At 61.6% G+C, this 227,678-nt stretch carries 211 protein-coding genes, 2 tRNA genes, 4 pseudogenes and 2 riboswitches (2 of these 219 cut by a window edge); of the genes and pseudogenes, 146 read left to right on the top strand and 71 right to left on the bottom strand.

Features of this window, described 5'->3' with window-relative positions:
* From ABIE40_RS18885 to ABIE40_RS18875, 3 genes and pseudogenes are all read left to right on the top strand, one after another.
* Positions 1-68, top strand: a tRNA-Ser gene (locus tag ABIE40_RS18885) (it extends 22 nt beyond the left edge of the window).
* 177 nt (positions 69-245) lie between these two features.
* Positions 246-1,229 carry a UDP-glucose 4-epimerase GalE gene (gene galE / locus ABIE40_RS18880; RefSeq protein ID WP_199627990.1) on the top strand — a complete coding sequence of 328 codons (984 nt, stop codon included), beginning with the start codon at positions 246-248 and terminating at the stop codon, positions 1,227-1,229.
* Positions 1,207-2,758, top strand: a pseudogene (locus ABIE40_RS18875) (alkaline phosphatase family protein). The gene galE and the pseudogene ABIE40_RS18875 overlap by 23 nt, the downstream one beginning before the upstream one ends.
* 5 nt (positions 2,759-2,763) lie before the next feature.
* On the opposite strand, the gene ABIE40_RS18870 reads toward ABIE40_RS18875, so the two are convergent.
* Positions 2,764-3,273 (bottom strand): DUF1993 domain-containing protein, encoded by a 510-nt coding sequence (locus tag ABIE40_RS18870; protein ID WP_199627989.1) that lies wholly within the window; start codon positions 3,271-3,273, stop codon positions 2,764-2,766.
* A gap of 323 nt (positions 3,274-3,596) precedes the next feature.
* Between ABIE40_RS18870 and ABIE40_RS18865 the strand changes: the two genes are divergently transcribed.
* The 15 genes and pseudogenes from ABIE40_RS18865 to ABIE40_RS18795 all read left to right on the top strand — a co-directional run bounded on the left by ABIE40_RS18865 (position 3,597) and on the right by ABIE40_RS18795 (position 25,549).
* The gene (locus tag ABIE40_RS18865) at positions 3,597-4,526 is read left to right on the top strand and encodes a sugar ABC transporter substrate-binding protein (RefSeq protein WP_112718179.1); all 930 of its coding nucleotides are present in this window, start codon (positions 3,597-3,599) and stop codon (positions 4,524-4,526) included.
* 67 nt (positions 4,527-4,593) lie between these two features.
* A complete protein-coding gene (locus ABIE40_RS18860) occupies positions 4,594-6,135 on the top strand; it encodes a sugar ABC transporter ATP-binding protein (RefSeq protein WP_112718481.1) in 1,542 nt (513 codons plus the stop codon).
* Between the two features lie 36 nt (positions 6,136-6,171).
* Positions 6,172-7,197 carry an ABC transporter permease gene (locus tag ABIE40_RS18855; protein ID WP_199627988.1) on the top strand — a complete coding sequence of 342 codons (1,026 nt, stop codon included), beginning with the start codon at positions 6,172-6,174 and terminating at the stop codon, positions 7,195-7,197.
* 156 nt (positions 7,198-7,353) lie between these two features.
* Entirely contained in the window at positions 7,354-8,412 is a 1,059-nt protein-coding gene (locus ABIE40_RS18850; RefSeq protein WP_199627987.1) for a dipeptidase, read from the top strand.
* Positions 8,413-8,460: 48 nt separating this feature from the next.
* Positions 8,461-10,105 (top strand): annotated as a pseudogene (locus tag ABIE40_RS18845) (ABC transporter substrate-binding protein).
* Positions 10,106-10,123: 18 nt separating this feature from the next.
* Positions 10,124-11,191, top strand: coding sequence for an ABC transporter permease (locus tag ABIE40_RS18840; protein ID WP_199627985.1), 1,068 nt, complete (start codon positions 10,124-10,126; stop codon positions 11,189-11,191).
* Complete coding sequence (locus ABIE40_RS18835) at positions 11,188-12,123, top strand: ABC transporter permease (RefSeq protein ID WP_112718189.1); 936 nt, start codon at positions 11,188-11,190, stop codon at positions 12,121-12,123. The genes ABIE40_RS18840 and ABIE40_RS18835 overlap by 4 nt, the downstream gene beginning before the upstream one ends.
* The gene (locus tag ABIE40_RS18830) at positions 12,120-12,953 is read left to right on the top strand and encodes an ABC transporter ATP-binding protein (RefSeq protein ID WP_199627978.1); all 834 of its coding nucleotides are present in this window, start codon (positions 12,120-12,122) and stop codon (positions 12,951-12,953) included. The genes ABIE40_RS18835 and ABIE40_RS18830 overlap by 4 nt, the downstream gene beginning before the upstream one ends.
* Positions 12,950-13,699, top strand: coding sequence for an ABC transporter ATP-binding protein (locus tag ABIE40_RS18825; protein WP_199627976.1), 750 nt, complete (start codon positions 12,950-12,952; stop codon positions 13,697-13,699). Before ABIE40_RS18830 ends, ABIE40_RS18825 begins: the two co-directional genes overlap by 4 nt.
* A 160-nt stretch (positions 13,700-13,859) precedes the next feature.
* The gene (locus ABIE40_RS18820) at positions 13,860-14,051 is read left to right on the top strand and encodes a hypothetical protein (RefSeq protein ID WP_199627974.1); all 192 of its coding nucleotides are present in this window, start codon (positions 13,860-13,862) and stop codon (positions 14,049-14,051) included.
* 138 nt (positions 14,052-14,189) lie between these two features.
* Positions 14,190-14,354, top strand: a complete 165-nt coding sequence (locus ABIE40_RS18815; RefSeq protein WP_199627972.1) for a hypothetical protein — start codon at positions 14,190-14,192, stop codon at positions 14,352-14,354.
* A 198-nt stretch (positions 14,355-14,552) separates the two neighbouring features.
* Positions 14,553-15,062, top strand: a complete 510-nt coding sequence (locus ABIE40_RS18810) for a Dps family protein (RefSeq protein WP_199627970.1) — start codon at positions 14,553-14,555, stop codon at positions 15,060-15,062.
* A gap of 163 nt (positions 15,063-15,225) precedes the next feature.
* A complete protein-coding gene (locus ABIE40_RS18805; RefSeq protein ID WP_112718199.1) occupies positions 15,226-15,387 on the top strand; it encodes a DUF1328 domain-containing protein in 162 nt (53 codons plus the stop codon).
* A gap of 331 nt (positions 15,388-15,718) precedes the next feature.
* Positions 15,719-24,241 carry a glycoside hydrolase family 94 protein gene (locus tag ABIE40_RS18800; protein WP_199627968.1) on the top strand — a complete coding sequence of 2,841 codons (8,523 nt, stop codon included), beginning with the start codon at positions 15,719-15,721 and terminating at the stop codon, positions 24,239-24,241.
* A 99-nt stretch (positions 24,242-24,340) separates the two neighbouring features.
* Positions 24,341-25,549 carry an OpgC family protein gene (locus ABIE40_RS18795; protein ID WP_199627966.1) on the top strand — a complete coding sequence of 403 codons (1,209 nt, stop codon included), beginning with the start codon at positions 24,341-24,343 and terminating at the stop codon, positions 25,547-25,549.
* A 50-nt stretch (positions 25,550-25,599) separates the two neighbouring features.
* Here the strand turns inward: ABIE40_RS18795 and ABIE40_RS18790 are convergent, their stop codons facing one another.
* Positions 25,600-25,953, bottom strand: coding sequence for a VOC family protein (locus tag ABIE40_RS18790; RefSeq protein WP_199627965.1), 354 nt, complete (start codon positions 25,951-25,953; stop codon positions 25,600-25,602).
* Positions 25,954-26,251: 298 nt separating this feature from the next.
* Positions 26,252-28,015, bottom strand: a complete 1,764-nt coding sequence (locus tag ABIE40_RS18785; protein ID WP_130283081.1) for a glucan ABC transporter ATP-binding protein/ permease — start codon at positions 28,013-28,015, stop codon at positions 26,252-26,254.
* Between the two features lie 316 nt (positions 28,016-28,331).
* Between ABIE40_RS18785 and ABIE40_RS18780 the strand changes: the two genes are divergently transcribed.
* Both ABIE40_RS18780 and pyc read left to right on the top strand, forming a co-directional pair.
* Complete coding sequence (locus ABIE40_RS18780; protein WP_112718209.1) at positions 28,332-29,072, top strand: LuxR family transcriptional regulator; 741 nt, start codon at positions 28,332-28,334, stop codon at positions 29,070-29,072.
* Positions 29,073-29,189: 117 nt separating this feature from the next.
* Positions 29,190-32,655: pseudogene (gene pyc / locus ABIE40_RS18775) on the top strand (pyruvate carboxylase).
* A gap of 54 nt (positions 32,656-32,709) precedes the next feature.
* On the opposite strand, the gene ABIE40_RS18770 reads toward pyc, so the two are convergent.
* The 3 genes from ABIE40_RS18770 to ABIE40_RS18760 all read right to left on the bottom strand — a co-directional run bounded on the left by ABIE40_RS18770 (position 32,710) and on the right by ABIE40_RS18760 (position 35,130).
* Entirely contained in the window at positions 32,710-33,471 is a 762-nt protein-coding gene (locus ABIE40_RS18770) for an amino acid ABC transporter ATP-binding protein (protein WP_199627962.1), read from the bottom strand.
* Positions 33,468-34,148, bottom strand: a complete 681-nt coding sequence (locus ABIE40_RS18765; RefSeq protein ID WP_199627960.1) for an amino acid ABC transporter permease — start codon at positions 34,146-34,148, stop codon at positions 33,468-33,470. The genes ABIE40_RS18770 and ABIE40_RS18765 overlap by 4 nt, the downstream gene beginning before the upstream one ends.
* Before the next feature lie 211 nt (positions 34,149-34,359).
* Entirely contained in the window at positions 34,360-35,130 is a 771-nt protein-coding gene (locus ABIE40_RS18760) for an amino acid ABC transporter substrate-binding protein (RefSeq protein WP_112718217.1), read from the bottom strand.
* Between the two features lie 247 nt (positions 35,131-35,377).
* Here ABIE40_RS18760 and ABIE40_RS18755 point away from each other — a divergent pair, with 247 nt between their 5' ends.
* The 3 genes from ABIE40_RS18755 to ispG all read left to right on the top strand — a co-directional run bounded on the left by ABIE40_RS18755 (position 35,378) and on the right by ispG (position 38,743).
* Entirely contained in the window at positions 35,378-36,151 is a 774-nt protein-coding gene (locus ABIE40_RS18755; protein WP_502944809.1) for a DeoR/GlpR family DNA-binding transcription regulator, read from the top strand.
* A 50-nt stretch (positions 36,152-36,201) separates the two neighbouring features.
* Positions 36,202-37,395, top strand: coding sequence for an MFS transporter (locus ABIE40_RS18750; protein WP_199627958.1), 1,194 nt, complete (start codon positions 36,202-36,204; stop codon positions 37,393-37,395).
* 97 nt (positions 37,396-37,492) lie between these two features.
* Positions 37,493-38,743 (top strand): flavodoxin-dependent (E)-4-hydroxy-3-methylbut-2-enyl-diphosphate synthase, encoded by a 1,251-nt coding sequence (gene ispG / locus ABIE40_RS18745; RefSeq protein ID WP_130283090.1) that lies wholly within the window; start codon positions 37,493-37,495, stop codon positions 38,741-38,743.
* A 3-nt stretch (positions 38,744-38,746) separates the two neighbouring features.
* Here ispG and ABIE40_RS18740 read toward each other — a convergent pair whose 3' ends face one another.
* Together ABIE40_RS18740 and ABIE40_RS18735 are read right to left on the bottom strand one after the other, a co-directional pair.
* Complete coding sequence (locus tag ABIE40_RS18740) at positions 38,747-39,385, bottom strand: LysE family translocator (RefSeq protein ID WP_112718223.1); 639 nt, start codon at positions 39,383-39,385, stop codon at positions 38,747-38,749.
* Positions 39,386-39,437: 52 nt separating this feature from the next.
* Positions 39,438-40,022 carry a TetR/AcrR family transcriptional regulator gene (locus tag ABIE40_RS18735; protein WP_354541053.1) on the bottom strand — a complete coding sequence of 195 codons (585 nt, stop codon included), beginning with the start codon at positions 40,020-40,022 and terminating at the stop codon, positions 39,438-39,440.
* Between the two features lie 101 nt (positions 40,023-40,123).
* Between ABIE40_RS18735 and ABIE40_RS18730 the strand changes: the two genes are divergently transcribed.
* Positions 40,124-40,612, top strand: a complete 489-nt coding sequence (locus tag ABIE40_RS18730; RefSeq protein WP_199627956.1) for a cupin domain-containing protein — start codon at positions 40,124-40,126, stop codon at positions 40,610-40,612.
* A gap of 10 nt (positions 40,613-40,622) precedes the next feature.
* Complete coding sequence (locus ABIE40_RS18725; protein WP_112718229.1) at positions 40,623-41,045, top strand: DoxX family protein; 423 nt, start codon at positions 40,623-40,625, stop codon at positions 41,043-41,045.
* A gap of 31 nt (positions 41,046-41,076) precedes the next feature.
* On the opposite strand, the gene ABIE40_RS18720 is transcribed toward ABIE40_RS18725, so the two are convergent.
* Positions 41,077-41,991 (bottom strand): polyprenyl synthetase family protein, encoded by a 915-nt coding sequence (locus ABIE40_RS18720; RefSeq protein WP_199627955.1) that lies wholly within the window; start codon positions 41,989-41,991, stop codon positions 41,077-41,079.
* Positions 41,992-42,124: 133 nt separating this feature from the next.
* On the opposite strand from ABIE40_RS18720, the gene mtgA reads away from it, so the two are divergent.
* The 4 genes from mtgA (at position 42,125) to ABIE40_RS18700 (ending at position 44,489) form a co-directional block, all read left to right on the top strand.
* A complete protein-coding gene (gene mtgA / locus ABIE40_RS18715; protein ID WP_199627954.1) occupies positions 42,125-42,871 on the top strand; it encodes a monofunctional biosynthetic peptidoglycan transglycosylase in 747 nt (248 codons plus the stop codon).
* A 75-nt stretch (positions 42,872-42,946) separates the two neighbouring features.
* Entirely contained in the window at positions 42,947-43,594 is a 648-nt protein-coding gene (locus ABIE40_RS18710) for a glutathione S-transferase family protein (RefSeq protein ID WP_199627952.1), read from the top strand.
* A gap of 155 nt (positions 43,595-43,749) precedes the next feature.
* The gene (gene rpmF / locus ABIE40_RS18705; RefSeq protein WP_003543812.1) at positions 43,750-43,935 is read left to right on the top strand and encodes a 50S ribosomal protein L32; all 186 of its coding nucleotides are present in this window, start codon (positions 43,750-43,752) and stop codon (positions 43,933-43,935) included.
* A gap of 146 nt (positions 43,936-44,081) precedes the next feature.
* Positions 44,082-44,489: a hypothetical protein gene (locus ABIE40_RS18700; RefSeq protein ID WP_112718233.1), complete on the top strand. Its 408-nt coding sequence runs from the start codon at positions 44,082-44,084 to the stop codon at positions 44,487-44,489.
* Between the two features lie 10 nt (positions 44,490-44,499).
* On the opposite strand, the gene phaR is transcribed toward ABIE40_RS18700, so the two are convergent.
* Complete coding sequence (gene phaR / locus ABIE40_RS18695; protein WP_112718235.1) at positions 44,500-45,072, bottom strand: polyhydroxyalkanoate synthesis repressor PhaR; 573 nt, start codon at positions 45,070-45,072, stop codon at positions 44,500-44,502.
* Between the two features lie 240 nt (positions 45,073-45,312).
* On the opposite strand from phaR, the gene ABIE40_RS18690 reads away from it, so the two are divergent.
* Together ABIE40_RS18690 and ABIE40_RS18685 are read left to right on the top strand one after the other, a co-directional pair.
* The gene (locus ABIE40_RS18690) at positions 45,313-46,494 is read left to right on the top strand and encodes an acetyl-CoA C-acetyltransferase (protein WP_130283106.1); all 1,182 of its coding nucleotides are present in this window, start codon (positions 45,313-45,315) and stop codon (positions 46,492-46,494) included.
* Positions 46,495-46,556: 62 nt separating this feature from the next.
* Positions 46,557-47,282, top strand: a complete 726-nt coding sequence (locus tag ABIE40_RS18685) for a beta-ketoacyl-ACP reductase (RefSeq protein ID WP_112718239.1) — start codon at positions 46,557-46,559, stop codon at positions 47,280-47,282.
* A gap of 203 nt (positions 47,283-47,485) precedes the next feature.
* On the opposite strand, the gene ABIE40_RS18680 is transcribed toward ABIE40_RS18685, so the two are convergent.
* From ABIE40_RS18680 to ABIE40_RS18670, 3 genes are all read right to left on the bottom strand, one after another.
* Positions 47,486-47,629, bottom strand: a complete 144-nt coding sequence (locus ABIE40_RS18680; protein ID WP_199627951.1) for a hypothetical protein — start codon at positions 47,627-47,629, stop codon at positions 47,486-47,488.
* 167 nt (positions 47,630-47,796) lie between these two features.
* Entirely contained in the window at positions 47,797-48,084 is a 288-nt protein-coding gene (locus ABIE40_RS18675; protein ID WP_130283108.1) for a YMGG-like glycine zipper-containing protein, read from the bottom strand.
* Positions 48,085-48,112: 28 nt separating this feature from the next.
* Positions 48,113-48,268, bottom strand: a complete 156-nt coding sequence (locus ABIE40_RS18670) for a DUF3309 family protein (RefSeq protein WP_112718243.1) — start codon at positions 48,266-48,268, stop codon at positions 48,113-48,115.
* A 732-nt stretch (positions 48,269-49,000) separates the two neighbouring features.
* Here ABIE40_RS18670 and ABIE40_RS18665 point away from each other — a divergent pair.
* The 5 genes from ABIE40_RS18665 to ABIE40_RS18645 all read left to right on the top strand — a co-directional run bounded on the left by ABIE40_RS18665 (position 49,001) and on the right by ABIE40_RS18645 (position 55,232).
* Complete coding sequence (locus ABIE40_RS18665) at positions 49,001-52,084, top strand: helicase-related protein (RefSeq protein WP_199627950.1); 3,084 nt, start codon at positions 49,001-49,003, stop codon at positions 52,082-52,084.
* A gap of 3 nt (positions 52,085-52,087) precedes the next feature.
* Positions 52,088-52,492 carry an RNA-binding S4 domain-containing protein gene (locus ABIE40_RS18660; RefSeq protein ID WP_112718249.1) on the top strand — a complete coding sequence of 135 codons (405 nt, stop codon included), beginning with the start codon at positions 52,088-52,090 and terminating at the stop codon, positions 52,490-52,492.
* A 193-nt stretch (positions 52,493-52,685) separates the two neighbouring features.
* On the top strand, positions 52,686-53,024 hold the full coding sequence (fdxA, locus tag ABIE40_RS18655) for a ferredoxin FdxA (RefSeq protein WP_112718251.1): 339 nt from the start codon (positions 52,686-52,688) through the stop codon (positions 53,022-53,024).
* 397 nt (positions 53,025-53,421) lie between these two features.
* Positions 53,422-53,994, top strand: a complete 573-nt coding sequence (locus ABIE40_RS18650) for a CarD family transcriptional regulator (RefSeq protein ID WP_199627949.1) — start codon at positions 53,422-53,424, stop codon at positions 53,992-53,994.
* 374 nt (positions 53,995-54,368) lie between these two features.
* Positions 54,369-55,232 (top strand): RNA polymerase factor sigma-32, encoded by an 864-nt coding sequence (locus ABIE40_RS18645; protein ID WP_112718255.1) that lies wholly within the window; start codon positions 54,369-54,371, stop codon positions 55,230-55,232.
* 50 nt (positions 55,233-55,282) lie between these two features.
* Here the strand turns inward: ABIE40_RS18645 and ABIE40_RS18640 are convergent, their stop codons facing one another.
* From ABIE40_RS18640 to ABIE40_RS18620, 5 genes are all read right to left on the bottom strand, one after another.
* On the bottom strand, positions 55,283-56,827 hold the full coding sequence (locus ABIE40_RS18640) for a M48 family metalloprotease (protein ID WP_112718257.1): 1,545 nt from the start codon (positions 56,825-56,827) through the stop codon (positions 55,283-55,285).
* A 252-nt stretch (positions 56,828-57,079) separates the two neighbouring features.
* Positions 57,080-57,790 (bottom strand): thiamine ABC transporter ATP-binding protein, encoded by a 711-nt coding sequence (locus tag ABIE40_RS18635; protein ID WP_199627946.1) that lies wholly within the window; start codon positions 57,788-57,790, stop codon positions 57,080-57,082.
* Positions 57,777-59,414 (bottom strand): thiamine/thiamine pyrophosphate ABC transporter permease ThiP, encoded by a 1,638-nt coding sequence (gene thiP / locus ABIE40_RS18630; RefSeq protein ID WP_199628067.1) that lies wholly within the window; start codon positions 59,412-59,414, stop codon positions 57,777-57,779. Before thiP ends, ABIE40_RS18635 begins: the two co-directional genes overlap by 14 nt.
* Complete coding sequence (gene thiB / locus ABIE40_RS18625) at positions 59,414-60,436, bottom strand: thiamine ABC transporter substrate binding subunit (RefSeq protein ID WP_199627945.1); 1,023 nt, start codon at positions 60,434-60,436, stop codon at positions 59,414-59,416. The genes thiP and thiB overlap by 1 nt, the downstream gene beginning before the upstream one ends.
* Positions 60,437-60,488: 52 nt before the next feature.
* Positions 60,489-60,601: riboswitch (TPP riboswitch) on the bottom strand.
* Positions 60,602-60,657: 56 nt separating this feature from the next.
* A complete protein-coding gene (locus ABIE40_RS18620) occupies positions 60,658-62,193 on the bottom strand; it encodes an MDR family MFS transporter (protein ID WP_199627943.1) in 1,536 nt (511 codons plus the stop codon).
* 115 nt (positions 62,194-62,308) lie between these two features.
* Here ABIE40_RS18620 and ABIE40_RS18615 point away from each other — a divergent pair, with 115 nt between their 5' ends.
* The 4 genes from ABIE40_RS18615 (at position 62,309) to ABIE40_RS18600 (ending at position 66,086) form a co-directional block, all read left to right on the top strand.
* Positions 62,309-62,836, top strand: a complete 528-nt coding sequence (locus tag ABIE40_RS18615) for a MarR family winged helix-turn-helix transcriptional regulator (protein WP_199627942.1) — start codon at positions 62,309-62,311, stop codon at positions 62,834-62,836.
* Between the two features lie 42 nt (positions 62,837-62,878).
* Positions 62,879-63,535, top strand: coding sequence for a thiamine diphosphokinase (locus ABIE40_RS18610; protein WP_354541052.1), 657 nt, complete (start codon positions 62,879-62,881; stop codon positions 63,533-63,535).
* Positions 63,536-63,538: 3 nt separating this feature from the next.
* Entirely contained in the window at positions 63,539-65,362 is a 1,824-nt protein-coding gene (locus ABIE40_RS18605; RefSeq protein WP_199627940.1) for an ABC-F family ATP-binding cassette domain-containing protein, read from the top strand.
* Positions 65,363-65,462: 100 nt separating this feature from the next.
* The gene (locus ABIE40_RS18600) at positions 65,463-66,086 is read left to right on the top strand and encodes a hypothetical protein (RefSeq protein ID WP_199627939.1); all 624 of its coding nucleotides are present in this window, start codon (positions 65,463-65,465) and stop codon (positions 66,084-66,086) included.
* 6 nt (positions 66,087-66,092) lie between these two features.
* On the opposite strand, the gene ABIE40_RS18595 is transcribed toward ABIE40_RS18600, so the two are convergent.
* Positions 66,093-67,928, bottom strand: a complete 1,836-nt coding sequence (locus tag ABIE40_RS18595) for an ABC transporter ATP-binding protein/permease (protein WP_199627938.1) — start codon at positions 67,926-67,928, stop codon at positions 66,093-66,095.
* A gap of 149 nt (positions 67,929-68,077) precedes the next feature.
* Positions 68,078-68,155, top strand: a riboswitch (SAM riboswitch).
* Positions 68,156-68,216: 61 nt separating this feature from the next.
* On the opposite strand from ABIE40_RS18595, the gene metA reads away from it, so the two are divergent.
* The 6 genes from metA to ABIE40_RS18565 all read left to right on the top strand — a co-directional run bounded on the left by metA (position 68,217) and on the right by ABIE40_RS18565 (position 74,098).
* Entirely contained in the window at positions 68,217-69,140 is a 924-nt protein-coding gene (gene metA, locus ABIE40_RS18590; protein WP_112718273.1) for a homoserine O-acetyltransferase MetA, read from the top strand.
* 138 nt (positions 69,141-69,278) lie between these two features.
* Entirely contained in the window at positions 69,279-70,301 is a 1,023-nt protein-coding gene (locus tag ABIE40_RS18585; protein ID WP_199627937.1) for an aldose epimerase family protein, read from the top strand.
* Positions 70,302-70,414: 113 nt separating this feature from the next.
* Positions 70,415-71,188, top strand: coding sequence for a GntR family transcriptional regulator (locus tag ABIE40_RS18580; RefSeq protein ID WP_112718277.1), 774 nt, complete (start codon positions 70,415-70,417; stop codon positions 71,186-71,188).
* Positions 71,185-72,216, top strand: a complete 1,032-nt coding sequence (locus tag ABIE40_RS18575) for an SIS domain-containing protein (protein ID WP_112718279.1) — start codon at positions 71,185-71,187, stop codon at positions 72,214-72,216. Before ABIE40_RS18580 ends, ABIE40_RS18575 begins: the two co-directional genes overlap by 4 nt.
* Positions 72,216-73,367, top strand: coding sequence for an N-acetylglucosamine-6-phosphate deacetylase (nagA, locus tag ABIE40_RS18570; protein WP_199627936.1), 1,152 nt, complete (start codon positions 72,216-72,218; stop codon positions 73,365-73,367). Before ABIE40_RS18575 ends, nagA begins: the two co-directional genes overlap by 1 nt.
* A gap of 2 nt (positions 73,368-73,369) precedes the next feature.
* The gene (locus ABIE40_RS18565; RefSeq protein ID WP_112718283.1) at positions 73,370-74,098 is read left to right on the top strand and encodes an SIS domain-containing protein; all 729 of its coding nucleotides are present in this window, start codon (positions 73,370-73,372) and stop codon (positions 74,096-74,098) included.
* Positions 74,099-74,152: 54 nt separating this feature from the next.
* On the opposite strand, the gene efp is transcribed toward ABIE40_RS18565, so the two are convergent.
* Positions 74,153-74,722 (bottom strand): elongation factor P, encoded by a 570-nt coding sequence (gene efp, locus ABIE40_RS18560; RefSeq protein WP_112718285.1) that lies wholly within the window; start codon positions 74,720-74,722, stop codon positions 74,153-74,155.
* Between the two features lie 150 nt (positions 74,723-74,872).
* On the opposite strand from efp, the gene epmA reads away from it, so the two are divergent.
* From epmA to ABIE40_RS18515, 9 genes are all read left to right on the top strand, one after another.
* Positions 74,873-75,937: an EF-P lysine aminoacylase EpmA gene (epmA, locus tag ABIE40_RS18555; RefSeq protein ID WP_199627935.1), complete on the top strand. Its 1,065-nt coding sequence runs from the start codon at positions 74,873-74,875 to the stop codon at positions 75,935-75,937.
* Positions 75,934-76,986, top strand: a complete 1,053-nt coding sequence (locus tag ABIE40_RS18550) for a lysine-2,3-aminomutase-like protein (RefSeq protein WP_199627934.1) — start codon at positions 75,934-75,936, stop codon at positions 76,984-76,986. The genes epmA and ABIE40_RS18550 overlap by 4 nt, the downstream gene beginning before the upstream one ends.
* A gap of 256 nt (positions 76,987-77,242) precedes the next feature.
* The gene (locus ABIE40_RS18545) at positions 77,243-77,494 is read left to right on the top strand and encodes an acyl carrier protein (RefSeq protein ID WP_112718291.1); all 252 of its coding nucleotides are present in this window, start codon (positions 77,243-77,245) and stop codon (positions 77,492-77,494) included.
* Positions 77,494-78,675 (top strand): acyl-CoA dehydrogenase family protein, encoded by a 1,182-nt coding sequence (locus ABIE40_RS18540; RefSeq protein WP_199627933.1) that lies wholly within the window; start codon positions 77,494-77,496, stop codon positions 78,673-78,675. The genes ABIE40_RS18545 and ABIE40_RS18540 overlap by 1 nt, the downstream gene beginning before the upstream one ends.
* 5 nt (positions 78,676-78,680) lie before the next feature.
* A complete protein-coding gene (locus ABIE40_RS18535; protein ID WP_199627932.1) occupies positions 78,681-79,589 on the top strand; it encodes an amino acid--[acyl-carrier-protein] ligase in 909 nt (302 codons plus the stop codon).
* Positions 79,590-79,597: 8 nt separating this feature from the next.
* The gene (locus ABIE40_RS18530) at positions 79,598-80,560 is read left to right on the top strand and encodes a DUF1839 family protein (RefSeq protein ID WP_199627931.1); all 963 of its coding nucleotides are present in this window, start codon (positions 79,598-79,600) and stop codon (positions 80,558-80,560) included.
* Between the two features lie 16 nt (positions 80,561-80,576).
* Positions 80,577-83,054 (top strand): glycoside hydrolase family 2 protein, encoded by a 2,478-nt coding sequence (locus tag ABIE40_RS18525; protein ID WP_199627930.1) that lies wholly within the window; start codon positions 80,577-80,579, stop codon positions 83,052-83,054.
* A gap of 13 nt (positions 83,055-83,067) precedes the next feature.
* Positions 83,068-84,243 (top strand): glycosyltransferase family 4 protein, encoded by a 1,176-nt coding sequence (locus tag ABIE40_RS18520; RefSeq protein WP_199628066.1) that lies wholly within the window; start codon positions 83,068-83,070, stop codon positions 84,241-84,243.
* Positions 84,244-84,312: 69 nt separating this feature from the next.
* Entirely contained in the window at positions 84,313-87,618 is a 3,306-nt protein-coding gene (locus tag ABIE40_RS18515) for an oligosaccharide flippase family protein (protein ID WP_199627929.1), read from the top strand.
* Here ABIE40_RS18515 and ABIE40_RS18510 read toward each other — a convergent pair.
* The 3 genes from ABIE40_RS18510 to ABIE40_RS18500 form a co-directional block, all read right to left on the bottom strand.
* Entirely contained in the window at positions 87,615-88,772 is a 1,158-nt protein-coding gene (locus tag ABIE40_RS18510) for a glycosyltransferase family 4 protein (RefSeq protein ID WP_199627928.1), read from the bottom strand. The two genes, ABIE40_RS18515 and ABIE40_RS18510, sit on opposite strands and share 4 nt — an antisense overlap.
* Before the next feature lie 139 nt (positions 88,773-88,911).
* Positions 88,912-89,148, bottom strand: a complete 237-nt coding sequence (locus ABIE40_RS18505; RefSeq protein ID WP_016556708.1) for an Lrp/AsnC ligand binding domain-containing protein — start codon at positions 89,146-89,148, stop codon at positions 88,912-88,914.
* A gap of 67 nt (positions 89,149-89,215) precedes the next feature.
* Entirely contained in the window at positions 89,216-90,106 is an 891-nt protein-coding gene (locus ABIE40_RS18500) for a LysR family transcriptional regulator (RefSeq protein ID WP_199627927.1), read from the bottom strand.
* Positions 90,107-90,294: 188 nt separating this feature from the next.
* Between ABIE40_RS18500 and ABIE40_RS18495 the strand changes: the two genes are divergently transcribed.
* The 6 genes from ABIE40_RS18495 to ABIE40_RS18470 all read left to right on the top strand — a co-directional run bounded on the left by ABIE40_RS18495 (position 90,295) and on the right by ABIE40_RS18470 (position 98,131).
* Positions 90,295-91,578, top strand: a complete 1,284-nt coding sequence (locus ABIE40_RS18495; RefSeq protein WP_199627926.1) for an NAD(P)/FAD-dependent oxidoreductase — start codon at positions 90,295-90,297, stop codon at positions 91,576-91,578.
* Positions 91,579-91,599: 21 nt separating this feature from the next.
* The gene (amaB, locus tag ABIE40_RS18490) at positions 91,600-93,138 is read left to right on the top strand and encodes an L-piperidine-6-carboxylate dehydrogenase (protein WP_199627925.1); all 1,539 of its coding nucleotides are present in this window, start codon (positions 91,600-91,602) and stop codon (positions 93,136-93,138) included.
* A 79-nt stretch (positions 93,139-93,217) separates the two neighbouring features.
* Positions 93,218-94,207, top strand: coding sequence for an Ldh family oxidoreductase (locus tag ABIE40_RS18485; protein WP_199627924.1), 990 nt, complete (start codon positions 93,218-93,220; stop codon positions 94,205-94,207).
* Positions 94,208-94,346: 139 nt separating this feature from the next.
* Positions 94,347-95,360, top strand: coding sequence for an iron ABC transporter substrate-binding protein (locus tag ABIE40_RS18480; protein WP_112718497.1), 1,014 nt, complete (start codon positions 94,347-94,349; stop codon positions 95,358-95,360).
* 63 nt (positions 95,361-95,423) lie between these two features.
* On the top strand, positions 95,424-97,094 hold the full coding sequence (locus tag ABIE40_RS18475; protein WP_199627923.1) for an ABC transporter permease: 1,671 nt from the start codon (positions 95,424-95,426) through the stop codon (positions 97,092-97,094).
* Positions 97,091-98,131, top strand: coding sequence for an ABC transporter ATP-binding protein (locus tag ABIE40_RS18470; protein ID WP_199627922.1), 1,041 nt, complete (start codon positions 97,091-97,093; stop codon positions 98,129-98,131). Before ABIE40_RS18475 ends, ABIE40_RS18470 begins: the two co-directional genes overlap by 4 nt.
* Here ABIE40_RS18470 and ABIE40_RS18465 read toward each other — a convergent pair.
* Both ABIE40_RS18465 and ABIE40_RS18460 read right to left on the bottom strand, forming a co-directional pair.
* Positions 98,128-99,459 (bottom strand): glucoamylase family protein, encoded by a 1,332-nt coding sequence (locus ABIE40_RS18465; RefSeq protein ID WP_199627921.1) that lies wholly within the window; start codon positions 99,457-99,459, stop codon positions 98,128-98,130. The genes ABIE40_RS18470 and ABIE40_RS18465 overlap by 4 nt on opposite strands.
* A gap of 168 nt (positions 99,460-99,627) precedes the next feature.
* Positions 99,628-99,702 (bottom strand) — tRNA-Gly (locus ABIE40_RS18460).
* Between the two features lie 254 nt (positions 99,703-99,956).
* Here ABIE40_RS18460 and ABIE40_RS18455 point away from each other — a divergent pair.
* The 4 genes from ABIE40_RS18455 (at position 99,957) to ABIE40_RS18440 (ending at position 102,476) form a co-directional block, all read left to right on the top strand.
* Positions 99,957-100,466: a prolyl-tRNA synthetase associated domain-containing protein gene (locus ABIE40_RS18455; RefSeq protein WP_199627920.1), complete on the top strand. Its 510-nt coding sequence runs from the start codon at positions 99,957-99,959 to the stop codon at positions 100,464-100,466.
* A gap of 58 nt (positions 100,467-100,524) precedes the next feature.
* Complete coding sequence (gene trxA, locus ABIE40_RS18450; RefSeq protein WP_199627919.1) at positions 100,525-101,505, top strand: thioredoxin; 981 nt, start codon at positions 100,525-100,527, stop codon at positions 101,503-101,505.
* A gap of 100 nt (positions 101,506-101,605) precedes the next feature.
* The gene (locus tag ABIE40_RS18445) at positions 101,606-102,277 is read left to right on the top strand and encodes an LON peptidase substrate-binding domain-containing protein (RefSeq protein ID WP_199627918.1); all 672 of its coding nucleotides are present in this window, start codon (positions 101,606-101,608) and stop codon (positions 102,275-102,277) included.
* A gap of 10 nt (positions 102,278-102,287) precedes the next feature.
* Entirely contained in the window at positions 102,288-102,476 is a 189-nt protein-coding gene (locus ABIE40_RS18440) for a Trm112 family protein (protein WP_112718321.1), read from the top strand.
* On the opposite strand, the gene ABIE40_RS18435 is transcribed toward ABIE40_RS18440, so the two are convergent.
* A complete protein-coding gene (locus ABIE40_RS18435) occupies positions 102,473-103,687 on the bottom strand; it encodes a ubiquinone biosynthesis hydroxylase (protein ID WP_199627917.1) in 1,215 nt (404 codons plus the stop codon). The genes ABIE40_RS18440 and ABIE40_RS18435 overlap by 4 nt on opposite strands.
* Before the next feature lie 83 nt (positions 103,688-103,770).
* Here ABIE40_RS18435 and tesB point away from each other — a divergent pair, with 83 nt between their 5' ends.
* From tesB to xth, 6 genes are all read left to right on the top strand, one after another.
* On the top strand, positions 103,771-104,655 hold the full coding sequence (tesB, locus tag ABIE40_RS18430; protein WP_199627916.1) for an acyl-CoA thioesterase II: 885 nt from the start codon (positions 103,771-103,773) through the stop codon (positions 104,653-104,655).
* A gap of 210 nt (positions 104,656-104,865) precedes the next feature.
* A complete protein-coding gene (locus tag ABIE40_RS18425) occupies positions 104,866-105,216 on the top strand; it encodes a P-II family nitrogen regulator (protein ID WP_162698828.1) in 351 nt (116 codons plus the stop codon).
* Positions 105,217-105,244: 28 nt separating this feature from the next.
* Positions 105,245-106,612, top strand: coding sequence for an ammonium transporter (locus ABIE40_RS18420; RefSeq protein ID WP_112718327.1), 1,368 nt, complete (start codon positions 105,245-105,247; stop codon positions 106,610-106,612).
* A gap of 244 nt (positions 106,613-106,856) precedes the next feature.
* Complete coding sequence (locus tag ABIE40_RS18415; RefSeq protein ID WP_199627915.1) at positions 106,857-109,529, top strand: FtsK/SpoIIIE family DNA translocase; 2,673 nt, start codon at positions 106,857-106,859, stop codon at positions 109,527-109,529.
* A 137-nt stretch (positions 109,530-109,666) separates the two neighbouring features.
* On the top strand, positions 109,667-110,335 hold the full coding sequence (locus ABIE40_RS18410; protein ID WP_199627914.1) for an outer membrane lipoprotein carrier protein LolA: 669 nt from the start codon (positions 109,667-109,669) through the stop codon (positions 110,333-110,335).
* Between the two features lie 120 nt (positions 110,336-110,455).
* Positions 110,456-111,259: an exodeoxyribonuclease III gene (xth, locus tag ABIE40_RS18405; RefSeq protein ID WP_199628065.1), complete on the top strand. Its 804-nt coding sequence runs from the start codon at positions 110,456-110,458 to the stop codon at positions 111,257-111,259.
* Here xth and ABIE40_RS18400 read toward each other — a convergent pair whose 3' ends face one another.
* Both ABIE40_RS18400 and ABIE40_RS18395 read right to left on the bottom strand, forming a co-directional pair.
* Complete coding sequence (locus ABIE40_RS18400) at positions 111,260-111,715, bottom strand: cyclic nucleotide-binding domain-containing protein (protein WP_112718333.1); 456 nt, start codon at positions 111,713-111,715, stop codon at positions 111,260-111,262. It abuts the gene before it with no gap.
* A 13-nt stretch (positions 111,716-111,728) separates the two neighbouring features.
* On the bottom strand, positions 111,729-112,412 hold the full coding sequence (locus tag ABIE40_RS18395) for a response regulator transcription factor (RefSeq protein ID WP_112718335.1): 684 nt from the start codon (positions 112,410-112,412) through the stop codon (positions 111,729-111,731).
* A 141-nt stretch (positions 112,413-112,553) separates the two neighbouring features.
* On the opposite strand from ABIE40_RS18395, the gene ABIE40_RS18390 reads away from it, so the two are divergent.
* Both ABIE40_RS18390 and ABIE40_RS18385 read left to right on the top strand, forming a co-directional pair.
* Positions 112,554-113,102, top strand: a complete 549-nt coding sequence (locus tag ABIE40_RS18390) for a L,D-transpeptidase family protein (RefSeq protein WP_130283181.1) — start codon at positions 112,554-112,556, stop codon at positions 113,100-113,102.
* Between the two features lie 95 nt (positions 113,103-113,197).
* Entirely contained in the window at positions 113,198-114,028 is an 831-nt protein-coding gene (locus ABIE40_RS18385; RefSeq protein WP_199627913.1) for an aldo/keto reductase, read from the top strand.
* Between the two features lie 55 nt (positions 114,029-114,083).
* Here ABIE40_RS18385 and leuC read toward each other — a convergent pair whose 3' ends face one another.
* From leuC to rplS, 4 genes are all read right to left on the bottom strand, one after another.
* The gene (gene leuC / locus ABIE40_RS18380; protein WP_112718341.1) at positions 114,084-115,493 is read right to left on the bottom strand and encodes a 3-isopropylmalate dehydratase large subunit; all 1,410 of its coding nucleotides are present in this window, start codon (positions 115,491-115,493) and stop codon (positions 114,084-114,086) included.
* Positions 115,494-115,734: 241 nt separating this feature from the next.
* A complete protein-coding gene (locus ABIE40_RS18375; protein ID WP_199627912.1) occupies positions 115,735-116,553 on the bottom strand; it encodes an amino acid ABC transporter permease in 819 nt (272 codons plus the stop codon).
* Between the two features lie 16 nt (positions 116,554-116,569).
* Complete coding sequence (locus tag ABIE40_RS18370) at positions 116,570-117,367, bottom strand: transporter substrate-binding domain-containing protein (protein ID WP_112718351.1); 798 nt, start codon at positions 117,365-117,367, stop codon at positions 116,570-116,572.
* Between the two features lie 149 nt (positions 117,368-117,516).
* On the bottom strand, positions 117,517-118,053 hold the full coding sequence (gene rplS / locus ABIE40_RS18365; RefSeq protein WP_112718353.1) for a 50S ribosomal protein L19: 537 nt from the start codon (positions 118,051-118,053) through the stop codon (positions 117,517-117,519).
* 335 nt (positions 118,054-118,388) lie between these two features.
* On the opposite strand from rplS, the gene ABIE40_RS18360 reads away from it, so the two are divergent.
* Complete coding sequence (locus ABIE40_RS18360; protein ID WP_112718355.1) at positions 118,389-119,843, top strand: NCS1 family nucleobase:cation symporter-1; 1,455 nt, start codon at positions 118,389-118,391, stop codon at positions 119,841-119,843.
* Positions 119,844-119,871: 28 nt separating this feature from the next.
* Here the strand turns inward: ABIE40_RS18360 and trmD are convergent, their stop codons facing one another.
* From trmD to ffh, 5 genes are all read right to left on the bottom strand, one after another.
* The gene (gene trmD, locus ABIE40_RS18355) at positions 119,872-120,552 is read right to left on the bottom strand and encodes a tRNA (guanosine(37)-N1)-methyltransferase TrmD (RefSeq protein WP_130283189.1); all 681 of its coding nucleotides are present in this window, start codon (positions 120,550-120,552) and stop codon (positions 119,872-119,874) included.
* Positions 120,553-120,555: 3 nt separating this feature from the next.
* Positions 120,556-121,125, bottom strand: coding sequence for a ribosome maturation factor RimM (gene rimM, locus ABIE40_RS18350; RefSeq protein WP_112718359.1), 570 nt, complete (start codon positions 121,123-121,125; stop codon positions 120,556-120,558).
* A 129-nt stretch (positions 121,126-121,254) separates the two neighbouring features.
* Entirely contained in the window at positions 121,255-121,623 is a 369-nt protein-coding gene (gene rpsP / locus ABIE40_RS18345; protein ID WP_112718361.1) for a 30S ribosomal protein S16, read from the bottom strand.
* 48 nt (positions 121,624-121,671) lie between these two features.
* Entirely contained in the window at positions 121,672-121,980 is a 309-nt protein-coding gene (locus tag ABIE40_RS18340) for a chorismate mutase (RefSeq protein WP_112718363.1), read from the bottom strand.
* Positions 121,981-121,996: 16 nt separating this feature from the next.
* Positions 121,997-123,577: a signal recognition particle protein gene (gene ffh, locus ABIE40_RS18335; RefSeq protein WP_199627911.1), complete on the bottom strand. Its 1,581-nt coding sequence runs from the start codon at positions 123,575-123,577 to the stop codon at positions 121,997-121,999.
* A 293-nt stretch (positions 123,578-123,870) separates the two neighbouring features.
* On the opposite strand from ffh, the gene ABIE40_RS18330 reads away from it, so the two are divergent.
* The 6 genes from ABIE40_RS18330 to ABIE40_RS18305 all read left to right on the top strand — a co-directional run bounded on the left by ABIE40_RS18330 (position 123,871) and on the right by ABIE40_RS18305 (position 130,063).
* Positions 123,871-124,878, top strand: a complete 1,008-nt coding sequence (locus ABIE40_RS18330; protein WP_502944794.1) for an MBL fold metallo-hydrolase — start codon at positions 123,871-123,873, stop codon at positions 124,876-124,878.
* A gap of 73 nt (positions 124,879-124,951) precedes the next feature.
* On the top strand, positions 124,952-125,857 hold the full coding sequence (dapF, locus tag ABIE40_RS18325) for a diaminopimelate epimerase (RefSeq protein ID WP_199627909.1): 906 nt from the start codon (positions 124,952-124,954) through the stop codon (positions 125,855-125,857).
* Positions 125,854-127,128, top strand: a complete 1,275-nt coding sequence (mtaB, locus tag ABIE40_RS18320; protein WP_199627908.1) for a tRNA (N(6)-L-threonylcarbamoyladenosine(37)-C(2))-methylthiotransferase MtaB — start codon at positions 125,854-125,856, stop codon at positions 127,126-127,128. The genes dapF and mtaB overlap by 4 nt, the downstream gene beginning before the upstream one ends.
* 16 nt (positions 127,129-127,144) lie before the next feature.
* Complete coding sequence (gene ftsY / locus ABIE40_RS18315) at positions 127,145-128,755, top strand: signal recognition particle-docking protein FtsY (protein WP_199627907.1); 1,611 nt, start codon at positions 127,145-127,147, stop codon at positions 128,753-128,755.
* Positions 128,756-128,834: 79 nt separating this feature from the next.
* On the top strand, positions 128,835-129,479 hold the full coding sequence (locus ABIE40_RS18310) for a septation protein A (RefSeq protein ID WP_130283199.1): 645 nt from the start codon (positions 128,835-128,837) through the stop codon (positions 129,477-129,479).
* The gene (locus tag ABIE40_RS18305; protein WP_199627906.1) at positions 129,476-130,063 is read left to right on the top strand and encodes a DUF2585 domain-containing protein; all 588 of its coding nucleotides are present in this window, start codon (positions 129,476-129,478) and stop codon (positions 130,061-130,063) included. Before ABIE40_RS18310 ends, ABIE40_RS18305 begins: the two co-directional genes overlap by 4 nt.
* Positions 130,064-130,239: 176 nt before the next feature.
* Here the strand turns inward: ABIE40_RS18305 and ABIE40_RS18300 are convergent, their stop codons facing one another.
* The 5 genes from ABIE40_RS18300 to ccmA all read right to left on the bottom strand — a co-directional run bounded on the left by ABIE40_RS18300 (position 130,240) and on the right by ccmA (position 133,330).
* Positions 130,240-130,845, bottom strand: coding sequence for a DsbE family thiol:disulfide interchange protein (locus ABIE40_RS18300; protein WP_199627905.1), 606 nt, complete (start codon positions 130,843-130,845; stop codon positions 130,240-130,242).
* Positions 130,842-131,009, bottom strand: coding sequence for a heme exporter protein CcmD (ccmD, locus tag ABIE40_RS18295; RefSeq protein WP_112718381.1), 168 nt, complete (start codon positions 131,007-131,009; stop codon positions 130,842-130,844). Before ccmD ends, ABIE40_RS18300 begins: the two co-directional genes overlap by 4 nt.
* 3 nt (positions 131,010-131,012) lie before the next feature.
* A complete protein-coding gene (locus tag ABIE40_RS18290) occupies positions 131,013-131,774 on the bottom strand; it encodes a heme ABC transporter permease (protein WP_199627904.1) in 762 nt (253 codons plus the stop codon).
* Positions 131,775-131,832: 58 nt separating this feature from the next.
* Positions 131,833-132,492, bottom strand: a complete 660-nt coding sequence (gene ccmB / locus ABIE40_RS18285) for a heme exporter protein CcmB (RefSeq protein ID WP_199627903.1) — start codon at positions 132,490-132,492, stop codon at positions 131,833-131,835.
* 190 nt (positions 132,493-132,682) lie between these two features.
* Positions 132,683-133,330, bottom strand: coding sequence for a heme ABC exporter ATP-binding protein CcmA (gene ccmA / locus ABIE40_RS18280; RefSeq protein WP_199627902.1), 648 nt, complete (start codon positions 133,328-133,330; stop codon positions 132,683-132,685).
* 261 nt (positions 133,331-133,591) lie between these two features.
* Here ccmA and acnA point away from each other — a divergent pair, with 261 nt between their 5' ends.
* From acnA to ABIE40_RS18265, 3 genes are all read left to right on the top strand, one after another.
* The gene (acnA, locus tag ABIE40_RS18275) at positions 133,592-136,282 is read left to right on the top strand and encodes an aconitate hydratase AcnA (protein WP_112718389.1); all 2,691 of its coding nucleotides are present in this window, start codon (positions 133,592-133,594) and stop codon (positions 136,280-136,282) included.
* A gap of 217 nt (positions 136,283-136,499) precedes the next feature.
* Positions 136,500-137,240, top strand: a complete 741-nt coding sequence (locus ABIE40_RS18270; RefSeq protein WP_112718391.1) for a DUF1223 domain-containing protein — start codon at positions 136,500-136,502, stop codon at positions 137,238-137,240.
* Positions 137,241-137,518: 278 nt separating this feature from the next.
* Positions 137,519-137,920 (top strand): DUF2794 domain-containing protein, encoded by a 402-nt coding sequence (locus ABIE40_RS18265; RefSeq protein ID WP_112718393.1) that lies wholly within the window; start codon positions 137,519-137,521, stop codon positions 137,918-137,920.
* A 4-nt stretch (positions 137,921-137,924) separates the two neighbouring features.
* Here ABIE40_RS18265 and ABIE40_RS18260 read toward each other — a convergent pair whose 3' ends face one another.
* Positions 137,925-138,482 carry a GNAT family N-acetyltransferase gene (locus ABIE40_RS18260; RefSeq protein WP_199627901.1) on the bottom strand — a complete coding sequence of 186 codons (558 nt, stop codon included), beginning with the start codon at positions 138,480-138,482 and terminating at the stop codon, positions 137,925-137,927.
* 267 nt (positions 138,483-138,749) lie between these two features.
* Here ABIE40_RS18260 and ABIE40_RS18255 point away from each other — a divergent pair, with 267 nt between their 5' ends.
* A complete protein-coding gene (locus ABIE40_RS18255) occupies positions 138,750-138,986 on the top strand; it encodes a hypothetical protein (protein WP_207225207.1) in 237 nt (78 codons plus the stop codon).
* Between the two features lie 167 nt (positions 138,987-139,153).
* On the opposite strand, the gene ABIE40_RS18250 is transcribed toward ABIE40_RS18255, so the two are convergent.
* From ABIE40_RS18250 to ABIE40_RS18240, 3 genes are all read right to left on the bottom strand, one after another.
* Positions 139,154-139,882: a Bax inhibitor-1/YccA family protein gene (locus ABIE40_RS18250; protein WP_112718395.1), complete on the bottom strand. Its 729-nt coding sequence runs from the start codon at positions 139,880-139,882 to the stop codon at positions 139,154-139,156.
* A 181-nt stretch (positions 139,883-140,063) separates the two neighbouring features.
* A complete protein-coding gene (locus tag ABIE40_RS18245; protein ID WP_199627899.1) occupies positions 140,064-142,607 on the bottom strand; it encodes an ABC transporter permease in 2,544 nt (847 codons plus the stop codon).
* A complete protein-coding gene (locus tag ABIE40_RS18240; RefSeq protein WP_199627898.1) occupies positions 142,604-143,311 on the bottom strand; it encodes an ABC transporter ATP-binding protein in 708 nt (235 codons plus the stop codon). The genes ABIE40_RS18245 and ABIE40_RS18240 overlap by 4 nt, the downstream gene beginning before the upstream one ends.
* 53 nt (positions 143,312-143,364) lie before the next feature.
* Here ABIE40_RS18240 and ABIE40_RS18235 point away from each other — a divergent pair, with 53 nt between their 5' ends.
* Positions 143,365-144,009: an arylesterase gene (locus ABIE40_RS18235; RefSeq protein WP_199627897.1), complete on the top strand. Its 645-nt coding sequence runs from the start codon at positions 143,365-143,367 to the stop codon at positions 144,007-144,009.
* A 68-nt stretch (positions 144,010-144,077) separates the two neighbouring features.
* A complete protein-coding gene (thpR, locus tag ABIE40_RS18230; RefSeq protein ID WP_130283220.1) occupies positions 144,078-144,659 on the top strand; it encodes an RNA 2',3'-cyclic phosphodiesterase in 582 nt (193 codons plus the stop codon).
* Here thpR and ABIE40_RS18225 read toward each other — a convergent pair.
* Complete coding sequence (locus ABIE40_RS18225) at positions 144,578-145,078, bottom strand: low molecular weight protein-tyrosine-phosphatase (protein ID WP_199627896.1); 501 nt, start codon at positions 145,076-145,078, stop codon at positions 144,578-144,580. The genes thpR and ABIE40_RS18225 overlap by 82 nt on opposite strands.
* A 38-nt stretch (positions 145,079-145,116) precedes the next feature.
* Between ABIE40_RS18225 and ABIE40_RS18220 the strand changes: the two genes are divergently transcribed.
* Positions 145,117-145,425 carry a 4a-hydroxytetrahydrobiopterin dehydratase gene (locus ABIE40_RS18220; RefSeq protein ID WP_130283224.1) on the top strand — a complete coding sequence of 103 codons (309 nt, stop codon included), beginning with the start codon at positions 145,117-145,119 and terminating at the stop codon, positions 145,423-145,425.
* 50 nt (positions 145,426-145,475) lie between these two features.
* A complete protein-coding gene (locus ABIE40_RS18215) occupies positions 145,476-145,865 on the top strand; it encodes a YkvA family protein (protein ID WP_130283226.1) in 390 nt (129 codons plus the stop codon).
* 11 nt (positions 145,866-145,876) lie between these two features.
* Here the strand turns inward: ABIE40_RS18215 and ABIE40_RS18210 are convergent, their stop codons facing one another.
* A complete protein-coding gene (locus ABIE40_RS18210; protein WP_112718411.1) occupies positions 145,877-146,437 on the bottom strand; it encodes a sigma-70 family RNA polymerase sigma factor in 561 nt (186 codons plus the stop codon).
* A 336-nt stretch (positions 146,438-146,773) separates the two neighbouring features.
* On the opposite strand from ABIE40_RS18210, the gene ABIE40_RS18205 reads away from it, so the two are divergent.
* The 7 genes from ABIE40_RS18205 to ABIE40_RS18175 all read left to right on the top strand — a co-directional run bounded on the left by ABIE40_RS18205 (position 146,774) and on the right by ABIE40_RS18175 (position 153,292).
* A complete protein-coding gene (locus ABIE40_RS18205; RefSeq protein WP_112385816.1) occupies positions 146,774-147,292 on the top strand; it encodes an invasion associated locus B family protein in 519 nt (172 codons plus the stop codon).
* Between the two features lie 228 nt (positions 147,293-147,520).
* Positions 147,521-148,750 (top strand): dual-specificity RNA methyltransferase RlmN, encoded by a 1,230-nt coding sequence (rlmN, locus tag ABIE40_RS18200; protein WP_199627895.1) that lies wholly within the window; start codon positions 147,521-147,523, stop codon positions 148,748-148,750.
* 91 nt (positions 148,751-148,841) lie between these two features.
* Positions 148,842-149,795, top strand: coding sequence for an ABC transporter substrate-binding protein (locus ABIE40_RS18195; protein ID WP_199627894.1), 954 nt, complete (start codon positions 148,842-148,844; stop codon positions 149,793-149,795).
* 109 nt (positions 149,796-149,904) lie between these two features.
* Positions 149,905-150,786 (top strand): ABC transporter permease, encoded by an 882-nt coding sequence (locus ABIE40_RS18190; RefSeq protein ID WP_199627893.1) that lies wholly within the window; start codon positions 149,905-149,907, stop codon positions 150,784-150,786.
* Entirely contained in the window at positions 150,783-151,577 is a 795-nt protein-coding gene (locus ABIE40_RS18185) for an ABC transporter ATP-binding protein (RefSeq protein WP_199627892.1), read from the top strand. Before ABIE40_RS18190 ends, ABIE40_RS18185 begins: the two co-directional genes overlap by 4 nt.
* 114 nt (positions 151,578-151,691) lie before the next feature.
* Positions 151,692-152,045 carry a YciI family protein gene (locus ABIE40_RS18180; RefSeq protein WP_199627891.1) on the top strand — a complete coding sequence of 118 codons (354 nt, stop codon included), beginning with the start codon at positions 151,692-151,694 and terminating at the stop codon, positions 152,043-152,045.
* Positions 152,045-153,292 (top strand): RNA polymerase sigma factor, encoded by a 1,248-nt coding sequence (locus ABIE40_RS18175; protein ID WP_199627890.1) that lies wholly within the window; start codon positions 152,045-152,047, stop codon positions 153,290-153,292. The genes ABIE40_RS18180 and ABIE40_RS18175 overlap by 1 nt, the downstream gene beginning before the upstream one ends.
* Here the strand turns inward: ABIE40_RS18175 and ABIE40_RS18170 are convergent.
* Both ABIE40_RS18170 and ABIE40_RS18165 read right to left on the bottom strand, forming a co-directional pair.
* The gene (locus ABIE40_RS18170) at positions 153,289-153,930 is read right to left on the bottom strand and encodes a LysE family translocator (RefSeq protein WP_199627889.1); all 642 of its coding nucleotides are present in this window, start codon (positions 153,928-153,930) and stop codon (positions 153,289-153,291) included. The two genes, ABIE40_RS18175 and ABIE40_RS18170, sit on opposite strands and share 4 nt — an antisense overlap.
* 96 nt (positions 153,931-154,026) lie before the next feature.
* Entirely contained in the window at positions 154,027-154,878 is an 852-nt protein-coding gene (locus tag ABIE40_RS18165; RefSeq protein WP_199627888.1) for an SDR family NAD(P)-dependent oxidoreductase, read from the bottom strand.
* A gap of 84 nt (positions 154,879-154,962) precedes the next feature.
* Here ABIE40_RS18165 and ABIE40_RS18160 point away from each other — a divergent pair, with 84 nt between their 5' ends.
* The 4 genes from ABIE40_RS18160 (at position 154,963) to ABIE40_RS18145 (ending at position 157,593) form a co-directional block, all read left to right on the top strand.
* Positions 154,963-155,205: a type II toxin-antitoxin system ParD family antitoxin gene (locus ABIE40_RS18160; protein WP_199627887.1), complete on the top strand. Its 243-nt coding sequence runs from the start codon at positions 154,963-154,965 to the stop codon at positions 155,203-155,205.
* Positions 155,202-155,495: a type II toxin-antitoxin system RelE/ParE family toxin gene (locus ABIE40_RS18155; protein ID WP_199627886.1), complete on the top strand. Its 294-nt coding sequence runs from the start codon at positions 155,202-155,204 to the stop codon at positions 155,493-155,495. The genes ABIE40_RS18160 and ABIE40_RS18155 overlap by 4 nt, the downstream gene beginning before the upstream one ends.
* Before the next feature lie 114 nt (positions 155,496-155,609).
* Positions 155,610-156,833, top strand: a complete 1,224-nt coding sequence (locus tag ABIE40_RS18150) for an argininosuccinate synthase (protein ID WP_199627885.1) — start codon at positions 155,610-155,612, stop codon at positions 156,831-156,833.
* A gap of 118 nt (positions 156,834-156,951) precedes the next feature.
* Positions 156,952-157,593, top strand: coding sequence for a LysE family translocator (locus tag ABIE40_RS18145; RefSeq protein ID WP_130283247.1), 642 nt, complete (start codon positions 156,952-156,954; stop codon positions 157,591-157,593).
* A gap of 4 nt (positions 157,594-157,597) precedes the next feature.
* On the opposite strand, the gene ABIE40_RS18140 is transcribed toward ABIE40_RS18145, so the two are convergent.
* Positions 157,598-158,032 carry a hypothetical protein gene (locus tag ABIE40_RS18140; RefSeq protein ID WP_199627884.1) on the bottom strand — a complete coding sequence of 145 codons (435 nt, stop codon included), beginning with the start codon at positions 158,030-158,032 and terminating at the stop codon, positions 157,598-157,600.
* 210 nt (positions 158,033-158,242) lie between these two features.
* On the opposite strand from ABIE40_RS18140, the gene ABIE40_RS18135 reads away from it, so the two are divergent.
* The 4 genes from ABIE40_RS18135 (at position 158,243) to ABIE40_RS18120 (ending at position 164,667) form a co-directional block, all read left to right on the top strand.
* On the top strand, positions 158,243-160,330 hold the full coding sequence (locus ABIE40_RS18135) for a M3 family metallopeptidase (RefSeq protein ID WP_199627883.1): 2,088 nt from the start codon (positions 158,243-158,245) through the stop codon (positions 160,328-160,330).
* Between the two features lie 113 nt (positions 160,331-160,443).
* The gene (locus tag ABIE40_RS18130) at positions 160,444-162,021 is read left to right on the top strand and encodes an alkaline phosphatase D family protein (protein ID WP_199627882.1); all 1,578 of its coding nucleotides are present in this window, start codon (positions 160,444-160,446) and stop codon (positions 162,019-162,021) included.
* A 122-nt stretch (positions 162,022-162,143) separates the two neighbouring features.
* Positions 162,144-163,967 (top strand): translational GTPase TypA, encoded by a 1,824-nt coding sequence (gene typA / locus ABIE40_RS18125; RefSeq protein ID WP_112718439.1) that lies wholly within the window; start codon positions 162,144-162,146, stop codon positions 163,965-163,967.
* Between the two features lie 193 nt (positions 163,968-164,160).
* Positions 164,161-164,667: a GNAT family N-acetyltransferase gene (locus tag ABIE40_RS18120; RefSeq protein WP_112718441.1), complete on the top strand. Its 507-nt coding sequence runs from the start codon at positions 164,161-164,163 to the stop codon at positions 164,665-164,667.
* A 12-nt stretch (positions 164,668-164,679) separates the two neighbouring features.
* Here ABIE40_RS18120 and ABIE40_RS18115 read toward each other — a convergent pair whose 3' ends face one another.
* Positions 164,680-165,120 carry an MEKHLA domain-containing protein gene (locus ABIE40_RS18115; protein ID WP_199627881.1) on the bottom strand — a complete coding sequence of 147 codons (441 nt, stop codon included), beginning with the start codon at positions 165,118-165,120 and terminating at the stop codon, positions 164,680-164,682.
* A gap of 220 nt (positions 165,121-165,340) precedes the next feature.
* Between ABIE40_RS18115 and ppa the strand changes: the two genes are divergently transcribed.
* A complete protein-coding gene (gene ppa, locus ABIE40_RS18110; RefSeq protein WP_112718445.1) occupies positions 165,341-165,874 on the top strand; it encodes an inorganic diphosphatase in 534 nt (177 codons plus the stop codon).
* A 2-nt stretch (positions 165,875-165,876) separates the two neighbouring features.
* On the opposite strand, the gene ABIE40_RS18105 is transcribed toward ppa, so the two are convergent.
* Together ABIE40_RS18105 and ABIE40_RS18100 are read right to left on the bottom strand one after the other, a co-directional pair.
* Entirely contained in the window at positions 165,877-166,179 is a 303-nt protein-coding gene (locus tag ABIE40_RS18105) for a DUF167 domain-containing protein (protein ID WP_130283257.1), read from the bottom strand.
* Positions 166,176-166,466: a YggT family protein gene (locus ABIE40_RS18100; protein WP_112718505.1), complete on the bottom strand. Its 291-nt coding sequence runs from the start codon at positions 166,464-166,466 to the stop codon at positions 166,176-166,178. The genes ABIE40_RS18105 and ABIE40_RS18100 overlap by 4 nt, the downstream gene beginning before the upstream one ends.
* 140 nt (positions 166,467-166,606) lie before the next feature.
* Between ABIE40_RS18100 and ABIE40_RS18095 the strand changes: the two genes are divergently transcribed.
* Positions 166,607-167,857, top strand: a complete 1,251-nt coding sequence (locus tag ABIE40_RS18095) for an MFS transporter (RefSeq protein WP_199627880.1) — start codon at positions 166,607-166,609, stop codon at positions 167,855-167,857.
* On the opposite strand, the gene ABIE40_RS18090 is transcribed toward ABIE40_RS18095, so the two are convergent.
* The 6 genes from ABIE40_RS18090 to hemC form a co-directional block, all read right to left on the bottom strand.
* Complete coding sequence (locus ABIE40_RS18090) at positions 167,832-168,593, bottom strand: glutamine amidotransferase (protein ID WP_112718451.1); 762 nt, start codon at positions 168,591-168,593, stop codon at positions 167,832-167,834. The genes ABIE40_RS18095 and ABIE40_RS18090 overlap by 26 nt on opposite strands.
* On the bottom strand, positions 168,583-169,068 hold the full coding sequence (locus ABIE40_RS18085; RefSeq protein ID WP_199627879.1) for a tellurite resistance TerB family protein: 486 nt from the start codon (positions 169,066-169,068) through the stop codon (positions 168,583-168,585). Before ABIE40_RS18085 ends, ABIE40_RS18090 begins: the two co-directional genes overlap by 11 nt.
* 17 nt (positions 169,069-169,085) lie before the next feature.
* Positions 169,086-170,699 (bottom strand): heme biosynthesis protein HemY, encoded by a 1,614-nt coding sequence (locus ABIE40_RS18080; protein WP_112718455.1) that lies wholly within the window; start codon positions 170,697-170,699, stop codon positions 169,086-169,088.
* A gap of 3 nt (positions 170,700-170,702) precedes the next feature.
* Positions 170,703-171,980, bottom strand: a complete 1,278-nt coding sequence (locus ABIE40_RS18075) for a COG4223 family protein (RefSeq protein ID WP_199627878.1) — start codon at positions 171,978-171,980, stop codon at positions 170,703-170,705.
* Between the two features lie 90 nt (positions 171,981-172,070).
* A complete protein-coding gene (locus ABIE40_RS18070; protein WP_199627877.1) occupies positions 172,071-172,769 on the bottom strand; it encodes a uroporphyrinogen-III synthase in 699 nt (232 codons plus the stop codon).
* A 6-nt stretch (positions 172,770-172,775) separates the two neighbouring features.
* A complete protein-coding gene (gene hemC, locus ABIE40_RS18065; RefSeq protein WP_199627876.1) occupies positions 172,776-173,705 on the bottom strand; it encodes a hydroxymethylbilane synthase in 930 nt (309 codons plus the stop codon).
* Between the two features lie 72 nt (positions 173,706-173,777).
* Here hemC and tsaD point away from each other — a divergent pair, with 72 nt between their 5' ends.
* Genes tsaD through ABIE40_RS18040 form a run of 5 tightly spaced genes read left to right on the top strand, consistent with a single transcriptional unit; the run spans position 173,778 to position 177,245 of the window.
* Positions 173,778-174,875, top strand: coding sequence for a tRNA (adenosine(37)-N6)-threonylcarbamoyltransferase complex transferase subunit TsaD (gene tsaD / locus ABIE40_RS18060; RefSeq protein WP_199627875.1), 1,098 nt, complete (start codon positions 173,778-173,780; stop codon positions 174,873-174,875).
* Positions 174,872-175,855, top strand: coding sequence for an NAD(P)H-dependent glycerol-3-phosphate dehydrogenase (locus tag ABIE40_RS18055; protein ID WP_199627874.1), 984 nt, complete (start codon positions 174,872-174,874; stop codon positions 175,853-175,855). Before tsaD ends, ABIE40_RS18055 begins: the two co-directional genes overlap by 4 nt.
* Positions 175,856-175,864: 9 nt before the next feature.
* Complete coding sequence (locus ABIE40_RS18050) at positions 175,865-176,158, top strand: YciI-like protein (RefSeq protein ID WP_130283271.1); 294 nt, start codon at positions 175,865-175,867, stop codon at positions 176,156-176,158.
* A gap of 1 nt (position 176,159) precedes the next feature.
* Positions 176,160-176,591: an EVE domain-containing protein gene (locus ABIE40_RS18045; RefSeq protein ID WP_112718469.1), complete on the top strand. Its 432-nt coding sequence runs from the start codon at positions 176,160-176,162 to the stop codon at positions 176,589-176,591.
* A gap of 6 nt (positions 176,592-176,597) precedes the next feature.
* Positions 176,598-177,245 carry a class I SAM-dependent methyltransferase gene (locus ABIE40_RS18040; protein WP_199627873.1) on the top strand — a complete coding sequence of 216 codons (648 nt, stop codon included), beginning with the start codon at positions 176,598-176,600 and terminating at the stop codon, positions 177,243-177,245.
* On the opposite strand, the gene ABIE40_RS18035 is transcribed toward ABIE40_RS18040, so the two are convergent.
* Positions 177,235-177,678, bottom strand: a complete 444-nt coding sequence (locus ABIE40_RS18035; RefSeq protein WP_199627872.1) for a hypothetical protein — start codon at positions 177,676-177,678, stop codon at positions 177,235-177,237. The two genes, ABIE40_RS18040 and ABIE40_RS18035, sit on opposite strands and share 11 nt — an antisense overlap.
* A 317-nt stretch (positions 177,679-177,995) precedes the next feature.
* On the opposite strand from ABIE40_RS18035, the gene sdhC reads away from it, so the two are divergent.
* The 15 genes and pseudogenes from sdhC (at position 177,996) to lpdA (ending at position 194,609) form a co-directional block, all read left to right on the top strand.
* Entirely contained in the window at positions 177,996-178,388 is a 393-nt protein-coding gene (sdhC, locus tag ABIE40_RS18030; RefSeq protein WP_112717914.1) for a succinate dehydrogenase, cytochrome b556 subunit, read from the top strand.
* An 11-nt stretch (positions 178,389-178,399) separates the two neighbouring features.
* Complete coding sequence (gene sdhD, locus ABIE40_RS18025) at positions 178,400-178,780, top strand: succinate dehydrogenase, hydrophobic membrane anchor protein (protein ID WP_199627871.1); 381 nt, start codon at positions 178,400-178,402, stop codon at positions 178,778-178,780.
* Positions 178,781-178,787: 7 nt separating this feature from the next.
* Positions 178,788-180,629 carry a succinate dehydrogenase flavoprotein subunit gene (gene sdhA, locus ABIE40_RS18020; protein ID WP_130283281.1) on the top strand — a complete coding sequence of 614 codons (1,842 nt, stop codon included), beginning with the start codon at positions 178,788-178,790 and terminating at the stop codon, positions 180,627-180,629.
* A gap of 12 nt (positions 180,630-180,641) precedes the next feature.
* Positions 180,642-181,421 carry a succinate dehydrogenase iron-sulfur subunit gene (locus ABIE40_RS18015; RefSeq protein ID WP_112517747.1) on the top strand — a complete coding sequence of 260 codons (780 nt, stop codon included), beginning with the start codon at positions 180,642-180,644 and terminating at the stop codon, positions 181,419-181,421.
* A gap of 268 nt (positions 181,422-181,689) precedes the next feature.
* Positions 181,690-182,199 carry a protease inhibitor Inh/omp19 family protein gene (locus tag ABIE40_RS18010; protein ID WP_199627870.1) on the top strand — a complete coding sequence of 170 codons (510 nt, stop codon included), beginning with the start codon at positions 181,690-181,692 and terminating at the stop codon, positions 182,197-182,199.
* A 48-nt stretch (positions 182,200-182,247) separates the two neighbouring features.
* Positions 182,248-183,411 (top strand): cell division protein ZapE, encoded by a 1,164-nt coding sequence (zapE, locus tag ABIE40_RS18005; RefSeq protein ID WP_199627869.1) that lies wholly within the window; start codon positions 182,248-182,250, stop codon positions 183,409-183,411.
* Positions 183,412-183,587: 176 nt separating this feature from the next.
* A complete protein-coding gene (gene mdh, locus ABIE40_RS18000) occupies positions 183,588-184,550 on the top strand; it encodes a malate dehydrogenase (protein ID WP_112385778.1) in 963 nt (320 codons plus the stop codon).
* Positions 184,551-184,590: 40 nt separating this feature from the next.
* Positions 184,591-185,784 carry an ADP-forming succinate--CoA ligase subunit beta gene (gene sucC / locus ABIE40_RS17995; RefSeq protein ID WP_199627868.1) on the top strand — a complete coding sequence of 398 codons (1,194 nt, stop codon included), beginning with the start codon at positions 184,591-184,593 and terminating at the stop codon, positions 185,782-185,784.
* Between the two features lie 15 nt (positions 185,785-185,799).
* Entirely contained in the window at positions 185,800-186,702 is a 903-nt protein-coding gene (gene sucD, locus ABIE40_RS17990) for a succinate--CoA ligase subunit alpha (protein ID WP_199627867.1), read from the top strand.
* A gap of 166 nt (positions 186,703-186,868) precedes the next feature.
* A pseudogene (locus tag ABIE40_RS17985) lies at positions 186,869-189,854 on the top strand (2-oxoglutarate dehydrogenase E1 component).
* Between the two features lie 51 nt (positions 189,855-189,905).
* A complete protein-coding gene (gene odhB / locus ABIE40_RS17980) occupies positions 189,906-191,141 on the top strand; it encodes a 2-oxoglutarate dehydrogenase complex dihydrolipoyllysine-residue succinyltransferase (protein ID WP_199627865.1) in 1,236 nt (411 codons plus the stop codon).
* 14 nt (positions 191,142-191,155) lie between these two features.
* Positions 191,156-191,902, top strand: a complete 747-nt coding sequence (locus tag ABIE40_RS17975) for a DUF4241 domain-containing protein (RefSeq protein ID WP_112717932.1) — start codon at positions 191,156-191,158, stop codon at positions 191,900-191,902.
* Positions 191,899-192,408, top strand: a complete 510-nt coding sequence (locus ABIE40_RS17970; RefSeq protein ID WP_199627864.1) for a hypothetical protein — start codon at positions 191,899-191,901, stop codon at positions 192,406-192,408. Before ABIE40_RS17975 ends, ABIE40_RS17970 begins: the two co-directional genes overlap by 4 nt.
* On the top strand, positions 192,405-193,157 hold the full coding sequence (locus tag ABIE40_RS17965) for an SDR family oxidoreductase (RefSeq protein ID WP_199627863.1): 753 nt from the start codon (positions 192,405-192,407) through the stop codon (positions 193,155-193,157). Before ABIE40_RS17970 ends, ABIE40_RS17965 begins: the two co-directional genes overlap by 4 nt.
* 45 nt (positions 193,158-193,202) lie before the next feature.
* Positions 193,203-194,609, top strand: coding sequence for a dihydrolipoyl dehydrogenase (gene lpdA, locus ABIE40_RS17960; RefSeq protein ID WP_130283303.1), 1,407 nt, complete (start codon positions 193,203-193,205; stop codon positions 194,607-194,609).
* 328 nt (positions 194,610-194,937) lie between these two features.
* Here lpdA and ABIE40_RS17955 read toward each other — a convergent pair whose 3' ends face one another.
* Positions 194,938-196,011, bottom strand: coding sequence for a TraB/GumN family protein (locus tag ABIE40_RS17955; RefSeq protein WP_199627862.1), 1,074 nt, complete (start codon positions 196,009-196,011; stop codon positions 194,938-194,940).
* Positions 196,012-196,098: 87 nt separating this feature from the next.
* The gene (locus ABIE40_RS17950) at positions 196,099-197,034 is read right to left on the bottom strand and encodes a tyrosine recombinase XerC (protein WP_199627861.1); all 936 of its coding nucleotides are present in this window, start codon (positions 197,032-197,034) and stop codon (positions 196,099-196,101) included.
* 144 nt (positions 197,035-197,178) lie between these two features.
* Here ABIE40_RS17950 and ABIE40_RS17945 point away from each other — a divergent pair, with 144 nt between their 5' ends.
* From ABIE40_RS17945 to ABIE40_RS17900, 10 genes are all read left to right on the top strand, one after another.
* Complete coding sequence (locus tag ABIE40_RS17945) at positions 197,179-198,123, top strand: GNAT family N-acetyltransferase (RefSeq protein WP_199627860.1); 945 nt, start codon at positions 197,179-197,181, stop codon at positions 198,121-198,123.
* 25 nt (positions 198,124-198,148) lie between these two features.
* Positions 198,149-199,297: an AAA family ATPase gene (locus tag ABIE40_RS17940; protein ID WP_199627859.1), complete on the top strand. Its 1,149-nt coding sequence runs from the start codon at positions 198,149-198,151 to the stop codon at positions 199,295-199,297.
* 48 nt (positions 199,298-199,345) lie between these two features.
* A complete protein-coding gene (locus tag ABIE40_RS17935; RefSeq protein WP_199627858.1) occupies positions 199,346-201,562 on the top strand; it encodes a primosomal protein N' in 2,217 nt (738 codons plus the stop codon).
* An 82-nt stretch (positions 201,563-201,644) separates the two neighbouring features.
* A complete protein-coding gene (locus ABIE40_RS17930) occupies positions 201,645-202,034 on the top strand; it encodes an AGROH133_08824 family phage infection protein (RefSeq protein ID WP_112717952.1) in 390 nt (129 codons plus the stop codon).
* Positions 202,035-202,288: 254 nt separating this feature from the next.
* On the top strand, positions 202,289-202,855 hold the full coding sequence (locus ABIE40_RS17925; RefSeq protein WP_112717954.1) for a F0F1 ATP synthase subunit delta: 567 nt from the start codon (positions 202,289-202,291) through the stop codon (positions 202,853-202,855).
* Positions 202,855-204,384, top strand: a complete 1,530-nt coding sequence (atpA, locus tag ABIE40_RS17920) for a F0F1 ATP synthase subunit alpha (RefSeq protein ID WP_112717956.1) — start codon at positions 202,855-202,857, stop codon at positions 204,382-204,384. The genes ABIE40_RS17925 and atpA overlap by 1 nt, the downstream gene beginning before the upstream one ends.
* Positions 204,385-204,410: 26 nt before the next feature.
* On the top strand, positions 204,411-205,295 hold the full coding sequence (locus ABIE40_RS17915) for a F0F1 ATP synthase subunit gamma (RefSeq protein ID WP_112717958.1): 885 nt from the start codon (positions 204,411-204,413) through the stop codon (positions 205,293-205,295).
* Between the two features lie 23 nt (positions 205,296-205,318).
* Positions 205,319-206,791 carry a F0F1 ATP synthase subunit beta gene (gene atpD / locus ABIE40_RS17910; RefSeq protein ID WP_112717960.1) on the top strand — a complete coding sequence of 491 codons (1,473 nt, stop codon included), beginning with the start codon at positions 205,319-205,321 and terminating at the stop codon, positions 206,789-206,791.
* Positions 206,791-207,024: a hypothetical protein gene (locus ABIE40_RS17905; protein WP_112717962.1), complete on the top strand. Its 234-nt coding sequence runs from the start codon at positions 206,791-206,793 to the stop codon at positions 207,022-207,024. Before atpD ends, ABIE40_RS17905 begins: the two co-directional genes overlap by 1 nt.
* Positions 207,024-207,431 carry a F0F1 ATP synthase subunit epsilon gene (locus ABIE40_RS17900; protein WP_112717964.1) on the top strand — a complete coding sequence of 136 codons (408 nt, stop codon included), beginning with the start codon at positions 207,024-207,026 and terminating at the stop codon, positions 207,429-207,431. Before ABIE40_RS17905 ends, ABIE40_RS17900 begins: the two co-directional genes overlap by 1 nt.
* Positions 207,432-207,576: 145 nt before the next feature.
* Here ABIE40_RS17900 and ABIE40_RS17895 read toward each other — a convergent pair whose 3' ends face one another.
* On the bottom strand, positions 207,577-208,140 hold the full coding sequence (locus tag ABIE40_RS17895) for an NADPH-dependent FMN reductase (RefSeq protein WP_199627857.1): 564 nt from the start codon (positions 208,138-208,140) through the stop codon (positions 207,577-207,579).
* A 72-nt stretch (positions 208,141-208,212) separates the two neighbouring features.
* On the opposite strand from ABIE40_RS17895, the gene soxR reads away from it, so the two are divergent.
* Positions 208,213-208,674 carry a redox-sensitive transcriptional activator SoxR gene (gene soxR / locus ABIE40_RS17890; RefSeq protein WP_199627856.1) on the top strand — a complete coding sequence of 154 codons (462 nt, stop codon included), beginning with the start codon at positions 208,213-208,215 and terminating at the stop codon, positions 208,672-208,674.
* Here soxR and glpD read toward each other — a convergent pair.
* Together glpD and ABIE40_RS17880 are read right to left on the bottom strand one after the other, a co-directional pair.
* Positions 208,671-210,245 carry a glycerol-3-phosphate dehydrogenase gene (gene glpD, locus ABIE40_RS17885; protein ID WP_199627855.1) on the bottom strand — a complete coding sequence of 525 codons (1,575 nt, stop codon included), beginning with the start codon at positions 210,243-210,245 and terminating at the stop codon, positions 208,671-208,673. The genes soxR and glpD overlap by 4 nt on opposite strands.
* Before the next feature lie 58 nt (positions 210,246-210,303).
* The gene (locus ABIE40_RS17880) at positions 210,304-211,086 is read right to left on the bottom strand and encodes a DeoR/GlpR family DNA-binding transcription regulator (protein ID WP_112720146.1); all 783 of its coding nucleotides are present in this window, start codon (positions 211,084-211,086) and stop codon (positions 210,304-210,306) included.
* Between the two features lie 94 nt (positions 211,087-211,180).
* Here ABIE40_RS17880 and ABIE40_RS17875 point away from each other — a divergent pair, with 94 nt between their 5' ends.
* The 10 genes from ABIE40_RS17875 to ABIE40_RS17830 all read left to right on the top strand — a co-directional run bounded on the left by ABIE40_RS17875 (position 211,181) and on the right by ABIE40_RS17830 (position 221,471).
* Positions 211,181-211,951 carry an SDR family NAD(P)-dependent oxidoreductase gene (locus tag ABIE40_RS17875; protein WP_130284332.1) on the top strand — a complete coding sequence of 257 codons (771 nt, stop codon included), beginning with the start codon at positions 211,181-211,183 and terminating at the stop codon, positions 211,949-211,951.
* A gap of 102 nt (positions 211,952-212,053) precedes the next feature.
* The gene (locus ABIE40_RS17870; RefSeq protein WP_112720148.1) at positions 212,054-212,395 is read left to right on the top strand and encodes an ArsR/SmtB family transcription factor; all 342 of its coding nucleotides are present in this window, start codon (positions 212,054-212,056) and stop codon (positions 212,393-212,395) included.
* Between the two features lie 68 nt (positions 212,396-212,463).
* Positions 212,464-213,357, top strand: coding sequence for a LysR family transcriptional regulator (locus ABIE40_RS17865; RefSeq protein WP_130284330.1), 894 nt, complete (start codon positions 212,464-212,466; stop codon positions 213,355-213,357).
* A 141-nt stretch (positions 213,358-213,498) separates the two neighbouring features.
* The gene (locus ABIE40_RS17860) at positions 213,499-213,978 is read left to right on the top strand and encodes a formate dehydrogenase subunit gamma (protein ID WP_199627854.1); all 480 of its coding nucleotides are present in this window, start codon (positions 213,499-213,501) and stop codon (positions 213,976-213,978) included.
* Positions 213,975-215,531, top strand: coding sequence for a formate dehydrogenase beta subunit (locus ABIE40_RS17855; RefSeq protein WP_199627853.1), 1,557 nt, complete (start codon positions 213,975-213,977; stop codon positions 215,529-215,531). Before ABIE40_RS17860 ends, ABIE40_RS17855 begins: the two co-directional genes overlap by 4 nt.
* Positions 215,532-215,783, top strand: coding sequence for a hypothetical protein (locus tag ABIE40_RS17850; protein ID WP_199627852.1), 252 nt, complete (start codon positions 215,532-215,534; stop codon positions 215,781-215,783).
* Positions 215,780-218,659, top strand: a complete 2,880-nt coding sequence (fdhF, locus tag ABIE40_RS17845) for a formate dehydrogenase subunit alpha (RefSeq protein WP_199627851.1) — start codon at positions 215,780-215,782, stop codon at positions 218,657-218,659. The genes ABIE40_RS17850 and fdhF overlap by 4 nt, the downstream gene beginning before the upstream one ends.
* On the top strand, positions 218,659-219,486 hold the full coding sequence (fdhD, locus tag ABIE40_RS17840; protein WP_199627850.1) for a formate dehydrogenase accessory sulfurtransferase FdhD: 828 nt from the start codon (positions 218,659-218,661) through the stop codon (positions 219,484-219,486). Before fdhF ends, fdhD begins: the two co-directional genes overlap by 1 nt.
* On the top strand, positions 219,476-219,721 hold the full coding sequence (locus ABIE40_RS17835) for a formate dehydrogenase subunit delta (protein ID WP_112720154.1): 246 nt from the start codon (positions 219,476-219,478) through the stop codon (positions 219,719-219,721). Before fdhD ends, ABIE40_RS17835 begins: the two co-directional genes overlap by 11 nt.
* Before the next feature lie 91 nt (positions 219,722-219,812).
* On the top strand, positions 219,813-221,471 hold the full coding sequence (locus tag ABIE40_RS17830; protein ID WP_199627849.1) for an OFA family MFS transporter: 1,659 nt from the start codon (positions 219,813-219,815) through the stop codon (positions 221,469-221,471).
* Between the two features lie 155 nt (positions 221,472-221,626).
* Here ABIE40_RS17830 and ABIE40_RS17825 read toward each other — a convergent pair whose 3' ends face one another.
* The 5 genes from ABIE40_RS17825 to rocD all read right to left on the bottom strand — a co-directional run.
* On the bottom strand, positions 221,627-222,343 hold the full coding sequence (locus tag ABIE40_RS17825) for a hypothetical protein (RefSeq protein WP_199627848.1): 717 nt from the start codon (positions 222,341-222,343) through the stop codon (positions 221,627-221,629).
* A gap of 517 nt (positions 222,344-222,860) precedes the next feature.
* Positions 222,861-224,618, bottom strand: a complete 1,758-nt coding sequence (locus tag ABIE40_RS17820; protein ID WP_199627847.1) for a methyl-accepting chemotaxis protein — start codon at positions 224,616-224,618, stop codon at positions 222,861-222,863.
* Positions 224,619-224,930: 312 nt separating this feature from the next.
* A complete protein-coding gene (locus ABIE40_RS17815; protein WP_112720158.1) occupies positions 224,931-225,407 on the bottom strand; it encodes a chemotaxis protein CheW in 477 nt (158 codons plus the stop codon).
* On the bottom strand, positions 225,407-227,191 hold the full coding sequence (locus ABIE40_RS17810; RefSeq protein ID WP_199627846.1) for a methyl-accepting chemotaxis protein: 1,785 nt from the start codon (positions 227,189-227,191) through the stop codon (positions 225,407-225,409). Before ABIE40_RS17810 ends, ABIE40_RS17815 begins: the two co-directional genes overlap by 1 nt.
* Positions 227,192-227,489: 298 nt before the next feature.
* A protein-coding gene (rocD, locus tag ABIE40_RS17805) for an ornithine--oxo-acid transaminase (protein WP_199627845.1) crosses the window boundary here: on the bottom strand, positions 227,490-227,678 show its end. Its footprint extends 1,011 nt past the window's final position; 189 of the gene's 1,200 nt are visible here — the last part of the coding sequence; its start codon lies beyond the right edge, outside the window; it ends in the stop codon at positions 227,490-227,492.

The raw sequence follows: 227,678 nt of genomic DNA, 5'->3' as shown, positions 1-227,678 counted from the left end.
ATGTACCGCACTCGAAATGCGGCGTGCCTGCAAGGGTACCGTGGGTTCAAATCCCACCCTCTCCGCCATTCATCTTCCAAGCATAGTTCCTGCCGGGTTCGACATTTCGGCACAGCGCCGTCACCCGAGCTAAGCCTTCCTATACCTCTTTTGCTGCTCTGCAGCATCTCTCGGTCAGTCCCCCTTTTTCTTGCCGTTTATCTCCTTTAGGTTCCTGTCATCCGATACGGCAACAAAGGTGGTGCATGGCAGGTGAAACTGTTCTCGTGGTCGGCGGAGCCGGCTATATCGGCTCGCATACGTGCCTCGATCTGGCGAACAAGGGGTATAAGCCCGTCGTTTTCGACAATTTCTCGAATGGTCATCGGGAATTCGTCAAATGGGGGCCGGCCGAGGAAGGGGATATCCGGGACCGGGCGCGGCTCGACGAGGTGCTGGCGAAGCACAAGCCTTCGGCGATCCTGCATTTCGCGGCGCTGATCGAGGTCGGCGAATCGGTCAAGGATCCCGTTGCCTTCTATGAGAACAATGTGGTTGGGACACTGACGTTGCTGTCGGCGGCGCAGGCGGCCGGGATCAATGCCTTCGTGTTTTCCTCGACCTGCGCGACCTACGGCCTGCCGCAGAGCGTGCCGCTCGATGAAAAGCACCGGCAGGTGCCCATCAATCCTTACGGACGGACGAAATATATCGTCGAGCAGGCGCTGGCCGATTACGACCAGTATAAGAGCCTGCGGTCGGTGATTCTGCGCTATTTCAATGCGGCCGGGGCCGATTTCGAGGGCCGGATCGGCGAGTGGCATGATCCGGAAACGCATGCGATCCCGCTGGCGATCGATGCGGCGCTCGGCCGCCGCCAGGGCTTCAAGGTGTTCGGCAGCGACTATGAGACGCGCGACGGCACCTGCGTGCGCGACTACATTCATGTGCTGGATCTCGCCGACGCGCATGTTCGCGCGGTCGAATATCTGCTGCGCGGCGGTGATTCGGTGGCGCTCAATCTCGGCACCGGTACTGGCACGACCGTGAAGGAGCTGCTCGGGGCGATCGAGGATGTGTCGAACCGGCCGTTCCCGGTCGACTATATCGGCCGCCGCGAGGGTGATTCGCATACGCTGGTTGCCAATAACGACAAGGCGCGCGATGTGCTCGGCTGGGTGCCGCAATATGATCTGTCGCAGATCATAAGCTCGGCTTGGAACTGGCATTCGCGTACCAACCAGCACTGAGGCAGCCTTGAGCAGACGTCCGAACGTTCTCCTGATCACCGCGGATCAATGGCGCGGTGATTGCCTTTCCGCAGTTGGCCATCCCACTGTGCGGACGCCTGGTGTCGATGCGCTCGTCGGCGAGGGCGTGCTGTTTCGCAACCATTATGCCGGGGCGGCGCCCTGCTCCCCGGCGCGGGCGACACTTTATACCGGCCTCTATCAGATGAACCACCGGGTCTGCCGGAACGGGTCGCCGCTCGACCGTCGTTTCGACAATCTGGCGCTGATGGCGCGGCGGGCGGGCTATGACCCGACGCTGTTCGGCTATACCGATACGGCGCCGGATCCGCGGGCGCTTCAGAGCGGCGATCCGCATCTGACCAGTTATGAAGGGCTGCTGCCGGGTTTCACCGCACGGCAGTTGTTGCCGGAGCATGAAAGGCAGTGGCTGTCTTGGCTCCGGTCGCGCGGGCATGCCGGGGCGGTGAACCGCGATATGCATATTCCGGCCGGGGCACAGGCGGGTGAAATATCGGCCGGCAGCCCGGCCTATTCAAAAGACGAGACGCAGACGGCTTTTCTGGCGGGTGAATTCATTCGCTGGCTCGGCGAGCAGGAGGATGCCTGGTTTGCGCATGTCTCTTTTCTCCGCCCGCATCCGCCGTTTTCGGTGCCGGAGCCCTATGGCGCGATGTTCAGGCCCGGTGACGGGCCGGCCTTCGCGCGTGCCTCTTCCGCTGAAGCGGAGATGGAGGCGCATCCCTATCTTGCCTATGCGATGCCGAGGAGCGGCAAGGGCAGCTTCATCCATGGCGCCAAGGGCCCGGTCAACGATTGGGATGCCGATGATTTCGCAGCAATCCGGGCGATCTACTATGGGATGATTGCCGAGGTGGATGCGCAGCTCGGACGGATCTGGCAGGCGCTGAAGGATGCCGGGATCTGGGATGACACGATCGTCATCTTCACCTCCGACCATGCCGAGATGATGGGCGACCACTGGATGCTTGGGAAGGGCGGTTTCTTCGACGGCAGCTACCACATTCCGCTCGTCATCCGCGATCCGCGCGCCGGGCAAAAAGGCGCGACCGTCAGCCAGTTCACCAGCGCTGCCGATATCTTCCCGACGCTTTGCGAAACGCTTGGCATGAGCGCTCAGAACGGGCTCGATGGCGGTTCGCTGCGGGCGCTTGTCGATGGCACGGATGCCGGTCAGTGGCGGGATGCGGCCTTCTGGGAGTTTGACTTCCGGGAGATCGCCAGCGGTGATGCCGAGGCGCATTTCGGGCTAAGGCCCAATCAGTGCAATCTCGCGGTCATCCGCGACGAACAGTTCAAATATGTGCATTTCTCGGCGCTGCCGCCACTGCTCTTCGATCTAAAGGCTGATCCGACGGAGCTGCGGAACCTTGCCGCCCGATCCCGCGCATGCGGGAACGCGGCTTGCCTATGCGGAAAAGCTGCTGTCGCTCAGGGCGCGGCACCTCGATCAGACGCTTGCCTATACCGAACTGACGGAAAAAGGGCCGGTGTCTTACCGGCCCTGAAGCGTTCAGCCGAAATTGCCGAGATAGTCCATCTTGCCGACCGGGGCGCCCTGGTTGCGCAGGATGGCGTGTGCCATGCCGATGTGGAAATAGAAGTTCGGCAGCACAAACGTGGCGAGATATTCGTCGCCGCTCAGCGTTACCGTCTTGCCGCCGATCTGGCGGGTGACTTCTGCCTTTGCAGCGCCATCGAGCATGTCAGGCGTAACCGTCGCCAGATAGGCTTCGGCCTTGGCGAGGCGTTCGCGCAGATCGGCGACCGTCGTTTCGTTATCTTCGAATTTCGGCGCGTCGGTCGAGGTCAGGCGGGTGATGCCGAACTTCGCGGTATCGGTAGCGCGCTGAAACTGGCCGGCGAGCGAAAGCATGTCGGGCGCCAGTCTTGCGTTCACCAAGATGCTGGAATCGATCCCTTTTTCCTTCGCGTAAGCCTCCGCCTTGTCGAGATAGGCGGCAAGCGTTTTCAATCCGCGCTGAAAGACCGGAACGGTCAGCCGGTACATGGAAACAGACATTGAAATCTCCTTTGGGCAATGAGTTCAGCAGGCCGCTGAAGGCGCTTATCTAGGCGCGCCGCATGACGATTGCATCGTCGCACGCTGCGGCTGCCAGACTTTTTTTGGCGAGGGTCCTTTCGCCATTGCTTTAAAAAGAGTTGACGTCCCGCCCGGAAAATGGAATGAATATTCCGTCAAGCAAATTTTACGGTTTGTTTGTTCCGTTTTGACGGAGCCGCCTCACGGGAGTGGCGGTACATTGGAATTACGGCTTTTGGGCTGGGCCCGAAGTTCCGGCGTGAGGAGGGTGCTGCCGGACACCGCTTTGTGGAGGAAATAAAATGAAAAAGTTTATCCTGGGCACCGCTATGGCGCTTGTCATGTCGACGGCCGCTCATGCTGCAAATGTCGGCGTGTCGATGGCAAAGTTCGACGACAACTTCCTGACCGTTCTTCGCAACGGTATGGTCGACTACTCGAAGACGCTGAGCGGCGTGACGCTGCAGGTTGAAGACGCACAGAACGACGTCGCCAAGCAGCAGAGCCAGATCCAGAACTTCATCGCTTCCAAGGTCGATGCGATCATCGTCAACCCTGTCGATACCGATGCGACGGCTGCCATGTCGAAGCTTGCTGCCGATGCTGGTATCCCGCTTGTTTACGTCAACCGCCAGCCGGTGAACATCGATACGCTGCCTGACAACCAGGCCTTTGTTGCTTCCAACGAACAGGAATCCGGCACGCTGGAAACCAAGGAAGTCTGCCGTCTCCTCGGTGGCAAGGGCAAGGCTGTGGTCATCATGGGCGAGCTTTCGAACCAGGCTGCCCGCATGCGCACCCAGGACGTTCATGACGTCGTGAAGACCGATGAATGCAAGGGCATTGAAATCGTCGAAGAGCAGACGGCAAACTGGGATCGTACCCAGGGCTCCGACCTCGTCAGCAACTGGCTGTCCAGCGGTCTCGAGTTCAACGCCGTCATCTCCAACAACGACGAAATGGCGATCGGCGCGATCCAGGCTCTCAAGGCCGCCGGCAAGGACATGAAGGACTACGTGATCGGTGGCGTTGATGCCACGCAGGACGCATTGGCTGCAATGCAGGCAGGCGATCTCGACGTGACCGTCTTCCAGGACGCCGCCGGTCAGGGCAAGGGCTCGCTCGACGCGGCTCTGAAGCTCGCCAAGGGCGAAAAGATCGACAAGAAGGTCTACATCCCCTTCCAGCTCGTAACTCCTGAAAACGTCAAGGACTTCGTCACCAAGAACTAAGGTGACTGTCGCGGATGCGGGCGGCTTGCCCGCATCCAACTCCTCTGCCGTATCCGGAGAAATGAAGATGGCTGTGAGCCCGTCCACCATGGCTGCCGTGCGCGCCAGCGGGGCCGTTCCGAATGCGGAATACCTGCTGAGCGCCGAAGGTGTGCGCAAGGAATTTCCAGGCGTCGTGGCGCTTGATGATGTCCAGTTCCGTCTGAAGCGCGGCTCCGTCCATGCGCTGATGGGCGAGAACGGCGCCGGCAAATCCACCCTTATGAAGATCCTCGCCGGCATCTACACGCCCGATAAGGGCGAGGTGCGGCTGAAGGGTATCGAGATCCAGCTCAAGTCGCCGCTCGACGCGCTGGAAAACGGTATCGCCATGATCCATCAGGAACTGAACCTGATGCCGTTCATGACAGTTGCCGAAAATATCTGGATCCGCCGCGAGCCGAAGAACCGGCTCGGTTTCGTCGATCATCGCGAAATGTACCGGCTGACCGAAGATCTTTTCAAGCGGCTGAATATCGACCTCGATCCCGAGATCGAAGTTCGCCACCTCTCGGTCGCCAGCCGGCAGATGGTCGAGATCGCCAAGGCGGTTTCCTACAATTCAGATGTCCTGATCATGGACGAGCCGACATCGGCGCTGACCGAGCGTGAGGTTGCACATCTCTTCCAGATCATTCGCGATCTGCGCGCCCAGGGCATCGGTATCGTCTACATCACCCACAAGATGAACGAGCTCTTCGAGATCGCCGACGAATTCTCGGTGTTCCGCGACGGCAAGTATATTGGCACGCATGCATCGACCGATGTGACGCGCGACGACATCATCCGCATGATGGTTGGTCGCGAGATTACCCAGATGTTCCCGAAGGAAGAAGTCCCGATCGGCGACGTCGTGCTTTCGGTCAAGAATCTCACATTGAAGCGCGTCTTCCACGATGTCTCCTTCGACGTGCGCGCGGGCGAAATTCTCGGTGTTGCCGGTCTCGTCGGCTCGGGCCGTTCAAACGTCGCCGAAACGCTCTTCGGTGTTACGCCGGCGAGCTCCGGCACGATCGAGCTGTTCGGCAAGAAAGTGGATATCAGTTCCCCGGCCGTGGCGATCCAGAACGGCATGGCCTTCCTGACGGAAGACCGCAAGGATACGGGCTGTCTGCTCATTCTCGACGTGCTCGAGAACATGCAGATCGCCGTGCTGCACGACCAGTTCGTCAAGGGCGGTTTTGTCCAGGAACGCGCGATCGAGGCGACCTGTGAGGAGATGGCGCGTAAGCTGCGCGTCAAGACGCCCAATCTCAATGAGCGGGTCGAAAACCTTTCGGGCGGTAATCAGCAGAAGGTGCTGATCGGCCGCTGGCTGCTGACCAACCCGAAGATCCTCATTCTGGACGAACCGACGCGCGGTATCGACGTCGGCGCCAAGGCGGAAATCCACCGGCTGGTCACGGAAATGGCGCGCACCGGCGTGGCGGTGATCATGATATCATCGGAAATGCCCGAGGTGCTCGGCATGAGCGATCGCGTCATGGTCATGCATGAAGGCCGTGTGACCGGATTCCTCAATCGCGACGAAGCAACACAGGTGAAGGTGATGGAGCTTGCCGCGCAGTGATCGCGCCGCCGCTTCAACCATCAAGGGAGGTTTGACATGAACACAGAGGCAGCCGAGGGCCGGGCCCCGCTCGTGACACGGGCGCGCCGCCGCCGGATACCGCCGGAACTCAGCATCTTCCTGGTGCTGATCGGCATCGCGCTCGTCTATGAAATCCTCGGCTGGATCTTCATCGGACAGAGCTTCCTGATGAACCCGCAGCGCTTGACGATCATGATCCTGCAGGTGTCGGTCATCGGCATCATCTCGGTGGGCGTGACGCAGGTCATCATCACCGGCGGTATTGATCTCTCGTCGGGGTCGGTGGTCGGCATGACGGCGATGATCGCGGCGAGTTTTGCCCAGGCCTCCACCTGGCCGCGCGCGCTCTATCCTGGTCTGACCGACATGCCGTTCTTCGTGCCGATTGGCATCGGCCTGCTGATCGGCCTTCTGGCCGGCTATATCAACGGCCAGCTGATCGCCAAGACGAAGATCCCGCCCTTCATCGCCACGCTCGGCATGATGGTCTCGGCACGCGGTATTTCGAAGTGGTACACCAAGGGGCAGCCGGTTTCCGGCCTGACCGACCAGTTCAATTTCATCGGCACGGGTATCTGGCCTGTCATCGTCTTCCTCGTCGTCGCGCTGATCTTCCACATCGCCCTGCGCTACACCCGCTACGGCAAGTTCACCTATGCGATCGGCGCCAACATGCAGGCGGCCCGCGTCTCGGGGATCAATATCGAGGCGCACCTCATCAAGGTTTACGCGATCGCCGGTCTGCTCGCTGGTCTCGCAGGTGTCGTCACCGCAGCCCGTGCCCAGACGGCGCAGGCCGGCATGGGCGTGATGTACGAGCTCGATGCGATCGCGGCGGCCGTCATCGGCGGCACGTCGTTGACGGGTGGCGTCGGACGGATCACCGGTACGGTGATCGGCACGATCATCCTCGGTGTGATGACCTCGGGCTTCACCTTTCTCAGGGTGGACGCCTATTACCAGGAGATCGTCAAGGGCGTCATCATCGTCGCTGCCGTCGTCGTCGACGTCTACAGGCAGAAGAAACGCGCCAAGCACTAAAACATGAAAAAATGACGGGGCCTCAGGGCCCCGTTTTCATGTTTGCGGCTTCTTTCGGGAGTGCCGCAAATTTCTAAAAAAGGGGCTGGTCTATTTTTCCAGCCTTTCTATTGTTGTCGCTTGATATTTGCCCGGAAGGGTAGAGCAGGAAGACAGATGCAGCTCGTATTCGATGGCCACAACGACGTTCTTCTCAGGCTTTGGACGCATGAAAGGGATGGCAACGATCCGGTTGCCGAATTTCTGAACGGAACGACGCAAGGCCATATCGACGCGCCGCGTGCCCGCAAGGGCGGCCTCGCCGGCGGTCTCTGCGCCATCTACATTCCCTCGGGCGATCTCGTCTTCGCCGACCCTGACGAGAACGGTCATTACGAGACGCCGCTTGCAGCACCGCTCGACCGTCTTCCCTCGCTTGGCATTGCCACCGAGATGGCGGCGATCGCGCTTCGCCTGGATACGGCCGGCGCATGGCGGCTTTGCCGCAGCGTCAAGGATATCCGCAAGGCGATGGCAGAGGGCATCTTTGCCGCCGTCATGCATATGGAAGGCTGCGAGGCGATCGGTGCCGATCTGGCGGCGCTTGAGGTTTTCCATGCTGCGGGTCTTCGCTCGCTCGGTCCCGTCTGGAGCCGCCACAATGTCTTCGGGCATGGCGTTCCCTTCGCATTTCCGAAAAACCCGGATACCGCGCCTGGTCTGACGGATGCCGGTTTCGAGCTGGTGCGCGAGTGCAATCGCCTCGGAATCATGATCGACCTGTCGCACATTACCGAGAAGGGCTTCTGGGATGTCGCCAAGACCAGCGATCAGCCGCTGGTCGCCACCCATTCCAACGCGCACGCACTGACGCCGGTAGCGCGAAACCTCACCGACAAGCAGCTCGACGCCATCAAAGAGTGCAACGGGCTGGTCGGCCTGAACTATGCGACGGCGATGCTGCGCGCCGACGGGCGCTCGGATGGCGAAACGCCGCTTTCCGACATGATCCGCCATGTCAACCACCTCGTCGATCGCGTCGGCATCGATTGTGTCGCGCTCGGATCCGACTTCGACGGGGCGACGATTCCCGACGAAATCGGCGATGCTACAGGCAACCAGAAGCTGATTGCCGCTCTCCGGGACAGTGGATATGGTGACAGCGATCTCAAAAAACTTGCCAGCGAGAACTGGCTGAGAATCCTGGCTTCGGCGTGGAGGGAGAAGGGCGTCTAAGGCCTGAAAACTGCTTTGTAATCAATCAAAAACAGGGGAACAGAACCAATGATGATTACCAAAATCAACCGCAGCTTCCGCGCACTTTCCGCCGGTGCCGCACTCTCGCTTCTCATGATGGCCGCACCCGCAGCCTTCGCTGAAACGCCGAAGGATACGCTGGTCGAAGGCTTCGCCATCGACGACATCATCACCATGGATCCGGGCGAAGCGTTCGAGCTCTCGACGGCCGAAGTCACCAGCAACACCTACAGCCTGCTGGTTCGCCTCGACATGTCCGACACTTCGAAGGTGAAGGGCGATCTCGCGGAAAGCTGGACCGTTTCCGACGACGGCCTGACCTATACGTTCAAGCTGAAGCCGGGCCTGAAGTTCGCTTCCGGCAATCCCGTCACCGCTGAAGACGTTGCCTGGTCGTTCGAACGTGCCGTCAAGCTCGACAAGAGCCCCGCCTTCATTCTCACCCAGTTCGGCCTGACCGGCGACAACGTCACCGAAAAGGCAAAGGCCGCCGATCCGAACACCTTCGTCTTTACCGTCGACAAGCCCTACGCGCCAAGCTTCGTCCTGAACTGCCTGACGGCGACCGTCGCTTCGGTCGTCGACAAGAAGCTGGTTATGGATCATGTGAAGCCTGTGACCGTCGACGCGGACCACAAGTATGACAACGACTTCGGCAACGAATGGCTGAAGACCGGCTACGCCGGCTCGGGCGCCCTTCAAGCTGCGCGAATGGCGCGCCAACGAAGTCGTCGTCATGGAGCGCAATGACAATTATTACGGCGACAAGCCGAAGCTGAACCGCGTCATCTACCGCTACATGAAGGAAAGCTCGGCGCAGCGTCTGGCGCTTGAGGCCGGCGATATCGATATCGCCCGCAACCTCGAGCCGGGCGATCTCGATGCCGTGTCGAAGAATGCCGATCTGGCAACGACCGACGCACCGAAGAGCACGATCTATTACGTCAGTCTCAACCTGAAGAACGAGAACCTGAAGAAGCCCGAAGTTCAGCAGGCCTTCAAATATCTCGTTGATTACGACGCGATTGGCGCGACGCTGATCAAGGGCATCGGCGAAGTCCACCAGACCTTCCTGCCGAAGGGCCAGCTCGGCGCTCTCGACGAGAACCCCTTCAAGCTCGACGTCGCCAAGGCGAAGGAACTGCTTGCCAAGGCAGGTCTCAAGGACGGCTTCTCGGTCACCATGGATGTGCGTAACACGCAGCCGGTTACTGGTATTGCCGAATCCATGCAGCAGACGCTGGCGCAGGCCGGCGTGAAGCTGGAGATCATCCCGGGCGACGGCAAGCAGACGCTGACCAAATATCGCGCCCGCACGCACGACATGTATATCGGCCAGTGGGGCTCGGACTATTTCGACCCGAACTCCAACGCCGATACCTTCACGGCGAACCCGGATAATTCCGACGCCGGCACCAACAAGACGCTCGCCTGGCGCAACACGTTCGAGGCGCCCGAGCTCGACAAGGAAGCCAAGGCCGCTCTGCTTGAGCGTGACGGCGCCAAGCGCGCTGCCATGTATCAGGACATCCAGAAGAAGTACCTGGAAAACAGCCCCTTCGTCTTCATCTTCCAGCAGATCGAAGTGGCCGGCTATCGCAAGAGCCTGAAGGACTTCAAGCTCGGCCCGAGCTTCGACACCAACTATGTCGGTCCGATTGCCAAGGAATAGTCCGGTAGGATTGGTTCGTTGAGCATTACCGAAACCAAGACGGAGGCGCGGCCCGCGAAGGGCCGTGCCATTCCGCTTGCCAAGGCGATAGGGCGTTTCCTGATTGCCGCGGTCACCACCTATCTCGGCCTGCTGGCCGTCACCTTCTTCATCGGCCGCGTGGTGCCGATCGATCCGGTTCTCGCCATTCTCGGCGACCGGGCGCCAACCCATGTCGTCGAGCGCGTGCGCCGCGAAATGGGCTTCGACCTGCCGCTTTACGAGCAGTTCTACATCTATCTCAAGGGCATCCTGTCGGGCGATTTCGGCAATTCGGTCCTGACCACGAACCCCGTGATGACCGATATCCGCCGCGCCTTCCCGGCGACGATCGAGCTTGCCACTTGCGGCACGATCATCGGCGCCGTCATCGGTATTCCGCTCGGCGTTCTCGCCGCCGTCCGCCGCGGCAGCCTTGCCGACCAGGTGGTGCGTGTCATCGGCCTCGTCGGCTATTCGGTGCCGATCTTCTGGCTGGCGCTGATTTCGCTGGTTATCTTCTATGCGAAGCTGCGATGGGTGGCCTTCCCGGGCCGTATCGATATCGTCTTCGAATATACGTTCACGCCGATCACTGGCTTCTATCTGCTCGATAGCGCCTGGCAGGGGCAGTGGGACGTCTTCTACGATGTCTTCCGCCACATCATCCTGCCGGCATCGCTGCTCGGATATTTCTCGCTTGCCTATATCAGCCGCATGACGCGCAGCTTCATGCTGAACGAGCTCAGCCAGGAGTATATCGTCGCGGCGCGCGCCAAGGGCCTGTCGGAAACGCGGGTGATCTGGGGCCATGCGCTGCGCAATGCCGCAGTGCCGCTGGTGACCGTGATCGCGCTTTCCTATGCCGGTCTGCTGGAGGGCTCGGTACTGACGGAGACGGTGTTCTCCTGGCCCGGCATCGGCCTCTACATTACCAATTCGCTGCAGAGCGCCGATATGAACGCCGTGCTTGGCGGCACGATCGTCATCGGCACCGTTTTCATCGGCATCAACCTTCTGTCCGACCTTCTCTACCGGACACTCGACCCAAGGACGCGAAGCCGATGACGGTTCCGGTCAACCAGACACGTCCAATGAGCCGCCGCGAATGGCTGCTTTCCGATCGTCCGCAATCGCGCATGCAGGCGCGTCTCGGGCGTGCCTATGTCACCTGGCGCCAGTTTACGGCAAACAGGCTTGCCGTCGTCGGCCTGGCGATCATCATCGCCCTGCTGTTCGTGGCCGCCTTTGCCGATCTGCTCGCAACGCATTCGCCTGTCATTGGCGATCTCAAGAATGCGCGGCTGCTGCCGCCCGGCAGTGAGGGCTATCTGCTCGGTACCGATGATCAGGGACGCGATATCTATTCGCGTCTGATCTATGGCTCGCGGCTCACACTCTTCGTCGTCGTTCTCGTCGCCATCATCTCCGCGCCGATCGGGCTGATCGTCGGCACCGTCTCCGGCTATGCCGGCGGCTGGGTCGATGCGACGCTGATGCGCATCACCGATATTTTTCTGGCCTTCCCGAAGCTGGTTCTGGCGCTCGCTTTCGTCGCAGCACTCGGGCCTGGTATTCAGAACGCCGTCATCGCGATCGCCATCACCTCCTGGCCGCCCTATGCTCGTATCGCCCGCGCGGAAACGCTGACGGTGCGGCGGTCGGACTATATCTCGGCGGTGAAGCTGATGGGCGCCTCGCCTATCCGCATCATCATCCGCCATGTCATGCCGCTCTGCATTTCGTCGCTGATCGTGCGCGTGACGCTTGATATGGCCGGCATCATCCTGACGGCTGCCGGTCTCGGCTTTCTCGGCCTCGGTGCCCAGCCGCCGCTGCCGGAATGGGGTGCGATGATCGCCTCGGGCCGCCGTTTCATTCTCGACCAGTGGTGGGTTGCCGCCATGCCGGGTATCGCCATCCTGATCGTCAGCCTCGGCTTCAATCTGCTCGGCGATGGCCTGCGCGATGCGCTCGATCCGAAGGAGAGCGGCCAATGACCGACCTTCTCGATGTCAAGAATCTGCGGGTCAGTTATCCGACCCGCACCGGCGTGATCGAGGCCGTGCGCGGCGTTTCGTTCACGCTCGGCAAGGAGCGTCTCGGCATCGTCGGCGAATCCGGTTCCGGCAAGTCGCAGACGGGCCGGGCGATCATGGGTCTGACACCGAAACACGCCATCGTCAGCGCCGACACGCTCAACTTCAACGGCATCGATCTGCTGACCGCTTCTGCCAAGCAGCGCCGCCTGCTGCGCGGCAAGCGTATTGCCATGGTTTTACAGGATCCGAAATATTCGCTCGATCCGGTCATGTCGATCGGCCGGCAAATCTGCGAGACGCTGCAGACCCATGAAAAGGTCGGGCGCTCGGAAGCCAAGGAGCGGGCGCTCGCCATGCTGGAGGCTGTGCAGATCCGCGATCCCAAGCGCGTCTTCGATCTTTATCCGCACGAAGTCTCGGGCGGCATGGGCCAGCGCGCGATGATCGCCATGATGCTAATCGCCGGACCCGAGCTGTTGATCGCCGATGAGCCGACCTCGGCGCTCGACGTCACCGTTCAGCTCGATGTGCTGAAGATCATGGACAAGCTCGTCTCGGAGCGTGGCATGGGACTGATCTTCGTGTCGCATGACCTGCGCCTGGTCTCGTCCTTCTGCGACCGGGTCATCGTCATGTATGCGGGCAAGATCGTCGAGGAATTGAGGGCGTCGGAACTGAAGAACGCGCAGCATCCCTATACGCAGGGCCTGTTGAGCTGCATGCCGCAGATCGGCGAGGACCGCCATCCGCTACCGGTTCTCGACCGCAAGCCGGAGTGGGCCGCATGAGTGCTGCACTTTCCGTCGAAAAGCTCGGCGTCGTCTATGACGATTTCCATGCGCTGAAGGATGTCAGCATCGAGGTGGCCACCGGCGAATCCTTCGGGCTGGTTGGCGAATCCGGATCGGGCAAGTCGACCCTGTTGCGCGCCGTTGCCGGGCTCGCGCCCGTCAGTTCCGGCACCATCCGCATTCACGGCGAGGCGCTGCAGGGCGCAAAACGCAGCAAGGCTTTCTATCGCAGCGTCCAGATGGTGTTTCAGGACCCCTATGGCTCGCTTCACCCGCGCCAGACGATCGACCGCCTGCTGCTCGAGCCACTCGCCATCCACGGCATCGGCGACAGCGAGAGGCGTATCGAGCGGGCGCTCGACGAGGTGGGCCTCGGAAACGGTTTCCGCTTCCGCTATCCGCATCAGCTTTCCGGCGGCCAGCGACAGCGCGTGGCGATCGCCCGGGCGCTTATCGTCGAACCTTCGGTGCTGCTGCTAGACGAGCCGACCTCGGCGCTCGATGCTTCGGTGCAGGCCGAAGTGCTCAATCTGCTGGAGCAGATCCGCCGCGACCGCAAGCTGACATTCGTGATGGTGAGCCACGATCTCGGCGTTGTCACTCATATGTGCGAGCGCCTCGCCGTGATGCGCGGCGGTGCCGTTGTCGAGCGTTTGAGCTCGGTTGAACTCGCCCGGGCCGATGTCCAGGAAGAGTACACCCGCAACCTGATGGTCGCGAGCAAGGGTTTCGTCAAAGCCTGAAGCGCAGCCTTTTCAAGTATTTGAAAAGACTGCCTCGATACACCTATTAAGGTTAACGTAGCGTTAAAAGACGACCATTCGACTAGACTATTGACAGGCCCGTCCCATCTGTCATGATCCCGTTAACGATTGTTAGTTTTCGTGATCATGGAGGTAAGGGATGTTCTTTCTCGGTGGCATGACCATTGGATATCTCGAGCCGCCGGCCGCAAAAGCCGAGCGCGCCGAACCACCAGTCGTTAGCATTCCCGCCGAAAAGGACCGCCGCCTCATCGATATCTCCGCTGCTGCACAGCGCGAGGAAAATGCGATCGAACGGTCGTTGATCTGGGCCTGGCGCACTCTCTGCTGAGCTTTCTTCCGGCACCGGTGAGATTTTCTACCCGGCTGCCTCTGGAAGGAATTTTATCTCTACCTACCTGATAGAGAATATAAGAATAAAGATGCGAGGCATGACGCCTGCATCAAAGAGAACAGACGGAGGCAACACATGGCAGACCTGGGTATATCGCATACTCACGCGAACCATTATGGTTCCGTGCCGGCAAAGAAGCCGCTCTCCATGCGCGGCAAACTGCAGCTGGGCATCAACGCAGCATTGCTTACGGCAGCTTTCGCATTCGTTGCTGCACTCGTATTCGGCCTGATCGGCTGATCTGGTGCACCGGCGCTGGCCGGTGCCTTTCCTTCGGAACAATGTGTCATTCGCGGCATTCTCCAATCACGCATGCAGCGCAAGGAGAATGGGCGTGAAGGGCGTGTTGCTCTGGCTCATCGGCAATTCCGATCCCAGTCATCATCCTTCGCTACCTGTTCCACGCTGTCTAGCGTTCCCAGTCAGGAGTAGAGGACGATGGCAAATACAGCCGTACTAAAGCCGAAATCACGCGACGTCTCGGTCAAGACCGGACTGTCCGACAAATATTGCGCTGACATGGCCAAGAGCCTGTCGGCGATCCTGGCCAGCACCTATCATCTGGTCATCAAGAGCCACATCTATCACTGGAATGTCGTCGGCCCGCTGTTCAAGCCGCTGCACGAGTTGACCGAGGAGCACTACAGCACGCTCTTCGAGGCGACTGATATCGTGGCGGAACGCATTCGCGCGCTCGGTCATCTGGCGCCCGCTCATATCAGCGACGCCGCCAAGTTTGCTCCGTCGAACCGCGATTTCAGTCAGCTGACGGCCGAAGACATGGTGCTCGATCTGATTGCCGATCACGAAGCGGCCTGCCGCGCCATGCGCGAAGCGGGCACCTCTGCCGACGAGAACGGCGACCTGGTGACGACGGATATGCTGACCGATCGCCTCACCTTCCACGAGAAGGCTCTCTGGATGCTCAAGGCGATCATCGCAAAGTAGGCGCGGGCGCGCGTTGCGCCTTACCGCCGCTGCAAGGGCGCATGGATAAAAGCCATGCGCCTTCTATTTTGCAACACATTGATCCCAAAAGATTTTCGACAGCGGCAGGGAACCTTGGTGCTTGCTGGCCGTTTTATTTGCAAGCAAACCAAAGGAGATGGGCATGCTTTATTACGCTCTCGTATTTCTCGTCGTCGCCCTGATCGCCGGCCTGCTTGGTTTCGGCGGTATTGCAGGCGCTTCGGCCTCCATTGCGCAGGTCTTGTTCTTCCTGTTCCTGGTGCTTTTCGTCGTCTCGCTGGTCATGCGTCTGGTCAGGCGCTGACGGCCGGGATCTCCCCTCCCGATCGTGAAAATCCGGTGCCTTCGCGGCGCCGGATTTTTCATGCGATGCGTGCCATTTCTTAGCTCTTGACTTGAATTATCGGGTTGGTGTCCAACTTTCCCGAGATGGCTTTGCGGGAGGGGCAGAGAAGGACGGCCAGATCGTGCGAAGCCATGCCTTGAGATAGGGCTTAAACCGTTTCGCATCGAAAAATCGGCCGCAATAACTTCTTTCGACAACACTGCATTGCCGTTCATGCGGCAGTCATATTTGCCGGTGCAAAAGGCTAGCCAAAATTACCATAACTTTGTTTGGATCCAGAACCGAACCCATGTCAATTTCCAATCCGTCTCCGAGCCCGTCGCGCGATTCCGAAGTGAAGCAGATCGATCATAACGACTCGATCCGTTCGACCTACCTCTCCATCGAAGACATCAAGGCGATGGGCGAAATGGTCGCCCGCAGCGGGGCGGATTCACTTCCGGCTTTCGCGCCTTTCGACTTCTTCGCGCGGCACAAGGAAAACGAGAAGGAGATCCTGCGGGTCTACCGGACGACGGCCGCGGATGTGGAATCGGGCGAGACGATCACGCCCGCTGCGGAATGGCTGCTGGATAACCACTACATCGTCGAAGAGGCGATCCAGGAAGTCCGCCGCGACTTTCCGCGCCGCTTCTATCGCGAACTGCCGACCGTCAATGTCGGCGGCACGCAGGTGCCGCGCACGCTCGTGCTCGCCTGGCTCTATGTCGCCCATACGCACAGCACGGTCTCGCAGGAAAGCCTGACGGCGCTGGTCGATGGCTTCCAGCAGGTCGAGACACTGAAGATCGGCGAGCTCTGGGCCGTGCCGTCGCTGGTGCGCTACGTGCTGGTCGAAAACCTCCGCCGCATCTCGAGCCGCGTGGAGCGCAGCCGCCGCATGCGCCGCCGCGCCAACGAGGCTGCCGACGAGCTTGTGCGTCTCGCCGATCCGGCCAAGGCTGCCGAATATCTGAAGTCGCTGGAGACGCTCGCCGAGGACAATACGTTCTCGACGCAGTTCCTCTATCGCATGCGCGACGGCTCGCAATCCTCAAGCCTGGCGATTGCCTGGCTGGACGACCGCCTTGCCTCGCTTGGCCGCGATACCGAAGAAGCGACGATGGCGGAGCACAGTCGCCTGTCCTCCGGCAACGTGACGATGGGCAACATCATCCGCAGCCTGCGCGAGATCGACGATACCGAATGGTCCGTCTGGGTCGAGCAGGTCAGTCATGTCGACAAGCTGCTCTGGGACAAGTCGGATTACGGCATTCTCGATTCCGGCTCGCGCAACAAGTATCGCAAGCAGATCGAAAAGCTCGCCAAGCGCTCGCCGCTGACCGAAATGGAAGTGGCGCAGCTGGCTCTCGACATGACGGAGGAGGCCAAGGCCTCCGACGAGCCGCAGCCGCATGAGCCGAATGTCGGCGGGTTCCTGGCTGGCATGCATCGGCCGAAGTTCGAGGCGCGGGCCAATTACCGGCCGACGCTCGTGCAGCATTTCGTCCGCACCGTCCGCAAGTTCAACTGGCTGTCGATCGCCGTGCCCGTGGCGCTGCTGACGATCCTGGCGATGGTCATCGTCGGCAAATTCATGGCGAATGCCGGCATGAGCCCGGCGGAGATCATCGTTCTCCTGATCATGTTCTCGCTGCCGGCCTCGGAAGGCGCGACGGGTCTTTTCAATACCGTGCTATCCTTCTTCGTGACGCCGTCGCGTCTCGTCGGCTACGAGTTCAAGGAAGGCATTCCGGAAGACGCGCGCACGCTCGTCGTCGTGCCCTGCCTGATTTCCAACCGCGACAGCGTCGATGAGCTCGTCCGCAACCTCGAGGTCCACTATCTCGCGAACCCGCGCGGTGAAATCTATTATTCGCTGCTCAGCGACTGGCCGGACAGTCAGGTCGAGGAAACCGCCAACGATCTCGAAGTGCTGGATTATGCCCGCCGCGAGATTGCGAACCTCTCGGCCCGCTATGCCTTCGATGGCAAGACCCGCTTCTACCTGCTGCACCGCCGCCGCCTCTACAATCCGGCCGAAGGCGCATGGATGGGCTGGGAGCGCAAGCGCGGCAAGCTGCATGAGCTGAACATGCTGCTGCGCGGCGACAGCGACACGACCTATCTGCCGGGCGCCAACATCGTTCCTGAAAACGTCCAGTATGTCATGACGCTCGATGCCGACACGCGCCTGATGCGCGATGCCGTCACTAAGCTCGTCGGTAAGCTCTACCATCCGATCAACCGTCCGGTTCTGAACCCGAAGACCGGTCGCGTCGAAAGCGGTTACGGCGTTCTGCAGCCGCGCGTCACGCCGTCGCTGACGACGGGCAAGGATGCCTCGGTCTTCCAGCGCGTCTTCTCGATCAACCGCGGTCTCGACCCCTATGTCTTCACGGTTTCCGACGTCTATCAGGACCTCGCAGGCGAAGGCACTTTCACGGGTAAGGGTCTCTATCACGTCGATGCCTTCGAGGCGTCGCTGAAGGGCCGTATCGACGAGAACTCGGTTCTCAGCCACGACCTTCTCGAAGGTTCCATGGCGCGCTGTGCGCTCGTCACCGATCTGGAACTCGTCGAAGACTTCCCGATCCGCTACGAAGTCGAAACCTCGCGCCAGCATCGCTGGGCGCGCGGCGACTGGCAGCTGCTGCCTTACATGTTCAATCCGAAATACGGCGTCACCGCGCTCGGCCGCTGGAAGATGTTCGACAACCTGCGCCGCTCGCTGACGCCGATCGCCTGGTTCTTCGCGTCGGTTCTCGGCTGGTATTTCATGGGGCCACTCGGTGCCCTCGTCTGGCAGATCCTGCTGATCTTCTGCCTGTTCGTCGCGCCGACACTGTCGCTGATCAACGGCATCATTCCGCGCACCAGCGATATCGTCGCGCGCGCTCATCTCTACACCGTCTGGTCGGATATCCGGGCTGCCAACGCGCAAGTGGCGCTGCGTATCGTCTTTATCGCCGATACCGCCTGCATGATGGCCGATGCCATCGGCCGTTCGCTCTACCGTCTGTTTGTCAGCCACAAGCTGATGCTGCAGTGGCGCACCGCCGCCAGTGTTCAGGCTGGCAAGCAGGGCACGATCAGCTCCTACTACAAGGCGATGTGGCATGCTCCGGTTCTGGCCGTGCTCGCCCTTGCTTTCGCCGCACTGTCAGGCGACAGCGCCTTCCTCGTCGGCATTCCGTTCGCCGTTCTCTGGATCCTCTCGCCGCTCGTTGCCTATTATGTGAGCCAGTCGGCGGAGACCGAAGACCGGCTCGAAGTGGCCGAGAAGGACTCGATCGAGCTCCGCAAGATCGCCCGCCGCACCTGGCGCTATTTCGACACGTTCACGACGGCCGAGCAGAACCATCTGCCGCCTGACAACGTGCAGGAAACGCCGCATGTGATCGTCGCGACCCGTACGTCGCCGACCAATATCGGCGTCTATCTTCTCTCGGTCGTCTCAGGCCGCCAGTTCGGCTGGTTCTCCTTCGAGGAGACGATCGACCGGCTGGAGAAGACGATTGCCACCATCGACAAGATGGAGAAGTACCGTGGTCACCTCTACAATTGGTATCACACTGATACGCTGCAGACGCTTGGCCCACGCTACGTCTCGGCCGTCGACAGCGGTAACCTTGCAGGTCACCTGATTGCCGTCTCGTCCGCCTGCCGCAACTGGGCGGAAGCGCCGTCGGCACATATGCAAGGCAATCTCGATGGCGTCGGCGATACCGCCGGCATCCTCGGCGAAGTGCTGGCCGACCTGCCTGACGACCGCAAGACCGTGCGTCCGCTGCGCCGCCGCCTGGAAGAGCGCATCATCGGCTTCCAGAACGCCCTTGCTGCTGTCAAGCGCGAGCATGAGTTCGCCTCGATCCGCGTCATCAACCTTGCGGTTCTCGCGCGCGATATCCAGAAGCTCGCCGCCAACCTCGACCACGAAGTCAAATCGTCGCTCAGCGGCGAGCTGACCCGCTGGGCCGAGCAGCTGGTGAAGGTCTGCGAAGCTCATATTTCCGACAGCACCTACGATCTTTCGAATATCGATCCGCTGCGTCCGCGCCTGATCGCTCTCCGCGACAAGGCCCGCGACCTTGCTTTCTCGATGGACTTCTCGTTCCTGTTCCGCCCGGAGCGCCGTCTTCTGTCGATCGGTTACCGCGTCGAAAGCGGCGAGCTCGACCAGGCCTGCTACGACCTTCTGGCATCGGAATGCCGCCTGACCTCGCTCTTCGGTATCGCCAAGGGCGACCTGCCGACGGAGCACTGGTACCGCCTGGGACGTCAGGTCGTTCCGGTCGGTTCGCGTGGCGCGCTGGTCTCCTGGTCCGGCTCGATGTTCGAATACCTGATGCCGCCGCTCGTCATGCAGGAGCGCGGTGGTGGTATTCTCAACCAGACCAACAATCTCGTCATCGTCGAGCAGATGAATTACGGCCGCAAGCTGGGCGTTCCGTGGGGTATCTCGGAAGCGGCCTTCAATGCCCGCGACCATAACATGAACTATCAGTACACCAACTTCGGTGTGCCGACGCTCGGCCTGAAGCGTGGTCTCGGCCACAACGCCGTCATCGCGCCCTATGCATCGATCCTGGCCAGCCAATACGATCCGAAGGCAGCCCTCGAAAATCTCGAGCGCCTGCGTGGTCTCGGCGCGCTCGGCAAGTACGGCTTCCATGACGCTGTTGACTTCACGCCGACCCGCGTTCCGGAAGGCAAGAAGTGCGCGGTGGTCTATAACTACTATGCTCACCATCATGGCATGTCGATTGCGGCAGTCGCCAACGTTGCCTTCAACGGCCACTTGCGCGAGCTCTTCCACTCCGATCCGGTGATCGAAGCCGCCGAACTGCTGCTGCAGGAAAAGGCGCCGCGCGACATCCCGGTGATGAGCGGCAAGCACGAGTCGGATACGCCTGCCAGCATCCAGGACGACCTGCTGCGTCCGGAACTGCGCAAGATCGCCGATCCGCTGTCGCGTGACCGCGAGCTCGTGTTCCTGTCGAACGGCCACTATTCGATGATGCTGACGGCGACCGGCGCCGGCTATGCCCGCTGGAACGGCCAGTCCGTGACCCGCTGGAAGCCCGATCCGACCGAAGACCGCTGGGGCAGCTTCATCTTCCTGCGCGACACCGCCACCAACGAATGGTGGTCGGCGACCGCGGAGCCGAAGAGCGTCGAAGGCGAAAAGGTCAACGTGCTCTTCGCCGATGAAAAGGCGGAGTTCACCAAGATCGTCGGCGATCTGACGAGCGAAGTCGAATGCATCGTCGCCACCGAGCACGATGCCGAAGGCCGCCGCCTGACGCTGCTCAACATGGGCACCGAAGACCGGTTCATCGAGGTCACCTCCTATATGGAGCCGGTGATCACCACCGATGATACGGACAATGCTCACCCGGCCTTTGCCCGCATGTTCGTCAAGACCGACTTTGGCAAGCGCGGCGACGTCATCCGCGCTGAGCGTAACAAGCGCGATCCGAATGAAGCGAACATGAGCATCGCGCATCTGATCGTCGACAGCGCCGGTCCGCAGCGCCAGACCGAATTCGAAACCGATCGCCGCAAGTTCCTCGGCCGTGGCCGCAGCCTTGCCGATGCGGCTGCGTTCGATCCGGGTGCGACCCTGTCGGGCAGCGAAGGCTTCACGCTCGATCCGATCCTGTCGCTGCGCCGCACGGTTCGCGTGCCGGCCGGCAAGAAGGTCATCGTGATCTTCTGGACCATCGCCGCGCCGAGCCGCGACGACGTGGACAAGGCCGTCGAGCGCTACCGTCACGCCGATGCCTTCCAGCACGAGCTGGTGCAGGCATGGACGCGCACGCAGGTGCAGATGCGCCATGTCGGCGTCACCTCGCAGCAGGCTGCCGCTTTCCAGCATCTTGGCCGTCATCTCGTCTATCCGGATATGGATATGCGCTCCGACGCCTCGGTTCAGGCCGGCATGGCCTCGCAGTCGTCGCTCTGGCCGCTGGCGATTTCGGGCGACTTCCCGATCTTCATGCTGCGCATCAACGACGACATGGATCTCGACATCGTTCGCGAAGCGTTGCTGGCGCAGGAATATCTGCGCTCGCGTGGCGTCACCGCCGATCTCGTGATCATGAACGAGCGCGCCTCCTCCTATGCCCAGGACATGCAGCACGCTGTCGACCAGATGTGCGAAAACGTCCGTCGCATGGGCCAGGCCGATGGTCTGCGCCAGCATATCTTTGCCGTGCGCAAGGACCTGATGGAGGAAACGACCTATCACGCGCTGATGGCCGCTGCCCGCGTCACCTTCCATGCGAAGAACGGCAAGGTGCTTGATCAGATCAACCGCGCCATCGCGCTCCGCTCGCCTTCCAAGGAAGAGCAGGAAGAGATGCAGAAGGCTGCCGAGCGCAGCAAGATGACGGCAACGAAGCGTATCGCGCCGGTCATCAAGCCGCGCCCCGTGCCTGCCGAAATCGAAGAGCAGGGCGATCTCGACTTCTGGAACGGCTTTGGCGGCTTTGCCCGCGACGGCCGCGAGTATGTCGTTCGCCTCGCCGGCGGCACGGCAACGCCGCAGCCGTGGATCAACGTGATCTCGAACGACAAGTTCGGCTTCCACGTTTCGGCCGAAGGCGCAGGCTTCACCTGGTCGGTCAACTCGCGCGACTATCAGCTGACCAGCTGGTCGAACGATGCCGTCGTCAATCGTTCGGGCGAAGCGATCTATGTCGCCGATCTCGACAACAATGACATCCTGACGCCTTATGCGGGCCTGTCGCAGCGTGCCGATGCGCGTTTCGAAACCCGCCACGGTCTCGGCTACTCGGTCTTCTCCAGCGAGCAGAACGATATCGCCATGGAGGTCACCCAGACCGTCCATCGCGAAAAGCCGGTCAAGATGCAGCGCGTTCGCCTGCGCAACAACGGCGCCGGCGCCCGCAAGCTCAGGCTCTACGGCTATGTCGAGTGGGTGCTCGGCAACAATCCACAGCGCACCGTTCCCTTCATCCTGTCTTCGGCGGATGAGGAAACCGGAACGCTGTTTGCCGGCAACCAGTACAGCATCGACTTCTCGAACCGGGTGGCCTTCTTCGCCGCCAGCGAAAAGCCCTCGAGCTTCGGCACCAGCCGTCGCGAGTTCATCGGCAAGGCCGGTACGATCCAGGCACCGCAGGCGCTGAAGCCCTCCGTTCCGCTCTCCGGCTCGACCGAGCTCGATGGCGATCCGGCCGCCGTGCTGGCAATCGACATCACGCTGGCGGCGGGCGAAGCGCGCGACGTCACCTTCTTCATGGGCGATACTGCGTCCAGGGATGAGGCGGCAGCGCTTGCGAAAGAAATCCGTTCGGCAAGCATCGAGGATGCCGTTCAGGCAAACCGCGACTTCTGGCAGGGCTTTACCGGCAAGGTGCAGATTACGACTCCCGACCAGGGCATGAACAATCTCATCAACGCCTGGCTGCCTTATCAGAGCCTCGGCTGCCGTATCATGGCGCGTTCGGCCTTCTATCAGGCAAGTGGTGCCTTCGGCTTCCGCGACCAGCTGCAGGATACCCTGGCTTTCGTGCTGCAGGAGCCTTCGCTGGCCCGCAACCAGATCGTCAACGCCGCCTCGCGGCAGTTCCGTGAAGGTGATGTGCAGCATTGGTGGCTGCCGGGAACGGGTGCGGGCGTCCGCACGCTGATCTCGGATGACGTCGTCTGGCTTGCCTACGGTATCCACCACTATTGCAGCGTCACGGGCGACAAGACCGTGCTCGACGAGCAACTGCCATTCCTCGAGGGTCCGGCGCTGCTCGAAGGACAGCATGACTCGTTCTACAAGCCCGAGATTTCCGAGGACAAGGCGAGCATCTACGAGCATGCCGCTCTCGCCCTCGATCTGGCGATCAAGCGGACCGGCTCGAACGGCATGCCGCTGATCCTCGGTGGCGACTGGAACGACGGCATGAACCGCGTCGGCATCCATGGACAGGGCACGAGCGTCTGGCTCGGCTGGTTCCTCGCCGGTGCGCTTCGCTCCTTCACGCCTTACGCCGAAGAACGCGGCGACAAGGCGCGCGTCGAGCGCTGGACCAAGCATCTCGGCGAACTGAAGACGGCTCTCGAAAGCGCCGGCTGGGATGGCGGCTACTATCGTCGGGGCACCTTCGACGACGGCAGCCTGCTTGGCTCGAAGGAAAGCCTGGAATGCCAGATCGATTCGATCGCGCAGTCCTGGAGCGTGCTCTCGGGCGAAGGCAATCCGGATCATGCCAAGACGGCGATGGATGCGGTTCTGAACCGTCTCGTCGACCGCGACACGCGCATCATTCGGCTGTTCACTCCGCCTTTCGCGACCTCGGCCAAGGATCCGGGCTATATCAAGGCCTATCCTCCGGGCGTTCGCGAGAACGGCGGCCAGTACACGCATGCTGCGACCTGGGTTGTCATGGCGCTGGCGGAGATGAACCGCGGCGACGATGCGCTGGCCTGCTTCGATCTGCTCAACCCGATCACGCATTCGCGCGACAAGAGTTCTGCCGAGCACTATCGCGTCGAGCCCTACACGATCGCGGCTGACGTCTATGGCGAAGGCGCTCTCAAGGGACGCGGCGGCTGGACCTGGTATACGGGATCGGCCGGCTGGCTCTATCGCGCCGCCGTCGAAGGCATCCTCGGAATCCGGCTGAAGGACGGGCGCCTGTTCGTTCGTCCGGCGCTCCCGAGCAGCTGGGATGGCTTCTCTGCAGAGGTCGAACATTCCGGTGTGAAATACCGCATTTCGGTCTCAAAATCGTCCCAACCCGGCGGCTACAGTCTGGCTATCAACGGCAACGACATCGCCAATCCCTCTGAGGGATATCCGGTCGGATAGCAGCATTCTTCAAGCTCACACTCCGGCGATTCGTTGCGGCCAAAAGGGAAACCTTTTGGCCGCAACTGCGTTTGCAAATCGGAACCAGGAGAGACATTCATGGCGACTACGCCGGAAAAGACGATCGGCGCTGAGCGCGTGTCACCGTCCGCGGCCCGGCCGCAACGCGATACAAGACTGGATGTATTGCGCGGGCTGGCCCTGATCACGATCTTCATCAATCACGTCCCCGGGCAGATTTTCGAGTATGTGACGACGAAGAATTTCGGCTTCTCAGACGCTGCCGAAGCCTTCGTGCTGATCTCGGGTATCGCCGTCGGCCTCGCCTACGGATCGGGCTTCAAGTTCGGCCGCAGGCTGGAGATGGCGAAGAAGGCCGTGAAGCGCGCCTTCACGCTCTATCTTGCCCATATGATCACCACCTTCATCACGCTGGCGCTTTTCATCTGCGGCGCCTGGCTGTTCCATAGGCCGGGGCTGCTGGTCGAGATCAATATCCTGGCGGTACTGACCAACCTCAAGGAAGGTATTCCGGCGCTGCTGCTGCTCGGCCATCAGATCGGCTACAACAACATCCTGCCGATGTATGGCGCGCTGATGCTGATGGTGCCGATCATCCTGCTGTTGAACTCCTGGCACCCCCTGCTGGCGCTCACCGTCTCGGGCACCGTATGGTTCGTCTCGGGCATCTACCAGATTGCGCCGCATAACATGATTATCGCCGACTATTGGTTCCTGAACCCGCTGTCATGGCAGTTCATCTTCACGATCGGCATTGTCGGCATGATGCATGTGAAGCGTGGCGGCAGGCTGCCGCGCCATCCAGTCCTGTTCATGCTGGCATCGGGCTATGTGGCGCTGTCCTTTGCCTGGGTCGTCGGTCATCTCTGGGATCTCGGTAATGCGCTGGCGGCGCTTGGTCTGCCTGCGGTCCTCACCGGCTTCGACAAGACCTTCCTGTCGCTGCCGCGTCTGCTGCATGTACTGGCGCTGACCTATCTGGTCATCAACATCCCGGCCCTGTCGCATCTGCTGCGCCGTCCGGCTGATCATCCGCTGACGATCCTTGGCCGCCACTCGCTGAACATCTTCGTTGCCGGCACGATCCTGGCGATGGCTGGTCAGGTGCTGCTCTATGTCACCAATCGCGACCAGTTTATCGGCCCGATGTTTGTGATCGCCGGTCTTTCGGCCCAGTTCGCCTATGCCTACCATCTGGAGCGCAAGCGCCTGGATGCTAAGGTCAAGCCGGTGATAGCGCGCACGGCGGTGCCGGTCGCTATACGGGTCGGCGATCGCCGGAAATAAGCTGCAGGGATCGATGTGATCCCAATGGCCGGCGGGGTTCTCTCCGCCGGCTATTTCTTATGCGCGAGAATGTTGATGAGGCGGCCGAAGGGGTCGCGGACATAGAAGCGGCGGACACCCCACGGTTCGTCGGCGGGGCCATAGACGATCTCGAAGTCTGCGTTCCTGATGTCTTCAAGCACGGCATCGACATCATCCACCTCGATGGAGAGATCGGGCACATCCGTACCGGACCCGCCCTCGCTAGCGAAGCTGACCTGCACCTGCATGGCGCTGCCGTTGCCGTAGGTGACGATCCAGCCGTGATCCATCAGCAGATCGAGCCCCAGGATGTCGCCGTAGAAGCGCTGCGCCAGCGACAGGTCACCGGCGGCGATGTTGGTGATGATGCGGCGAACGGCCAAAGCTGCTTCCTCCGCGCCAAATGCGCGGAGCCGATGCTAGCGGCTTTCACCATGCGATTAAAGCATTGGGAGTGCTTGGAATCACCTGCGTGATGCCTGTGATCACCGGCCGGTTATGTGAGGCATCGAGCTAGCTCTTGCGAACTGCTCAGAGTGCTAGATCGCGCGATCAATCCGGCGACAGCGAAGCAGTGGTGTTGGAAGCGAGCCTTAGGCCAAGAAGCACACAAACCAGAGCGCAAAAGAAAAGGCCGGAAGGTGATCCTTCCGGCCTTTGCATTTCGGTGCGGCTGTCGCCTTAAGCAGCTTCGGTGGCGTGTGCCTTGCGGACTTCGTCGTCCGTCAGGATGCCGCTGGCGCGGAGCAGGGCGGCGAAGCGGCCGTTGCTCTGGCTGAGCTCGTCGAAGCTGCCCTGCTCGACGATCCGGCCGTTGTCGAGGAACAGCACCTTGTCGGCCTCGCGGACCGTCGACAGACGGTGGGCGATGATGAAGGTGGTGCGGTTCTGGCGCAGGTTGTCGATGGCGGCCTTGACGCGGTTTTCGGTTTCGACGTCGAGCGCGCTGGTCGCCTCGTCGAGCACGAGGATCGGCGCGTCCTTCAGGATGGCGCGGGCGATCGCGATACGCTGACGCTCGCCACCGGAGAGACGGTTACCGCGCTCGCCGACATGGGTGTCATACTGGTCTTCGCGCGTTTCGATGAAGTCCGCGGCCGCAGCGGCTTCCGCTGCCTGGCGCATTTCTTCCTCGCTTGCGCCTTCGCGGCCGAGGCGGATGTTGTCGCTGATCGAACGGTTCAGCAGACCGGCATCCTGGAACACGGTTGCGATGAAGCGGCGCAGTGACTTGCGGGTCACCTTGGTGATGTCATGGCCATCGACGAGGATCTGGCCGCTGTCGGGGTCGTAGACGCGCTGCAGCAGGTTGACGAGCGTCGTCTTGCCGGCGCCGGTCGGGCCGACGATCGCGATCGTCTGGCCGGCCTTGGCCTTGAAGTTGACGTTGTGCAGACCCTGCGACGAGTTGCCGAAGCCGAAGGAGACGTCGCGGAATTCGACTTCGCCCTTGACGTCCTTGATGTCGGCATTGCCGGCAGGCTCTTCACGGTCACGAACGGAGTCTTCGAGGACATAGAAGTCTTCGAGCTTCGAGCGGGCTTCAAAGATCTGCGTGGCGAACTGGCGCATCTGGTCGAGACGCGAGATCAGCAGGTTGGCAAAGCCGATGAAGGCAATGACGTCACCGATCTTGATTTCGCCAGCCTGCACCAGCAGCGTGCCGATGACGAGGATGACCATCATGGCGATCGTGGAAGCCATGCGGTTCAGCGCGCCGGCAATAGCCCACCAGTCGAGAACCGGATACTGGGCCTGCAGAAGGCGATCAGTAAAGCCCTTCAGAGCCTTGGTTTCAGCTTCGATACGGTTGTAGCTGTGCAGCACCGAAACGTTGCTGATCGAGTCGCTGACATGCGAAAAGACGGTGTGGTAGTGGTTTTCGACCGAAGCCTGACCATCCTTCGTGCGGCTCATGACCACCCGGCCGATCGCCCAGTAGGCGGCGCCGAGCACCAGCAGCACGATCGACAGGCGATAGTCCATCGAGATGGCGGTCGGGATCAGCAGGCCGATAGCGACAGCAGTCGCAAGGTGGTTGCGCATGAACTCGAGCCAGAGGCCGAACAGCGTCTCACAGGCGCGCAGCAGCGTATGCAGCGCGTTGGACGTGCCACGCTGATGATGCCAGGAGAGCGGCATGGAAATGATGCGGCCGAAGGCTTCGGTCAGAAGCGTGGCGCGCCGGCCATGCGCCAGCCTGTCAGCCTCGCGGGCGACAAGCACAAAGGCGATGGTGTTGAAGACGGCGAAACCGGCCCACATGAACAGGATCGGCTTCACTTCGCCCTTGCCGGAGATGGCATCGATAATGCGGCCGAAGAGGATCGGTTCCGCGATGGTAATGGCTGCCAGAACAATGTTGGCAACGACCACCAGGGATACGCGGAGCTTGTAGGCGCCAAGGTAGCGCAAAGCTCTTGCATAGACCTTGAATAGCGACACAGCAGTACCTCTTTTGTGCATCTGCAAAACGGGATGCTGCGACGCTACTAAAATCTACCTGAACCGGCGATTAACACCGCGTTCACGCACCACTTTTTTCGACATTGTGACAGCAGGGTGCGACGAGATGACATCGGTTGAAAACTGTTCAATGGACAACAGTCGTGACAATTTTCGCTTGCATTTGGAAGGTCATACGTCACACCATAAAGCATACGGGTTAAAATGATTAAACCGAAGACCGTTGAGATGCCGGCTGCGTTTTTTGCCGGTCGACGGCCCTCAACCGCACGCCCTTTTCGGGCAGGGGGCATTTGTGAATATTCATTCGTTGATTCAATTGCTTGTCGTTATCGAGGAATGCAAGAAGATCGAACGTGTGGTCGAGGAGCTTGAGAATGTTCTGCATTCCTATGGCTTTGAATATTTCGTTCTTCTGCGTCACCCGAAGCGCAGCGTCGATCCCTGGGGCGCCGTGCTCGCCGGCGACTGGCCGGAGAAATGGACGCAGGTTTATGCAACCAAGAAATATTTCCTGATCGATCCGACCGTTCGCTATCTCGGACAGACGAGCCGCCCATTCCGCTGGCAGGAAGCGCTCGCCGCCTATCGCCGAGACCCGCATCAGCGCCGGATGGAGCAGATGATGAACGACGCTGCCCAGCATGGGCTGAGCGATGGCTATGTGCTTCCGGTCCATGGTCGAAGCGGTCTGCTCGGCAGCCTCAGCATCGGCGGCGTGCCCGTCGATCTGTCTCCGGTGGAGCTTTCGCTGTTTTGCACCGTGACGCACAAGGCCTTCTGGCGGCTCTTGGAATTGCGGGGCGAGGCGGAGGCTTTGGACAGCCCGACGCTGATGGAAACGCCGCTGACACGGCGCGAACTGGAGATCCTGCATTATCTCGCCGACGGCATGACCTCGATCGAGATCAGCAAGTTGCTGAGCATCTCCAACCACACCGTCGACTGGTACATGAACGGAATTCAGGACAAACTGAAGGCCAAAAACCGCCAGCAGGCCGTCGCTTTGGCCTTTAGATACGGCTTAATTACCTGATGGCGGAGAAATTCTATTTCGTGGCGGCAAGGGAAATTGAACTTTCTGTAACAGCACGTTAAGAATTCTCTTCGCGGGTGCAGCATTGCCCGCGTCCCGTGCTTTGAGGAGAGTGCATTGCCCATATCCAAGATTCTTGTCGCCAACCGCTCCGAAATTGCCATCCGCGTGTTCCGCGCGGCCAACGAGCTCGGGATAAAAACGGTCGCGATATGGGCAGAGGAAGACAAACTCGCGCTGCACCGCTTCAAGGCGGACGAAAGCTATCAGGTCGGCCGCGGGCCGCATCTCGAGCGTGATCTCGGGCCGATCGAGAGCTATCTGTCGATCGATGAAGTGATCCGTGTTGCCAAGCTATCCGGCGCTGACGCCATTCATCCGGGCTACGGCCTGCTGTCGGAAAGCCCTGAATTCGTCGATGCCTGCAACAAGGCCGGCATCACCTTTATCGGTCCGCGGGCCGATACGATGCGCCAGCTCGGCAACAAGGTTGCAGCGCGCAATCTGGCGATCTCCGTCGGCGTTCCCGTTGTTCCGGCAACCGAGCCGCTGCCTGACGACATGAAGGAAGTTGCCCGCATGGCCGAAGAGATCGGCTATCCGGTGATGCTGAAGGCATCCTGGGGCGGCGGTGGCCGCGGTATGCGCGCGATCCGCGATCCCAAGGATCTTGCCCGCGAAGTGACCGAAGCCAAGCGCGAGGCGATGGCCGCCTTCGGCAAGGACGAGGTCTATCTCGAAAAGCTCGTCGAGCGCGCCCGCCATGTCGAAAGCCAGATCCTTGGCGATACGCATGGCAATGTCGTGCATCTCTTCGAGCGCGACTGCTCCATCCAGCGCCGCAACCAGAAGGTCGTCGAGCGCGCGCCGGCACCTTATCTCAGCGAAGCGCAGCGCCAGGAGCTCGCCGCCTACTCGCTGAAGATCGCCGAGGCGACGAACTATGTCGGCGCCGGGACCGTCGAGTATCTGATGGATGCCGATACCGGAAAATTCTACTTCATCGAAGTCAATCCGCGCATCCAGGTCGAGCACACCGTCACCGAAGTCGTCACACGGCATCGATATCGTCAAGGCGCAGATCCATATTCTCGACGGCTTCGCCATCGGCACACCGGAATCGGGCGTCCCCAAGCAGGCGGATATCCGCCTCAACGGTCATGCGCTGCAGTGCCGCATCACCACCGAGGATCCGGAGCATAACTTCATTCCGGATTACGGCCGTATCACCGCCTACCGCTCGGCATCGGGCTTCGGCATTCGCCTCGATGGCGGCACGTCCTATTCGGGCGCGATCATCACCCGCTATTACGATCCGCTGCTCGTCAAGGTGACGGCCTGGGCGCCGAACCCGTCGGAAGCGATCTCGCGTATGGACCGCGCGCTGCGCGAATTCCGTATCCGCGGCGTCGCCACCAACCTGACCTTCCTGGAAGCGATCATCACGCATCCGAAGTTCCGCGATAACAGCTACACGACGCGATTCATCGACTCGACGCCGGAGCTCTTCCAGCAGGTGAAGCGTCAGGACCGCGCCACCAAGCTTCTGACCTATCTCGCCGATGTCACTGTCAACGGCCATCCGGAAGCCAAAGACCGGCCGAAGCCGTCTGCCGATATCGCAGAGCCGGTCGTTCCCTATATCGAAGGCGGCAAGGTGCCGGATGGCACCAAGCAGCTGCTCGACAAGCTGGGCCCTAAGAAGTTCGGCGAATGGATGCGCAACGAGAAGCGCGTGCTGATGACCGACACGACGATGCGTGACGGGCACCAGTCGCTGCTGGCAACGCGCATGCGCACCTATGACATTGCCCGGATCGCCAGCACCTATGCCCAGGCGCTGCCGAACCTCTTGTCGCTGGAATGCTGGGGTGGCGCGACCTTCGACGTCTCTATGCGCTTCCTGACGGAAGATCCGTGGGAGCGCCTGTCGCAGGTGCGCGAGGCCGCACCGAACCTGCTTCTGCAGATGCTGCTGCGCGGCGCCAACGGTGTCGGCTACAAGAACTACCCCGACAATGTCGTCAAATACTTCGTCCGCCAGGCTGCTGCCGGCGGCATTGACCTCTTCCGCGTTTTCGACTGCCTGAACTGGGTCGAGAACATGCGCGTCTCGATGGATGCGGTTGCCGAAGAGAACAAGCTTTGCGAAGCGGCGATCTGCTATACCGGTGACATCCTGAACTCCGCGCGCCCGAAATACGATCTGAAATATTACACGGATCTCGCCGTCCAGCTGGAAAAGGCCGGCGCGCATATCATCGCGCTGAAGGACATGGCGGGTCTCCTGAAGCCGGCCGCTGCCAAGGTGTTGTTCAAGGCGCTGCGCGAGGCGACCAGCCTGCCGATCCACTTCCACACCCATGATACGTCGGGTATCGCGGCCGCGACCGTTCTTGCGGCTGTCGATGCCGGTGTCGATGCTGTCGATGCGGCGATGGATGCGCTGTCGGGCAATACCTCGCAGCCCTGCCTCGGCTCGATCGTCGAAGCGCTGCGCGGCTCCGAGCGCGATCCGGGCCTCGATCCGGAATGGATCCGCCGCATCTCCTTCTATTGGGAAGCAGTGCGCCACCAGTACGCGGCCTTCGAGAGCGATCTCAAGGGTCCGGCGTCCGAAGTCTACCTGCACGAAATGCCGGGCGGCCAGTTCACGAACCTCAAGGAACAAGCCCGCTCGCTTGGCCTCGAGACGCGCTGGCATAAGGTGGCGCAGGCCTATGCCGATGCCAACCAGATGTTCGGCGATATCGTCAAGGTGACGCCGTCCTCCAAGGTGGTCGGCGACATGGCGCTGATGATGGTGAGCCAGGATCTGACGGTCGCCGATGTTATCAATCCGGAGAAGGAAGTCTCCTTCCCGGAATCTGTTGTCTCGATGCTGAAGGGCGACCTCGGTCAGCCGCCGTCGGGCTGGCCGGAAGCGCTGCAGAAGAAGGCGCTGAAGGGCGATGCACCCTATACGGTCCGTCCGGGCTCGCTGCTTGAAGACGCCGATCTCGATGCCGAGCGCAAGGCGATCGAAACCAAGCTGGAGCGCGAGGTCACCGACTTCGAATTTGCTTCCTACCTGATGTATCCGAAGGTCTTCACCGACTTCGCCTTTGCATCGGATACCTATGGCCCGGTCTCGGTTCTGCCGACGCCTGCCTATTTCTACGGTCTCGGTGACGGCGAAGAGCTGTTTGCCGATATCGAGAAGGGTAAGACGCTGGTCATCGTCAATCAGGCGATGAGCGGTACCGACAGCCAGGGCATGGTCACCGTGTTCTTCGAACTCAATGGCCAGCCGCGCCGCATCAAGGTGCCGGATCGCGCCCATGGCGCATCGGGTGCCGCTGCCCGCCGCAAGGCGGAGCCGGGCAACGCCGCCCATGTCGGCGCGCCGATGCCGGGCGTCATCTCCCGCGTCTTCGTCTCGCCCGGCCAGGCGATCAATGCCGGCGACGTGCTTGTTTCGATCGAGGCCATGAAGATGGAAACGGCGATCCACGCCGAGAAGGACGGCACGATCGCCGAAGTGCTCGTCAAGGCCGGCGATCAGATCGATGCCAAGGACCTGCTGGTCACCTACGCGGGCTAAAGATTTGAGGGGCGGGCCTCAGGCCCGCCCTTTTCATTTGAAGAGTGCGGCCGCCTAGATATCGTAGGTGTGGGCGGCGTTGATCGTCGAGATGAAGCGCTTGGTGCGCTCGCGTTCCGGTGCGGTGAAGATCGATCTGGCGCTGCCGGTCTCGACCACGCTTCCGGCTTCGAGGAAGACGACGTTGTTGGCGATCTTCGAGGCAAGGCGCAGGTCATGCGTTGCCATCACCATCGTAGTGCCTTCGCTGGCGAGCTTGCCGAGAACGTCGACGACTTCAGCAGAGAGCTCAGGGTCCAGCGCCGAGGTCGGCTCGTCGCAGAGCAGGACGCGAGGCGAAGGGGCGAGGGCGCGGGCGATTGCGACACGCTGCTGCTGTCCACCCGAAAGGGTCGAGGGCCAGGCGTCCGTCTTGTGCGCCATGCCGACCTTCGTCATCAGCTCCATTGCCCGCGCGCGGGCTTTCTCCTTTGGCCATTTCAGCACGGTGACGAGGCCTTCCATGACGTTTTCGATCGCGGTCTGATGTGGGAAGAGTTGGAAGTTCTGGAAGACCATGCCGGTCTGGCGGCGGATGCGCTGGATGGCCTGCCAGCCGGTCTTCTTGCCCGGCGCGAAGTCGAGCTTCTCGTCGCCGATGCGGATTGCGCCCGCTGTCGGGATTTCCAGCAGGTTGATGCAGCGCAGCAGCGTGCTCTTGCCGCCACCGGAAGGGCCGACGAGCGCGGTGACGCTGCCTTCGGGAATGCTGATGCTGATGTCCTTGAGGATGACGGCGTCGCCGAAGCGCTTTTCGATGTTGGAAAGCTCGATCACGAATTTGCCTCCAGCGTGCCGCCATAGCGGGCGAAGCGGCGTTCGAGCCTGACCTGCAGGGCAGAAAGCACCGAGCTCAGGACGAGATAGATGAGAGCCGCCTCGATATAGAGGATCAGCGGTTCATAGGTCGTGGCGACGATGCGCTGCGCGGCCTGGAAAAGCTCGGGCACGGTAATCGCGGCCGCAAGCGAGGTGTCCTTGACCAGCGAGATGAAGGTGTTCGACAGCGGCGGCACGGCGACGCGGGCGGCCTGCGGCAGGATGGTGCGGGTCATTGCCTGGCGCCAGTTCATGCCGATCGAGTAGGCGGCTTCCCACTGGCCCTTCGGCACCGAGGAGATGACGGCACGAATGATTTCGGAGCTGTAGGCGCCGATATTCAGGGTGAAGCCGATCAGCGCTGCCGGGAAGGCATCGAGCAGAATGCCGATGCTCGGGAGGCCATAGAAAATGACGAAGAGCTGCACGAGCAACGGCGTGCCGCGGATGATCCAGACGTAGAAACGGGCGATCGCCCTGAATGGCGCCGGGCCAAACAGCCGGGCAACGGCGGTCAGCAATCCGAGGGCAAGCCCGAAGACAAAGGAAAGAAGCGTCAGCGGAATGGTGAACTTGATGCCGCCCCACAGGAGCGTCGGCAGCGATTCCACCATCAATTGGAGCCAGTGCGGCACGGGTATTCCCTCTCACGGGTTATGCGTTGACGTGGAATACCCCTCCCCAACCCCTCCCCACAAGGGGGAGGAGTTCGGAGGAAGCGCCGTTCAGGCATAAATCGACCCTATCCGCCTTGGCCTTGGTGCTCGTTTCGAGAAACGGCCAATAAAAAGCCCCTCCTGCTTGTGGGTGAGGGGCTGGGGAAGGGTCTGCTTCTGGCAGCCAGACTTACTTGGAAACGTCCTGACCGAAATACTTGTCGGCGATCTTCTTGTAGGTGCCGTCGGCCTTGATGTCGACGAGGGCCTTGTTGATCGCTTCAAGCAGTTCCGGCTCGCCCTTGCGGATGATGATGCCGGAGTAGTCGGCATTTTCCTGCTGGGCTACGATCTTCACCGGAGCGTCGGGCTTGTGCTTCTTGAAGTCGAGGAAGGAGAGGCTGTCGTTGACGGTCGCGTCGGCGCGCTTGGTCAGAACGAGCTGGATCGATTGGTCGAAGCCGTCGGTGCCGACGAGTTCTGCACCGGCCTGTTCGGCGAGCTTGCCGAAGTTGCTGGTCAGCGACTGTGCGGACTTCTTGCCCTTGAGGTCGGCGAAGGACTTGATGCTGTCGTCGTCCGAACGGGCGATCAGTACGGCCTTGGAAGCGATGTAGGGCTCTGAGAAGTCGTACTTCTGCTTGCGGGCGTCGGTGATGCCGACCTGGTTGATGACGGTGTCGTAGCGGTTGGCATCGAGACCGGCGATCAGGCCATCCCACTTGCCTTCGACGAACTCGGCCTTGACGCCGAGCTTGGCGGCGACGGCTTCGCCGATTTCGACGTCGAAGCCGACGAGCTTGTTGCTGTCGTCATGGTAGGTGAAGGGCGCGTAGGTGCCTTCCGTGCCGATCTTCAGGACGCCAGCCGACTTGATGGCGGCGAGGTTTTCGCCAGCGTGAGCGGCGAAAGCGGCTGCGGAGATCAGGGCTGCGGCGGCAATGGTCTTCAGGATTTTCATTTTCTGTTCCGTAAAGGGAGGAAATTCAATGCTGCATAGATCGCAGAAAATAGGGCGTGGCGAAGCGTAGAAAACTGCAAAGAAAATCGGCAACTGCGAATATTTTTCTCATTTGCCGCGTTTTTGGCGCGGCTTGTTTCAGAGCGTCAATAAACGTGTGCCGCACCCGCTATTGCACGCCTGCGATTATATGTTTATGCACGTTTCTATCTGTTTGTGCCGATTCTTGTCTGGAGCAAGGATGAACGTGAACGAAATGTTGCTGCGCGAGCGGCAGGGAATGATTTCGGTGAAGCTGGAGACGCATGGGCGTGTGCTGGCGGCGGAACTTGCGAGCGAATTCGGCGTCTCCGAAGATACGATCCGCCGGGATTTGCGCGAGATGGCCGCGGCCGGGCTTTGCGAGCGCGTCTATGGCGGCGCTTTGCCGGTTTCGCCGGCGGGCGGCAGCCTCAAGCAGCGAATGAGCGTCGCCTTCGAGCGCAAGCAATCGCTAGCGCAGGCCGCGGTTTCGCAGATCAAGGCGGGATCGACCGTGTTCTTCGATGCCGGCAGCACCAACCTGGCGATCGCCAATGCGCTTTCGCAGGACATGGCGCTGACGGCGGCGACCAATGCCCCCGCGATTGCCGCGGCTCTGCTCGACAAGGCCGGTGTCAACGTCATTCTGATCGGCGGCCAGATCGACCGCCAGGTCGGCGGGGCGCTTGGCGCCAAGGCCCTGCGCGACATGGAGCAGTTGTCACCCGATCTCTGCGTGCTCGGCGCCTGCGGCGTCGATCTGGAAGCCGGTGTCACGACCTTCGGGTTCGAGGATGCCGAATTCAAGCGGTTTGCGGCTTCGAAGAGCCGCCGGGTTCTGGTGGCCGCGACATCGGAGAAATTCGGCACCGCTGCGCCTCACAGCGTTCTGCCGGTCGCCCACTGCGAATGCCTTGTCGTCGAGCATGATGCCGACGAAGCCCTGCTTGCGGCCTATCGCGAGCGGGGGTGCCGCACCGTGCAGGCGGCGGCGAACTGAATATGGAACGGCCTGCTGGCATGCAGGCGGTAATGGGATGAGACTGGATAATGGATAATCAAGTACATGCGGCTGCTCAGGCGCAGCGCGGCTTCTTCCCGAAGAGCCGGATCGCGGTTTCGCTGCTGTTTCTCATGAACGGCTTCCTGGTCGGCTGCTGGGCGCCGAAGATTCCGGAATTTGCGGAGCGGCTTGCGATCACCAAGTTCGAGCTCGGACTGATGATCCTGGTCTTCGGCCTGGGATCGCTGACGATGATGCCGGTCGCCGGGGCGAAGATCGCCAAGCATGGTTCGCGCGTCGTGACGCTGGCGATGGCCGTCTGCCTGCTGCCGATCCTGCTCGCCCTGACCGTGGCGCCGAATGTCATCACCGGCGGTATCGCGCTCTTTCTGTTCGGCGGCTTTGTCGGCGCCATGGATGTCGCGATGAATGCCAACGCGGTTGCCGTCGAGAAGTCGATGCGCCGGGCGATCATGTCGTCCTGCCACGCTTTCTGGAGCCTCGGTGGCCTGATCGGCTCGGGTCTTGGCGGTCTCTTGATCTCCAAGATCGGCGTGCTCGGCCATGCGGGTCTTGCGACCGTGCTTGCCATCGCTTTCCTCTCGGTAGCCTGGCCGATGGTGCTTTCCGATCCGCCGCATCCGGATGAGAAGAAGGAAAAGACCCGGCTGCCGATGGTGCCGCTGCCCTGGCTGCTCGGCCTGATGGCGCTGTTCTCGATGGTTCCGGAAGGTGCGGTTCTCGATTGGGGTGCGCTCTATCTGCGCCAGGAAATGGGCGCTTCCGTTGCGCTCTCCGGCTTCGGCTTTGCCGCCTTCTCGCTGACCATGGCTGCCATGCGTTTTGCCGGTGATATGGTGCGCGACCGCTTCGGCGGTGTGAAGACGCTGCGGGTCTGCACGCTGTTTGCGATCACGGGCATGCTGATTGCCGGTTTTGCGCCGAGCGCCGAGCTCGCTATTGTCGGCTTCGCCTTTTGCGGCATCGGCATTTCCAACATGGTGCCGATCGCCTTCTCGGCGGCCGGCAACGTGCCGGGGCTGAAGCCGGGGATCGGCATCTCCGTCGTCACCACGATGGGCTATTCCGGCATGCTGGTGGCGCCCTCGGCTATCGGCTTCGTTGCCGAGCATGTCGGCTTCTCGACGGTGTTCCTGGCGCTGCCGGTGCTGCTCGTCGTTGTGCTGATCTTTTCGAAGCTGGCACGTTATGCCGACGGTGCTTCGGGCGGCGGCCACTGAGGCCGCCAAGCAAAAGTGAAGCGCGGGGCGGTTGACAAGGCAGCGGGCATGATCCACCTGAAAGGCACGATTTCCAAAGGGTTCAAGAGCTTTATCCATGTCTTCAGCTACGGATTTTGATCCGAAACCGCGCCGCGCCTCTGTTGCCGTCGATGTCGGCGGCGTCATTGTCGGGGGCGGCGCGCCCGTCGTCGTCCAGTCGATGACCAATACCGATACGGCCGATATCGATGCGACAGTCGCCCAGGTTGCCGCGCTCTTCAAGGCTGGTTCGGAAATGGTGCGCATCACCGTCGATCGCGACGAAAGCGCTGCCGCCGTTCCGAAGATCCGCGAGCGCCTGCTGCGTCTCGGCATGGACGTGCCGCTGATCGGCGACTTCCACTATATCGGTCACAAGCTGCTTGCCGATCACCCAGCCTGTGCCGAGGCGCTGGCGAAATACCGCATCAATCCGGGCAATGTCGGCTTCAAGGACAAGAAGGACAAGCAGTTCGCCGAGATCATCGAGATGGCGATCCGCTACGACAAGCCGGTCCGCATCGGCGTCAACTGGGGTTCGCTCGATCAGGATCTGTTGACGGCGCTGATGGACCAGAATGCCGAGGCGGGTTCGCCGCTTTCTGCCCGTCAGGTCACCCGCGAGGCGATCGTTCAATCAGCGCTGATCTCCGCCAATCTTGCCGAAGAAATCGGCCTGCCGCGCAATCGCATCATCCTGTCCGCCAAGGTCAGCCAGGTTCAGGATCTGATCGCCGTCTATTCCATGTTGTCGGAGCGTTCCGATCATGCGCTGCATCTCGGCCTCACCGAGGCCGGCATGGGCTCGAAGGGCATCGTCGCCTCGTCGGCGGCCATGGGCTATGTGCTGCAGCACGGTATCGGCGATACGATCCGTGTGTCGCTGACACCGGAACCGAATGGCGACCGGACGCGCGAAGTGCAGGTGGCACAGGAGCTCCTGCAGGTCATGGGCTTCCGGCAGTTCATTCCCGTCGTTGCCGCCTGCCCCGGCTGCGGCCGAACGACGTCGACGGTGTTCCAGGAACTGGCGCAGAATATCCAGAACGATATCCGCAAGAACATGCCGGTCTGGCGTGAGAAATATCCGGGAGTCGAGGCGCTGAACGTCGCCGTCATGGGCTGTATCGTCAATGGTCCGGGCGAGAGCAAGCATGCCGATATCGGCATCTCGCTTCCAGGCACCGGTGAAACGCCGGCAGCCCCCGTCTTTATCGACGGTCAGAAGGCGCTGACGCTGCGCGGTCCGAATATCGCTGCTGATTTCGAGGCGCTGGTGACGGACTATATCGAGAAGCGTTTCGGCCAAAAGACGGCCGCCGAATAGCCGCTAGATGCGGCTGGTCAGCAGCTTCAGACCCGCGAAGCAATAGAAGGCGGACATTGCGCCTTCTATCCAGCGGCGAAGGCTGTTGTAGATCCGGAGCGCGTGCGGCGTCGAAAACAGCACCGCATATCCCATGAAGATCGCAAAGCCCGTCGTCAGGCAGATGGCGACGATGAGCACGGCCACCGAGCCCGGTGCGCCCTGCGGCATGCCGAGCGCGATGATGGCGAGCCAGGCAAAGATCGCCTTCGGATTGGTGACGTGGATGCCGTAACCCTTCAGCAGCAGGGCGCGCGTCGAAAGCGGCTGGACATCCTTCGCCTGCGCAAGCTCGTTGCCTGCACGCATCGCCTTGAACGCCTTGTAGGCAAGATAGAGCAGATAGAGCCCGCCGAAGACCTTCAGGATCTCCAAAGCGATCGCGTAAGTATGCAGCAACGTTGCAAGGCCAAGCGCTGCAGCGCAGGCCCAGGTAAACGACCCCCCAAAAATCCCCACACCGATCGTCATCCCCGCCTTACGGCCCTGCGTCATCGACGTTGCGACAATCGCCAGGATGGCGGGGCCGGGGCTGATGACCGCAATCACGTAAGCGATATAGGCGGGCATGATGGACGGGAGATAGGATAGCGTATCGTGCATGGGGGCTGCTCTTGGCGGGAAAGCCTGAACCTGTCAGAGTTTTCGTCTGCTGTCACGCCGTCTCGAGGTTGTTTTCGGCGAGAGCGGTCTTGAGAATGGCCTTGGCCGTCCAGCGCAGGATCCGCTCGGCTTCCTTGGGCTCCAGCTCGCAGATATCGCGCATCACGACGAGCGATTCGACGCCAGTTACCAGCGACAGCGCGTGGATGAGCTTGTCGAGCTGTTTCGAGGGAACGCGGCCCTGAAGCGGCGATAGTGCTTCCTTCAGCCAGGGAATACGGCGGCCGCCGCGGCGGACCTGGGTTTGGCCGGTTACGGCATTGCCGAGCAGGGCCCTGAAGACGCTCTCGTTGTTCAGAATCATATGGAAGATGTCGGACACCAGTTTGTCCAGCCGCACCTCGGCGTCCTTGAGACCGGCGCTTGCCGCGGCCGTTTCGATGCTGATGACATCGGCGACGCCATCGAGCACGGCCTCTCGGATGATTTCGTCTGGCGTCGAGAAGTAGCGATAGGCCGTGGCGCGCGAAATCCCTGCCAGATCAGCGACATCGGCGACGGACGGATGTCCGCCTTTCTCCACGATCTGCCGCGCCGCACGCAGCAATTCGCTGCGCGTCCGACGCTTCTGGTTCACGCGCTCGAATCTTTTCTCTTGACTGTCCATTTTTACCTCATTATGAGACGATAATCTCATTAAGAGTAGAGTGTATCACAAACCCTTGGGGGCACAAGGCAATGAATTCTATTCCAGCAAAACCAGAACATTCGGCGACTTCGCCGATGACCGTCCACTTCATCGGCAACATCCTGACCTTTCGCGCACGGTATGCCGATACGAAAGGCAGCTTCACCGTGATCGAAGTTCTGACCGCGCCGAATGCCGGCCCACCGCCGCACACGCAGACGGATCAGGAAGCGTTTCTCATCCTTGAGGGCCGCTACGAGATCATTGTCGGCGATGAGACGAAGATCTGCGGACCGGGCGATTTCGTCCATGTCGCGCCGGGCACCATGCATGCCTTCCGCAACATCGCTGACGTTCCGTCGAAGCTGCTGCTGATCAACTTCCCCGGCGACCTCCATGAAGAGTTCTTCGTCGCGATCGGTGAGCCGCTGCCGCCGGGCACGACGGCGTTTCCGGAAATGCTGCCGCCCGACATTCCGAAGATCGTCGAGACGGCTGCGCGTTTCGGCATAGACATCCCGCTCGCACCGGCAGCCTGAGGAGTAGGCGATGTTCATCGACAAACTTTTGTCGTCACCGGCTTTCGGCGTCGTCGCCCGCGTGCTCGTGACATTCGTCTTCTGGTCGAGTGGCCTTGCGAAGCTCTTCGACTTTGCCGGAGCCGTTGCCGAGATGGAGAAATATGGCGTTCTGCCGGCGGCGCCGATGGCCGCGCTAGTCATCATCGTTCAGCTCGGCGGCTCGGCGCTGGTGATTTCCGGCTGGAATGTCTGGCTGGGAGCAGGGGCGCTTGGCGTGTTCACGGCGCTGACGATCCCGATCGCCCATGCATTCTGGGGGATGACCGGTGAGGCGGCCTTCTTCGAGATGCTGTTTGCGATCGAGCATATCAGCGTCGTCGGCGGCCTGATGCTCGTCGCCATCCTGCGGCGTCCAATGGTGGCTGCGGCAGGGCGGTTGGCAAACGCCTAAACGGAGCGCCGGACCTTTCCGGCGCTCTCCGTCAGCTCTTGCGGTTTGCAACGAAGCGCGCGGTGGCGGACAGCGTTGCTGCGGTGTTGCCGTAGGGCTCGAGCAGCGCCGTCGCGTCTTCGACGTGGCGGCGCAGTTCCGTTTCGGCCCATTCGATGCCGTTGAGGGCGACCAGCGTGCCCTTGCCGCGGCCGGCGTCCTTGCCTGTCGCCTTGCCCATGGTCTCGGCATCGGAGGTGATGTCGAGCAGGTCGTCGGCAAGCTGGAACGCCAGGCCGATCTTCTCGCCGAAAGCCCGCAGACGCTTGCGATCTTCCTCGCTTGCGCCGGCAACGATGGCGCCTGCCTCGCAGGCGAAGCGAATGAGCGCGCCGGTTTTCATAGCCTGCAATGTAATGATGCCGGAGGCATCGGGTGCTGCCTTTTCGGCCGCGAGATCGAGCGCCTGGCCGCCAGCCATGCCGCCCAGACCCGCGCCGCGGGCAAGCGCCAGGATCAGCGCGGTCTTTCGCACGTCCGGCAGGGCGGTTTCGGGTGATGCGATGATATCGAAGGCGTAGGTCAACAGGCTGTCGCCGGCAAGGATCGCCGTTGCCTCGTCGAAGGCGATATGGACGGTGGGCTTGCCGCGGCGCAGATCATCGTCGTCCATGGCAGGCAGGTCGTCATGGACGAGCGAATAGCAGTGCACGCATTCGAGTGCGGCGCCGACGCGCAGCGCCGCCTGGCGGTCGCCGCCGAGAAGCAATGCGCTCTCGACGACCAGAAAAGGCCGCAGGCGCTTGCCGCCGTTGAGCACGGCGTAATGCATGGCCGAGCGCAGGCTTTCGGGCCTGGCGATCTCGTCGGCCAGAACCGGCTTCGCAAGCAGCGCCTCGAGCAACGCTTCGATCTCTCGGGCGTTGATTTTCAACCGTTCGTCAAATGCAGCGGGGCTCTGGCTCATGGCCGCTGTTTGGCATGAGCAAAGCCCGAGGCGCAACGGAATTGTAGATGACACGTCCAAGATTCCTTTGTGCTCTGGCCTTGGCCCTGCGCAAACGGTAAGGAGAACCAAGGGAACAGGTCTGGGCCAAACGTTGGACATCGCGCCGGAGAGAGAGGAAAGCATCGCCATGCCGGCTCATCGGCGGATGTATGCGTGGCTGCGCGGCCGCTCCTTGCTGGCGCGCATCGTGCTTGGTATCCTGGCGCTCTGCGTGCTGCCCTATGCGCTGATCTTCCTCTATCTCATTCCGTTCATCCACCCGGTCTCGACGCTGATGCTGCGCGATCTCGTGCTGTTGCGCGGCTATGATCGCCAATGGGTGTCGCTGGACGATATCTCGCCTGCGCTCGTGCAGTCGGTGATGATGTCCGAAGACGGGCAATATTGCTTCCACGGCGGTGTCGACTGGGGCGAGATGCGCATGCTGATCGAGGATACGCTCGACGGCGCCTCGACACGCGGCGGCAGCACTATCCCGATGCAGACGGCGAAGAACCTGTTTCTCTGGAACAGCCGTTCCTTCGTGCGCAAGGGGCTGGAGCTTCCTCTTGCTGTCGCCTCGGATTTCGTCTGGACCAAGCGGCGGCTGATGGAGATCTATCTCAACATCGCCGAATGGGGCCCGGGCATCTACGGCATCGAGGCGGCGGCGCGCTATCACTTCAAGGTTCCGGCTTCCAAGCTGTCGCGGCGCCAGGCGGCGTTGCTTGCCGTTTCACTGCCGAACCCGATCGACCGCAATGCCGGCAAACCGGGCCGCGGCTTGCGGCGGCTGGCAGCGGTGATCGAGCGCCGTGCGCAGGGCGCCGGCGACTACATCAAATGCATTTATGATTGAGCCCTGAACAATTCATTGGTGAGCCAAGCCCGCGGCCGGTAGAGAGAAGGCCTGACACAGCGGATGGATCGGACCATGGACAAGCTCACCCTCTATATCGGCAACAAGAACTATTCGTCCTGGTCGCTGCGGCCATGGATCGCCATGGAGGCGACCGGCATTCCCTTCGAGGAAGTCGTCGTGCCCTTCGATTTCGAGGCCGGCAATCCGCGCTTCAAGGAATTCTCGCCGACCGGCCGCGTGCCGGTGCTGCATCATGGCAATGTTCGCGTCTGGGAGTCGCTGTCGATCATCGAATATGTCGCGGAGCTTTATCCTGAGGCGGGCCTGTGGCCGAAGGACCGGGCGAGACGGGCCGTTGCCCGCTCGGTATCGATGGAGATGCTCTCCGGCTTCCGCGCGATCCGCAATGCCTGCCCGATGAATATCCGCCGTCCGAAGGGCAAGATCGCGCTTGCCGATGGCGTCATGGCCGACGTCGTGGGCATCGAGACGATCTTCCGCGAATTGCGGGAGCAATCCGGCGGTCCCTTCCTGTTCGGCGGCTTCTCGGCTGCCGATGCGATGTTTGCGCCCGTCATCAATCGCTTCGATGTTTATGACCTCGTGACATCCAGCGAGACGCTGAGCTATATGGCCGCGGTGAAGGCGCATCCGGCCTGGGTGAAGTGGGAGGAGGCTGCTCGCGCCGAGCCCTGGATCGTCCCTCACGACGAGGTTTGAGACCGGAATCAAAGGATTCTCAAAAAATGCGTTTGGGGACTGGTCAAGGCCATCCAAGGCATGTATAAGCGCGCAAAATTTCCGAAATCGCGACATGTCCGTTTCGGCCGCCAGTCTGGCCGGGAATGTGTTGCCTGTGAAGTGGAGTACGAGAAATGGCTGTACCGAAGAGAAAAACGAGCCCGTCCAAGCGCGGTATGCGCCGTTCTGCAGACGCACTGAAGGCTCCGACCTACGTTGAAGACAAGAACTCCGGCGAACTGCGCCGTCCGCACCATATCGATCTGAAGACCGGTATGTATCGCGGCCGTCAGGTTCTGACGCCGAAGGAAAGCGCATAAGCTTTCCTGCTTCTGGTTTTCCCAGATCGAAGAGACCGGCCGCGTGCCGGTCTTTTTGCGTTTGCGCATGATTATATTCGTAAATGTCTTGAAGTGGCACGGTCATCTACGGCAGTATTCTACCGATCGAGGGAGAATAGACCGACATGCTCGCTGCAATGCCGCTGATGATCATTCCATTTATTCTTTACAATATGGCAATGCTCGGACTGATGGGAAGCGGCGGCATACCCGCGCTTCAGCATGACATTATTGTTCTCTCGATGATTTCAGGGGCGATCTGGAGCATGGCGCTCGGCGATCTCTTCATCGTCGTGGCGCTCGTCATTCTCTTCGTCGAGATATTGAAGGCGACCCGCAATGGCTCGGGCAGCCTGGTCAATCACATGCTGTCGATGCTGGTGTTCATTGCCTTCCTGGTCGAGTTTCTTCTCGTCCAGGATGCAGCTACGCAGGTCTTCTTCATTCTGATGACGGTGGCGCTGATCGATGTGATCGGCGGCTTCGCCGTGTCTATCCGGACGGCGGGCCGCGATGTTTCGATCGGTCTCTAGGGCCTAGAGCTCAAAGATTGTCGAGCTTGTTCTGAAGCGCGCGCAGCTGTTCCTTCAGCTCATCGATATCCTTGGCTTCGGCCTTCTTCGTCTCCTTGGCGGGAGGCGTCATGAAGGGCGAGAACATCTGCATCGCCTGCTGGAACATCTCGGTGTTGCGGCGAACCTGATCCTCGACCATCTGCATCGGAAGCTGCAGGTTCTTGCCGAGCGGCGTTTCGCCGAAGGCGCGTGTCACCTGCTCGCGCATCTGCGACTGCTGCTCGGTGAAGGCCTTCATCGAGTGCTCAAGAAAGCTCGGAACGACCATCTGCATCTGGTCGCCGTAGTAGGTGATCAGCTGGCGAAGGAAGGAAATCGGCAGCAGCGTGTTGCCGGTCTTCGATTCCTGCTCGAAAATAATCTGGGTCAATACTGAGTGGGTGATGTCATCGCCGGTCTTGGCATCCTGGACCGTGAAGTCCTCGCCCTTCTTCACCATCTCTGCCAGGTCTTCCAGCGTCACATAGGTGCTGGTGCCCGTATTGTAGAGTCGGCGGTTGGCGTATTTCTTGATGACTATCTGACCCTCATTCTTCGCCATATCAGTCTCCTGAACCCCGTCTGATTATGTGGAATTTCCTCCAATATCGAATGTAGACGCAAAAGAACGCCGGTGACAATCTCTTTGTGCGATGCGGCAACCCCTTTTATTAGCGGCATAATTCCGCTCTTCGTAAGTGCGGCCTAAAATTGCTCTGTGACAGTCTTGCCGTTTGACTCGGGCTAAAAGCTTTGCCAGTTTCGCCTTATATAGAGTGGTGAAAAAGCGAGGAGGCTTCCCATGAGCAACACATCCATCGTCATCGCCAGCGCGGCCCGTACAGCGGTCGGCTCGTTTAACGGCGCATTCGCCACTGTCCCCGCGCATGAGCTCGGAGCGACTGCGATCAAGGGCGCGCTGGAGCGCGCCGGCGTCGATGGCGCCGAAGTCGACGAGGTCATTCTTGGTCAGGTGCTGCAGGCAGGCGAAGGGCAGAACCCGGCGCGCCAGGCAGCCATGAAGGCAGGTGTTCCCAAGGAAGCGACGGCCTGGGCCGTCAACCAGCTCTGCGGCTCCGGTCTGCGCGCCGTGGCGCTCGGCATGCAGCAGATCGCGCTTGGCGATGCCAAGATCATCGTGGCCGGCGGTCAGGAATCGATGTCCATGGCGCCGCATGCCGCGCATCTGCGCGGTGGCACGAAGATGGGCGACATGAAGATGATCGACACGATGATCAAGGACGGCCTGACCGACGCTTTCTACGGCTACCACATGGGTATCACCGCCGAAAATATCGCTCGTCAGTGGCAGCTTTCGCGTGACGACCAGGACCAGTTTGCCGTGTCCTCGCAGAACAAGGCCGAAGCAGCGCAGAAGGCCGGCCGCTTCAAGGATGAGATCGTGCCCTTCACCATTCAGGGCCGTAAGGGCGATACGATCGTCGATGCCGACGAATATATTCGCCACGGCGCGACGATGGAGGCGATGGGCAAGCTGCGCCCGGCTTTCGACAAGGACGGTTCGGTAACCGCAGGCAATGCCTCGGGTCTTAACGATGGTGCCGCCGCTGCCGTGCTGATGAGCGAAGCGGAGGCTTCGCGCCGCGGCATCCAGCCGCTCGTGCGCATCGTTTCCTGGGCAACGGCCGGCGTCGACCCGCAGGTCATGGGCACAGGCCCGATCCCGGCATCGCGCAAGGCGCTGGAGAAAGCCGGCTGGTCGGTCGGCGATCTCGATCTCGTCGAGGCCAACGAGGCCTTCGCCGCGCAGGCCTGCGCCGTCAACAAGGATCTCGGCTGGGATCCGGCGATCGTCAATGTCAATGGCGGCGCAATCGCCATCGGTCATCCGATCGGCGCGTCCGGCGCTCGCGTTCTCAACACGCTGGTTTTCGAAATGAAGCGCCGCGGCGCCAAGAAAGGTCTGGCAACACTCTGCATCGGCGGCGGCATGGGCGTCGCGATGTGCCTCGAAGCACTTTAAATAGCATGCGATCCATGCCTTGATGGCTTGCGATTGAAAGCGAAAACAAAGGGGAGCGAAACATGAGCAGAGTGGCTTTGGTCACCGGTGGCACGCGTGGCATCGGTGCAGCGATTTCGATGGCGCTCAAGAACGCCGGCTACAAGGTGGCGGCGAACTATGCCGGTAACGACGAGAAGGCACAGGCCTTCCATGGCGTGACAGGCGTTCCCGTTTTCAAGTGGGATGTTTCCGACTACGTTGCCTGCGGCGAAGGCATTGCCAAGGTGGAGGCGGAGCTCGGCCCGGTCGAGGTTCTCGTCAACAATGCGGGCATTACCCGCGACGCGATGTTTCACAAGATGACCCCGCAGCAGTGGCACGAGGTCATCAACACCAATCTCACCGGCCTCTTCAACATGACACATCATGTCTGGGGCGGCATGCGCGACCGCAGTTTCGGCCGCGTCGTCAACATTTCCTCGATCAACGGCCAGAAGGGCCAGATGGGGCAGGCGAATTATTCGGCCGCCAAGGCTGGCGATCTCGGCTTCACCAAGGCGCTGGCTCAGGAAGGTGCTGCGAAGAACATCACCGTCAACGCCATTTGCCCCGGTTACATCGGCACGGAAATGGTGCTCGCAGTGCCGGAGAAGGTTCTGAACGAGCGGATCATTCCGCAGATCCCGGTGGGCCGCCTTGGCGAGCCCGAAGAGATCGCGCGCTGCGTGGTGTTCCTGGCATCTGATGATGCGGGCTTCATCACCGGCTCGACCCTGACCGCGAATGGCGGCCAGTTCTTCGTCTGACGGCTAGCTGCCGCTGCGGTGATGGCCGTGACTGCCGTAGTGTTCGGAAAGTTGCCGGCGTCATAGGGATTGGCGCTGGCGCTGAAGGTTGCGACGGCAACGATTGCCGCAGCGATGACGATAATCTTGCGCATGGATAAATCTCCATTGTTCCCGGCCTCATTGGGCTGGGGTGTGAGGTCTTGCGAGTTGTTGAACTGGGATCAGCGGGACGGCGGGTGACGCTTCGCCTTGACCGGGACTTTCTGCATGGCAGCGCCACGATCACGGATGGCGGCGAGCGCTGTTGCCAAAGAGAGTGCTGCGATCAGGGTGGCGGCAGCGGAAGACAGAATGAGCTGAGCCATCGGACATTCCTTTCTGGCCGGAAAGAAGCCGGCTTGTTGATCGGGATGTGGGGAGTGTCTTGGCGGTTCGCCAGATCGGCTTTGGGAACCAAGCGTCAACGCGGCGTTGACGAGGAGCACAAATAAAAACGGGCGCCGAAGCGCCCGTTCATCACGCGATCACTGCATTAGCAACGTACATCGCGTCTTTGGCCATTCACGATGATGTAGCAACCGTAACGGTCGCGGTAGACCCGGTGATTGTAGCGGCCATTGCGCTGATCGACAGAGTTGCCGACTGCAGCGCCGACCAGGCCGCCTGCAACGGCGCCGACGGCGGCGCCGCCCCAGCTGTTGGAAACCGCACCGCCAATAAGGGCGCCAGAGCCAGCGCCGATGGCGGTGCCCTGCTCAGTTGCCGTGCACGATGCGAGCGCACCTACGAGTGCTGCAACGAGAACAACTTTCTTCATCATGACTTACAACTCCCCAGTTACATGGCCTTTAGATGCGGCCCATCAGGACAAGGATAATGATAATAACGAGAACTAGCCCTAAACCGCCAGAAGGTCCATAGCCCCAGCCGCGGCTATAACCCCAATTCGGCAGTGCGCCGATCAAAAGCAGAATAAGGATAATGAGAAGTATCGTGCTAAGCATGTTTTCCGGTCCTTCAACTCACGCCGAGTTTCGAATGGACAATAAACACGCGTCCCGGGTTTTTGTTCCCGGCTAAACTTATTTATGTACGTGAACGGATTTCGCCTTATTTACGATTGCGGACTTTATATTGGGCGAAAAGATAAAAACGCGGAAGCTAGGAAAAAGTTCCGTCCCTCGTTCTGTTTTTTAACAGGCGGTAAAATTGCGCCGGAAAACGTTAATGCGATCGGCCGCAACGAAAAAAGATCCACGCGAGGCCTTCCGCATATAGTCGCTTGCTGCACCCGGCATCAACATCTAGCGGCGAACAAAGCGCGAAACTTCGGAGGTCGGTGATTCGTCTGTGATTCGTTCCGGCTTTGGCCCGAAGGTTAATTTTCGCGGATTTTGCAAATTTCTTTGTCGGGCAATTGACAGGCGATTCTCGGCTAATGGGCCGTGGGCTTGGCTCAACGTGCCCTCTGAGCCGCCGGATTCAGCATCTAGTGGGAAAAACTGATTCAAAACCAATACTTAGCCGTGAACAAAAGCTGAATCAGCGGGAGTCAGCGATTCGTCGCCGATTCGTTCTCAAGCTGTTCCGAATCTAAAAACAGAGGCTTAGCGGCGGTCCTTGAATCAAAATAGCAGCGCATATCGGCGGCCCGGCTCTTGCGTTTGCTGGCCCGCCTGTCCATGTGTTGTCTGCCGACTTGACCCTGAGGCTCCCCCGCCTCACTTGCATGGACCATGACACAGAATTCGCAGCCCATGATCCTGAGCGGACGCGGCGTTACCGCGGTGCTCGGACCGACCAATACAGGCAAGACGCATTATGCCATCGAGCGCATGGTCGCGCACGGTACCGGTGTGATCGGTCTGCCGCTGCGCCTTCTGGCGCGCGAGGTCTATACGCGGCTGGTCGAAAAGGTCGGTGCGCATAACGTTGCGCTGGTGACCGGCGAAGAGAAGATCTCGCCGCCGAATGCCCGCTTCTCCGTCTGCACCGTCGAGGCGATGCCGCGGGAAACCAAGGCCGCCTTCGTGGCGATCGACGAAGTGCAGCTCGCCGGCGATCTCGAACGCGGGCATATCTTTACCGACCGCATTCTGCATCTGCGCGGCCGCGACGAAACCCTGCTTCTCGGCGCCGGGACGATGCGTCCGATCCTGCAGCAGCTGCTGCCGGGGATCACCGTCGTGGAGCGGCCGCGCCTGTCGCAACTCCTCTACGCCGGCCAGAAGAAGATTACCCGGCTGCCGCAGCGCTCGGCCATCGTCGCCTTCTCGGCTGACGAGGTTTATGCGATCGCCGAACTGATCCGCCGTCAGCGCGGTGGTGCTGCAGTCGTTCTCGGGGCGCTCAGCCCGCGCACCCGCAATGCCCAGGTGGCGCTCTATCAGGCGGGCGACGTTGAATATCTGGTGGCGACCGATGCGATTGGCATGGGTCTGAACCTCGATGTCGATCATGTCGCCTTTGCGCAGGACCGGAAATTCGACGGCTACCAGTTCCGCAATCTCAATCCGGCCGAGCTCGGCCAGATCGCCGGTCGCGCCGGCCGCCATGTCCGGGATGGCACCTTCGGGGTCACCGGTCAGGTCGCGCCGTTTGACGATGAGCTGGTGCAGAGGATCGAGTCGCACGAGTTCGACAGCGTCAAGGTTCTGCAGTGGCGGACCAAGGAACTGGATTTCGGATCGATACAATCGCTACGGGCAAGTCTCGAAAAGCCGCCGAGCGTCCAGGGTCTGACACGGGCGCTGCCGGCTGTCGATCAGCAGGCGTTGGAGCATCTTTCACGATATCCGGAAATTATTGACCTTGCGACAAAGCCCGAAAGGGTTGAAAAGCTCTGGGAGGCTTGTGCGCTGCCCGATTACCGGCGCATTGCACCGGCCCAGCATGCCGATCTGATCTCGACGCTCTTTTCCGATCTTGTGCGCTATGGCACGGTTAACGAGGATTTCCTCGCGGAGCAGGTGCACCGTGCGGACCGCACGGACGGTGAAATCGACACGCTTTCGGCGCGAATCGCGCAGATAAGAACCTGGACCTATGTGTCGAACCGGCCCGGCTGGCTTGCCGATCCGACACACTGGCAGGAAAAGACGCGGGAAATCGAAGATCGATTGTCCGATGCGTTACATGAAAGGTTGACGAAACGCTTTGTTGATCGCAGGACATCTGTGCTCATGAAGCGCCTGAGAGAGAATGCGATGCTGGAAGCTGAAATCAGTGTGAATGGTGATGTCTTTGTGGAGGGGCATCATGTGGGTCAGTTGAGCGGATTCCGCTTTACGCCCGTCGGTGGGACGGATGGACCGGACGCCAAGGCCGTACAGGCTGCTTCACAGAAGGCGCTTGCTCTGGAATTCGAAGCGCGCGCAGCGCGCATGCATGCCGCTGGCAATGGCGATCTGGCGATCAGCGCCGATGGCCTGATCCGCTGGCTCGGCGATCCCGTTGCCCGGCTGTCCGGCAGCGACCATGTGATGCGTCCGCGGGTGATCCTGCTTGCCGACGAGCAGCTGACCGGCAATGCGCGCGATCACGTCGCCGCCCGCGTCGAGCGCTTCGTCAATCATCACATCAGCACGGTTTTGAAGCCGCTCGATGATCTGTCGCGCGCCGAAGACCTGCAGGGTCTTGCCAAGGGTCTGGCGTTCCAGCTCGTCGAGAATCTCGGTGTTCTGTTCCGCCGCGACGTTGCCGACGACGTCAAGTCGCTGGATCAGGATGGCCGTGCCTCGATGCGCCGCTATGGCGTGCGTTTCGGCGCCTACCACATTTTCGTCCCGGCACTCTTGAAGCCGGCTCCGGCCGAGCTCATCACGCTGCTCTGGGCGCTCAAGAACGACGGCCTCGACAAGCCGGGTTACGGCGACCTCATTCCGGTGCTTGCCGCCGGACGCACGTCTGTCGTCACCGATCCGAGCTTCGAGCGCACCTTCTACAAGCTTGCCGGTTTCCGGTTCCTCGGAAAGCGCGCCGTCCGTATCGACATCCTCGAGCGGCTTGCCGACATCATCCGTCCACTGCTGCAGTGGAAGCCGGGTCAGGCAAACCGTCCCGAAGGCGCTTATGACGGCCGCCGTTTCACGACGACGACTGCGATGCTGTCGATCCTTGGTGCGACGCTTGAAGACATGGAAGAGATCCTCAAGGGTCTCGGCTATCGCGCCGACGCCGTGAAGGCTGAGGAAGCGGCCGCTCATCTGGCTGTGCAGGACGCTTCGGCGGCACCTGCTGCAGCCGCCGAGCCGGCAGCAGAAGATGCGTCCGAGAAGGCCGATCACGACGACGCCGACCAGACTGACGAAGCAACGGCTGAAACGCCGGCTGCCGAAGCAGAACCGGTCGCGGTTGAGGTCGCTGCCGAGGCTGCTCCGGCCGCCGCAGACGGCGAACCCACCGAGCCGAAGCCGGTTCTCCTGTGGCGCCTTGGCGGCCGCAACGACAACCAGCGCCAGGCCCGCAATCATGGCGGCGAACGCCGTGGCGGTGGCAATAACGAGCGTCCGCAGGGCAACCGCCGTCATGGCGCTGGCGAAGGCGGCGAGAACCGTGAAGGCCGCGACAACCGCGACGGCAACCGCCAGCAGCGTGGCCGCGACGGCGGTAAGCCGCATCAGGGCCGTGGCGACCGCAACGACCAGCGTGGCGATCGTCAGGACCGTGGTGACCGCAAGGATCGCAACGACCGTAACAACAACCGCGGCGGCGCCCAGCCGCTGCGCTTCGAGGCCAAGCCGCCGCGCAAGGAAAAGCCGATCGATCCGGATTCACCTTTCGCAAAGCTCGCTGCCTTGAAGGAGCAGATGAAGAAGTAACCGATGGGCGGGGAGACACAGCCAGCAAGCGGTTCGCGTCAGCGTCTCGATAAATGGCTGTTCTTCACGCGCATGGTGAAATCCCGCTCCCTGGCGCAAAGCCATATCCAATCGGGACACGTTCGCATCAATGGCGAACGTGTTTCCCAGCCCAGCCAGACCGTGAAAATCGGCGACCGTATCGAGCTGCAGCTCGAGCGGCGTGACGTGGTCTTGGTGGTCAAGCAGCCTGGCGAGCGGCGTGGCCCGTTTGAGGAAGCGAAGCTGCTTTACGAAGACCTGACGCCGCCTGCGGATGAGACCAAACGCCTCACCCCTTACGAGCAGGCGATCCGCGCAGCGGGCGCAGGGCGGCCCACGAAGAAAGAGCGCCGTGCAATCGACAAGCTCCAGTCGGGCGAGGATTAGAAAACTCTATCCAAACCGGCCGCTTTTGAAGATCGATTATCCTTGAAATCGGCCTGTAAAGCCGGTACGTCACATCAACTCGCCGGATAGCGTTCTAGCCTCCCAAGCCAGTACACGCTGCCCCTCCGGCTCAGGGAAAGACGCGACGTTCCAGGTTGGTCTGCCCCGCTCGCGTGAAATCCTGGAGTTCTTCATGACCTATGTCGTGACCGACAATTGCATTCGCTGCAAATATACCGACTGCGTGGAAGTCTGCCCGGTCGATTGCTTCTATGAGGGCGAGAATTTCCTCGTCATCCACCCTGATGAATGCATCGATTGCGGCGTTTGCGAGCCGGAATGTCCTGCCGAGGCGATCAAGCCGGATACTGAGCCGGGTCTCGACAAGTGGCTCAAGATCAACGCTGAATATGCCAGCATCTGGCCCAACATTACCGTCAAGAAGGACTCGATGCCCGAGGCCAAGGAGATGGATGGCGAGACCGGCAAATTCGAGAAGTACTTCTCCGAAAAGCCCGGCTCAGGCGACTGAGGCCAAGCTGCTGAAATCCGCTTGAAATCGGGTTCAGATGGCGCTTAAACGTTTCAAGTGATGCTTCTCTAATATGTGAGCCATGTGTTGCCCGCATGACTCACACGCACCAAATTATTGATTTCCTCATATTTTTGTGATAGGTTCTGAACACTGACCCATTTGAGGCACGAAGCGTGCCCAAAACCATCACGAAAGCAAATAAAATCCGTACGCGGTTCCCGTGACATATCAACATCTTGAGCTGTCCGATCGTTGATCGCGCGCATGAATTTCTTTTGCTTCTGTCTGGTGGGACCAGAGTGAAGTCACCCGACGGTAATCAACCGTCTCATCCGGGCCTGACTGACCCGGCTCCGGCCGCCGCCGGAAGCGTAACAGGGAGTTTTTGATTAGAATGACGACCCAGCAGAAAAAACCTTCAGCAGCTCGCCACGGCTTCAAGACCGGTGAATCGATTGTCTACCCCGCTCATGGGGTCGGTATCATCAGCGCTATCGAAGAGCAAGAAGTTGCCGGCATGAAGCTTGAACTTTTCGTAATCGATTTCGAAAAGGACAAGATGCGCCTGAAGGTTCCGGTCGCAAAAGCGATGAGCATCGGCATGCGCAAGCTGTCGGAGACCGATTTCGTTGAGCGCGCGCTCAAGGTTGTCCAGGGCAAGGCACGCGTCAAGCGCACCATGTGGTCGCGCCGTGCGCAGGAATACGATGCCAAGATCAATTCGGGCGACCTGATTTCGATCGCGGAAGTCGTACGCGACCTCTACCGCGCCGAAAACCAGCCGGAGCAGTCCTATTCCGAGCGTCAGCTCTATGAAGCTGCCCTCGACCGCATGGCCCGCGAAATCGCCGCCGTCAACAAGATGTCGGAAACCGAAGCCGTCCGCCTCGTCGAGACCAACCTGAACAAGGGTCCGAAGCGCGGCAAGGCCATCGAAGAAGACGACTCTCAGGACGAAGCCGCATAATAGCGCTTTGTTTTTCCTTGCAAAAAACCCGGCCTTCGAGCCGGGTTTTTTATTGGAACTTTTTCCGCGCTGACGCGTTTAAACCTCGTAAGTGCGGACAAAAGCCAGGTGAACCCACCGATCGTCCGCTGTTGTAAACGTTCGATGAGGAGTGGGTCATGACTTCCACATATTGCCAGAGCGGCAACATGAAGAAACAGATCCTGCTTTACCGTCTGACCGGTACTTGATGAAGAGATAGGGCCTCGTCCTGAAAAGTCCAGGAGCGGGGCCTTTTGCATTCGAGAGCTGAATTTGATCCGGACGGCGACGTTCCGGAAACGAACCTTCATTGTTTTTGTTTTGGGCGCGAGGCCTGATTTTAGGAGACCGATATGAAGAACATGTCTGCAGACCGGCGCATGATCAAAATAGCGATGGCGGCTCCCTATCTCGCCCGCGAGGAAGAACATGAACTGGCGATCCGCTGGAAGGACAATGAAGACCGCGGCGCGCGCAACCAGATCGCCATGGCCCATATGCGCCTCGTCATCTCGATGGCCGGCAAGTTCCGCAATTTCGGTCTGCCGATGAGCGATCTCGTGCAGGAGGGCTATGTCGGCCTCCTGGAAGCCGCTGCCCGTTTCGAGCCGGAGCGTGAAGTTCGTTTCTCCACTTATGCCAGCTGGTGGATCCGTGCGTCGATCCAGGATTATATCCTGCGCAACTGGTCGATCGTCCGCGGCGGTACGAGTTCCGCGCAGAAAGCGCTTTTCTTCAATCTTCGCCGCCTTCGCGCCAAGCTTGCCCGCGGCGATACGCAGCTGACCCTGCAATCCATTCATCAGGAAATCGCCGCAGCCCTCGGCGTCAGCCTTGCCGACGTCCAGACGATGGATGCGCGGCTTTCCAGCAACGATGCGTCGCTGCAGGCGCCGTCTGTCTCCGGCGACGCTGACAGTGCCGAGAAGATGGATTTCCTCGTCAGCGACGATCCTCTGCCGGATGAGCAGGTCTCCAACATGATTGATGGCGAGCGTCGCCGCGTGTGGCTCGCCTCTGCGCTGACGCATCTCAACGAGCGCGAGATGAAGATCATCAGCGCCCGCCGCCTCGCTGAGGATGGAGCGACGCTCGAAGAGCTCGGCGCCGATCTCGGAATTTCCAAGGAGCGCGTACGCCAGATCGAAAGCCGGGCGATGGAGAAGCTCCGCAGCGCGCTCGTGAGCGCCGACCCGCACATGGCCGCCTACGCCTGAACGTTCTTACTCCCAGCAGCACAGACTGGCCCGGTTCATCCGGGCCTTTTTTATTCGGCGATGATTTTGACGCGATCGCCGGGGGCGACGGTGGCGCCTGTCGGCAGCGCATTGATGAGCTTGAAGAGATCGAGCTTGCGATCGGTGCCCATCATGCGGGCGGCAAGCGTCGTGATGTTGTCGCCCGGGCGGACGGTGACGACGCGGATGCGCAGCGGCTTCAGCGACGACATCTCATCCGGGGTCATGCGGCGGAAGCTGGCGCGCAGGACATCCGCGGTCTGCTGCAGGGCCGTGCTGCCCTTCGGAACAGCGGTCAGGAACCGGAAGATCTGCTGATTGTTGCGGATGACCGTGACGTCGAAATCCCAGCGGTCGGCACTGGCGCGTGCGGTTGCCGCTTCCATGCCGTTGATCGTCGTCGCCTGGATCGTCGACGGATCGAGGCCGGTGACCCAGCCGCTCGAGATATAGTTGGTTAGGCTCTGGTTGTTGCTGTCGGCCACGCCATCGAAACGGATGGCGATATCGCCGGGGCCGGTCGCCATGACGGCTTCGACCTTGTTGTCGATGGTGAAATCGGGCGGTACGTCGAAGCGGATGCCGAGACCGCCATGCAGGAAGGTCTGGCCACGCACATAGCCCTCTTCCGGGCTGTCGCCGTAGAGAAGGCCGTCGATGCCGTCGAGATAATAGTCACGGCCCTTGTCGCCGACCTTGCCTTCCTGACCGAAGGCGCGGGCGTGGTCGCGGGCCAGCTCGATACGCTGCGCGGAATTCGGGTGGCTGGACAGGAAGTCCAGGCTCTGGTCGGCATCCGGATCGGCCGACATGAAGCGGCTGTATGCGGCCATGCTGTCGAGGAAGCGGCCAGCAGCATAGGGGTCGTAACCGGCTTCGCCGAGCATACGCACGCCGATGACGTCCGCCTGCAGCTCCTGCTGGCGGGAGAAGGCGGCGAGGCGCAGCTTGCCGCGGGCGAGCGCCTGCTTGCCGGCGATATCGCTGGAGAGAACTTCGGCCACAACGCGGCTGGCGATGACTTCGGCTTCTTCGCGCTTCTGGCGCTCGATGCCGTGATTGGCCGTCACATGGCCCATCTCGTGCGAGAGCACGGCGGCAACCTCGGAGGCGTCGTTGGCAAGCGCCAGCAGGCCGCGCGTCACGTAGAGATAGCCGCCCGGCAGCGCGAAGGCGTTGATCGCCGGCGAATTCAGGATGGTGATGCGGTAGGACTGGCTCGGATTTTCCGAGACGGCCGTCAGCGCGCCGGCAATGCGGGCAACGAGGCGTTCGGTCTTAGCGTCCTTGTATTCACCGCCATAGCTCGCGACGATGCGCGGGTGCTCGCGGGCGCCCATCGCGGCGCGCGGATCGTTCTTCTGCACTTCGTCGACGATCTGCGGATTGGACGAGGGCGAGACGGTCGGCTGGTAGGATTGCTCGATGATCGACTGGCAGCTGTTGAGAGCGACTGCGGCAGCAGTCAGCAGCAGCGCATGCCGTCCCCGGTGGCGCAAAGCGGAAAGCATAGTCCTGGAGGGCGCGGGTCTCGTCCACGTCTTCATGCTGTCCAGTCTGGCTCTCCGAGTCATCTTGCTTTTCAGCCGGTTCGCCGCTTTATCGATCCGGCCACTTCCAACGGGGTTCAACAGGCGCCCATCCTGGCTCTCGCAGTGCACAACGGATGGATACAGGTCATTGCTGTAGCTGATTTCCGCATCGATTGCATAGCGAGACTCTGCTTAATTGTGGCGCCGTTGTAATTTAGCAAGCTTGGCGTGGTTAAGGAGTTCTTTCGCTCGGATGAAATTGTGGCGAAAGTGCCATCGCGCCCTGCAGATTCGTCAACCGCGCAGAAATTGCCGCAATGCGGGCATATCTTTTCGCGCGAGATATTCATCGATCGGCGCGGCAAGCGCGATCGCGCTATGGTCGATGAAGACCCCATAGCTGGCGATGCGGCGGACTTCGTCCGGGTCATGCGAGACGACGATCACGGTGCTGCCGGTCTTACGCTGCATCGTCGTGAGAAGCTCTGCCATACCGCTGCGCAAACCGGGATCGAGGGCGGCAAAGGGCTCATCCAGAAGCAGGATCGGCCGATTGCGGACGAGGGCGCGGGCGAAGGCGGCGCGTTGACGTTCGCCGCCTGACAGTGTCGCCGGAAGCCGCTTCTCGAAACCTGCAAGTCCGACCTGCGCCAGCGCCGCGGAGATGCGGCTGCGGTCCGCCTGCGTGAGCTTTAGGGCCGGATTGATGCCCAGCCCGATATTGGTGAAGATATCGAGATGGGCGAAGAGATTGTTGTCCTGGAAGACGAGCGAGAGTGGCCGCTCCGACGGATGGACGCCGGTGACGTCCCTGCCATCAAGCAACACCTGGCCACTCTCCGGTGTCTCGAAGCCTGCCAGCAGATTGAGGAAGGTCGATTTTCCGGCGCCCGAGGGGCCGGTCACGGCGATGATCTGGCCGCCGGGGAGTGCGCAGTCGAAGTGAAAAGCATGGGCGCCAAGTGTCAGGCGGACGTTCTGCATGGCAATATCAGCGGCCGTCATCGGCACCATGTCCTCGCACCTGGCCGGATGTTCCGGCAATTGTCAGCAACAGGCATATCACGCCGAGGATTAGCGCAAAGCCATCGGCATCATTGGTCCTGTAGCTTCCCATGCGGCTATAGACTAGCCACGGCAGGGTGATGAAGCCATCGGACCCAAAAAGAGCAACGGCGCCGAGATCACCGAGCGACAGCGCCATGGCGAAAGACAGGGCGGTGAGGAACGGTTTCCGCAGCCCCGGCCAATCGATAAGCCGCAGCCGCGCGATGCCGGCGATCCCGAGGCTCGCCGATAGCCGCGCAGTACGGCGCTGATGGACGAGATAGGCCGGCTCGAGCACGCGCATGACGAAGGGCAGCGCCATCAGCATGTTGATCAAGACGACGAGGGCAGGCGCGAAAATTTCTGCATCTCCGAACGGTCGCAGGGTCATGAACCATCCTGTGGCAAGCACGACCGGCGGGGCCAATAGCACCATCGAAGATGCGCCGCCCATCGTGGTGAAGAAGGCGCGGTTGCCACGGCCGGACTGCTTGCTGGTGGCTATGGTCTGGCGGGCGCGGATCAGGGCTGCCGATACCAGCAGCGCCAGTGTGGCGGCGGAGATGGATATACCAAAGCTCATCGCCGCGGCCTGCCAGAAGACGGGCTCGCCGAGCAGCTTCGGCAGGTCAGCTTTCAGGCCGGCGACGACGACCGAGAGCAGCGGTGACAGGAGAAAGGCTGTGACGGCGATCAACAGCAGGCTATCCGATAGCTTGGCTGTGGGCTTCCTGCCGTCGAAGCGCATTGCCCGGTGGCCTGCCGTCAACCCCTCGTCGGGGCTTGCGGGCAGGAGCGACATGGCGGCGAGGACGAGGCCGGTCAGCGCGATCTGCAGCAAGGAAAGTGCGACGGCGCGGCCGGGATCGAAATCGAAGCGAAGCGACTGGTAGATCGCGACCTCGACCGTCGTTGCCGCAGGACCGCCGCCGAGGGTCAGCACCAGCGTGAAGCTCGTGGCGCAGAGCATGAAGATCAGTCCGGCGACGCCGGGGATCAGGCCGCGGATGGCCGGCCATTCGATGAAACGGAAGATGGCGCGCGGACGCATGCCGAGATTGCCCGCCATCAGCCAGTATTCAGAGGGCAGCCGTTCAAGACCGGCAAGCATCAGCCGGCAGGCCAGCGGCAGGTTGAAGAAGACGTGGGCAAGCAGGATGCCGGTTAGGCCATAGATGCTGACGGGTTCGGCGAGGCCGAGTTTCGTCAGCGCGCTGTTGAGCAGGCCCTGCCTGCCCCAGATGCCGATCAGGCCGAGCGCGCCGATCAGGACGGGCAGTCCCATCGGCACCGCCATCAGCCGGATGATCCAGATGCGGCCGGGAAATTGCGGCTGGCGGGCGAGCGACCGCGCGACAGGGATCGCCAGGAAAACCGATAGCAGCGTGGAGAGGACGGCCTGCAGCAGCGTGAAGCGCAGGACGCGGAGGATATAGGGATCGGAAATGATCCCGGCAAAGGCAGCGCCCCCGCCGGAGGCGGCAAGCGAAACGGCAGCGATACCGATGAAAAGCAGGATGGCGGCGAGCGCAATTGCGCCGCCCGCCAATGCATTTCGCCGTTCCGCCGCCGTCTGCAGCATCAGTTCATGCTCATCGCCGCGAGCCACTCGTCGATCCAGGCCTTGCGGTTCTTGGCGACGTCATCCGGCGACATCAGGAAAGTCTTGGAGGGATTGACGAGCTTGCCGAAAGCATCCGGCAGGGGCGTGGAGGTCGCCGAGACCGGCATCATCCAGTTGTTGGTTGGGATCGTGTCCTGGAAGCCCGGGGTGACCATGAATTTCAGGAAGTCGCGGGCAAGATCCTTATCTGGCGCGTTCTTCAGCAGTCCGGCGACTTCGATCTGGATGTAGTGTCCCTCAGCGAAGGCGGCGGCCTGATAGCGGTCGGTGTTTTCAGCGACCATGTGGTAGGCGGGGGACGTCGTATAGGAGAGCACCATCGGCGCCTCGCCCTTGGTGAACAGGCCATAGGCTTCCGACCAGCCGGGCGTTACCGTCAGGATGCGGTTCTTGAGCTTAGCCCAGGCTTCCGGCGCCTTGTCGCCGTAAACGGACTTCACCCAAAGCAGCAGGCCGAGGCCCGGCGTAGACGTGCGCGGATCCTCGATGACGATCTTCTGCGACGGGTCGCCGTCGACCAGTTCCTGCATGCTTTTCGGCGGGTTCTTTATCGTATGCGTGTCGTAGATGATGGCGAAGTGGCCGTAGTCATAGGGAACGAAGACATCGTCCTTGAAATCGCCGGGCACCTTCAAGGCGCTGGTATCGACGCCGCTGGCGTCAAACAGGCCCGTATCCTTGGCTTCGGTGATCAGGTTGGTGTCGATGCCGAGCACGACGTCGGCCTTCGTCGAGGCCCCCTCGAGCTTGACACGCGAGAGAAGGGCGACGCCATCGGCGACGCTGACGAAGTTGACGGTGCAGGCGCAGGTCTTCTCGAAGGCTTCCTTGACCTTGGGGCCAGGACCCCATTCGGAGGTAAAGCTTTCGTAGGTATAGACCGTCAGCGTCTTGTCTGCGGCCTGAGCGGGAGCGATGGCCGAGGTAACGGCGAGAAGCGCCGTAGCGAAAAGTGCGATCAATGGTTTGCGGCCGGGCATGGCGCGCCTCCTCCTATACAAGTTGTTTCACGGGAAAAGGGCGGTGCCTGGTGTCACGCGCGCATCTAATCCCTCCGCCGGTGTTAACCGGATCAGGTTCCGCGGGTTGGCTTGAAGCCTCTCAGCCAGCTGTCCTTGGGGACACGGGCACCCCGTTAGAGCGTTCGCAGATGTATAGCGGTGACGGCTTTATGACAAGGGCGAAGCTCGCCCTCGTCAGGTCACTCGGCTGCTTCAGCTGCAGCCGCAGACGTCTTCGCTTCGCCGTGGCGCGGCAGCTGTACCGGCTTGAGCAAAAGCGCTGCGATCAGGCCGATCAGGGCGAAGGCGCAGGACGTCATGAAGAGCGGCGTGAAGGCCGCCGAATAGGCATCGGCCACCGCCTGTCGGCTGGCTTCCGGCAATGCCGCCATCATCTTCGGCGTCAGCTGTTCGATATCGGCGACACCGGGGATGGAGACGCCGACCTTGGCGAGTTGCGAGCCGATGATCGCGCCATAGATGGAGATGGCAATCGAGGCGCCACCCATGCGCGACAGCGTCACCGAACCGGTGGCAGCGCCGACGTCACGGGCCGGAGCCGCGTTTTGAACGCCGATGATCGGAACCTGCTGTGCGAGGCCGATGCCGATGCCGTGCAGGGCCATCAGCAGGCCGATAACTGGTAGGGGCGTTCCAGCGTGAACCTGCGTCAGCAACGCGAAAGCGATGGCGCTGCAGGAGAGGCTGGCGATGGCGAAGGGCTTGTAGCGGCCGGTGCGCGAGATGGTGCGGCCGGCAAACAACGAACCGCAGACAAGACCGCCGGTCAGCATGATGAAGAGCAGGCCGGCATGCGAGGGCGAGAGGCCGGTTGTCGTCTGCAGGAACAGCGCGAAATAGTTGGCCATGCCGATGGCGATGCCGCCGCCGGTGATCGACATGATCAAGAGCAGCGGGAAAGTCGGATTGCGGAACAGCGACAGCGGCACGATCGGTTCGGCGGCGCGGCGCTCGACGAAGACCCAGGCGATGGCGCAGACAACGCCTGCTGCGATGATGCCGAGGCTCTGCGGCGCAAGGATCGAGCCAAAGAGTTCGCTGCCATCGGCCATCAGCACGATGCTGGTGGTCGTCATCGCCAAGAGCAGGGCACCGGCATAATCGATCTTAGGGCGGCGGTGCGGCTTGCGGTAGGGCAGCATCAGCGCCAGGCCGATAAGCACGACGAAACCGATGGGGACATTGACAAGAAAGATCGAGCGCCAGCCGAACAGATCGCTCATCATGCCGCCAAGAACGGGGCCGATGGCGCTGGAGGCCATCAGCACGAGGCTGGAATAGCTCTGGTAGCGGGCGCGCTCGCGCGGCTCGAAAAGGTCGGCATTGACGGCGAAGATCGACACCATGATGCCGCCGCCGCCGAGGCCCTGCAGTACTCGGGCGGCAATCAGCGTGTTCATCGAGACGGCCAGGCCGCAGACCGCTGAGCCGACGGTGAAGATCGCGATCGCCGCCATCATCACATATTTGCGGCCGAAGAGGTCGCCGAGCTTGCCGTAGACGGGCATCACGGCGCTGAGCGACAGGAGATAGGCCGAGCCGATCCAGCCGAAGCGCTCGAGGTGGCCGAATTCGCCGACGATCGTCGGCAGCGCCGTCGAGACAATCTGATTGTCCAGCGTTGCCATGAACATCGCGGTCATCAGAAACAGGAAGAGAATAAGCCTGCGGCGGGGATCCGTCACGAGCGGCTGGGAGGCAAGCTGCATATCCATGAAGACAGTTCCGATCTTGATCACCAATTTATGTGACAAAAGCATATAAATGTCAATGACACTTGAATGACGCAGGCATGTTTCCTTCCCGAAAGCCTTCTGTTATGCTTGCCGCATGAACGAGAAACCCGCCCGAATTCACGAGCTCGATCCCCTGTCGCTGGAAAGCGAAAGCGTCTTGAGCATCGGCCAGAGCATGACCCGCATGAAGCTCATGACGGGCCGCAGGCTGATCGGGCGTCTTGCGATCCTGAGCGTTGCGCCGGATCTCGAACTGTCGCATCTCGATGTGCTCGATGCCGTACGCCGCGCGCAGCCGGCGGAGGAAGTGACGGTCGGGACGATCGCGGAGATGCTGCGCATCGATCCGTCACGCGCCAGCCGCGTGGTTGCCGACATGGTCAGCCGCAACATTCTTCGCCGCGCGGCATCGCAGGCCGATGCGCGCCGGATCGTCGTGGTGATGACGCCGATCGGCCAGCGGCTGCTTGCCGAAATCCGTGCGCAGAAGATGGCGCTGATCGGCGAAATCCTCGACGGATGGAGCGAAAAGGACGTCGATGCTTTCGCCGCGCTCTATGAGCGCTTCATCGACGGCTATGAAAAAGCCTTCGAACGGCGCGACAAGGGTACGCCCGGCTGAACCCTGCCCCTTTCCCTCGACCCCTGCTTTGCGCTATGGGCAATGCCCATGACGGAAACCACCTTCACCATCCTGCTTGGCGGCGAGCTCACGCCGACGGAACGGCTGCGCAGCGCCGTTGCCGGTAGCCGCTTCATCGCGGCCGATGGCGGCATGCGGCATGCGGCCGAGCTCGGCGTCGTGCCGGAGCTCTGGGTGGGCGATTTCGATTCCACGGCGCCTGATCTCGAAGGCGCCTTTCCCGATGTGCCGAAGCAGCCCTACCCGGCCGCCAAAGCCTCGACGGATGGCGAGATCGCCGTGTCCGAAGCCATTGCGCGTGGGGCAAAGCGCTTGATCCTAGCCGGTGCCCTGGCGGGCGAGCGCTCCGACCATGCGCTTCAGCATCTGCTTTACGCCGTCAGCCTGGCAGAAGAGGGTTTCGACCTGCTGCTCACCTCCGGGGTGGAGGAAGCGATTCCGCTTCTTGCCGGAACGATCGAGCTTGATCTGCCGAAGAACAGCCTGTTTTCCGTCCCCGGGTTCAGCGAGCTGCGTGGGCTCTTCATCGAGAACGCCCGCTATCCGCTCTCGGATTTCCATTTGCCCTTCGGCTCATCGCGTACCATTTCCAATGTGGCGGAAGGCAAGGTTCGTTTCACGCTTGGCAGCGGCCGGGCGATCGTCCTTGCCCGCCCTTATGATCTTTCCGGAGTCTGATTCTTGGCGCCTCCTATTCTCAAACTGGACGACATCTTTCTGAGCTTCGGCGGCACGCCGTTGCTGGCGGGCGCAAGCCTGCAGGTGGAGCCCGGCGACAAGATTTGCCTCGTCGGCCGCAATGGTTCCGGCAAGTCGACACTGCTGAAGATCGCCGCCGGCATTGCCGAGGCGCAGTCCGGCGAGGTGTTCCGCCATCCGTCGTCGACTGTGCGTTATCTGGAACAGGCGCCGGATTTCGCCGGCTTCTCGACCGTGCAGGCCTATGCCGAAGCCGGGCTCGGGCCGGGCGACGATCCCTATCGCGTCACCTATCTGCTGTCGCATCTCGGCCTGACCGGCGAGGAAGACCCGAAGAACCTTTCGGGCGGCGAAGCCCGCCGCGCGGCGCTTGCCCGCGTCATGGCGCCAGAGCCGGATATCCTGCTGCTCGACGAACCGACCAACCATCTCGACTTGCCCACCATCGAATGGCTGGAAGGCGAGCTTCAGAAGACGCGGAGCGCCCTGGTTCTGATCTCGCACGACCGCCGGTTCCTGGAGAAGGTCTCGACGGCGACCGTCTGGCTCGACCGCGGAACATCGCGGCGGCTCGACCGCGGCTTCGGTCATTTCGAAGCCTGGCGCGATCAGGTTCTCGAGGCGGAAGAACTGGAGCAGCACAAGCTCGGCAAGGCGATCGAGCGCGAAGAGCACTGGCTGCGCTACGGCGTCACCGCGCGCCGCAAGCGCAACATGCGCCGCCTCCGCGAGTTGCAGACGATGCGCTCGCAATATCGCGGCCACAAGGGTCCGCAGGGGACTGTGCAGGCCACGGTTTCGGATGCACAGGAATCCGGCAAGCTTGTCATCGAAGCCGAGAAGATCATGAAGACTTACGGCGACCGGCCGATCGTCGCGCCGTTCTCGATCCGCGTTCATCGCGGCGACTGCATCGGTCTCGTCGGTCCGAACGGGGCTGGCAAGACGACGCTTCTGAAGATGCTGACTGGGCAGCTGGCGCCGGACGCTGGCACGGTGAAGCTCGGAACCAATCTCGAGATCGCAACGCTGGACCAGAAGCGCGAGGATCTCAATCCCGAGGACACGCTTGCCAATTACCTGACCGATGGCCGTGGCGAGAACCTGCTCGTGAATGGCGAGCAGCGGCATGTCACGGGCTACATGAAGGAATTCCTGTTCCAGCCGGAGCAGGCGCGTACGCCGATCAAGAATCTCTCCGGCGGCGAACGTGCGCGTCTTATGCTGGCGCGGATTCTATCGCGGCCGACGAACCTCTTGATCCTCGACGAACCGACCAACGACCTGGATATCGAAACGCTCGACCTGTTGCAGGAAATCGTTGCCGGCTTTCCGGGCACGGTCATTCTCGTCAGCCACGATCGTGATTTCCTGGACCGCACCGTGACGTCAACGATCGCGCCTGCCGTTCCGGATGCGCCCGATGGCCGCTGGATCGAATATGCCGGTGGCTATTCCGACATGATGGCGCAGCGCAAAGGGGCGCTGGAGGAGCGGCGTAAGGCGGAGAAGGCTGCCGAGAAGGCAAAGGCGGAGGCTTCGCCTGCTGCCGAGGCGCCGAAGGGCAAAGGCAAGCTCTCCTTCAAGCAGAAATTCGCGCTCGACAATCTGCCGAAGGAAATGGCGAAGGCTGAAGCCGAGATCGCCAAGCGCGAGGAGAAAATGGCAGACCCGAACCTCTTCACCAAGGATCCGGCGACCTTCAACAGGCTCGCCGCAGAGATGGAAAAGCTGCGCGACAGTCTGACCAAGATGGAAGAGGAATGGCTCGAGCTCGAAATGCTGAGGGAAGAGCTCGAAGGCTGAGTTTCACGTTTCCTTGATTCGCCGGTGTCCCGGTGCGGCTCTACATTCCGCTCCGGCAGCCGGGGATATGCCTGCTATCGTGGCGACAAGGAATAGTCATATGTCTCGCAAGCTTTCTTCCGCATTTCTGACGGCGCTCGCCGCCGCAGCCATCACCTTTTCAGCCGTTCAGTCCAGCCGGGCCGACGATACGCAGCGCGTTCGCATCCGCGGGATCGTCGAGAGCCTCAATGGCGACGTGCTGACGATCAAGACCCGCGACGGCAGCGATCAGTCGATCGCCATGCAATCGGGCTTCAAGATCGGCGGTATCCAGCGGGCATCCGTCGATGACATCAAGCCGGGCGATTTCGTCGGCGTTGGCTCGATGCCGAAGGGCAGCGGCCCCAATGATGCACTGCAGGTGATGATCTTCCCGGCCTCGATGAAGGGCACCGGCGAGGGCAATCGCCCCTGGGATGCCAAGCCGAATACAGAGATGACCAATGCGACGGTCAGCACCTCCGTCAAGGCGGTCAACGGCAAGACGATCACGCTCACCTATCAGGGCAAGGAAAAGACGATCGCCATTCCCGATGGCACGCAGATCGTCACCATCGCGTCGGCTACCAAGGATGATCTGAAGCCGGGTGCTGCCGTCATCGTCACGGCCGAGAAGGCCGCCGATGGCAGCGTTTCGTCCAAGCAGGTTTCCGTCGGCCTCAGCGGCGTCCAGCCGATGTGATGACTGCTAGAGCACCGGAGCCGCCGCCGGGCGGCCGGTGCCGGCTTTCGGCGGTGCGGGTTCTTCGGTCTTCGAAGCGATCGCTTCGAGGTGCAGCACCCGCGGCTTCAGCACTTCCATATAGGTCTCGGAGCGGCCGATATAGATCATCGCCGTATCAGGCAGCGCCGTCAGCAGGTTGGTGAGCGTCGTCTGCCACTCCGGTTCGAGACCTTCGAGCACTTCGTCAAAGACCACCCAGCGCGGCCGCACGAGCAGAAGCCGGGCAAAGCCGATGGCCTTCTGCTCGTCGGAATCCAGCACCTTGTCCCAGCGCGCACGCGTATCGAGACGGCCGATGAGCTGACGCAGCCCGGCCTTCTCCATCGCAGCTTCGATATCTTCGTTCTTGTAGGAACCGGCAGGTTCGGGGAAGCAGAGCGCCTCGCGCAGCGTGCCGCCGGGGATATAGGCAACCTGCGGGATGAACAGCATGTCGTCGGATGGCGGCAGGCCCATCGTGCCGCTGCCGCAGGGCCACAGACCGGCCATTGCCTGGAACAGCAGCTTGCGATTGACGTTGTGATCGCCGTTGATCATCACCTTCTCGCCGGCCTTCAGCGTGACGTCAGGCTCGTGCACACGGAAGCCGCCGCACTGGTCGACTTCCTCGCCGAGCTTTGCGGCGATCGTCACGTTCTTCATCACAAGCCGGTCGGCCGCTGTGTCCTCGTAGGCGATGACATTCTTCGGGTTCATCGCGTCATCCATGTGCTGAAGCGCATGGCGGAAATCGGTGACGCGGTTCAGCGTTGCGCGCCATTCGGCGATCGGGCCGAAATTGGCGACATACCAGCGCAGCGCCGTATTGACCTGGTTGAAGGCGCCGACCGACATCATCAGCTCACCGAAGGTCAGGCCGCCGGAGAAATAGGCAGGGGCAGCGACGATGATCGGGATAACGATGACGAGCCAGCCATAGCCGGCAGAGACCCAGGTGAGATTGGTATTCGCCATCGTCAGCCGCTTCAGGACGGCGAGAACGGTGCTGATATCGATATTGATGCGCTGGCGCTCGTTTTCCTCGCCCTTGGCAACGGTGATCGCCGGCATGTTCTCGTTGGCATGCATCAGCGAGAAACGTAGCTCGGCTTCCTTCGAGAAGCGCTCGGCATTGATCGGCACCAGCTTGCGGCCGACGATCTGGCTGAGGATCGATGCCGAGGCGGCATAGAAGACCGCCGCCCAGACCATGTAGCCGGGGATGGCGAAGGAATAGGTGCTGAAGTGGAAGACGAAGCCGCTCGACAGTTCCCAGAGAACGCCGATGAAGCTGACGAGCAGAATGGTGGATTGGATGAGCCCGAGAACGAGGCCGGTGGTACTTTCCGCCAGGTTGCGGGCGTCTTCATGCAGGCGCTGGTCGGGATTGACGCCGATCAGGCCGCTCGAGGCCAGCCGAAGGGCTCGCTTGCGCTTCAGCCATTGATCGACGAGATCGCGTGTCAGGCCCTCGCGCATGTAGAGCGCGGTCATCTGGTTCAGCCATGCCTGGCCGACATTGAGCAGCAGGAGAGAACCGGCGATCAGGCCGAAGACCTGCAGCTGGTGGAAGAATTCGGTGACATCGCGCCGCTGCAGCGAATCGTAGAAGGGTGCGTTCCAGCGGTTCAGGACCACCTGGCCATAGGCCGTCGCCAGGATGACGGCGAGCAGAATTGCCGCGAGCGACAGGATTTTGCCGCGCACTTTGGAGGCCCAGAAAGCCTGAAACATCAATTTAAGGCGGTAGCCGAGGCTCAGGTCATATCCGACCCGGTCTCGCCGCTGACCGCCAGCCGCGCCTTTGGCGTCGTCCGTCATCACGCATTCCCGTACAGCATCGCCCCTGATTAACATGGTAGCGCGCACTGTCCATCAACAGATTCTACCAGTCATTAATGCGTGAGTTACCTTGCGCCAAGGCGCCGCATGCGAATCCTCATTGATTCGCGCCGCTGTCAGCGCTATCTAGAAGACCTCGTGGTGATTTGGCCGGCCGGCTTGCAGCCACGTTAAATAAGTCGCTAAAGGGCCGCGTGCGGACCGGTAGCGATTCTTTCGTTGCCGGTTTTTTATTTGCCGGTTGTTCTGTTCGATCGAGTGAATGCGATGCCCATCAAGATTCCTGACACGCTCCCCGCTTTCGAAACCCTCGTTCAGGAGGGGGTTCGGGTGATGACCGAAACGATGGCTATCCGCCAGGATATCCGTCCGCTGCAGATCGGGCTTCTCAATCTCATGCCGAACAAGATCAAGACCGAGGTGCAGATGGCGCGCCTCGTCGGCGCCTCGCCGCTGCAGGTCGAGTTCTCGCTGGTGCGCATCGGCAATCACAAGGCCAAGAACACCTCCGAAGACCATCTGCTCGCCTTCTACCAGACCTGGGAAGAAGTGAAGCACCGCAAGTTCGACGGTTTCATCATCACCGGCGCGCCGATCGAGCTGATGCCCTATGAAGACGTCACCTATTGGAAGGAGATGCAGGACATCTTCGAATGGACGCGCACCAACGTGCATTCGACGATGAATGTCTGCTGGGGAGCGATGGCGGCCATCTACCATTTCCATGGGGTGCCGAAGCATGAGCTCGGCGAAAAGGCCTTCGGCGTCTACCGCCACAAGAACCTGAAACCCTCTTCCGTCTACCTCAACGGTTTCTCCGACAATTTCGAAATCCCGGTCTCCCGCTGGACCGAGGTTCGCCGTGCCGATATCGAAAAGGCATCTGGTCTGGAAATCCTGATGGAATCGAACGAGATGGGCGTCTGCCTCGTTCAGGAAGAAGCGGCCAAGCGGCTCTATATCTTCAATCACGTCGAATATGACTCGACGTCACTGTCGGACGAGTATTTCCGCGACGTGAATGCCGGCGTGCCGATCAAGATGCCGCATAACTATTTCCCGCATAACGATCCGGCCCTTCCGCCGCAGAACCGCTGGCGCAGCCACGCGCATCTGCTCTTCGGCAACTGGATCAATGAAATCTACCAGACGACGCCCTACGAGCTCAGCGAGATCGGAACGAAAATCTGAGGGCTTATCAATCTGTTGACGTTGCGCCGCTGGCCTTGATGCCGCGGCGCTTCTTTTTTGCCTTTGGCAGTTGCGGTTCGCGGAAAATGGGGGCAGGTTCGCTGCCGGAAAGCGAACAGATTTCAGGACGATGGATAGATGGCTGAACAGCTGAAGCGGGAAGTTTTCGGAACGACGAAGAATGGCGAGACCGTCTATCGCGTCGAGATCAAGGGCGGCGGTCTGACGGCCAAGATCATGACCTGGGGCGCGGTCATCCAGGATCTGCGGCTCGACGGCCATGAGGCGCCGCTGCTGCTCGGCTTCGACAATTTCGCCGACTATCCGGCCTATTCCTCCTATTTCGGCGCGACGCCCGGCCGCTGCGCCAATCGCATCGGCGGCGGCAAATTTACGCTCGACGGCAAGGCCTACCAGCTGGAGCTCAACGAGAAGGGTATCTCGCATCTGCATGGCGGCAGCGACAATATCGCCAAGCGCAACTGGACAATCGTCGAGCATGATGTCGATCGCGTCGTGCTGAAGATCGTCGATCCCGATGGCCGCGCCGGCTATCCGGGCAATTGCACGATCCAGGCGACCTACCGGGTCCATGGCAACGGCGAGTTCTCGATCGTCTATGAATCGACATCGGATCAGCCGACGCTCGCCAATGTCTGCCAGCACGCCTATTTCAATCTCGATGGCCGTGACGATGCACTCGGCCACGACATCATGATCGCCGCCGACCATTATCTGCCGACCGACGAGCGGCAGATCCCGACCGGCGAGCTGCGCCCGGTCGACGGCACCACCTTCGATTTCCGCGAAATGACCTCGATGAAGCGTTTCGAGGGCTCCGAGCAGGCGCTCTACGACCATAATTTCTGCCTGTCGAAGGACCGTGTCGCCAAGCGCTCGGTCGTCCTGGCGCGCAGCGTCAATTCCGGCGTGTCGCTGGAAGTACGCACGACCGAGCCCGGCGTGCAGTTCTATGCCGGCTTCAAGCTCAATGTCGCGGTGCCGGGTCTCGATGGCCGCAAGTATGGCCCGTTTGCCGGTTTCTGCCTGGAAACGCAGGTCTGGCCCGATGCGATCAATCACGAGGGCTTCCCCAATGCCGTGCTGCGGCCGGGTGAGGTGCTGCGTCAGGAAACGGACTACATTTTCAGCAAGAGCTAAGCCGCTTCACCATCGCCGTTTTCGAAACCCTCGTGACCCCGTCACGAGGGTTTTGTGTTTTTGGCGTAGATTCATCTTGAAGAGTGGTTCTAGATAGGTTCTAATCACTTTTCATGGATAGAACCAGTCTGATAGCAGAGCTGAATGCGCGCGGACTGCGCGACGAGGCGTCCACCGGCCCGCTTTACAAGCGGCTGGCGCTGGCCTTGACCGGCCTCATTCAGGAAGGACTGCTGAAGCCCGGCGCGGCATTGCCGGGCGAACGTGATCTTGCCGAAGCGCTGAAGCTCGGCCGTGTCACCGTCAGAACCGCCTATCGCGACCTGATGTCGTCGGGTGCGCTGGAATCGCGCCATGGCAGTGGCACATTTGTCTCGGCGCGGGTCGAACGCATGGAGCAGCCGCTCTGGCGCCTCTCCTCCTTCTCGGCCGATATGCGCTCGCGCGGGCGCTCACCTGCCGCAAAAATTCTGTCGAGACAGATCAACCAGCCCTCGCCGGAAGAATCCTTTCTCCTAGGTCTCAGTCAGGATGAGCCCGTGCTGCGGCTTGACCGACTGCGCCTGGCCGATGGCCTGCCGCTCGCGATCGAGCGCGCCGTCGTTCCGGTGAAATTCGTCGGCGAGCATGCCGGTGGCGAGGGATCGCTTTACGATGCGCTGGCTGCCAGCGGACACAAGCCCGTACGGGCGCTGCAGCGCCTGACGGCGGTGACGCTCGACCCTTCTTCGGCCGCGATGCTGAACGTCAAGGCCGGTGCGCCTGCGCTGCTGATCGAGCGGATTTCCCGCCTCGAAGACCAGCGCGTCGTTGAATATACCCGCTCGCACTATCGTGGCGATGCATATGATTTTGTTGCAGAATTGAGAATTGGAGATGAGCTATGAGTGAGAACAAGTCGCTGATGTTGCAGGAGGCGGGTCAATCGCCGGACGTGGTGGCGACCCTCCTCGAAAAGGAAAAGCCGGCCTTCGCGGAGATCGCCAAACTGTTCTCCTCGGCCCGGCCGAGCGTGGTGACGACGGCAGCGCGCGGGTCCTCCGACCACGCGGCGACCTTCTTCAAATATCTTTTCGAGATCAGCTGCGGTGTACCGGTCGCTTCGGTCGGCCCGTCGATCGCTTCGGTCTATGGCGCGCCGCTGCATCTGAAGGGTGGCATTCACTTCACGGTTTCGCAGTCGGGTGCCAGCCCTGACATCGTCGCCCTGCAGGAAGCAGCCAAGAAGGGTGGCGCAACGACGATCGCCGTCGTCAACGTCACCGACAGCCCGCTCGGCAATCAGGCCGATATCGTGCTTGGCCTGAATGCCGGACCCGAGAAGAGCGTCGCCGCGACCAAGTCGTTCATCGCTTCCGTTGCCGCACTGGCTGGTGTTACCGCTGCAATCGGCGGCAAGGCCGATCTGCAGGCTGCCCTGCAGAAGCTTCCGGAGGCGCTGTCTGCGACTTCCGGCATCGATACGGCCGCTGCCGAAGACGTGCTCTTCAACGCGAGCTCGCTCTATACGGCAGGCCGCGGTCCGGCTTTCGCGATTGCGCTCGAAGCTGCGCTCAAGGCCAAGGAAACCTCCGGCCTGCATGCCGAGGCTTTTTCGCTCGCCGAGCTGATGCACGGCCCGATGCGTCTCGTGCAGCCGGGCTTCCCGATCGTCGCCTTCGCGCCTGATGACGCTGCCTATGCCAATAACGTCCAGGCGCTGGAGCGCCTGCAGAAGCTCGGCGCGACGACGGTTCCGTTCTCGGCGCAGCCGCTTGCCGGCGTCAACCTGCGTGTGCCGACGACAGGCAACGGTCTGCTCGATCCGCTTGTCTCGCTCCTCGTCTACTATCGCCTGATCGAGTCTGTTACCCGCCGCAAGGGTTTTGATCCTGACAAGCCGGCAAACCTGCTCAAGGTCACGGAGACCGTCTGATGTCCCGGAAGATTTTCACCGGCTCGCGCATCTTCGATGGCGAGCGCTTTCATGACGAGCGGGCGCTCATCGTTTCGGATGGGCGCATCGAGACGATCGCTGCGCTCAATGATCTGCCCGAAGGCGAGCGGATCGTGCTCGACGGCGGCGTTCTCTCCGCCGGGTTCATCGACGCGCAGGTGAATGGCGGCGGCGGCCGGATGCTGAATGACGAGCCGTCGGCCGGCTCGATGTATATCATCGCCGACGGTCACCGCCGTTACGGTACGACCGCCCTGCTGCCGACGCTGATCACCGATACCGCCGATGCGACCAAGGCGGCGATCGAGGCGGCCAAGGAAGCCGTGAAGACCAACCGCGGCGTTGCCGGTCTGCATCTGGAAGGCCCGCATCTGGCGCCGGCGCGCAAGGGCGCGCATCTCGCGTCGCTGATGCGGCCCGTCGAAGACAGCGACGTCAAGGCGTTCATCGCGGCACGCGAGGCGATCGGTACGCTGCTGGTGACCATGGCGGCCGAGCAGGTTTCCGTAAAGCAGGTGCGGGCACTCGCCGAAGCAGGCGTCACCGTCAGCATCGGCCATTCCGATTGCACCAGCGAGCAGGCCGAGGAACGCTTCGATGCCGGTGCCCGCGGCGTTACGCATCTCTTCAATGCGATGAGTCAGATGGGCCATCGCGCACCTGGCCTCGTCGGCGCGGCGATCGATCATCCGGCGACCTGGTGCGGCGTGATTGCCGACGGTCACCATGTCGATCCCAAGGCCCTGCGCACGGCGCTTCGCGCCAAGCGCGGCGAGGGCAAGCTGCTTCTGGTCAGCGATGCGATGTCGCTTGTCGGTTCCGATAAGGATAGCTTCACGCTGAACGGACGCACAGTCCATCGCGAGAGCGGCAGTTTCTGCTCGAAGGTGGTTCTGGCCGATGGCACGCTGGCCGGCTCGGATGTCGATATGGCCTCCAGCATCCGCTACTGCACGACCTATCTCGACCTGACGCTGGCGGAAGCGCTGAGGATGGCGACGCTCTATCCGGCCCGCTTCCTGCGCCTCGAAGGCTACGGACAGCTTCTGCCTGGATACCGCGCCGATGTGGTCCACCTCAACGACAAGACCGAAGTGACAGCGGCCTGGATCTCCGGCGAGAGGAAGTAGCGATGACGGCGATTACCGACGCCTATTTCTCCAACCTGATCGCCCGTCTCGGCAAGCTGCAGTCCGCTCTCGACGATCCGATGCAACGGGCTGCGGCGGCTATTCTGGAGGCGGCACGCCATGACCGGCGCGTCTATGTCTTCGGCACCGGCCATTCGCATATGCTGGCCGAAGAGGTTCACTACCGCGCAGGTGGTCTCGCCTTTACCGTGCCCGTTCTCGTCGGTTCGGCAATGCTGCATGAGGGGGCTGTCATCAGCTCGGTCTACGAGCGGACGCAGGGTCTGGTGCGACCGGTTCTGGAGCGCTACGGCATGCAATCCGGCGACGTGATCATCATCGCGTCGAACTCGGGCGTGAATGCCGCACCGATAGAGGCGGCGGATTATGGCCATGAGATCGGCGCCAAGGTGATCGCCATCACCTCGGTCGAATATTCGAGCGCCATTGCCAACGGCCGCCGCCGCCTGGCCGATGTTGCCGATATCGTCCTCGACAACGGCTTGCCACCCGGCGATGCCGTGATCGAGATCGAAGGCAGCGGGCTGAAGGTCGGGCCGGTGTCGACGGCGATCGGCGTGACGGTTCTGAATGCCATCTTCGCCGAGGTCGCCTCGGAGCTCGCGAAAGCCGGCGATGCGCCGGTCTATCTCAGCGCCAACATGCCCGGTGCCGCCGATGTCAATCAGCGGCTGGTCAAGCGCTACCGGCCGCGCAATCCGCATCTCTGAAACGAAAAAAGCCGGCGTCTCCGCCGGCTTTTTTGTTCGGTCTCTGAGGGCCGATCAGTTCTTGGCGCGCTCGACGTAGGAATTGTCTTCCGTCGCGATGACAACGCGGGTGCCGGCATCGATATGCGGCGGAACCATCGTGCGAACGCCGTTCGAGAGCATTGCCGGCTTGTAGGACGAAGAAGCCGTCTGGCCCTTGACGACCGGCTCGGTCTCGGTGATTTCCAGCGTGACGTGACGCGGCAGCTCGAGCGCCAGCGGGATGCCTTCGTGAATCGACAGGATGCAGGTCATGCCTTCCTGCAGATATGCCTTCTGGTCACCCATCGTTTCGACATCGACGACGACCTGATCATAGGTCTGCGGGTTCATGAAGTGGAAGCCTTCGCCGTCTTCATAGAGGAACTGGAAGTTGACGTCTTCGACGAAAGCGCGCTCGACCTGTTCGGTCGTGCGCCAGCGCTCGGACACCTTCACGCCATCGACGATGCGGCGCATGTCAACCTGCGTGACCGGCGTGCCCTTGCCCGGGTGGAAGTTGTTGGCAGTGAGAACGACGTAGAGCTTGCCTTCCACTTCGAGAACGTTGCCCTTGCGGACGGAGGAGGCGATGACCTTGACCATAAGACTTCCTTGTAACTCAGGCTTCGGCGTCGTAGAGGACTGTCGCAATAGCCCCGGAGACGCGATTGATTTTCCTTTGGGGCGGCAACTAACGTAAAATCCGGTGAAAAGCCAGCCCTCGCGTTGGTCCTTGCAGTGAAGAAGCGGAGAATGACCCTGACGAGCGCCAAAGCCTCGCCCTGGTGGACGCCTGATGTTCATGCGGATCGCCGCCCGTTCCTGATAGGGCGCAATGCGATCCAGGCGGCTCTGCGTCTTTACTTTGCCAAGGAAGACTTCATCGAAGTCGATACATCGGCTCTACAGGTCTCCCCCGGCAACGAGGCGCATCTTCATGCCTTCGCGACCGAAGCGCTGACGACCGACGGGCAGTCCGCACCCTTCTATCTGCACACGTCGCCGGAATTCGCCTGCAAGAAGCTGCTCTCGGCCGGCGAGCAGCGCATTGCCTGCTTCGCGCATGTCTATCGCAACCGCGAGCGCGGGCCGCTGCACCACCCTGAATTCACCATGCTGGAATGGTACCGGGCGGGCGAGAGCTACGAGACGCTGATGATGGACTGCGTGCGGATGGCCGCGCTCGCTGCCGAGACCGTCAAGGCATCCAAGCTCACCTATCGCGGCGCCGAGGCCGATCCCTTTGCCGGGCCGGAGCGGATTTCCGTTGCCGAGGCGTTCGAGCGTTACGCCGGGATCGATCTGCTTGGCTCCGTCGCTGCCGATGGTTCGACGGACCGCGAGCATCTGGCAGCCGAGCTGCGCCGCAACGGCCTGCGCGTTGCCGAAGACGATAGCTGGGCCGATCTCTTCAGCCGGGCGCTGGTCGAAAAGATCGAGCCGCACCTCGGTTTCGGCCGCATCACCATTCTCGACGAATATCCGGTTTCGGAAGCTGCCCTGGCGCGACCCTCGGCTGGCGATCCCAGAGTTGCCGAGCGTTTCGAGGTCTATGCCTGCGGAGTCGAGCTTGCCAATGGTTTCGGCGAGCTGACCAACGCCGCAGAACAGCGCCGCCGTTTCGAGATCGAGATGGCCGAGAAGGCGCGCATCTATGGCGAGCGCTATCCGCTGGACGAGGATTTTCTCGACGCGCTGCAGATCATGCCGGAGGCAAGCGGCATCGCGCTCGGCTTCGACCGGCTGGTGATGCTGGCGACGGGCGCTACACGCATCGATCAGGTGCTCTGGGCGCCTGTCGCGGAGTATGGCCGATGAATATCGTCCGGCCGATCAAGAGCGTCGATGACCTGTCGAACGCCGGCCTGATCGCCGAGGGCGACCGGTTGGCCCTCGAAGAGGTCGCGGCCCGCTATGCGATCGCGCTGACGCCTTCAGTCGCGGCGTTGATCGATCGCGATGATCCGGCCGATCCGATCGCGCGCCAGTTCGTACCTGTCGGCGACGAATTGCGGATTCTGCCGGAAGAGCGCGCCGACCCGATCGGCGATATCGCGCATAGCCCTGTCGAGGGCATCGTCCATCGCTATCCGGATCGTGTGCTGCTGAAGGCCGTGCATGTCTGCCCGGTCTATTGCCGCTTCTGCTTCCGCCGCGAAATGGTCGGCCCCCAGGGACTGGGCACGCTGGAGCCGGAGGCAATGAAGGCCGCCTTCGATTATATCCGCCAGCACGATGAAATCTGGGAAGTCATTCTGACGGGTGGTGATCCGCTGATCCTGTCGCCACGGCGTCTCGAAGAGATCATGCGGGAACTGGCGACGATCGATCATGTCAAGATCGTCCGTTTCCATACCCGTGTTCCGGTGGTCGAGCCGCGCAAGATCGATGCGGCGCTGGTTGCGGCGCTGAAGGCCAGCGGCAAGACCGTCTACGTCGCACTGCATGCGAACCACCCCCGTGAATTCACCGATGAGGCCCGCGCCGCCTGCGCCCGTCTCGTCGATGCCGGGATCGTCATGATTAGTCAGTCGGTGCTGCTGAAGGGCGTCAACGACGACCCGGCCGTGCTTGCCGACCTGATGAAGCGGTTCGTCGAGAACCGCATCAAGCCCTATTACCTGCATCATCCCGATCTGGCGCCGGGCACCAGCCATTTCCGGCTGTCGATCGAAGAGGGTCAGAAGATCGTTGCCGCCCTGCGCGGACGTATCTCCGGTCTTTGCCAACCTGCCTATATTCTCGATATCCCCGGCGGTCACGGCAAGACGGTGATCTCGCAGAGCGGGTTGCGCAAGACGGCGGACGGCTGCTTTTCGGTCTCGGATTATCGCGGCGGCGAACACGTCTATCCGCCGGTGGTTTGACGGTTTTGCGTTTCATTTCTGCACTGCAGGCTTGAACGCCAATTTCGGGTATTTCGGCAGATCGTTGCCGCAAATCGCTGAAATCAAATATAAAACATCGATCGCTTTCGAATATCCGATAAAACTTTAAGTATGAACCTTGCTCATATTTAACCAGACCAATTAGCGGAATGTTGTTTTTTCCGGCCTAAAAGAACGCTCATGATTTAGGCGATGACTGCCTGCTCAGGATCATGACAATCTTGGAGATGCTAGGATGAACACGACAATCCGCGACCTTATAGCCAAGTTCGGCAAGCTTCCGGTGGCGGTCGACCAGATCGCCGATGATGCCGATCTCTATGCGGCGGGTCTTACGTCCTTCGCCTCCGTGCAGCTGATGCTGGGCATCGAGGAAGCCTTCGACATCGAGTTCCCCGACAATCTGCTCAACCGCAAATCCTTCGCCAGCATTTCGGCGATCGAGAAGACCGTCGATCAGATCAAGGACAGCCGGAAGGTCGCCTGATGAACTTCCAGGTCAAGATTGCCGAAGAGAGTTTTGCGGCACGGGCCGCACGCGTCGCCGAGATCGCTGCCAAGCACGCCGATACGGTCGATGCGGAAGGCCGCTTCCCGCGCGAAGCTGTCGATGCGATGAAGGCTGAGCGGCTGCTCGGCATCCAGATCCCCCGCCATCTCGGTGGCGAGGGTGCGACGACGACCGAAATCGCCGAACTCTGCTCCATTCTTGGCCAGGCTTGCGCCGCAAGCGCCATGGTTTTCGCCATGCATCACATCAAGCTTTCGAGCCTGGTGGAACACGGCACTGAAAGCGAATGGCATGCAGGCTTCATGCAGCGCCTCGCTGACGAGCAGCTTTTGATCGCCTCGGCGACGACGGAAGGCGGTATCGGCGGCAACCTGCGCAACAGTATCTGCGCCATCGAGGTCAGCGGCGGTATCTGCCGCCTCGAAAAGGACGCAACCGTCATCTCCTATGGCTCGCATGCCGATGCGATCCTGATTACCTCGCGCAGCAATCCGGAAGCCGCTTCCTCCGACCAGGTTCTGACTGCCTTCACCAAGGATCAGTACACGATCGAGCGGACCCATGTCTGGAACACACTCGGCATGCGCGGCACCTGCTCGGACGGGTTCCTGTTCAAGGGCGAGGCGCCGGCGGTCCAGATCCTGCCGAAACCCTTCGCCGAGATCGCCGCGCAGTCGATGCTTGCCTCCTCGCACCTCCTCTGGAGCGGCGTCTGGTACGGTATCGCCGTCGATGCTGTCTCCCGCGCTCAATCCTTCGTGCGTGCTGCTGCGCGCAAATCTCCCGGCGCCCCGCCCCCAGGTGCGCTCCGGCTCGCGGAAGTTTCCAACCTTCTGCAGATGGTCAAGTCCAATGTCGTTGCGGGCCTCAAGGCCTATGAGGACGCCAAGGCCGATCCCGACAAGCTGTCGTCGATGGGCTTTGCCGTTGCCATGAACAACGTGAAGATCGCCTCGTCGGAAACGATCCTGGAGATCGTCAACCACGTCATGCTGATCTGCGGCATCATGGGCTACAAGAACGGCACGCCCTTCAGCGTCGGCCGCCATCTGCGAGACGCGCATTCCGCGCAGCTCATGATCTCGAATGACCGCATCCTCGGCAACACGTCGAGCATGCTTCTCGTCCACAAGCAGGACACTAGCCTACTGGGGTGACTCACATGGATATGCAGACCTCGTTTCTGGACCGGCTTTTCGAATCCGGCCTGCTGATCGATACCGGCGTTGATGGTCTTTATGGCCGCAGCGGCCAGTTCGAAGACGTGATCACCGCCTTCGAGCGGCTGATCGACAAGTTCGGTGGCGCCGATGGCGCGGAGGCCATGCGCTTTCCGCCGGGCATGAACCGGGCGATCTTCGAAAAGAGCGGCTACATGAAGAGCTTCCCGCAGCTGGCCGGTACCGTGCACAGCTTCTGCGGCGCCGAGCTCGACCACATGAACCTGCTGCAATGCATGGAAGTCGGCGACGACTGGACCAAGGGCCAGGAAGCGACCGAAATCGTGCTGACGCCGGCAGCCTGCTATCCGCTTTATCCGACGATCGCCAAGCGCGGCAATCTGCCGGCCAATGGCGGTCTCTACGATCTGCAGTCCTACTGCTTCCGACACGAGCCTTCCAAGGATCCGGCACGCCAGCAGCTGTTCCGCATGCGCGAATATGTTTGCATGGGCACGGAAGCCAACGTGACGGAATTCCGCCAGCGCTGGATGGATCGCGGCGTTGAGATGATGAAGCAGGTCGGCCTCGACGTCGTCATCGATGTCGCCAACGACCCGTTCTTCGGCCGCGCCGGCAAGATGATGGTCAACAACCAGCGTGACCAGAATCTTAAGTTCGAGCTGCTGATCCCGATCACCTCGACCGCCAATCCAACGGCCTGTATGAGCTTCAACTATCATCAGGATTCGTTTGGTCTGAAGTGGGGCCTAAACCTCGAAGACGGCAGCGTCGCGCATACGGCATGCGTCGGCTTCGGTCTTGAACGCATCGCGCTCGCGCTCTTCCATCACCACGGTCTCGACGTGAAGGAATGGCCCGAAAACGTTCGCAAGGCGCTCTGGGGCTGAGATCTCGGATGAACGCCGTTTTTCCAGCCATCCGTCCCGATGGCTACGCCAGGCATGCGCTCCATTCCAGTGAGCGCATGTGGCCTGAAACCAATTGCTACATCGATCTCTGGATCGAAGTGCTGAACGCGCTTCGTCTGCCGCCGGAAGCCATGCTCGGCTTCACGATGACGCAGGATTTCGAAGGCGATCAGTTCACCTTCTTCAAGGTGCCGCTCGAAGATCTCGAAGCGCTGTTCGGCATCCGCGTCAGCGAGCTGGCGATTTTCGATGCAGTGGAAAGCCATATCCAGACGCAGATCGGCCGGGGCCGTCTCTGCCTGATCGAGATGGATTCCTATTTCATGCCCGATACGCAAGGTACCGCCTATCGCACCGAACACGGCAAGACGACGGTGGCAATCAACCGCCTGGACATGGCGGCCAAGCGCGTCGAATACTTCCACAATGCCGGCTTCTTCTCGCTCGAAGGCGAGGATTTCGACGGGCTGTTCCAGCTGCATCTGACGGAAGCCGATGCGCCGTTCCTGCCCTATACGGAATTTGCGAAATTTCCGGCGATGCTTCCCGGCGATGCCGATATCCGCAAGGTTTCCGGCGAGTTCTTCCGCAAGCATTTTGCGCGCCGCCCTTCCACAAATCCGATCCGGGCCTTCGCTTCGGTTTTCCCGCAGCAGGTCGAGGCGGTTGCCGAGCGTCCCTTCGGCTTCTTCCACAAATATGCGTTCAACACGTTGCGCCAGTTCGGCGCCAATTTCGAGCTGGCGGCCGATCATCTTGCCTGGCTGGCACCCGGCCGCTTCGCCGATGCCGAAGCTAGTGCGAGGCAAATTTCCGAGACTGCAAAATCGGTGCAGTTCCAGCTGGCGCGTGCCGTCACCCGCAAGAAATTCGAGCCGTTGCAGACCGCGCTTGATCCGGCTGCCGATGCATGGGATTCCATGATGGCTTCGATTTCCGAGCGGTTGTGACACCGGAGAGTTGAGCATGCGGGGGAGGTTGGCAAGCGTCGCGGCAGAGGAAGTTCTGCTTTCGGAAGGATGGAACCTCGTCCTGACCGAGCCGGATGCCTATGCGACGCCGCACGATATTCCGCCGACATCGCAGTTCATCGCCGCACCCGTGCCCGGTACGGTCGCGGCTGCACTCGAAAAGGCCGGACTGTTCGACCGCGAAAATCCGCAGCCGCTGAACACCCGCGATGCCTGGTATGTCTGCCGCCTGTTCGATGCAGAGCCGGGCGACTGGATACTTCGGCTCGAAGGGCTGGCGACGCTCTGTCATGTGTTCGTCAACGGCAAGGAGATGCTGTTTTCGGAGAGCATGTTCACCGCGCACGAAATTCCTGTGACGCTCGCTGGTGGCGACGAGCTCGCGCTTTGCTTCCGCGCCCTGGCGCCGAAGCTTGCCGAACCCGGACCGCGGGCCCGGTGGCGCCCGCAGATGATCACGTCCCCCGGTCTCAAGAATATCCGCACCACGGTGCTCGGCCACATGCCCGGCTGGTGCCCGGAGATTCACGCCGTCGGCCCCTGGCGGGCGATTTCGCTGGTGCGCGGCGGCCCGGTCTCGATCGACAATGTCTCGATCCGCGCGGTTCTCGACGAGGATGGTGCCGGGCGCCTCAGCGTGTCGCTCTATTGCGATGCCGAGGAGCCGGTGCTGCAGCTGCGCTGCGGCGAGCATGAAGCGTCCTTCGAGAAGGTTGGCGACAACCATTATTCGGCGATCCTGAAGATCCCCAACGTGACGCCCTGGTGGCCGCATACGCATGGCACAGCGCATCTCTATGAGCTGACGCTTGTCTCCGACGGGATCGCACACCCGCTCGACAAGACCGGTTTCCGGCGGATCGAGCTGGATCGGGGTGTCGATGGCGATGGTTTTGGTCTTGTCATCAACGGCGAGCGGGTGTTCTGCCGCGGCGCGGTCTGGACGACGGCTGACATCGTGCGGCTGCCTGGAGATCGCGGCGCCTACGAGCCGTTCCTGCGGCTTGCGGCGGAAGCCGGTATGAACATGATCCGCATCGGCGGCACGATGGCCTACGAGACGCCGGAGTTTTTCGCGCTGTGCGACGAGCTCGGCCTGCTCGTCTGGCAGGACTTCATGTTCGCCAATTTCGACTATCCGCGAAACGACAAGGCCTTTGCCGGTCATGTCCATACCGAGGTCGAAGGCTTCCTGCATGGCGTCCAGGCGTCGCCGTCGCTCGCCGTGCTCTGCGGCGGCAGCGAGGTGCACCAGCAGGCGGCGATGCTCGGCTTGCCGCGCGAATTCTGGGGTGGTCCTGTGACCGACGAGGTGATCCCGGCAATCGCTTCCCGCCTGCGGTCCGATGTGCCCTATGTGCCGAATTCGCCCTATGGCGGCGCGATGCCGTTTTCCCCGAATGCAGGGGTGACCCACTATTACGGTGTCGGCGCCTATATGCGCCCGCTTGAGGATGCGCGCAGGGCGGATGTGCGTTTTGCCGCCGAGAGCCTCGCCTTTGCCCATGTTCCGCAGCAATCGATGCTGCAGCGGCATCTCGACGTTCCCGCCGTCCACAGCCCGCTCTGGAAGGTGCGCGTGCCCCGCGATCGCGGCGCGTCCTGGGATTTCGAGGATGTCCGTGATTTCTATCTCGGCCTTCTCTACGACATCGATCCGGCAAGCCTTCGCCGCGAGAACCCGGAGCGCTATCTCGAGCTCTCCCGCGCCGTCACCGGAGAGGTGCTGATCGAGACCTTTGCCGAATGGCGCCGCACCGGTTCGCGTTGCGACGGTGCGCTTGTCTGGACACTGCAGGACCTGCTCCCCGGCCCGGGCTGGGGCGTGATCGATTCCACCGGTGAGCCCAAGCCGGTCTGGTATGCGATGCGCCGTGCCTTCAAGCCGCTGCAGGTGCTGCTGACCGACGAAGGCACCAACGGGCTCGACATTCACGTCATCAACGAGACCGCAGCCGATCTTGCGGCAGAACTCGAGATCATCAGCTTCCGCGACGGCCGGCAGCAGGCGGCGAGCGGTAGCCACAGCCTGGCGCTTGCTGCGCGCAGCAAACAGAAGATCGCCGCGACCGAGCTTTTCGGCGCCTTCTTCGACACGACCTATGCCTTCCGCTTCGGCCCGCCCTCGCATGACGTCACGGTCGCGCGGCTTCGCTCCGTCGATGGCGAATTGCTGGGCGAAGCGTTTCATTTCCCGCTCGGTCGCGCCAAGGCCTGCCATGACGCCAGCATCGACGTCAGGCTCGTCGAGGACGCGGGCCATTGGGCGGTCGATCTGACGACCGATCGCCTTGCGCAGTCGGTGCATGTCGAAGCCGCCGGTTACCGTCCGTCGGACGACTGGTTCCATCTCGCGCCGGGCATCCAGCGGCGCATTCGTTTGGCGCCGATGACGGCAGATGCGGGCGAGCCTCGGGGCGAGGTGCTCTGCGCCGGAAACATGCGCCGCTTTGCCTTCAGCGCCGGTGGTTAAGGACAAGATGTCGATCCGATCGCTTTACCGTGCCTTTCGCTCCCATGTTCTGCAGCGGCTGATCCCGAAATCGCGTGTTGCGTTCGATCCGGCGCGTCCGGTCGAAGTCGCCGGCTATCTCTCGATGATGGCAGGTGTGGGTGAGTCGGCGCGGCTCTGTGCCGACGCCCTGGTCTCGGCCGGCCGGACGATTTCGCTGCGCGATGTCAGCACTCATGCTGGCGAGGGATCGTCGGTCGAGTGGACGGCGGCTTCGCAGTCTTCGGCCAAGCCCGGCACCCGCATCTGGCACCTCAATCCGCCGATGCTGCCGCGCGCCGTTATCAGCACCGGTCTCGGCGAATTCGCGCGGGCCTACAATATCGGCTATTGGGCTTGGGAACTGGAAGTCGTTCCTGCCGAATGGCGTAACGGTGCGCGCTATGTGAATGCCGTCTTCGTGCCCTCCGAATTCACCCGCAAGGCGATCGCACCGTTGACGTCGGCGCCCGTCATCGTCGTGCCGCATCCGGTGACAGAGAAGCCCGCTGCCGACGGCATGCGCGCAAAGTTCGGGATCGAGGACGATGCCTTCCTCGTCAGCTTCATCTTCAGCGCGGGATCGTCGATCAACCGGAAGAACCCGCAGGCGGTGATCGACGCCTTCAAGATTTTCCAGGCGCGCTGCCCGGAGGCATTCCTGCTGATGAAGGGCAGTGGCGATCCGGCGAAGGATGCCGGATTGGCCGCGCTTTATCGCTCCGCCGAGGGCAATAGCCGGATTCGGATCGTTACCGACAAGCTGGCGAGCAGCGAGATCAACGGGCTGATCCGAGATTCGGATGCCTATATCTCGCTGCACCGCTCGGAAGGTTTCGGTCTCACCGTTGCCGAGGCGATCATCCACAACACGCCTGTCGTGAGCACGGGCTGGTCGGGCACAGTGGATTTCTGCGATCCGGACAATACCTGGAACGTCGCGCCGTCGCTGATCCCCGTCGTCGATACGCATCCGGAATTTGCGGCGCTTGACAGTGCGGTCTGGGCCGATCCATCGCCTGAAATCGCCGCCGGATATCTGGAACAGATTTATGCCGATCCGGAAACCGCCAAGGCGAAAGCGGCGCGGGCGAAGCGCTTCCTGATCGCCTATCTCGAGGCCAATACCTACGAGAAAGCGCTGCAAACACTGGCGAGCGCTGCCCGTTAACCGAAAACTTCGGGCCTTATTTAACGGTTTCACTTTAGGAATGGCTGAGAAAGCAACGGAACGGGACTGATGTCGAACGGGATCATAGCAAACTCGGTGATGAACGCTGCGGCCGGCATGCTGCTGCTTGCCACCGGCTTCGCCTCGTCGATCATCACCGCGCGCCTGCTCGGCCCCGAGGCGAACGGCATCGTCGCCTTCTCGCTGTGGCTCGTCGTCACTGGCGCTTCGATTGCCGAACTCGGCTCCAGCATTACGCTGCTGAAAACCCTGCCGCAGCTCAGCGCCCAGGGTTATGACAGCAGGAGGCGCATGGGCTTTGCGTCGATCCTCGTCACCTTCATGGTATTCTCGACGGTGGTGCTGCTCGGGCTCTACGCGATCTTCTTCCTGTCGTCGGAGGAGATGCATTGGGCCGAAACCGCGCCGTCAGTGGCACTCGTTACCGGCGCGCTGTTCTTCATCCAGGCGATCGGCTCCTTCGTCAAATTCTACCTGATCGGCGAAAAGCGGCTTGGCGACTTCTTCAAGCTGACGGTTGGCGTGTCGATCCTGCAGCTCGGCGGCGTTGCGATTGGTGCCGTTCTGCATGGCGTCGAGGGCGTGCTGATCGGTTATGCGCTCGGCCAGCTGGTGTTCTTCGTCGCGACTATGCCGATCCTCTTCGCCAAGCGGGACAAATGCGGCATCGCTTTCGGTGCGCTGGCCTCGTCCTCGGTGATCATCTCGACGCAGTTCCTGATCGATTCCGTCTTTATCAACCGCCTCGAACTGCTGTTCCTGCAGCAGTTCTGGTCGGTCGAGATGGTCGGCTATTATGCGATCGGCCTGTCGGTCGCCAATATCGCCCTGCAGCTGCCGATCCAGATGACCGGGAGCTTGTTGCCCTATTATTCCGAGCAGCGCCACAGCAGCAAGGATGCCACGCTTCCCGTCGAAGTCTTCGCCGCCGTCACCCGCAGCATGGCCTATATCATCCTGCCGATGAGCTTCGGGCTTGCCGCCATCTCGGGCGTGCTCGTCGTCAGCGTCTTCGGTGAGGCCTTCCGCCCGAGTGGTCCCGTCGTCATGCTGCTGGCGCTCGCCGCACCCGCCTACACCTTCATGCAGATCCTCAGCCTCTACCTCCTGTCGATGGACCGGGTGCGCGATCGCCTGAAGACCAGTGTGATTGGTGGCCTTGTGATGGTAGGCGGTTGTTTACTCCTGGTGCCTAGTTTTGCGGCGGAAGGTGCGGCACTCGTTCGCATCGGCGTTTTTGTCGTGATGTGCGTGATCATGATCAAACAGACCGGATTTGGCAGCCAGCTGTCGACCCTCTATGTCAGCCTCGCGAAGGTGACGGCCGCCGCAGTCCTCTGCGCGATGGCGGCGCTTGCCGTGCTTGAGGTCTTCCATAATCCGGTTGGGCTGGTTCTCGCGATAATCGCCGGTGGCATTGCCTATCTGCTGGCGCTGAAGTTCCTCAAGGTCATTCCGCGGCAGGATGCGCTGGTCATCCGCTCGATCCTCGGCAAGGTTCCCTCGGCATTGCGTGGCCACGCGCTGAAGGCCGCACAGTTCATCGCGCCGCTACCACCTGAAAAGGACGGCGAAGCTTCTGCCGCAATGGTTCAGGAGCCCGCGGAAGGTGCCGGCCGCAGCGCTGCATTTCCGGTTGCCTTCGACGGAACGATCGGGCTGTTCATGCCTGAAAATCCTGCCGTCACCAAGCGTTCTTCGGCGGTGCTCTTCGTCAGCCCCTGGGGCTTCGAGGAAATGTGCAGCCGCAAGTTTTATCGCGTGGCCGCCGAGCATCTTTCGGATATCGGCGTTCCCAGCCTGCGTTTCGACTATCTCGGCACCGGCGATGCGCTCGATTTCGGCAGCGAGCCGGCGACGCTGGCAAGCTGGGAGAAATCGATCCGTGCAGCCGCCGAAGAGCTGAAGTCGCTCAGCGGCTGCGACCAGATCATTCTGGCAGCTCAGGGCATCGGCGCAGCACTCGTGCAGCGCATCGGCGCGACGATACCCGGTGTCAGCGGCGTCGCGCTTCTGGCTCCCGTATTGAGCGGCCGCGGGTATCTCCGCGAACTCAACATGTGGGCGAAGATCATTCACGCCGATCTCGGCCTCAGCAAGGAACACGCGCCCGCCGATCAGGTGACGATCGCCGGTCTGTTCATGCCGGAAGCGATCGCCGCCGAAATCCGCAAGCTCAATCTGACCACTCCGGAAGGCATTGCCGCGGCCAAGTATGTTCTCTTCGAACATCCGTCGCGCGCCGGCGATTCCGCCTTTGCCGAAGCCTTGCGAGCCCTTGGCGCCAGCGTCGATGAGAAGGTGTTCGAAGGCTACGAGGAACTGGCGACCAATCCACTGTTTGCCAAGACGCCGATGGCCGTCGTCGCGGAGCTTGCCCGCTGGATCGAAGCGAACACCGTTCCCGATGCCACTGCTGCCAACTCGGTCGTTCCAGCCGAAAACCAGATCCTGCGCGGTGACGGTTTTGATGAGGTACCGGTTCGCTTCGGTGATCATCATCATCTCGTCGGCGTTCTCAGCCGCCCGATCGGTGAGTCCCAGGGCAACTCGGTGATGTTCCTGACCACCGCTTATGACCGGCATGCCGGCTGGGGCCGGACGATCGTCGACATGGCGCGTGATCTCGCCCGACAGGGTGTCACGTCGCTGCGCTTCGATTCAGCCAATGTCGGCGACAGCGTTCCGCGCCCGGATGCGCCCGATCAGATCCTCTATTCAGCCACCCAGATCGAAGACGCTGTCTCGGCGCTCGATCTTCTGGAGGCGCATGTGCCGGGGCCGGTCATGGTCGCCGGGCGCTGCAGCGGCGGCTATGTCGCTTTCCGCGCCGGGATTGCCGACGAGCGTCTAAAGGCCGTCGTCTCGATCAATCCCTTCGTCTATTATTGGGACCCGGCGGTCCAGGTTGCCAAGGAGCACGTCGTTTCGGTGCCGCGCAGCGTCGATGACTACAGCCAGCGTCTGATGAATATCGAAACTCTGAAACGGCTGTTCCGCGGCCAGGTCGACGTGAAGGCCGCGTTCCAGAATTTCTTCATCGCCGTCGGCCGCCGCGTCTCCTACCGCTTCGCGCCGCTGATCGAGCTTCTGCCGCACAAGGGTCATGTCGCCCGCGAGGTGAAGCATGCCTTCGCCTCCTTCGGTAAGCGGAATGTGCCGCTGACGCTGATCTACAGCGAAGCCGATGTCGGCCTCGATCACATGTATTTCCACTTTGGCCCGGGTGGCCGCAAGCTGCAGCGCTATCCGAATGTGCGCCTCGTTATGCTTCAGGACGCCGACCATAACCTGACGCCGCTGGAATCGCGCCGGATCGTTCTGGAAGAGATCGCCAAGCTGGCGAAAGCTTAAGCGCTAGCTTTGAAAGCCGGGATGCCGAGCGACCGGTAGAGCTCGATATAGAGCCCGGCGACATGATTCCAGGAATAGGGGCGAGCTGCCGCTATCAGCGCTTCACGCATGGCCGCCGGGTTTGCAGAGATCGCATCGAATGCGGCGCCGATCGCATCGGCTGCTGTCCCGGCGTCGCAGAAATCCGTGATCGCCACCGGTGCCTGACGCTCTGCGAGGGCGCGGTAGGCGGCATTGCCGTTTAGAACGGGATAGAGCCCGGCGCTCATGGCCTCTAGTGCGACGAGGCCGAAGCCTTCGTATTCCGAGGCGGAGGCGAAGAGCGAGGCGCCCGAGATCAGTGCCCGGATGGCTTCGTTGTCGATGCCGACATGCAGGCCGACCGATTGGGCGAGATTGCGCGAGGCGATTTCGGCGCGCAGATCGCCGGCCTTGAGATCGGATTCCGAGCCGACGATATCGAGATGCCAGGACGTGTCGCGGCCCGTCAGCACCCGCATGGCGTCGAGGAGATGATCCAGACGCTTGTTTACCGAGAAGCGGCCGATGGTGACGATCCGGCGAAGCGGGGTGTGCGATGCGCTATCAGCGAACTTGCCGATATCGACGCCGTTCTCGATCAGCACGGTATTCTGGGCGATCTGCGAAAACTGGGCGATATCCGAGGTGCTGCAGCCAATGACGCGGCGATAGTTCATGGCCGAGAGGCGCGTCAGTGTCTGGAACCAGACCTTCTTCAATGCGGCATATTTCTGCGTATGGAAGAAGCCGCCATGGGTGGTCACGACCATCGGCTTTCGATGCAGGATCCGGCCGATCGCCAGCGCATCGAAGAAGAAGTCGATGGCGTGAACATGCACGAGATCAGCATCGCCGAGATGGCGGAAGACCTGTGGGGCGATCGGGTAGCGCGTGCTGCCGGACCAGGGAATGCGGACGACCTCGATACCGTCGATGGTTTCGCGCGGTGGCAGCTTGCGGTCGCGGGCCGTGAAGAGCGTATCGAGCGTTACGACGCGGACGCGGAAGCCGCGTCTTGCCGTTTCACGCGCCAGATTGGCGACGACGTCTTCGAGGCCGCCGCGGTTCGGCAGGAACTGGCGCACGACATGGACGATCAGCGGAGCGTCTGCCCTCTGCACTTTCGTGGTCATGCCCGCCGTTGCTTCCAAAACGATACTCCTGACCCCGCGCGGCCACATAGCCGGACGAAATACCCGATCGCCTTAAGGCCGGGTTTACGGTGCGGCGCACGGCCGGAAATCTTGCGAAGACGGTTAATCGCCAGATGGCTCAGAAAGCCTTGAAAGTCAGTGTCGTCAGCGAACGGACGATGCCCGGGATATTGGCGATGTTGTCGTTGATGAACTTGCCGATATCCTGGCCTTCTTCGATATAGACCTTCAGCAGCAGATCGTAATCGCCGCTGGTCGAATAGAGCTCAGAAACACGTTCCGTCTGGTAGATGGCGTCTGCGACTTCGTAGGTCTTGCCGGGAGCGCACTGGAGCTGGACGAAAATGGGCTTCATAGGACTTTCCTGCGGATCGGATGCTGTTGGCGCGCATAATGCGCGAAAGCTCTCCCCGGATGCAAGCTCAAGACTTGGCTTCTGCCTCTATCCACTCGCGAAAGGCAGCAAGCGGGGCGTAATCGGCGCGTTCGGAGGGGTAGGCGAGATAGTAGCAGTCGCGGCTTTCGATCTCCCGGTCGATCGCGGCGACGAGATCTCCGCGCTTCAGTTCGTCCTGGATCAGGAAGGTCGGCAGCAAGGCGACGCCGAGGCCGGCGACGGCAGCCTGTGCTGCGGTGGCGAACTGGTCGAACAGCATGCCGTGAAGGCTTTGGAAGGCGACGCCGTTTTCGGCAAACCAGATCTCCCAGGCGTCCGGCCGCGTCGTCAGATGCAGCAGCGGCAGGTCCAGCAGGTGTTCGGGCTTGCTGATCGCATGCTCCCTGAAAAACTGCGGGCTGCAGGCCGGAACCGTCTTCTCCGACATCAGAAAGGTCAGCTCGGCACCCGGCCAGTGTGGGTGGCCGAAATGGATCGCGGCATCGATGGCATCGAGGCGGAAATCGAAGGAGGAGAGCCGGGTAACGAGATTGATCGTGACGCCCGGGTTGCTGCGCAGGAAGCCTCCCAACCGCGGTGCCAGCCAGCGTGTGCCGAAAGTTGGCAGGATCGCCAGATTGAGCGTGCCGCCATGCGGGTTGGCCCGCAGGTTCAAAGAGGCGCTGGAAATGCGGCGCAACGCTTCCCGGATTTCTCGCGCGTAGCTGTCTCCCGCCAAGGTCAGCCTGACGGTCTGGCGTTCGCGCAGGAACAGTTCGACGCCGAGCTGTTCTTCGAGCGCCTTGATCTGCCGGCTGACGGCGCTCTGGGTGAGGTCCAGCTCGCGAGCTGCAGCGGTGACGCTGCCGGTGCGTGCCACCGCTTCGAAGGCCGCAAGCAGGGAGATCGATGGCAGAAAACGGCGTGATGCGAGCATATCTCATTCCATTTCAGAATGACCTGTTTCCGAAACGTCGATATTCACTCCAATAAGCGCTTTGTAAAGAATGGTTTGCCGCAATTTTGGAATGAACTGGCGCAGCGAAAGCCCTGCCGTCAGACGCTTTCGCAGGCCGTCCGGTAGCGGTAGGTTAACGGCGATTTTGCCTTGGGATGGAACGACCGATGTTGAATGATCCGCGCTCGCACGGGCTCTGGGAAAAGACCGCTCCGCAACCGCCTGTCACCGCGCCGCTTCAGGGCGCAGTCGAGGCCGATGTGGTGATCGTCGGCGGCGGCTATACCGGCATCTCCTCCGGCCTGCATCTGGCGGAAGCCGGGACGAAGGTCGTTCTGCTCGAAGCCAAGGAGATCGGCTTCGGCGGTGCCGGCCGCAATGTCGGCCTGATCAATGCCGGCATGTGGGTGATGCCCGATGATCTTCCCGGCGTTCTCGGCGAGGTCTATGGCGAGCGGCTGCTCGATATGCTCGGCAATGCGCCGCGTCTGGTCATGGAGCTGATCGACAAGCATGGGATCGCCTGCGAGCTCGAAAAGAACGGCACGCTGCATTGCGCCGTCGGCGCCGAGGGCCTCAAGGAGATCGAGGACCGGGCGGAGCAATGGGGCAGGCGCGGTGCGCCGGTAACCTTGCTCGACGCGGCGGAAACCGCCCGCCGAATCGGCAGCGACGCCTATGCGGGAGCGCTGCTCGACATGCGCGCCGGCACGCTGCAGCCGCTCGCCTATGCGCGCGGGCTGGCGCATGCTGCCGTCAAGGCCGGCGTCTCGCTGCACACGGCAAGTCCGGTGACCGCCACCGAGCGCAAGGGCGCCAAATGGGTGGTGCGGACGGAAAAAGGTTCGGTGACCGCCGACTGGATCATCGTCGCTACCGATGCCTACAGCACCGGCCCCTGGGAGCAGGTGCGCACCGAGCAGGTCCATCTTCCCTATTTCAATCTCGCCACCACGCCGCTCAGCGACAATCTGCGCAAGTCGATCCTGCCCGGCCGCGAAGGCGTCTGGGATACCAAGGAGATCCTGTCGTCCTTCCGCATGGACCAGGCCGGCCGCCTCGTCTTCGGCAGCGTTGGTGCGCTACGCAATACCGGTATTTCGGTCCATAAGAACTGGGCGAAGCGCTCGCTGCGGAAACTCTTCCCGCAGATCGGCGAGGTCGAGTTCGAATGCGAGTGGTACGGCAAGATCGGCATGACCGACAATGCCCTGCCGCGCTTCCACAAGTTTGCCGAAAACGTCGTCGGTTTTTCCGGCTATAATGGCCGCGGCATTGCGCCGGGCACGGTCTTCGGGCGTACGCTGGCGCAGCATATTCTCGGCCAGATGAGCGAAGCCGATCTGCCGCTGCCGCTGACCGACCCGCGCGAGCCGGGGTTACGGGCAATCAAGGAAATGTGGTACGAAGCCGGCGCCCAGCTTGCCCACTTCGCCGATGCACGTTTTTAAGAACAAGAAGGTTGGAAACACATGACCATCGCTAGCCTCGATCTCGCAGCCGAAACGAAGAAGCTGCTTTCCGAACTCGGCGTCGACGCCGCCCGCTATACCGGCGGCACGCTGCGCGTCACCTCGCCCGTCACCGGCAAGGAAATCGGTGCACTGAAGGAAGATACCGTTGCCGACGCCAAGAAGGCGATCGATGCAGCACATAAGGCCTTTGCCGAATGGCGTGCCGTTCCGGCGCCGAAGCGCGGCGAGCTCGTCCGGCTGCTCGGCGAAGAGCTGCGCGCCGCCAAGGGCGCGCTTGGCCGTCTCGTCTCGATCGAAGTCGGTAAGATCACGTCCGAAGGTCTCGGCGAAGTTCAGGAAATGATCGACATCTGCGATTTCGCCGTCGGACTTTCCCGTCAGCTTTACGGCCTGACGATTGCCACCGAGCGCTCTGAGCACCGCATGATGGAAAGCTGGCATCCGCTCGGCGTCGTCGGCATCATCTCGGCCTTCAACTTCCCGGTCGCCGTCTGGTCGTGGAATGCGGCGCTGGCGCTGGTCTGCGGCAACGCAACGGTCTGGAAGCCGTCCGAAAAGACGCCGCTGACGGCGCTTGCGACGCAAGCGCTGTTCGAGCGGGCGCTGAAGCGCTTCGTCGCCGAAGGCGGCACGGCGCCGGCCAATCTCTCGACACTGCTGATCGGCGGCCGGGATGTCGGTGAAGTCCTCGTCGACCATCCCAAGGTGCCGCTGGTTTCGGCGACCGGCTCGACCGCCATGGGCCGCGCCGTCGGTCCGCGCCTGTCGCAGCGTTTCGCCCGCGCCATCCTCGAACTCGGCGGCAACAATGCCGCGATCATCTGCCCGACGGCCGATCTCGACCTGACGCTGCGCGGCGTCGCCTTTTCCGCCATGGGCACGGCCGGTCAGCGCTGCACGACGCTGCGCCGCCTCTTCGTGCATGACAGCGTCTACGACAAGCTCGTTCCGCGTCTGCAGAAGGCCTACGGCTCGGTCACCATCGGCAATCCGCTGGAGAACGGCACGCTGGTCGGTCCGCTGATCGACAAGGCGGCCTTCGACAAGATGCAGTCGGCACTTTCTGCAGCCAAGTCGGAGGGCGGCAAGGTCACCGGTGGCGAGCGCGTCGAAAACGGTGCCGGCGAAGCCTTCTACGTTCGTCCGGCTCTGGTCGAGATGCCGTCGCAGACGGGTCCTGTCGTTGACGAGACCTTCGCGCCGATCCTCTATGTCATGAAGTACAGCGATTTCGATGATGTGCTCGAGCTGCACAATGCCGTGCCGCAGGGTCTCTCCTCGTCGATCTTCACCAACGACATGCGCGAAGCGGAAACCTTCGTCTCCGCCCGCGGTTCGGATTGCGGCATCGCCAACGTCAATCTCGGCCCGTCCGGTGCCGAAATCGGCGGTGCTTTCGGTGGCGAGAAGGAAACCGGCGGCGGCCGTGAATCCGGCTCGGATGCGTGGAGGGCCTATATGCGCCGCGCGACCAATACCATCAATTACGGCAAGACGCTGCCGCTGGCACAGGGCGTCAAGTTCGACGTCGAATAAGGGCGCTTGCATTGCAGCATCGGGGGCGATGACGTAACACCGTCATCGCCCCCTTTTTGTTTATTCCAAGGTCTTTCTCATGCATCTGACGCTCGCCGCTGCCGAAACGCTCGTTCTCGACGCGTTGAAACGCAATGGCGTCGAGGAGGGGAATGCGCTCTCGGTATCGCGGGCGCTTGTTGCGGCGGAAGCTGCCGGGCAAAGCGGGCACGGGCTTCGCCGCGCCGTGGCCTACGCCATGCAGGCGAAATCCGGGAAGGTCGATGGCGTCGCCAAGCCGATCCTTTATCAGCCCTATCCGTCCGTTATCCAGATCGATGCCTGCCATGGATATGCCTATCCGGCGCTGGATCTCGCCGTTCCTGCCCTGACCGAAATGGCCCGGTCGCAGGGTATCGCCATGGTAGCGATCCGCCGTTCGCACCACGCCGGCGTTCTGGCGCTAACGGTCGAACGTTTCGCAGAGGCCGGTCTCGTGGCGATCATGGTCGCCAATGCCACCGCGGCGATGGCGGCCTGGGGCGGGCGCAAGCCGCTGTTCGGCACCAACCCGATTGCCTTTGCTGCGCCCGTAACGGGCCAGGATCCTGTTGTCATAGACCTCGCGCTATCACGCGTGGCGCGCGGCAAGATCATGGCGGCGCGGCAGAAGGGCGTGCCGATCCCCGCCGACTGGGCATTCGACCGCGATGGCCAGCCGACGACGGATGCGGTTGCGGCGCTCGACGGCACGATGGTGCCTTCCGGCGAGGCCAAAGGCGCTGCCCTTGCGATGATGGTCGAGATCCTGGCCGCGCCGCTGACGGGCGCCAACTTCTCCTATGAATCGACTTCGCTGTTCGACGACAAAGGTGCTGCTCCCGGCCTCGGGCAGATGATCATCGTCATCAATCCGGAAGCGGGCGGTGGTGCGTTTGCGGCGGCCCGGCTGACCGCGCTTGCCAATGAAATTTCTTCCGATCCAGGTGTTCGGCTGCCCGGCAGGCGCGGGCTGACGGCGCGGCGCGCCGCGATCGAAAACGGCATCGATGTCGAGGATGATGTCGTCGATGCGATCCTCGCGGTATAGAATCGTTCTAAACTTGATAAAGAATTTCAAGTATTTGTGATCACCCCGCGGTGAAGCAAACTTGAAAATTGAAGTCAGGAAAAATATAGGGGGCGCGCATCACCCCACCCCCAGGGGAGATATTGCCATGGAGGGCATCATGAAGAATTCCATTACGCGCCGTTCCGCGCTCGCGCTGGCTGCGTCTCTTCTCGCTGCAACGTCGCTCGCTTCAGGCGCCAGCGCGCAGGATGAAGGCATCGTCGTCTATAACGCCCAGCACGAAAGCCTCGGCCGCGAGTGGATCGATGCCTTCACCAAGGAGACCGGCATCAAGGTCACCATTCGTCAGGGTAGCGACATGCAGTTCGCCAACCAGATCATCCAGGAAGGCGACGCCTCCCCGGCAGACGTATTCCTGACGGAGAATTCCCCGGCCATGACGCTGGTCGACGGCGCAGGCCTCTTCGCACCCGTCGATAAGGAAACGCTCGATCAGGTTCCGGCCGAGTACCGCCCGTCCGACGGCATGTGGACCGGCATCGCCGCCCGCTCGACCGTCTTTGCCTATGACAAGCGCAAGCTGACCGAAGACAAGCTGCCGAAGTCGATGCTCGATCTCGCCGATCCGGCCTGGAAGGGCCGTTGGGGTGCGGCTCCTGCCGGTGCCGACTTCCAGGCCATCGTCAGCGCGCTGCTGCAGCTGAAGGGCGAGGAAGCAACCGCGGCCTGGCTCAAGGGCCTCAAGGACAATGCGACGCCTTACAAGGGCAACAGCGTTGCGATGAAGGCGGTCAATGCCGGCGAAGTCGAAGGCGCGATCATCTACCACTACTACTGGTTCGGCGATCAGGCGAAGACGGCGGAAAACAGCGCCAATGTCGGCCTGCACTATTTCAAGAACCAGGATCCGGGCGCATTCGTCTCGATCTCCGGCGGCGGCGTTCTGAAGTCGACGCAGCACATGAAGGAAGCCCAGGCATTCCTGAAGTTCATCGCCGGCAAGGCCGGTCAGGCGATCCTGAAGAACGGCACCTCCTATGAATATGCCGTCAGCGGCGATTCCAACGACAAGCTCGTTCCGCTCAAGGATCTGAACGCACCGAAGGTCGAAGCCTCGGAACTGAACAGCAAGAAGGTCGTCGAAATGATGACCGCTGCGGGCCTGATCTAAGCCCATCTGCCGCAGGCGGATGGAGTCAAAACTATTGCTTTTGGCTCAAGAAAACCTTAGGGCATGACCAATCATGGCAACCGCTTCCTGACGAGGCGGTTGCCTTCCTTTTTCAGCGTCACAAAGGCGTCGGCCTTGCTGCAAGACAACAGATCGCTCGTGACCGGCCTTGCCGGCAATGAAGCGCCGGTCAGCACAATCGGTTCCCTGCGCGGGCGCATGCCGCACGCTTCCGTCGTCGTCTTCGCAACCATCGTCGCGCTCTTCAGCCTCGTGCCGCTCGGCTTCATCGCCTGGATCACTTACGATGTCGGCTGGGAAACGGTGAAGGCGCTCGTCTTCCGCCCGCGCGTCGGCGAGCTAATGATCAACACGGTGTTCCTGGAAGCGCTGACGATCCCGCTGTCGATTGCGCTTGCGGTGACGTTGGCCTGGCTGACGGAACGGACCGACATTCCCTTTGCGCGGCTCTGGTCGTGGCTTGCGGTCGCGCCGCTCGCCGTTCCCGCCTTCGTGCACAGTTATGCCTGGATCAGCCTGGTGCCCGGCATGCGCGGGCTGCAGAGCGGCGTCTTCGTCTCGGTGCTGGCCTATTATCCCTTTCTCTACCTGCCTGTTGCCGCGGCACTTCGCCGTCTCGATCCGGCGATCGAGGATGCTGCCGCGTCGCTCGGGCTCGGCCCCTGGCGGGTGTTCTTCCGCACGATCCTGCCGCAGCTCAGGCTGGCGATCTGCGGCGGTTCGCTGCTGATCGCGCTGCATCTGCTGTCGGAATACGGGCTCTATGTGATGATCCGCTTCGACACGTTTGCAACGGCGATCGTCGACCAGTTCCAGTCCGCCTATAACAGCCCGGCCGCCAATATGCTTGGCGGCGTGCTTGTCGCCTGCTGCCTGTTTCTGCTCGGGCTGGAAATTCTCGTTCGTGGCAACGAGCGCTATGCCCGCGTCGGCTCCGGTTCGGCGCGCCCGGCAGACCGGCGCAGGCTCGGATGGTTCACCATTCCGGCGGTGCTGTTGCCGATCGCAGTCGCGGTGCTGACGCTTGGCGTTCCCCTCGTGACGCTGGGACGCTGGCTCTATCTCGGCGGCGCCGAGATCTGGCGGCTGGATACGGTTGGCAATGCGTTCATTCAGACCATCATTCTTGCCGTCGCAGGCGGTGTGCTGACGACGATTGCCGCGGTGCCGATGGCCTGGCTCTCGGTGCGTGCGCCGGGCCGCTTCCAGCGATTCCTCGAAGCCTGCCACTATTATGTCGGCTCGCTGCCGGGCGTCGTCGTGGCGCTGGCGCTGGTGACGATCACCGTGCGGCTGGTGCTGCCGCTCTACCAGACCTTCGCGACGCTGACCGTCGCCTATGTTCTGCTATTCCTGCCGCGCGCCATGGTCGGCCTGCGCGCCAGCATTGCGCAGGCGCCGGTCGAGCTCGAACGCGCCGCCATGGGCCTCGGCCGCACCGCTGCGCAGGCCGTGCGCCAGATCACCATGCGGCTTGCAGCACCCGGTTTTGCCGCCAGCGTGGCGCTTGTGGCGCTCGGGATCACCAACGAGCTGACGGCAACGCTGATGCTTTCGCCGAATGGCGTCGAAACGCTGTCGACGAAATTCTGGTCGCTGACGAGCGAGATCGATTACGTGTCGGCGGCGCCTTACGCGGTGATGATGATCATCCTGTCGCTGCCGCTGACGCTGCTTCTTTATTCCCAATCGAAACGGACTGCTGGACAATGACGCTGCTCACGATTGAATCCGCAAGCAAGCGCTATGGTCCGGTCACGGCGCTGGATAACGTTTCGCTGGATGTGCCTGCCGGCAGCCGCACCGCGGTCGTAGGCCCGTCGGGCTCCGGCAAGACGACGCTGCTGCGGCTGATCGCCGGTTTCGAGCGGCCGGATCAGGGCAGGGTCGTGCTGAATGGCGAGATGCTCGCCGACGGCCCGGCAATCGTTCCCGCCCACAAGCGCGGCATCGGCATCGTCTCGCAGGATGGGGCGCTGTTTCCGCATCTGAGCGTCGCCGAGAATATCGGCTTCGGCTTCGAGCGCGGGGCAATGGACCGCGAGAAGCGGATCGTCGAGCTTCTCGATATGGTCGAGCTCGATCGCAATATGCTGACGCGCCGTCCGCATCAGCTCTCGGGCGGCCAGCAGCAGCGCGTGGCGCTTGCCCGCGCACTCGGCCGCAAGCCGCGGCTGATGCTGCTCGACGAGCCGTTCTCGGCGCTTGACACAGGTCTTCGTGAGAACATGCGCAAGGCCGTGTCGCGCGTTCTGCAGGCAGCCGGGATCACCACGATCCTCGTGACCCACGATCAGGGCGAGGCATTGTCCTTCGCCGATCAGGTGGCGGTGTTGCGGGATGGGAAGCTGGTGCAGTCAGGTTCGCCGCAGAAGCTCTATCTGCAACCGAAGGACCGTGAGACTGCGCTGTTCCTCGGCGATGCCGTGATGCTGCCTGCGGTCATCCGCAACGGTTTTGCGGATTGTGCGCTTGGCCGGGTTGCCGTCGATGGCGATCATCAGGGCAAGGCCGAGATCATGCTGCGGCCCGAACAGATCCGCGTCGTTCCTGACGACAGCAAGCCGGCCTATCACGGCCGGGTGGTCGAAGTGGAATTCGGTGGGGCGACCTGCACCGTCGCCGTTTCGCTTGAGGGTGTGCAGCTGCCGCCAATCCTGATCAAGACGTCGAGCGTCGCGCTGCCGGAAACCGGCGACCGTGTCCGCCTGGACATCGCCGGCCGCGCACACGTCTTCTCGGCGCGCTAAGCCGTCTTGCGATCGGCTTCGGTTTCTTCGCCCTGCTCCAGCCAACCGCCGGTGAAACCGGCGCGTTCGAGGCCGAGGCGAATGACCGGCGATTGCCGCATCAGGCTCCAGATGAAATCCGAACGGTCGTTCTCGATGGTCATCACCAGAAGGCCCTGATCGATGCCGACGCAGCGGTCGTCCACCCAGCCTTCGGGACGGCGGGTCTTCACCGTCGGGTTGAAGCCGCCGGGGAAGCGTCCCTCGTAGGTGAGGTCAGGATAGGTTTCGAGCAACGCCTTCGTACCGTCGAGCGCCGCCTGCCGGTCATAGGGAAGTGAGGCCAGGGCAGCCCAGGGCGCGATCGTTCCATCATCGGGGCCGAGCGGGGCGCCGCGAGCTGCATAGCCCAGAACCTTCGGATGACGTCCGCCGCGCATATGGCGGCTCGGCGGCGGGCCGTCGGAGGCGGAGAGGCCCCAGACATCCTTGTTGTAGCCGACGAAATGGCCGGGATTGCGCACGGCATAATCGCGCTGGACGGCGATCGAGACCTGCGTATTGCGGAAATAGTCCCAATCGCGCGCCGCCATCGGGCGGTCCTGGATGCTGCGGAAGTCGATCCAGGCATGCGAGAAGAAATGGATAAAGAGCGGGCCGGCATAGAGATAGGCCTGATCCCCAAAGAGCATCCAGGAGTAGCTTGAGGTAAAGGCGTCGTAGCTCGACTGCGGGATCGGGTGCGTCGGCGAGGCGAGCGCCAGCGTATAGAGCAGTACGGCCTCGTCGTAACCCTGCCAGCGCCAGTGCAGGAAGCCGCTGGCGGGCTTCCAGCCCATGCAGATCGTCTCGCCCTTGTTGAGAGCCCAATGCCAGTCGATACGCTCGTAGATGACCTTTACGAGGTCGCGGATTTCCTGCTCGTCGCCATCGGTGCGATCGAAATAGGCCGAAGCCGTCAGCATGCCGGCGACAAGCAGCGTCGTATCGATGGTCGAGAGCTCGCTGTTCCAGGCGCGGTGGCCGGTATCCATGTGCAGGAAGTGATAATAGAAGCCGCGATAACCGCTCGCGTGGCGCTCCCGGCCCTGATGGCTTCCGGCAAAGAAGCGAAGCGTCGTCAGCGTGCGCCCGATCGCGGCCGCCCGTGTCATCCAGCCGCGCTCGACGCCGACGGTATAGGATGACAGCGCAAAGCCGACGGCGGCGATGCTGCAGGGCACGCCCTCGATCGAGGTATCGGCAACAAGCCCGTTGTCGGGATTGGTATGTTCCAGGAAGTAGTTGAAGGCGGATTGTTGCAGCCTGTCGATCAGCGCAGCATCCGTTTCGTCGAGTCGTTGCAGCATACCCAAACCATTCGTTTTCGCCCCTGCTTCAACATGGCGATGCGTTGCGTGCAAATCAAACCTTTTTGAAAAGCGCGCAAATTCGATGGATACTGCGGCCGGAAAGGCGGAAACGACAAAGCACACGCCGAAGCGTGGTGTCAGTACTGTCGATCTCTGATGAGAAACTGGAGCGGGCGAAGGGGTTCGAACCCTCGACCCCAACCTTGGCAAGGTTGTGCTCTACCACTGAGCTACACCCGCTCATAATCCCGTCGGCCTGTGGTAGTTGTGAGGACCGTGGGCGCCACCTTGCGGCGACGGGCGCTATATCGCCCAAACGATTTTCAAATGCAACAGGGAAATGACGGAAAGCCGAAGAAAAATTCCAAGCTGTTGAAATGATTTCCGAAAACGCCGCAAATCTGCGCGAAAGCGTCGATCATGCGCATTGCCAAAGCCGGCCCCTGGACTTAATCAAAGCGCCTGCCCGCAATTTTCATCAGATGGATGCCGCGATGACCGATACCAAACCGAAGACCCGCGACGAACTTTTCGCCTTTCTGGACAGCCTCGGCATCAGACATTCCACCAAGGATCATGCACCTGTCTTCACCGTCGCCGAATCGGTGTCGCTGCGGGATGAAATTCCGGGCGGGCACACGAAGAACCTTTTCGTGAAGGACAAGAAGGACCAGTTTTTCCTGCTGACTGTCGAGGAGCATGCTTCCGTCGATCTCAAGACGGTGCACACGCTGATCGGTGCGGCGAGCAAGGTCTCCTTCGGCAAGCCCGAGAAGCTGATGGAATATCTCGGCGTCATTCCCGGCTCGGTCACGGCTTTCGGCGCGATCAACGATACCGGCCACAACGTGACCTTCGTTCTCGATGCGGATCTGATGAAGGACGAGATCATCAACTGCCATCCGCTGTCGAACGACGCGACGACCTCTATATCAAGTGCCGATCTCGTCCGTTTCATGGAAGCGACGGGTCACAAGCCGCTTGTCTTGAAAGTCACGGCCTGACATACGATTTTAACGCTAGAAAAAAGGCCGGGCACGACCGGCGTGGCGGGAGATACCTATGAGCGGCAACGACAACCCCTACAGCACGTCCTACGGCACGATGTCGGCAACGGCGACCTATGGCGGCGCACAGCAGCCTGCGGCGGCTCCGGCAGCAGCCGGTAGCTATATCACGGACACGACGACGGCGAACTTCGCCAAGGATGTCATCGAGGATTCGCGCAACCAGCCGGTTCTCGTCGATTTCTGGGCGCCCTGGTGCGGTCCGTGCAAGCAGCTGACGCCGGTGCTCGAAAAGGTCGTCAACGAGGCCCAGGGCCGCGTCAAGCTCGTCAAGATGAACATCGACGATCATCCGTCGATCGCCGGACAGCTCGGCATCCAGTCTATCCCGGCCGTTATCGCCTTTGTCGGCGGCCGTCCGGCCGATGGTTTCATGGGCGCGGTACCGGAAAGCCAGGTTCGTCAGTTCATCGATCGTCTCGCCGGTCCTGCCGGCGCCGATCAGGCGGCAGAGATTGAAGCCGTTCTCGAAGAGGCCGCTGGGCTTCTGGCATCGGGCGACGTCAATGGCGCCGCGCAGCTCTATGGCGCCGTCATGCAGGCCGATCCGGAGAATGCCAAGGCGCTCGCCGGCATGGCCGAATGCATGATCGCCGCCAATCAGCACGAGCGCGCCCGCGAAGCGCTGACCGATCTGCCGGAAGAGCTTTCGAAGGATGCCGCTATCCAGGCCGTTCTCAAGAAGCTCGACCAGATCGAGGAGGCTCGCAAGCTGGGAGACCCCTTTGCGCTGGAGCAGCAGCTTTCGGGCAATGCTGACGACCACGAAGCGCGGATGAAGCTTGCCAAGATCCGCAATGTCGAGGGGCGCCGCGACGAGGCCGCGGAGCACCTGCTGACCATCATGCGCAAGGACCGCACCTTTGACGATGATGGCGCCCGGCGCCAGCTTCTGCAGTTCTTCGAAGTCTGGGGCTTCAAGGATCCTGCGACTGTTTCCGCCCGGCGCAAGCTTTCGGCGATGCTGTTCTCCTAACTTGATGCGGCTGCCCTTGCGTTTTCATGCAAGGGCACCACATTCAGAAAGATGGCAGGGTTGCGATTTTTCCTGCCTGCATTATGCGGGACGAAATTTCATGCAAGTCGGCAATGCGAGATATTTGAAACCCGGCGATCTGCCGGAAACCATCGCTGTCTTCCCTTTGACCGGCGCTCTCCTCCTGCCGACCGGACAGCTTCCCTTAAACATTTTCGAGCCGCGCTATCTCGCCATGTTCGATGCCGCCATGGCGGGAAACCGCTTGATCGGCATGGTGCAGCCGGCACTGGTCGAGACTGACGACAAGAGCGGCGAATCCAGCCTCGCGCCTGTCGGCTGCGTCGGCCGCATCACCTCTTTCGCGGAAACCGGCGACGGCCGCTATATCGTATCGCTGACCGGCGTCTGCCGCTTCCGGCTGATCGGCGAGAAGGCCACCCACGAGCCGTTCCGTACCTTTCGGATTGCGCCTTTCATCTCGGATCTCTCGGCGCGCGATGAAGAGGATGCCGTCGATCGCGGCGCGCTCCTTTCGGCCTTCAGGGCCTATCTGGACGCCAACAAGCTGGAAGCGGACTGGGACAGCGTCGAGCGCGCCAGCAATCTGACGCTCGTCAATTCGCTTGCCATGATGTCGCCCTTCGGACCGGCGGAAAAGCAGGCGCTGCTGGAGGCGCCGGATCTCAAGACCCGGGCGGAGACGCTGATCGCCATTACCGAAATCGTGCTGGCACGCGTCTTCGGTGACTCCGATACGGTTTTGCAGTAAGTCCAGAGAGATGGACGAAAAACTCAGCCGCGTTGATCCGAAGCTCCTGGAACTCCTTGTCTGCCCCCTGACCAAGGGGCGGCTGACCTATGACCGCGACCACAACGAACTCGTCTCCGAGAAGGGGCGGCTCGCCTACCCCATTCGTGACGGCATTCCGATCATGCTCGTCTCCGAGGCACGCAGGCTGGACGACTAGATCGCCTCGCCCGCCAGCAAGCGCGGATTGCTCTTTGCCGTCGTTCCAGCGGCCTGGCCGATGAAGAACGACTTCAGGCCCGGCAGACGATCGACGATGCCGAGGCCGACGTCGCGGGCGATGCGGATCGGCGTCACGTCGTTCGAAAACAGACGGTTCAGCACGTCGGTCGTAACACCCATGCGGAACGTGTCGAAACGGCGCCATGTCTGGTAGCGCTCCAGGATATTGATCGAGCCGATATCGAGGCCGAGACGGTCGGCTTCGACGATGGTTTCGGCGAGCGCCGCCACATCTTTGAAGCCGAGGTTGAGACCCTGACCGGAGATCGGGTGAATGCCGTGTGCTGCGTCTCCTGCCAGCGCAAAGCGCGGGGCGACGAAAGAGCGCGCCAACGTCAGGCCAAGCGGGAAGGCGCGCTTGGCGCCGATCACCTTGAGAGCGCCGAGCTTGTGGCCGAAGCGGCGTTCCAGTTCCTCTTCGAAAATCAGATCGTCACCGGCAACCAGCCGGTTTGCATCGCTGGTACGTTCGGTCCAGACGAGCGACGAGCGGTTGTTGGTCAGCGGCAGGATGGCGAAGGGGCCGGAGGGCAGGAAATGCTCCTCGGCGCAGCCATTATGCGGCCGCTCGTGCTCGACGGTGGCGACAATGCCGGACTGGCCGTAATCCCAGCTGACCGTCTTGATACCGGCAAAGTCGCGCAGCTTGGAGCGCACGCCGTCGCAGGCGACCACGAGACGTGCTTCGATGGCACTGCCATCGGAGAGTTCGACGCTCGCGTGATTTTCATCGGCGCTCAGTCCCGTCGCGCTCAGTCCATGGCGGATCTGGATGCCGAGCCGCTCGCAGACGCCGCGCAATTCGCGCACCATGACGGCGTTCGGGATCATATGGGCGAAAGGCCGGCCTTCCTCGATCTCGCCGTCGAAGGTCAGGAAAACGGGGCGCACCGGATCCGATGTCTTGGAATCGGTGACGATCATCTTGGTGATCGGCTGCGCCTCGGCGCGGATATTCTCCCAGATGCCGAAGACCTCCAGCATCTTGGCTGCGGCGGCGATGATGGCGGAGGCGCGCATGTCCTTCTGCCAGACGTGCTCGGGCGCGGCCTCGACAACGGCGACATCAAGATGCGGCGCAGCCTGCTTGACCGCCACCGCCGCGGAGAGGCCCACATAGCCTCCGCCAACAACCAGCATATCAAGCATCGCTTACTCCTCAGCCTTGTGAATACAATCGTGATCTATATAGATCATCGCTCCCTTACTTCCTACTGCCGGGGGGCAAGCAAATGACCGCAGCTGCGGCAAAACCGACCGCCATGGAAACCCTTCTTGCGACGCTCGACCTCGAGCCGATCGAGATCGACATTTTTCGCGGTCGCAGCCCCCAGGTCGGCTGGCAGCGTGTGTTCGGCGGCCAGGTGATCGGGCAGGCGCTGATGGCGGCGCAGCGGACGATCGAGGCGGGGCGGATCGTGCATTCGCTGCATGCCTATTTCATGCGTCCTGGCGATCCCTCGGTGCCGATCATCTATCAGGTCGAGCGCATCCGCGACGGATCCAGCTTCAATACGCGGCGCGTCGTTGCCATCCAGCATGGCAAGGCGATCTTTGCGCTATCCTGCTCGTTCCAGATCGAAGAGCCGGGGTTCGATCATCAGATAGCAATGCCGGATGTGCCGCCGCCGGAGAAGCTTCTCGGTGAGCAGCAGATCAAGGACCAGTATCTGGCCCACGCACCGGCGGCGATCCGCAAATACTGGGAGCGCGAGCGGCCGATCGAAATCCGGCCGGTATCGCTGAAGCACTATTTCTCCGATGAGAAGCTGGAGCCGCGCCAGGATGTCTGGGTGCGCGCCACGGGTCCCGTTCCCGATGACCGGCTCTATCAGGCGGCGGTGCTTGCCTACCTCTCGGATATGACGCTGCTCGATACCTCGCTCTATGCGCATGGCACGTCGATTTTCGACCAGACCCTGCAGGTCGCCAGCCTCGACCATTCGATGTGGTTCCACCGGCCCGACAGACTGGATGATTGGCTGCTTTACACCCAGGATAGCCCGTCTGCTTCGGGTGCTCGCGGGCTGACGCGCGGTAGCCTGTTTACGCGCTCGGGTGTCCTGATTGCGTCGGTCGCCCAGGAGGGTTTGATTCGGAAAAAGGCAGATGAATAAATAATGTGCATATTTGTGTTTTTGCGCATTTTTTAAGCTGCAATTGCTTTGTCAGATGCCTCATAATTGGCATCCTCTAATATCATCTTTATTTTTCAATAACTTATAACGCGCCTCGAATCTGGCACGCCCCTTGAATGTATATCCCCGGTCGCTGGTCGTGAACGTCAGCGGCAAGGAGAGTCGGCTCCGTGCCGAGGATAACGAAGGATGGGAAACCAGATGAAAATTGTGATGGCCATTATCAAGCCGTTCAAGCTCGATGAGGTGCGCGAAGCCCTCACCGCGATCGGCATCCAGGGCCTGACCGTGACCGAAGTTAAGGGCTACGGGCGCCAAAAGGGACATACCGAAATCTATCGCGGCACTGAATATGCGGTCAGCTTCCTGCCGAAGCTCAAGATCGAGATCGCTGTTGCCACCGAGATCGTCGACAAGGCGGTCGAAGCCATCGCGTCGTCGGCCAAGACCGGCCAGATCGGCGACGGCAAGATCTTTGTCTACTCGATCGACCATGCCGTCCGCATCCGCACCGGCGAAACCGATACCGAAGCGCTCTAAGAACCGCTGAGCAAGGAGCTTTATACCAATGTCAATTTCGAAGTTTTCCTCCACTTTTGCGCGGCTCGGCGCTGCGTCGGCTGCGCTTCTCGCGCCAGTCGCCGCTTTCGCACAGGATGCGGCAACGACGGCCGCTCCGGCAGCTGCCGCTGCAGCACCGGTTGCTGACAAGGGCGATACCGCCTTCATGTTCATTTCCACGCTGCTGGTTCTATTCATGATCCTGCCGGGTCTCGCCCTGTTCTACGGCGGTCTCGTTCGCGCCAAGAACATGCTCTCAGTCCTGATGCAGTGCACGATGGTCGCTGCGGTTCTGATGCTCATCTGGGTCATCTACGGCTATTCCTTCGCCTTCGGCGGCTCGGACAGCCCGTATTGGGGCGGCACGGCGAAGATGTTCTTTGCTGGCGTCACCAAGGATTCGACGGCTGCGACCTTCTCGCAGGGCGTTGTCATTCCTGAGTTCATCTTCGCGATGTTCCAGATGACCTTCGCGGCCATCACGCCTGCCCTGATCGTCGGCGCCTTCGCCGAACGCATCAAGTTCTCGGCAGTCGTTCTCTTCTGCGCACTCTGGGCAACCTTCGTCTACTTCCCGATCGCTCACATGGTCTGGGATGCCAACGGCATGCTCTTCAAGATGGGCGCGCTCGACTTCGCAGGCGGCACGGTCGTTCACATCAACGCCGGCGTTGCCGGTCTGATCGGCGCGATCATGGTCGGCAAGCGTACCGGCTACGGCAAGGACATGATGGCTCCGCATTCGATGACGCTGACCATGGTCGGTGCATCCATGCTCTGGTTCGGCTGGTTCGGTTTCAACGCCGGCTCCAACCTGGAAGCTTCCGGTGGCGCCATGCTCGCAACGGTCAACACCTTCGTTGCAACCGCTGCTGCCGTCATCTCCTGGGCGATCGTTGAAAGCCTGACGCGCGGCAAGGCATCCATGCTCGGCGGCGCTTCCGGTATGGTCGCTGGTCTCGTTGCCATCACGCCTGCTGCCGGCATCGTCGGCCCGATGGGTGCGATCGTCATGGGTCTGATCGTTTCGCCGCTTTGCTACTTCTTCGTCTCCGTCGTGAAGAACAAGTTCGGCTACGACGATACGGCTGACGTGTTCGGCGTTCACGGCGTCGGCGGCATGTTCGGTGCCGTTGCTACCGGCATCTTCGCCAGCGCTTCGCTCGGCGGCGTCGGTTACGCAGAAGGCGTAACGATGGGCGGTCAGGTCATGACCCAGATCACGGCTATTGCCACCACCATCGTATGGTGCGGCGTCGGCTCGGCGATCCTCTACAAGGTCGTCGACCTCATCGTCGGCCTGCGTGTTGCAGTCGAAGCCGAACGCGAAGGTCTCGACCTCGCAACCCACGGCGAAGCTGCTTACCACTCGTAATCAAGGGATTGCGGCGCCCGGAAACAAAGGGCGCCGCTGAATGGCCCGTCGCGGCCTAGCGAAACGCCTAGACCGCATTTTGGCCCGGACCTTCCAAGGTTCGAGCCCTTTTATTTTGAAGCTGCTAATCCTGCCTGTCATGGTTAACACCGCTTTAACCGTCCTCTGATTAGGTGGAGCGGACGCATTCTGCGTGGATGGCGCGAGGGCGATTCGCGCCGCAGCAAATGGACGGGTAGGTTACATGGCAAGAAGCACGTCGCCGGCGATCGATAGCCGGCCGGACCGTTTCTCCCTTTCGGGGTTCCTGTTCAGGCAGGCGCAGGCTCTTCTGGGCTTTGCGATCTTCCTGATGCTGGCGCTTGCCGTCGCAGCGCTGGCAACCTGGAATGTCGCCGATCCGAGCTATTCCTATGCCACCGGCAATGCTCCCACCAACATACTCGGCTATAGCGGCGCCGCCTTCGCCGATATCGCCATGCAGTTCTTCGGCCTCGCCAGCGTCATCGCCCTGCTGCCGGTCGTCGCCTGGGCGCTCTCCCTGATCTCCGGCCGCCATATCAGCCGCATTCCGGCCCGTGGCGGTGCATGGGCCCTCGGCTCGGTGCTGTCCTCGGCCGTTGTCGGCTGCTTCCCGCCGCCGCTCACCTGGCCGATTCCGAACGGTATCGGCGGTGTCGTCGGCGACATGATCCTGCGCTTTCCGGCCCTCTTCGTCGGCGCCTACCCGACCGGCACCTTCGCAACTGCCGTCGGCTGCGTCTTCGCCATTCCGACGGTCTGGATGATGCTGTTTGCTGCCGGTCTCGTCGGCCGTACCGAAGAGGATGAGGACTTCGCCGAAGACTACGCTGCCGCGACGCCTTCCAAGGCGCGCTCGGTCGGCGAAGCCGATGAGGACGATGGCGACGACGAGGGTGGCTGGCTTGCCTTTGGAGCGCTGACGCATGCCTGGTACATGAGCCAGGCGCGCATGCGCCGCGTCTTCGGCATGGGTCCGCGCAAGCGCCGCCAGAGCGATTTCGAATCGCCTTACGACTTCAACGACGACGAGTTCGGCAAGCTCAACGAACCGGTTCGCGCCAAGACGCCGGCCGGCCGCGGCGAGCGCATGGATCCGTCGATGGAGATGGGTGCGGGCTCGCAGCGCCGCGTCGTTTCCGCACCGTCGATCTCGCTCAACGATGACGATGATGACGCGCCGTTCGATACGGACATGCCGCCGCGTCCTGCCGACATCCTGCCTGACGATGATGAAGATGCCTGGATGATGCGCGCTCCGGCGCGCTCCAACGGTGGTAAGCCGGAGCCGCGCGTCACTCCCGCTGCATCTCGTCCCAAGCCGGGTGCCCGCGTCGATCGTGAATCGCAGGGCAGCTTCATTCGCCCCGAAGGCTTCCAGCTGCCGCCGATGCATCTTCTGGCGGAGCCGAAGAATGTTGTGCGCGATTCCTCGCTCTCGGCCGACGCGCTGGAGCAGAATGCCCGCATGCTTGAGGGCGTTCTCGAAGATTTCGGTGTCAAGGGCGAGATCATCCATGTCCGCCCCGGCCCGGTCGTCACGCTGTACGAGCTGGAGCCGGCTCCCGGCATCAAGTCGTCGCGCGTCATCGGTCTTGCCGACGATATCGCCCGCTCGATGAGCGCGATCGCCGCCCGCGTCGCCGTCGTCCCGGGCCGCAATGCGATCGGTATCGAACTGCCGAACTCGACCCGTGAAACCGTCTACCTGCGCGAACTCATCGCATCGCGCGACTTCGAGGGATCCAAGGCGAAGCTCGCCATGGCGCTCGGCAAGACGATCGGCGGCGAAGCCGTCATCGCCGACCTCGCGAAGATGCCGCATCTCCTCGTTGCCGGTACCACCGGTTCGGGCAAGTCGGTCGCCATCAATACGATGATCCTGTCGCTGCTCTATCGGATGACTCCGGAGCAGTGCCGCCTGATCATGATCGATCCGAAGATGCTCGAACTCTCCGTCTACGACGGCATTCCGCATCTGCTCTCGCCTGTTGTGACCGATCCGAAGAAGGCCGTCGTGGCGCTCAAGTGGACCGTCCGCGAGATGGAAGAGCGCTACAAGAAGATGTCGAAGATCGGCGTGCGCAACATCGACGGCTTCAACGCCCGCGTCGAGCAGGCGCTTGCCAAGGGCGAGCAGATTTCGCGCACCGTCCAGACCGGTTTCGACCGCCACACCGGCGAGGCGATGTACGAGACGGAAGAATTCGATCTGCAGCCGATGCCGTATATCGTCGTGATCATCGACGAAATGGCCGACCTGATGATGGTCGCGGGCAAGGATATCGAAGGCGCCGTTCAGCGTCTGGCGCAGATGGCGCGTGCCGCCGGCATCCACGTCATCATGGCGACCCAGCGTCCGTCGGTCGACGTCATCACCGGCACGATCAAGGCAAACTTCCCGACCCGTATCTCGTTCCAGGTCACCTCAAAGATCGACAGCCGCACGATCCTTGGCGAACAGGGCGCCGAGCAGCTGCTCGGTATGGGCGACATGCTCTACATGGCCGGTGGCGGCCGTATCCAGCGCGTCCACGGTCCGTTCGTGGCCGATATGGAAGTCGAAGAGATCGTCTCGTTCCTGAAGACCCAGGGCGCGCCGCAATATCTCGACGCGATTACTGCTGACGACGATGAAGACGACGATTACGGCGGCGGCCCGGCCGGCACCTCCAATCTCGCCGATTCCGACGATCCCTATGATCAGGCGGTGGCCGTCGTCCTCCGTGATGGCAAGGCCTCGACCTCCTACATCCAGCGCCGTCTCGGCATCGGCTATAACCGTGCCGCATCGCTGATCGAGCGTATGGAGAAGGAAGGGGTCGTCGGTCCGGCGAACCATGCCGGTAAACGCGAGATTCTCGTTCCGACCGAAGGTGATATACTCGATCGCTAGAGGCCGAAAAAAATCTTTCGAGGCAACAACTTCACGGAAACCTGATCGCCTCGAAAACGTTACCTGCTTCAGCCATGCTTCTGCGCCATGAAGACGCCGCCTTTCGGCAGCAAGCAGGTCGCATAAAGGAGACTTAGATGAACAACTCCGATTCCTTCCTCGAAGGCTTTTCGCTGACGCGCCGCCATATGCTGGGCGCGATGGCGCTGGTGGCTGCGTCTGCGGCCCTGCCGGTCAATGTCTTCGCTCAGGCTGCTGCCGGAGGTTCGGCGACGGCTCAGGCGATTGCCGACCACTTCTCGAGCGTCGGCACCATGCAGGGTGAGTTCGTGCAGTTCGGACCGCGCGGTGAACAGACCGGCGGCAAGTTCTTCATCCAGCGCCCGGGCAAGCTGCGCTTCAACTACGACGACCCGTCGCCGATCCGCGTGATCGCCGATGGAAAGAACGTTGCCGTGGGTAACCTGAAGCTCAAGACCTGGAACCTCTACCCGCTGTCGAAGACGCCTCTTAGCCTGCTGCTCGCGCAGAAGATCAACCTGAACGATGGCTCGGTAAAGAGCGTCAAGGAAGAGTCCGACCTGACGACGATCGCGCTCGGCAACAACACGGTGTTCGGCAATTCGACGATCACCATGATGTTCGATCCGAAGACCTACGATCTGCGTCAGTGGACGATCACCGACAATCAGGGCAAGGACACCTCCGTCATGGTGTTCAACGTCAAGACCGGCGTGCAGTTCGACGACAAGGTCTTCAGGGTGCCCTACGAGAGCATCCCGGGCACCGCCGCCTATCGCGACTGATCCTGCCTTCTGCGATTTCTGGAAACGCCCGGCTTCGTCCGGGCGTTTTTGTTTGCGGCCCGTTTCCTCTGGCGTTGCTTTGCTCTAAAGCCTCTGCGACCCCTGATGAAAGGCATTGGCATGAGCTTCTCGATCACGACCTGGAACATCAATTCCGTGCGGCTGCGCATGCCGATCGTCGAGAAGTTTCTGATGAAGCATCAGCCGGATATTCTCTGCCTGCAGGAAACCAAGGTTCCGAACGAGCTCTTCCCGCTCGCGCCACTGCGGGCAATGGGCTACGAGCACATCATCATCCACGGGCAGAAGGGCTATCATGGGGTGGCGATCGCCTCGCGCATTCCGCTGACCGAGGATCACAGTTTCGATTACGGCAGCGTCGGCCATGCCCGCCACATCTCGGCAATCTTCGAGCGCGGCGGCCGCCGTGTGCGCCTGCATAACTTCTACGTTCCGGCAGGTGGCGACGAGCCGGATCCGGCGATCAATCCGAAATTCGAGCACAAGCTGAACTTCATCGAGGAGATGAAGCTCCTGAAGGCGGAAGCCGAGGTGAATACTTCAGCCATCCTCGTCGGCGATCTCAACATCGCGCCGCTGGAGCACGATGTCTGGTCGCACAAGCAGCTCCTGAAGATCGTCAGCCATACGCCTGTCGAAACCGAGGGGCTATTGGAGGTCATCAAGCGCGGCGCCTGGCTCGACCTGATGCGCCAGCATGTGCCTGCCAACGAGAAGCTCTACACGTGGTGGAGCTACCGCGCCAAGGACTGGGAAGCGGCCGACAAGGGCCGCCGCCTCGACCATATCTGGTCGTCCTCCGATCTCGGCCCGGTGCTTCAGCGCGTCGATATCCTCAAGGAAGCGCGCGGCTGGGAGAAGCCGTCGGACCATGTGCCCGTCACGGCGTACTTCAATCTCTGATCAGGAGAAGCGATGCAGCTGCGCCGTCGCCCGGGCGGCGAGCGCGGCGATGTTGTCGCGGATGCGGTTTTCGATCAGCTTTGCGGCTTCCGGATATTCCTCGATGAGGCGATGGAAGAGTGCGCGGGTGATGCGGATGATGCCGGTGTCCTCGCGGGCGACCGCCGTGTACTTGCGCTCGACGAGCGTCACCAGCGCGAGCTCCGACAAGAGCGTGCCCGGTCCGGCGACATGCTGGACGCGGTGATGTCCATCCTTGTCCATCACCGTCAGCTCCAGCGCGCCGCTGGTCACGACATAGGCGCTTTCCGCCGGTGATCCCTCTCGAAACAGCATCTGCCCGGTGGAGATGATGCGGCGGTCGGCGCCGAAGGCGATCAGCCGAAGCTGATCGTCGGACATGCCGTTGAACAAGGGCAGCTGCGAGAGCGTATGGATGTCGTCGGTCAGCGCCATCTGCGCATCTGCCTCACGGTATGATCTTGTAGCCGCCGTTCTCGGTAACGAGGATTTCGGCGTTGGAGGGGTCGCGCTCGATCTTTTGGCGCAGGCGGTAGACGTGGGTTTCGAGCGTATGCGTCGTTACGCCGGAATTGTAGCCCCAGACCTCTTCGAGCAGCACGTCGCGGGTCACGACCTTCTGTTCGGCGCGGTAGAGATATCGGATGATCGCCGCTTCCTTTTCGGTCAGGCGGATCTTCTGGCCGTTTTCGGCGGTCAGCAGCTTCTGGCTCGGCTTGAAGAGGTAGGGGCCGACCGTGAAGGTCGCGTCTTCGCTCTGCTCGTGCTGACGCAGCTGCACGCGGATGCGGGCGAGCAGGACGGCGAAGCGGAAGGGCTTGGTGACATAGTCGTTGGCGCCGGCCTCGAGGCCCAGAATCGTGTCGGAATCGGTATCGTGACCCGTCAGCATGATGATCGGCGCCTTGAAGCCGCCCTTGCGGAGCAGCTTGACGGCCTCGCGGCCATCCATGTCGGGCAGACCGACGTCCATGATCAGGAGGTCCACAGGCGCGCTGCGCGCCGCCTGCACACCCTTGCCGGCGGTCGATTCCTGGAGAACCGTGAACTCCTCATAGAGCGACAGCTGCTCCGTCAGGGTTTCGCGGAGGTCGTCATCGTCATCCACCAGTAGAATGGTGCGTGCGGTCATGCGGGTCTGTTCCTCAGGTTCCGTCTTACAAGTCCTACGCCAAATTCGACGATTGGCAAAGAGCACAAGACGCGCGGTTGCGGGGCTCGGATCGATATGATTTCATCGAACATCCAAGCAAAACAAAAACATGTGAGAATAATGGAAAAAACAAGGCAGAGAGCGCCGAAGCGCATCTCCACCATCCTTGTAAGGCCTCAACCGGGGAAAAAGAGCCGGGCGCTGGTGCAATGCGGGCCTATCGTCGTGCCTGCGGCGATCGGCCGGACCGGGCGCAGCATCCTGAAGCGTGAGGGCGACGGGGCAACGCCCGTCGCGGCGATGAAGCTGCTTTACGGCTTCCGGCGCGGCGAGCGCCCGCAGCGGCTCACAACGCCGCTTGCTCTTTCGCGGATCCGCGCCGGGATGCTCTGGTGCGATCAGGCCGAGAACGCCAATTATAACCGGCTGGTCAAGGCACCCTTCAAGCCGAGCCACGAGGAGCTGAAGCGCAAGGACGGGCTCTACGACGTCTGCCTCGTCATGGACTGGAACGTCTCGTCGCGGGCGCGCCATCGCGGCTCGGCGATCTTCTTCCACCTGATCCGCCCGGGCTATCAGCCGACGGATGGCTGTGTCGCCGTCAAACCGCAGGACATGCGCCGGATGCTTCCCCACATGCGCAAGGGGACGGTCGTCCGGGTTCTCTGAATCTCAAGGGGTGATAATTCTTCGCCGCCGTCCTATATGGCTTTTCGACGTCGCGCTGCCCGGCGCGCCGGCTTTCAAACTGACGGAGACATATTGTGGCCAATCAACCCATTATTACTTTCCATGACGGACATTCCATCCCGCAGGTCGGCCTCGGCGTCTGGCAGACGCCGCAGGATATCGCCGCGCCGACAGTGCTGAAGGCGCTGGAAGCCGGCTACCGCCACATCGATACGGCATCCGGCTACGACAACGAGCAAGGTGTCGGCGAAGGCTTCCGTTCTTCCGGTCTCGACCGCAAGGACGTGTTCATCACCACCAAGCTGCGCAACACCGATCAGGGCTACGACAATACGCTGCGCGCCTTCGACGGCAGCCTGAAGAAGCTCGGCATGGACTATGTCGATCTCTACCTCGTGCATTGGCCCTCGCCGCATCGCGGGCTCTACCGCGAGACCTGGAAGGCCTTCGTCAAGATCAAGGAAGAGGGCCGGGCGCGCTCGATCGGCGTCTCGAACTTCTATCCCGATCATCTGGAACACATCATTGGCGATACCGGCGTCGTGCCGGTGATCAACCAGATCGAGTTGCATCCCGACTTCCAGCAGAAGGCGGCTCAGGAAGCGCACAAGAAGCTCAATATCGTCACCGAATCCTGGAGCCCGCTCGGCCAGGGCAAGTTCATCGCCAACCCGGTGATCGGCACCATCGCCAAGAAGCATGGCAAGACGCCGGCGCAGGTGATCATCCGCTGGCATATCGATACCGGCCTCGTGGTCATCCCGAAGTCGGTGACTCCCTCGCGCATCGAAGAAAACTTCAAGGTTTTCGATTTCAAGCTGGATGCCGAGGATATGGCTGCGATCACCAAGCTCGACGACAAGGGCGCGCGGATGGGGCCGGATCCGTATACGGCGACGTTCTGATCAAAATAAAAAGGGCGGCTTGAGGCCGCCCTTTTTTGTTCTATGAGTTAAACGCTCAGTTCCATTCACGGATATCGACGAAGTGGCCGGCAATCGCCGCAGCGGCGGCCATGGCCGGCGAAACGAGATGCGTGCGGCCCTTGAAGCCCTGGCGGCCCTCGAAGTTGCGGTTAGAGGTCGAGGCGCAGCGCTCGCCCGGCTTCAGGCGGTCGTCGTTCATGGCGAGGCACATCGAGCAGCCCGGCTCGCGCCAGTCGAAGCCGGCAGCCTTGAAGATCTTGTCCAGGCCTTCCTTCTCGGCCTGTTCCTTCACGAGGCCGGAGCCCGGAACGATCATGGCGTTGACGGTGGAAGCAACGGTCTTGCCTTCGACGACCTTGGCGACTTCACGCAGGTCTTCGATGCGGCCGTTGGTGCAGGAGCCGATGAAGACGCGATCGATGCTGATATCGGTGATCGGCGTACCGGGCTTCAGGCCCATATAGTCGAGCGCGCGCCACTTGGAGGTGCGCTTGGTCTCGTCCTGGATATCATCAGGGTTCGGAACGATGCCCTGAACCGAGATAACGTCCTCGGGCGAGGAGCCCCAGGAAACGATCGGCGGCAGTTCGGCGGCGTTGAGCTTGACGATGCGGTCGTAATGCGCGCCTTCGTCGGTCTTCAGCGTCTTCCAGTAGGCGATCGCCTGTTCCAGTGCTTCGCCCTTCGGCGCGCGGGGCTTGTCCTTCAGGTATTCGAAGGTGATCTCGTCAGGCGCGATCAGGCCGGCGCGGGCGCCGCCTTCGATCGACATGTTGCAGATCGTCATGCGGCCTTCCATCGACAGCGCGCGAATGGCTTCGCCGGCATATTCGATGACGTAGCCGGTACCACCTGCGGTGCCGATCTCGCCGATGATGGCGAGAACGATGTCCTTGGCGGTGACGCCTGCCGGAAGCTGGCCATCGACCTGCACCAGCATGTTCTTCGCCTTCTTCTGGATCAGCGTCTGGGTGGCGAGAACGTGCTCGACTTCAGACGTGCCGATACCATGGGCGAGCGAGCCGAAGGCGCCGTGCGTCGAGGTATGGCTGTCACCGCATACGATCGTCATGCCCGGCAGGGTGAAGCCCTGCTCCGGTCCGATGATGTGGACGATGCCCTGACGCTTGTCGTTCTCGGAGTAATATTCGACGCCGAATTCGGCAGCGTTGATGGCGAGCTGCTCGACCTGGATGCGGCTTTCCTCGTTCTTGATGCCGAGGTGGCGATCCGGCGAGGTCGGAACGTTGTGGTCGACCACCGCCAGAGTCTTCTCTGGCGCGCGAACCTTGCGGTTCGTCATGCGCAGGCCTTCGAAAGCCTGCGGCGAGGTGACTTCGTGGACCAGGTGGCGGTCGATGTAGAGAAGACAGGTGCCGTCAGCCTGTTCGTCAACCAGGTGATCGTCCCAGATCTTATCGTAAAGGGTACGCGGTGCGCTCATGGCAGTTCAATCCGTGTTTGGATGCAATGGAAAAAGGGAAATGGCGGCAAGGCCCGCCGGCCGGCGTCGATCAGCGAAGTCGGCTGTTGAGCGCACCGGAAACGGACGCAAAGAAGCGTGCGGGCAGGCGGTAATGGTCCTGCAGCACGAAGATATGCGCGCCAATGCACTTGAACTTGCTTTCCATAGCGCTGGATATAGCGATTTTTCCGCGTGTCGGCAATTCGAATCGTGAGGCGGCCTAGCGGCCTCTTGTCCGGCGCATGCGCATCTCCACCCGCCGCAGCGCCAGAGACAGGCCTATCGTCAGGATCAGGTAGATGTAGGTGACGATCGAATAGGTCTCGAAGAAGCGGAATGAGCCTGACGCATAGACCTTGCCCATCTGCGTGATGTCGGAGACGCCGAGCACGGAAACCAGCGAACTGTCCTTCACCATAGAGACGAAATCGTTGGAGAGCGGTGGGAAGATCACCTTGATCGCCTGCGGGAAGACGACCAGCCGGAAGCGGTGGTAGCGCGACAGGCCGAGCGCCTTGGCGGCTTCGATCTGGCCGTGATCGACCGACTGGATGCCTGCCCTGAAGACCTCGGCGATGAAGGACGAATAGCCGATCATCAGCGCGATGATGGCCCGCCACATCAGCGACAGGTCACGCACGAGAATAGGCTCGGCGGCGCCGGCTTTGACGAGCGGCGTGATCAGGAAATTATAGGCGGCAACGATCCCAGGCGCGCCGACGAAGGCGACGTAGAAGAGTAGCACCAGCATCGGGATGCCGCGGATGACCTCGATATAAAAGCGCGAGATCTGCCTGAGGACGACGCTGTCCGACAGCCCGAGGAGGGCGATGCCGAGGCCGAGCGCCGTCGCCAGCGCGAAGGCGACGACGGTGACGAAGACCGTTACCCACACGCCCTTGACGACGGTCTGGAAGACCTGCGCATAGATGCCGTTGGTGACGATGACGATGGCGAGAATGATGCCGATAATGGCAAGGGCGACCAGCCACCAGGGATAGTCGCCCTTCTCGGATCGCGGGGATGGATGTGGCGCCATCTGCGATGATCCGGAATTACTGACCCATCTTGTAGTCGAGGAACCACTTCTTGTTCAGGGCGTCGAGCGTGCCGTCGGCCTTCAGGCTGGCAATTGCCGCATTGACGGGCGCAACGAGATCGGAACCCTTCGGGAAGATGAAGCCGAAATCCTCCGTGCCGAGCGGGCCACCGATGACCTTCAGCGTGCCGTTCGAGGCATCGACATAGCCCTTTGCAGCAACGCCATCGGTCAGGACGGTGTCGACGTCGCCGGTCTTCAGGGCCTGGACGGTGGCGCCGAAGGTTTCGAAGAGCTTGATGCGCGGGTTCTGTTCGTTGCCGTCGAGGATTTCGTAGACGGCGGTGTAGAAGGGCGAGGTGCCGGGCTGGGCGCCGACCAGGCCGTCCTTGAAGGCGCCGAAGGTCTTGCCGTCGGTGAAGCGGCTCTCATCAGCGCGGACCAACATGAATTGCTGCGAGCGCATATAGGGGTCGGAGAAATCGACCTTCGCCTTGCGGTCGTCCTTGATGGTGATGCCGGTCATGCCGATGTTGTACTGATTGTCGGAGACGGCCTGGATCATCGCGTCCCAGCTGGTGTTCTGGTACTCGACCTTGAAGTTCAGCCGCTTGGCGATCTCGTTCATCGCATCATATTCCCAGCCGATCTGCTTGCCGGACTTCGGGTCGACGAACTGCAACGGCGGATAGGCGTTCTCGGTGACCACGACGACCGTCTTGCCGCCGAGATCGGGCAGGGTGTCGGCGACGGCCGCGAGCGGCGAGAGCGTGAGAGCGGCAAGGCCTGCGAGAATGGTGCGGCGGAAAAGCATGCTGAAAAGTCCCCGGAAAAATGTGGCTGGCGAAAACTGTCATAGAAGAGAAGGCGATGGCAAGAGCGGTGAACTTGCAGTTGCTGCCTTAAAACAGAAAAGGCGGCCCGAAGACCGCCTTTTCATGCAATGATTTTGCTTCGCAGAACTTATTCTGCTGCCGGCTCAGCGGCGGCTGCTGCTTCTGCGGCTGCCTTTGCTTCAGCGGCTTCTGCTGCTGCCTTTTCGGCGGCGAGAGCCTGTGCTGCTGCAATCTTTTCAGCTTCGATGCGTGCCTTTTCCTCGGCAACTGCAGCGCGCTCGGCTTCGTTCAGCTTGCGGGCGCGGGTGCCGGTGTTCTCGACGATACGAGCCGACTTACCGCGACGGTCGCGCAGGTAGTAAAGCTTGGCGCGACGGACCTTACCGCGGCGAACGATTTCAACGCTTTCGACAGCCGGCGAGTAAACCGGGAATACGCGCTCGACGCCTTCGCCGTAGGAGATCTTACGAACCGTGAAGTTCTCCTGGAGGCCGCCGCCGGAGCGAGCGATGCAAACGCCTTCGTAGGCCTGTACGCGGGTACGGTTGCCTTCCTTGACGCGGACGTTAACGCGGACGGTGTCGCCCGGGGAAAATTCCGGGAGCGTGCGCTGGGCTTCGATCTTGGCGACCTGTTCGGCCTCAAGCTGCTGGATGATGTTCATGACTCAACCTCATTGTTGGTTCAACAGCCAGAGCGCTCTGAACGATCTATCCTTGGTCGAGCCTCAGATATATGCCGGTGAAGGCAGGAGCGAATTCGTCTGTTTTTCTTTGCTTGGCTGATGGGAGTTTTCCCATTCCGGGCGTGCGCATACCCTATTACGCAGACCTTGTCACCCCTCTCCGCCGGAAAATCCGCAATGCCGGGCGGTTCGCTGCGCTTCTCCGCGCGATCATGGCTGCGACTTCAGTGATTAATTATTTGTCGAATGCCTAATTTAGGAGCAGATTCTGATTCGGGCCAAATCATGACCCGTGGGAATTTGGAGGGGAATGAATGTCGATAAGCAATCCATCGCCTTCGTTGTATAACGAGGACCTGGCGCCTGCAGAGGAGAGGAAGTGGGGCGCCTTCAGCATCTTCAATGTCTGGACGTCCGACGTCCATAGTCTTTGGGGTTATTATCTCGCCGCCAGTCTGTTCCTGCTCTGCGGCAGCTTCATCAACTTCGTGATTGCGATCGGCATCGGCTCGCTGGTCATCTTCTTCCTCATGAGCCTCGTCGGCAATGCCGGCGTCAAGACGGGCGTGCCTTTCCCGGTTCTCGCGCGCGCCTCCTTCGGCACGTTCGGCGCCAACCTCCCGGCGCTGGTGCGCGCCGTCGTCGCCTGCTTCTGGTACGGCGCGCAGACGGCGGCGGCATCCGGCGCCATCGTTGCGCTTCTCATCCGCAACGACAGCATCCTCGCCTTCCACCAGAACAGTCATATGCTCGGCCACTCGACGCTCGAGGTGATCTGCTACGTCATCATCTGGGGGCTGCAGCTGCTGATCATCCAGCGCGGTATGGAAACCGTGCGCAAATTCCAGGATTGGGCAGGCCCTGCCGTCTGGATCATGATGCTCATTCTTGCCGTCTATCTCGTCACCAAGGCAGGCACCTTCTCCTTCGGCAGCGAAATCCCGCGCGACGTGCTGATCGAAAAGACCAAGGACGCAGGCATTTCCTATGAGCCCGGATCCTTCCCGGCACTTGCCGCCGTGGCTGCGACCTGGATCACCTATTTCGCAGCGCTCTACCTGAACTTCTGCGACTTCTCGCGCTATGCCAAGGACACGAAGACCTTGCGCAAGGGCAATCTCTGGGGTCTGCCGATCAACCTTCTCGCCTTCTGCCTTGTTGCCGGTGTCACGACCACGGCCGCCTTCACCGTTTACGGCGAGGTGCTGCTGCATCCGGAAGCGATCTCAGCGAAATTCGACAGCTGGTTCCTGGCGTTGCTTGCGGCTCTGACCTTCGCCGTCGCCACGCTCGGCATCAATGTCGTGGCCAACTTCGTCTCGCCGGCCTTCGATTTCTCGAACGTCTTCCCGCGGCAGATCAGCTTTAAGCGGGGCGGCTATATCGCGGCTCTGATCGCGTTGGTACTTTATCCGTTCGCTCCGTGGGAAACGGGTGCGGCGCATTTCGTCAACTTCATCGGTTCGACGATGGGGCCGATCTTCGGGATCATGATGGTCGACTACTATCTGATCCGGAAGGGCGAGCTTGATGTTGCCGCGCTCTACCAGGAGAACGGTGAATTCCGCTTCCAGAATGGCTGGCACACGAACGCCTTCATCGCCTTCATTGTCGGTATGGTGTTCTCGTCGATCCTGCCGACCTTCACCTCGATCCTGCCGGATTGGTGGGGAACCTATGGCTGGTTCTTCGGCGTCGGCATCGGCGGCCTGGTTTATTATGTGCTGCGCATGAGCACGCGCGGTTCGGCCGTCGGCGCCGCCACCTGACATATGATGCGCCCGGTTCTCCGGGCGTCTATTCTTCCAAGAGGTCGGGCCGTCGTTTCCTGGTCAGGGCGACGGCCTGTTCATGCCGCCACTTCTCGATGGCGCCGTGGTTGCCTGAGGTCAGAACCGCGGGAATTTCCCGGCCTTCCCATTCCTGCGGACGGGTATAATGCGGATGCTCCAGCAGACCGCCCTCGAAGCTTTCATGCAGGCCGGAGAGATCGTTACCCATGACACCCGGCAGGATGCGGACGATCGCGTCCAGGACGGTCAGCGCAGCGGGTTCGCCGCCTGATAGCACGTAATCGCCGATCGAGACCTCTTCCAGCTCACGCGCATCGATGACGCGCTGGTCGACACCTTCGAAGCGGCCGCAGACGATGATGACGCCGTCGCCCCCGGCGAGCTCGCGAACGCGCTTCTGCGTCAGCGGCTTGCCGCGCGGGCTCATCAGCAGGCGGGGGCGATTGTCGTTTTCCGAGACCGTATCGATGGCACGCGCGAGAACATCGGGCTTCAGCACCATGCCTGCGCCGCCGCCGGCCGGGGTATCGTCGACGGTGCGATGCTTGTCGGTGGTGAAATCGCGGATCTGCACCGGTTCCAGCGACCACTGCCCGCGCTCCATCGCCTTGCCTGACAGCGAGAAGCCGAGATGGCCCGGAAACATCTCCGGATAGAGGGTGAGCACGGTTGCCCGGAAGGCCATGACTTACTTCTTTTTCTTCGGCTTGCCGGAGGCGAGCTTGGAGATGTCCTCGGGATCGTCGACGAGACCAGCAGCCATCGGATCGATGCGAATCGTGCCGCCCTCAAGATCGATCTCCAGCACGGAGGCCTCAGAGAAGGGGATCAGGACCGGGCGCTTGCCGGGACCCTTGAGTTCCAGAAGATCGCCGGCGCCGAAATCGAAGACACCGGTGATCGTGCCATAGCTGACGCCCTTGTCGTCGAGCGCTTCCAGCCCCTCGAGATCGGCATAGAAGAATTCGTCTTCCTCGAGCTCGTCGTCGGGGAGATTGTCGCGCTCGATATAGAGTTCGAGGCCATTCAGCGCTTCGGCGGCATTGCGGTCGTTGACGCCGCGGAAGCGGACGACGACCATATTCTTCATTTCGCGCAATTCGAGGACCTCGAAGACGCGGCCATCGAGGCTGTGCAGGTGGCCGTAATCTCCGAGCGCGGTCGCATCAGCGGTATAGGGCTTGACGCGGACTTCGCCGCGGATGCCCTGCGCGCCGCCGATCGTGCCCATCAGCACCGGGTTTTCAAGCTTTGTCATGGTGTCCTTCGTTCGAATGCCGGCATCGATCCGAGTTCACGCTTCTCATAAACGAAGTGCACCGGATTGAAAACGAAAACGGGCGGCATGTCGCCATGCCGCCCGCCCCATAAGGAAATCCTTCTGGGATTATTCTGCGGAAGCTGCAGCTTCAGCGGCGTCAGCAGCCTTCTGAGCCTTTTCAGCAGCGCGCTCCTGAGCCTTCTTGCCCGGCTTTGCCTTTTCCGGGTTGCTCTTGGCGTCGCGCTTTGCGAGGCCGGCTTCGTTGAGGAAGCGGAGAACGCGGTCGGTCGGCTGTGCGCCCTGCTCAAGCCAATGCTTGATACGGTCGTTGTTCAGCTTGATGCGGCCGTCGTTGTCCTTGGCCAGCATCGGGTTCCAGGAACCGAGGTTCTCGAGGAAACGGCCATCGCGCGGCGAACGGGCGTCGGCGAGAACGATGTGGTAGTACGGGCGCTTCTTGGAACCACCGCGTGCGAGACGAATTTTCAGTGCCATGTTCTTTACTCCTTAGGCTTTCTTGGACCGCTTCGTGAGGCGGTTTGTTCACTTTGCTGCGGCGTGGTCCGCAGCGATCTGCTCATGATGCCGGATGACTTCCGTGATGACGAAGTTCAGGAACTTCTCGGCGAAATCCGGATCCAGATTGGCATCCTTCGCCAGGCGGCGAAGGCGTTCGATCTGGTATTCTTCGCGCGCCGGATCGGCCGGCGGCAGCTGGTACTTGGCCTTGAGCACGCCGACCTCTTTGGTGCAGCGGAAGCGTTCGGCCAGGATATGGACGAGTGCCGCGTCGATATTGTCGATCGACTGGCGGTAACCCGAAAGCTGGGCTTTGACGTCTGGATCAATCATGGGGCAGGCGATCCTCTCACTTCTTCTTCGGCAAACCGGGAAGACCCGGGAAACCACCGCCGAGACCCGGCAGCTTGGCGCCACCGAGCCCGGGCAAACCACCCGGCATTCCGCCGAGACCGGGCATGCCCCCGCCCGGCTTTCCAAGACCCGCAGCTTCGGCCTGCTTCTGGAGCGCTTCCAGCTGCTTGGGGTCGATATTCGAGAGATCGGGCATGCCGCCCATTCCACCCATGCCGCCAAGACCCATCTTGCCGGCAAGGCCGCCCATCATCTGCTTCATCAGGCCGCCCTTACCCTTGCCGCCCATCATCTTCATCATGTCCGCCATCTGGCGGTGCATCTTCAGAAGCTTGTTGATGTCGGAGGCGTCGGTGCCGGAGCCGGCGGCGATGCGCTTCTTGCGGGAGTGCTTGAGCATGTCGGGGTTGGCACGCTCGGCCTTGGTCATCGACGAGATGATCGCCAGCTGGCGGCCGAACAGGCTGTCGTTCAGACCGGCCGAAGCCATCTTGTCCTTCATGCCGGCCATGCCGGGCATCATGCTCATGATGCCGCCCATGCCGCCCATCTTCTGCATCTGGCGCAGCTGATCGGCGAGGTCGTTCAGGTCGAACTTGCCCTTGGCCATCTTGGCGGCCATGGCAGCCGCCTTTTCGGCGTCGATGTTTTCGGCGGCTCGCTCGACCAGCGAAACGATGTCGCCCATGCCGAGGATGCGATCGGCGATACGGCGGGGATGGAATTCCTCCAGCTCGCCCATGCGCTCGCCGACACCGATGAGCTTGATCGGCTTGCCGGTGACGGCGCGCATCGAGAGCGCTGCACCGCCGCGGCCATCGCCGTCCATACGGGTCAGAACGAGGCCGGTAATGCCGACGCGTTCATCGAAATTACGCGCCAGATTGACGGCGTCCTGACCGGTCAGCGAATCTGCGACCAGCAGGATTTCATGCGGGTTCGACTTCTTCTTGATGTCGGCCATTTCGACCATCAAGGGCTCGTCGATATGCGTGCGGCCGGCGGTGTCGAGAATGACGACGTCGTGGCCACCGAGCTTCGCAGCCTGGACGGCGCGTGCGGCGATATCGGTCGGCGACTGGCCAGCGATCACCGGCAGCGTATCGACGCCGGTCTGGACGCCGAGCTGGCGCAACTGTTCCTGGGCGGCCGGACGGCGCGTATCGAGCGACGCCATCAGCACCTTCTTCTTTTCGCGGTCGGTGAGCCGCTTTGCAATCTTTGCCGAAGTCGTCGTCTTACCGGAGCCCTGCAGACCGACCATCATGATGACGACGGGCGCTACGGCATGAAGATCGACGCCCACGCCCTCGCCGCCGAGCATCTCGATCAGCTCGTCATGGACGATCTTGACGACCATCTGGCCGGGCTTGATCGACTTCAGGATCTCGGCGCCGACGGCCTTTTCGCGAACACGGTCGGTGAAGCCACGAACGACTTCCAGCGAGACGTCGGCTTCCAGAAGCGCACGGCGAACCTCGCGCAGCGCCGCGGAAACATCGGCTTCCGAAAGCGCGCCACGGCCTGTCAGTCCATTGAGAATGGATCCAAGACGGTCCTGGAGGTTTTCAAACATCGGCTCTTCCTTGTGATTTCCGGGATGACGGAAACCTTGTGCTTTTCCTTGACGAAAACAAGACGCAAAGCCAAAAAGCACCCGAGGGCGCATCGCGCTGTCGGGTGTGGACCTCCGGGATCAGGGTCCCGGTCGGCGGCTCGGAGTCATGTCGCTCGTCGCAGAATTGAGGCGCGGTAAACAGGAAACCGGCCGGAAAGTCAAGCCGAAGCGGGGAAATTCGCTCTTCCGGTCCTTCTCAAACCGCGCGCCCGATCCCAAATGCATCGTCCCGCTACGAGAGTCCATTGCCCATGCCCGACGCCAAGATGCGCAATCCCTACTATCATGGGCCAGTTTCAGACCATTTCGACGGCGTCCAGTTTTTCAATCCTGAAGGGATCGAGCCGCTCGGCTTTCGCGCGCTGATGCGCTGGCAATTCGGCGGCGGGCGCTTCCGCTGGCCGAAGGCGGTCTACAGCCCGTTTCCACCGGCGAAGCCCGCTGAACGCATCGATGGCGAGAGTCTGCGGGTGACGATGATCGGCCATGCGAGCCTGCTGATCCAGGTCGCCGGGCTCAATATTCTGACGGATCCCGTCTGGTCGGATCGCGCCAGCCCCTTTTCCTTCGCTGGACCGCGGCGGGTTTCGCCGCCCGGCATCCGCTTCGAGGATCTGCCGCCGATCGATATCCTGCTCATCTCGCACAATCACTACGACCATCTCGATATCAGGACGCTGAAGAGGCTATTCGAGGAGCACGGTCCGCATTTCATCACGCCGCTCGGCAATGACACGATTATCCATCGCGCCATTCCTGAGGCCAAGGTCTCGGACATGGACTGGGGCGACCAGCTTTCCTATTGGGACGGCGTGACGATCGATGCCGAGCCCTGCCATCACTGGTCGGCCCGCGGCACGCGCGACCGGCGCATGGCGCTCTGGGCCGCCTTCGTCATCTCGACGCCCGCAGGCAAGATCTACCATGTCGGCGATACCGGCTTTCACGAGGGCATCAATTACAAGGCGGCGCGGGAGAAGCATGGCGGCTTCCGCCTCGCCATCCTGCCGTTCGGCGCGTATGAGCCGCGCTGGTTCATGAAAGGGCAGCACCAAAACCCGGAAGAGGCGGTGGCTGGCATGGAACTCTGCAACGCCGCCCATGTCGCCGGGCACCATTTCGCGACCTTCCAGCTGACCAACGAGGCGATCGACGCGCCGGTTGCCGCGCTGCAGGAGGCGCTTTCGGCCCGCGGTATCGAACCCGGCCGCTTCCGGCCGCTGCGTGCGGGCGAAGTGTTTGACGTGCCGGTTGCGTGAGCAGCCGGTAAACCACTGGTAATTCGCCCGCGTTTCCGCCATATACAGCCCGAAAGCAATGGAAGTGGCAGCAATGAGTGCAACGGTCGAATTCGCGAAGATGAACGGGCTTGGAAACAAGATCCTGGTTGTCGACATGCGCGGCCGCGGCGACAAGGTGACGCCCGATGCCGCGATCGCGCTGAATGCCGATCCGGATACCGCCTTCGACCAGATCATGGCGATCCATGATCCGAAGGCCGACGGCACCGATGCGTGGATCGACATCCTCAATTCCGACGGCTCGAAGGCGCAGGCCTGCGGCAACGGCACACGCTGCGTCGTGCAGGCACTGTCTGCCGAAACCGGCAAGAAGATCTTCACCTTCCAGACGGTCGCCGGCATTCTGAATGCCGTCGAGCATAAGGACGGCACGATCTCCGTCGACATGGGCAAGCCGGTCTTTGCCTGGGACAAGATCCCGCTTGCCGAAGAATTCTATGACACCAGCCGCATCGAGCTGCAGATCGGGCCGATCGACAATCCCGTGCTGCATTCGCCGTCGGCGATGTCGATGGGCAATCCGCATGCGATCTTCTGGGTCGACAAGGATGTCATGTCCTTCGATCTCGCTCGCTTCGGGCCGCTGCTCGAAAACCATCCGATGTTTCCGGAACGCGCCAATATCACGCTGGCGCAGGTCACCTCGCCCACCTCGATCACGACGCGCACCTGGGAGCGCGGCGCCGGCCTGACGCTTGCCTGCGGTTCCGCTGCCTGCGCCACCGCCGTTTCGGCGGCGCGCACCGGGCGCACCGGCCGCACGGTCGAGATCAAGGTTGCGAGCAGCCCGAATGCCGGTTCGCTGTCGATCGAATGGCGTGAGCGCGACGATCACGTCATCATGACCGGACCTGCAGAATGGGAATGGTCCGGCATGGTCGACCCGACGACCGGCAACTGGTCGCGCGACGCGGAGCAGGGAGCCGAGGCGCGGTGAGCGGCGTCGAGGTCATTACCTTCGGCTGCCGTCTCAATACCTACGAATCCGAAGTGATGCGGGCGGAGGCCGAGAAGGCCGGGCTCAACAATGCCATCCTCGTCAATACCTGCGCCGTAACGGGCGAGGCCGTGCGCCAGGCGCGCCAGGCGATCCGCCGCGCGCGACGGGAAAATCCGCATGCCCGCATCATCGTCACCGGCTGTGCGGCGCAGACCGAAAGCCAAGTCTTTGCAGAAATGGCCGAAGTCGATGCCGTTCTCGGCAACGAGGAGAAGCTGAAGAGCACCTCCTATCGGGCGCTTCCCGATTTCGGCGTGTCGGCCGAAGAGAAACTGCGCGTCAACGACATCATGAGCGTCAGGGCGACGGCGCCGCAGATGGTCAAGCATATCGACGGGCACGTGCGCGCCTTTATCCAGGTGCAGAACGGCTGCGACCACCGTTGCACCTTCTGCATCATCCCCTATGGCCGCGGCAATTCGCGCTCGGTACCGATGGGCGCTGTGGTCGATCAGGCCCGAAATCTGGTCGAGGGCGGCTATAGCGAGATCGTGCTGACGGGTGTCGATGCCACCAGCTACGGCGCCGATCTGCCGGGGCAGCCGACGCTCGGGCTGCTTGCCAAGACGCTGCTGAAGCAGATCCCCGAAATCCGGCGCCTCAGGCTTTCCTCGATCGACAGCATCGAGGCCGACCAGCATCTTTTCGATCTGATCGGCGACGAGCCGCGATTCATGCCGCATCTGCATCTGTCGCTGCAGCATGGCGACGACATGATCCTGAAGCGCATGAAGCGCCGCCATAGCCGGGCCGATGCGCTCGATTTCGTCGCGCAGGTGCGCCGGTTGCGGCCGGAGATCAGCCTCGGCGCCGATATGATCGCCGGCTTTCCGACCGAGACCGAGGAGATGTTTGCCAATGCCGTCAGCCTCGCCGAAGAGGCCGGTATCGCGCATCTGCATGTCTTCCCCTACAGCCCACGCCCGGGCACGCCGGCGGCCCGCATGCCGCAGCTTGACCGCTCGCTGATCAAGGATCGCGCTGCCAGGCTGCGCGCCACTGGACAGACGCTCTATCAGTCCCATCTCGACAGGATGGTTGGAACGCGGCAATGGCTGCTAGTCGAAAACAACGGCCTGGCGCATACCGAAAACTTCACGCTCGTTGCCGCCCCCGGCCTTCGCCCGCGCTCCATGCTGCAGGCCGAAATCACCGGTCACAACGGCAAGCACCTCGACATGCAATTGACGGCCGCAGAGGCCGCCTGACTTTCACGGAATTCTCATGGCCCTCAGTTTCATCAAAAAGGTCTTCACCTTCGGCAAGCCGCTCGAAGAGGCAAAGCCGCAAGAGGCCGTGCCCGCCATCGAGCCGCTGAAGGAAGAGCTGCCGGTTGCCGCCGATCCGGTACTGCCGGAAGAGATGGAGACGGCTGGCGGGCCGGTGGCTGATGTTGCCGAACCTGAGGTGGTTGAGGAAGCGGAAGAGCCGACGATCCTGCCTGATGTCGCGCAGATGAGCGATGTGGGTGTGGTGCCGTTGTCTTTGCTGGAGGCGGAAGCCGAGGCTGAGGTTGAAGATTCTACTGCGATCCCTGCGGAAACACCCCCCTCTGTCCCTTCAGGACATCTCCCCCACACGGGGGGAGATCAGGTCGAGGATGCGGTTGCCGATCGCGAAGAAGGCCGCGTAGAGCCCACCGTAACCTTCCCTGAAGAGGTTCTTTCAAAGGAAGACGAAGAGCTTCGCGACGCCGAAGTGGAGCAAGACCTACCCACTCAGCCGATCTCCCCCCCTGTGGGGGAGATGCCCGGCAGGGCAGAGGGGGGTGCTCCACCCACGGACATCGAAGAAGCAACGGCAGAGCAGGCGCCGGACGCCGAAGACGCGCCGTCCGAACAAGCGCCCATCCTCCCGAAAGGTTTCGCCACGGGCGCTGCCGCCCCGGAACCCGAACCCGTCGTAATCCAGCCGAAGCTCAGCTGGTTCCAGCGCCTCCGTGCCGGTCTCGCGCGCACCTCCTCGCAGCTGACCGGCCAGATCACCGCGCTCTTCACCAAGCGCAAGCTCGATGACGAAACGCTGCAGGATCTGGAAGACCTGCTGATCCAGGCCGACCTCGGCGTCGAGACGGCGCTGCGTGTCACCGATACGCTGGCCTCCGAGCGCTACGGCAAGGATGTCACCGGCGAGGACGTCACCCGCATCATGGCAACGGAGATCGCCAAGGTGCTGAAGCCGGTCGCCAAGCCGCTGCAGCTCGATCTCAGCCACAAGCCACATGTCATCCTCGTCGTCGGCGTCAACGGCACCGGCAAGACGACGACGATCGGCAAGCTGGCCGCCAAGCTCTCCGGCGCCGGGCTGAAAGTGATGGTCGCCGCCGGCGATACGTTCCGCGCCGCCGCGATCGAGCAGCTGAAGATCTGGGCCGACCGCACGAAATCCGAATTCATCGGCACCAAGCTCGGCGCCGATGCCGCCGGTCTCGCCTATGACGCCTTCGAGCAGGCGAAGGCGAAGAAATGCGATGTGCTGATCATCGATACCGCCGGCCGTCTGCAGAACAAGGCGGAGCTGATGGCCGAGCTCGAGAAGATCGTGCGCGTGCTCGGCAAGCTCGATCCGGATGCGCCGCATACCGTGTTGCAGACGCTCGATGCGACGACCGGCCAGAACGCCATGAACCAGGTGGAAATCTTCCGCAACGTCGCAGGCGTCAACGGGTTGATCATGACCAAGCTCGACGGCACGGCGCGCGGCGGCATTCTCGTCGCCATCTCCGCCAAGCACAAACTGCCGGTCTATTTCATCGGTGTCGGCGAAGGCGTGGACGATCTGGAGCCTTTCGAGGCCGAGGATTTCGCACATGCCATTGCCGGTATCGGTCAATGATGCCACAGATAAGCCGCCAAGAGCGCGCAAGCCGCGGCCGGTTGAGACAGGCCCGAAACTGACAGGTTTTACGAAAAGCATGACCACCGAAAGCGATATCACGCCCTCCGCCGCAGACCGGCACCACCCGCTGCTGAAGCTGGCGCTGGAGCTTGGACCGCTGCTGATCTTCTTCTTCGCCAACCTGCGTGGCCAGTGGCTCGTCGATCGCTTCCCGGCTCTTGCCGAGCTCGGCGGTCCGCTCTTCGTCGCTACCGGCCTGTTCATGGCTGCGACCGTGATTTCGCTTGTCGCCTCGAAGATCATCCTCGGCCATCTGCCGATCATGCCCTTCGTGTCGGGCATCGTGGTGCTGATCTTCGGCTCGCTGTCGATCTACCTGCAGAACGAGACCTTCATCAAGATGAAGCCGACGATCGTCAACGCGTTGTTCGGCGTGGCGTTGCTCGGCGGTCTCGCCTTCGGCAAGTCGCTGCTCGGCTATGTCTTCAATGCCGCCTTCCAGCTCGATGCCGAGGGATGGCGGAAGCTGACGCTGCGCTGGGGCATCTTCTTCCTGTTCCTCGCCGTGCTGAACGAAGTCATCTGGCGGAATTTCTCGGATGATTTCTGGGTTGCCTTCAAGGTCTGGGGCACGATGCCGATCACCATTCTGTTCACGATGGCGCAGATGCCGCTGATCCTCAAGCACACGATCCAGCCTGCGGGAGAAACCGAGAAGTGAGCTTCGACAGTACGGCCGAGCGCACGAAACATCAGACCTTCTGGGTTCTCGCCTGCTTTGCCGTGCTGCTTGTGCAGGTCGTCACTGAATATTTCATGGGCCGCACGATCATCTGCACCTGCGGATATGTGAAACTCTGGGAAGGCACCGTCAATTCCAGCGGTAATTCCCAGCACCTCTCGGACTGGTACACGCCCTCGCATATCATCCACGGCTTCCTGTTTTATGGGCTGGCGCATCTCGTGCTGCGCGGCAAGCCGTTTGCGGCTCGCCTGCTCCTGGCGCTGGTGATCGAATCCGGCTGGGAGCTGCTCGAGAATTCGCCCATCATCATCGACCGCTACCGCGCGGCGACCATCTCGCTCGACTATTACGGCGACAGCATCATCAATTCGGCGATGGACGCCGTGTTCATGGTGATCGGCTTCTTCTTTGCGGCCCGGGCGCCGGTCGCGCTGACCGTCGCGATCGCCATCTTCTTCGAGCTGTTCACCGGCTACATGATCCGGGACAATCTGACGCTCAATGTGCTGATGCTGATCTGGCCGGTCGAGGCGATCAAGACCTGGCAGGGTGCGATCTAAGATATCGGTACATTGCGGGTGAGGCCCCCTCATCCGCCTGCCGGCACCTTCTCCCCGCCGGGGAGAAGGGAAGATGCCGCGACCTTTCTGTCCCTTCTCCCCTAGGGGAGAAGGTGGCCCGATAGGGCCGGATGAGGGGGCCGCACGGCAAAGCATCAGTCATATGATGCAACGTTTTAGGACGCCGGCTTCCCCAGCACTTTCTCCATCGCCGGGAAGAGCCCTTCCTTCATGCTGATCTCGTCGAAGGGGCCGACGCGCTTGTAGATGATCGTTCCATCGGGGGCGACGAGATAGCTTTCCGGAACGCCGTAGACGCCCCAGTCGATCGCGGCCTTGCCGTTCGGATCGACGCCGATTGCCTTGAACGGGTTGCCGAGCTCGTTCAGGAACTGCAGCGCGTTCTCGGTCTTGTCTTTGTAGTTGATGGCAACGATGTTCAGCCTGCCGTCGGCGGCGAGCTGCTTCAGGATCGGATGTTCCTGCCGGCAGGGGATGCACCAGGAGGCGAAGACGTTGACGAGCGTGAGCTTGCCCTTGACCGCAGCGTCCGTCAGGGCCGGAAGGTTGGAGCCTTCAAGCGGCGCCAGATTCAGCGACGGCGCCCTGGTGCCGAGCAGCGCCGAGGGGATTTCCGAGATATCCTTGCCGTGGAAATCCTGGTCGTAGAGCATCTTGGCCGCAGTCGCAGCGATGCCGCCGAAGACGAGGAGCGGGATCAGGGCGACGGCATAGCGGCTGAGGCCACGCGCCTTGGTCTCTTGCGTCTCGGGCGCGCTCATTCGCCATCCTTCTTTCGGGCCGAGCGGCGGCGGATGCCGGAGGCTTCGAGGGCAGCAAGCTCCTTCTGGCGGGCGCGGCCATCGGCCCAGATCCAAAGAGTGACGGCAACCGTCACGAAAGCTGCGAAGCCATAGGCGCTGTAGACGTAGAAAGCATGCGTCATCGATCAGTCCTCGCGGCTTGCCATGCGGGCGGCAAGGCGGCGCTGAGCGGCGACGCGGCGGCGCCAGATCTCGTTGCGCATCGCCATGATGTGCAGCGTGAAGAACAGCAGCGTGAAGCCGACAGCCATGATGAGCAGCGGACGCAGGAATTCGGGATCGATCGTCGGGCCGTCGAGGCGCATCACGCTTGCAGGCTGATGCAGCGTGTTCCACCATTCGACTGAGAATTTGATGATCGGGATGTTGACGAAGCCGACGAGGATCAGGACGGCGACGACGCGGGCGGCCTTGGAGGGATCGTCGATGGCGCGATTGAGGGCGATCAGGCCGAGATACATCAGGAACAGCACGAAAACCGACGTCAGGCGCGCATCCCAGACCCACCAGGTGCCCCACATCGGCTTGCCCCAGAGCGAGCCAGTGACGAGAGCGAGAAGCGTGAAGGCGGCGCCGAGCGGCGCGGCGGCCTTGGCGGACACATCGGCCAGCGGATGGCGCCAGACCAGCGTGCCGATCGCCGAGATGCTCATGACCGTGTAGCACATCATCGCCAGCCAGGCCGCGGGCACATGGATATACATGATGCGGACAGTCTCGCCCTGCTGGTAGTCGCCTTCGGTCGCGAAGCTCAGATAGAGCCCCACGGCGAGACAGAGGGCGGTGATGCCTGCCATCCAGGGAATGACACGGCTCGCGAGCGCCAGAAACCGGGTCGGGTTTGCAAGGTCGCTGAATTTGCTGATGGCCAGGCTGGTTTCGCTCATGAGCGGTTCTTTACCTTGAACGCGGTTCTCCCGCAATTGATGCCGGTCAACAGGGCGATCAATCCGACGTGTTTCTGAGCGCAAGCGCCGCCGCTGCCGGGCCGATGACGGCGAAGAACAGCGTCAGGGCGATGAGCACGAGGAAGGGCGGCATGAACGGTGCGGGGTCCTCGACGGCTGCATAACTGGCGCTGACGCCGAAGATCAGCACCGGGATTGTCAGCGGCAGGACGAGGATCGAGACGAGCAGGCCGCCGCGCGGCAGAGCGACGGCAACCGCTGCGCCGACCGCGCCGATGAAGGTGATCGCGGGCGAACCGACCAGCAGCGTCAGCATCGTGGCGCCGATCGCCGTCTCGCTCATGTTCATGAAGAGCCCGAGCAGCGGCGAGGCGATCACGAGCGGCAGGCTGGTCGCCGTCCAGTGCGCCAGGCATTTCATGAAGACCGTGAGCACCAGCGGCGTTTCCTGCATCAGCAGGATATCAAGCGATCCGTCGTCGCGCTCTGCCTGGAACAGGCGGTCGAGGCCGAGAAGGGCGGAAAGCAGCGCGCCGATCCAGACGATCGCCGGGCCGATGCGGGAGAGAAGATTGAGATCGGGGCCGACGCCGAAGGGGATGACGGCGACGACGGTGAGGAAGAACAGGACGCCGATCAGCGCGCCGCCGCCGGAGCGGATGGAGAGTTTGAGGTCTCGGAGGAGGAGGGCTTTCATGGGGTTCGGCCCTCTATGAATGAAAACCCCTCCCCAACCCCTCCCCACAGGGGGGAGGGACTTAGCCCGCTGCCCTCGTAGTGGAAAATGGCCAACATCTGCTTGGGGGATCGCAGACGCTGCGTGGAGCCCTTCCCTCTTGTGGGGAGCGGTTGGGGAGGGGCCTTTGATGCAGCGGAAAATGAATATTTCATCCCCATACCCCCTGATCCACACCTGCAAATCCCGTCATCCGCAATTCCCTGGCATTCTCCAACCCCAGCGGCTGATGCGTCGCCGCCAGCACGATGCCGCCCTTTCTCTGATGCGCGCCGATCAACTCCGCAAACAGCTTGTCGGCGCTGGCGTCGAGCGCCGCCGTCGGCTCGTCGAGGATCCAGATCGGGCGGTAGGCGACGAGCAGCTTGGCGAAGGCGAAGCGGCGCTGCTGGCCGGCCGAGAGATAGCCGAAGGGAAGGTGGGCAATGCCGGAGAGGCCGACGGCGTCGGCGGCATCGGCGATCGACATGCCGGAGACGCCGAGAATGTCGCCCAGGAAGTCCTGCCAAAAGGCGAGATTTTCCTCGACCGTGAGCTCGTTTTTCATCGCGTTCCGGTGGCCGAGATAATGGCTGGCTTCGCTGGCGCGATGCTCGTCCGAACCGTGCGAATCAGTGAAGCGCACGGCACCCTTTTCGGGGCGCAGAAGACCGGCGACGACACGCAGTAAAGTGGACTTTCCTGATCCATTTTTACCAGTCAAAACCAGTGCTTCGCCGCTTTCGAGGTGGAAGGACACGTCCTCGAAAATCAGGTCTTCGCCCCGGCGCGCAGCGAGTTTTTCGGCAGTCAGGTGCACGGCATTTCCGTTGTTTAAGATTTTAGTCATTGCGTCGCAAAAAATGTCCGAAATGGGCCACGCACTATCTGGCACCCTTCTTAGAAATTATCTATAAGACCCGCAACCACGCCAGCGGTCGGCGTGAACTTCATCCTTGCGCCGAACATGGAATATTCTTTCCACGTGCGGACAGCGGAAATGGCCGTACCCGCATCCTGATGTGCATTAAGTGCATAGGCGTTCGCACGACTGTGTTGGCTATCAGAAACGGGGTATCTCGTGTCTAAATCTCTTGACAGCTTCAATTGTCGCTCCACCCTCACCGTCAACGGTAAGGACTACGTCTATTACAGCCTTCCGAAGGCTGAGGCGAATGGCCTGGCTGGCGTATCGAAGCTTCCCTATTCGATGAAGGTCCTGCTCGAAAACCTGCTGCGCTTCGAAGACGGCCAGTCGGTTACGAAGGAGCACATCCAGGCTGTTGCCGAATGGCTCGTCAACAAGGGCTCGGTCGAAAACGAAATCGCATACCGCCCGGCTCGCGTGCTGATGCAGGACTTCACCGGCGTTCCGGCTGTCGTCGATCTGGCCGCAATGCGCGATGCGATGGTTTCGCTCGGTGGCGACCCCGAGAAGATCAACCCGCTGGTTCCCGTCGATCTGGTCATCGACCACTCCGTCATCGTCGATGAATTCGGCACGCCGCAGGCTTTCGCCAAGAACGTCGAGCTGGAATACCAGCGCAACGGCGAGCGCTACCGCTTCCTGAAGTGGGGCCAGCAGGCATTCCAGAACTTCCGCGTCGTTCCTCCGGGCACCGGCATCTGTCACCAGGTCAACCTCGAATATCTCGGCCAGACCGTCTGGACGAAGGAAGAGGACGGCGAGACGATCGCCTATCCGGATACCTGCGTCGGCACCGACTCGCATACCACGATGATCAACGGTCTTGGCGTACTCGGCTGGGGCGTTGGCGGTATCGAAGCCGAAGCTGCGATGCTCGGTCAGCCGGTTTCCATGCTGCTGCCTGAAGTCATCGGCTTCAAGCTGACCGGCAAGCTCAAGGAAGGCGTCACCGCGACCGACCTCGTGCTCATGGTCGTTCAGATGCTGCGCAAGAAGGGCGTCGTTTCGAAGTTCGTCGAATTCTTCGGCTCGGGCCTCGACAACATGCCGCTCGCCGACCGCGCCACCATCGGCAACATGGGTCCGGAATACGGCGCGACCTGCGGCTTCTTCCCGGTCGATGGCGAAACCGTCAACTACCTCAACATGTCGGGCCGCACCAAGGACCGTATCGCGCTCGTCGAAGCCTATTCCAAGGCTCAGGGCATGTGGCGTGAAGGCGACGGTTCCGACCTCGTATTCACCGATACGCTCGAACTCGACCTCGGCGACGTCGTGCCTGCCATGGCCGGCCCGAAGCGTCCGGAAGGCCGTATCCCGCTCGAGAACATCGCGTCCGGCTTCGCCGGCTCGCTCGAAGGCGAATACAAGAAGCCCGGCCAGCTTTCGAACCGCTATGCGGTTGAAGGCACCGACTTCGATCTCGGCCATGGCGACGTTGCCATCGCTGCCATCACCTCCTGCACCAACACGTCCAACCCGTCGGTTCTGATCGCTGCCGGCCTTCTCGCCCGCAACGCCGTTGCCAAGGGCCTGAAGACCAAGCCGTGGGTCAAGACCTCGCTGGCTCCGGGATCGCAGGTCGTCGGCGAATACCTCGCCAAGTCCGGCCTGCAGGCCGATCTCGACAAGCTCGGCTTCAACCTCGTCGGCTTCGGCTGCACGACCTGCATCGGTAACTCCGGCCCACTGCCGGCGCCGATCTCGAAGACGATCAACGACAAGGGCCTGATTGTCTCGGGCGTTCTCTCGGGCAACCGTAACTTCGAAGGCCGTATCTCGCCGGACGTTCAGGCGAATTACCTCGCCTCCCCGCCGCTCGTCGTCGCCTACGCGCTTGCCGGTACGGTCCAGAAGGACCTGACCAAGGAGCCGATCGGCGAAGACCAGAACGGCAACCCTGTCTACCTCAAGGACATCTGGCCGACCTCGCACGAAGTGCAGGAATTCATCCAGAAGTACGTCACGCGCGAACTCTATGAGTCCAAGTATGCCGACGTCTTCAAGGGCGATGAAAACTGGCAGGCCGTTCAGGTTCCTCCGGGCCAGACCTACGCCTGGGACGACCAGTCGACCTACGTTCAGAACCCGCCTTACTTCGTTGGCATGGGCAAGACCGGTAGCGGCATTTCCGATATCAAGGGTGCTCGCGTCCTCGGTCTCTTCGGCGACAAGATCACCACCGACCACATTTCCCCGGCCGGTTCGATCAAGGCGGCTTCGCCGGCTGGTGCATATCTCACCGGTCACGGCGTCGGCGTTGCCGACTTCAACCAGTACGGCACGCGCCGCGGCAACCATGAAGTCATGATGCGCGGCACCTTCGCCAACATCCGTATCCGCAACCACATGCTGGGCGCGAACGGCAAGGAAGGCGGCTTCACGATCCACTATCCGTCGAAGGAAGAGGAATCGATCTACGACGCGGCCATGCAGTACAAGGCCGAGGGCGTTCCGCTCGTCATCTTCGCCGGTGTCGAATACGGCAACGGCTCTTCGCGTGACTGGGCTGCAAAGGGCACCAACCTGCTCGGCGTCAAGGCTGTCGTCGCGCAGAGCTTCGAGCGTATTCACCGCTCGAACCTGGTCGGCATGGGCGTCATCCCCTTCGTCTTCGAAGAGGGCACGACCTGGCAGAGCCTCGGCCTGAAGGGCGACGAAATCGTCACCATCGAAGGTCTCGAGAACATCAAGCCGCGTGAGAAGAAGATTGCCAAGATCACCTACGGCGACGGCACCGTGAAGGAAGTTCCGCTTCTGTCGCGCGTCGACACGCTGGATGAGGTCATCTACCTCAACAACGGCGGCATCCTGCAGACGGTTCTGCGTGATCTCGCTGCTTAATTCTTAAGACAAGCGCATGATAATCGCCGCCGGGGAGCAATCTCCGGCGGTTTTTCTTTGCGGGACGGGGCTCACGGCGATGTGTTCCGGCTGCGATGGCGGGTGGGCCTGTCTCACCCGTTCGTTACTTCCCGTTTTGAGCCGGAAGGATTATCTCTACGGTCGTAATCGGGGCCTGCGGTATCGGTCCGCCGCATGTTCTGGAAAAGAGGTTGCAATGTCGCCGCGTTTTTTGATTTCGATGATTGCCGGTCTGGTGCTCGCGGCACCGCTTCATGCCGAAGACGGCAAGCCGAAGGGCGTCGTCGAACTCTTTACCTCACAGGGCTGCGGCTCCTGTCCGCCGGCTGATGCGGCATTCCGCAAGATCGTCGGCCAGGGCGATGTCATCGCGCTCGCTTATCATGTCGATTACTGGAACTATCTCGGCTGGACCGACACGCTGAGCTCCAAGCAGAATACCGACCGGCAGTATGGCTACGCCCGGATGCTCGGCCGCAGCAACGTCTATACGCCGCAGGTGGTGGTCAATGGCCGCGACCATATGGCGGGATCCGACATCTCGGCGATCAACGGCAAGATCAATGGCTTCTCCACGGAGGGCAAGGGTCTGTCCGTGCCCGTCGATGCGCAGATGCGCGGTGACGAGCTGGAGATCAAGATCGGCGCCGGGCAGGGCAAGGCCAGCGTCGTCATGGTCTATTTCGACAAGGAAAAGACCATCGACGTCGAAAAGGGCGAGAATAGCGGCCAGAAGATTTCCTACATCAACAGCGTCAGCGACATTGAAACCGTGGGCATGTGGGACGGAAAGGCAACAAGCCTGACCTTACCTGCAACGGTGCTTCAGAAGGCCGACCTCGAGGGCTGTGCAATTCTGCTGCAGGCTGCTACGGCTGATGGTGACCCGGCCGCGATCCTGGGCGCAACCGTCATCATGGCGGGCAAGAATATCTGAGGGTTTCATCTGCTGCGGCAGATGGAAAACGGGGCGGCCCGGCTGATCGTATTCGGGGCTGGGGTTAAGGTCGATACGCTCAGCCGGGCCCTTTGGCGCGCTGGCGCCAAATCGGTGAGCGGAACTTCCCCTGCAAATGAGGCGCTGTTTTGACTGAATTGCGGCGCTCAGGAGATTGCATAGCATATGATTAATGTGATGACTGGCCGCACTTGCAATTTGGCGCGGCTCGGGCAAACTGTCACTCTCCTGTCACAAGCGGAGGCACAGGGAGACTGATGACAGATCAGCCGGATTTGCGGCATGGCGATCACCGTTCCGCCGACAATAGTTCCTCAGTCGTCGTCGATCTTAAAGAATACAAGCAGAGCAAGGATCCGTTGCCGGTGACGTTTCACCGGCGAGAGCTGGATGCAATCCTGTGGATTTACGGCCGCATGGTCGGCGAGGGCGAGTGGAAAGACTACGCAATCGACCACATGAAGGACAAGGCGGTGTTCTCCGTCTTCAAGCGCTCCGGCGAAATGCCCCTCTTCACCATCGAGAAAGATCCCAAGCTTGCCAACAAGCAGGGCGCCTATTCCGTGGTGAATACCAACGGCATGATCCTGAAGCGTGGCCACGAGCTGCAGCAGGTCCTGAAGGTCTTCGACAAGGTGCTGAAGCTCGTCGACAAATAGGCGCTCAGCCCTTGTAGAGGCTGCCTGGATAAGCAGAGAGATCCGGGTCTGTATCCTTGCCCTCGCCGAGCACACGCTGCATCAGCATCGTATCCAGCCAGCGGCCGTGCTTGTAGCCGGTGCCCTTCAGCAGACCGGTTTCCTCGAAACCCGATGAACGATGCAGCGCGATCGAGGCTGGATGGGCGCCGCCGATGACGGCCACCATTTGCCGGAAGCCGAGCGCGGTGCAGCGTGATATCAGTTCCGCCAGCAGCGCCTTGCCGACGCCCTTTCCACGGGCGGCGGGGGCAAGATAGATCGAATCCTCGACCATCCATCTATAGGCCGGCCGCGTGCGAAACGCCGACGCATAGGCATAGCCCAGAAGCTCGCCGTTTTCGTCAACGGCGGCAATATAGGGGTAGCCCTGGCCGATTATGGCGGAGAGGCGGGTTGCCATCTCCTGGCGCTCCGGCGGTGCTATCTCGTAGCTGGCGACGCCCGACAGTACGGATTCACGGTAGATCGCGGTGATGGCGTCGAGGTCGGAGGTGGAGATATCGCGGAGGTTAACGGTCATTCGGCGGCCGATGTCTGGAGTGTGGTTCAGGCTGAAAACCATTCGCCGCGAGATTTGGCAACAGGAAAAGCGAATGGGGTATCGGGGCCGGTGCATTCAGACTGATCATGCTTGCGGCCGTTGTTGCCGTCGTTCCGCTGGTTTTGGCACGGCGTAGGGTGACATCGAGCCCGGCAGCAGAGCCAGCGAGTTGACCGAAGCCGCCGGAGCTTCTAGAGAACGGCATTCGCTGAACGGGCCCGTTGCCTCAGGCGGCACAGTCGCCGCATGCGTCAGCCATGGAGAAACGCGATTATCAAGATCCTGGTTTTGCTGCATGCCGCCGTCGGCATCGATTGGCAGTCTCCTCCCGAGGGCACCAGCCTGAAGACCTTGAACGAGGCCGAGGAGAAGGGCTTTATCGAGATTCGCGGAGAATTCCAGAAGCGGCAATTCCGTCTGACGAAGCGCGGCTCCGACCATGTTGCGCTCGATCGGCGGCGTCTGGCGGCGCGCAAGCTCTGAGACAAAGGGCCGGCTTTCGTATGCCGGCTGCATGTCGATCGTCATGATGCGCCACGCGAAGCGCCGCATCCTCATTCCGCAAAATAAAACCGCCCGCAACATCTCTGCTGCAGGCGGCTTGTGTCTTTGATCCGGTCGAGGTTACCCTCGCCGGCACTCGTTCCGTGTTACTTGCGGTTACCCATGAACTGCAGAAGGAACATGAACAGGTTGATGAAGTCGAGGTAGAGCGTCAGAGCGCCCATGATCGCCTTGCGGCCCATGACTTCAGCACCGTCTGCTTCGTAGTACAGTTCCTTGATGCGCTGCGTATCGTAGGCGGTGAGGCCTGCGAAGATCAGCACGCCGATCACCGAGATCGCGAACTGGAGGGCAGACGAGCCCAGGAAGATGTTCACGATCGACGCGATGATGAGGCCGAAGAGACCCATGATCAGGAACGAGCCCATGGCCGAGAGATCACGCTTGGTCGTGTAGCCGTAGAGCGACAGGGCGCCAAACGAAGCGGCGGTCACGAAGAAGGTCTGCGTGATGCTCGACTGCGTGTAGACCAGGAAGATCGACGAGAGCGACAGGCCGACCAGCGCGGCATAGACCCAGAAGGTCGTCTGCGCGGCGGCAACGCTCATGCGGTTAATCCGGAAGCTCAGGAAGAAGACCGCAGCCAACGGAGCAAGGATCACGACCCAGCGAAGCGGCGACTGGAAAAGCAGTACGCCGAACTGCGTCAGCTGATTGTCCTGGACCGCGAAATTGAAGCCGAGATAGGCCGCAACACCCGTGATCGCCAGACCCAGCGCCATCAGGTTGTAGACCTTGAGCATATAGGAGCGCAGCCCCTGGTCGATCATCTCGCCAGTCTGTGCCCGGCTTTGGTAGTTACGAAGGTCAGCCATTGTTTCCTCTATACAAGCTCCGATGTGAATACGGTGTCGGGCTTTACGACCCGGGCGCCGCTGCGGAGCTCCAGCATGCCTGCAGACAATATGAGGCTTTCGCCCCTAGCAAACAAGGCCCTTGCAACCAGCGGCGGGGTTAAATCGCCGTAAGGTGAAGCTATTTCGTCAAACGCTCATTCTAGAGCTCGCGCAGAACGGGTGCTGCCTTCTGGCCGAGAATGCGCCAGGTGCCGATCAAGCCGATGCCGACGGTCAGTACCAGTGCCGTGACCAGCGTCAGCCCGGCGACATCCGGCAGGAAGGCCGAGGGCAGCTTCATGATGCGGCTGACGACGAACCAGGCGGCCGTTCCGCCGGCAAGCAGCGCGAAGATCGCGGTCGCGACACCGAGGATGAGATATTCGTAGCTGAAGGCGCGGATCAGCATGGAGCGCGTCGCGCCGAGCGTCTTCAGGACGACGGCATCGTGCGTGCGCGCCCTGTTTCCGGCGGCGAGGGCGCCTGCGAGCACGAGGATCGAGGCGATCAGTGCGACGGAGGCTGCGGCGCGGATGGCGGTCGCAAGCTGGCCGACCAGCTCGTTGACGATATCGAGCGCGTCCTTCACGCGGACGCTGGTGATCGTCGGATAGGTGTTGGTGACGGTCTTCAGGAGCGCCGCTTCCTCTGCCGGTGTGGCGGACGGATCGGTCAGTGTGGCGAGCCAGGCATGCGGGGCGCCGCGGAAGGTGTTGGGCGAGAAGACCATCACGAAGTTGATCGACAGCGACTCCCATTCGACCTTGCGCAGGTTGGCGATGCGCGCGGTGATGTTGCGGCCCAGCACGTTGACGGTGACGGTATCGCCGATCTTGAGGCCGAGCTCTCCCGCCTCTTCGGCGGAGAAGGAGACCTGCGGTTCGCCGCTGTAATCCTTCGGCCACCAGCTGCCTTCGGTCAGCGAGGCATTCTCCGGCATGTTTTCGGAGTAGGTGATGCCGCGGTCACCGCGCAGCACCCATTGGCCGGCGGGCGGAACCTTGCGCTTGGTGACATCCTCGCCGTTGAAGGCAAGGATGCGGCCACGCAGCATCGGCACTTCGACGAGCTTGCCCTCCGGCGCCTGCTGCTTGACGAGATTGCGGAAGTCTTCGACCTGGGCGCTCTGGATATCGACGAAGAAGAAGTTCGGCGCTCCTTCGGCCATCTGTCCGGTCAGCTGCTGGCGCAGATTGCCGTCAATCAACGTCAGTGTGACCAAGAGAGCGAGGCCGAGGCCGAGCGAGAGGACGACCGAGGGGGTCAGGGCGCCGGGGCGGTGGATATTGCCGATTGCGAGGCGCAGCGCCGGGGAATTGACGCGCGGACTGCGCTTCGCAAGCCAGGCGATGACAGCCGCGACGACGCGCAGAATGACGAAGGCGAAGATGATGGCGCCGACGAAGACGACGGCGATGAAGCGGTCATAGGCGGTGACGATCGCCAGGCCCGCGAGCGCGGCCATGAAGAGGGCGGCGAGCAGGATATAGGGCCAGGAGGGGAGCTTGCGGGCTTCGAAGCCTTGCTCGCGGAACAGCGCCGTTGCCGGAACCTCGCGGGCATGGCCGAGCGGCAGGATGGCGAAGGCGAGCGTCGTCAGGATGCCGAAGAGCGTGGCGAGCAGCAAGGCGCCCGGGTAGAGCGCCGGCTCGGTGGAGACGGGCAGGAACTGCGCCAGGAACTGCGCTGCGATGACGGGCGATATGGCGCCCAGGACGAGGCCGATCAGGATGCCGGCGAAGGCGATGATGGCGATCTGGAAGAGATAGATCAGCACGACGACCGAGGCAGGTGCACCCAGGCACTTGAACGTGGCGATTGTCGTGCGCTTGGAATCGAGGAAAGCACGCACCGCATTGGCAACGCCGACACCGCCGACGATCAGCGCGGTCAGACCGACCAGCGTCAGGAACTGTGAGAAGCGGGTGATGTTTTCAGTGAGCGAGGGGGCTGCACGGTCGCTGGTGCGGATCGACCAGCCGGCCGAGGGAAACTCCTTGGCGGCGCGATCGCGGACGGTGCCGATTTCTCCGGGATCATCGAGCTTGATCTTGTAGGCATGCTCGACAAGGCTGCCGGTCTGGATCAGGCCGGATGCCTGCAGCGCCTCGCGGCTGACGATCAGGCGCGGGGCAAAGCCGAAGCCTTCGGAAAGCGCATCCGGTTCGGTCTTCACGGTGCCTGTTATGTTGAGCGTGGCATTGCCGAGCAGGATTTCGTCACCGATCGACAGCCCGAGACGCTCAAGTAGCAGCGGGGCGGCGACGGCGCCGTAGGTGCCGCTCTGGGTGGAGAGCAGCGCGGCAAGCGGATAGTCCGGTTCGGACTGGAAGGTGCCGTAGAGCGGATAAGCATCGTCGACAGCCTTGACCTCGACCAGCGCCTGATCCGAGCCATCGGGCTTTCGGGCCATCGAGCGCAAGCCGGTCGAGGTCGAGACCTTGCCGAAGCCGCGCAGGAAATTCATCTCGTCCTGCGTCGCCTCACGATTGTTGAGCTCGAAGCGCACGTCGCCGGCCAGCAGTTCCTGTCCCTGCGAGGCGATCGTATCTGTAATCGAGGTCGAGACCGAATTGACGGCGGCAATGGCGCCGGTGCCGAGCGCGATACAGGCGAGGAATATGTAGAAGCCTCTGAGACCGCCGCGCAGCTCGCGAAGCGCAAGGCGGAAGGCGAGCGACGCGCGCGGGGTGATCAGCGTCATGCGATGGCTGCCGCGGACTGGCGAACGGCACTGTCGCCTTCGATCTTGCCGGAGCGCACGCGGATCTGCCGCGAGCAGCGGTTGGCGAGCGCATTGTCGTGGGTGACGAGCAGCAGCGTCATGCCGCGCTCGGTCTGTTTGGAGAACAGCAGGTCGGCGATCTGGCGGCCGGTATCGGCATCGAGATTGCCGGTCGGTTCGTCGGCGATCAGCAGGGCAGGCGAGGGGGCGAGAGCGCGGGCAATGGCGACACGCTGCTGCTCGCCGCCGGAGAGCTGGCCCGGATAGTGGTTGAGGCGTTCGCCGAGGCCGACGGAGCGGAGCTCGCGCTGGGCGATCTCGAAGGGGTTCGGGACATTGGCGAGTTCGAGGGGAACGGCGACGTTTTCGAGCGCCGTCATGTTGGCGATCAGATGAAAAGACTGGAAGACGATGCCGATATTGCGGCCGCGGAAATCGGCGACCTGATCCTCGCTCATCGCGTGGAGCGGCGTTTCGTTGATGTGGATCTCACCGCTATCGAGCCGTTCAAGGCCAGCCAGCACCATCAGCAGCGTCGACTTGCCGGATCCGGAGGGGCCGACGATGCCGACCGATTCGCCGGCGGCGATCGTCAGGTCGATGCCCTTCAGCACATGCACGGATGCGGCGGCATTGCCCAAGGTCAAATCCGCGTGCTTCAGCTCGATGATGGTTTTTGCCAAAGAAAATAGCCCTATATAAATCTCAAAGACTTCGACAATTTAGGGAAAGCAGAATGAGATTTAAAGTTGGCCTGCTTCACATCGCTGTCATTGCAGGCTCTCTGCTCGCAAGTTCCATGGCTCAGGCCGCGACGCTCAATCTCGTCGGCTTCGGCGACAGTCTGATGGCGGGCTACCAGCTGCCGCCCGGCGACGGCTTTCCGGAAAAGCTGCAGGCGGCGCTGAAGGCCAAGGGCGAAGACGTTGCGATCACCAATGCAGGGGTCTCCGGCGACACGTCGACGGGCGGGTTGGCGCGAATCGACTGGTCGGTGCCCGACGGCACGAATGGTGTGATTCTCGAACTCGGCGCCAATGATGCGCTGCGGGGCATTCCGCCCGAAGAAACCGAGAAGAACCTCGACGCCATGATTATCCGGCTAAAGGAGCGGGGCATTCCGGTGCTGCTTGCCGGCATGATAGCGCCGCCGAACATGGGCGCGGACTATGCCGCGCGCTTCAATCCGATCTACGAGAAACTGGCGCAAAAACATCAGGTTCCGCTCTACGCCTTCTTTCTCGACGGCGTCGTCATGGATGCCAGCCTGAAGCTGGAGGACGGCATGCACCCCAATTCGAAGGGTGTAGATGTCATGGTCCAGAAGATGGAGCCGGCTGTCACAAATTTCATCCGGACGATTTCTACTGTGAAGAAATAGGGGCTTGCGCGGCTCACCAATGCGTGATTCCGTGTTAGCACCTGCAAAAGATTCGGGGAGTGCTCGTTATGCCGAGACTATTTACCGCCCTCGAAATTCCGCGCAATGCGGCGATGAGCCTCTCTTTGCTGCGCGGTGGTCTTCCCGGTGCCAGATGGATCGATGTGGAGAATTACCACATCACGCTTCGCTTCATAGGCGATGTCGATGGCCGCACGGCAGACGAGATCGTCGACCGGCTCGATCGGATCGACAGGCCCGAATTCCAGATCAGGCTTGATGGCATCGGGGCCTTTGGTTCCAAGAAGCCGCATTCGGTCTGGGCCGGTGTCACGCCATCGCCGGAGATGTACGCGCTTCAGGCCGAAATCGAACGGATCTGCCAGCGCATCGGCCTGCCGCCGGATCCCCGCAAGTTTACCCCGCATGTCACGCTCGCCCGCCTCAAGTCGTCGCGGGTTGACGATGTGGTGCACTACCTCTCGGGCCGCGGCAATTTCCAGACCTCGGCCTTCACCGTACCCCGCTTCGTACTGCTGTCATCGCGGGAATCGGTCGGCGGCGGTCCTTACCTGACCGAAGAAGTGTTCCCGCTCCACGAAGCGCTTTCGGCGCCGAGCATGCCTGCGAGCTTCATGCAGCCCGTGTGAAGCCTGACATAGACCGCTTCGAAACCTTCCGGGCCGCCGTAATAGGGGTCCGGAATGTCTTCGCCGGTGCCGAGCGCGATGTCTCCGAACAGGTGGATGTTTCCGGCATCCGGCGCCTTGCGCCTCAGCTCCGCCACGTTGCTGCGATCCATTGCGACAATCAGGTCGAATGCTGCAAAATCCGACGAGCGGATGCGGCGCGCACTCTGACCGGTAATGTCGATGCCATGGCTTCTCGCCGTTGCGATCGAGCGAGGGTCGGGCTGATCGCCTTCATGCCAGCCGCCGATGCCGGCTGAATCGATCGAGACGATTTCGGCAAGCCCGCTTTCGGCCGCGACATGGCGAAAGATACCTTCCGCAAGTGGCGACCGGCAGATATTGCCCATGCAAACAAACAGGATGCTGACGCGTTTCATGAAAAGCCTGTTCTGAAAAACGATGGGAGAACCATGACATGAAGATGGAGAAACTGGAACGCCGGGCGATCGACGAGCAGCTTGCTGGTGTGAGCGGCTGGGCGCTTGCCGATGACGGACAATCGATCTCGAAGACTTTCAAGTTCGCGAGCTTTGTCGAAGCTTTCGGCTTCATGACGAAGGCGGCACTGACGGCGGAGAAGCTCAACCACCATCCGGAATGGTTCAACGTCTATTCCAAGGTGGAGGTGAAACTGAACACGCATGATGCGGGCGGACTTACCGAGCTGGACTTCAAGCTCGCCAAGGCGATGGACAAGGCGGCGGGTTTGAACACGAACAATTGAATCGGCGTGTTCAATCCCCATATCAGCGCATGCCTTTTGAGGAGATCGGAATGGACGACGTCAAATACGGTGAGATCCTGCTGCCCGGCGATGAAGAAACCCAGAGCCGCCGGGAGAAAGCCGTGCGCAAGAAGTTCTGGCCGACCTTCAAGCGTGCCGTCCGGCAGATCCCGTTCTCGCGCGACGTCGTTGCCGCTTTCTACTGCGCGCTCGACCCGCAGACGCCGACGCGCGTGCGCGGCATCCTGCTTGCCGCGCTCGCCTATTTCGTCCTGCCCTTCGACCTGATTCCCGATGTCTTCGCGGTCATCGGCTTTTCCGACGACGTCGCCGTCTTGTCGGCGGCCTTTGCCATGGTCAGCGGCCATATGAAGCCGAAGCATTACGAGGCAGCTGATCGGGCGCTTGCGGACCAACCCGAGGGCATGAAGACGATCTAGGCCGATCGTCCCTAGGCCGTCTGCGCCTCCAGAACCTTCTTGAGCTTGCCGAAGGCGAGCCTAATGCGCGACTTCACCGTGCCGAGCGGCAGCCCCGTGGCCTCGGCGATCTCCGAATGCGACTGCCCCAGGAAGAAGGCTGCCTTCAGCATTTCGCGCTGTTCTTCCGGCAATTGGCTGACGGCGGCGCGCACATGCGCATCGCGGTCATCGTTGGCAACGGCCTCGTCGGCGCCGATCTCGGCGGGCGGCTGCAGCGTCGGATCGTCCTCGTCGAGAACCCGCGCACGGGCGCGGCGCTGCAGATCGATGCGGCGGTTTCTGGCGATGCGGAAGAGCCAGGTCGAGAGCGACGAGCGCGCGGGATCATAGAGATCGGCCTTGTGCCAGAGCACGATCATCACTTCCTGAACCAGCTCTTCGGCTTCGGTTGCAGGCATGCGCTGACGTAGCAGCCAGGATTTCAGCCTCGGCGCGAAATAATCGAACAGGACGGAGAAGGCCTGCTGATCGCGCCGTTCTGCGACTGCTTTTGCGAGGGCAGCGAAACGCTGTTTTTCCTCAGCATCCATGTCCGGTTACGGGCCCCCTGGCTCAGGCAATTCTTCGACGGATTTCCAATACCTTAATGAGGTACAACGGATTTTCGAAAGGTCAAACTCTTGCCTGAATCTTTATGTCTTAAATTGCCCTCGAAGGGATGACGCCCCGTCATCAATGCAAGGACATCACACAGGCATCCGCACCAAGCCGAACGTTGACACTCGGGCCTAAATGACACAGGTGGAGACATATCACGGTCTCCGTTGACGCTTTGGTAACCTGAATTAAGTCAAAATAAAGCAGATCGTGACGAAAGCGCAGCCCGCTCGAACGGGCGCTGAATCGCAAGAACCGGCAGGAAATCAATGTTTGTAAAAAGTATCGCACCCGCTCTCGCTCTCGTTCTCATCACGGCCGGAGTCGCAGGAGCACAGCAGGGCGGAGCTTCGGCGCCGACCCGCATCCAGCAGTTCCAGGCTTGGGGCGCCTATTCCTACAAGCAGGGTAACAGCACCGTTTGCTACGTCTTGTCCGTTCCGACGACGAAGCAGCCCGCGAGCGTCGATCACGGCGACAACTTCTTCATCGTTTCCCAGCGTCCGGGCCAGAACATCTCCTACGAGCCGCAGGCGATGATGGGCTACACGGTCAAGGAAAACTCCAAGATCAACGTTGTCATCGACAACAAGACCTTCGTCATGTTCACCAAGGACAAGGCTGGCTGGGTCGAGAATGCCGCTCAGGAGCCGGCGCTGGTCGCCGCCATGAAGGGCGGGCACTCGATGACGGTTACCGCCGTTTCGCGCAAGGGCACCGGTACCTCCTACGCCTATTCGCTGTCGGGCATCTCGGCGGCGCTGAAGCAGATCGAAAGCTGCAAGTAAGCTTCTCCGCTTCCTCTCAGAATTCAAAGGCCGGCCTTGCGCCGGCCTTTGCCGTTTCCATCTATAGTGACGTGCGGGGAAAATGATGATAAAGCCCGGCGCAACAGCGGAACGAATGCGGCCTTGATCGCAGCTCCGCATTCAACTTTCTGCGAACTGCCGATGCCGCCCGCCAAGTCTTCCGGCTTTCCGGGACGCGTCCAGTTTTGATTTCGGGATCGAAGAACTATGTCCGTCATGGATGCTATGGCCGTTACCAAGCCGCAGGCGCCGCGCGCTCCGATCGGCGATGAGAAGCCCTCGCTGATCGGCCTTTCGCGCGAGCAGATGGCCGAGGCGCTGCGCGAAAAGGGCGTGCCGGAAAAGCAGATCAAGATGCGCGTCAGCCAGTTGTGGAACTGGATCTATGTGCGCGGCGTCTCCGATTTCGATCACATGGCGAATATCTCCAAGGATATGCGCGAGACGCTGAAGCAGCATTTCACCATCGCGCGCCCGGAGATCGTCGAAGAGCAGGTTTCGAACGACGGCACCCGCAAGTGGCTGCTGCGCTTCCCGGCGCGCGGTGCTGGCCGCCCGGTCGAGATCGAAGCCGTCTATATCCCCGAAGAGGGCCGCGGCACGCTCTGCATTTCCAGCCAGGTCGGCTGCACGCTCACCTGTTCCTTCTGTCACACCGGCACGCAGCGCCTGGTGCGCAACCTGACGGCAGAAGAGATCCTGTCGCAGCTGCTGCTGGCGCGTGACCGGCTGGGCGACTTCCCGGACCGCGAAGCGCCGCAGGGCACGATCATGCCGGCCGAGGGCCGCAAGGTCTCCAACATCGTGATGATGGGCATGGGCGAGCCGCTCTACAATTTCGATGCCGTCAAGCAGGCGCTGCTGATCGCCACCGATGGCGACGGCCTGTCGCTCTCCAAGCGCCGTGTCACGCTCTCGACCTCGGGTGTCGTGCCTGAGATCTTCCGCACGGGCGATGAGATCGGCGTCATGCTGGCGATCTCGCTGCATGCGGTGCGCGACGACCTGCGTGACATCCTCGTGCCGATCAACAAGAAGTATCCGCTGAAGGAACTGATCGACGCCTGCCGGAAATATCCGGGTCTGTCGAATGCCCGCCGCATCACCTTCGAATATGTGATGCTGAAGGACGTCAACGACAGCCTGGAGGATGCCAAGGGGCTGATCCAGCTTCTGAAGGGCGTGCCGGCGAAGATCAACCTGATCCCGTTCAATCCGTGGCCGGGCACGAACTACCAGTGCTCCGACTGGGCGCAGATCGAGAAATTCGCCGATTTCATCAATTCGGCCGGCTATGCCTCGCCGATCCGCACGCCGCGCGGCCGCGACATTCTCGCCGCCTGCGGTCAGCTGAAGTCCGAATCCGAGCGTATGCGCAAGACCGAGCGTCTCGCCTTCGAGGCGATGATGATCGCCAATCACGGCGCGGACGACTGATCAGCAAGTTTGATCCTTGTAACAGTTCTTTGCGATTGATCGGGCGCTTCTCTTTTTCTAGAAGCGCCTTGATCATTTGATGGAGGACAAAATGCGTTCGATCTTGCTCGCCGTTGCGGCGACCCTTGCCCTTACCCTGCCTGCCAAGGCTGCAGACGTGACTGTTGCCGTGACGGCGATCGTCGAACATCCGGCGCTCGATGCCGTGCGCAAGGGCGTTCAGGACACGCTGGCTGCCGCCGGCTACAAGGAAGGCGAGAACCTCAAGTTCCTCTTCGAATCCGCGCAGGGCAACCCGGCAACGGCCGCGCAGATCGCCCGCCAGTTCGCTGGTGAGGATCCGAGCGTCATCGTTCCGATCTCCACGCCGTCGGCTCAGGCCGTGGTTTCCGCGACGCGCGACATTCCCGTCGTCTTCACCGCCGTTTCCGATCCGCTCGGCGCACAGCTGGTCAAAAACATGGACAAGCCCGGCGGCAACGTCACCGGCCTCTCGGACATGTCGCCGGTTGCCGAGCATATCGCGCTCATCAAGGAAATCCTGCCGAACGTGAAGTCGATCGGCTATCTCTACAATTCGGGCGAAGCCAATTCCGTTTCGCTGCTCGCCGTTCTGAAGACGGAAGCCGAGAAGGCCGGTCTGACGGTCGTCGAGTCGGCCGCGACCAAGTCTGCCGAAGTTCAGGGTGCCGCCCGTGCGCTCGTCGGCCGTGCCGACGTCATCTACGTGCCGACCGACAACACGATCATCTCGGCTCTCGAAGGCGCGGTTGCCGTTGCCGAAGAAGCGAAGCTGCCGCTCTTCACCGCCGACACGGACTCCGTCAATCGCGGCTCGATCGCAGCCCTCGGCTTCAACTACTACGACGTCGGCAAGCAGACCGGCGATATCGTCGTTCGCATCCTGAAGGGTGAGGACCCCGGCGATATCGCGGTGAAGGTTGCTGCCGGCAGCGATCTTGTCGTCAACAAGAAGGCTGCTGAAAAGATGGGCGTGACGCTGCCGGAAAGCGTACTGAAGCGCGCCAACCGCGTCGTCGAATAACGCTTATTCCACGCATCTGATATTGCGTTAAGCCGCCCCTGTTTCTAAACGGGGGCGGTTTGATATTTTAAGACCCGAGGAAACACGGGCATAAAGAAAGGCGGGGGCCTTGAGTCAGATTGCATTTTGGGGAGCCGTGGAGCTCGGGCTGGTCTATGCCTTCGTCGCTCTCGGCGTCTATCTCGCGTTCCGCGTTCTCGATTTCCCGGACCTGACGGTCGATGGTTCCTTTCCGCTCGGCGCTGCCGTCACGGCCGTGCTGATCACCGCCGGCGTCAATCCCTGGCTTGCCGCACTGGTCGCGATGATTGCGGGTTCGGCCGCCGGCATGGTGACGGCGCTGCTCAACGTCCGTTTCAAGATCCTCAATCTGCTCGCCTCGATCCTGACGATGATCGCGCTGTTCTCGGTCAACCTGCGCGTCATGGGCAAGCCGAATGTCGCGCTGATCAACGCCGATACGATGATCAGCCCGTTCTTCGGCCATGGACTTCGCGATTTCTACGTCCGTCCGCTCTTCGTCGGCGTGCTTGTCATCGTCGCCGTCATCGTCGTCTGGCGCTTCCTTGAGAGTGATGCAGGTCTCGCGATGCGCGCAACGGGCGCCAATACCCGCATGGCCCGCGCCCAGGGCGTCGATACCAATCGGCAGATCTACCTCGGCATGGCGATTTCCAATGCGCTTGTCGCCTTTGGCGGTGCGCTGTTTGCGCAGACCAACGGCTTCGCTGATGTCACCTCCGGTGTCGGCACCATCGTTGTCGGCCTTGCGGCCGTCATCATCGGCGAGACGCTGCTCGGACGGCGCGGTCTGCTGATCGCGCTGATCGGCTGTGTGCTCGGCTCGATCCTCTATCGCATCGCCATCCAGCTGGCGCTGTCGACCGATTTCATCGGCCTGCAGGCTTCGGACCTCAATTTCGTGACGGCGGTTCTCGTGACCTTCGCGCTCATCCTTCCTCGTCTTCGCCGCGGAGGAGCCGCATCGTGATCAGCGTCAAAGATATCAGGGTCGTCTTCGGTAAGGGGACGCCGCTCGAAAAGAAGGCGCTGAACGGCGTCAACCTGACGATCGAGCAGGGCTCGTTCGTCACGGTCATCGGCTCCAACGGCGCCGGCAAGTCGACGCTGCTCGGCGTGCTCGCCGGCGATGTGCTGGCGAGCGAAGGCAAAGTGATGATCGGTACCACGGATGTGACGCGCAAACAGACGGCGGCGCGCGCCGGTCTCGTTGCCCGCGTCTTCCAGGATCCGCTGACTGGCAGCTGCGGCTCGCTTTCGATTGAAGAGAACCTCGCGCTTGCCGCCCGTCGCGGTGAACGCCGCGGTCTCGTTGCAGCACTTGGTCCGCGTCGCCGCGAAAATTTTCGGGAGCGCATCAGCGAGCTCAATCTCGGGCTCGAGAACCGCATGGCCGACCGCATGGACCTGCTTTCGGGCGGCCAGCGGCAGGCTGTCTCGCTCGTCATGGCGACGCTTGCCGGTTCCGAGGTGCTGTTGCTCGACGAGCATACGGCAGCGCTCGACCCCGGCATGGCGGAATTCGTCATGGGGCTGACCGACAAGATCGTCTCCGAGCGCAAGCTGACGACGCTGATGGTGACGCATTCGATGCGCCAGGCGCTCGACTACGGCCATCGCACGATCATGCTGCATGGCGGCGAGATCGTGCTGGATGTCAGCGGCGACAGCCGCAAGGATCTCCAGGTCGAGGACCTGATCGCGATGTTCCGCAAGATGCGCGGCCAGACGCTCGACGATGATGCGCTGCTGATCGGCTGATCGCGGCGTCAGTGTCTTCCGAGAAATATTTCTGCGGCGATGTCGATCCGCTTGCATCGCGTTCGTTATCCGTCACCATCGCAATGGAGCGATGGAGATCTGAGGAGACGGACGATGAAATACATGGCGCTGATCTACATGGACCCGAGCACCCGCACGCCGCCGGATTCTCCGGAATTCGGCAAGATGATGAGCGGCTATGCGACGGCGACCGAGACCTACAAGAGCGATGGCATCTGGGTTGCCGGCGATGCGCTGCAGCCGGTGACGACGGCGACGACCGTGCGCGTGCGCAACGGCAGGACCGAGACGATGGATGGTCCCTTCGCCGATACCAAGGAACAACTTGGCGGCTTCTATATCCTCGACTGCGACAATCTCGATGACGCCATCAAATACGCGGCGATGATCCCGCATGCGGCCATGGGCTGCGTCGAGGTGCGGCCGCTTATGGTCTTCGACCGCTGATGAGCGAGGTTCCGGCCGCCGTTTCGGTAGCGGAGGCGATCGACAGGATCGCCAGGCAGGACGGTGGCCGTCTCCTCTCCAGCCTGGTGGGGTCGCTGCGGGATTTCCAGCTGGCTGAGGACAGCTTGCAGGATGCGCTGGAATCGGCGGTCGTCCATTGGAGCCGCCATGGCCTTCCCGCCGCGCCGAATGCCTGGCTGATGCAGGTCGCCCGCCGCAAGGCGATCGACCGGCTGAGGCGCTCGGCCAATTTCCGGGCGAAGTCTGCGGAGATCGCTCATCTTGCCGAACTGGAAAACGCATCGCCGATAGCAGCCGAACCCGATCCGATCGGCGACGAACGCCTGAAGCTGATCTTTGCCTGCTGCCATCCGGCGATCGACCGGAAGACCTGCGTGGCGCTGACCTTGCGCTCGGTCTGCGGACTGAGAACCGAGGAGATCGCCGATGCCTTCCTCGACCGGCATGATGCGATGGCCCAGCGGCTGGTGCGCGCTCGCGACAAGATCGCCAAGGCGGGCATCGCCTATGAGGTGCCGGGACCGGAGGGGTGGGCGGCGCGGCTCGAAAGCGTGCTCGCCGTTGTCTATCTGATCTTCAACGAGGGCTATGCCTCCGGCAGCGGCAGCCATATCCGCGCCGATCTCTGCGATGAGGCGATCCGCCTCGGGCGGCTGCTGACGGCGCTGCGGCCGGATGAGCCGGAGATCGAGGGGCTGCTGTCGCTGATGCTCCTGCATCATGCCCGGCGTGCGGCGCGGATCGGTGACGGTGGCGGGATCCTGACGCTGGAAAAGCAGGATCGCAGCTTGTGGGATCGCGCGGTCATAGACGAAGGCATGGCGTTGATCGAGCGGGCGCTCAAGCGGGGCTGTCCGGGACCCTATCAGCTGCAGGCGGCGGTTATCGCCGTGCATGTGGAGGCGCGGAGTTTCGCAGACACGGACTGGCGGCAGATCGCCCTGCTCTACGGCGAGCTGGCCCGCACCGCCGATAACCCGGTCTATGAACTGAACCGGATCGTTGCGCTTTCCTATGTCGAGGGGGCGGGGGCCGCGCTCGGGCGCCTGAAGCTGATCGCCATGGCGCTGGTGCAATATCAGCCGTTTTACGCTGTCCAGGCCGACCTACTGGCGCGCGATGGCCAGATCGATCAGGCGAGGCTCGCCTACGCGAGGGCGATCGAGCTCTCGCAGTCGGATGCGGAGAAGCTGTTCCTAAAGCAACGGCTGAGCGAGATCGCCTAGCGGCCCTGCGTCATGAAGATCTTCACGGCGAAGATCGAGAACACGCCGGCGAAGGTATAGTCCATGCCGCGCAGCACCTTCCTGTTGTTCTGCAGCCAGCTTGCCAGCCCGTCGGATGCGAGCACGACGAGCGCGTTCACCGGCATGCCGATCAGGATGAAAAAGAAGCCGAGGAAGAGTAGCTTGTGGGTGACTGCGGGGTCGCCGGCCGTGACGAACTGCGGCAGGAAGGTCATGAAGAAGATGATGACCTTCGGGTTCAGCAGGTTCACCCAGAAGCCGCTGGAGATGTTGGAAAGCGGTGTGCCCTTGGCCTCATCGACCTTGCCGACGGTCAACTTTGAACCAAAACGGATTGCCTGGACAGCAAGCCACAGCAGATAGGCGGCGCCACCGGTCTTGAGGATGAGGAAGGCGGTGGGCGAGGCGGTGATCAGCGCCGAGATGCCGAAGGCGACGAGCATGGTGTGAACGACGATGCCGAGGCTGGTGCCGAGGACGACGTAGAGCGCCGGCTTCTTGCCCTGCGACAGCGCGCGGCTGATCGAGAGCGTCATGTCAGGCCCCGGCGTTGCCGCCAGAAGCAGGCTCGCAGCGGAAAAGGCAAGAAGCGTCGGCAGGGTCGGAAGGAAGTCCATGGCACACTCTGAAAGCCGGAAAGGGAATTGCTTTTCTCTTACCCGGCTTTCAGGAAATTACCAATCAAACCTTCTGATGCGGCCGATCGCTTCGGCTTACTTGCCTTCGAGATAGGCCTTGAACTTGTCGGCATAATCCTTGTGCCAGCGCGACAGCGGCGGACGGTTCTCGATGATGTCGCCGATCGCCCAGGCCATGCGCCGTTCATCGACGGGGCGGGCAACATCGTTGTCCGGGCAGAGGATGTAGAAGTCGCCCTTGGCAAGGCTCTCGATCATGAAATCGACCGTCTGTTCCGGCGTCCAGGCCGCAGCCGGCTTTTCGGCGCGGTCGCCCTTGGTGAGGCCGGTGAAGACGAAGCCGGGGATCAGGAGGTGGGCCGAGATCTGCGAGCCTTCGGTGTTGCGCAGCTCGTGTTCCAGCGCTTCGGTGAAGACTTTCACGGCGGCTTTCGAGACGTTGTAGGCCGGATTGCCGGGCGGCGTGGTGATGCCCTGCTTGGAGCCGGTGTTGATGATCAGGCCTGGTTCGCCGTGCTTGGCCATGGCAGCGCCGAAAGCGCGGGTACCGTTGATGACGCCCATCATGTTGACGCCCAGGATGTTGTCCCAGCCGGCGTCGGCGCTGAAGATCGAGGTTTCCGGCCCGATGCCGGCATTGTTCATCAGAACGTGGACACGGCCGAAGCGCTGGATGACAGTCCGCTCCAAGGCTTCGAGAGCCGCCTTGTCGGAAACGTCGGTCTCCGAGGCAAGCACATGTTCCTCACCGGCGATGGCTTCAAGCTCGGCACGCGCCTTGGCCAGTTTCTCCTGGCCGAGATCGGCGATCACGACGCTCATGCCCGCCTTGGCAAAATGCTTTGCGGCCGCCAGCCCGATACCGGAGGCGCCGCCAGTGATGACGGCAACGTTGGATGGTTTGATAATATTGGTGAGATCGGTCACGGCTCTGGCCTTTCGCCCGGGATTGTTCGCTCGCAGCCAGATATGGTAATCTCGGAACTCAAGTCAAACCCGCAGGAGCCTGGCATGGGCAGGTTGGAAACCATCCGCATCGACGAACAGATGGAAGCGTTCATCGACGCGCAGGTGCGCGACGGCAACTATGGTTCCGTCGAGGAGGTTGTCGGTGCGGCTCTGCGGGTGCTGAGGCATCAGGCCGAGCTGGAGGCAATCGAGGCGGCCATTGCTGAAGCCGAGGAATCCGGCCCTCCGCGGCCGTTTGATTTTGATGCTTTTGTAGAAGCGAAACGAGCGCGACGCGCTCAATGACGAAGGAACTCGTCTTCAGCGATCCTGCGATCCGCGACATTGACGAGATATACGACTACACCGAAGATAATTGGGGTTTCGAGCAGGCAGAATACTATGTCTTCGCGTTGAGAGAACAATGTGTTTCGTTAGCGGATGGGACGCGAAGCGGACGAGCGCTCAAGTCCAGGAAAGAGGGCTACAAAGCGCTGACATTCAGGTCGCATTTCATCATCGACACCGAAAGCCTCGATGAACTTACTATCGTGCGCGTCCTGCACCGCCGCATGAACATCTCAAACCACCTCTAGTGACCGGGCTTCTTGGCCGCCTGCCCTTGCGTCGTGTGACAATCTCGCTAAAAGTGCCCGCGACAACGGGCTTTGCGGGTATGCCGCCGCCCATATGCAACGGACCTCATCATCATGGCATCTAAGAAAGACGTGAAGAAAGTCGTGCTTGCCTATTCGGGCGGCCTCGACACCTCGATCATCCTGAAGTGGCTGCAGACCGAGCTCGGCGCCGAAGTCGTGACCTTCACGGCAGATCTTGGCCAGGGCGAAGAGCTGGAGCCGGCGCGCAAGAAGGCCGAGATGCTCGGCATCAAGGAAATCTACATCGAGGACGTCCGCGAAGAATTCGTGAGAGACTTCGTCTTCCCGATGTTTCGCGCCAATGCCGTCTATGAAGGCGTCTATCTGCTCGGCACTTCGATCGCCCGTCCGCTGATCTCCAAGCATCTGATCGACATCGCCCGCAAGACCGGCGCCGATGCGATCGCCCATGGCGCCACCGGCAAGGGCAATGACCAGGTTCGTTTCGAACTCTCGGCCTATGCCCTGAACCCCGATATCAAGATCATCGCTCCGTGGCGCGACTGGAATTTCAAGAGCCGTACGGATCTGCTGGCCTTCGCTGAACAGCACCAGATCCCGGTTGCCAAGGACAAGAAGGGCGAAGCGCCGTTCTCGGTCGACGCCAATCTGCTGCACTCGTCGTCCGAGGGCAAGGTTCTGGAAGATCCGGCTCAGGAAGCGCCTGAATATGTGCACATGCGCACGATCTCGCCGGAAGCCGCTCCTGACAAGGCAACCGTCATCAAGGTCGGCTTCAAGAAGGGCGATGCCGTCTCGATCAACGGCGTTGCGATGTCGCCTGCGACCCTGCTCGCCGCGCTCAACAACTATGGCCGTGACAACGGCATCGGCCGTCTCGACCTCGTCGAAAACCGCTATGTCGGCATGAAGTCGCGCGGCGTATATGAAACCCCCGGCGGCACGATCCTGCTGGCGGCACACCGCGCGATCGAGTCGATCACGCTCGACCGCGGCGCTGCGCATCTCAAGGACGAGATCATGCCGCGCTATGCCGAGCTGATCTATTACGGCTTCTGGTTCTCGCCGGAGCGCGAAATGCTGCAGGCTCTGATCGACAAGAGCCAGGAGCATGTCGAGGGCGAAGTGACGCTGAAGCTCTACAAGGGCAATGTCATGGTCATCGGCCGCGAGAGCGACAAGTCGCTCTATTCCGACAAGCTCGTCACCTTCGAGGACGATCAGGGCGCCTACGACCAGAAGGACGCCGCCGGCTTCATCAAGCTCAACGCGCTGCGCCTGCGCACGCTCGGCAAGCGCAATCTGAAGGGCTGATTGCAGCTATCCCGCTTTTCGAAGGGCCCGCCTTGTGCGGGCCTTTTTCGTTGGCGCGCGGGGCCTTGACGGCATTGCGCTTTGGCATAGTCTGCGCACACCATCCGCGGAGCATTTCATGACACAGTCGCTACTTCTCGGCGCCTTTCTGGCAGCCCTTTTCTATGTGCTCATTCCTGGTCCGGCCTTCCTGCAGCTGCTCGGTATCGGTGCCGGGCAGGGACGCAAGGCAGGCGCGTTTTTCCTGATGGGTCATCTGGTCGGCGACACGATCTGGTCTGCCCTGGCGCTGATCGCCATCGTCGGTGCGAAGATCATCGGCACCTTCGTTTTCGATCTTCTCGGCCTGCTCTGCGGCTTCTATCTTGCCTGGATCGGCTGGAGCGCCGTCAGTGCCAAGCCCAAGGTCGATGGTCAGGCGCTGGTCGTGGTCGAGCGTCCGTTCCGGCGTGGCCTGATTTTTGGCGTCACCAACCCGAAGGGTTATCCGGTGGCGCTGGCGACGTTCACCGCGCTTGTCGCGGGTTCGTCTGGCGCGCTGGATTTCGCCGCCCTGCCGCTGATGCTCTGTGTGTCCTTCGTCGGCTTTGTCACTGCCGACATCATCTTGGTGACGATCATCGGCGCCGGTGCGGTGCGACGGTTCTATCGCGCCCATGAGCGTCTGATCGTCCGTTGCTCGGGCGTGCTGTTCATGGGCTTTGCGGTGCAGGCCCTGTGGCATGCGACGCCTGGCCTGCTCGGCTGGCGGAAGGCCTGATCAATCAGCTTCCGATGAAATCGACGATCGACTGCAGTGTCTTCGCGCCATTGGAATCGCCGAGCGATTTCGCGATCTGCAGCTGATTGTCGTAATAGTCGCGGAAATTGAAGGCGGTGCCGTCGGTGACGCCCGTCAGATCCAGAATATTGCCCTGTGCATCGATAGCGTGCATCGGCAAGGGCTCGGAGATGGCCGCGTAGGTCTGCTGATCGAGCGCGCCCGAATCGTAGCTCTGGCGCGCATAGCTGCGCAATTCACCCGGGCTGACCGATGTGAAGTCAGGGCTATCTGCAGGTTTGTCGTCCTCCAGCTTGAAGCCGGTTTGTGCAGACGTACCAGTATCGAATTCAATATCAGAGGTCTTCGAAGACTTTGCGTTATTATCGCTGTTTTTAAAAAGCAAACTCTGAGAAGACCGCATAGAAAATATTTCCATGACCCATGTCCCCTTACGAAAAGAGTAAGAGGAAACTAGCCTTTGGGCCGCGGCGGTGCAATCGTTAACAATTGGTTAATTTTCGTCTATCAGTTCTTGTGGATCAATTCTTTGGTGGCCGGCAAAAGACGAATTTGATCAGCAACATACCAATGCCGCGATGGGTCACCTATATTGCCTTTCACCTGCCTTGCGTAAAAGGATCTCAGCATGCCTTCCACACCAGAATTCAATCCGGCGCTCGTCAACTGGAACGGGCATCACGGCCTGCCGCGCTTCGATGCGCTCAATGACGGCGATTTCGCCGCCGCCTTCGATGCGGCGCTTGCGTCTCATGAGAAGGAGATCGATGCGATCGCCGGGAATCCGGATGCGCCGACTTTCGAGAACACCATCGTGGCGCTGGAAATTGCCGGCGATGAGCTTTCGCGGGTCTCGGCACTGTTCTGGAACCGCGCCGGTGCGCATACCAATGAGGTCATCCAGGCACTGGAGCGGGAGATATCGCCGAAGATGTCGCGGCACTATTCGAAGATCGGCATGAATGCCGCGCTTTTCGCCCGCATCGATGTACTCTGGGAAAAGCGCGAAGAGCTCGGCCTGTCGCTGGAACAGACGCGGGTGCTGGAGCGGCATTGGAAGGGCTTCGTCAAGTCCGGCGCCAAGCTGCCGAAGCCGGAGCAGGAGAAGCTCGCCGGCATCAACGAGAAGCTGGCCGGCCTCGGCACCAATTTCGGTCAAAACGTGCTCGCCGACGAGAAGAGCTGGTCGCTCCTTCTCTCCGATGGCCCGGAGCTCGAGGGCCTGCCCGAATTCCTCAAGGATGCGATGGCGGCTGCAGCGCGCGAGCGCGGCGAAGAGGGCAAGTTTGCCGCCACGCTGTCGCGCTCGATAATCGAACCGTTCCTGACCTTCTCGGAAAAGCGCGATCTGCGCGAGCAGGCCTTCAAGGCCTGGGTCGCCCGTGGCGAGAATGCCGGCGCCACCGATAATCGCGGCATCATCAAGGAGACGCTGGAGCTTCGCAAGGAGATGGCCGGGCTGCTCGGCTACGGCAATTTCGCCGAGCTGAAGCTCGACAACACGATGGCGAAGAAGCCAGAAGCCGTCGACGAGTTGCTGCGCGCCGTCTGGACGAAGGCTGTGGGGCGTGCCCGCGAGGAAGAAGCGGATATCGCCAAGCTGATTGCCGAAGATGGCAAGAACCATGAGGTGATGCCGTGGGACTGGCGCTTCTATGCCGAGAAGATCCGAGCGCAGAAGTTCAATTTCTCCGAGACGGAGCTGAAGCCCTATCTGCAGCTCGAGAAGATCATCGAGGCCTGCTTCGATGTTGCGAACCGTCTGTTCGGCATCCGCGCCGTCGAGAAGAAGGGGATTGCTGCCTATCATCCTGACGTGCGGGTGTTCGAGATCCGCGATGCCAGTGACACGCTGGTGGCGCTGTTCCTAGGCGATTACTTTGCCCGCGGCTCGAAGCGCTCGGGCGCCTGGATGAGCTCGTTCCAGTCGCAGCACAAGCTGACGCTGAAGAACGGCAACAGGGGCGAACTGCCGATCATCTACAATGTCTGCAATTTCGCAAAGCCCGCCGAAGGCAAGCCCGCGTTGCTGTCGCTCGATGATGCGCGCACGCTGTTCCACGAATTCGGCCATGCGCTGCATGGCATGCTCTCCAACGTGACCTATCCGTCGGTGTCTGGCACTGGTGTTTCGCGCGATTTCGTCGAGCTCCCCTCGCAGCTTTACGAGCACTGGCTGACGGTGCCGGCGATCCTCAAGCAATATGCGGTGCATTTCGAAACCGGCGAGCCGATGCCGCAGGCGCTGCTCGACAAGGTTCTGGCGGCGCGCACCTTCAACGCCGGTTTCAACACGGTGGAGTTCACCTCCTCGGCGATCGTCGACATGGAATTCCATACGCGCGATGCGGTCGATGATCCGATGGCGGTCCAGGCCGAGGTGCTTGCCGAGCTCGGCATGCCGAAGTCGCTGGTCATGCGCCATGCCTCGCCGCATTTCCAGCATATCTTCTCGGGCGGTTATTCGGCCGGCTACTATTCCTACATGTGGTCGGAAGTGCTCGATGCCGATGCTTTCTCCGCCTTCGAGGAAACCGGTGATGCCTTCAACCGCGAAATGGCGGTGAAGCTGAAGGACAACATCTATTCGACCGGCGGCTCGATCGATCCCGAGGATGCCTACAAGGGCTTTCGCGGCAAGTTGCCGAGCCCGGATGCGATGCTGATCAAGAAGGGGCTTTCGACCTTCAATGAATTGTCCGGCAGCGACGCGTAACAAAACTGTCGCTGAAGTTTCGGCAAACCGTCATGCGGTTTTCAAGAGACTGACATGACGGGTGCCCAAGGCTGGGGCGGGACGATTCGATCCCGCTCCTGAAGGGCCTTGGGATGATCTTGAAGCAAACGACGCGCCGCCGGTTCCTGACATCGGTGGGTGCAGTCGGCGGCTTTGCGGCGGCAAGCCTGGCAATGCCCTATTACGCCCGCGGCTCGTCGAGCCGGCCGGTCTTTACCTCGGGCGTGCAATCGGGCGATGTCGATGCGGCCTCGGGTGTCGTCTGGACGCGGGTCGACCGGCCGTCGCGGCTGTTCATCGAATATTCCACCACAGACAAGTTTGCCAACGCTGTGCGGCTCGCGCCCTTCGACGTGACGCCGGAGACCGATCTTGCCGGCAAGCTGCTGGTGACCGGTCTGCCGCCGGATCAGGAGATCTTCTATCGCTTCGTCGCGGCTGACCTGCAGGACATCAACAGCCGTTCCGAGCCCATTCGAGGCGAATTCCGCACGGCGCCGGTCTCCAGACGCAATCTCCGCTTCGTCTGGTCGGGCGATACGGCGGGGCAGGGCTGGGGCATCGATGACAAGGGGATGCGGACCTATCGGACGATCGCCTATCACCGGCCGGATTTCATGATCCATTCCGGTGATACCATCTATGCCGACAACCCGATCCCCGATGAGATCGCGCTCCGCGGCGGCGGGGTCTGGAAGAACCGGATCGTCACCGAGGAAAAGCGGACGATCGCCCAGACGCTGCCGGAGTTCCGCGGCCAATGGAAATATAATCTGCTCGACGAGCATGTGACGGCGCTCAATGCGATCTGCCCGGTCTTCCATCAGTGGGACGATCATGAGGTTCTCAACAACTGGTCGCCATCGACCGATCTCAGCGCCGATGACCGCTACAAGGAAAAGTCGGTCGCCGTGCTTGCGGCGCGCGCCAGCCGCGCCTTCCATGAAATGACGCCGATCCGCTATGTCGCCGCGGATCCCGGCCGTATCTACCGCAAGGTCTCCTATGGCCCGCTGCTCGATGTGTTCTTCGTCGATCTCCGCTCCTATCGCGGACCCAATACGCATGGTCTCGATGAAGAATTGACGCCGCAGTCGCGGATTTTCGGCGAGGCGCAGGTCGCGTGGCTGAAGCGCGAGCTGGCGCGATCGACGGCAACATGGAAGGTGATTTCCTGCGATCTGCCCATCGGGCTGGTGATCTGGGACGATTACGGTAAACGCCGGGGCAGCGAATCCATCTCGAATGGGGACAATGGTGCGCCCCGCGGTCGTGAGCTCGAATTTGCCGATCTGCTGCGTTTCATCCGCGACGCAGCGATCGGCAATATCGTCTGGCTGACTGCGGATGTGCATTACACGGCGGCGCATTATTACGATCCGGGCAAGGCGAAGTTCCAGGATTTCCTGCCGTTCTGGGAGTTCGTGTCCGGCCCGCTTCACTCCGGCACATACGGGCCCCAGGAGCTGGATAGCACGTTCGGGCCGGAGGTGCGCTTCATCAAGGCGGCACCCGGCGGCATCGAGTCGAACCTGCCGCCATCGGCAGGGATGCAGTTCTTCGGCCTCGTCGATATCGATGGGCAAAGCGAGCAGATGACGGTGCGGCTGATGGACCGCGACGACAACGAATTGTGGCGGACGGTGATCGACCCGCAACGTACGAGTTAACCTTGGAATGGCGCTTCGGACCTCTTCCCCCTTTCGCAATCGCGAAAAACACTGTATGAGCGCGCCAAATGTAATAGGCGCCTCCCTCCGACGTAGCGCCCCAGCCTCAGAGATTTGACACAATGGCACTTCGCAACATCGCGATTATCGCGCACGTTGACCATGGCAAGACGACACTGGTGGACGAGCTGCTCAAGCAGTCCGGCTCCTTCCGCGAGAACCAGCGCGTTGCAGAACGCGTCATGGACTCCAACGACCTCGAAAAAGAGCGTGGCATCACCATTCTCGCGAAGGCGACCTCGGTCGAGTGGAAGGGTGTCCGCATCAACATCGTCGACACCCCCGGCCACGCCGACTTCGGCGGTGAAGTCGAGCGTATTCTCTCGATGGTGGATGGCGCGATCGTTCTCGTCGACGCTTCGGAAGGCCCGATGCCGCAGACGAAGTTCGTCGTTGGCAAGGCGCTGAAGGTCGGCCTTCGCCCGATCGTTGCGATCAACAAGATCGACCGTCCGGATGGCCGCCACGAAGAAGTCATCAACGAAGTGTTCGACCTCTTCGCCAACCTCGACGCCACCGACGAGCAGCTCGACTTCCCGATCCTCTACGGTTCTGGCCGCGATGGCTGGATGAACGTCAACCCGGAAGGTCCGAAGGACCAGGGTCTCGCGCCGCTTCTCGACCTCGTGCTCGAGCATGTTCCGGAGCCGACGGTTCACGAAGGCCCGTTCACGATGATCGGCACGATCCTCGAAGCCAACCCCTTCCTCGGCCGCATCATCACCGGCCGCGTCAATTCCGGCTCGATCAAGCCGAACCAGGCCGTCAAGGTTCTGCATGCCGATGGAAAGACCATCGAAACCGGCCGTATCTCCAAGATCCTCGCATTCCGCGGTATCGAGCGTCAGCCGATCGAAGAAGCGCATGCAGGTGACATCGTCGCGATTGCCGGCCTCTCCAAGGGCACCGTCGCCGACACGTTCTGCGATCCGTCCGTCAGCCAGCCGCTGCAGGCCCAGCCGATCGACCCGCCGACCGTCACGATGTCCTTCATCGTCAACGACAGCCCCTATGCAGGCACTGAAGGCGACAAGGTCACCTCGCGCGTCATCCGCGACCGTCTGTTCAAGGAAGCCGAAGGCAACGTTGCGCTGAAGATCGAAGAGTCCTCCGAAAAGGATTCGTTCTTCGTTTCCGGCCGCGGCGAACTGCAGCTGGCCGTTCTCATCGAAACCATGCGCCGTGAAGGCTTCGAGCTTGCCGTATCGCGTCCGCGCGTCGTCATGCATAAGGATGAAGCGACCGGCCAGATGCTCGAGCCGATCGAAGAGGTCGTCATCGACGTCGATGAAGAACATTCCGGCGTCGTCGTTCAGAAGATGTCTGAGCGCAAGGCTGAAATGACCGAGCTGCGTCCGTCGGGCGGCAACCGTATCCGTCTGAAGTTCCTGGCGCCGACGCGCGGCCTGATCGGCTACCAGTCGGAACTGCTGACCGACACGCGCGGTACGGCCGTCATGAACCGCCTGTTCCACGACTATCAGCCGTACAAGGGCGAAATCGGCGGCCGCGTTAACGGCGTTCTGCTCGCCAACGAAGCCGGCGAAGCCGTTGCCTACGCCCTGTTCAACCTGGAAGATCGCGGCCCGATGATCATCGACGCCGGTGAGAAGGTCTACATGGGTATGATCATCGGCATCCACAGCCGTGACAACGACCTCGAAGTCAACGTTCTCAAGGGCAAGAAGCTGACCAACATCCGCGCCGCCGGCAAGGATGAAGCCGTCAAGCTGACGCCGCCGATCCGCATGACGCTGGACCGCGCTCTCTCCTGGATCCAGGACGACGAGCTGGTCGAAGTCACGCCGAAGTCGATCCGTCTGCGCAAGATGTATCTCGACGCCAACGACCGCAAGCGGTTCGAAAAGTCGAAGGCAGCGCTCTAAGCCCTGCTCAAACAGATCAAACCCCGGCCTTGCGCCGGGGTTTTTTTATGTGTGGTCCGCCGATTCCGGCTTGTGACAATGGTTAAAAAAGCGTTAAATTTTTTCCATCGTCCACATGTTAAGTCTGTGGGCAATCAGCCAGGGCGCGTGATCGCGTATGGTTAATTGTCCGCTGAAGGACCAGAGTAGCGTTATGAAGACGTTGTCGATCGATGTTCGGCGGGCTGAGCCGCATGATGCCCGCGCCATATCGGAGGCGCATCGCCTTGCGTGGCAGCACACATATGCCGGCATCATTCCCCACCGCGCTCTGACACAAATGATCGAACGCCGCGGCGAAGGCTGGTGGCGCAAGGCCACCCGGGGCCCGGCAACGCTGCTGGTTCTCGATGTGGCCGGAACGGTTGCCGGTTACGCGACGCTCGGTCTCAACCGCGCCCGTGCCCTTCCCCAGGAAGGCGAAATCTACGAGCTTTATCTCCGCCCGGAATATCAGGGCATCGGTCTCGGCCGGATGCTGTTCGGCGAAGCGCGCCGGCTCCTGAAGTCGCTCGGCTGCAATGGCCTGGTCGTCTGGTGCCTGGAAGATAACGAGAATGCCAGCCGCTTCTATCGCGGCCATGGCGGGCTCGATTTCTGCGAAGGCATGGAAAACTTCGACCACAAGCAGCTGAAGAAGATCGGCTTCATCTGGAACTAGCGGTACTGCCGCTTATGGCAGCCTCGCTGCCTGGCCACGGATCACTCCGTCGGCATCGATCAATTGCCATACCGTGACGTTTGCGATCGGAAAGCGTTTGCCCGATTTGCTGATCCTGATCCCCTCGTAATTGTCGACATAGCCCTTCTCGGCAACCTGCCGCAGGAAGTTCTCCCGTGCGGCGCGTTCCGGCGCTTCGGCGGACAGTCTCGACGGCAGCGCGGTCAGTTCGTCCCAGCTATATTCGAAGCATCTCTGCGCATTCCTGTTGCCATAGACGAAGACAGGATCGGGTGCGGTGTCATGTGCCAGCAGGCCGAACGGCGCGTCCTCGTAGAGCCAGCGGATGCCTTCCTGTCTGGTCAGTTCCGGCGGCACGAGATCCTTGCCAGTGATGCGGCGGTAGCTGCCGGTAAGGAGATCGAAAAAGTCGTCGCTTTCGTAAAGATACATGGCCATCTGCTTGCAATATGAGATCTGAAAAGCCCAACTAATCCGGACAATGCGACCGGTTTGTGGCCTCGCCGGTCATTGCCCCTGGTGATCCCCGAACTTCGCTGTTGGTGGCGAACTCTATTAGCCAAAACGACGGAAGATGCGGCCTGACATGTTGCGTTGCGAAGAGATTCTGATTATCTGGCAGCCGGAAACCATCCTATATTAGGGGACACTGATGCGCATCGACGCCATTTCCATCGGCAACAACCCACCGGAAGATGTCAACGTTATCGTTGAGGTTCCGGTCGGCGGCCATCCCATCAAGTACGAAATGGACAAGGACGCCGGCACCCTCGTCGTCGACCGCTTCCTGTACACACCGATGACCTATCCGGGTAACTACGGCTTCGTGCCGCACACACTGTCGGAAGACGGCGATCCGATCGACGTGCTGATCGCCAGCACCCGTCCGCTCGTTCCGGGCTGTGTCATCAACGTACGCCCGATCGGCGTTCTGATGATGGAAGACAATTCCGGCAAGGACGAGAAGATCATTGCCGTTCCGTCGCCGAAGCTGACGCTGCGCTACGAGAAGGTGAAGGAATATACCGATCTTCCCGACATCACGCTGAAGCAGATCGAGCACTTCTTCGAGCACTACAAGGATCTGGAGCCCGGCAAGTGGGTCAAGATCTTCGGCTGGAAGGGTTCGAAGGAAGCCGGCGAACTCATTCTCGAAGCCGTCGAGCGCGCCAAGAAGGCAAAGTAAGCTCAGGCTTTCGTAAAAGCTTTCAGCTTTTCGATCAGATCCTCCGTATCGCCTTCGATGCGGAGGATTTTTTTGCGCGATGTTTCGCCGGAAATGAAGGCGACGGCCGATTTCGGCACGCGCAAAGATTTGGCGAGAAGGGCGATCAGCGCCTTGTTCGCCTTGCCGTCTTCCGGCACGGCGCTGACGCGCGCCTTCAGCTGTCCCTCGCCATCCAATCCATCGATCGCGTCGCGGCCGCCATTCGGGGTCAGCCGCACCGTCAGCCTGAGATGACCGTCATGAACGGTCCAGGCGGAGCTCACGCCACCAGCGGGAAAATGGTGTTCCACATGAAGGAGCGCAGGAAGAAGATGATCAGCAGCAGGATGATCGGCGAGATGTCGATGCCGCCGAGATTGGGCAGCACGCGGCGGATCGGGCGCAGCACCGGTTCGGTGACATTGTAGAGGAACATCCCGACCGAGTTGACGAACTGGTTGCTGGAATTGATGACGTTGAAGGCGTAGAGCCAGGAGAAAATGGCACTCGCAATAAGCACCCAAGTGTAAAGATTCAAAGCCAAATCAATGGTTTGAAAAAGGGCAATCATCGTCGTCTCCAGTTCGTTGTTGACAGACATGTAGCTATTGGCGACTAAACGGGCAAGTGCCGTGTCTTAACGCGCGGTGAATCATGTTTAATGGGCGCGTTTGAACTGACCGCGCGGCCCGATTTCCTTGGTTGCCCCCAATGTCTTTCTCGTCCACCGGAGACCGTTTTGCCGCGTTCCGGCATTCTTCCTACACCCGGTTCTTCTTCGCGAAGTTTCTGCTTTCCTTTTCACAGCAGATCCTCAGTGTCGCGGTCGGCTGGCAGATGTACGACCAGACGCGGAGCGCCATCTATCTCGGCCTGATCGGCCTGGTACAGTTCCTGCCGTCGCTGCTGTTGATCCTGGTCACAGGATCGGTCGCCGACCGCTACAATCGTCGTGCCATCGCTTCGATCTGCTCGCTGGTCAGCGCTCTCTGCACGCTGGCGCTGCTGATCATGACGGTGACAGGCACCTTCTCGCCAATCCCGGTTTTCATCGTACTGTTGGTTTTCGGCATCGAGCGCGCCTTTGCAGCACCTGCCGTGCAGTCGCTGGCGCCGAACCTGGTGCCGGAGAAGGATCTTTCCAACGCGATAGCCTGGAACTCCTCCTCCTGGCAGCTGGCGGCGATCACCGGTCCGGTGCTCGGAGGTCTGCTCTACGGCGTCGGCGCGACGACGGCCTACACGGTCTCGGTCATCTTCGCGGTGCTCGGCGCCATCCTGCTCTTCATGATCCCGAAGCCCGCACAGCACAGCGCCGGCGAAGCAAAGAGCTGGGACATGATCCTCGGCGGCTTCCGCTTCATCAAGGCGGACAAGGTCGTGCTCGGCGCGATCTCGCTCGACCTGTTTGCCGTGCTGCTCGGCGGTGCCACGGCACTAATGCCGATCTATGCGCGCGATATCCTGACGCTCGGTCCCTGGGGGCTCGGTCTTCTGCGCTCGGCGCCCGGCGTCGGCGCGATCGTGATGGCGCTGTTCCTGGCCGCCTATCCGATGAAACACCGCGCCGGCTTCTACATGTTCACCGGTGTCGGCCTGTTCGGCATCGCGACGATCGTCTTCGGCGTTTCGACACATACCTGGACCTCGATCGCTGCTCTTGCCATCATGGGGGCCGCAGACATGATCTCGGTCTATGTGCGCGAGAGCCTGATCGCCCTCTGGACGCCGGACGAACTGCGCGGCCGCGTCAATGCCGTCAACATGGTCTTCGTCGGCGCGTCGAACGAGCTCGGCGAATTTCGCGCGGGAACGATGGCGCATACCTTCGGCGCGGTGCCTGCCGTCGTCATTGGCGGTCTTGGGACACTTGCCGTTTCGGTGATCTGGGCGATGAGCTTCCGCCAGCTGCGGCAGATCGATACGCTCGATGCGCCTATGCGCTCAGCGTCGCCGGCATAGAGAGCGGCGCGCCTTTCGCCGTCTTGCCCTCGAAGACGATATCGAGGAACTCGTTCAGCCACGCCTTCAGCGGCGCATCAAAGAGCATGCGTCCCTCAAGGTGCTCGCGGCCCTGCTGGGCGTTCGGCAGGATAAAGCGGTGGGCGCCGTGGACGACCCAGCGGTGCATCATCACCCGCGTCAGCTCGGCATGGAACTGCAGCGCCCAGGCATTCTTGTTGTAGCGGAAAGCCTGGTTCGGATAGGCATCGCCTTCTGCCAGCAACTCGGCGCCACGCGGCAGATCGAAGCCTTCGCGATGGAAGTGATAGACCATCTTCGGCCAGTGCATCAGCAGCCGGCCCTTCTCCGTCGGGCGCAGCGGATACCAGCCGATCTCCGTCGAACCATCGGGGTTTGACTGGACCTTGCCGCCGAGATGGCGCACCAGCATCTGGGCGCCGAGGCAGATGCCGAGGAACGGACGGTTTTCCTTGAGCGGCACGTCAAGCCAGTTGATCTCCGCCTTGACGAAATCCTCCGGATCATTGGCGCTCATCGGGCCGCCGAAGACGACGGCGCCTGCATGCCCGTCAAGCGTCGACGGCAGTTTGTCGCCCAGCACCGGGCGGCGCATGTCGAGGCTGTAGCCCTTCTCGACCAGCAGCTGGCCGACGCGGCCGGGGCTGGATTGTTCCTGATGCAGGACGATGAGGACGGGCCGCTTGTCGCGTTTTACCGGGCGTTCAATCTGCATCGTCTTGAACCACGACCGTATCGGTCACCCGGGCGGCGGCCTCCTGGCGCTTCTGGATGCGCTCGCGGGAGGAGACGCCGAGCAGATCGGCAATCCGCCAGATGACGTGATCCTCTATCTCGCTGCGCTCGCCATCGGCATAGACGATGTCCCAGAGGATGCCGATCAGCTCGAGCCGCTGCTCGGTGTTCAGATGGCGCTTCAGGTCGGAGGTGAAGCGATAGTAGTCGACGGCGCTGCTTTCGGCCTCGAGCCCGGCGGCGATCACGGCATCGAGCTGCTTGCCGTCGAGCCCGTATTGCTCCTTCAGCAGCTTGCGCAGACGCTTCTTTTCGCTGTCCTTGATCTGGCCGTCGGCTTCCATGACCTGCATGCAGAGCGCGGCAACGGCAATGCGCGGGTCATCGGGATCGAAACCCTTCCTGCTCCCGTCTGCCGTGAGGTTGTGGAAGAATGCCTGAAAGCGTTCGAACATGCGGTTTTCGTTCCATCTCAGAAAAGGCGGAGCCGTGTCTTGGGTTCCGTATCCACCTTGGTGTCGCGAACGCCTGGATCATCAGGCATTCCATAATATGGTTTCGGTTCGGGCGGGCGTGTAGGGGAGGCCGCTTCGGCAGGCTTGGGCGCCGGAGCGGGCTTCGGAGGTGCCGCGGGTGCCGGAGCCGGGCGAACGGCTTCGGCGATCGTTGCGGCGCGTTCCAGCTCGATGATGCGGTGATCGCTCGCCGGTGCTTCCTGGCGATGTTCGCGAACCGGCGGCAATGTCTTCAGCGCCGTGTCGATCGACGTGGCAGAGCCTTCCTCGACCGGGCCTTCCAGCTGGCCGAACGGCGCCTTCCACTCGAAGGCGTCGAGACGGCCGGTGACCGGCGAGAGCGGCAGCCACTTGTCGGAAACGAAGCCATCGGCCACCCAGGCCGGATCACGCGGCGCCTTCAGCGCCTGCGCCAGCCAATGGCGCACACGGCCCTGATCGCCGGTTTCGGCTTCCTCGATATCGGCAAGCAGCAGGAAGGCGGCTTCGCGCGGCTGCATGCGGGCGGCGGCTTCCGCCTTGGCGCGGGCCTTGGCGAAGTTCTGCGCGTCGAGAGCGGCTTGCGCGACGACGAGCAGCGACTCGACATTGTTCGGGCGGATGGCTTCCAGCTTGTCAGCGCGTTTAAGCCGGTCGATCACGGAATCGCCACTGCGGGCCAGCACATAGACGCGGCCGATCTCGGGATGCGGATTGGTCTTCCACGCCTGTTCAAGGATCGAGGCCGCCTTGCGCAGCTTGTCTTCGCGGAAAAGCGCCTTTGCGGCGATGATCGCGGCGGGTTCGAAATCGGCGATCAGCTTCAGCGCATGCAGGGCATCGTCGCGGGCGCCTGCCGGATCGCGGTCCAGCTTATCGCCGGCGCGCGCCGTAAGCAGCACGGCGCGCAGGCGGTCGCCGTCATGCTTGTCGACGACGCGGGCGGCTTTCTGCTGGTCGAGCAGGCGGATCGCATCGTCCCAGCGTCCGGCCTGGCTGCGGGATTCCAGGGTCGCCTGAGCGGCCCAGGGGAGATAGGGCGCATTATCGGCAGCCTTCTCGGCATATTGGCGGGCAGCTTCATTGGCGCCAAGACGCTTGGCTTCGAGATAGAGGCCACGCAGGCCGAGCTCACGGGTCTCGGGATCGTTGGCCATGGCTTCGAACTTGGCGCGGGCCTCGTCGTGACGGCCTTCGATCAATGCTGCCTGTGCTTCCAGGAGATTGATAAGCGGTTCCTGATCGGCGCGGATGAGACCGCGCGAACGGGCCGCCATCTTGCGGGCGAGAAGCGCATTGCCGGCGCCGGCTGCGATCAGGCCGGTCGAGAGCGCCTGATAGCCGCGGTCACGCTTGCGGGCGCGGAAATAGCGAGTGACGGAATGCGGCGAGGTCCAGATCGTGCGGATCAGCCACCAGCCGATCATCACGAGAGCAATGAGCGCGATCAGGCCGCTGGCGGCAACGATCAGCTTGGTCTGGTAGAGCTGGCCTTCCCAGATCAGCGACAGGTCGCCGGGACGATCGGCAAGCCAAGAGAAGCCGTAGCCAAGGACGAGAACGAGCAGGGCGAAGATGACGAGCTTGATCATCGGTCAGCCCTCCTTGCCTGCGCCGGATACGGCCTTCGAGAGCGCTCCGCTGACGAGGTCTTCGACACGGATACGGGCTTCGAGCGACTGCTTGAATGCGGCCGAAGCCTGCTTGGCCGCAGGCGGCAGGTCGTTCCATTCGTTGGCGGCGCCCGGCAGGTCGCCGTTCTTCACCTTGTCTTCCATGCGGGCGGCGATCGCCTCGACGCTTTCACCCTCGATATTGCCGACGGGGCGGACGCTGACCAGCGACTTGGCGCTCGACATCAAACGATCGGACCAGCTCTGATCCGGGTTCGCCTGGTTTACGGCCTCAACAGCCGACGTAGCGACATCGGGAACCTGGCGGATCAGCTCGGCACGCGAGGGAACGCCTGTCTGCGCGAAGTTGCGCAGATCCTTGACGGCGGGATCGTCAGGCGCGACCCCCGCAAATGTATCGAGTTCGGCGGTGAATGGTCCGCCACGGTCGATCGCCGCTTTCAACGCTGCTGCGGCGATTGCCTGCGCGACGGCCACATCCTGGCGCGGTTCGTTGAGCTTCTTCTCGGCTTCGTCGAGACGCTTGGTAATGTCGGCGCCGTTTGACGCCTGCTGTTCGGAGGCTTGGGTGAGCGAGCTCTGGAGCTTAGCCACCTCAGCGGTGAGATCGGCGATCTTCTGGTTGAGAGCCTCGGTCGCAGCCGGGTCGCCGGGCTGGGCAGCCGCGGGCGTCTTGGCGGCGGCTTCCAGGGCGGCAATGCGCTTGTCGAGAGCGTCGTCATCAGGATTCGGCGCGGCCGCGAGATTGGCGATCGACTGTTTCAGGCCGTCGATCTCGGCCGAAAGCTCGCTGTTCTGTTCCGTCTGCGCCGGTTGCTGCGCGGAGCCGGGGAGATAGCCTGCATATTGGATGGCGCCGGCTCCCGCGAGCGCAACGAGGCCGCCGAAAATGCCGGCGGCGATAAGGCCCGAGGTGTTGGCGCCGCGCTGCTGCTGGGGCGGCGGAGACATGGTCGATTCGGTGTGGCGGGGCGCTGGTTCTTCGGCCGGAGCTTCGGGTGCCGATGGCTCTTCGGTGTGTACCGGTTCTTCTACCGCAGCTGCGGCCGATGCGTCTTCCGAAGGCGTCGCTTCCAGCGTTTCCTTCAGCTCATTTGCCGCTTGCTCGTCGGTATCGGCTGCGGCATCGGCAGGGGTGGAGGCGTTGTCCTCCTGCTTGGCAAATTCCTGCGCTTCCAGATCGATGGTGACCGGCTTGTCGGTTCTCTTCGAATGGCGTGGCGGGTTTCCCGATACCATGAGGCCCTCATATTTCCTGCATTGCAACGAAACTAGTCAGTGATCCCAGTTAAGGAAAGAGGTTAGATCAAATTTGGGCGGCTAACGCCTTCAAAGAAGCGACAAAAGACTTTGCTCATCCGGCATTGCCGCAATGCGAAGATTTTTCTGCAGCCCAGCCGGAACGGCGGCTGCAACGGCCTCACTGAGGCAGAGAATGCGGGCGGCGCTCAGCCACTCCGGTAAGGGATTGAAAAATCGGAACAAGGCGATTGCCGTCTCGCGGGAATAGAGGAGGATGGCATCTGGCGGCGATTGCTGCAGCGCCTCGCGGGCATCGCGGTCGGGAGCAATCTGCTCCATGCGGTAGCATTCGGCGGTGATCAGCTTGAGGCCGAGCTCGGTGGCGCGCTTTTCGAAGGTTTCCGCCCGAGGTCTGCCGGCGAGATAGGTAACGGCGCCGGTGGTCTCGGCTGCGATCAATTCTGCGAGATCACCGCCATCGCCGCAGGCTGCCTTCACCGTCACGAAGCCTGCGGCGATTGCCGCTTCGGCCGTCGCATTGCCGACGGCATAGAGAGGGCGATCGAGGTGCTGTGTCAAAGATCCGGCTTGATCCGAGAGTGCCCGGATGGCTTCGGCGCTGGTGATGACAATCGGGGCCGTCGTCTGCGCAAGAGCCGCCATTGCCGCCGCGCCGTCATGCACCGGTTCGGAGAGTGGCATCGTCACCGCATCATGGCCGAGCTTGCGCAATCGCCGTGCCGTTCGTTCCCCCTGACGCTGCGGGCGGGTGACGAGCACGCGCATGGAGGACTAGCTCCAGTCGTCGAAGAAGGTGGTTCCGGCGCGGGCGCGGACGTCTTGCCCGGCGCGGGTGCCGAGTGCTGCAGCATCACGGCGGTTGCCGTCGATTGAGATCGCATGCTGGTGGCGGCCATCCGGGGTGATGATCAAGCCGGAGAACTTGATCTGGTCGCCTTCGCAGATCGCGTAGCCGCCGATCGGCGTCCTACAGGAGCCGTCGAGGGCGCCGAGGAAGGCGCGCTCGCAGGAGACAGCGTCGAATGTTGCGGGATCGTTGATCGCTGCCAGCAGATTGTCGATGCGCTCGTCGCCGATGCGGCTTTCGATCGCGATCGCGCCCTGTGCTGGTGCTGGCGGGAAGGTGTCGGGGTCGAGAATGTCGGTCAGCACGTCGACCTTGCCAAGGCGCTTGAGGCCGGCCAGCGCCAAAAGCGTTGCATCGACCTGGCCTTCGGCGAGCTTGCGCAGGCGGGTGTCGACGAGGCCGCGGAAAGTGATGACGTTGATATCGGGCCGCATGCGGCGGATCAGCGCCTGGCGGCGCAGCGACGACGAGCCGACGGTGGCGCCATGCGGCAGGTCGATCAGCTTCGGCGCGGTGCGGCCGACGACAGCATCGCGGATATCTTCGCGCGGCAGGTAGGCGGAGAGGTAGAGGCCTTCGGGCAGAACGGTCGGCATGTCCTTGGCTGAGTGGACGGCGAAATCCAGTTCGCCGAGCGCCAGTTTTTCTTCCAGTTCCTGGGTGAAAAGCCCCTTGCCGCCGATCTCGGCGAGTGAGCGGTCGGTGATGCGGTCGCCCGTCGTCGTCAGCACGACGATCTCGAACATTTCCTCGGGCAGACGATGCGCAGCCATCAGCCGATCGCGGGCTTCATGGGCCTGGGCAAGCGCCAGCGGGCTGCCCCGCGTGCCGATCCGGAAAGGTTTTGTTTGCATCCGCTTTGATCCGTTGTTACCGGAAGTCTCGTAACCGGGTTTCTTACCCATCGCAATCAACGATCAGGTTTCATGGCTCCCTTTCTACGCATCCTCGGCATCGAAACAAGCTGCGACGAGACCGCAGCAGCGGTGGTCGAACGCGATGCGGACGGCCGCTCGAATGTGCTTTCCGACGTTGTGCTGAGCCAGCTTGACGAGCACAGCGCCTATGGCGGCGTGGTGCCGGAGATTGCCGCGCGCGCCCATGTCGAAGCGCTCGATACGTTGATCGAGGAAGCGCTGCAGCGCGCCAATGTGTCGCTGGCCGATGTCGATGCGATCGCGGCGACATCGGGGCCGGGGCTGATCGGCGGGCTGCTGGTCGGCCTGATGACCGGCAAGGCGATTGCCAGGGCAGCGGGCAAGCCGCTTTACGCGGTCAATCATCTTGAGGGACATGCGCTGACGGCGCGGCTGACGGATGGGCTTTCCTTTCCCTATCTGATGCTGCTCGTCTCCGGCGGCCATACTCAGCTCATTCTCGTGCGTGGAATCGGAGAGTATGAGCGCTGGGGCACGACGATTGACGATGCGCTCGGTGAGGCCTTTGACAAGACTGCCAAGCTTCTCGGCCTTCCCTATCCCGGTGGGCCGGAAGTGGAAAAGGCTGCTGCGAAGGGCAATCCCGACCGCTTCAATTTCCCGCGCCCGCTGGTCGGCGAGGCCCGGCTCGACTTTTCCTTCTCCGGGCTGAAGACGGCGGTGCGTCAGGCCGCAACGGAGATTGCGCCTGTGAGCGAACAGGACATCGCCGACATCTGCGCCTCGTTCCAGAAGGCCATTTCCCGTACCTTGAAGGATCGCATCGGCCGTGGGCTGCAGCGCTTCAAGGCGGAATTCCCGGATGTAGAAGGCCCGCCGGCGCTGGTCGTGGCAGGCGGCGTTGCGGCAAACCAGGAGGTTCGCGGCACGCTGCAGGCGCTCTGCGACAAGCACGGCTTCCGCTTTATCGCCCCGCCGCTGAGGCTTTGCACCGACAATGCGGTGATGATTGCCTGGGCCGGGCTGGAGCGCATGGCGCTCGGTGTCGCGCCTGATGATCTCGATGTGCAGCCACGCTCGCGCTGGCCGCTGGATTCCAATGCCGAGGCGCTAATTAACTACGGAAAACGAGGAGCCAAGGCGTGAGCGAGCGGATTGCAGTCATCGGTGCCGGTGCGTTCGGAACGGCGCTTGCCGCGGTCATAGCGCTCGCCGGGCGCAGCACCGTGACGCTGGTCGGCCGCGATCCGGCTCTGATGGCCGATCTTGCTTCAGAGCGGCTTCATGACGCCGTGCTGCCGGGCATTGCACTGCCTGAGGCGCTGGAATTCTCCGCCGAGCTCGATGCGATCCGTCAGGCAGGCACCGTGCTCTTTGCCATGCCGTCGCAGGCGCAGGCGGATGCGGCGCGACACTATGGTCCTTATCTCGCTGGCGATGCCGTGGTCGTCACCTGCGCCAAGGGGATCGAGCGCTCTACCGGTACGCTCTTGACTGATATGCTGGAACGCGAGCTGCCCAATCATCATGTGGCGGTGCTCTCGGGTCCCGGCTTTGCGGCCGACATTGCCAGGGGGCTGCCGACGGCGATGGCGATTGCGGCTGCCGATATGGATGTTGCCGAGCGGCTGGCGCAGGCAATTTCGGGCCGCACCTTCCGGCTCTATGCGTCCGACGACCGCACCGGCGTCCAGCTGGGCGGTGCCCTCAAGAATGTTCTCGCGATTGCCTGCGGCATCGTCGAAGGTTGCGGCATAGGCGATTCCGCCCGTGCAGCGCTGATTGCCCGTGGCTTGGCCGAAATGTCCCGGCTCGTTGCGGCAAAGGGTGGGCAGGCGGATACGGTGCGAGGGCTTTCCGGCCTTGGCGATCTGGTGCTGACGGCAACCAGCCATCAGTCACGCAATCTGCGCTTCGGCATCGCGCTCGGGCGCGGAGACAAGGCTGATCCCTCGCATGGCGAGCTGGTCGAGGGCGCTTTTGCGGCCGCCGTCGCGTCACGGCTCGCGAGAGAGCTCGGCGTCGAGATGCCGATCACCGATGCCGTCTCGGCGATCATCGAGGGCAAACTCGGTATTGCCGAGGCAATCGAACAATTGATGACACGTCCGATCACCACCGAATAGGAGACTGACATGCTTTTCGCCCTTCTCTGCAAGGACAAGCCGGGACATCTGAACGTGCGCATGGAAACGCGCCCAACGCATGTCGAGTATCTCAACAAGCTCAATGCCGAAGGCAAGCTGGCGATCGCCGGTCCGTTCCTCGACGCCGACGGCAAGCCGAATGGCAGCCTGGTGATCGTCAAGGCCGACAGCATTGAAGCAGCCAAGGCGCTCGGCGAGGCCGATCCCTATGCGAAGGCCGGTCTGTTCGAAAGCGTCGAGGTGAAGCCCTATAACTGGGTCTTCAACAATCCGGAGGCCTGAGATGGCGCATTGGCTTTACAAGTCCGAGCCTGAGGCATGGTCGTGGGAGCAGCAGAAGGCTGCCGGCGAAAAGGGCACGGAATGGACCGGCGTTCGCAACTATCTGGCGCGCAACAACATGCGGGCCATGCAGATCGGCGACAAGGGCTTCTTTTACCATTCGAATGAGGGGTTGGAGATCGTCGGTATCGTCGAAGTCTGCGCTCTCTCGCATCCCGATTCCAGCGCCAAAGGCGATCCCAAATGGGACTGCGTCGATATCCGCGCCGTGATGGACATGCCGAAGCCGGTGACGCTGAAGGATGTCAAGGCGAGCGAAAAGCTCTCGAAGATGTCGCTGGTGACGTCCATGCGCCTCTCCGTGCAGCCCGTGACCGACGACGAGTGGCTGGAAGTCTGCCGCATGGGCGGGCTCGACAACCCGCCGCGCTGACCGCCTTTGAAGACCGATCCCGAACTCTTCATCCGCGCCAATACCAGCCTGATGGCGCCGCCGCATGTGCCGGAGATTCGGCTGCATCTGGCGAGCGAAGCCCATGAGCTCTGGCTGAAGACGGAAGAGGAGCTTGCCGAGATCGGTCTGCCGCCGCCTTTCTGGGCTTTCGCTTGGGCGGGCGGGCAGGGGCTGGCGCGTTACGTGCTCGATCATCCGGAGCATCTGCGCGGCAAGAGCGTCCTGGATTTTGCGACGGGATCCGGTCTCGTGGCTATCGCCGCCCGCATGGCGGGTGCGGTGAAGGTCCTGGCGGCAGATATCGATCCGTGGACGGAAACCGCGGTCCGGCTGAACGCCGCGGCGAATGACGTTTCGATCGAATTCGAGGGTGCGGACCTTATCGGTTCCACGATCGCTGCCGACGTGCTGCTTGCCGGTGACGTCTTCTATGATCGCGGCTTTGCCGATGCGCTGCTGCCGTGGTTTCAGCGCCTGGCGGCCGGAGGCAAGGATATTCTGGTCGGCGATCCAGGCCGCGCCTATCTGCCGAAAGACAGGCTGGAGTTCTGCGCGGTCTATGAAGTGCCCGTCACCCGGGCGCTCGAGGATAGCGAAGTCAAGAAGACGACCGTCTGGCGCTTCAGGGCCTGATCACGCAGACATTGGCCTCGTATTCGCAAGGGTCGTCCTGCACGGCGACATCGATGATCTTTGCCTTGGGAGCGACGGTCGTGGTTTGCGGCGCGCCATAGATCGTATAACCGCTGGCGCCGATATAGGTGCCGCCATCGACGTCATAGGCGTAGGAACCGGCATAGGTGCCGTTGTATGCTGGGCCTGCCACCTGCGGGGCGGCCGCATTGACGCTGCGGATGCTGTAGCCGTTGGCAACCGGGGAGAACTGGCGAAGGCGGACATAGCGGTTGTGGCCATGGCGGCGATCGCGATCGCCATACCATTGATTGCCACCCGTCCAGTGAATGATGCCGCGATCACGATGCGGGAAACGTTCGCCCGCGGCGGCAGGCAGCGCCATCAGGGCGCCGAGCATGAGCGGAATGACTTTCGAAAAACGCGTGACCATCGGATGTCTTCCTCGCAAAATGCGATCGTTAACAAATCGTTAACGGCAGCTTGCGTCAAAACTTTCTGCATGTCCACTTGAGCGATGAAAAATCAGGATAAAATCTGAGCGGCGCGGGCCAGTTTTGCTCTGCAGCAACTTCCCGGTAACGCGAATCGATTAAATTAAAAAGCGGACAGCAATTGTGCTTGTCGTCCGGGGTTTCGGTGATTAAACGTCGCCATTGATGCAACGCACACAGACAATTTTGTCATTCCTGTGGTTGCCTTGATATGCTCCGTATTCCGGAAGCGCAGAGAAGACGCCGCGAGGTTCTGATGGCGAATGTGACAAATAATCGGCCCCTGTCGCCGCATTTGCAAATTTACAAACCAATCCCCACCATGATCATGTCGATCGTTCACCGCATTACCGGTGGCGCTCTCTATGTCGGCACGCTGCTGATCGCCTGGTGGCTGATTGCAGCCGCGACCGGCCAGTCGAATTACGACTGGGCCAACTGGGTGCTCGGCAGCATCATCGGCAAGCTGGTCCTGCTCGGCTACACCTGGGCGCTGATCCACCACATGCTCGGCGGCTTCCGCCACTTCATGTGGGACCTCGGCCACGGCTTCGGCAAGGAATTCTCCACCAAGCTCGCCATCGCCAATCTGATCGGATCGCTCTGTCTGACCGCGCTGGTCTGGGTGATCGGCTTCATCGTTCGTTAAAGGTCGCTCTCATGGATATGCGTACCCCCCTGGGTAAGGTTCGCGGCCTCGGCTCCGCCAAGGATGGCACCGATCATTTCTGGCGCCAGCGTGTGACCGCGGTCGCCAACGTGCCGCTGTTTCTGTTCTTCATCATCTTCATGCTGGTTCACGCCGGCCAGCCCTATGCGGAAGTGGTTCACGCCCTGGCGAACCCGTTCGTCGCCGTCATCATGGGCCTGATGATCATCTCGGGCGTCATTCACATGAAGCTCGGCATGCAGGTCATCATCGAGGACTATGTTCATTCCGAATGGCTGAAGATCATCAGCCTCATGCTGAACACGTTCTTCTCGATCCTGATCGCCGGCCTCTGTCTCTTCGCCATTCTGAAAATTGCATTCGTAGGATAACCGTATCATGGCACCCTCTTCACCCGCTCAGAATGGGAAGGCCTACAAGTACGTCGACCACTCTTATGATGTGATCGTCGTCGGCGCCGGTGGCGCCGGTCTGCGCGCCACGCTCGGCATGGCAGAGCAAGGCTTCCGCACCGCCTGCATCACCAAGGTATTCCCGACGCGCTCGCACACCGTTGCGGCCCAGGGCGGCATTGCCGCGTCGCTGCAGAACATGACGCCCGATAGCTGGCAGTGGCACCTCTACGACACCGTCAAGGGTTCCGACTGGCTCGGCGACGTCGATGCCATGCAGTATCTCACCATGGAAGCGCCGAAGGCGGTCTATGAACTCGAGCATTACGGCGTGCCGTTCTCGCGTAACGAGGAAGGCAAGATCTACCAGCGCCCGTTCGGCGGCCACATGCAGAATTTCGGCGAGGGACCGCCGGTACAGCGTACATGCGCCGTCGCCGACCGTACCGGCCACGCCATCCTGCACACGCTCTATGGCCAGTCGCTGCGAAACAATGCTGAATTCTTCATCGAGTATTTCGCGCTCGATCTGATCATGTCGGAAGACGGCAGCCGCTGCACCGGCGTCGTTGCCTGGAACCTCGATGACGGCACGATCCATCGCTTCGCCGCCAAGATGGTGGTGCTGGCGACCGGCGGTTACGGCCGCGCCTATTTCTCGGCGACGTCGGCCCATACCTGCACCGGCGACGGCGGCGGCATGGTTGCGCGCGCCGGCCTGCCGCTGCAGGACATGGAATTCGTCCAGTTCCACCCGACCGGCATCTACGGTTCCGGCTGTCTGATCACGGAAGGCGCACGCGGTGAAGGCGGCTACCTCGTCAACTCCGAGGGTGAGCGCTTCATGGAACGCTACGCACCGTCGGCCAAGGATCTTGCCTCGCGCGACGTCGTCTCGCGCTGCATGACGCTGGAAATCCGCGAAGGCCGCGGCGTCGGCAAGAACAAGGACCACATCTTCCTGCATCTCGACCATCTCGATCCGGCCGTTCTGCACGAGCGCCTGCCGGGCATTTCCGAGAGCGCCAAGATCTTCGCCGGCGTCGACGTGACGCGCGAGCCGATCCCGGTTCTGCCGACCGTCCACTACAACATGGGCGGCATTCCGACCAACTACTGGGGCGAAGTGCTGAATGCCGACAGCAATAACCCTGAGCGGATCATTCCGGGCCTGATGGCTGTCGGTGAAGCGGGCTGCGCCTCGGTGCACGGCGCCAACCGTCTCGGCTCCAACTCGCTGATCGACCTCGTGGTCTTCGGCCGCGCCGCCGCAATCCGCGCCGGCGAGGTTATCGACCGCGCAGCGCCCGTCCCGCATCTCAACGTCGCTGCCTGCGACAAGATCATGGACCGCTTCGACGGCCTGCGCCACGCCAGCGGCGGTACGCCGACGGCGGTGCTGCGTGAAAAGATGCAGCGCGCCATGCAGGAAGACGCCGCCGTCTTCCGCACGCAGGAATCGCTGGAATCCGGTTGCCAGCGCATTTCGGCGATCTGGGGCGAGATGAAGGACATCAAGGTCACCGACCGCTCGATGATCTGGAACTCCGACCTCGTCGAAACGCTCGAGCTGCAGAACCTGATGGCCAACGCCATCACGACGATCTACGGCGCCGAGGCCCGCAAGGAGAGCCGCGGTTCGCATGCGCGCGAAGACTATACGGAAGGCGCATTCGCCGGCCGCGACGACGTCAACTGGCGCAAGCACACGCTTGCCTGGGTCAACGAGGCAGGCGACGTCAAGCTCGACTACCGCCCGGTTCACACCGAGCTGATTGCAGACGGCATCGATCCCAAGAAGATCGCGCCGAAGGCTCGCGTGTATTAAGAGGAACTGGACATGGTTGAACTCGCTCTCCCCAAGAACTCCCAGATGCGCGAAGGCAAGGTGTGGCCGAAGCCTGCCGGTGCCAAGAACACCCGCGAATTCCGCGTCTATCGCTGGAGCCCGGATGACGGCCAGACGCCGTCGATCGATACGTTCTATATCGATATCGACGATTGCGGCCCGATGGTTCTCGACGGTCTGCTCTACATCAAGAACAAGATCGACCCGACGCTGACGCTGCGCCGCTCCTGCCGCGAAGGTATCTGCGGTTCCTGCGCGATGAATATCGACGGCACGAATACGCTGGCCTGCACCAAGGGTCTCGACGACATCAAGGGCACGGTGAAGATCTATCCGCTGCCTCATATGCCTGTCGTCAAGGATCTGGTTCCGGACCTTTCCAACTTCTATGCCCAGCACCGCTCGATCGAGCCGTGGCTGAAGACGGTATCGCCGACGCCGGCCAAGGAATGGAAGCAGAGCCACGAGGACCGCCAGAAGCTCGACGGTCTCTACGAGTGCATTCTCTGCGCCTGCTGCTCGACCTCCTGTCCGAGCTACTGGTGGAACGGCGACCGCTACCTCGGTCCGGCTGTTCTGCTGCAGGCCTATCGCTGGCTGATCGACAGCCGCGACGAAGCGACTGGCGAGCGCCTCGACAATCTCGAGGATCCGTTCCGCCTGTATCGCTGCCACACAATCATGAACTGCGCGCAGACCTGCCCGAAGGGCCTGAACCCGGCAAAGGCGATTGCCGAGATCAAGAAGATGATGGTCGAGCGCCGCGTCTGACGGCAAATCGAACGGCGCCGCTTGCGGCGCCGTTTTTCTTCCGGTGGCCGGTCAAACCGGGGAAGAATGCGCGGTCATCACCTTGATGACAAATTCTGCCTTCAGAAGTCCTTCCGCACGGCTTGAATTGCTTCTGTTCCGGCTTAGGTCCTGTCACGGGCAATTTACGGCTGTGCCGACTTGATTAACCAAAGTGAAATACGTTAATTCGAAAATTAGTCCGATGACTATTTTTGATGCGGCAAAGCGAATATTCGGGAGCCTCAAGATGCAGTTGCGATATGCGATGACAGGTGTGGCGGTTGTTCTGTCACTCGCTGGCTGCCAGCGTACGGCCTATGACAACGCGAGTTACAGCAGCCAGCCGGCGCCGCTGACGGCGCAGCCCGTGCCGTCGGTGCAGGGCGGCCAGCTTCCCCCTCCGGGCGGCGCATCGCAGTTCCCGGCCGCACCGAGCGCGGCGCCTGCCGCTCCGGCAGCCCCGGGCGCCATGGCCGCAAACGCTCTCGATGTCACCAAGGAATCGATGGTCGGCAGCTGGCGCGTCAACGGCAGCTGCGACATGTTCCTGACGCTGACCAACCTCGGCAGCGGCTCGCGCGGCGGTACGCGCGGTTGCGCCGGCGAACTGACGGCAATGGGTTCCTGGGAAGTGTCCGGCAAGCAGGTTCTGCTCAAGGATCGCAGCGGCAACCAGATCGGAAGCGTCTACAAGACCGCCGACAACAGCTTCTCCGGCCAGACCAGCGGCGGCCAGGCAATCACCCTCAGCCGGTAATTCATCCGGCGGCAGGTCCGCCGGCCACGCATAGGCGGATTTGCTCTCATGCAGCCAATGCCAGACTACGCCCTGAGCGTCAGCGAACAGTTGAAGTCGCTGACGGCCAACGGTGATTTGCAGGTCGATTCCGCACAGATGGACGTGGCAAAGAACCTGGACCGGGTTCTTTCGCAGCTGAAGCAGCGCCGCCCCGCCGCCAAGTCCAGCGCTCTCGGCTGGCTGTTTGCTTCCAAGAAGAAGGCCGAGCAGGGGATCAAGGGTCTCTACATCCATGGCAGCGTCGGCCGCGGCAAGACGATGCTGATGGACATGTTCTTCGGCATGGCGCCCTGCAAGAAGAAGCGCCGGGCGCATTTCCACGAATTCATGGCCGATGTGCATAACCGCATCGCCGCCCACCGCCAGAAGCTGAAGGATGGCGAGACCAAGCAGGCGGATCCGATGCCACCGGTCGCAGCCTCCCTCTATGACGAGGCCGAGCTCCTCTGCTTCGACGAGTTCACGGTCACCGACATTGCCGATGCGATGATCCTGTCGCGGCTGTTCTCAGAGCTCTTCGCCCGCGGCTGCGTGCTGATCGCGACGTCGAATGTCGAGCCCGACAATCTTTACAAGGACGGCCTCAATCGCGGCCTCTTTCTGCCCTTCGTCGAACTGCTGAAGAAGAATGTCGACGTCGTGACGCTCGATTCTCCCACCGACTACCGGATGGAGAAGCTGAACAGCCAGCCCGTCTATCTGACGCCGATCGACGAGCGGACGGATATGGCAATGGATGCGTCCTGGACGCAGATGCTGCATGGGCGCAAGGCGCAGCCGCTTGAAATCCCGATGAAGGGCCGGTCGATCCATGTGCCGCTCGCTGTCGACCGGATGGCGCGCTTCGCTTTCAGCGATCTCTGCGACAAGCCGCTTGGCGCTGCCGACTTTCTGGCGATCACCGCGCGTTTCGACACGATTTTCATCGACCGCATTCCGCTGCTTGGTCCCGACAAGCGAAATCAGTCCAAGCGCTTCATCATTCTCGTCGATACCCTATATGACCATGGCGTGCGGCTTCATGCCTCCGCCGCGGCCATGCCCGAGGATCTGCTGACCGAACGCAGGGGCACCGAGGGGTTCGAATTCGATCGTACGGCATCGCGTCTCTTCGAGATGCGGAGCGCGGAATATCTTGCGCTGCATCATCAGAAGACCGCTGCCGAGTAACACTTTAGTGACAAATTATCTTACGTTTACGTAAGAATTTTGATATCTAAACGATTGAAAATGCTACACCAAAAATAACACGTTGCCATTTTTTGGCTTTAGGTCTATGCGATTGCGGCATTGGACGACGCCGCCGCGCGCCGCCCGACCGATTATATTCGCAAAGGAAAAGCGAAATGGCGCGTAATAAGATCGCACTCATTGGTTCTGGCATGATTGGTGGCACGCTGGCGCATCTCGCCGGTCTCAAGGAGCTCGGCGACATCGTTCTGTTCGACATTGCCGACGGCATTCCGCAGGGCAAGGGCCTCGACATCTCCCAGTCGTCTCCGGTCGAAGGCTTCGACGTCAACCTGACCGGCGCCAGCGATTACTCGGCGATCGAAGGTGCTGACGTCTGCATCGTCACCGCAGGTGTCGCCCGCAAGCCGGGCATGAGCCGCGACGACCTTCTCGGTATCAACCTCAAGGTCATGGAGCAGGTCGGCGCCGGCATCAAGAAGTATGCCCCGAACGCTTTCGTCATCTGCATCACCAACCCGCTCGACGCGATGGTCTGGGCTCTGCAGAAGTTCTCCGGCCTTCCGGCCAACAAGGTCGTCGGCATGGCCGGCGTTCTGGACAGCTCGCGCTTCCGCCTGTTCCTCTCGAAGGAATTCAACGTTTCCGTTCAGGACGTCACCGCATTCGTTCTCGGCGGCCACGGCGACACGATGGTGCCGCTCGCTCGCTACTCGACCGTTGGCGGCATCCCGCTGACCGACCTCGTCACCATGGGTTGGGTCACCAAGGAACGCCTCGAAGAAATCATCCAGCGCACCCGTGACGGCGGCGCCGAAATCGTCGGCCTGCTGAAGACCGGTTCAGCCTACTACGCTCCGGCCGCTTCGGCGATCGAAATGGCTGAATCCTACCTCAAGGACAAGAAGCGCGTTCTGCCTTGCGCAGCGCAGCTGACCGGCCAGTATGGCGTCAAGGACATGTATGTCGGCGTTCCCACGGTCATTGGTGCCGGCGGCGTTGAGCGCGTCATCGAAATCGACCTGAACAAGGCTGAAAAGGAAGCCTTCGACAAGTCGGTCGCTGCTGTCGCCGGCCTTTGTGAAGCCTGCATCAACATTGCGCCTGCGCTGAAGTAATTCCCGCGCGCCCCCACGCAATTCAAACAGGAATAGATCCATGAATATTCATGAATATCAGGCCAAGGCTCTCTTGAAGGGCTACGGCGCGCCGGTCGCAAGTGGCGTGCCGATCCTCAAGGTCGAGGAAGCCGAAGCGGCTGCAAAGTCGCTTCCGGGCCCGCTCTACGTCGTCAAGAGCCAGATCCATGCTGGCGGCCGCGGCAAGGGCAAGTTCAAGGAACTCGGCCCTGACGCCAAGGGTGGCGTTCGCCTTGCCAAGTCGATCGACGAAGTCGTCGCTCACGCCAAGGAAATGCTCGGCAACACGCTGGTAACGGCGCAGACGGGCGAAGCCGGCAAGCAGGTCAACCGGCTCTACATCGAAGACGGCGCCGACATTGCCCGCGAACTTTACTGCTCGCTGCTGGTTGATCGCTCGGTCGGCCAGGTTGCCTTCGTCGTTTCGACCGAAGGCGGCATGGACATCGAAGCTGTCGCCCACGACACGCCCGAGAAGATCCACACGATCGCCATCAACCCGGAAACCGGTGTGACGGCTGCCGACGTGGCTGCGATCTCCAAGGCTCTGGAGCTCGACGGCGCTGCCGCCGAAGATGCGAAGTCGCTGTTCCCGGCGCTTTACAAGGCCTTCAATGAGAAGGACATGGCTCTCCTCGAGGTCAACCCGCTGATCGTCATGAAGGATGGTCATCTGCGCGTTCTCGACGCCAAGATGTCCTTCGACGGCAACGCGCTGTTCCGCCATGACGACGTCAAGGCGCTGCGCGACGAGACCGAAGAAGACGCCAAGGAAATCGAAGCCTCCAAGTGGGACCTCGCCTATGTTGCCCTCGACGGCAATATCGGCTGCATGGTCAACGGCGCCGGTCTCGCCATGGCGACGATGGACATTATCAAGCTTTACGGCAAAGAGCCGGCAAACTTCTGCGACGTCGGCGGTGGCGCCGGCAAGGAGAAGGTCGCGGCTGCGTTCAAGATCATCACTGCCGACCCCAAGGTCGAAGGTATCCTCGTCAACATCTTCGGCGGCATCATGAAGTGCGATGTCATCGCTGAAGGCGTCGTCGCTGCCGTGCAGGAAGTCGGTCTGAAGGTTCCGCTCGTCGTTCGCCTCGAAGGCACCAATGTCGAGCTCGGCAAGAAGATCCTCAACGAATCCGGTCTCGCGATCACGGCTGCTGACGATCTTGACGATGCGGCCAAGAAGATCGTCGCGGCGATCAACGCCTAATTTGAGGACCTATACATGTCTATTCTCGTCAACAAGAATACCAAGGTTCTCGTTCAGGGCCTGACCGGCAAGACCGGCACCTTCCACACCGAACAGGCGCTCGCCTACTACGGCACGCAGATGGTCGGCGGTATCCACCCGAAGAAGGGTGGCGAAACCTGGACCGGCTCGAAGGGCGAAAGCCTGCCGATCTTTGCATCGGTTGCCGAAGCCAAGGAACGTACCGGTGCCGACGCTTCGGTCATCTACGTTCCGCCGGCTGGTGCCGCAGACGCGATCATCGAGGCGATCGACGCCGAGATCCCGTTCATCACCTGCATCACCGAGGGTATCCCGGTAATGGACATGGTTCGCGTCAAGGCTCGCCTCGACCGCTCCAAGTCGCGCCTGCTCGGACCGAACTGCCCGGGTATCCTGACGCCGGAAGAATGCAAGATCGGCATCATGCCGGGCTCGATCTTCCGCAAGGGTTCGGTCGGTATCGTTTCGCGCTCCGGCACGCTGACCTACGAAGCCGTCTTCCAGACCTCGAACGAAGGCCTCGGCCAGACGACGGCTGTCGGCATCGGCGGCGACCCGGTCAAGGGCACCGAGTTCATCGACGTGCTCGAGATGTTCCTGGCCGACGAAGCCACGACCTCGATCATCATGATCGGCGAAATCGGCGGCTCGGCTGAAGAAGACGCGGCGCAGTTCCTCAAGGACGAAGCCAAGAAGGGCCGCAAGAAGCCGATGGCCGGCTTCATTGCTGGCCGTACCGCTCCGAAGGGCCGCACCATGGGTCACGCTGGTGCAGTCGTTTCCGGCGGCAAGGGCGATGCGGAATCGAAGATCGCTGCCATGGAATCGGCAGGCATCAAGGTTTCGCCTTCTCCGGCCCGCCTCGGCAAGACGCTGGTTGAAGTCCTCAAGGGCTGATCCGACATAAGACCCGGGCGGCGGACTGCATCTGCCTCCTCCGCCCGGCTGAGCTTTCGAATGCAGATGTGCCGCGGACAGGCGGCAAATGGAAATGCGGCAGCCGGCGAGATGGCCGGCAAACTCATCTTAGTCAGGAGGCGGGCGGAAGCGTCCGCATAACACCATGGCACGGCAAGAAGCCAACGAGCAGTTTCAGATCACTTCGTTTCTGGATGGCGCAAACGCTGCTTATATCGAGCAGCTCTACGCCCGTTATGAAGAGGATCCGTCATCGGTCGACGAACAGTGGCGCACCTTCTTCAAGGCGCTCGACGACGATCCCGCTGATGTGAAGAAGGCGGCCAAGGGTGCATCCTGGCGCAAGAAGCACTGGCCGATCCCGGCCGGTGGCGATCTCGTCTCGGCGCTCGATGGCGACTGGGGCATCGTCGAGAAGGTCATCGAGACCAAGGTGAAGGCGAAGGCCGAAGCCGCGGGCAAGCCGGCGGAAGCTGCCGACGTCCTGCAGGCGACGCGCGATTCCGTCCGCGCCATCATGATGATCCGCGCCTACCGCATGCGCGGCCACCTGCATGCCAAGCTCGACCCGCTCGGTATCGCCGCTCCGGTTGAAGATTACCACGAGCTGTCGCCCGAAAATTACGGTTTCACAGCCGCCGATTACGATCGCAAGATCTTCATCGACAACGTTCTCGGCCTCGAATACGCGACCATCCGCGAGATGATCGAGATTCTCGAGCGCACCTATTGCTCGACGCTCGGCGTCGAATTCATGCACATCTCCAATCCGGAAGAGAAGGCCTGGATCCAGGAACGTATCGAAGGTCCGGACAAGGGCGTGGCGTTCACCCCCGAAGGCAAGAAGGCGATCCTGCAGAAGGTCATCGAAGCCGAAGGCTACGAGCAGTTCCTCGACGTCAAGTTCAAGGGCACCAAGCGTTTCGGTCTCGACGGCGGTGAATCGCTGATCCCGGCTCTTGAGCAGATCCTGAAGCGCGGCGGCTCGCTCGGCCTCAAGGAAGCCGTGTTCGGCATGGCCCACCGCGGCCGTCTGAACGTGCTTTCGCAGGTCATGGGCAAGCCGCACCGCGCCATCTTCCACGAGTTCAAGGGCGGCTCCTACGCGCCTGACGAAGTCGAAGGTTCCGGCGACGTGAAGTACCATCTCGGTGCTTCCTCCGACCGCGAATTCGACGGCAACAAGGTCCACGTTTCGCTGACGGCAAACCCGTCGCATCTCGAAATCGTCGACCCGGTGGTCATGGGCAAGGCCCGCGCCAAGCAGGACATGGGCGCCACCGTCTGGGACGGCGACACCATTCCGCTGTCCGAGCGCTCCAAGGTTCTGCCGCTGCTGATCCACGGTGACGCGGCCTTCGCCGGCCAGGGCGTCATCGCTGAAATCCTCGGCCTTTCCGGCCTGCGCGGTCACCGCGTTGCCGGTACGATGCACGTCATCATTAACAACCAGATCGGCTTCACCACGAACCCGGCCTTCTCGCGTTCGTCGCCCTATCCATCCGACGTCGCCAAGATGATCGAAGCGCCGATCCTGCACGTCAACGGCGACGATCCGGAAGCGGTTGTCTACGGCGCCAAGGTTGCCATGGAATTTCGCATGAAATTCCACAAGCCTGTCGTCCTCGACATGTTCTGCTACCGCCGCTACGGCCACAACGAAGGCGACGAACCGTCCTTCACGCAGCCGAAGATGTACAAGGTCATCCGCGGCCACAAGACCGTGCTGCAGATCTACGCCGAGCGTCTGATCGGCGAAGGCCTGCTGACCGAAGGCGAAGTCGAAAAGATGAAGGCCGACTGGCGCGCCCATCTCGAGCAGGAGTTCGAGGCCGGCCAGAGCTACAAGCCGAACAAGGCCGACTGGCTGGACGGCGAGTGGTCGGGCCTGCGCACGGCTGACAATGCCGACGAGCAGCGTCGCGGCAAGACTGCCGTTCCGATGAAGCAGCTGAAGGAAATCGGCCGCAAGCTCTCCGAAATTCCGGAAGGCTTCCATGCGCACCGCACCATCCAGCGCTTCATGGAAAACCGCGCCAACATGATCCAGACGGGTGAAAACCTCGACTGGGCAATGGCGGAAGCTCTGGCGTTCGGCTCGCTGGTCACGGAAGGCCACAAGATCCGGCTGTCGGGTCAGGATTGCGAACGCGGCACCTTCTCGCAGCGTCACTCGGTCCTCTACGATCAGGAGACGGAAGAGCGCTATATCCCGCTCGCCAACCTGTCGCCGACCCAGGCCCGCTACGAAGTCATCAACTCGATGCTTTCGGAAGAAGCGGTTCTCGGCTTCGAATACGGCTACTCGCTGGCCCGCCCGAATGCGCTGACCCTCTGGGAAGCCCAGTTCGGCGACTTCGCCAACGGTGCACAGGTCGTCTTCGACCAGTTCATCTCATCGGGCGAACGCAAGTGGCTGCGCATGTCCGGTCTCGTCTGCCTTCTGCCGCATGGCTACGAAGGTCAGGGTCCGGAGCACTCCTCGGCACGCCTGGAGCGCTTCCTCCAGCTCTGCGCCGAAGACAACATGCAGGTTGCCAACGTCACGACGCCGTCGAACTACTTCCACATCCTTCGCCGTCAGCTGAAGCGCGACTTCCGCAAGCCGCTCGTGCTGATGACGCCGAAGTCGCTGCTGCGCCACAAGCGTGCGGTTTCGACCCTGGCTGAGATGGCCGGCGAGTCTTCCTTCCACCGTCTCCTGTGGGATGATGCCGAGGTCATCAAGGACGGCCCGATCAAGCTGCAGAAGGATGCCAAGATCCGCCGCGTCGTGCTCTGCACCGGCAAGGTCTACTACGACCTGCTCGAAGAGCGCGAAAAGCGCGGCATCGACGACATCTACCTGTTGCGCGTCGAACAGCTCTATCCGTTCCCGGCAAAGGCGCTCATCAACGAGCGTCAGCCGCTTCCGGAATGCGGAGATGGTCTGGTGCCAGGAAGAGCCGAAGAACATGGGTGCATGGTCGTTCATCGACCCCTATCTGGAATGGGTTCTCGCCCATATCGATGCGAAGTATCAGCGCGTCCGTTACACGGGCCGCCCAGCCGCCGCTTCGCCGGCAACGGGCCTGATGTCCAAGCACCTGTCGCAGCTTGCCGCATTCCTTGAGGATGCGCTGGGCGGCTGACCCTCGAAACGAACAACGATCGAAACAAACTGATCAACGGAAACTAAAATCATGGCCACAGAAATCCGCGTTCCAACTCTTGGTGAGTCCGTCAGCGAGGCGACAGTCGGCACCTGGTTCAAGAAGGTCGGCGATGCCATCAAGGCAGACGAGCCGATCCTCGAGCTTGAAACCGACAAGGTGACCATCGAAGTCCCGGCTCCGGCTTCGGGCACGCTGTCCGAAATCGTTGCCCAGGCCGGTGAAACCGTCGGTCTCGGCGCGCTGCTCGGCCAGATCGCCGAAGGTGCCGCCGCTGCAGCCCCGGCCGCTGTGCCCGCCGCTGCCGCTCCGGCCAAGGTTGCCGAGCCGGTTGCTGCCGCTGCCCCGGCTGCCGCTGCCGCACCGTCCTCCATGCCGCCGGCACCGGCTGCTGCGAAGATGCTGGCTGAAAACAACATCGCGGCCGAGCAGGTCGATGGTTCTGGCAAGCGTGGCCAGGTCCTGAAGGGCGATGTCATCGCTGCCGTTGCCAAGGGTGTATCGGCTCCGGCTGCTGCACCGGCTGCCCCGGTTGCCGCCCGCGCACCTTCGACCGTCGAAGATGCCGGCCGCGAAGAGCGCGTGAAGATGACGCGCCTGCGCCAGACGATCGCGAAGCGCCTGAAGGACGCCCAGAACACGGCTGCCATGCTGACCACCTATAACGAGGTGGACATGAAGGCGGTCATGGACCTGCGCGCCAAGTACAAGGACGTCTTCGAAAAGAAGCATGGCGTGAAGCTCGGCTTCATGGGCTTCTTCACCAAGGCCGTGACCCACGCGCTGAAGGAACTCCCGGCCGTCAACGCCGAGATCGACGGCACCGACATCATCTACAAGAACTTCTGCCACGTCGGCATGGCTGTCGGCACGGACAAGGGTCTCGTCGTTCCGGTTATCCGTGACGCCGACCAGATGTCGATCGCCGAGATCGAAAAGGAACTCGGCCGTCTTGCAAAGGCTGCGCGTGACGGTTCGCTGTCGATGGCCGACATGCAGGGTGGCACGTTCACGATCACCAACGGTGGCGTCTACGGCTCGCTGATGTCCTCGCCGATCCTGAACGCTCCGCAGTCGGGTATCCTCGGCATGCACAAGATTCAGGACCGTCCTGTGGTCGTCGGCGGCCAGATCGTCATCCGTCCGATGATGTATCTCGCGCTCTCCTACGATCACCGCATCGTCGACGGCAAGGAAGCAGTCACTTTCCTCGTCCGCGTCAAGGAAAGCCTGGAAGATCCGGAGCGTCTGGTTCTCGATCTCTAAGCGGAGCAAATCCGATGCGGAACCGGATCAAGCAGGCGGCATTGGCGCTTTTGTGCGCAGCCGCAGTGCATCTTCCGGTTCCGGCTTCCGCTGCCGCCTGGGATATCTCCAAGGCGAGCAGCAATTTCGACCTGGTCTCGCTGGATGATGCAGCCCTTGCCGAGCGCAAGATCACCACGGTGAAGATGGGCGACGTGCAGCTGACATCCGGCCGTATCATCGCCGCCGATCCGCTGGCCCAGCCTGACCGCCCTGCCTTTGTCAGGACCGTGCCTCCCGGCAACTATCCCGTGACTCTTTATCAGGCCTTCGGCCGCGTTGCCGCCGCCAGCATGCGCTTTGGCGAAGGCAAGCCGGTTCGCTGGGAGATGGCGGCGATCCCCGGGCAGGATCCGGCGAGCCTGAAGGACGACGAGATCTTCGGCTATCCTGTCGATGCCGGCCTCGGCGCTTACATGGATGCCGATACGCTGAAGCTCTTGGAAGAGCGGGCGGAGACCGCGCAGGCGGCAAAGCCGGACGAGGATGTGAACTACTACGACATCATCGCCCCGGAACTCGATGCCAACGGCGGGCGCTATGCGCTGCATTCGCCGGTATCGGGAAAGCCGGGCAATGTCGCGATTTTCTGGAGCGGCTGGGGCGACGGTTTCTATCCGGTTTTCTGGGGACTGGCCGAAGACGGTCATCCGCTGGTGATGCTGACGGATTTTTATGTGATCGAGAATTCCGACGGGCGTAAGGAGCCGGTGGCGCAATGAGCAAGAAAGCTAGCCTTGCAGCCCTGTTTGCGGTCTCTGCCCTGACCCTGCCGGATATCGCGGCAGCGGCGGATTGCCTGCAGTCGCATGCCGTCTATGCCGATCGCGATGGTATCTACCAGCTGAAGTTCCAGCCGCTGAACTCCGATGCGGCCGCTGCCAACAACCAGTTCAAGATGACCGTGAAGGACAGCGATGCCGTGCTCGACGGCTATGTCATGCCTTCGGAAGACCCGACGCGGACAATCGGCATGGTGATGTTCCATTGCCCCGATGGCGATGCGACAGGTGCCGATCTCGATGCCTGCACGATCTGGCAGGGACCGGTCTACGGCGTTGACGCCAAGGGCGTGATCGACAATCTGCCGGCTGAAAAGGCCAATGCCGTCGACAGCATCGTGCTTCCGGCGATCGGTCCGGCGCTTCGCGATTCCACCATCCTCGGCGAAGGCAAGCAGGTTGCTGCGCCCTGGGATGTCTTCGCCTTCAAGGAATGCACGAAATGAGCGGCGCACCTGTTCTCCTCGTCACCGGCGGAAGCCGTGGCATCGGTGCCGCCGTCTGCAGGCTTGCCGCAAGCCAGGGATGGCGCGTGGCTGTCAACTACGCCTCGAACCAGGACGCTGCTGACGCTGTGGTCAGTGACATCGTCAGCCAGGGCGGCGAAGCCTTTGCCGTCAAGGGTGATGTCGGCAATGCGGCCGATATCACCGCAATGTTCGCAGCCGTCGACAGGCATTTCGGCCGTCTCGATGGTCTCGTCAACAATGCTGGTATCGTCGATCAGCCGCAGCGGGTCGATGAGATGAGCGTCGAGCGTATCGAACGGATGATGCGCATCAATATCACCGGTTCGGTTCTCTGCGCTGCCGAAGCTGTGCGCCGCATGTCGACCCGTCACGGCGGCAAGGGTGGCTCGATCGTCAACATCTCCTCGATGGCGGCGATCATGGGTTCGCCGTCGCAATATGTCGATTACGCAGCCTCCAAGGCAGCGATCGACACGTTCACGATCGGTCTGGCGCGCGAAGTCGCGACCGAGGGCGTGCGCGTGAATGCTGTCCGGCCGGGTATCATCGACACCGATATTCATGCATCCGGCGGCTTGCCGGATCGCGCGAAGGACATGGCGCCTTCCATTCCGATGCAGCGGCCGGGAACGGCTGGCGAGGTCGCGGATGCGGTGCTTTATCTTCTCTCTTCGAATTCTTCCTATGTGACCGGCGCCATCATGAATGTGAGCGGCGGGCGCTAGGCATTTCGATTTCCTGACCAACGGACAAACAAAAGGAAAAGAACAATGGCTTACGATGTGATCGTTATCGGAACCGGCCCTGGCGGTTATGTCGCGGCAATCAAGGCCGCGCAGCTCGGCCTGAAGGTTGCGGTCGTCGAAAAGCGCGCGACCTACGGCGGCACCTGCCTCAATGTCGGCTGCATTCCGTCCAAGGCGTTGCTGCATGCCTCCGAGATGTTCCATCAGGCCGCTCACGGCATGGACGCCCTCGGCATCGAGGTCGCGGCTCCGAAGCTCAATCTCGAAAAGATGCTGGCGCATAAGGATGCGACCGTGAAGTCGAACGTCGATGGCGTCGCCTTCCTGTTCAAGAAGAACAAGATCGATGCCTTCCAGGGCACCGGCAAGATCGTCTCCGCCGGCAAGGTTTCCGTCACCGCCGAAGACGGCAAGGTGCAGGAACTCGAAGCCAAGAATATCGTCATCGCCACCGGCTCCGACGTCGCCGGCATCCCGGGCGTCAAGGTCGATATCGACGAGAAGATCATCGTCTCCTCGACCGGCGCGATCGCGCTGGACAAGGTGCCGGAGACGATGATCGTCGTCGGCGGCGGCGTCATCGGCCTCGAGCTCGGTTCTGTCTGGTCGCGCCTCGGCGCCAAGGTCACCGTCATCGAGTATCTCGACAAGATCCTCGGCGCGATGGATGGCGACGTCTCCAAGCAGTTCCAGCGCATGCTCGGCAAACAGGGCATCGAGATCAATCTCAGCGCCAAGGTTACCGGCGTCGAGAAGGGCGGCAAGGGCGCGAAGGTTACCTTCGAACCGGTCAAGGGTGGCGACGCCCAGACCGTTGAAGCCGATGTCGTGCTGATCTCCACCGGCCGCGTGCCCTACACCGCCGGCCTCGGCCTCGAGGAAGCCGGCGTTAAGCTCGACAACCGCGGCCGCGTCGAGATCGACGGCCACTTCAAGACCAATGTCGACGGCATCTATGCAATCGGCGACGTCGTGAAGGGTCCGATGCTGGCGCATAAGGCTGAAGACGAAGGTGTGGCACTCGCCGAAATCCTCGCCGGCCAGCACGGCCATGTGAACTACGACGTCATCCCGAGCGTCGTCTACACCCAGCCGGAAGTCGCTTCCGTCGGCAAGACCGAGGAAGAACTGAAGGCTGCAGGCATCGCCTACAAGACCGGCAAGTTCCCCTTCACCGCCAACGGCCGCGCCCGCGCCATGCTGGCGACCGACGGTTTCGTGAAGATCCTGTCGGACAAGGAAACCGACCGCGTTCTTGGCGGCCACATCGTCGGCTTCGGCGCCGGCGAGATGATCCACGAGATCGCCGTTCTGATGGAATTCGGCGGCTCCGCCGAAGACCTCGGCCGCACCTGCCATGCGCATCCGACGATGTCGGAAGCGGTCAAGGAAGCTGCGCTGGCAGCGTTTTTCAAGCCGATCCATATGTGAGATCGGTAGCTAGGTAGTATGAAGCCGCGGTCTGAGAGGGCCGCGGCTTTTTTGTGCCTGGCGTTTTGGGCCTTAGCCGGCAGCTCGAGCCCGGAGCCCCCTCACCCTGCCCTCTCCCTGCGGGGGAGAGGGGAAGTTGGCGCAAGGGGTACCCTCGACTTTCCCTTCTCCCCTCGGGGAGAGGTGGCCCGAAGGGCCGGATGAGGGGGCCGCGGGGTATGGCGGCGCGCGCTCGTCTCTTCGGCCCAAGGACTTGGGCCGGCTGGATTCCTGTGACGAGCACAGGAATGAGGGTGAGTTTGGGATTTGAGACCTGTAGCGTTCCGGCTCAGTTCACCGCGGTGACCGTAAAGCCCTGCTGACGCAGCAGCTCGATGACGCCCTTGTCGCCCGGCAGGTGCAGGGCGCCGACGGCCATGAAGACGTTGCCGGCGGCGAGGATTGGGGCGGCGCGGTCGGCCATGACCTTGTTGCGGTCGAGGATGATGCGCTGCTCGAAAGCGGCGTAGTCGCCGTCACCGCCTTCTTCGGGAGAGACGGTCTTCAGCATCGGGATGGTCATGCCGACATCGCCCGAGAGGTAGAGGTCGGTCATGGTCTCGACGACGTCGTTCATCTTCGGGCCGAGTTCCAGCGTTTCGATCAGCGACTTCAGATGAAATTCCATCGGCAGCTCGGCCATGGCCTGCAGCTGCTCGGCAAGGGTTTCCAGACCCTTGACCTGCTTGCCTTCCTTGACGGCGTCGGCAGCGATCTTCTGGTCCAGAAACTGGACGCCCTTGGCCTTGCGGGCGATCTCGCAGGCGGGCAGGGCGACGGCGCTGGCGATCATCCAGGGGCGCATGCGGGAAACGGCTGCGAGCGGAATGCCGCGCTGCTTCAGGCCTGCGTCGAGGCGGGCGTAATCTTCCGGCGAGAGCAGCTTCTGGATCGTCGTGCCGTCGGTGAACATCGTCAGATCGGGACGGGCGAGCAGGGCGGCAGCGGCCTTCTTCTCGTCGAGGATCTCGTCGGATTCGATGACGATCGTATCGGCGTTGTCGTGGGCGGTCTGGGCGTAGGCAGGCAGGTTCAGGACACGCGGGTCGGTGACATGCATGCTGCCGAGCAGCCAGGACGGCTTCAGGCCCGGTTTCTCGATTTTCCAGAAGATACCCTTGCCGTTCGGCACGGCATCGGCTTCCTTGACGACTTCGGCATAGCGGGCGGGATCGGATTGCTTCAGCTCGGCCATCAGGTCCTTGCCGGCGCAACTGTCGTCCGCAGCCGCGGCAGGTGTGACCGAGAAGAGGACGGCGAGCAGCGACGCGGCGAGCAGCATGTGGAAGGCCGCGATCAGCCAGAGCAGGATGTTGCCCGGCTGCGCAATCTCAAATCTGCGATGGCCGATGGAAATCGTCATGATTGGTTCCGCTCGCTATGCTTAATCAGATCCATGCTCTACGCCGCCTTCGCGCATATTCCTTTAAGGGAAAGCGTTAACGAATGATTACGCCCTTGGATGGGCACGGTCGTAGACCTCCAGCAACCTTGCCGAATCGACGCCGGTATAGACCTGGGTGGTGGACAGGCTGGCGTGGCCGAGAAGCTCCTGGATGGTGCGAAGGTCGCCGCCACCGGCAAGCAGATGCGTTGCGAACGAGTGGCGCAGCGCATGCGGCGTTGCCGTCTCCGGCAGGCCGAAGGCGCTGCGCATCTTCTGCATGGTGCGCTGGATGATCGCCGGCTGCAGCTTGCCGCCACGGGCGCCGCGGAAGAGAGGTTGGGCTGCTTCAAGATTAAAGGGGCAGAGCGCGCGGTACTTGCCGACGGCCTCGCTGACGATGGCGAGAAGCGGCACGAGCCGGGTCTTGTTGCCCTTACCGATGATGCGCAGCGAGGTCGTGGCGTCGTGGAAATCGCCGGGCGTCAGGTCGAGCGCTTCGGAGATGCGCAGCCCGCAGCCGTAGAGAAGCGTCATGACCGCAGCATCGCGCGCCGCGATCCAGGGGGCATCGTGCATCTGTGCATCGTCGCTGACGACGGTGACGGCCTGCCGGTCGGAGAGTGGCTTCGGCAGCGATTTCGGCTGCTTCGGTGAGCGCACCGCGCTGGCGCCTGCGGCGTTCACCAATCCCTTCTTCTCGAGATAGCGCAGTAGCGAGCGCAGGCCGGCGAGATTGCGGCCGAGCGAACGGGCGCCGGATCCTTCCTTGCGGCGGGCGGCGAGGAAGGCGCGGAAATCGGCGGGGCGGAGCGCCTCGATATCCTTCAGCGTTGTGGGGCCGCCGAGATGGCCGGTGAGGAAGGTCAGGAACTGGCGGCTGTCGCGCTCGTAGGCGTCGAGCGTGTGCCCGGAAAGGCGGCGTTCGCTCTCCAGGCTCTGAAGCCAGGCGCTGCGCTCAGACATCAGGCGCGGATCGGCAATAATCAAAAGTTCGTTCACGGCTCGGGCCTTGATTTCGGGGCAATCGCCGCCAATTTTCACCGAGGGACGGTTATGGAATTGCTAATATCGGCCAAGCGCTTGTCATGCTTCGATCATAATAGGTTGCGATAGCTGGTTCCCGGAACGAGGCAGGACTCTTGTATGGCGCGGCGCCACTCCACGACGGCTTTCGGACAGCTCGCGGAAGCAATCGCCCTGGTTTCTCACGGCAACCCCGGCCATATCGTCGATACGCTGATTGCCGAGCGCGGACAGCGGATCGTCCAGAATCCGCTCTGGCCGGTGATGCGGCCCTTCCTCTACACGCTCTTGCGCTACAACAAGGCGCTGCAATTCGCCAATGACGTGGCGAATATGCCGGGCTTCCAATGCTTCGAATATATGAGCAATCTGCTGAAGCTGGATATCCAAGTGCGGCATGCCGAGCGCATTCCGGAAACCGGCGGCTTCATTCTGGTCAGCAACCACCCGACGGGGATCGCCGATGGTGTTGCCGTCTTCGATCTCCTGAAGACGCGCCGGCCGGATATGATGTTCTTCGCCAATCGCGATGCGGTTCGCGTCAATCCGCGTTTTGCGGAGATGGTCATCCCGGTCGAATGGCGGGAGGAATACAAGACCAAGCTCAAGACCCGCGAGACGCTGCAGCTGACCAACCATGCGGTGAAGGAAGGCAAGGCGACGATCCTTTTTCCATCCGGCCGTATCGCCTATTGGGCGAACGGCAGGCTCAACGAGCGGCCATGGAAGAGTTCGGCAGTCGGGCTAGCGCGCAAATACAATCTGCCGATCCTGCCGGTGCATATGACGGCCCGCAATTCCGGGCTGTTCTACTGGTTTGCCAAGTGGTCGACGGAGCTTCGCGACATGACGGTTTTCCACGAACTCCTGAACAAGCGCGGCGACCGGTTCGATTTTACGATCGGTGATCTCATTCCGGTCGAGCAGCTGGATGGCGATATCAACGATGTGACGAAGGCGCTGGAGCAGTACACGGTTTTCGGATTGGCCGCTGATGACAGTGCTCGCTTTTCGCCGGTTGCTCGGGAGCCGCAACCGGAGCCGCTGCTCGCCCATTCTTTTTGACGCTGGTTTGCGCTAAAGCGGTCTCATGCGTCTTCGCTCGATGTTTGCCCAGAATTACCGCTCGCTGCGCTCGATCCGCATGGATCTGGCGGATACGACGCTGTTTCTCGGCGAGAACGGCGTCGGCAAATCCAATCTCTATCGCGCGCTGCAGCTGGTGCAGGCGGCCGTGCGTGGGCGGCTGGCGCATGAGCTGGCGGCCGAGGGCGGCATGCTCTCGGCGCTCTGGTCCGGCACCCGGCGCAAATCCGATGGACCGGCGCGGATCCGGCTTGAGGTCGAGATCGTCGACGAGGAGCGGGCGGTCACTTTCCGCTATCACGTCGAAGCCGGATTGCGGCCGCCAACGGCCGCAGCTGGCTTTCCGCTCGAGCCGCAGGTGAAGGCCGAGGAGCTGACGGTCGAGACCGGCCGCCGGGCCGTGACGATGATGAAGCGATCCGGTCCCGGCATTTTCGTGCGGGACGGCGACGGGCGAATGCAGGAGCATCCCGAGGAAGCGCTGACATCGGAGACGGCGATCGCGCTGCTCGGCGATGCCGGCAATTTCCCTGAGGTCGCCGCCTTCCGACGCATCGTCAACAACTGGCGATTCTTTCATGGTTTCCGCACCGACCGCGCCTCGCCGCTGCGGCATCCCTGCCTTGCTGTAACGGGGCCAATGCTGGATGAGGACGGGGCGAATCTGGCGGCGGTCTTTGCGACGCTCGTGCACACGCGGCAGGATACGGTTGAGCTCGATCGCATCTTGGGCTCGGCTCTCGGCGGCGCGCAGCTGGTCGTGCCGGAGCCCGGCGAGACGGCGGAGTTCGGGCTGAAGCTGCCGGATTTCCCGAATCGGATCTTCCAGCCGCGGGAGCTGTCGGACGGGCAGATCCGGTTTCTCGGCCTCGCCGCCGCACTCCTCTCCTACCGGCTGCCGCCGCTGATCGCGCTCAACGAGCCGGAAGCCAGCCTGCATCCGGATATGCTGGCGCCGCTGGCAGATATGATCGCGGAGGCCTCGAAGACCAGCCAGGTGTGGATCGTCACGCATTCGGCGCAGCTCGCCGAAGCTGTCCGTGAGCGCTGCGGCGTGCGTCCGCGCAAGGTGATCCGCGAGAACGGTGCGACATGGATCGAGGGCATGCGGCTGACCGGCGTGATCTCGGGCGAAGAGGACGATGACGACTAGCATGCGGCGGGTTTCATTTTCACGCCGTAGCGGGCATGGTCTGGCGCGATGAGCACAGATTCGTCCGATCTCTTTGGCGCATTGTTCGAGACACCACCGGCAACCCGCACGGTCCCGGTGCTCGTACCCTTGCCTGCGCCTCGGCCCTATTCGTATGCCGTGCCCGAGGGCATGGCGGTCGAGCCTGGTTCCGTCGTGCAGGTGCCGCTCGGGCCGCGCCAGGTGATCGGCGTCGTCTGGGATGGCGGCGAGGATGGCGTCGACCCGAAGAAGCTGCGGCCGATCAGCCATGTCTTCGATTGCCCGCCGCTGAATAAGGAAATGCGCGATTTCATCGACTGGGTGTCGGCCTATACGCTCTCGCCTCCCGGCCTCGTGGCGCGCATGGCGCTGAGGGCTCCGAATGCTTTCGAGCCGGAGCCGATGGTGGAAGGCCTGCGCTTCATCGGCGGCGAACCGGAGCGGATGACGCCGGCGCGCGCTCGCGTGCTCAAGCGGGCCTCCGATGGCGTTTCCTGGACGCGGACGGGGCTTGCCCATGCCGCCGGGGTCTCGACCAGCGTCGTCGACGGCCTGATCAGCCAGGGGATTTTCGAAACGATCTTCCTGCCGCCGCCACCTGTCGTCGCAAAGCCGGATCCTGATTTTGCCGCCTCGCGATTGGCCGGCCCGCAGAAGGATGCGGCGGAGGATATTCTCGGCGAGGTGCGCAATGGCGCCTTCGCCGTGTCGCTGATCGACGGTGTCACCGGTTCGGGCAAGACCGAGGTCTATTTCGAAGCGATCGCCGAGACGCTGAGGCGCGGCAAGCAGGTGCTGATCCTGCTGCCCGAGATCGCGCTAACGGCGAGTTTCCTCGAGCGTTTTCAGGATCGCTTTGGTGCCAAGCCTGCGGAATGGCATTCCGATCTGGCGCCGCGTATCCGCGAGAAGGTCTGGCGGCAGGCCGTCACCGGCGAGGTGCGTGTCGTTGCCGGTGCGCGCTCGGCGCTCTTCCTGCCGTTCGAAGATCTCGGCCTGATCATCGTCGATGAAGAGCATGACCCTGCCTACAAGCAGGAGGACCGCGTCTATTACAATGCCCGTGACATGGCCGTCGTGCGGGCGCGGATCGGTGATTTTCCGATCGTGCTGGTATCTGCAACGCCGTCGGTCGAGAGCCAGGTCAACGGCCAGAGCGGTCGCTATACGACGATCCATCTGCCGACGCGCTTCGGCGATGCGGCGCTGCCGGATCTGCATCTCGTCGATATGCGCCGTCATGCGCCGGAGCGCGGCGGCTTCCTGTCACCGGTACTGATCCGGGCGATCGGCAAGACGATCGAGAAGAAGGAGCAGGCACTGCTCTTTCTCAACCGGCGTGGCTATGCGCCGCTGACGCTTTGCCGCGTCTGCGGGCATCGATTCCAGTGCCCGCAATGTTCGAGCTGGCTGGTCGAGCATCGCTTCCGCAGTCAGCTGCAATGCCATCAGTGCGGCTATACCGAGCGGACGCCGGAAGCTTGCCCGGAATGCGGCACGCTCGATCATCTGGTCGCCTGCGGCCCCGGCGTCGAGCGCATCGCCGAAGAGGTCGAGCGGCATTTCCCGGATGCACGAACGATCGTCCTGTCATCCGATATTACCGGCGGCGTGAAGCGGCTTCGTCTTGAGCTCGATGCGATCGCCAAGGGCGAGGCCGATATCGTCATCGGCACGCAGCTCGTTGCCAAGGGACATAACTTCCCACTGATGACGCTGGTTGGCATCGTCGACGCCGATCTCGGGCTGGCGAATGGCGATCCGCGCGCTGCGGAACGCACCTTCCAGCTGCTCTCGCAGGTGACAGGCCGCGCCGGGCGAACCGGTTTGAAGAGCCATGGTCTATTGCAGACCTATCAGCCGCAGCATCCTGTGATGCAGGCGATCGTCTCAGGCGATGCCGGGGCCTTCTACGAGCGGGAGATTACCGAGCGCGAGCGGGCGATTTTGCCGCCCTTCGGCAGGCTGGCCTCGATCATCGTCTCGGCCGAGACCCGCCAGGATGCGGAAAGCCATGCGCGCGGCATTCGCAGTTCGGCGCCGCAGGTGTCGGGCATTTCGGTGCTGGGTCCGGCTGAAGCGCCGCTGGCGATCGTGCGCGGCCGCCACCGTTTCCGCCTGCTGGTCCACGGCCGGCGCAATTCCGATATGCAGGCGTTCCTGAAAACCATGCTGGCGCAAGCGCCGAAGGAGCGGGGTTCGGTTCAGGTTCAGCTGGATATCGATCCGCAGAGCTTCCTTTAAAAACAGCTGATCGTGGCCGTTTCCGGCAGCAGACAATCATGCCATAAGGTCAAAAAACATGGGCATGATTTGGGGCTGATTCATGGAGTTCTATTTTCCGGAAACCTTCGGCGAGCAGCTGGCATTCTGCTGCGCGGCATTCACGGCGGCTGCGGGCTTCGTCATCATGTTCGCGCCCGGTTACGCCATGAAGCTCTTCGGTCTCGCGCCGCGCGGCGAGCGGCGGGATGGTTATGCGGAGCAGCGCTCGGTCGGCGGCTTCTATCTCGGCTTCGGTCTGGCGGCGATCATGCTCGCCCAGGACTTCATCTACATGGCGCTCGGCGCCGCCTTCGCGATGGCATTTTTCGCCCGCGTCATCTCTCTTCTTTCTGATAAGGGGAGCACAATTATCAACTATTTACTTCTGGTTGTGCAAGCGGTTCTCGCAGCGGTTCCGCTGGCCTATTCTTTTGGGTTCTTTGCAACCTGAATTACAGGGCTGACGGGCGCCCGCTCGCCTGCTCGAATGCCATTTCACGATTTTGCCGACAGAAAATCATTCGAAAGGCATATTCGGGCATTACGCGTGTTGCGAGTCCCTGCGTCCTATGTTAGACGGACCCCGAATTTCGGAAGAAGCAAGAGGCTTCTCTTGCGATTTCTGGGGGAAATCAAAACGAATTCAAGAGCATAGGTCAGGCGCCCGCCGACGGCCGGATTCTTGAATTGAAATCAGGGAAATTTGTGCCCGTGGCAGACACGTCCCAGCTTACTTCTGGTGTTGCAGAACGATATGCGTCCTCGCTATTCGATCTGGCGCTCGAAGAAGGTGCCGTCGAGAGCGTCACCGCAGATCTCGACCGTTTCCAGGCGATGCTGGATGAGAGCGACGACCTCAAGCGTTTCGTCGCCAGCCCGGTATTCTCGGCTGACGATCAGCTGAAGGCTATTGTTGCCATCAGCGAAAAGGCCGGTATTTCCGGTTTCGTCGGCAACTTCCTGAAGGTCGTGGCGCGCAACCGCCGCCTGTTTGCCCTCCCGGGCATGATCAAGGCCTTCCGTGTCATCGCTGCCCGTCAGCGTGGCGAAATTTCTGCCGAGGTTACCTCGGCCCATGCGCTCACCGCAGCGCAGGAAACCGAATTGAAGGCGGCGCTGAAGGGCGTCACCGGCAAAGACGTGGCGATTGCCGTCACGGTTGATCCGTCAATTCTTGGTGGTCTGATCGTCAAGGTCGGGTCCCGTCAGATTGATACGTCGCTTCGCACCAAACTTTCTACTCTCAAGCTTGCATTGAAAGAGGTTGGCTGATGGATATCCGCGCCGCGGAAATTTCCGCAATTCTCAAAGATCAAATCAAAAACTTCGGCAAAGAGGCTGAGGTTTCGGAAGTCGGCCAGGTTCTTTCTGTCGGCGACGGTATTGCTCGCGTTTACGGTCTGGACAACGTTCAGGCCGGTGAAATGGTCGAGTTCCCGGGCGGCACCCGTGGTATGGCTCTGAACCTCGAATCCGACAACGTCGGCGTCGTTATCTTCGGTTCGGACCGCGACATCAAGGAAGGCGACACCGTCAAGCGTACGGGCGCCATCGTTGACGTTCCGGTTGGTCCGGAACTCCTCGGCCGCGTCGTTGACGCTCTCGGCAACCCGATCGACGGCAAGGGCCCGATCAATGCCAAGCAGCGCGCACGCGTTGACGTCAAGGCTCCGGGCATCATCCCGCGCAAGTCGGTTCATGAGCCGATGTCGACCGGCCTCAAGGCTATCGACGCCCTCATCCCGGTTGGCCGCGGCCAGCGCGAGCTCGTCATCGGCGACCGCCAGACCGGCAAGACCGCGATCATTCTCGACGCGATCCTGAACCAGAAGGCCATTCACGACTCCGGTCCGGAAGGCGAAAAGCTGTTCTGCGTCTACGTCGCTGTCGGCCAGAAGCGTTCGACCGTTGCTCAGTTCGTCAAGGTTCTCGAAGAACGCGGCGCTCTGAAGTACTCGATCATCATCGCTGCCACGGCTTCCGATCCGGCTCCGATGCAGTTCCTTGCACCGTTCGCCGGTTGCGCCATGGGCGAATACTTCCGTGACAACGGCCAGCACGCCCTGATCGGTTACGACGACCTGTCCAAGCAGGCTGTTTCCTACCGTCAGATGTCGCTGCTGCTGCGCCGCCCGCCGGGCCGCGAAGCTTACCCGGGCGACGTTTTCTACCTGCACTCGCGTCTCCTCGAGCGCGCTGCAAAGATGAGCGACGAAAAGGGCGCCGGTTCGCTGACCGCTCTGCCGGTCATCGAAACGCAGGGCAACGACGTTTCGGCCTTCATTCCGACCAACGTGATCTCGATCACCGACGGCCAGATCTTCCTCGAAACCGACCTGTTCTACCAGGGTATCCGCCCGGCCGTTAACGTCGGTCTGTCGGTTTCGCGCGTCGGTTCTGCCGCGCAGATCAAGGCGATGAAGCAGGTTGCAGGCTCGATCAAGGGCGAACTCGCCCAGTACCGCGAAATGGCGGCATTCGCTCAGTTCGGCTCGGACCTCGATGCCGCAACCCAGCGCCTCCTGAACCGCGGTGCACGTCTGACCGAACTCCTGAAGCAGCCGCAGTTCTCGCCGCTGAAGACGGAAGAACAGGTCGCTGTGATCTTCGCAGGCGTCAACGGCTACCTCGACAAGCTGCCGGTTGCATCGGTCGGCAAGTTCGAACAGGCTCTGCTCTCCTACCTCCGCTCGGAAGGCAAGGCGATCCTCGACACGATCCGCACGGAAAAGGCTATCAGCGACGATACGAAGGGCAAGCTCACTGCTGCTCTCGAAGCGTTCTCCAAGTCTTTTGCCTGATCGGACCCAGTTAGGACGGATAACGGATGCCTTCACTTAAGGATCTGAAAAACCGGATCGCCTCCGTCAAGGCGACGCAGAAGATTACCAAGGCGATGAAAATGGTCGCCGCGGCTAAGCTTCGGCGTGCGCAGGAGGCGGCCGAGGCCGCCCGGCCTTACTCGGAACGCATGGCGGCTGTTCTTTCGAACATCGCCAATGCGGTTACCGATGCCGACGGCGCACCGCTGCTCATGACCGGTACCGGCAAGGATCAGGTTCACCTGCTCGTTGTCTGCACCGCAGAACGCGGCCTTTGCGGCGGCTTCAACTCGCAGATCTCGCGCTTTGCCCGTGATCATGCGCGCAAGCTGATCGCCGAAGGCAAGACCGTGAAGATCTTCACGGTCGGCAAGAAGGGCTTTGACAGCCTGCGCCGCGAATTCGCATCGCTGATCGTCGAGCGCAAGGAATTGCGCGAGGTCAAGCGCGTCGGATTCGACAACGCGGACCAGATCGGCAAGCGCATCATCGAGATGTTCGAAGCCGGCGAGTTCGACGTTTGCACGCTGTTCTATTCCGAGTTCAAGTCGGTCATCAGCCAGATCCCGACGGCCCAGCAGATCATCCCGGCACAGGCGCCTGAAGGCGTTGTCGAAGATGCTGCCCATGCCGGCGCGGTCTATGAATATGAGCCGGATCCGGCTGCGATCCTTGAGGATCTGATCCCGCGCAACATCTCTGTCCAGATCTTCCGTGCACTGCTTGAAAACGCAGCCGGTGAAATGGGCGCCAAGATGAGCGCGATGGACAACGCGACGCGTAACGCAGGTGAGATGATCAACAAGCTGACGCTCAACTACAACCGTCAGCGTCAGGCGCAGATCACCAAGGAACTGATTGAAATCATTTCGGGCGCGGAAGCGCTCTGAGGTTAGAGAAAGAGGGTATTAAAATGGCTAGGGCAGCTACCCCGAAGGCGGCAGCGAAGACCGCCGCTAAGAAGACCGCCACAGGCTCTGTCGGCAAGGTCACACAGGTTATCGGCGCCGTCGTCGACGTTGCTTTCGAAGGCGAACTGCCGGCGATTTTGAACGCGCTCGAAACCACGAACATGGGCAACCGCCTTGTTCTCGAAGTCGCGCAGCACCTCGGCGAAAACTCCGTTCGCACGATCGCCATGGACTCGACCGAAGGTCTGGTTCGCGGTCAGGAAGTCACCGACACCGGCGCACCGATCTCGGTTCCGGTTGGCGACGAAACGCTCGGCCGTATCATGAACGTCATCGGCGAGCCGGTTGACGAAGCTGGTCCGCTGGTTACCGCTTCCAAGCGCGCCATCCACCAGGACGCTCCGGCTTACGTCGAGCAGTCCACGGAAGCGCAGATCCTCGTCACCGGCATCAAGGTCGTCGACCTTCTCGCTCCTTACGCAAAGGGCGGCAAGATCGGCCTGTTCGGCGGCGCAGGCGTCGGCAAGACCGTTCTCATCATGGAACTGATCAACAACGTCGCCAAGGCGCACGGTGGTTACTCGGTCTTCGCAGGCGTGGGTGAACGTACCCGCGAAGGCAACGACCTTTACCACGAAATGATCGAGTCCGGCGTTAACAAGCACGGCGGCGGCGAAGGCTCCAAGGCTGCGCTGGTTTACGGCCAGATGAACGAACCTCCGGGCGCGCGCGCTCGTGTTGCGCTGACCGGTCTGACGGTTGCTGAACACTTCCGCGACCAGGGCCAGGACGTTCTGTTCTTCGTCGACAACATCTTCCGCTTCACGCAGGCTGGCTCGGAAGTGTCGGCTCTGCTCGGCCGTATTCCTTCGGCCGTTGGTTATCAGCCGACGCTCGCAACCGACATGGGTCAGATGCAGGAACGCATCACCACGACCACGACCGGTTCGATCACCTCGGTTCAGGCCATTTACGTCCCCGCCGACGACTTGACCGACCCGGCGCCGGCAACCTCGTTCGCCCACCTGGACGCAACGACCGTTCTGTCGCGTTCGATCGCTGAAAAGGGTATCTACCCGGCCGTTGACCCGCTCGACTCCACGTCGCGCATGCTCGACCCGATGGTTGTTGGCGAAGAGCACTACGAAGTGGCTCGTAAGGTTCAGTCGACGTTGCAGCGCTACAAGGCCCTGCAGGACATCATCGCCATCCTGGGTATGGACGAACTGTCTGAAGAAGACCGTCTGGCCGTTGCCCGCGCCCGCAAGATCGAGCGCTTCCTGTCCCAGCCGTTCTTCGTCGCCGAAGTCTTCACCGGTTCGCCGGGCAAGCTCGTTGCGCTCGAAGACACGATCAAGGGCTTCAAGGGCCTGGTCAACGGCGAATACGACCACCTGCCGGAAGCAGCCTTCTACATGGTCGGCTCGATGGAAGAAGCCATCGAAAAGGCCAAGAAGCTCTCCGCAGCTGCTTGATGAGCGACGCTCATGACGAGATCTTCTGCTGCGACTCCCTTCGGGAAGTCGTGGCAGATCTTCCGGCCCCCGCAGCCCCGACCGTCTATAGGGCGGATAACGGCCAGCTGATGATGGTGGTGGGACTGGTCCAGACCGAAGAGGGTCTCGGCTATCTCGATCAGGCGATACAGCACTGCCCGTTCTGCGGGACCAAACTGCAAGATGCAAAGGCCGAGAAGGTAAGTCACTGATGGCTGACAATTTCAATTTTGAACTCGTATCTCCGGAGCGTCTGCTTCTGTCGGAGATGGTGACGGAAGTTGTCATTCCGGCCACCGAGGGCGAGATGACGGTCATGGCCCACCATGCGCCGACGATGACGACCATCAAGCCCGGCATCGTCAGCGTTCGTTCGGCCTCCGGCAGCAAGCAGGACTACGTCGTGTTCGGCGGTTTCGCCGATATCCTGCCAACCGGCTGCACGCTGCTTGCCGAGTCCGCCGTTCCGGTTGAGGAAATCAACAAGGACGAGCTGACCCGCCGCATCGAAGCTGCGCAGAAGGACCTCGAGGATGCCGAGCATCACGAGCACAAGTCCAAGCTTGAGCAGTTCATCCTCGAACTCACGCATCTGCGTGGCGTCGTCGAGCAGGATTGATCGGGACTTTTCCCAAACGATCGAAAGCGGCCTTAAGGGCCGCTTTTTTGTTTTCAGGCTACCGGATCGACCAGCGCACCCGGGCGGTGGCCTTGCCCGGGTGCGCATCGCAGCCGCGCACCTGCCAGAGCCGCGGCCGTGATCTCTAGGCCGCCGCCTGATAGGGCTGCTCGTTGCGGGCGGCGCGAAGGGCGCGCGCCCACCATTGCAGCCTGCCCATCATCCGGCTGAGGTGCCGCAGCGCCTCTTCCGGGCGGTCGAAGTGCCCGTCCTTGTCGAGCCGGTCCCAGGGGGAGACGATGCTGACCGTGTCGCGGATCGCGACTGCGTGGAGCTCGGCGAAGACCAGGCGCAGATGTTCGACGGCGCGCAGGCCGCCCGAGATGCCGCCATAGGCGACGAAGGCGATCGGCTTGACGTGCCAGGGCTCGTAGAAGGTGTCGATGAAGAATTTCAACGAGGCGGGGAAGCTGTGATTGTATTCCGGCGTGACGATGATGAAGGCGTCGGCGCGCTGCAGCCTCGCGGCGATCTCGCCGGTTTCGTCGCCGCTATTGGGGACCAGGCCGAAATCGAGCGGGTCGATGATATCCAGTTCGATCAGCGGGTAGTGGCCGAGCTGGCTGACGAGCCATTTGACGACGCGGTCGCACATGCGGCCGGGCCGCGTGCTGCCGTAGATGACGGCCAATCTGATCGTGGTCTGCATGCATTGCTCCTTCTTTACGATCATCGGGAGCTCGGGTTATAAAACCTCAACTAATATTGAGGTCAACAGCCCATGCAGAAAAATTCGGATGGCATGATGAGCCGGCTGCTCAGCGTCGGCGAGGTGGCGGCGCGCAGCGGTCTTGCGGTGTCGGCGCTGCATTTCTACGAGAGCAAGGGGTTGATCGCGAGCATCCGTTCGCGTGGCAACCAGCGCCGTTATGGACGCGATGTGCTCCGCCGTCTCGGGATCATCAAGGTGGCGCAGCGGGTTGGAATTCCGCTTGCCGAGATCGAGGCGGCCTTCGCGACCCTGCCGCAGGGCCGCACGCCGACGGTCTCCGACTGGCAGACGTTGTCGCAGCTCTGGAAGAACGATCTGAACGACCGCATCAAGCGGCTGACACTGTTGCGCGACCACCTGACGGGATGCATCGGCTGCGGCTGCCTGTCGATCGAAAGCTGTCCGCTGCGCAACCCGCATGACAGGCTGGGCAGCGAGGGTACCGGTGCGCGGTTGCTCGAAGATATCTAGGCGGCGATGCGCTCGGCCTGCAGGAAGCTCTCCAGAGCCGCTGCCTCGTCCTTGCTGAGGTAGAGACCCTTCTTGCTCCTCCTCCAGAGGACATCCTCTGCGGTGAAGGCCCATTCATGCTGCATGAGATAGCGCACTTCGGCCTCGTAGAGATCCGACCCGAAATGCCGCCCGAGATCGGCGGTCGAAGCCGCCTTGCCGAGCAGGATGGTGGCCTTGGTGCCGTAGCGGCGCGTCAGCCGCCGCGCATGGGCCGGCGCCAGGAACGGATAGGCCGCCTGCAGCTTGGCAACCTCAGCCTCGAAGCCCTGTGCCGGGAAATCCCCGCCCGGCAGATGGCTCTTCGCCGTCCACGGCGAACCCTTGACGCCGATCGCCTCGCCGATCTTCTCCAGTGCATGTTCCGACAGGCGCCGGTAGGTGGTGAGCTTGCCGCCGAAGACATTGAGAAGCGGCGCAGCATTCGCCTCGCTGCTGTCCTTTCCCTGACTTGGGCCTTCGAGCTTCAGCACGTAATCGCGCGTCGCTTCCTGCGCCTTCGAGGCGCCGTCGTCGAAGAGTGGGCGGACGGCCGAATAGGTCCAGACGATATCCTCGGGCCGGACCGGCTCCTTGAAGTATTCGCTGGCCGCCTTGCAGAGATAATCCGTCTCTTCCGCCGATATCCTGACATCCTTGGGATCGCCGCCATAATCCCGGTCGGTGGTGCCGATCAGGGTGAAGTCGTCTTCATAGGGAATGGCGAAGATGATGCGGTTATCGGGGTTCTGGAAGAAATAGGCTTTGGGACCGTCGAACTTCTTCCTGACGACGATATGGCTGCCCTGGACGAGCCGGACATGGCGCGCCTCGTTCTGGCCGAAGGCGGCGCGGATGACGTGATCGACCCAGGGACCGGCGGCATTGACCAGCATGCGGGCCTGATGCGTTTCGCTGCGGCCCGAGAGCGTATCCACCGTCTCGATGATCCAGAGACCATTCTCGCGCCGCGCCGACACCACTTTCGTGCGCGGCATGATCAGCGCGCCCTTGTCGGCGGCATCCCGGGCGTTCAGCACCACCATGCGGGCATCGTCGACCCAGCCGTCGGAATATTCGAAGGCTTTGGTGAACAGCGCCTTCAAGGGCTTTGCTGCCGGATCGCGGCGCATGTCGAGCACTGATGTCGGCGGCAAGAGCTTGCGGCCGCCGAGGTGATCGTAGAGGAACAGCCCCAGCCGGATCAGCCAGGCCGGGCGGATGCCGCCCTTGTGATAGGGCAGCACGAAGCGCATCGGCCAGATGATATGCGGCGCCATCGCCCAGAGCACTTCGCGCTCCATCAGCGATTCACGCACGAGGCGGAACTCGTAATGTTCGAGATAGCGCAGGCCGCCATGGATCAGCTTGGTGGCGCCCGACGAGGTGCCGGAGGCGAAGTCGTTCATCTCCGCCAGCGCCACCGAATAGCCGCGCCCCGCCGCATCACGCGCGATCCCGCAGCCGTTGATGCCTCCGCCGATCACGAATAGGTCGAAAGTCTGGCTGCCCACGCGGTTCTCCAACGATTTAGTGCTTAAAATGAAATCCATTAAGCGCTAAAACGAAAGAAAACGAATGTCAAACGAACCTTTTGCGACAGCGTAAGATTTAATCTTTGGTGCTGCCCGCCCGGTTGGTCTCCACCAGATTGATGCCGCCCTCGGAACAGATGCGGCGGAGCGAATCCAGCGTGCATTCGTCGGTCACGAAGGTATGGACCTGCGACAGGTGGCCGATGCGAACGGGCGCCGTGCGCTCGAACTTGGTGGAATCGGCGACCAGCACGACATGCCGGGCATTGGCCATGATCGCCTGGGCGACCTTCACTTCGCGGTAATCGAAATCGAGAAGCGCGCCATCGGGATCGATCGCCGAGGCACCGATCACGGCATAATCGACCTTGAACTGGCGGATGAAATCGACGGCCGCTTCACCGACGATGCCGCCATCCGAATGGCGCACGACGCCGCCGGCGATCACGACCTCGATCGACGGGAATAGTCGCAAGCGACTGGCGACATTGATGTTATTGGTGATGACCATCAATTCGTGATGCTCGATCAACGCTTCGCCGACTGCTTCCGTCGTCGTGCCGATATTGATGAAGAGGGAAGCATTGTTCGGGATGAGCGCGGCCGAGGCACGGCCGATCGCCGTCTTCTCGTTGGCCGCGATCGAGCGGCGCGCCTCGTATTTGACGTTTTCGGTACCGCCAGGGAAAATCGCGCCGCCATGGATGCGCGTCAGTACCCGGCTGTCGCAGAGATCGTTGAGGTCCTTGCGGATCGTCTGCGGGGTGACCGAGAAGCGGGCCGCCAGGTCTTCCACCAGCACGCGGCCCTCTGACTTTGCGATGTCGAGGATCTCGGTCTGCCGTCCGGACAGAAACATGCTGCGCCTCCCTTTCTTTCGTTTCTTGCGATCATATGTTAAAGCGAAAATTGCGCAATCGGCGACTGCCAGCCGCAGTGGGGAGGGCCTCAGCGTGTTTCATCCAAAGCTTTTCGAAAACCGCAATGTCGTCGTCACGGGTGCCGGGCGCGGCATTGGCCTCGAGGTCGCACGCCAGTTTCTCGATTGCGGCGCACGCGTCGCCGTTCATACCGGCCGCAGCAAGAGCCGCGACCTTCCGGACTTCCTGCTGACGGCCGAAGCCGATCGTCGCGCCGTGCTGATCTCAGGCGATTTCAGCGAGCCGGGCGGCACCGCCACTTTCGCCTGGAAGGTGCTGGATGCCTTCGGCACGATTCATGTGCTGGTCAATAATGCCGGGACGATGGTCGGCCGGTTTCCGGCGGGAGAACTGACGGATCAGGATTATGAGGCGGTTACCCGGCTCAACCAGACCTCCGTCGTCGAGGTGACGCGCGCGCTGCTGCCGGCGTTGCGGGCCGCCAAGGGTGCGGCGATCGTCAACACCGTATCGATATCGGCGCTGACCGGCGGAAGCCCGGGATCGGCGATCTATTCGGCCTCGAAAGCCTTCGTTTCCACCTATTCGAAGGCGCTGGCGCGCGAGCTTGCGCCTGACATGATCCGGGTCAATTGTGTTTCGCCGGGTACGATCGAAACCGACTTCCATGAGCGCTATTCGTCGCGCGAAAAGCTTGAGGCGACACGCAAGACCATACCCTTGCAACGGCTCGGAACCTCCGAGGATTGCGCCCCCGCCTACCTGTTTCTGGCCGCGCCTTCCTTAGCGGGCTACATCACCGGGCAAGTTCTGGAGATCAATGGCGGCCAGCTTATCTGCTGATTTACTTGGACTATTTTTGGTATTTTAGTAAAATTGCGCAGTATATCGGTCTGAATATGGTATCGCTTGGGCCCGTCCCAACCCGTCCATCAGAGAATCCGAATGCGCTTGCCTACAACTGCGCCGGGAACAGCCGGTCAGGAACTGCAGAAGCTTGCCGAAAAAGCTCACGAAGCGAGCAGCCTCCTGAAGGCAATGGCACATCAGACGCGCCTTCTTATTCTCTGCATTCTCGCCGAGCAGGAAAAGACCGTCAGCGAGATCGAGGAACTGCTCGGCGTGCAGCAGGCCATGGTATCGCAGCAGCTGGCGCGGCTGCGCATGGAAGGACTGGTCAACACCCGTCGCGAAGGGCGTCTCGTCTATTACAGCCTCGGCAATGACAGCGTCGCATCCTTCCTGGATTCGCTTTTCGCCATGTTTCCGGCGCCCGCTGCCCGTTGAGGCAGGTCTTGCTAAGCTTATGATGTCCCGCCAAAGATGCCCGGACGCACAGTTCGGCAGGAGGCCGGATGATCGACAAGCTGGAATTCTTCATAGCTCTTGCCAATGAAAAGCATTTCGGCCGCGCCGCCGAAGAATGCGGTGTTTCGCAGCCGACGCTATCAGCCGCGATCCGGCAGCTGGAAGACCAACTCGGCGTGATGCTGGTGCAGCGCGGTTCGCGCTTTCAGGGGCTGACGCCGGAGGGGCAGCGCGTGCTCGAATGGGCACGCCGCATCGTCGGCGATACGCGCACCATGCGCGAGGAGATGCGCACAGCCCGCAAGGGTCTTTCCGGACACCTGCGGATCGCCTCCATTCCAACGGCTCTGGCGATGCTGCCGCGGATCACCACGCCGTTTCAGGAGCGCCATCCTGACGTGACCTTCTCGATCGTCTCGCGCAATTCTCTGCAGGTTCTCAGCATGCTTGAAAATCTCGAGATCGATGCGGGTGTCACCTATCTCGAAAACGAGCCGCTAGGGCGGGTGACGGCCGTGCCGCTTTATGCCGAGCGCTACAATCTGATCACCGCGGCCGGCAGCCCGCTTTCGGATCGCGAAACTGTGACCTGGCGTGAGGTTGGCAATCTTCGGCTTTGTCTATTGACCGCAGACATGCAGAACCGCCGTATCATCAACCGGCATCTGGCCGAAGCCGGGGCCACAGCGCATCCGACTCTGGAATCGGGATCGATGATCGTGCTGTTTTCACACGTCCGCACGGGGCGCTGGGCTAGCATCATGCCGCGGAACGTGGCAGAATCCTTTGGTTTTCCGGCCGAAATCCGGATGATCCCGATTGTCGAGCCCGAGGCCGATCATCTTGTTGGCTTGGTTGCGACGCATCGCGAGCCGTTCACGCCACTCGTCTCTGCGCTGTTGCATGAAGCAAGGATTCTCGCGGAGAGCGAAGATCTTTGATAGGAAAATCCTATCAACTGACGGAACAGCTTTATTGATCGGTTGCATGTTCCCTGAGAAACTTCCTGTCACAATGTCATACCAAGCTGGGGGAGCATGGTGTGACGGCTGATAACGGGAAGCCTCGGGAGGCCTGCCACAATGAATGCTCACGTCGCCAATGGCGATATTGCCGAGCGCACCCGCGCGATCGTCTCGCACCTTCGTTCCCTCGAAGGCCCGCTCCTTCCAATCTTGCATGAAGTCCAGGATGAGTTCGGTTATGTGCCGCAGGAAGCGCTTCCTGTCATCGCGGATGAGTTGAACCTGTCGCGTGCCGAAGTGCATGGCGTGGTGACCTTCTATCACGACTATCGCGACCATCCTGCAGGCCGCCATGTCCTGAAGCTCTGTCGGGCCGAGGCCTGTCAGTCGATGGGCGGCGACGCCGTGGCTGAGCGGGTCAAAAAGCTTCTCGGCATCGATTTTCACCAGACGACGCTCGATGGCAGCGTGACGCTGGAGCCGGTCTACTGTCTCGGGCTTTGCGCCTGCGCCCCGGCGGCAATGCTCGACGGCGAGCTCTATGGCCGCATCGATGACGAGACCATTGCCGAATTCGCAGCGGAGGTTCGGCGATGACCGTCAAGATTTTCGTTCCCCGCGATGCGGCTGCACTTTCGCTCGGCGCTGACAAGGTTGCCAAGGCGATCGCTTCGGAAGTCGCAGCACGCGGTCTCGATGTGAAGCTGGTGCGCAACGGCTCGCGCGGCATGCTGTGGCTTGAGCCTCTCGTCGAAGTGGAAGTCGACGGCAGGCGTATCGGCTATGGTCCTGTGAAGGCCAAGGATGTTGCCGGATTATTCGAAGCTGGGCTTGTGTCGGCCGGCGATCACGCGCTCTGTCTTGGGGAGGTCGAAAACCTCCCATTCCTCAAGGAACAGACCCGCCTGACTTTCGCCCGCTGCGGCATCACCGATCCGCTGTCGCTCGAAGATTACGAGGCGCATGGCGGTCTTGCCGGGCTGAGGCGCGCGGCCGCGATGGCGCCTGCCGATATCGTCAAGGAAGTCACCGATTCCGGTCTGCGCGGCCGTGGCGGCGCGGGTTTCCCGACCGGCATCAAGTGGAAGACGGTTCTCGACGCCCAGGGTCCGCGCAAATACATCGTCTGCAATGCCGACGAGGGCGATAGCGGTACCTTTGCCGACCGGATGATCATGGAAGGTGATCCCTTCGTGCTGATCGAGGGGATGGCGATTGCGGGTCTCGCGACCGGCGCCACCAAGGGCTTCGTCTATACGCGCTCTGAATATCCGCATGCGATCGCTGCCATGACGGAGGCGGTGGAAATCGCCCGCAAGGCCGGCGTGCTCGGTCCGTCGGTCATGGGATCGGGCAAGGCCTTCGATATCGAAGTGCGCATGGGCGCCGGCGCCTATGTCTGCGGTGAGGAAACGGCACTGCTGAACAGCCTGGAAGGCAAGCGCGGCATCGTGCGTGCCAAGCCGCCGCTGCCGGCGCACAAGGGCCTGTTCGCGTCGCCGACCGTCATCAACAACGTCATCTCGCTGGCCTCGGTGCCCGTCATCCTCGACAAGGGCGCTGCCTTCTATCGCGATTTCGGCGTGGGCCGTTCGCGCGGCACGATCCCGCTGCAGATCGCCGGAAACGTCAAGCATGGCGGTCTCTATGAGACGGCCTTCGGCTTGTCGCTCGGCGATATCGTCGACAAGATCGGCGGAGGCACGGCGACCGGACGGCCGGTCAAGGCGGTGCAGGTCGGCGGCCCGCTCGGTGCCTATTTCCCGCGCGCGCTGTTCGATACGCCGTTCGACTATGAAGCCTTTGCCGCCAAGGATGGCCTGATCGGCCATGCCGGCATCGTCGTCTTCGACGACACGGCCGACATGCTGAAGCAGGCGCGTTTCGCCATGGAATTCTGCGCCGTCGAAAGCTGCGGCAAGTGCACGCCCTGCCGCATCGGCTCGACACGAGGATTCGAGACGGCGGACAAGATTGCCCAGGGGATCGAACCCGAGAAGAACCGGGCGCTGCTTACCGATCTCTGCAACACGATGAAATTCGGCTCGCTCTGTGCTTTGGGCGGCTTCACCCCATATCCGGTGATGAGTGCGATGACGCACTTCCCGGATGATTTTTCTCCTGCTCCCATGGTGGAGGCTGCGGAATAGATGGTTATTTCCGGCAGAATGTTCTCATTTGTTCGCGGAAGCGACGTCGAGCGGGATGGCATGTATTTGGAAGTCAGCGAGCAGATCGACGATCAGCGTTGTGTCGTGTTTGAGGTCTTCTATTCGGATGAGAACGGGAAGATGACGTTCTCAGGTTTGAAGGCAGATTTGCCCTTTGAACTCCTTGAAGTCGTCGCGCGGACCGCGCGAGAATCACTGACGCCAATTAATATGGCCGGAGAAGCGATATGAGCCTCGTTCACGAAATTGACTACGGAACGCCGGCTTCGAAATCCGAAGCCATGGTCACGCTGACCATCGATGGCCGGGAAATCACCGTACCGGAGGGCACGTCGATCATGCGCGCTTCGATGGAGGCCGGGATCCAAGTGCCGAAGCTCTGCGCCACCGATATGGTCGATGCCTTTGGCTCCTGCCGCCTCTGTCTCGTCGAGATCGAAGGCCGCAACGGAACGCCTGCCTCCTGCACCACGCCGGTTGCTGCTGGTCTCGTCGTTCATACGCAAACGGGCCGCCTGAAGGATATCCGCCGCGGTGTGATGGAGCTCTATATCTCCGACCACCCGCTCGACTGTCTGACCTGCGCTGCCAACGGCGATTGCGAATTGCAGGATATGGCAGGTGCGGTTGGCCTGCGTGACGTTCGCTACGGCTATGAGGGCGACAATCACGTCAAGACGCGCAGCAACGGCGAGATCAATCTGAAATGGATGCCGAAGGACGAGTCGAACCCGTACTTTACCTATGACCCGTCGAAATGCATCGTCTGCTCGCGCTGCGTTCGTGCCTGCGAGGAAGTGCAGGGCACATTCGCGCTGACGATCGAGGGGCGTGGTTTCGGATCGCGCGTTTCGCCAGGCATGCACGAGCATTTCCTCGATTCCGAATGCGTTTCCTGCGGCGCCTGCGTGCAGGCCTGCCCGACGGCGACGCTGACGGAAAAATCGGTCATCGCCATCGGTCAGCCGGAACATTCGGCCGTCACAACCTGCGCCTATTGCGGCGTCGGCTGTTCGTTCAAGGCGGAAATGCGCGGCGAAGAGCTGGTGCGCATGGTGCCTTGGAAGGATGGCCAGGCGAACCGCGGCCACTCCTGCGTCAAGGGCCGCTTCGCTTACGGCTATTCGACGCACAAGGACCGCATCCTCAACCCGATGATCCGCGAGAAGGTAACTGATCCCTGGCGGGAAGTGACCTGGGACGAGGCCTATGCGCATGTCGCCTCCGAGTTCAAGCGCATCCAGTATCAGTATGGCCGCGAAGCGGTCGGCGGCATTACCTCGTCGCGCTGCACCAACGAGGAGACCTTCCTCGTCCAGAAGCTGATCCGTGCCGGCTTCGGCAATAACAATGTCGATACCTGCGCCCGCGTCTGCCATTCGCCGACCGGCTACGGTCTCGGCCAGGCCTTCGGCACTTCGGCAGGCACGCAGAATTTCGACAGCGTCGAGCATTCCGATGTCGTGGTCGTCATCGGCGCCAATCCGACGGACGGCCATCCGGTCTTCGGTTCGCGTCTGAAGAAGCGGTTGCGCCAGGGCGCCAAGCTGATTGTCATCGATCCGCGCCGCATCGATCTGGTGCGCACGCCGCATGTCGAGGCGGCCTATCACCTGCCGCTGAAGCCCGGCACCAACGTTGCGGTCATGACGGCGCTGGCGCATGTCATCGTCACCGAAGGCCTGTTCAACGAGAAATTCATCCGCGAGCGCTGCGACTGGTCGGAATTCGAGGACTGGGCGGCCTTCGTTTCCGAACCGCAGCATAGCCCCGAAGAGACCGAGAAGTTCACCGGCGTTCCGGCTGCCGATCTGCGCGGCGCAGCACGGCTCTATGCGCTCGGCGGCAATGGCGCGATCTATTACGGCCTCGGCGTCACCGAGCACAGCCAGGGCTCGACGACGGTCATGGCGATCGCCAACCTCGCCATGGTGACCGGTAACATCGGCCGCGAAGGCGTGGGCGTGAACCCGCTGCGTGGCCAGAACAACGTGCAGGGCTCCTGCGATATGGGCTCGTTCCCGCACGAGCTGCCGGGCTACCGCCATATCTCCGATGACGCGACCCGCGATGTCTTCGAGAAGCTCTGGGGCGTGAAGCTCAACAATGAGCCTGGCCTGCGCATTCCAAACATGCTGGACGCGGCTGTTGATGGCACGTTCAAGGGCCTCTACATCCAGGGCGAGGACATTCTGCAGTCCGACCCCGACACCAAGCATGTGGCGGCCGGCCTCGCTGCGATGGAATGTGTCGTGGTGCAGGATCTCTTCCTCAACGAGACCGCCAACTACGCGCATGTCTTCCTGCCCGGTTCGACTTTCCTGGAAAAGGACGGCACCTTCACCAATGCCGAGCGTCGCATCAATCGCGTGCGCAAGGTGATGACGCCGAAGAACGGCTATGCCGACTGGGAAGTGACGCAGAAGCTCGCCCAGGCGATGGGCCTCAACTGGAACTACAAGCATCCGTCCGAGATCATGGACGAGATTGCCGCGACGACGCCGAGCTTTGCGATGGTCTCTTACGACTATCTCGAAAAGATGGGCTCGGTTCAGTGGCCGTGCAACGAGAAGCATCCCGAGGGATCGCCGATCATGCATGTCGACGGTTTCGTTCGTGGCAAGGGCAAGTTCATCCGCACGGAATATGTCGCGACCGACGAACGGACCGGCCCGCGCTTCCCGCTGCTGCTTACCACCGGCCGCATTCTCAGCCAGTACAATGTCGGGGCGCAGACGCGCCGTACCGATAACGTTGCCTGGCATCCAGAAGACCGGCTGGAAATCCATCCGCATGATGCCGAACAGCGTGGCATTCGCGATGGCGACTGGATCAAGCTGCAGAGCCGCTCCGGCGACACGACGCTGCGGTCGCTGATCACCGAGCGCGTGGCGCCGGGTGTGGTCTACACGACCTTCCACCACCCGACGACGCAGGCGAACGTCATCACCACCGACTTCTCCGACTGGGCGACGAACTGCCCGGAATACAAGGTGACGGCGGTGCAGGTTTCGCCTTCCAACGGGCCGACGGAATGGCAGCTCGAATATGACGAGCAGGCCCGCCAAAGCCGCCGTATCTCCGGCAAGATGGAGGCCGCGGAGTAATGTCCGACCGGCACACGCGCATCTCCGTCAGCCGCATCGCCCGCAAGGGCGGTGTGGTCGTGCCGGGCGAGCGGATCGTGCCGGAAGAGGTACCGATCGCCTTCTCCTATGGCGGCAGCTCGCATGCGGTGATGATGGCGACGCCCGATGATCTCGAGGATTTCGCCGTCGGCTTCAGCTTGACGGAGAGTATCATCAGCTCGATGGAGCAGATCTCCTCGGTCGAGGTCGTCGATAGTGAGATTGGCATCGACGTGCAGATCATGCTTGCCGATGACGTCGAGGACGCCCTGCGCGCCCGGCGCCGCAGCATGGCCGGGCCGGTCGGCTGCGGGCTCTGCGGCATCGAGTCGATCGAGCAGGCGGTGCGCAAGGTGCCGGATGTGTCCGGCGCCGGTTTGATGCTGACGCATGCCGATATCGTCCGGGCGGCCTCGCTGCTGAACGAGACGCAGCCGCTGCATCGTGAAACCCGGGCCGTCCATGGCGCAGGATTCTATCTGCCCGGCGAAGGGCTTCTTGCCGTCCGCGAGGATGTCGGCCGTCACAATGCGCTCGACAAGCTCTGCGGTGCGGTGATCCGTTCGGGGCGAACCGGTGCCGGTGGTGCCGTCGTCGTTACCAGCCGTATTTCGGTCGAGATGGTGCAGAAGACGGCGATCCTGGGCGCATCGATCCTGATCGCCATCTCGGCCCCGACAGCGCTTGCGATCCGCACGGCCGAGGAAGCCGGAATGACGCTTGTTGCGCTGGTGCGCGGCGAAGACTTCGAGATTTTCACCCATCCAGACCGCATCTCGCCCGAAAGCATCGCCGATGTCGCATGATACCCGTTCCAAGCTGGTCTACATGGCCAATCAGATTGCCACTTTTTTCAAGACCCAGCCGGCCAACGAGGCGGCTCAGGGAGTTGCCACGCATATCAATAAATTCTGGGAGCCGCGCATGCGGCGCCAATTTTTCGAGATTCTGGAGCAGGAGAATAACGGTTTCGATCCCTTGGTGATCGAGGCGTCTTCCCTGATCCGCAAGCCCGAGCCGGCGGAGCCTATCCGGCAGTAAACATCGTTTCGCGCAAGGGGGGACGCAGGTTGTCATTGCCTGTTCGAGCGCGATTCATGTCAGCAAGGTCAGATCCAGGAGGAACTCATTCATGACCGCAGCGGATACATCAGGAGCAGGGGTAGTAGCGGGCGCTGGCCTGCTTGATCGTGAGCGAATAATTGCGCAGCCGGGGTTCAACCGCTGGCTCGTGCCGCCGGCCGCACTCGCCATTCATCTGTGCATCGGCATGGCATACGGCTTCAGCGTGTTCTGGCTGCCGCTGTCGAAATCTCTCGGCATCAGCGCGTCGACGGCCTGCCCGGACTTGACGCTGGCTTCGGCCCTGTTCACCACCAGCTGCGATTGGCGCGTCGCCGATCTCGGCTGGATCTATACGCTGTTCTTCGTGCTCCTCGGCTGCTCCGCAGCGATCTGGGGCGGCTGGCTTGAGCGGGTCGGTCCGCGCAAGGCCGGTTTCGTTTCCGCCTGCTGCTGGTGCGGTGGCATTCTCGTCGCCGCCGTCGGCGTCATGACCCACCAGCTGTGGCTGATGTGGCTGGGCGCGGGCGTGATCGGCGGTATCGGCCTCGGTCTCGGCTACATCTCGCCGGTCTCGACGCTGATCAAGTGGTTCCCGGACCGCCGCGGCATGGCAACCGGCATGGCGATCATGGGCTTCGGCGGTGGCGCGATGATCGGCGCTCCGCTCGCGAACCTGCTTATGAACACCTTCAAGACCGATACGTCGGTCGGCGTCTGGCAGACTTTCGTGGTCATGGCCGTCATCTACTTCGTCTTCATGATGGGCGGTGCCTTCGGCTACCGCATCCCGCCGGCCGGCTGGCGTCCGGAAGGCTGGACGGCGCCTGCCGCCAAGAGCAGCATGATCACCACCAAGCATGTGCATCTGCGCGATGCGCACAAGACCAAACAGTTCTGGCTGATCTGGGCGGTGCTATGCCTCAACGTTTCTGCCGGTATCGGCGTTCTCGGCATGGCGTCGCCGATGCTGCAGGAAATCTTCGCCGGTTCGCTGATTGGCCTGCCGGATGTCGGCTTTGCGCAGCTCGATGCGGGCCAGAAGGCATCGATCGCAACGATTGCAGCGGGCTTTGCCGGTCTGTTGTCGCTTTTCAATATCGGCGGGCGGTTCTTCTGGGCGTCGCTATCCGACAAGATCGGCCGCAAGAACACCTACTTCACGTTCTTCATCCTCGGCATCGTTCTCTATGCGGCAGCACCGACGCTTGCCGACATGGGCAACAAGGCGCTCTTCGTTCTCGCCTTCGGCATCATCCTGTCGATGTATGGCGGTGGCTTTGCAACGATCCCGGCCTATCTCGCCGATATCTTCGGCACCCAGTTCGTCGGCGCCATCCATGGCCGTCTGCTGACGGCATGGGCGACCGCCGGTATCGTCGGCCCCGTCGTCGTCAACTATATCCGCGAGGCGCAGATTTCGGCCGGCGTTGCACCCGGACCGGCGCTCTATACCGGCACGATGTATATCCTCGCCGGCATGCTGGCGCTTGGATTGATCGCCAATCTCTTCGTGCGGCCGCTTGCCGACAAGTGGTTCATGTCGGACGCGGAAGTGGCATCGCTGCAGGCGAAATCGGCAGCCGCAAGCGCCGGGCCGAGCGGCTCCTTCGGCATCGGCCGCGGTGGCTTCGATGCCAAGGCGGCTGTTGCCTGGGCCGTCGTCGGCATTCCGCTGCTGTGGGGTGTCTGGGTGACGCTGAAAGCGACGCTTGCGCTGTTCGGCTGATCGGAACTGATGATTTGAGAGAGGGGCATGCGCTTTGCGCGTGCCCTTTTTCGCATAAAAAAGGCGCCTCCGGGGCGAGGCGCGGAAATTCTGGAGTTGAGCTGTTGCCCAGGAATACCCGGCGCCGAGGCGCCGGGTACTGCCGGGGGAGGCGGTCACCGCATTGCGATGACCATGCGGCAGAGCTTGACGAGGCTCGCCTCGTAGCCGCCGGAGCCGAGGATGTCGCGGCAGCGCAGCTTGACCTTGGCCTTTTCTGCAGCCGACATGTCATTATAGGAGTAGGTCGGGCCGTTGGGGCCGCGCGGACCATTCGGACCATCAGGACCGCCGGGGCCGTCCGGATCGTTCGGGTCGATGCCCGGCAGGCCGAGAGCGATATCGACGAGCGTGTTGCCGCCGAGACCAGCCTTGGCCTTGGCGCTGACGAGGCCCGGACCGCCGACCGTGGCGTTCACATCCGCATTGAGCCCCTTCGTGCCGCCGACGCTGGCCGTGGTGCCGACGCCGAGGCCCTTGGTTGCGCCGCCGAGCGTCGTCTTGCTGTTAATGCCGTTGGTGCCGCCGACCGATGCGTTGACGCCGAGGCCGCCCTTGGAGGTGCCGCCGACGCTGGCATTGACGCCGCTGGAGCCGCCGATCGAAGCGCTTAGCCCGCGGCCGCCATTGTTGCCGACGCTGACGCCGTTGCTGCCACCAATGCTGAGGCCGCCGCCACCGCTCTTGCTGCCGCCGCTGCTGCTGTTCTTGGAGCCGCCGCCAAGGGCGCTCCCCAGGCCGCCGAGCAGACCTTCAGCAGAGGCCTGTGCCGGAATGATGAGCGATGCACAGCTGATTGCGACTATGGCGATCGCCGATTTATGATACTGCATTTCCAACCTCCAAAACGATTCTGCCAGGACCCCATGCCCAGGCTTGGAAATCAAAATTGGAAGCGCGCGCTTTCCGTCTCGGGATGTCAGCAACCAAGAGTGGCTGTCTGGTCTCCCGTTGATACAATATAAGAATATACGTAAGTTCTAATGTTGTGTAGCTGTTTCGCGCTAAAGTTGGTTTTGCTTATTTGTACAGCTAAAGAGATCTAAACGAAAAAGATCGCAGTCTGTATAGATCATTTTCCATTGCGCAATAATTGGAAAGTTCTGGAATTTATAGCGATTGTTTTTATTAGGATTCCCGGAAATTGGCTGCGGGAAAGCATTGTTCGCATTGTCGCATTGCATAACGGCGCTTGTGCCGCTCCGAATTTGATTTCGTCAATCGTAATATTCTAATTCAATCAAGGATTACGTACCTGGTGGCTGTTGATCGGCACGTTTTGCTTGCAATGATGGAATGAAAAAGGCCCCGCAGAGCGGGGCCGGAGTAACAGTCGTGCTTGCCTGGAGCTTAGAATTCTTCCCAGCTATCGGCCGCCGGAGCGGCTGCGCCATGCGCCTTGGCAACGCGGGCGACCAGATGCAAGGCCGGGGAATTGTGCATCTGCCGTGCGGCGGTGCGCTGTTGCATTTCATTGCCGAGACGGAACTGGCTGAGAAGCGATCTCAGGATCTCGGCTTCGGCCGCAAGCTTATGGCTTGCCGCCGTGCTCTCCTCGACCATAGCGGCGTTCTGTTGCGTCGCCTGGTCCATGGTGTTGATGGCCTGGTTGATTTCCTTCAGACCCGTTGCCTGTTCGCGTGAGCCTTCGACGATTGCCGAGACGTTGGTATTGATCGCGGCGACCTGCCCGAGAATTTCCTCGAGCGCCTCGCCGGTGCGGCCGACGAGGCTGACGCCGTTCTTCACCAGCTCGCTCGACTGGTTGATCAGGGCCTTGATCTCCTTTGCAGCACTCGCGGAGCGCTGCGCCAGTTCGCGGACTTCCTGTGCAACGACCGCGAACCCCTTGCCGGCCTCGCCGGCGCGGGCGGCTTCGACACCGGCATTCAGTGCCAGAAGATTGGTCTGGAAGGCGATGTCGTCGATAACGCCGATGATGTTGGTGATCTCGCGCGAGGACTGTTCGATCTGGCCCATGGCGGCGACCGCGTTGCGCACGACGACGCCGGACTGTTCGGCGCCCTGCTTGGTCTTGGCGACGAGAGAGCCTGCTTCGGCGGCGCGGTGGCTGGAGTCGTTCACGGTCGTGGTGATCTCTTCCAGGGCCGCTGCCGTTTGTTCGACCGAGGCGGCCTGCTGTTCGGTGCGCTTGGAGAAGGAGTCCGCCGCGCCGCCGATTTCCTGGGAGCCTGCCGCGATTGCCACGGTATTCTCGCCGATCGTCGTCAAGGTATCGCGCAGCTTTTCGATTGCGGCGTTGAAATCATGGCGCAATTGCTCCATCGACGGGACGAAGGCGGTGTCGACGGTTCGTGTGAGGTCGCCCTCCGAGAGCAGCTTCAGCGCGGCGCCGAGGCGGCTGATGGCGCTCATGCGTTCGGTGACATCGGTGGCGAATTTCACCACCTTATAAACGCGGCCATCGGCATCGATGATCGGGTTATAGGCGGCCTGGATCCAGATCTCCTTGCCGCCCTTGCCGTAGCGGACGAATTCATTGGCGATGAACTCGCCGCCCGCGAGGCGGCGCCAGAAGTTGGCGTATTCCTCGGTGCGCGCATAGGCCGGGTCGCAGAACATACTGTGATGCTTGCCGGTGATTTCGGAGAGGCTGTAGCCGAGGCCTTTGCAGAAATTCTCGTTGGCCTTCAGGATCTCGCCGTTCGGCTTGAACTCGATGACAGCCTGCGAACGCGAGATGGCATTCAGCTTGCCGGCGTCGTCGATCGACTGGCGCTTGGTCTCGGTGATGTCGGAGGCGAACTTGACGACCTTGTAGGGTTTGCCGTTCTTGAAGACGGGATTGTAGGTCGCCTGGATCCAGATCTCGCGCCCGCCCTTTGCGAGGCGCTTGTAGGCGCCGCTGTCATACTCGCCGCGGCCGAGTCGCGCCCAGAATTCGCGATACTCGGCGGTTGCCGCGTAGGCGGGGTCGCAGAACATGCTGTGGTGCTTGCCGGTGATCTCATCCAGACCGTAGCCAATGGCCCGGCAGAAGTTGTCATTGGCCTTGAGGACATTGCCCTTCAGGTCGAATTCGATGACGGCCTGCGATTTCGAAATGGCATCAAGAATGTATTTTGCATCGGAAGATAAACCAAGCATCCCCGTTCCCCATTTGTGGCCGGCGCGCCCTGCGCCACGGCAGAAAATGCCCAAATGCAATCTATGGATTTTGACGGAGGCTATTCTCGCTAAACGGGATAACTTCAACTATCGGAAAACATAGGCTGCTTTTGTCGCAACCAATGATGCTAATGGGAAGGTTAATTTAGCGTATAAAAGAGATTGCTAATAAGATTTGTTTTGGCCACAAGTTTTCATCGGTGATTTCTGCTGGGCATGTTCCACCGGGCACGAAAAAGGCCGCCTCAGAGGGCGGCCTTTTTATTTGAGCTTCGGTGTGGCGCTCAGTGATCAGGCGGCCAGCTCTTCGGCTTCGTTTTCCTTGAACATCTTGGCGAGGTTCAGGAAGCAGATCATGCCGTTTTCCGAAGCGATGATGCCTTCGCAGTAAGCGCGGTCGAAGGAAGCGGTCACTTCCGGAACCGGCTGAACCTGGCTGGAAGAGATCGTCAGGATGTCGGAGACGCGGTCGACCAGCATGCCGATGACCATGCTGTGAACTTCAGCAACGACGATTGCGCTGCGTTCGTTGGCGACGGTGCTCTTCATGCCGAGCTTGTAGGCGAGGTCGATGATCGGGATGACCGAGCCGCGCAGGTTCATGACGCCGATGACATCGGTCGGAGCATGCGGGATCGGCGTCGAAGGGGCCCAGCCACGGATTTCGCGGATGGTCGTCGTCTTCACGCAGAATTCCTGATCGTGCAGCCGGAAGGCAATGATCTCGAGCGTGTCGCCACTGAAACTATTGGAATTAATGGTGCTCATTAGAAATCTTCCCAGTTCTCGTAAGCCAGAGCGGCTGCGCCGCCATTGGCGCGGACAGTACTTACCCGTTGACCACGCGGCGTTCCGTAGGCGGCTGGCGCGTTTGTGGCTTTGTTGTTGAGCTTAGCCAAAGAGTGTTGCGCAAATCTAAACTGTGACAGCAGAACTCTGAGGTTTTCGGCCTCTTTGGAGAGCTTGCCGCTCGCCGCAGTGGTCTCCTCGACCATCGAGGCATTGTCCTGTGTCACCTGATCCATGGCGTTGACCGCCTTGTTGATCTCGTTCAGCCCGGTCGACTGTTCGCGGGCGGCGGTAACGATGGCGACGACGTTGCTGTCGATCTCGGTCACCTGCGAGACGATCTCTTCCAGCGCATTGCCGGTTTCGCCGACCAGGGTGACGCCGCTCTTCACATGCTCGGTCGATGCGGTAATCAGCGTCTTGATTTCCTTGGCCGCGTTGGCGGAGCGCTGGGCGAGTTCGCGGACTTCCTGGGCAACGACGGCGAAGCCCTTGCCGGCCTCTCCGGCGCGGGCAGCCTCGACACCGGCGTTGAGAGCCAGAAGATTGGTCTGGAAGGCGATCTCGTCGATGACGCTGATGATGTTGCTGATCTCGCGCGACGAGTTGGCGATCTGATCCATGGCGCCGATAGCCTTGCGGACGATGCTGCCGGAGTGCCCAGCGCCTAGCTTGGTCTTGGCCACCAGTTCGCCAGCCTCGCCGGCGCGCTTGGCGCTGTCGGCGACCGTCTGGGTGATCTCCTCGAGAGCAGCCGCAGTCTCCTCGACAGTCGCGGCCTGGCGCTCGGTGCGGCGGGAGAGCTCATCGGCTGCGATGCTCATCTCGCGGGAGCCGTGGGCGATTGCGTCGGTATTTTCGGCAACGGTGCGCATGGCATCGCCCAGTCGCTCGACGGCGCTGTTGAAGTCGAGGCGAACCTTGTCGAGGGCGGGGAGGAAGGGTGTGTCGATCAAGCCGGTGAGATCGCCGGCGGCGAGTTTCGTCAGGCCCTGGCCGAGCTCGTCGACGGCGTGGACGCGGCTGGTGATGTCGGTGGCGAACTTGACGACCTTGAAGACGCGGCCGTTCATGTCGAAGATCGGGTTGTAGGATGCCTGGATCCAGACGACCTTGCCGCCCTTGCCGATGCGCTTGAACTCTTCGGCGACGAACTGGCCGGACGCGAGCTTGGCCCAGAATTCGCGGTAGGCGGGCGAGCCGGTATAGGCCGGTTCGCAGAACATGCTGTGGTGCTTGCCGCGGATTTCGTCGAGCCTGTAGCCCACGACGTCAAGGAAGTTGCCGTTGGCGGTGAGAATCTCGCCGGCCGGGGTGAATTCGATCACGGCCTGGGCGCGGGAGATCGCTTCGATCTTGCCGATGGCATTCGCTGACTCGAGCTTGGTCGCAGTGACATCGGTCGCAAACTTGACGACCTTGTAGGGCTTGCCGTTGGACAGAAGCGGGTTGTAGGTCGCCTGGATCCAGACTTCGCGGCCGCCCTTGCCGATGCGACGGTATTCGCCGGCGTCAAATTCGCCGCGGCCGAGCTTTGCCCAGAAATCCTTATAGGCCTGCGAGGCGACGTATTCCGGCTCGCAGAAGATGCGGTGGTGCTTGCCGACAATTTCGGAAAGCTCGTAGCCGACCGTGCGGCAGAAGTTTTCGTTGGCGGTGAGGATATTGCCCTGCAGGTCGAATTCAATGACGGCCTGCGATCTGTTGAGCGCCGAGAACATCGCCTTGGCGTCGGTTCCTGAAACTATTGAAAATAACGGCATCGTCGTCCCTTATGGAGACTGCGCCTCAGGCGATACGGGGGCGGCTCTCTTGCCGGAACAGGGCAACAGGTGTCCGCACCTGCATCGCATCCGGTGCGGCAGGTCTGAGCTCAAATAAATCCTGAAAACCCGGCTCCTGCCCCCGCAAATACGCCCTGGTGTTTCTACTAAAGTAATATAATTATTTAGATTAAGAATGAGTAACTGCGGCATTTTACTGCCGCATATTAGTAATGTTTTCCTGAGGATAGTCGAAAATACTTCCCCGGAGTTGCGGCCGGGGAAGTGGCTGCAGACTTCAGGTAATCGTCTTTTCGATCTGCTCGAGAGCCCACTCGACCTGCTCCTTGGTGACGACCAGCGGAGGGGCGAGACGAATCGTGTTCTCGTGGGTATCCTTGGCGAGCAGGCCACGCTCCTTGAGACCGTAGCAATACTGGCGGGCGCCACCTGCTTCCGGCTCCAGCTCGACGGCCAGCATCAGGCC

The organism is Rhizobium sp. OAE497 (assembly GCF_040546565.1).
In the GTDB taxonomy this organism is placed as follows: Bacteria; Pseudomonadota; Alphaproteobacteria; order Rhizobiales; family Rhizobiaceae; genus Rhizobium.
This window is presented reverse-complemented; position numbering and strand designations above follow the sequence as displayed.

Coding starts and splice junctions, on each gene's coding strand:
- ABIE40_RS18850 (WP_199627987.1), top strand. CDS start 7,354: ATGCAGCTCGTATTCGATGGCCACAACGACGTTCTTCTCAGGCTTTGG.
- ABIE40_RS18810 (WP_199627970.1), top strand. CDS start 14,553: ATGGCAAATACAGCCGTACTAAAGCCGAAATCACGCGACGTCTCGGTC.
- ABIE40_RS18665 (WP_199627950.1), top strand. CDS start 49,001: ATGACACAGAATTCGCAGCCCATGATCCTGAGCGGACGCGGCGTTACC.
- ABIE40_RS18610 (WP_354541052.1), top strand. CDS start 62,879: ATGCCCATGACGGAAACCACCTTCACCATCCTGCTTGGCGGCGAGCTC.
- sdhC (WP_112717914.1), top strand. CDS start 177,996: ATGGCGAATGTGACAAATAATCGGCCCCTGTCGCCGCATTTGCAAATT.
- ABIE40_RS18130 (WP_199627882.1), top strand. CDS start 160,444: ATGATCTTGAAGCAAACGACGCGCCGCCGGTTCCTGACATCGGTGGGT.
- ccmB (WP_199627903.1), bottom strand. CDS start 132,492: ATGAAAGCCCTCCTCCTCCGAGACCTCAAACTCTCCATCCGCTCCGGC.
- ABIE40_RS18480 (WP_112718497.1), top strand. CDS start 94,347: ATGAAGAATTCCATTACGCGCCGTTCCGCGCTCGCGCTGGCTGCGTCT.
- ABIE40_RS18535 (WP_199627932.1), top strand. CDS start 78,681: ATGGATATGCAGACCTCGTTTCTGGACCGGCTTTTCGAATCCGGCCTG.
- ccmD (WP_112718381.1), bottom strand. CDS start 131,009: ATGACGCATGCTTTCTACGTCTACAGCGCCTATGGCTTCGCAGCTTTC.
- ABIE40_RS17850 (WP_199627852.1), top strand. CDS start 215,532: ATGGTTATTTCCGGCAGAATGTTCTCATTTGTTCGCGGAAGCGACGTC.
- ABIE40_RS18120 (WP_112718441.1), top strand. CDS start 164,161: ATGAAGACGTTGTCGATCGATGTTCGGCGGGCTGAGCCGCATGATGCC.
- ABIE40_RS18095 (WP_199627880.1), top strand. CDS start 166,607: ATGTCTTTCTCGTCCACCGGAGACCGTTTTGCCGCGTTCCGGCATTCT.
- ABIE40_RS17900 (WP_112717964.1), top strand. CDS start 207,024: ATGGCTGACAATTTCAATTTTGAACTCGTATCTCCGGAGCGTCTGCTT.
- ABIE40_RS17810 (WP_199627846.1), bottom strand. CDS start 227,191: ATGCCGTTATTTTCAATAGTTTCAGGAACCGACGCCAAGGCGATGTTC.
- ABIE40_RS18465 (WP_199627921.1), bottom strand. CDS start 99,459: ATGCTGCAACGACTCGACGAAACGGATGCTGCGCTGATCGACAGGCTG.
- ABIE40_RS18710 (WP_199627952.1), top strand. CDS start 42,947: ATGGACAAGCTCACCCTCTATATCGGCAACAAGAACTATTCGTCCTGG.
- ABIE40_RS18100 (WP_112718505.1), bottom strand. CDS start 166,466: ATGATTGCCCTTTTTCAAACCATTGATTTGGCTTTGAATCTTTACACT.
- ABIE40_RS18435 (WP_199627917.1), bottom strand. CDS start 103,687: ATGCTTGATATGCTGGTTGTTGGCGGAGGCTATGTGGGCCTCTCCGCG.
- ABIE40_RS18545 (WP_112718291.1), top strand. CDS start 77,243: ATGAACACGACAATCCGCGACCTTATAGCCAAGTTCGGCAAGCTTCCG.
- ABIE40_RS18410 (WP_199627914.1), top strand. CDS start 109,667: ATGAACAACTCCGATTCCTTCCTCGAAGGCTTTTCGCTGACGCGCCGC.
- ABIE40_RS18835 (WP_112718189.1), top strand. CDS start 11,188: ATGACGGTTCCGGTCAACCAGACACGTCCAATGAGCCGCCGCGAATGG.
- ABIE40_RS17945 (WP_199627860.1), top strand. CDS start 197,179: ATGGCGCGGCGCCACTCCACGACGGCTTTCGGACAGCTCGCGGAAGCA.
- fdxA (WP_112718251.1), top strand. CDS start 52,686: ATGACCTATGTCGTGACCGACAATTGCATTCGCTGCAAATATACCGAC.
- ABIE40_RS17975 (WP_112717932.1), top strand. CDS start 191,156: ATGCGGAACCGGATCAAGCAGGCGGCATTGGCGCTTTTGTGCGCAGCC.
- epmA (WP_199627935.1), top strand. CDS start 74,873: ATGACCCTGACGAGCGCCAAAGCCTCGCCCTGGTGGACGCCTGATGTT.
- ABIE40_RS18180 (WP_199627891.1), top strand. CDS start 151,692: ATGAAATACATGGCGCTGATCTACATGGACCCGAGCACCCGCACGCCG.
- ABIE40_RS18270 (WP_112718391.1), top strand. CDS start 136,500: ATGTCGCCGCGTTTTTTGATTTCGATGATTGCCGGTCTGGTGCTCGCG.
- ABIE40_RS18795 (WP_199627966.1), top strand. CDS start 24,341: ATGGCGACTACGCCGGAAAAGACGATCGGCGCTGAGCGCGTGTCACCG.
- typA (WP_112718439.1), top strand. CDS start 162,144: ATGGCACTTCGCAACATCGCGATTATCGCGCACGTTGACCATGGCAAG.
- ABIE40_RS18675 (WP_130283108.1), bottom strand. CDS start 48,084: ATGATGAAGAAAGTTGTTCTCGTTGCAGCACTCGTAGGTGCGCTCGCA.
- ABIE40_RS17935 (WP_199627858.1), top strand. CDS start 199,346: ATGAGCACAGATTCGTCCGATCTCTTTGGCGCATTGTTCGAGACACCA.
- nagA (WP_199627936.1), top strand. CDS start 72,216: ATGTCCCGGAAGATTTTCACCGGCTCGCGCATCTTCGATGGCGAGCGC.
- ABIE40_RS18635 (WP_199627946.1), bottom strand. CDS start 57,790: ATGACGGCCGCTGATATTGCCATGCAGAACGTCCGCCTGACACTTGGC.
- ABIE40_RS18800 (WP_199627968.1), top strand. CDS start 15,719: ATGTCAATTTCCAATCCGTCTCCGAGCCCGTCGCGCGATTCCGAAGTG.
- ABIE40_RS18425 (WP_162698828.1), top strand. CDS start 104,866: ATGGGAAACCAGATGAAAATTGTGATGGCCATTATCAAGCCGTTCAAG.
- thiP (WP_199628067.1), bottom strand. CDS start 59,414: ATGCTGCAGACGGCGGCGGAACGGCGAAATGCATTGGCGGGCGGCGCA.
- ABIE40_RS17815 (WP_112720158.1), bottom strand. CDS start 225,407: ATGAGCACCATTAATTCCAATAGTTTCAGTGGCGACACGCTCGAGATC.
- efp (WP_112718285.1), bottom strand. CDS start 74,722: ATGGTCAAGGTCATCGCCTCCTCCGTCCGCAAGGGCAACGTTCTCGAA.
- ABIE40_RS17955 (WP_199627862.1), bottom strand. CDS start 196,011: ATGACGATTTCCATCGGCCATCGCAGATTTGAGATTGCGCAGCCGGGC.
- ABIE40_RS18140 (WP_199627884.1), bottom strand. CDS start 158,032: ATGGAAATATTTTCTATGCGGTCTTCTCAGAGTTTGCTTTTTAAAAAC.
- odhB (WP_199627865.1), top strand. CDS start 189,906: ATGGCCACAGAAATCCGCGTTCCAACTCTTGGTGAGTCCGTCAGCGAG.
- ABIE40_RS18045 (WP_112718469.1), top strand. CDS start 176,160: ATGGCGCATTGGCTTTACAAGTCCGAGCCTGAGGCATGGTCGTGGGAG.
- ABIE40_RS18825 (WP_199627976.1), top strand. CDS start 12,950: ATGAGTGCTGCACTTTCCGTCGAAAAGCTCGGCGTCGTCTATGACGAT.
- ABIE40_RS18510 (WP_199627928.1), bottom strand. CDS start 88,772: ATGACCACGAAAGTGCAGAGGGCAGACGCTCCGCTGATCGTCCATGTC.
- ABIE40_RS17970 (WP_199627864.1), top strand. CDS start 191,899: ATGAGCAAGAAAGCTAGCCTTGCAGCCCTGTTTGCGGTCTCTGCCCTG.
- ABIE40_RS18475 (WP_199627923.1), top strand. CDS start 95,424: ATGACCAATCATGGCAACCGCTTCCTGACGAGGCGGTTGCCTTCCTTT.
- ABIE40_RS18620 (WP_199627943.1), bottom strand. CDS start 62,193: ATGGATATGCAGCTTGCCTCCCAGCCGCTCGTGACGGATCCCCGCCGC.
- dapF (WP_199627909.1), top strand. CDS start 124,952: ATGAGTGCAACGGTCGAATTCGCGAAGATGAACGGGCTTGGAAACAAG.
- ABIE40_RS18215 (WP_130283226.1), top strand. CDS start 145,476: ATGGACGACGTCAAATACGGTGAGATCCTGCTGCCCGGCGATGAAGAA.
- ABIE40_RS18820 (WP_199627974.1), top strand. CDS start 13,860: ATGTTCTTTCTCGGTGGCATGACCATTGGATATCTCGAGCCGCCGGCC.
- ABIE40_RS17965 (WP_199627863.1), top strand. CDS start 192,405: ATGAGCGGCGCACCTGTTCTCCTCGTCACCGGCGGAAGCCGTGGCATC.
- ABIE40_RS18760 (WP_112718217.1), bottom strand. CDS start 35,130: ATGAAAATCCTGAAGACCATTGCCGCCGCAGCCCTGATCTCCGCAGCC.
- ABIE40_RS18170 (WP_199627889.1), bottom strand. CDS start 153,930: ATGGACTTCCTTCCGACCCTGCCGACGCTTCTTGCCTTTTCCGCTGCG.
- ABIE40_RS18250 (WP_112718395.1), bottom strand. CDS start 139,882: ATGGCTGACCTTCGTAACTACCAAAGCCGGGCACAGACTGGCGAGATG.
- ABIE40_RS17860 (WP_199627854.1), top strand. CDS start 213,499: ATGAATGCTCACGTCGCCAATGGCGATATTGCCGAGCGCACCCGCGCG.
- ABIE40_RS18155 (WP_199627886.1), top strand. CDS start 155,202: ATGACGAAGGAACTCGTCTTCAGCGATCCTGCGATCCGCGACATTGAC.
- ABIE40_RS17830 (WP_199627849.1), top strand. CDS start 219,813: ATGACCGCAGCGGATACATCAGGAGCAGGGGTAGTAGCGGGCGCTGGC.
- ABIE40_RS18805 (WP_112718199.1), top strand. CDS start 15,226: ATGCTTTATTACGCTCTCGTATTTCTCGTCGTCGCCCTGATCGCCGGC.
- ABIE40_RS17895 (WP_199627857.1), bottom strand. CDS start 208,140: ATGCAGACCACGATCAGATTGGCCGTCATCTACGGCAGCACGCGGCCC.
- ABIE40_RS18650 (WP_199627949.1), top strand. CDS start 53,422: ATGACGACCCAGCAGAAAAAACCTTCAGCAGCTCGCCACGGCTTCAAG.
- galE (WP_199627990.1), top strand. CDS start 246: ATGGCAGGTGAAACTGTTCTCGTGGTCGGCGGAGCCGGCTATATCGGC.
- ABIE40_RS18260 (WP_199627901.1), bottom strand. CDS start 138,482: ATGACCGTTAACCTCCGCGATATCTCCACCTCCGACCTCGACGCCATC.
- ABIE40_RS17905 (WP_112717962.1), top strand. CDS start 206,791: ATGAGCGACGCTCATGACGAGATCTTCTGCTGCGACTCCCTTCGGGAA.
- ABIE40_RS17870 (WP_112720148.1), top strand. CDS start 212,054: ATGCGCTTGCCTACAACTGCGCCGGGAACAGCCGGTCAGGAACTGCAG.
- ABIE40_RS18720 (WP_199627955.1), bottom strand. CDS start 41,991: ATGAGCCAGAGCCCCGCTGCATTTGACGAACGGTTGAAAATCAACGCC.
- ABIE40_RS18330 (WP_502944794.1), top strand. CDS start 123,871: ATGCCCGACGCCAAGATGCGCAATCCCTACTATCATGGGCCAGTTTCA.
- ABIE40_RS17865 (WP_130284330.1), top strand. CDS start 212,464: ATGATCGACAAGCTGGAATTCTTCATAGCTCTTGCCAATGAAAAGCAT.
- ABIE40_RS18375 (WP_199627912.1), bottom strand. CDS start 116,553: ATGGCGCCACATCCATCCCCGCGATCCGAGAAGGGCGACTATCCCTGG.
- ABIE40_RS18585 (WP_199627937.1), top strand. CDS start 69,279: ATGGCTGAACAGCTGAAGCGGGAAGTTTTCGGAACGACGAAGAATGGC.
- atpA (WP_112717956.1), top strand. CDS start 202,855: ATGGATATCCGCGCCGCGGAAATTTCCGCAATTCTCAAAGATCAAATC.
- ABIE40_RS18015 (WP_112517747.1), top strand. CDS start 180,642: ATGGTTGAACTCGCTCTCCCCAAGAACTCCCAGATGCGCGAAGGCAAG.
- xth (WP_199628065.1), top strand. CDS start 110,456: ATGAGCTTCTCGATCACGACCTGGAACATCAATTCCGTGCGGCTGCGC.
- zapE (WP_199627869.1), top strand. CDS start 182,248: ATGCAGCCAATGCCAGACTACGCCCTGAGCGTCAGCGAACAGTTGAAG.
- glpD (WP_199627855.1), bottom strand. CDS start 210,245: ATGGATTTCATTTTAAGCACTAAATCGTTGGAGAACCGCGTGGGCAGC.
- ABIE40_RS18035 (WP_199627872.1), bottom strand. CDS start 177,678: ATGGTCACGCGTTTTTCGAAAGTCATTCCGCTCATGCTCGGCGCCCTG.
- ABIE40_RS18815 (WP_199627972.1), top strand. CDS start 14,190: ATGGCAGACCTGGGTATATCGCATACTCACGCGAACCATTATGGTTCC.
- ABIE40_RS18860 (WP_112718481.1), top strand. CDS start 4,594: ATGGCTGTGAGCCCGTCCACCATGGCTGCCGTGCGCGCCAGCGGGGCC.
- sucC (WP_199627868.1), top strand. CDS start 184,591: ATGAATATTCATGAATATCAGGCCAAGGCTCTCTTGAAGGGCTACGGC.
- ftsY (WP_199627907.1), top strand. CDS start 127,145: ATGGCCCTCAGTTTCATCAAAAAGGTCTTCACCTTCGGCAAGCCGCTC.
- ABIE40_RS18370 (WP_112718351.1), bottom strand. CDS start 117,367: ATGCTTTTCCGCCGCACCATTCTCGCAGGCCTTGCCGCTCTCACGCTC.
- ABIE40_RS17820 (WP_199627847.1), bottom strand. CDS start 224,618: ATGCTTGGTTTATCTTCCGATGCAAAATACATTCTTGATGCCATTTCG.
- soxR (WP_199627856.1), top strand. CDS start 208,213: ATGCAGAAAAATTCGGATGGCATGATGAGCCGGCTGCTCAGCGTCGGC.
- hemC (WP_199627876.1), bottom strand. CDS start 173,705: ATGCAAACAAAACCTTTCCGGATCGGCACGCGGGGCAGCCCGCTGGCG.
- ABIE40_RS18575 (WP_112718279.1), top strand. CDS start 71,185: ATGAGTGAGAACAAGTCGCTGATGTTGCAGGAGGCGGGTCAATCGCCG.
- ABIE40_RS18050 (WP_130283271.1), top strand. CDS start 175,865: ATGCTTTTCGCCCTTCTCTGCAAGGACAAGCCGGGACATCTGAACGTG.
- ABIE40_RS18070 (WP_199627877.1), bottom strand. CDS start 172,769: ATGCGCGTGCTCGTCACCCGCCCGCAGCGTCAGGGGGAACGAACGGCA.
- ABIE40_RS18830 (WP_199627978.1), top strand. CDS start 12,120: ATGACCGACCTTCTCGATGTCAAGAATCTGCGGGTCAGTTATCCGACC.
- ABIE40_RS18210 (WP_112718411.1), bottom strand. CDS start 146,437: ATGGATGCTGAGGAAAAACAGCGTTTCGCTGCCCTCGCAAAAGCAGTC.
- trxA (WP_199627919.1), top strand. CDS start 100,525: ATGAGCGGCAACGACAACCCCTACAGCACGTCCTACGGCACGATGTCG.
- ABIE40_RS18660 (WP_112718249.1), top strand. CDS start 52,088: ATGGGCGGGGAGACACAGCCAGCAAGCGGTTCGCGTCAGCGTCTCGAT.
- ABIE40_RS18550 (WP_199627934.1), top strand. CDS start 75,934: ATGAATATCGTCCGGCCGATCAAGAGCGTCGATGACCTGTCGAACGCC.
- ABIE40_RS18075 (WP_199627878.1), bottom strand. CDS start 171,980: ATGGTATCGGGAAACCCGCCACGCCATTCGAAGAGAACCGACAAGCCG.
- ABIE40_RS18220 (WP_130283224.1), top strand. CDS start 145,117: ATGAAGATGGAGAAACTGGAACGCCGGGCGATCGACGAGCAGCTTGCT.
- sdhD (WP_199627871.1), top strand. CDS start 178,400: ATGGATATGCGTACCCCCCTGGGTAAGGTTCGCGGCCTCGGCTCCGCC.
- ABIE40_RS18445 (WP_199627918.1), top strand. CDS start 101,606: ATGCAAGTCGGCAATGCGAGATATTTGAAACCCGGCGATCTGCCGGAA.
- ABIE40_RS18580 (WP_112718277.1), top strand. CDS start 70,415: ATGGATAGAACCAGTCTGATAGCAGAGCTGAATGCGCGCGGACTGCGC.
- ABIE40_RS18640 (WP_112718257.1), bottom strand. CDS start 56,827: ATGACTCGGAGAGCCAGACTGGACAGCATGAAGACGTGGACGAGACCC.
- sucD (WP_199627867.1), top strand. CDS start 185,800: ATGTCTATTCTCGTCAACAAGAATACCAAGGTTCTCGTTCAGGGCCTG.
- ABIE40_RS18205 (WP_112385816.1), top strand. CDS start 146,774: ATGTTTGTAAAAAGTATCGCACCCGCTCTCGCTCTCGTTCTCATCACG.
- ABIE40_RS18700 (WP_112718233.1), top strand. CDS start 44,082: ATGCTCGCTGCAATGCCGCTGATGATCATTCCATTTATTCTTTACAAT.
- phaR (WP_112718235.1), bottom strand. CDS start 45,072: ATGGCGAAGAATGAGGGTCAGATAGTCATCAAGAAATACGCCAACCGC.
- ABIE40_RS18865 (WP_112718179.1), top strand. CDS start 3,597: ATGAAAAAGTTTATCCTGGGCACCGCTATGGCGCTTGTCATGTCGACG.
- ABIE40_RS18725 (WP_112718229.1), top strand. CDS start 40,623: ATGTTCATCGACAAACTTTTGTCGTCACCGGCTTTCGGCGTCGTCGCC.
- ABIE40_RS18010 (WP_199627870.1), top strand. CDS start 181,690: ATGCAGTTGCGATATGCGATGACAGGTGTGGCGGTTGTTCTGTCACTC.
- ABIE40_RS18670 (WP_112718243.1), bottom strand. CDS start 48,268: ATGCTTAGCACGATACTTCTCATTATCCTTATTCTGCTTTTGATCGGC.
- ABIE40_RS17930 (WP_112717952.1), top strand. CDS start 201,645: ATGGAGTTCTATTTTCCGGAAACCTTCGGCGAGCAGCTGGCATTCTGC.
- ABIE40_RS18740 (WP_112718223.1), bottom strand. CDS start 39,385: ATGCACGATACGCTATCCTATCTCCCGTCCATCATGCCCGCCTATATC.
- ABIE40_RS18680 (WP_199627951.1), bottom strand. CDS start 47,629: ATGGCTCAGCTCATTCTGTCTTCCGCTGCCGCCACCCTGATCGCAGCA.
- mdh (WP_112385778.1), top strand. CDS start 183,588: ATGGCGCGTAATAAGATCGCACTCATTGGTTCTGGCATGATTGGTGGC.
- ABIE40_RS18235 (WP_199627897.1), top strand. CDS start 143,365: ATGAGATTTAAAGTTGGCCTGCTTCACATCGCTGTCATTGCAGGCTCT.
- ABIE40_RS18540 (WP_199627933.1), top strand. CDS start 77,494: ATGAACTTCCAGGTCAAGATTGCCGAAGAGAGTTTTGCGGCACGGGCC.
- lpdA (WP_130283303.1), top strand. CDS start 193,203: ATGGCTTACGATGTGATCGTTATCGGAACCGGCCCTGGCGGTTATGTC.
- ffh (WP_199627911.1), bottom strand. CDS start 123,577: ATGTTTGAAAACCTCCAGGACCGTCTTGGATCCATTCTCAATGGACTG.
- ABIE40_RS18455 (WP_199627920.1), top strand. CDS start 99,957: ATGACCGATACCAAACCGAAGACCCGCGACGAACTTTTCGCCTTTCTG.
- ABIE40_RS18255 (WP_207225207.1), top strand. CDS start 138,750: ATGCGTCAGCCATGGAGAAACGCGATTATCAAGATCCTGGTTTTGCTG.
- ABIE40_RS18080 (WP_112718455.1), bottom strand. CDS start 170,699: ATGATCAAGCTCGTCATCTTCGCCCTGCTCGTTCTCGTCCTTGGCTAC.
- ABIE40_RS18300 (WP_199627905.1), bottom strand. CDS start 130,845: ATGAGCGCGCCCGAGACGCAAGAGACCAAGGCGCGTGGCCTCAGCCGC.
- ABIE40_RS18090 (WP_112718451.1), bottom strand. CDS start 168,593: ATGCAGATTGAACGCCCGGTAAAACGCGACAAGCGGCCCGTCCTCATC.
- trmD (WP_130283189.1), bottom strand. CDS start 120,552: ATGGCCTTCCGGGCAACCGTGCTCACCCTCTATCCGGAGATGTTTCCG.
- fdhD (WP_199627850.1), top strand. CDS start 218,659: ATGTCCGACCGGCACACGCGCATCTCCGTCAGCCGCATCGCCCGCAAG.
- fdhF (WP_199627851.1), top strand. CDS start 215,780: ATGAGCCTCGTTCACGAAATTGACTACGGAACGCCGGCTTCGAAATCC.
- ABIE40_RS18525 (WP_199627930.1), top strand. CDS start 80,577: ATGCGGGGGAGGTTGGCAAGCGTCGCGGCAGAGGAAGTTCTGCTTTCG.
- ABIE40_RS18515 (WP_199627929.1), top strand. CDS start 84,313: ATGTCGAACGGGATCATAGCAAACTCGGTGATGAACGCTGCGGCCGGC.
- metA (WP_112718273.1), top strand. CDS start 68,217: ATGCCCATCAAGATTCCTGACACGCTCCCCGCTTTCGAAACCCTCGTT.
- ABIE40_RS18085 (WP_199627879.1), bottom strand. CDS start 169,068: ATGTTCGAACGCTTTCAGGCATTCTTCCACAACCTCACGGCAGACGGG.
- ABIE40_RS18730 (WP_199627956.1), top strand. CDS start 40,124: ATGAATTCTATTCCAGCAAAACCAGAACATTCGGCGACTTCGCCGATG.
- tsaD (WP_199627875.1), top strand. CDS start 173,778: ATGGCTCCCTTTCTACGCATCCTCGGCATCGAAACAAGCTGCGACGAG.
- ABIE40_RS18565 (WP_112718283.1), top strand. CDS start 73,370: ATGACGGCGATTACCGACGCCTATTTCTCCAACCTGATCGCCCGTCTC.
- ABIE40_RS18505 (WP_016556708.1), bottom strand. CDS start 89,148: ATGAAGCCCATTTTCGTCCAGCTCCAGTGCGCTCCCGGCAAGACCTAC.
- ABIE40_RS18855 (WP_199627988.1), top strand. CDS start 6,172: ATGAACACAGAGGCAGCCGAGGGCCGGGCCCCGCTCGTGACACGGGCG.
- ABIE40_RS17855 (WP_199627853.1), top strand. CDS start 213,975: ATGACCGTCAAGATTTTCGTTCCCCGCGATGCGGCTGCACTTTCGCTC.
- rpsP (WP_112718361.1), bottom strand. CDS start 121,623: ATGGCACTGAAAATTCGTCTCGCACGCGGTGGTTCCAAGAAGCGCCCG.
- ABIE40_RS17825 (WP_199627848.1), bottom strand. CDS start 222,343: ATGCAGTATCATAAATCGGCGATCGCCATAGTCGCAATCAGCTGTGCA.
- thpR (WP_130283220.1), top strand. CDS start 144,078: ATGCCGAGACTATTTACCGCCCTCGAAATTCCGCGCAATGCGGCGATG.
- ABIE40_RS18870 (WP_199627989.1), bottom strand. CDS start 3,273: ATGTCTGTTTCCATGTACCGGCTGACCGTTCCGGTCTTTCAGCGCGGA.
- ABIE40_RS18195 (WP_199627894.1), top strand. CDS start 148,842: ATGCGTTCGATCTTGCTCGCCGTTGCGGCGACCCTTGCCCTTACCCTG.
- ABIE40_RS18400 (WP_112718333.1), bottom strand. CDS start 111,715: ATGGCGCTGACCGACGACATCCATACGCTCTCGCAGCTGCCCTTGTTC.
- ABIE40_RS17880 (WP_112720146.1), bottom strand. CDS start 211,086: ATGTTTCTGTCCGGACGGCAGACCGAGATCCTCGACATCGCAAAGTCA.
- ABIE40_RS18360 (WP_112718355.1), top strand. CDS start 118,389: ATGTCGATAAGCAATCCATCGCCTTCGTTGTATAACGAGGACCTGGCG.
- thiB (WP_199627945.1), bottom strand. CDS start 60,436: ATGCCCGGCCGCAAACCATTGATCGCACTTTTCGCTACGGCGCTTCTC.
- ABIE40_RS18265 (WP_112718393.1), top strand. CDS start 137,519: ATGACAGATCAGCCGGATTTGCGGCATGGCGATCACCGTTCCGCCGAC.
- ABIE40_RS18685 (WP_112718239.1), top strand. CDS start 46,557: ATGAGCAGAGTGGCTTTGGTCACCGGTGGCACGCGTGGCATCGGTGCA.
- amaB (WP_199627925.1), top strand. CDS start 91,600: ATGACCATCGCTAGCCTCGATCTCGCAGCCGAAACGAAGAAGCTGCTT.
- ABIE40_RS18495 (WP_199627926.1), top strand. CDS start 90,295: ATGTTGAATGATCCGCGCTCGCACGGGCTCTGGGAAAAGACCGCTCCG.
- ispG (WP_130283090.1), top strand. CDS start 37,493: ATGTCTTCAGCTACGGATTTTGATCCGAAACCGCGCCGCGCCTCTGTT.
- leuC (WP_112718341.1), bottom strand. CDS start 115,493: ATGAGCGCACCGCGTACCCTTTACGATAAGATCTGGGACGATCACCTG.
- ABIE40_RS18340 (WP_112718363.1), bottom strand. CDS start 121,980: ATGATTGATCCAGACGTCAAAGCCCAGCTTTCGGGTTACCGCCAGTCG.
- sdhA (WP_130283281.1), top strand. CDS start 178,788: ATGGCACCCTCTTCACCCGCTCAGAATGGGAAGGCCTACAAGTACGTC.
- ABIE40_RS18645 (WP_112718255.1), top strand. CDS start 54,369: ATGAAGAACATGTCTGCAGACCGGCGCATGATCAAAATAGCGATGGCG.
- ABIE40_RS18390 (WP_130283181.1), top strand. CDS start 112,554: ATGGAAAAAACAAGGCAGAGAGCGCCGAAGCGCATCTCCACCATCCTT.
- ABIE40_RS18290 (WP_199627904.1), bottom strand. CDS start 131,774: ATGAGCGAAACCAGCCTGGCCATCAGCAAATTCAGCGACCTTGCAAAC.
- ABIE40_RS18500 (WP_199627927.1), bottom strand. CDS start 90,106: ATGCTCGCATCACGCCGTTTTCTGCCATCGATCTCCCTGCTTGCGGCC.
- ABIE40_RS18600 (WP_199627939.1), top strand. CDS start 65,463: ATGTCTCGCAAGCTTTCTTCCGCATTTCTGACGGCGCTCGCCGCCGCA.
- rimM (WP_112718359.1), bottom strand. CDS start 121,125: ATGACAAAGCTTGAAAACCCGGTGCTGATGGGCACGATCGGCGGCGCG.
- ABIE40_RS18245 (WP_199627899.1), bottom strand. CDS start 142,607: ATGACGCTGATCACCCCGCGCGCGTCGCTCGCCTTCCGCCTTGCGCTT.
- ABIE40_RS18395 (WP_112718335.1), bottom strand. CDS start 112,412: ATGACCGCACGCACCATTCTACTGGTGGATGACGATGACGACCTCCGC.
- ABIE40_RS18225 (WP_199627896.1), bottom strand. CDS start 145,078: ATGAAACGCGTCAGCATCCTGTTTGTTTGCATGGGCAATATCTGCCGG.
- ABIE40_RS18530 (WP_199627931.1), top strand. CDS start 79,598: ATGAACGCCGTTTTTCCAGCCATCCGTCCCGATGGCTACGCCAGGCAT.
- ABIE40_RS18440 (WP_112718321.1), top strand. CDS start 102,288: ATGGACGAAAAACTCAGCCGCGTTGATCCGAAGCTCCTGGAACTCCTT.
- tesB (WP_199627916.1), top strand. CDS start 103,771: ATGACCGCAGCTGCGGCAAAACCGACCGCCATGGAAACCCTTCTTGCG.
- ABIE40_RS18750 (WP_199627958.1), top strand. CDS start 36,202: ATGGATAATCAAGTACATGCGGCTGCTCAGGCGCAGCGCGGCTTCTTC.
- atpD (WP_112717960.1), top strand. CDS start 205,319: ATGGCTAGGGCAGCTACCCCGAAGGCGGCAGCGAAGACCGCCGCTAAG.
- ABIE40_RS18135 (WP_199627883.1), top strand. CDS start 158,243: ATGCCTTCCACACCAGAATTCAATCCGGCGCTCGTCAACTGGAACGGG.
- ABIE40_RS18150 (WP_199627885.1), top strand. CDS start 155,610: ATGGCATCTAAGAAAGACGTGAAGAAAGTCGTGCTTGCCTATTCGGGC.
- ABIE40_RS18690 (WP_130283106.1), top strand. CDS start 45,313: ATGAGCAACACATCCATCGTCATCGCCAGCGCGGCCCGTACAGCGGTC.
- ABIE40_RS18415 (WP_199627915.1), top strand. CDS start 106,857: ATGGCAAGAAGCACGTCGCCGGCGATCGATAGCCGGCCGGACCGTTTC.
- ABIE40_RS18420 (WP_112718327.1), top strand. CDS start 105,245: ATGTCAATTTCGAAGTTTTCCTCCACTTTTGCGCGGCTCGGCGCTGCG.
- rpmF (WP_003543812.1), top strand. CDS start 43,750: ATGGCTGTACCGAAGAGAAAAACGAGCCCGTCCAAGCGCGGTATGCGC.
- rlmN (WP_199627895.1), top strand. CDS start 147,521: ATGTCCGTCATGGATGCTATGGCCGTTACCAAGCCGCAGGCGCCGCGC.
- ABIE40_RS18595 (WP_199627938.1), bottom strand. CDS start 67,928: ATGACGGACGACGCCAAAGGCGCGGCTGGCGGTCAGCGGCGAGACCGG.
- ABIE40_RS17915 (WP_112717958.1), top strand. CDS start 204,411: ATGCCTTCACTTAAGGATCTGAAAAACCGGATCGCCTCCGTCAAGGCG.
- ABIE40_RS18145 (WP_130283247.1), top strand. CDS start 156,952: ATGACACAGTCGCTACTTCTCGGCGCCTTTCTGGCAGCCCTTTTCTAT.
- ppa (WP_112718445.1), top strand. CDS start 165,341: ATGCGCATCGACGCCATTTCCATCGGCAACAACCCACCGGAAGATGTC.
- ABIE40_RS18470 (WP_199627922.1), top strand. CDS start 97,091: ATGACGCTGCTCACGATTGAATCCGCAAGCAAGCGCTATGGTCCGGTC.
- ABIE40_RS18485 (WP_199627924.1), top strand. CDS start 93,218: ATGCATCTGACGCTCGCCGCTGCCGAAACGCTCGTTCTCGACGCGTTG.
- ABIE40_RS18115 (WP_199627881.1), bottom strand. CDS start 165,120: ATGTATCTTTACGAAAGCGACGACTTTTTCGATCTCCTTACCGGCAGC.
- ABIE40_RS18310 (WP_130283199.1), top strand. CDS start 128,835: ATGACCACCGAAAGCGATATCACGCCCTCCGCCGCAGACCGGCACCAC.
- ABIE40_RS18160 (WP_199627887.1), top strand. CDS start 154,963: ATGGGCAGGTTGGAAACCATCCGCATCGACGAACAGATGGAAGCGTTC.
- rplS (WP_112718353.1), bottom strand. CDS start 118,053: ATGAACATCATCCAGCAGCTTGAGGCCGAACAGGTCGCCAAGATCGAA.
- ABIE40_RS17940 (WP_199627859.1), top strand. CDS start 198,149: ATGCGTCTTCGCTCGATGTTTGCCCAGAATTACCGCTCGCTGCGCTCG.
- ABIE40_RS18175 (WP_199627890.1), top strand. CDS start 152,045: ATGAGCGAGGTTCCGGCCGCCGTTTCGGTAGCGGAGGCGATCGACAGG.
- ABIE40_RS18615 (WP_199627942.1), top strand. CDS start 62,309: ATGAACGAGAAACCCGCCCGAATTCACGAGCTCGATCCCCTGTCGCTG.
- ABIE40_RS17835 (WP_112720154.1), top strand. CDS start 219,476: ATGTCGCATGATACCCGTTCCAAGCTGGTCTACATGGCCAATCAGATT.